Here is a 230686-nt window from a genome sequence, read left to right as displayed (position 1 = left end):
CCGGCATCGAGCAAGCGTTGATACAGATCCGCCGCCAGCGTCCCGCCGAGATGGTCATCGCAAAAACGCGCGCGCAGCAGCGACGACGGCGCGGTCCTGGGTTTGGCCATGGGCGTGGTGCGTTTGAAGACCTCGGGAATTTCCCGGGGAGCGCTGGCGATGGTGGCGCTGGCCAATGCTTCTATCGCAGCACCGACCTCCGGTGCCGAAAGACGGAAAAAGCGTTTGCGACCACGGACTTCGACCTTCAACAGACCACCCGTGGATAGCCGCGCCAGATGCGCACTGGCCGACGACGGCGACAGCCCTGCCAGTAGCGCAAGCTCCTCGGTTTGCCGGGCCGCGCCATCCATCAACGCCCACATCATCGCGCTGCGCTTGGGGTCGGCCAGCAACGTGGCAATCTGGCTGATGCAAGGTGCATGTTCCATGTGTTCACTCCCTGTTGAATCGTATCGTCTACTGCTCGAAGACATCTTGGCCGCTAATGAGTCATCGGCCAAGACGCGAAAATCGCCATGAACCGGGGCGAGGCAAGCCACTGACGCAGCCTGCTCCGGCACAGAAACCGCAGCAGTTGCGTGACCGTCACTCGAAGACTGGCGACGCGGTGCAAGAGTCTCCGGGCCGGGGTGTCGGTGCTGGCGTGAGGCGGGCGCTAGTATAAGCGGGTTAGCCCGCGCGTCCCCCGCCGGGGCCTGCGCAGGTGGTGATTGTTCCTGACAGAAATTTCTCTATTTACCTGCGACTAATGATCAACTTCCGAAAAAACGGGAAATTGACTACTCAATTCGGCGCATCGGCTGGCGAGCATTTCCCGCAGAAGGTTCACCGGCTTACTCAATTGGGCGCGATGGGCGCACAACAAATTCAGCGGTGCACGCTCACAGAGCAACTCTGGCAGCAGCACTTTGAGGCGCCCGGCGAGTACATCGGCGCCCACGTCCAGCCACGATTTATAGGCAATCCCGGCACCGGCCACTGCCCACAGGCGCACGACGTCGGCATCATCGCTGAAACGGTCGCCGGTGACGGTCAGGCCGACTTCACGTTTGCCGTCGTGAAAACGCCAGTGGTCATGGACCCGGCTGCCGAGCATGTACAACAGGCAGTTGTGCTGGGCCAGTTGTTCAAGCTGGCGCGGTTCGCCGTGGCGGGCCAGATACGCCGGGGAGGCGCACAGCACACGACGGTTGTGCGGGGCGATGGGTAAGGCGATCAGGCTGGAGTCCTCCGGCTCGCCATAGCGCAAGGCGATGTCCACCGGTTGCCGAAACAGATCGGCGATGCGGTCGCCCAGCAGCAGGCGCACGGTCAGTTTCGGGTGTTCGCGCTGGAACGCGTCGAGCCAAGGCAACAGCAGGTTGCGGCCAAAGTCCGACGGTGCCGACAGCTGCAACACCCCGCTGACCTGATCCTGGCCGCTGGCCAGCAAGCGTCGGCCTTCATCCAGATTGCTCAGCGCTGCCCGCGCGTATTCGAGAAAACCTTCGCCCTCGGCCGTCAGGCGCAGGCTACGGGTCGAACGCGCGAGCAAGCGCGCACCCAGTTGCTGCTCGATACGTTTCAACGCCGCACTGGCCACGGCCGCAGACATGTCCATCACCCGCGCTGCCGCCGACAGACTGCCCAGATCCGCCGCCCGGACAAACAACTGCAAATCATCGAAACGCAGCATCGTCAGCCTCGATTATCAAAAAAATATTGAAAGAGACTGCTCTTTTAGCCGGTTTTATCTCGCGGAGAAATAGCTAATCATCGCGCCATCGCATTCATTCCGCTTCCCTGGAGCCGAGCATGTCCCAGCCATTCACCGCTATTGCCACCCTGATCGCCAAGCCTGGCCAACACGATCTGCTCGAACAGGGCCTGCGCGCCTTGGTTGAGCCGAGCCGCGCCGAAGACGGTTGCAGTCAGTACGACGTGCACCGCGACCTCGCCGACCCGCAGGTGTTCTATGTGATCGAACACTGGGCCAGCGAAGCCAGCCTAGAGACGCACAATGCCAGCGCGCACTTCCAGCATTTCCAGGCCAGTGCCGGCCACGCCATTGAACACTTCCAGCTCAAGCGCCTCGGCGCGATTGCCTGATGTCCTCTTCTATTAACTGTACGGAGCCACTCATGAAAGCCATCGCCTATTACGCCTCTCTGCCGATCAGCGACGCCAAATCCCTGCAAGACATCGAACTGCCGGAGCCGGTTGCCGGCCCGCGCGACGTGCTGGTGGAAGTCAAAGCCATCTCGGTCAACCCGGTCGACACCAAAGTGCGCCAGAACGTGGCGCCGGAAAACGGTGCGGCGAAAGTGCTCGGCTGGGACGTTGCCGGCGTGGTCAAGGCGGTTGGCAGCGAAGTGACATTGTTCAAGGCCGGCGACAAAGTCTTCTACGCCGGCTCCATCGCCCGTGCCGGCGGCAACAGTGAGCTGCACGTGGTGGATGAGCGCATCGTCGGCCATATGCCGAAATCCCTCGGTTTTGCCGAAGCCGCCGCACTGCCGCTGACCGCGATCACCGCGTGGGAATTACTGTTCGAACGCTTGCAAATCCGCGAAGGCAAAACCAAAGAAGACCAGAGCCTGCTGATCGTCGGCGCGGCCGGCGGTGTTGGCTCGATCCTCACGCAATTGGCCAAGCAACTGACCGGCCTCAAGGTGATCGGCACCGCGTCTCGCGAACAGACCCGCGATTGGGTCAAAGCGCTGGGCGCTGATCTGGTCATCGATCACAGCCAGCCGTTGAGCGAAGAGCTCAAGCGCGCCGGGATCGACAGCGTGACTCACGTCGCCAGCCTGACCCAGACCGATCAGCATCTGGACCAACTGGTTGAAGCCCTTGCACCGCAAGGCAAACTGGCACTGATCGACGATCCGAAGTCGCTGGACGTGAGCAAGCTCAAGCGCAAGAGCCTGTCGCTGCACTGGGAGTTCATGTACACCCGCTCGCTGTTCGAGACGCCGGACATGATCGAGCAGCACAAACTGCTCAACCGCGTGGCGGAGCTGATCGATGCCGGAACGCTGAAGACGACCGTGGGCGAGCACTTCGGCACGATCAACGCGGCGAACCTGCGTCGTGCCCATGAGTTGCTGGAAAGTGGCAAAGCCAAGGGGAAAATTGTTTTAGAAGGTTTCTAAGATCGGCAGATCGCGGCGTCCGGCAGCTCCTACAGGGGCTGCGGGGGCTTTTTGCCGTCAGTCCGATGCTTGACCGTTGTCACAATTGCGATCGTATTCAGGTCTACAATCGAAGCCTCTGCGATACATCTTTTACGCAAGGGAGGTCAGCAATGAAGATCCTGATAAAAGAAGTGGCAAAGTCTCAATGGCAGGTTCGTCTCGACCAACACGCCGTGACATTCCGCAGTGAAGCCGAAGCCTTGGCCTTCACCCGCACCCTCGAAGCGCGACTTTGCGCGCCCCATCAGATTCCCGACCGCAGCCAGCAGCGCGCCGCCGGCTGAGGTTATTTATGCCTCGGCCTGAGCTTGTGCCAGTGCCCGGGCATTCTGCAAACGGCGGGTGAGCAGCGCCACGCACACCACCAGCAAACCGCACAGGCTGATGACCGTGGCCATCGGCACGGCGGTGCCGTCGTGCAACACCCCCACCAGCGCCGAAGCCGCGGCAGCGACGCTGAATTGCATGCAGCCGAGCAGCGCCGAAGCACTGCCGGCCCGAGCACCCTGCCCGTTCATTGCGCAAGCGGCAGCGTTCGGGCTGATGCAACCCAGGCTCGACACGCAGATGAACAGCGGAATCAGCAGCGGCCACAAGGATTCGGTGTGCATTGCGCTGACGCCAAGCAGCGTCAGCCCGGCGGCAAAATACACCCACACCGCCCGCGACAACAGGAACGCCGGACCACGCTTGGCCAACATTCGTGCATTGACCTGCGCGACCAGAATGAACCCCGCCGCGTTGGTACCGAACAGCCAGCCAAAATGTTCGGCCGGTACGCCATACAGTTTGATGAAGATAAACGGTGAGCCGGCGATGTAAGCGAACATCCCGGCGATGGCGATGCCACCGGTCAGGGCATGGCCGAGGTAAACCCGATCCTTGAGCAAGCGCCCGTACTGACGCAGCGCGCCGGACAACGGCTGGCGCGGCATGTGCGCCGGCATACTTTCCGGCAGGCCCAGCGCCACGGCCAATCCTGCCAAGGCACTGAACCCGGTCAGCACCAGGAATATCGACTGCCAGCCTGTGGTGTTGACCAGCAGACCGCCGAGCATCGGCGCCAGAATCGGCGCCAGGCCCATCACCAGCATCAATTGCGAAAAGACTTTCGCCGAACCCACCGCGTCGCATTTGTCGCTGACCACCGCCCGGGAAATCACCATCCCGGCACAGCCGCCCAACGCCTGGACGAAACGCGCACCGATCAGCCATTCCAGATTCGGCGCATAAGCGCAGGCCAGCGACGCCAGGGTGAACAGCGTAAGCCCGACGAGCAACGGGATGCGTCGGCCGAAGCGATCGGCTACCGGGCCATAGGCCAATTGGCCGATGGACAGACCGGCGAAATACGCCGCCAAGGTCATCTGCACGTGTTTCTCGTCGGTGCCGAACGCCAGCGCCATCGAGGGAAAGGCAGGTAAATAGAAGTCGATCGCCAAGGGCCCGAAGGCGGTCAAGGCACCGAGGATCAAAATGGTACGGAAGTTCATCAGGCATCCAGGTAGACAAGTCGCAGCCCGACAGTCTAGCCGCGCCCGAACGCCTTGAACATTCCGATAGCTCGCTAACGATCAATTTCAGACGAGCTTCACCTCATATCCCTCTTCGCGAATCGCTTCGATGACCTGATCAGCCCCCAACGCGCTTTCGACGCCGACTTCTTTCGCTGCCAGATCGACGCGCACGCTGGCCGCCGGATCCTTGGCCTGCACGGCGTGGGTGATGGCTTTGACGCAGTGACCGCAGGACATGCCTTGAACGTTGAACACTTGCATGGAGTGACTCCTTTGAGTGAGGTTGCTGCCACTTTCGAGCTTGCCACGATGGCAAGGTCAAGTTCTTCAATAAACTGCCGGGCTGGCAATCGGCGCCGCGCTCGGCCAAGCTGCGTACATCAATGACTCGACTCAGGAGATTCAGCCATGCGCTGGTCAGCTTTCAGCCTGTTTGGCTTTCTCAGCCTCTTTGCCGCCGTTCCTCAAGTACAAGCTGTCGGCGAGGATTACGGCGTTCTGATCATTTCCCGCGAGCGCCTGGAAGTGGCAACCTCCTGCGAAATCGGTGTGTATATCCAGGATCAGCTTTCGGCGCGCCTGTTTCAGGAACAGAGCACGTCTTTCAACCTGCCACCGGGCACTGTATCGCTGCGTCTGAAACTGCTGCCGGGGCAAGTACCGGGTTGTAATCCAGGCTTGCTCGCACCGGGCTCGCAGGAAATAAAACTGCACGCGGGCGATGTGCAGAAGTACCGGATAGCGATGACACAGGAAGGCATGTACCTGAAGCGCGCCGATCTCGGCTATTAAGCAAATCCCGATTGTGGGAGCGGGCTTGCTCGCGAAGGCGCCGTATCAGTCAACTCATTGCTGACTGACACACTGCCTTCGCGAGCAAGCCCGCTCCCACAGTTTGTTTAGCAGCGCGTTGAATAATGGCGCTTGACCTTGCCCGCATGGCAAGGTTGATCCTTGTAGGCAACTTCTACAGGGAGTACGACCGATGTCCGATTCCATCACGTTCGATCTGCCGATCGCCGGCATGACCTGCGCCAGTTGCGCCGGTCGTGTCGAGCGGGCGTTGAGCAAAGTCAGCGGCGCCAGTGCCGTCAGCGTCAACCTCGCCACCGAGCAGGCCCGCGTACAGGCGCCGGGCGACAGCCTGCCTGCCCTGATGGAAGCGGTTGAGCGCGCCGGTTACAGCGTCCCGCAGCAGAGCCTTGAGCTGAACATTGACGGCATGACCTGCGCCTCGTGCGTCGGTCGCGTCGAGCGTGCCCTGCACAAAGTCCCCGGGGTGAAAAGCGTCAGCGTCAATCTGGCCAACGAGCGCGCGCACCTTGAACTGCTCGGCCAGGTCGATCCGCAAAGCCTGCTCGGGGCCGTCAGCAAGGCCGGCTATTCCGCCAGCGTCTGGCAAGCCGAACACCCGCAAACCGATAATCAGCAACAGCGCCTCAAGCATGAACGCTGGGCGCTGACCTGCGCGATTGCCCTTGCCCTGCCGCTGGTGGCGCCGATGTTGCTGCAACCGTTCGGTATTCACTGGATGCTTCCGGCCTGGGCGCAATTCGCCCTCGCCACGCCGGTGCAGTTCATTTTCGGCGCACGTTTCTATGTCGCCGCGTGGAAGGCCGTGCGTGCTGGCGCCGGCAACATGGATTTGCTGGTCGCCCTCGGCACCAGCGCCGGTTACGGCCTGAGTCTTTACGAATGGGCCACCGCTGCCGGACGCATGCCGCATCTGTATTTCGAAGCGTCGGCGGTGGTCATCGCTCTGGTGCTGCTCGGCAAGTATCTGGAGAGCCGCGCCAAACGCCAGACTGCCAGCGCCATCCGCGCGCTGGAAGCGTTGCGTCCGGAGCGGGCGATCCAAGTGATCGATGGCCGCGAGCAGGAGGTCGCCATCAGCGCCCTGCGCCTGAATGATCGGGTGCTGGTCAAACCCGGCGAACGCTTCCCGGTCGACGGCGAAGTCATCGAAGGCCAGAGCCATGCCGATGAGGCGCTGATCAGTGGCGAGAGCCTGCCGGTGCCGAAACAACCGGGCGACAAAGTCACCGGCGGCGCGATCAATGGCGAAGGCCGTTTGCTGGTGCGCACTCAGGCGCTCGGCGCCGAGACGGTACTGGCGCGGATTATTCGTCTGGTGGAAGACGCTCAGGCTGCCAAGGCCCCGATCCAGAAACTGGTGGATAAAGTCAGCCAGATCTTCGTACCGACGGTGTTGCTGATCGCTCTGGCGACACTGATCGGCTGGTGGCTCTATGGCGCGCCACTGGAAACCGCACTGATCAATGCCGTTGCAGTGCTGGTGATTGCCTGCCCTTGTGCACTGGGGCTTGCCACGCCGACGGCGATCATGGCCGGCACTGGCGTAGCGGCGCGTCACGGGATTCTGATCAAGGATGCCGAAGCACTGGAGCGCGCCCATGAAGTCAGCAACGTGGTGTTCGACAAGACCGGCACGCTGACCTCGGGCACGCCGCGCATCGCCCATCTCAGTGCAGTGGATGGCGATGAAGACGCACTGCTGAAACTGGCCGGCGCGCTCCAACGTGGCAGTGAACACCCGTTGGCCAAAGCAGTGCTTGATGCGGCGGGCGAACGCGGCCTGCACGTGGCGGATGTCAGCGACAGTCAGTCGCTGACCGGTCGCGGCATCGCCGGCAATCTTGAAGGCCGGCTTCTGGCGCTGGGCAATCGGCGGTTGCTCGAAGAAAGTGCTTTGAACGCGGGTAACCTGAGCGAATCCGCCCAGGCTTGGGAAGCCGAAGGCCGCACGCTGTCGTGGTTGATCGAGCAAAGCCCTGAACCGAAAGTGCTCGGCTTGTTCGCCTTCGGTGACACCTTGAAACCCGGCGCGCTGGAAGCGGTGCAACAACTCGCCGCCCGCGATATCCACAGCCATCTGCTGACCGGCGACAACCGTGGCAGCGCGCGCGTGGTCGCCGAGGCCTTGGGCATCAGCAATGTCCACGCCGAGGTGCTGCCGGCGGACAAAGCCGCAACCGTCACCGCGCTGAAAAAGACCGGCGTGGTCGCCATGGTCGGTGACGGCATCAACGACGCCCCGGCCCTTGCCGCTGCCGACATCGGTATCGCCATGGGCGGGGGCACCGACGTGGCCATGCACGCGGCGGGCATCACCTTGATGCGCGGTGATCCACGGCTGGTACCCGCAGCACTGGAGATCAGCCGCAAGACCTATGCGAAGATCCGCCAGAACCTGTTCTGGGCCTTCGTCTATAACCTGATCGGCGTTCCGCTGGCCGCCTTCGGCTTCCTCAACCCGGTACTGGCCGGGGCTGCCATGGCGCTGTCGAGCGTCAGCGTGGTGAGCAATGCGCTACTGTTGAAAACCTGGAAACCCAAGGATCTGGAGGAGCACCGATGAACATCGGCCAAGCAGCCAAGCAAAGTGGCCTGAGCGCGAAAATGATCCGTTATTACGAGTCCATCGGTCTGCTCAAGGCGGCGCATCGCACCGACAGCGGTTACCGGGTCTACGGCGACGATGACCTGCACACGCTGGCCTTTATCAAGCGCTCGCGGGACCTGGGATTTTCGCTGGAAGAAGTCGGCAAACTGCTGACGCTCTGGCAGGATCGCCAACGCGCCAGCGCCGATGTCAAAGCCTTGGCCCGCCAGCACATCGACGAGCTGAACCAGAAGATCCGCGAACTCGGCGAATTGCGCGACACCCTGCAAGACCTCGTCGAGCACTGCAACGGCGACCATCGCCCCGATTGCCCGATCCTCAAGGAACTGGCGTCGGGCTGCTGCGCGTAACCCGCTCGCGCTTGAGCGCGAGAACTTTTACCAGCATCAACGTACTGAGCGGGATGCCGTGGAACAGCATGACCACGGCACCCGGCGTCCACCACGCGTAGAACGGCGCGGCGATCAACATGCCGATACCGAAACCGGTCATTTGCAGCAAGGTCAGCACGCTGAAAATCGGCAGGCGCAATTGCTCGGGTTCGCGTTGCAGGCGCGACATCAATCCGACCTCGGAAAAGCCATCGCCCAGCCCCGCCGGCAAGGAAAACAACAGCAGACCGTAGAGGCTGTGTTGCTGGAACATCAGGATGAAGCCGCAGGACATCAGCGCCACGCCGAAGAAAAACCGTCGTTCGAGATTGATGTTGTCCGAGCCTTTGAGACGGCTGGCGATACGTGCGCCCAACAGTTTGCCACTGGCCCACACCGCGAGCATCAGGCCCAGCGTGGTGCTCGCCGACTCGGGCGTGAGCAGTTTGGAGATGATCGGAAAGCCGACGTTATGTGCAGCGCTGCCCAGGGTGTCGGCCAGGGTCACCGCGAGCATCGCCGCAATCACCGGAGCAGCACGCAGGCCTTGCTTGAGCGCTGTCCATTCGCCGCGTCCGGGTTCGTTGTTGACGGTCGCGGGGGCGAACCGCAGCGGCACGATCAACAACGCCGCGAGCAGGTAGGTCAGCGCATTCAAAGCGAACACCGTTTCAAAACCAAACCCCGCCACCAGCAAACCTGAAACCAGGCTGCCGCCGACCATCGCGGCGGATGAAGCCGAGGTGATCCAGGCGTTGGCCTTGAGCAATTGATCGGCGGGGATCAAACGCGGCAACTGGCTGTTGAGGCCGATGGCGAACATCGAATTGCCCAGGCCCAGGCCGAAGGCGATTACCGGCAACAGCAAGACCTGTTGGTTGACGGGCACAATCAACAACAACCCCAGCACGCTGGCGCGCAGCAGGTCGAACGCGATCAGCGGTGCGCGGCCGCTGCAGCGGCGGTAAAACGCGGTGCCGATCAGGCTGGCAAAAATCCCCCCGCCCACACGACTGGCGAGAAAGATCCCGACGCTCATGGCGCTGTTGCTCAGCAGGTAGACGTAGGTGGCGAGCGCGACCATGTTGAGGAAAGCGCCGAAATCGGAGATCAGTCGGGCGATGACGATCAGGTGGGTGTTGCGCGGGGTGGTCACATTCAGTCCTTGAGTGTGGTTGGAGCGGTGGACAGTAGACGCGAAATTGCAGGGATCCGAAAGTGCCCCTCACCCTAACCCTCTCCCAAAGGGAGAGGGGACTGATTGGGGGATATTCCTGAGCTGCACCGACGTGAAGGAGCCTCACCGAATCCATAATCAACTCGGTATTTCAGGTCGATGTAAATCGACAGACAGCGCGGTCGGCTCCCTCTCCCTCTGGGAGAGGGCTGGGGTGAGGGACTTCTGGGGCTTGCGGTTCAAACAAAAAACCCGGCCGAGGCCGGGTTTCTCGTCAAGCGATCACTGCATCCACGGGGGTGGCGGTGGCTCTTCGGACTTGCCTTTCGGCTCGTCGTCCGCTGCGCGGATGGCCTGCTTGCGTTCCTCGTCGAGGCGCGCCGCTTCAATCTCGCGCAACACCCCGCCAACGTCGGCCAGGTCTTCCGGATCATCGAACTCACCGGTCAGCACACTGTTCGGGTGCAAGGTACCGGCTTCGTACAACGCCCACATTTCCTTGGCGTACTTGGTCCTCTTCAACTCCGGGGCGAAACGCCCGAAGTACGAAGCCATGTTGCCGACATCGCGCTCGAGCATGCTGAAGGCGTGGTTGTTGCCGGCCGCGTCGACCGCTTGCGGCAGGTCGATGATCACCGGGCCGGTCGGTGTCAGCAGCACGTTGAACTCCGAGAGGTCACCGTGCACCAGACCGGTACACAACATCAGCACGATCTGCGAAATCAGGAACGCGTGATACTCGCGCGCCTGATCCGGCTCCAGCACCACGTCGTTCAGACGCGGCGCAGCGTCGCCGAACTCATCGGCCACCAGCTCCATCAACAGCACGCCGTCGAGGAAGTCATACGGTTTGGGTACCCGCACACCGGCACCGGCCAGACGGAACAGCGCCGCCACTTCGGCATTCTGCCAGGCATCCTCGGTCTCTTTACGACCGAACTTGGAGCCTTTCGCCATCGCGCGAGCCTGTCGGCTGTTGCGCACCTTGCGGCCTTCCTGATACTCGGCCGCCTGGCGGAAACTGCGTTTGTTCGCCTCCTTGTAGACCTTTGCGCAACGTAACTGATTGCCGCAGCGCACCACATAAACAGCTGCTTCTTTGCCACTCATCAGTGGGCGCAGCACTTCGTCGACCAGACCGTCCTCGATCAGGGGTTCAATGCGTTTTGGAGTCTTCATCAGCTTTTATTGTGGGTCCTTTATTACCAAACACGCGAATGTCACTCGTTATACGGCAATCCTCGCATCACGGGGAGGGGTTGCCGACCTGTGAACGTTGAGAATGCACACACTGTGCCGGATTAAACAGGGCCAACTCTGCGCTCGCGCATCGACCGTGGGGAATCATAGCCGAGGCCGTTGTACTTGTTGGTACATGCCGGCAAGGGCATTTGCGACAGAATCTGACATCGGCGTGATGACCCTTCGGCAGATTTTTGCAAAGTCGCCTCAATTTCCCTGTTTTGCAGCCGAAGCCCTCAATGACAGAGGGATTTGTCCGCCAATCGTTCCACAACAATCAGCGATGCCGCACTCAGGGAAACGGGTGATCCACAACGTTTTCGGCTGCCAATAAACCACAAGTCATCTGCACTGCGTGGGCCTACAAGAAAATCTGGAGCGCGGATGAACATCAAACAGAAATTGACGTGGGCGTTTGCAATCATCGCCTGCTTGCCGGTGGTGCTGGTCGCCACCCTGGTGGTGCTGAACCTGCGCAGCGATGCCCGGGACAGTTTTGTCGACAGCAGCGGACGCGAAATTCGCCAGGTCAGCAATGCCATGCAGCTGTTTTTTGACGGCATCAGCCAGAACGTCGATTACCTGGCATCGCAACCGCTGATCAAAAACACCGACGACAGTCTCAAGACCTACATGAGCGCCAACGCCGAATCCATCCCGCAGGGCGAGATGGACAAACAGGTCTTCGCGTTCCTGCAGGATCTGGGCAATGCCCACCCGGCTTACGCCTATGCGATTGTCGGCACCGCCGCCGGTGGTTACGTGTCGTGGCCGGACGATCCCAAACTCAACAACTACGATCCGCGTCAGCGGCCGTGGTACAAGGCCGCCCAGGCCAAACCGGGCAAGCCGTTGCGGACCGCCGCTTATTACTGGGCGCAGGACGATGCGACCTACGTCAGCACCGTGCGTACCATCGACAATAAACTCGGCAGCAACGGCGGCGTGGTCAGCATCGACGTGACGCTCAAGCAGCTCACCGAGATCGTCAAACAGATCAAGCTGGGCGAAACCGGCTACCTGATGCTCCTGGAAAACAGCGGTACGGTGCTGGTCGATCCAAAACAGCCGGAACACAACTTCAAGCCCCTGGACAGCCTCGGCGAGGGCTATGCGCAACTGGCCAAGGCCGGCAAAGGCCTGGTCGAAGTCGAGCTGAACGGCGAGCGCTACATGGCCAACGTCTGGCCATCGGAGCAATTGGGCTGGACCTTCGTTGGCCTGATCAAGCAGAGCGATGTGATGAGTTCTGCCACGCAGCTGACGTGGCTGATCGCAATCATCGCCGCCGTGCTGGCCGTGTTGTTCGCCGTGGTCGGCGCCAGTTTCGCCAGCCTGATCGTGCGCCCGATCCGCAGCGTCGCCAGTGGTCTGGAAGGCATCGCCCAAGGCGAAGGCGACCTGACCAAAAACCTCGACATCCGTGGCAACGATGAAACCGCGCAATTGGCCAATTGGTTCAATCAGTTCCTCACCGCGATCCGCAGCCTGATTCAGCACATCGGCGGCGCCGCCGGGAAAATCCTCGCGACCTCGCAGAGTTCGACCCGCGTCTCGAGCGACATGGCCGAAGCGGCCGGGCGCCAGCGTGAAGCCGTCGACATGGTCTCGACGGCGTTCCACGAAATGGTCGCCACCGCCAACGAAGTCGCACGCTCCTGCAGTCAGGCGGCAGACTCGGCCGACAGCGGTCAGCGCCAGGCTCGCCAGGGCCAGCAGCAGATCGATGCGGCGGTGCACAGCGTCGATCAATTGAGTCAGGAGCTGGAGCAATCGGCGCAGTCGATGCAGCAACTGGAGCGCGACAGCAACGATATCCAGTCGATTCTCGGCACCATCCGTTCCATCGCCGAGCAGACCAACCTGCTGGCGCTTAACGCTGCCATCGAAGCGGCGCGCGCCGGTGAGCAGGGCCGCGGTTTTGCCGTAGTTGCGGATGAAGTCCGTGCGCTGGCCAAACGCACCGCAGATTCAACCGCGGAAATCGATGGTCTGCTCGGCAATCTGGCCAAGCGCACCAGTCAGGTCACGCAACAGATGCACGCCAGCCTGGAGGTGTCGCAGCAGTCGGTGACGCGCATCGGCGAAGCGCGCGAAAGCTTCGGCCAGATTCGCGAGTCGGTGGACGTGATCCGTGACATGAACACGCAGATCGCCACCGCCGCCGAAGAACAGCATCAAGTGGCTGAAGACATCAATCGACACATCAGCCAGATTCACGGCGATGCGCAATTGGTGGCGGAACTGGCCAATTCGGCGCGCCTGGATTCGCAGAGTCTGGCGGGGTTGTCGAATGAGCTGGATGGGTTGGTTCGCCGGTTTCGTACCTGAGCCTCAACAGCCACCCTCACTCCAGCCCTCTCCCAGAGGGAGAGGGGGCTGACCGAGGTGTCTGGCGGCATGCATCGACCTGAAATACCCCGTCGATTATGGATTCGGTAAAGCAAGATCAGGTCGGTGTAACTCTAAAGCATCCCCCAATCATTCCCCTCTCCCTCTGGGAGAGGGCCAGGGTGAGGGGCTCTTTTAACGTTCGATAATGGCGGTGACGCCTTGCCCGCCCGCCGCACAAATCGAGATCAGGCCCCGGCCCTTCCCCGCCGCGTCGAGCAACTTCGCCAGGTTCGCGACGATGCGCCCACCGGTGGCGGCAAACGGATGCCCGGCCGCCAGCGAACTGCCCTTCACATTGAGCCGGCTGCGATCGATCGAGCCCAGCGGCGCGTCGAGGCCCAGACGGGTTTTGCAGTATTCGGGATCTTCCCAGGCCTTCAGCGTGCACAGCACCTGAGCCGCAAACGCTTCATGAATTTCGTAATAGTCAAAATCCTGCAAGGTCAGCCCGTTGCGTGCGAGCAATCGCGGCACGGCGTACACCGGTGCCATCAACAGCCCTTCGGCGCCGTTGACGAAGTCCACCGCCGCCGCTTCGCCATCGCGCAGATAAGCGAGAATCGGCAAGCCGCGCGCTTTCGCCCATTCCTCACTGCCCAGCAGCACCACCGCCGCGCCATCAGTCAGCGGCGTGGAGTTGCCCGCCGTCAGCGTGCCTTTCGCGCTTTTTTCGAAGGCCGGTTTCAGCGTCGCGAGTTTTTCCAGGGTCAGGTCCGGGCGCAGGTTGTTGTCGCGGGTCAGGCCAAGGAACGGTGTCATCAAGTCGTTGTGCCAGCCCTCGCTGTAGGACGCGGCGAGTTTGTGGTGGCTTTCGAGGGTCAGTTGATCCTGCTCTTCACGCGGGATGTTCCAGGTCTGCGCCATCAGCTCGCAGTGCTCGCCCATGGACAGGCCGGTGCGTGGCTCGCCGATGCGTGGAAAATCCGGAATCAAGTGTTGCGGTCGCAGTTGCAGAAAGGTTTTCAGCTTGTCGCCGGTGGTTTTGGCACGGTTGGCTTGCAGGAGAATTTTGCGCAAACCTTCGCTGACGCTGATCGGCGCGTCCGAGGTGGTGTCGACACCACCAGCGATGCCACTCTCGATCTGGCCGAGGGCGATCTTGTTCGCCACCAGAATCACCGCTTCCAGACCGGTGCCGCAGGCTTGCTGAATGTCGTAGGCCGGCGTCGCCGGGGACAGGCGCGAGCCGAGCACGCATTCGCGGGTCAGGTTCATATCTCGTGACAATTTCAGCACCGCACCCGCCACCACTTCGCCGAGGCGCTGGCCGTGCAGGTTGTAGCGTTCAATCAGGCCTTCGACGGCGGCAGTGAGCATCGCCTGATTGCTGGCCGTGGCGTAGGGCCCGTTGGAACGGGCGAAAGGGATACGGTTACCGCCGATGATCGCGACGCGGCGCAGCTGACTCATGAATAACTCCTTTTCCGAAGGTATGAATTCAGCCAATCCCTTATAGGAGTGAGCCTGCTCGCGATAGCGGTGGGTCCGATAAACATTTCTTGACTGATACACCGCTATCGCGAGCAGGCTCACTCCTACAGGGGTCAGCTGTGTTTCTGAATGTGGGTTCGGCAACACAAACGCCGGGGGCAAACTACTCTGCTGTTCTAGCGTAGGCCTTATTGCGTGAATCGAACGATTGATTGCCATCGGCAGTCCACACTTTGAACCCCGACTTCTGGAGAGCGTTCCATGTCTGACCGCTATATCGACTTCGCCAACTCATCCATCGGCCACCGGCTGGTCGGGGCGCTGGGCCTGCCGTCGCCGGTGCGACTGGAACGCTGGCAGGCCGGGCGCCTGCGGCCGGTGGAAGGTGCGCTGCTGATCGGCGGCGGGCCGCTGGCCGAGCGTGTCATTGCCTTCGCCAACCGCTTGACCGACGGCATCTACCGCTACGGCGAACAACCGGCGAGCGCCACCGAATGGATTCCCGGCCACGGCCCGAAACTCAAAGCCGTGGTGTTCGACGCCAGCGAATTGCTGCACACCGACCAGCTCAAACAGCTGCGCGAATTCTTTCAGCCGTTGATGAAGAACCTTGAGCACAGCGCCCATCTGGTGATTCTTGGACGTGCGCCGGAAACCCTCAGCGATCCGTTTGCCGCCAGTGCACAACGAGCGCTGGAAGGCTTCTCCCGCTCGCTGGCCAAGGAATTGCGCAGCGGCGGCACGCTGCAACTGATCTACGTGGGCGAAGGCGCTGAAGAGCAACTGGAAGGTCCGTTGCGATTTTTCCTCTCGCCGAAAAGTGCGTTCGTCTCCGGCCAGGTGATTCGCCTGACCGCTTGTGCAACGCCAGTAACGGACTGGACGCGCCCGCTGGCCGGGCGCAAGGCGCTGGTCACCGGCGCTGCTCGCGGTATCGGTGCATCCATTGCCGAAACCCTGGCTCGCGATGGTGCCGAGGTGATCCTGCTCGACGTCCCGCCGGCCAAGACCGATCTGGAAGCCCTTGCCGCCCGCCTCGGCGGTCGCGCGATTACCCTGGATATCTGCGCTGCCGATGCCGCCACGCAACTGATCGAACAACTGCCGGACGGCCTCGATATTCTCGTGCACAACGCTGGCATTACTCGCGACAAAACCCTGGCCAACATGACCCCGGAATTCTGGGACGCGGTGCTGGCGGTCAACCTCAATGCGCCGCAAGTGCTGACCCAGGCGCTGCTTGACAGCGGCACGCTGCACGATGATGCGCGGGTGATTCTGCTGGCCTCGATCAGTGGCATTGCCGGCAATCGCGGGCAAACCAACTACGCCGCGAGCAAGGCCGGGCTGATCGGTCTGGCGCAAGCCTGGGCGCCGACGCTGCTGGAGCGCGGCATCAGCATCAACGCCGTTGCGCCCGGTTTTATCGAAACGCAGATGACCGCACACATTCCGTTCGGCCTGCGCGAGGCGGGCCGACGCATGAGCTCGCTGGGTCAGGGCGGCTTGCCGCAAGACGTCGCCGAAGCGGTCGCGTGGCTGGCACAACCGGGCACCGGCGCGTTCACCGGGCAGGCGCTGCGGGTCTGTGGACAAAGCGTTCTGGGGGCTTAGGCATGAGCATCGAATGGCATACGCTGGATCGCGAACCGAGTCTGCCCGGGCTGTACGCACGGGCGGCGACGCGACGCAAAATCACCGGCACACAATTGCCCGACAGTGGTTTGCGCTGTTGGGTCGATGTCGATGGCAAACGCCTGGCGGCCTATCGCAAGGTATGCGGATTCGTCGATGACGGTCTGTTGCCGCCGACGTATCCGCACATCCTCGCCTTCGCCCTGCAGATGCAACTGCTCACCGCTAAAGCATTTCCGTTCCCGCTGTTGGGGCTGATTCACCTGAGCAATCGCATTCGCGTGTTGCGCCCGATGGGCGGAATCGCTCGGGCGCAGGTGAGCGTGCGCGTGACCAATCTGCAGGCGCATCCCAAAGGTGCGACGTTCGATTTGCTGACCACACTGGACGATCAACTCGGCCCACTGTGGGAAGCGGAAAGCCAGATGCTCTGTCGCGGTGTGAAGCTTGACGGTGAGCCGGTCGAGCACACTTGGGAGCCTGCGCAATCGCTGGAGGAGGTGGCGCGCTGGAAAGCCCCGGCCGATATCGGCCGGCAATACGCCAAAGTGTCCGGCGACTACAACCCGATTCACCTGAGTGCGGCCAGTGCCAGGTTGTTCGGTTTTCCAACAGCGATCGCCCATGGATTGTGGAACAAGGCGCGGACACTCGCGGCGCTGAACGATCATCTGCCCAAAGCCAACCTTGAGATCGCCGTGCACTTTCGCAAACCGGTGCGCCTGCCGAGTGAGGTGACGTTACTGGCGAGTGCGGCGGGCTCCAGTGGTGAGTTGCGTCTGCTCGGTGCGCACGACCTGGAACACATGGTCGGGCAGTGGCAACCGATTGCCTGAGTGCTCGGGACATCGTTAATTGTGTGTATATAACTTAAGTTTTCGCCGTCCTCCCCCCTTCCACTGAAAAAACCAAGGCCTTGATTATCAAGGCCTTTTTTCGCGCGGTTATATCGTGAGTATTAGTTCCAAGGCGCTGAACTTCACCTTATATATAAAGGCGTTAATACCAACTTGAGAATGGTGCGAAACCCGCCCCTGGACTGAGATTGAGCACAACGGTCGAAGGCATCACCGACAACAGATCGGCGAGTCATCGAAGACAACGAACGTTGTGACAGGTGCAAGGAATCTCAATCATGAAAACTCAAGACGTGTGGTGCAAATCAGCAATCGCTCTGGCATTGATCCTCTCCCTTGGCCTCACCGGTTGCAGCAGCGGCGGTGGCGGCCATCACAGCAGCTCCGGCAGTTCTGCGGCGGACGGTACGGCCGGCACGGGCGACACTGCGGGGTCTGGCGGTACGGGCGGCACCGGCGATACTGCAGGGACTGGCGGAACCGGTAGCACTGGAGGCACAGGAGGCACGGGTGATACCGCAGGCACCGGCGGAACCGGTGGCACAGGCGGGACCGGTGGCACAGGCGGGACTGGCGGAACCGGTGGCACCGACCCGACCAATCCAACCAACCCGACAGATCCAACCGATCCTACCAACCCGACCAATCCAACCCCCGCGTTGGTCACCACCACACTGGTACAGGATGTCGGTAAAACTGTCGCTGGCGTCGGCGATGGCGTTGGCCAGATCGGCGACTCGCTGAGCACTGTTCCTGTTGTCGGCGGCGTTGTACAAAGTGCGGCCAACACTGCCGGCAATGTCGTCAGCACCTTGGGTGACGGTGTGACCAATGGCGTGGGCAAACTGGCCACTGACCCTAAAGGCCTGACCACCACCGTTGCTTCGGTTGGCGGTGTAGTGACTGATGTCGGCAACGGCGTTTCCGACCTCAGCGCCAAGCTGTCGACTGCAACCGGCAGCGTTCCGGTGGTGGGCGGTGTTGTCACCAAAGTCGCGCCGCTGCTTGATGGTGTCGGTGAAAAAGTCACCATGCTCGGCAATACCCTCGACACCACATTGAGCAGCGGCCCGACCAGCCAACTGACAAACAAACTCGGCGGTAGCCTGGTGCCGGTGATCGCGATGGTCGAAAGCACTACGGACAAACTCGGCGCGACCACAGGTCTTGGCGATCCACTCAAAGGTACGATCGCGCAAGTCGGCGGCGCGGTGAATACCCTGGGCGGCAAGGTCACCGATGCGGGTAACGGTAATGCCTTGACCAACACACTCGGCGGCGCGTTGAGCAACACCGGCACTGCAGTCGGCAAGGCCGGTGGTCTGCTGTCCAACGGCACCGGCTCGGGTACTGGTGGTGTGGGCGGTGGTCTGGGCGGCACCGGCTTGTTGCAAACTGTTGGCGGAGCCGTGGTCAACGTCGGCGCAGGTTTGAATGCCGGTAACACCAATGGCGTCGTCAGCGCAGGCGGCGTGACCGCTGTCGGATTGGGTAATACGGTCGCTTCGCTCAACACCGTGCTGGGTGGCTCGGGCACCCCGATCACCGCGCCAACCTCACCTCTGGCAACGGTTGGCGGTGCAGTGGGGGCTGGCCTGAACCCGGTCACCAGCGCGGTTACCACTGTGACCCAACAAGTCGGCGCGGCTACCGGTATCGGATCACCCGTCGCCGGTCTCACTGGCCAGGTTGGCGGCGCGGTCAGCAGTATCGGCAGCACCATTGCCGCGACCAACAACCCGGTCACCACAGCGGTCGGAGGTCTGGTCACTAACGTCGGCAGTACCGTCACAGCAGTCGGCGGCCTGGTCAACGGCGGTACCAGCGGGGGCACCACCGGTGGTGTGGGCGGCGGGCTCGGCGGTATCGTTGGCGGCCTGACTGGCGCCCTGGGAGGCAACAAACGCTAAATTGCACCTGGCCGATTCGACGGCCTCACCTTCAGCGCCTACGCTTGGTTGAGGGCGGAAGATTCCCACGAGTCTTCCGCCTTTTTCTTAGGAAAATTCAGCCCAGCGCTGTGATCTGAACATGGAGTGTCCTATGCGCGTAATGGCATCCCTGCTGTTCCTCAGTCTCAGTTCCGCCGCCCTCGCCGACACCCTGCCCAGCTTTCTCAACAGCAACGAAACCATCCGCAATCTGCCGGTGCCGAACCTGCCGGCCGACGCCTATCGTCCGAGCGCCACGCCCGTGCAGGTGCCGGACGCCGGTGCAGCCGCCGCGCAACCATTGTTGATGGACACTAAAATCAATCTGCAAACCGTGCAGATCGAAGGCGGAACGCTCTATCCACTCAACGAACTCGCCGAAATCTATAAACCCCTGATCGGTCATGAGACCCGTCTCGCCGATCTGATCGAAGCGACCCGCAACATCACCCGTCGTTATCAGCAGGACGGTTATCTGCTGTCGTACGCGTTCTTGCCGCAGCAAAATTTCAATGACGGCGTAGCGCGTGTGGTGTTGGTGGAGGGCTATGTACGCGATGTGCAGATGCAAGGCGATATCGGCCGAGTCAAAGGTCTCATCGATAAACTGGCAGCGAAGATCCAGGCCGAACGGCCGCTGAGCCGCAAGACCTTCGAGCGCTACACCACGCTGATGACGCGCGTCCCCGGCGTGACGATCCAGGCCCAGGTGCCACCGCCCGGCACCACAGACGGCGCCACCACCCTGATCGCCCAGGCCAGTCGCAAACCCTTCACCAGCACGCTGAGCACCACCGAAGACAACCGCAACGGTACCCAGGCCTTGCTCGGCGTCAGCAGTAATTCGCAAACCGCGATGGGTGAGCAACTGAGTCTCAGCGGTCTGTTTCCACCGGGTGACGATCACGAGCATTACTACCGCCTCGACTACAACCAGTTCATCAATGACGAGGGCGCGCAACTGGCGCTGTCTGCCTCACGCTACCGCGCTGATCCGGGCACCAATATCGTCCTCGACAATGGGCTGCAACTCAAACCGCACCGCGAAAACGATCGCTATTCGATCGGTTTCACCTTACCGCTGATTGCCGCCTCCAACGAACTGCTGACAGCCGGCTCGAGGCTTTACGCGGTCAACGACAAGACCCGCTACAGCGTGATCGGCTACCCACTGAGTGTCGAAGAACGCACCGACATCCGCGCCCTCGCCTTCGAGAGCGACTGGCGCAAAGCCGATGCCCGGCAACTGCGGATCCTCAGCGGCGGCGTGTACCAGGGCCTCGACAGCATGGGTGCGAAAACCAACAACACCGCCATCGACCTCGACTTCTTGCGCCTGCGCCTGTCCGGCGTGCAAAGCGACAAGTTCTTCGACAACTGGCAAGGCGTGCTCTCGGCCGCGCTGTACTGGAGTGACGACTCCCTGCCCGACAGCGAGCGTGCAGTGTTCGGCGGGCAGAATTTCGGGCGCGGTTATCCCGACGATCAAGCGTCCGGCGACAAAGGCTGGGGCGTGGCCTACGAGGTCAACTACAGCTTCAACCGCGAGGGCAACTGGGTGCGCATCCTGCAACCGTATGTCGTGCTCGACCGCTCGCGCAGCTGGTTCAACGAATTGCCGGTAAAGGCCAACAATCTGTCATCGACGGCGATCGGACTGCGGTTTGGCGATGCCAAGTACTACAACATCGCGCTGGAAGCAGCGAAGGCGATGTCGGATGAAGCGCTCGACACGTTCAATCGCAAGCCCCGGTACAGCATCAGTTTCAGTTATCAGTTGTAAGCCGAGACACCCAGGAGGCTTCTGCAGCGGCGGGTGGAGTGTACAACCGGCAGATATCTGTCGGCTGTCAGTCCACCATCGCGAGCAAGCTCACTCCTACAGTTGGATTAAGTGCATTCAATTAGAAATGGGTCGGGTGTCAGGACGCCTTGGTCGGATCGCCGCCCGGAACAGTCTCCCCCCACAGAAAAGCCATAGCAAAACACCGCACACCGCACACACCGCGCATCGCTTCCGCTCCTCACCACTCAACAGGATGAGCGTTAGCTCGGCTGCAGCTTTTGATCTGAAGGCCCGTCGGCAGGCTGAGTGGAGGGATTGATCCGGGGGTGGGAGCGCAGCGACCGTTTGGCGAAGCCAAACACAGCGAGAGGAGGTGCAGCGGAGCAAACCGGAGACGCTGCGCCCGGATCGATCCCGGAGCGAAGGAACCCCGAGCCTTAGCGAGCGGGCCGTACGTCAGGGCACAGACCTTTGGTTCCTTTGGGGCGTTTGCCAAAGGGACTCGCCGTAAGGGCGAAACCGCCAACAGCATCACCCGCAGCAACGGATATTCCCCCCCCAAGCACGGTGGGCCCAAAGGCCGCCGAGTTCAACCTCAACCAACCTGAACCTTAGGCTTGGGAAACAAATTATCCAGCGTTTCCAAAAGCCGAACGTGATAAATCGGCTTGCGAAACAGATCCAGCACCTGCAACCGCAGCATATCGCTGACATCCTCCATGTCCGCATGCCCCGACGTCACAATCACCGGCAAATGCTGCCGGGAAGTATGCTCACGCAAGCGCTTGATCAACGACATGCCGGATTCCTCCGGCATGCGCAGATCGGTAATCACCAAGGCAATATCCGGATGCCGGGTCAGATGATGCAACGCCAGCTTCACCGACGTCGCCGTATGACAGACAAATCCCTCACCCTCCAGCAACTCGGCCAGCTCCAGCAACGCGTCCTCTTCGTCGTCAACCAGAAGCAACTGTTGGCGGGGCAGCGAAGAAGCATTCATGGGGCAATCCCTGAAAACTGAAAGTAAACCCGAGTGTAGCCCGACATCAGCCGGGCATTAAGCTTCGTTTCAGCTCAAGAGGACGGCGCAGGCGTGGTCGACACGGCCGTTCCGCCCAGCGCCACCAGCAAGTTGTTGAACATGACCATTACGCGGCCACCCACTGGCGTAACGAACACAATGACCACCACCGCGACCATCGCCACCACAATCGCATACTCGATGGCCGATGCAGCGTCATCATCAGCCAGGAAGCTGCGGGCACGAATCATCAGGTATTCAAAGAGCATCGCCGTTCTCCTTGGTCGTCAGGGTCTGGTCACGGCGGTGCCGCCCAGTCCGGTCAAAATGTTGTTGAAGTAGAACAACACCCGACCACCGAGGGGGGTCACAAATGCCACAACCACCACGGCCACCATCGCCACCACGATCGCGTACTCGATGGCCGATGCTGCCTCCTCGTTTCTGAACAACAGACGCACCCGGGCCATCAGGTAATCAACAATCATCTGGAACATACGTCCACTCCTTCGCGCCTCTGGCGCCGATGTCGCACTACAGCGGCTAGGTTCCACCGTGCCATCTGAGCATTGTCAACAAACCCCCACCCAACAACTGTAAGAACGGATTAACCGGAAAGTATTAATCCGATCGCGTTTACGCCACTGGCTGCTGTTAATTGGACAAGACTCATACTTTAGTGGGTTATTTTCCTGTCAGTAATGGCGTTTTTGCTTGGATCAGCTAGCTTGGAAATAGCGAAATAGTTGCATGTTCATAGCTGCCGGATTGGAAACTTCTCTCGCTAGCAAAAGCAGTGGGTAGTGCAGCAGGAAAGGGAGAGCCGTCATGAACAGTCGCGTCACCATGGGCCTTGCAGCCATCCTGTTACTCGGAGCCATTTTTGTCGGTTACTGGGGCCTGGTACTCAGTCGTCAACCGGCACCCGTCGCTGCCGTCCCCGTCGACTCCACCGTCAGCGTTGAAAAAACTGTCGCGATTGCCGAAGACCAGACACGCCAACCGGTGGTGGTGCTGCTGCACGATGTGCCGCCCTTCACTGCGCTGACAGCCACCGATGTGGCGGTGGAAAAACTGCGCAGTGCACCGGCCGGCAGCCTGAGCAGTATCGAACAGGCCGTCGGCCGCACGCCTTGGCGGCCGCTCAGCGCCGGCACCTGGCTCAACGAAGAAAGCTTCACCGCTGGTGGTCCACTGGCACGCATGATTCGCAGCGATGAACGTGCGCTCACCGTGGCCGTTGACGAAGTGATCGGCGCGGCCGGGCAACTGATTCCCGGCGATTACGTCGATGTCTTGCTCTATCTGCGCCAGGATTCGAGCAACCTGGAACAGTCGGCGCAGATCGTTTTGCCGGCCATGCGCGTGCTTGGTGTCGGCGATCAATACGGCCTGACCAATGACGGCCAACCGGCCTCGCCGGCGCTGAGCGCCGAGGAAAAACTCAAACAGGATCAACGTCGCATCGCCGCGCGCACTGTGGTGCTGGCGGTGCCGGAACAACTGCTCAGTCGCCTGATGCTCGCCACGCATGCCGGCACCCTGCGCCTGGCCGTGCGCAGCAGTGAAGAGCAACGCCTGGCCAAATACTGGGCCGGCGAACACCAGTCTACGGCCCATCTCGACACCGCCAATCGACAACTCTTTCAATTCACACAGCTGGCCTTGGGCGCCGCACCGAAAGCACCTTCCGGCGGCGGTTCCACAGCGGCTGCGAGGCCTGCCGTGGAAATCATTCGCGGCAATCAGCTCACCCAACAAAACCCATGACTGCGCAAGGATCCAAGGGCATGCAGAGTCGTTTCAGGCCGCCATTCAAACCCGTGCTGCGCGCCCTGCTACTGATGGGACTGTCGATGGACGCTGCGCTTGCGGCGGTCGGTAATTGCTCGGCATTGGGGCGCATGCCGCCGGTGATCGAAATCGGCGAAGGGTTCCAACAGGACGTGCAGTCGCCGGTAGCGATCACCCGTCTGGCAATCGGCGATCCGAAAATCGCCGACGTACACGCCAACGGCAGCTCGTCCTTTCTGCTCACCGGTGTTGCGCCCGGCGCCACCAGCCTGATGGTCTGGACATCGTGTTCGAGCGAGCCACGCCAAAGCATGGTCTTCGTGCAGGGCGCCGCCACCGCTGCGCTGAGCAGCAGCAGCCTGCCGTCGGATGATCCGGGCCTGCCGTCGCAAGTGCAGACCGACATTCGGTTCGTCGAAGTCAGCCGCACCAAACTCAAGGAAGCCACCGCCTCACTGATCGGCACGCGCGGCAACTTTCTGTTCGGCTCGCCCGGCACCCTGCCACCGATTGACGGGGTGCCGCAGCCCCGCCTGCCGGTGGACAACTCACTGTTCAACTTCTCGTGGGTCGGCGGCAAGACCATGGCAATCATCAATGCCCTGGAAACCAGCGGCTTCGCCTACACCCTCGCGCGGCCGAGTCTGGTGGCGCTGAACGGGCAGAGCGCAAGTTTTCTGGCCGGCGGTGAAATCCCCATTCCGGTGCCCAGCTCCGGCAGCGACAGCGTGTCGATCGAGTACAAGGAATTCGGTATCCGCCTGACCCTGACGCCCACCATCATCGGCCGCGACCGCATTGCCTTGAAAGTCGCCCCGGAAGTCAGCGAACTGGATTTCAGTAACGCCGTGCAGATCGCCGGCACCACGGTGCCAGCCCTGACCATCCGCCGCACCGACACCAGCGTGTCGCTGGGCGATGGCGAGAGCTTCGTCATCAGCGGCTTGATCAGCACCACCAACAGCTCGCAAGTGAACAAGTTTCCCGGCCTCGGCGACATCCCGGTGCTCGGCGCATTTTTCAAAGGCTCGCAGATCAAGCGCGAAGAGCGCGAACTGCTGATGATCGTCACCCCGCACCTGGTGCAGCCATTGGCCGCCGATGCCCAGCTGCCATCGTTACCCGGGGAAAAACTGCGCAATTACGACCCGAATTTCTATCGCATGTTTTTTCTTGAAAACGGCAACTTCGACAAGCGCAGCGGGTTATCCCAATGAGCCAGAACCTGAGCCAGACCTTTCTCGCCATCACCCGCAACAGCACCGATCTGGAGTGGCTGCAGGGCGCGCTCGCGCCGCTCGGGCAAGTGGTCAGCGCCGGTGGCGGCAGCCTCGACGAACTGCTGGCGCTGGTCGACGTCACCTTCGCCAGCCTGGTGTTCGTCGGCCTCGATCGCGAACACGTGGTCGCCCAGAGCGCGTTGATCGAAGGCGCGCTGGAAGCCAAACCGATGCTGGCGATCGTAGCCCTCGGCGACGGCATGGACAATCAACTGGTGCTCAATGCCATGCGCGCCGGTGCACGCGATTTTGTCGCCTATGGTTCACGCTCCAGCGAAGTCGCCGGGCTGGTCCGGCGCTTGAGCAAACGCCTGCCGCCCGTAGCGCCGAACACGCAACTGGGCGGCCTCACGGTGATGTACGGCGTGCAGAGCAGTTCCGACGGCGCGCTGCTGGCCAACCACATGGCACTGGTGGTGCAAAAGAGCGGGCAGCAAACCTTGCTGCTCGATCTCGGTCTGCCGCGCGGGGACAGCCTGGCCCTGCTCGGACTGGAAAGTTCGTTTCACTTCGGCGATGCCTTGCGCCATTTGCGCCGGCTCGACGCCACGCTGATCGACAGCGCCTTCACCAGCACCGAAGCCGGCCTGCGCATTCTCGCCTACGCCAGCAACGACGAGCCGCTGGAAAACACCAGCGCCGCCGAGCTGTACATGTTGCTCAGCGCGCTGCGCCAGCACTTCCAGCACATCGTCGTGAACCTCACCGGGCAGACCGACAGCGAGGCGTTGCGCACCTTCGTCAGCCACTGCGACAAATTGCTCTGGTACACCGATCAGAACGTGCTCAACTGCCGGCGCAACCTCGCCGTGCTCAATCTGTGGCGCGAAAAAGGCATGAAGCTCGACCACGGGCGCTTGCTGATCGACCGTTACCTGAGCAACGTTGCGCCGAATTCGGAAACCCTCGGCAAGACCTTCAATCTGGAAGTGATCGCCACGCTGGCCCTCACCCCGGAAGTGCGCCTGAACGCGAAAAACCAGGGCGTCAGCCTGTTCGAACTGGCCCCACGCGAGAAACTCACCCAGAGCCTGCGTGCGCTCGGTGAACGTCTGGCCAAACGTTCCGAGGGACTGGCCAAGCCTAAAGTGACCTGGTTCGATCGCTTGCGAGGCACCTCATGAGCGCAGAAAAACTCTTCGGTGCAGCGCCCCGCAGTGGCGCCGGCAACAGCGATCACGAAGGCCTGAAACTGGTGCTGCATCGCTACATCATCGACGCCCTCGAAGAGTCGGGCAAAAACCTGCTGGAAGGTTCTCGTCAGCAGCTCGCGCAATTCGTCACCGACAAAGTCGCCGAATACATCGCGCGTTTGCACCTGGCGATTTCCCGCTACGAGATGGAACGGCTGGGCGAGGAGATCGTCGACGAACTCACCGGTTTCGGCCCGCTGGAAGTGTTGCTGCGCGATCCGTCGGTGACCGAAATCCTGGTCAACGGCCCGCACCGGGTGTTCATCGAACGCGACGGCGTGCTGCACCAGAGTGACCTGCGGTTTATCGACGCCCATCACGTCGAACGCGTGATGCAACGCATCCTCGCACCCCTCGGACGGCGCCTCGACGAATCCTCGCCGATGGTCGACGCGCGCCTGCCCGATGGCAGTCGGGTCAATGCGATCATTCCGCCGATTGCCCTCGACGGCCCGTGCCTGTCGATCCGTAAATTTCGCAAGGACATGCTCAAAAGTAGCGACCTGATGGCCATGCAGACCATCGATCTGGCGATCTTCGAGTTTTTCCAGAATGCCGTCGGCAAGCGCTGCAATATCCTGATCAGCGGCGGAACCGGCACCGGCAAAACCACGCTGCTGAACATTCTCAGCCAGTTGATCAACCCGCACGAGCGTCTGGTGACCATCGAAGATGTCGCCGAATTGCAGCTCGGCCACCCCCACGTGGTGCGCCTGGAAACCCGTCCGCCGAATGCCGAAGGCCACGGTGAAGTGAAGGCCAGTGACCTGATCCGCAACGCCCTGCGCATGCGCCCCGACCGGATCATTCTCGGCGAGATTCGTGGCGTCGAAGTGGTCGACGTCCTCACCGCGATGAACACCGGCCACGACGGTTCGATGAGCACCGTGCACGCCAACAATGCGCAGGATGCCCTGCTGCGTCTGGAAACGCTGGTCGGCCTGACCGGCCGCTCGATAGCCGAACGGACGTTGCGGCAGATGATCTGCGCCGCCCTCGACGTGATCATCCAGTTGACCCGCATGCCCGACGGGCGCCGCTGCGTCAGTGAAGTCGTGGAAGTGGTCGGTATTCGCGAAGACGTCTACGTCACCAACACCCTGTTCCGTCTCGACCGTCGCAGCGGTTTCGGCTTCCTGCGCGAAGCCGTCAATCCGGCCGGCGACAAGTTGCGCCACGAGGTCCATCCGGGCTGACGGCAAGGAGCATCGAGCATGCTGGGACCGATCATTCTCATTGTTATCTGCCTGACACTGCTGGGGCTGTCGATTCGTCTGTTCTTGCAGGGGCTGCGCAAGACTGCCACGGAAAAAGTGCTCAACCGACTGGCCGCCGGACAACCGCAACACGTGCCTGAAAAACCGGTATGGGTCGGACTGGAACGGATGTTTCTTCGCGCTGGACTGGGCCGCCCGACCGAACGTTTCGGCCTGTGGTTGAGTGTGTGGGGGCTGGCGATGGCACTGGGTTATTTCCTCGCCGACTGGATCGGATTGCTGTTGATGATCTTCATTCCGCCCCTGGCGCTGCGGCTATACATCGCCGTGCTCTACCAGCGCCGGATCAAACGCATGATCGAGCAACTGCCGCAGTTGCTCGATCACACCGTACGCAGCCTGAAGTCCGGGCGCACCCTGAGCGACGCGGTCATGGGCGGCATTGAAGCCAGCGAAGACCCACTGAAAAAAGCCATGGGCCGGGTCCAGCGCAACGTGCAACTGGGGGTGAACCTGCCCGACGCGGTCAGTGATTTCGCCGAGCTGTACGAACAGGACGAACTGCGCATGTTCGCCCTCGGCCTGAAGGTCAATCATCGCTATGGCGGCAACGCCAGCGAGCTGCTGGAAAACCTGATCAAACTGATCCGCGAACGCGACCAGGGCGCACGGCAACTGCGCGCGCTCACCGGCGAAACGCGGATGACCGCGTGGGTGCTCGGCTCGTTGCCGCTGCTGCTGGTGAGTTACTTCATGCTGACCAACCCCGGCTACATGCTGGGGATGTGGAACGACGCGAGTGGTCAGCACATGTTGATCAGCGCCGCCGTGCTGCAAGTGGTCGGCAGCCTCGCGCTGTGGCGCATGTTGCGGAGCGTCTGACATGGTCTGGCTCGCGGCTCTTATGTTGCTGCTCGGCGCCTTGATGCTGGTAATCAATCACCTGCTGGTGGAGCGCCGTCGAGTACGTCAGATCAATCAGCGCCTGCAAGGGCAGCTGGTGCGTGAGAACCGCTTCGGCAACTGGTTGCGCGCGCTCGGCAGCAGCAAGTTCGGTCAGCGCTCGGTGAGCATCGACAGCGAAACCCAGACCCTGCTCAACCGCATCGGCTGGCGCCGCGCCAATGAACGGGCGCTGTACGCCGCCTGCCAGATCGGCACGCCGCTGCTGACACTGGGCCTGGCGATCTTTCTGCAAGAGGTGTTCTTTCCCCAGGCCAGCAACCGCTGGATAGTGCCGATGCTCGCCACCGGCGGCGGTTATCTGCTGCCCAAACGCCTGCTGGCCTATGCGGCGGCACGACGGCAGAAAACCATCGCCGTGGAGGTGTCGACGTTCATTCCGCTGCTGCGCATCCTCTTTGAGTCCGGTATGGCCGTCGAACAAGCCCTGCGGGTGCTCAGCATCGAAGCGCAAAAACTGCTGCCGGAACTGACCAGCGAGCTGCGCCTGATCCTCAGCCGCGTCGATTCCGGCCTGGAACTGGGCCAGGAATTGCACAAAGCCGCGGTGATGCTCGCCGTGGACGAATTCAGCGACACCTGCGTGATCCTCCAGCAACTGATTCAACAGGGCGGCGGTGCGATGAAATCGCTGCTGGCGCTCAAGCAACTGCTGGATGACCGACGCCTGACGCGCCTGCAGGAATACATCTCGAAAATGTCCGCGAAGATGTCGGTGGTGATGATGCTGTTCCTGTTTCCGGCACTGCTGATTGTCCTCGCCGGCCCCGGTTTCACCGCAATTGCCCGGGCGTTTGCAAACTGACCCTGGTTCATGGAGAGCGTTTGATGAAAGTACTGATAATCATGGCAAGTCTGTTGCTGCTCGGCGGTTGCGCCACCGACGGCCAGGCCCCGTGGACCGCGCTGCTGTCACCGAGCAGTTGCAGCAAAATGACCCAGGAGCAGGAACTGGCCCTGAACCTGGCGGACGACCTGGCCAACGACGGCAAACTGCACGCCAGCCTGGCCAACCTGCAAAGCCTGCCGGACAACATCAGCGAAGTGCGCCTGCGCAAAGCCAAGGTCTACCGCTTGCTGGGTCGCAGCGAAGCCGAACCGTTGTATCGCGGCCTGCTTGGCGGTTGCCTGACCGCGGAAGCCGAGCATGGCCTCGGCCAGCTCTACGCCGCCCGCGGCGACAACGGCCAGGCCCAGGCCCACCTGCAACGCGCCGCCCGCCTGGCCCCCACCGACGAAAAAATCCGCAATGATCTGGGCGTGGTCTACCTCAATCAGTTGCGCTTGAACGACGCCCGTTTCGAATTTCTCACCGCCATCGAACTCAAGCAGAACAATCAATTGGCGACGCTGAATATGGTCACCCTGCTGCTGTACCAAAACGACTGGCCACAAGCCGCCGAAATCGTCAGCCGCGCGAAACTGACCCCGGAACAATTCACCGAAGCCCAAGAGCGCGCGGAAAAACTCAAGGCCCCGGTCAAGGCCAAACCGGTCGCCGGCAATCAAGTGGCCGCCGTCGCTGACCCGTTACCGCCATCGCTCAAATAAGGAGACAGCCATGAACCCTCGCAAAGGCCTGTGCTACCTGACCCTCCTCAGCCTGCCCCTCAGCGCCGCCGCCATCGACGCTGGCCCCGCCTCGGCGCAACAACAGGAAACCGAAGGCTGGCTGGTCCTGCAAAGCCGCAACAAAGCCGCCTCTCCCAAACCCCAAACGGCGACCGCGACCGAACGGGATCTGGCGATGCAGCGCTGGTTGAAGAAGTACAAATACGAGATTCCGGATTTTTATGATCCGGATGCGGGCGGGAAGATCGAGAGCAAGAATTAGTGATGGGGTGACCTTGCGGGCGCTTTCGCGAGCAAGCTCGCTCCCACAGGTGGAATGCATTGCAAAATGTGGGAGCGAGCCTGCTCGCGAACAACGATGACGCGGTGTGCCTGCCGAATCAGACCTGTGGATCCACCCGATCCAATGCCCGGTTTACCGCCAACTCGGCCAGCATGATGATCTGCTGAATCGCCAGCGCGGTATTGCGCTCGGGCCGGCTCAGTTGATCGGCAAAGTTAGCCGCCAGCGTGTTGGCCGAGGCCAGGGATTCGCAGGCGTGGGCGAGCAGGCTTTCGGTATCGATTTTCGGGTGGATGAGGAACATCGTGCTGGGTTGGCGGGGTTTTTCAGGTTTGGGGCAGAGGTAGAAATCGAGGGCGCGTTTGATGGCTTCGCGGTTTTTTTCGAGGTTGTCGGCGCGAATGGCTTCTTCGAGCGGGGTGGTGGGTTCGTGGGGTGGGTCGGGGATCAGTTTGTCCATAACAACTCCTACTTGGCTGAGGAGCCAACCTTTGTCGTTTCCACACGACAAAAGGTGGCAGCTGTACGCAGGGTGGAAAACCGATAAGTAGGCAACCGGCCAGACCGAAGCCTGCCCGCGCACAGCCGCCGCGACACAGTTTGCAGACGAAAGAAGACGCCGACAATGATTGCGGTAGCGATGCAACGCATCTACTTGAAATTCAGGTTTCCACACCCGGTCGCTGAATTGGCAGCGACAGCCAGAGACTAGAGAGCGCACGTCCGACGGACAACCTGAAAACCGTGTGGGAAGGTTCCGGTTATCTGCCACACATTTAAACAGCCAAAAGCCAACCCTCACCCTAGCCCTCTCCCAGAGGGAGAGGGGACTGATCGAGGTGTTTGGGAGAGCTACGCCGACGTGAAAGACCGAGTCGAATTCAGATTCTGAAACAGATCAAAAGCCCCTCACCCTAGCCCTCTCCCAGAGGGAGAGGGGACTGATCGAGGTGTTTGGGAGAGCTACGCCGACTTGAAATACCGAGCCGAGCTTAGATTCTGAAACAGATCAAAAGCCCCTCACCCTAGCCCTCTCCCGGAGGGAGAGGGGACTGACCGAGGTGTTTGGGAAAGCTACACCGACGTGACATACCGAGCCGAACTCAGATTCTGAAAAGCCCAAAAATCGGCTCCCTCTCCCTCGGGAGAGGGCTGGGGTGAGGGGCAGCAACAACGCAAATCAAAAGCCAAACACCCGCGCTCTTCACCACTCAATAGGCCGAGTGTCAGCTCGCCTGCTCTTGATCTTGATCCACGGGCGACGTCGGAAGGCTGAGTGGAGGGAGTGATCCGGGCGTGGGAGCGCAGCGACCGTTTGGCGCAGCCAAACACAGCGAGAGGAGGTGCAGCGAAGCAAACCGGAGACGCTGCGCCCGGATCGATCCCGCAGCGAAGGAACCCCGAGCCCCAGCGAGCGGGCCGCACGTAGGAGCAAGCCTTTTTGGTTACTTTTTCGGCGTCTGGAAAAAGTGACCCGCCGTAAGGGCGGAACCCTAAGCCGCCATCACCCAAAAAACGGATATACACACAAAACCACCCACAGCCTGGTCGGCCCAAAGGCCGCCAAGTCAATGCGCCGTAACCCGCTGCCGAGAAGCAGAAGCACTCGGCGACAAAGCCAAAGCCAACTGCGTCCGATTATGCATATGCGTCAACCGCAACACCTGCGAAACATAAAGCTTCACCGTGTTCTCGGTAATCCCCAACTCACAGGCAATCTGATAATTGGTCTGCCCCTTGCCCACCAGCCGCGCCACATCCAATTGCCGCGGCGACAACTGATTGAAAATCGCCGGCATCTCCTGCGCCTCAGCCTCGACAGGCTCCCCCCCCAGCACATCGCGAACCACCGCCGAAGGACTGCGCCGCACCTTGTCCAGATCCTGATAAAGGTCATCGATCGACTCAGACAAATACTGCAACTTCTGATTCAAATGGCCCAATTGCAGATTCTTCTGCCGCTCCTGTAAAGCCACCTCCTGCCGCTGCACCCCTTCGAGCAACTCATCCAGATCGATCGGCTTCTGATAATAATCGGCAATCCCCGCACGCAACGCTTTGATCACATCCTGTTTGTCAGCACGCCCGGTAAGCATGATCGCCTCAAAAGCCCGATGCTTGCCCGCCAGCCGCTGCAACGCCTGAATCAACTGAATGCCATCCATGTCCGGCATGTGCAGATCACTCAGCACCAGACCGATCTGCGCGTCCTCGCTGAAACGCTCGATCGCTTGCAAACTGGACTCGCACGGCACACAGCGATAACCGTTGCTTTCAAGAAACTCGCACAGCTCCTCCACAATCAACGGCTGATCGTCGACCACGAGGACTTTTACCGCAGACGAAAGCTTGTTCACGTGCTACTCCATTGCCAGGCCAAAGCTGACCATTCCTGTACTGCCAGCCTTTGGCTGTATAACCAGTTCATTTGAAAGTAGACGTACTTTCCGACTATGTACATAGGACTAGTGGCATCTGGCGACTAATGGATCCAAAGCATCACCAACACGGCCCCCACCAACACGAACGGTGCAAATGGCAGCTTTTTTGACTTATCTGGCGCCAGATATCGCAGACGATCTCTAAGCCCTTGACTCATATGGAGCCAGACTCTTGGCGCCAGCAGCAGCCAGACCACGCTTGCGATTCCCGCGCCAATAAACACGCCGAGAATGAACAGACCGTCCGTCGCAAGCCCCAGAGCTGTCATTAATTTCACATCGCCGGCGCCCATGCGGCCCAGGAAAAAACCCGGCAGGGTCAGCGCCAGCGCGATGAGGCAAGCCCACCCTCCCTGCCCCGCGTCAGCGCCCAGCCAGGTGTTGCCAGTCCACAACAGCCAGATCAGCGCCAGCGCCGCCGCACCGAGGGTCAGCCCATTGGCAATGCGTCGCTGGCGGGCGTCTTGCGCCGCGCACAGCCCCAGCCAGATCAGGAGAAGAAAACTGTACATCCGGTAAAAACCGTCCATTTTTGCGGAATGATTCTATGCTGATACTACGCAGTGACAGTCAGGGTAGACGCACTCATGAAAACCGGCTTTCGCAAGTCGCAAAAAGGTGCGGTGGCGATCGAGTTCGCCTTGGTATTCATCATCTTTTTTGCCGTGTTTTACGGTCTGGTCAGTTACAGCCTGCCGCTAGTGATGATGCAATCATTCAACCAGGCCACGTCAGAAGCGGTGCGCCGCAGTGTCGCGGTCGACCCCAGCACCCCCAACTATTCAACCGTGGTGGTCAACACCGCTAACGCCACGCTGACCCAGCAGTTGTCCTGGATCCGTCCGGTCTTCAACCTCGTGATCGGCGTTGACACCAGTGTCGAGTACAGCGCGACGGGCCTGCTGACGGTGCAGGTGAATTACCCGGTCAGCAAGCTCAATCAGGTCATGCCGTTTCTGGTCCTGCCGGGCATCGGCACGGTACCCAGTCTGCCCACCTATCTGACCGCCAGGTCGAGTCTGCAATTTTGACCTCGGGGGACAAACTGTTCGGGCGCTTGCTCAAACGCACACTGCCCGCCGCCCATGAGTTGCCCGACCCGCTCGGCTCACCCGCAACAGGCCTGCACCTGTACCTGAACGATGACGGTGGCGTGCTGCAAATGGCCGGACCGTTACGACATCTGCTGGCGCAGGTCAAACCTCACGATGCGCCCTTACCGCTGAACGCCTATCTACTACCGCACAGCACCCTGATCATCGAAGGCCGACCCAGGGAGTGGCAGGGGCTGTTGCTTGATCTCGACTTCTTCGGTCTCGGCGAGCAAACCGTACACGTGCGTGGCTGGGTTCAACCCCTGGGCGACGGCTGGCTGATGCAGTTGATCGATATCGCCGACTTGCTGCGCGAACGCCAACAAGCGCACCAGCGTGATGCCTGCCAATGGCTGGCCGGGCAGATCAGTGAACAGTTGCGCGCCTGCAGCCAGCTGCGTTTACCGGTGATCGTCAGCGAACAATTGCAAATGATCGCCCAGCGCTGGCACATCCCCTGTCTGGCGCTGGCCCTGCTCGATGATGAGCAACAGGGTTGGCAAATCTATCGTCAGTATCGCGCCCACGATGCACCGAACCTGTGGCACGACCAGCAGCGTCTGGGCACGCCGCTGGACAGTCTGAACGGCGCCGCGCCGCAGCGTGTCGGCGCGCATCACGGCCTGGATGAGCATTCTCGGGTGCAGGTCCTGTTTGGCAGTGACGAAGGTTTCGCGGTGCCGTACAGCGATGAACGCGGTGTGGTGGCCTGGCTGCTCTGCGGGTTTTATCCCGTGGACAGCGCCGCACCGTACCTGACCGAGCGTGACTGGATGGCACTGCTCGGCGCGCTGGCCGGGCCGCTGCTCGGACGCCTGCGTGAACAGCAGCATCACCTGCAACTGGAACGCATCGAGTCGCTGCAAACCCTGCTCGGCACTGGCTGGTGGGAGATCGTCGCCGACAACGACAATATTCAACTGGCGCCCACACTGGCGGCAGCTCTGGACCTGCGCCCCGGCGAATTACCACTGGAAGACTGGCTGAGGCAAATCCATCCCGCCGACCGCGACGAATTGCGCAGTCGTCTGCTGGCCCTGCAACAACACGGTGAAACCCTGACGCTGTCGGTACGCCTGCGCGGCGGCGATAACGAGCAGGCACCCACGTGGTATCGCGTGCAAGGTCAGGTGATTGGCAGCGGCGAGCAGCGCCGGCGGGTCGGTTTCATGCTCGACATCAGCGACATCCAGAACCAGCAACAACGGGCCGCCGCCGCACATGCCCGGCTGGATAACCTGATCGCCAGTTCGCCGGCGGTGATTTACGTCCAGCACTACCACGAAGGCGCGCTGATCCCGGCGTTCTTCAGTGCCAGTCTGCAGCCCTTGCTCGGCTGGAGTCTTGAAGATTGCGGCGACGGCGCTCTGGTCGAGATGATCCATCCCGAAGATCGCGATGTGTATTTCGCTCGCAGCCGTCAGTTGCTGCGCGAAGGTTCGGTGCGCAGCCGTTATCGGCTGCGCGACCATCATGGCGAGTACCACTGGCTGCTCGATGAAGCCCGGCTGCTGCGCAATGACCTTGGCCTACCCGTGGAAGCGGTCGGTTTGTGGCTCGACGTCACTGAAGCGACCCTGGCGGCCGAACAGGTGAAAAAAAGTGAAGAGCGCTACCGGATACTGGTGGAGGATTCGCCGGCAATGATCTGCCGTTACCGCCCGGATCTGATTCTGACTTTCGGTAACCGGCCACTGGCGAAATATCTGGAATGCGCGCCGGAAGAACTGCCGGGGGTCGATCTGGGCAGCTGGATGTCCGAAGAACAACGTGCAGCATTCGTCCAGCGCCTCGGCTCGCTGACAGCAGAACAACCGGTAAGCACCGCAGAGATCAGCCTGCAACTGCCTGGCCGTGAACACGCCTGGTGGGTATGGTCGGATCGCGGGGTGTTCGATGAACACGGCCATCTGATCGAAGTACAAGCAGTGGGCCGTGACAACACCGAGGTGCGCCGCTCGCAGCAGCAACTCACGCAAAGCGCGAAAATGGCCACCCTTGGCGAAATGGCCACCGGCCTCGCCCATGAAATCAATCAGCCGCTGAACGTGATGCGCATGGCCATCGTCAACGTACTCAAGCGCTTGGGCAACGGCGATGTGCAGGTCGACTACCTGACCGACAAGCTCAAGCGCATCGATGCGCAGGTGCAGCGCGCAGCGAAAGTAGTCGATCACATGCGCGTATTCGGCCGCCGTTCAGAGATAGAGCAGCAACTGTTCAATCCCGCCTCGGCCATCGAAGGCACGCTGTCGCTACTGGCCGAAGGCATGCGCGGCAAAGGCGTGGACTTGCGCATCAGCGAAACCGGGTTCGAGGTTCAGGTGCGCGGCTACGTCGATCAGCTTGAACAAGTGCTGATCAACCTGATGGTCAACGCCCGGGATGCGCTGCTGAGCAAACGCGAGAAGGACTCAAGCTTCAAACCGTGGATTGCGATCTATGCCGAACGCGATGAACAGAGCGTGCGGCTGTGGGTCGAGGACAACGGGGGCGGCATTGATCCGCGTTTGCTGGAGCGGATCTTCGAGCCGTTCTTCACCACCAAGCCGATCGGTGTCGGCACCGGGCTGGGGCTGTCGGTCAGCTACGGCATCATCGACAACATGGGCGGCGAGCTGAGCGTGCGCAATTCGCTGGAGGGCGCACGGTTCTGCATCGAGTTGCCGCTGGCGGTGGACGCCTAGATCACCAGATAGGCCTTGCCAGTCTGGCCGCAGGTCATGTTGGCACCGACCTCGACGTCCATCAGGTTGATGCCCAGGCCTTTGAGCAGGTTGTTCAGCAGCGGATCGAGCAACGGGCTGATCAGGTTGGTCACCACCGGCAGCAATTTGCCGGTGACATCGCTGATCAACGAGGCGACCCCGGTAACGATCGCACCCAGTGGATTGCTGCCCTGCGGTTTGTAGACGATCAGATTGATCCCCGCGAGGGTGTTCGACAGGCTGCCGACGACGTTGTTGGTCGGCACGGCAGGCAGCACGCTCGGCGGCAGTTTGAGGTTGGCCGGGGTGGCGAACGGCGTACTGCTGGAGAACACCAGGTCCTGGGAGTTTTGCGCAACGCTGGTGTCGAGTTTGATCGCAATGCCGCCCGCGCCGTATTGGACATGGGTGTCAGGGTCGCAACTGCCGATGCCGAGAATCTTGTGGCAGGTGATGATGCCGAGATCGACCAACGGCAACGGCGTGACGGTGGGTTCGGCGGAAGAGGAGAATGCGCTGGTCGCGTCGATCTTGCCTAATTTGAGGTCGGCGATGGAGGTGATGGTGCGCGCCGTCAGGCTTTTGTTGCCCGTGCTCCCGGTCGGGCAACTGTAATCGGTGACATAACTCTTCGCGCCGCCGGCATCCAGAGCGATGTCGATTTGCGGCGATGGCAGCAGTTTCGGATCAAGCTGCTCGCACCCGGCCCCTAACAAACAGCCAACCGAGTTGAGCGTGTCCACCAGATTCAGACTGAGCAGCGCATTGAGCGTCGGAGTCAACGCGCCGACCAATCCCAACACCGCATTGGTCAGCCCCGTGACCCCGGACAGCACCGGCAAATTCACCGACAACATCGTGCGCACCTGTGCCGTACGCACATAAATCCGGTCCGGCCCGGTCGGATTGACCTTGGCCCGTGCCGGGTCGCCAATGGCAGAGAACTGCGGCGGTTCGATCACCTTGACCCGTACCGTGACATTCGCCAGGCCCAGCACGCTGACCGGCAACGTCGCCGCCACCGCGCTCTTGCTGTTGGCCAGTTGCACCACGCCCTGAATCAATTGCAGCAGTTGCAGATTGGCGTCCAGCCCGGCCGCCGTGGTCCCGGTCTGCAGTTGCAGAATGTCACCGAGTTTGACCGGCGCCGCGTTGATCGCCGCCACCTGCAATTGGCCCAGCGCGGTGACCACCTGAGCGGTCGCGCCATTGAGTTGCACCACCGTCGCGGCGGCCTGGATCAGTTGCGTCACGGTCGCCTGAGTATTGAGCAACTGCGTGTAGTTACCCGCCGCGACGTTGAGATTGATCGCCAGTTGATCAAGGTATTTCAGCAGGTTGATGTCGGTGTTGAGCAAGCCGTCCCAGCCCAGCGCCGTGAGATTGACGTTACCGCCGAGCAACCCGGAAAACAGCGGATTGAGGATATTCGAGCGGGCGGTATCGATGCTCGTCAAGGCGCTGCGGATGTTCAACTGGGCCACCGTCGGCTGTGGTTTGGCGGCCACCGCCGAGGCGTTGAGCGTGGTATTGAGACTGACCGGAGTGCCGCTGAACAAGGCCTGTACGCCACCGGCGAAACTGGTGGTCACCGTGCGACTGGCGACGACTTTGACCGCCGCGGCCTGCGTGGCATCCATCACGAACGTCCGCACGCCGGAGGCTGGAGTTACCAAGGTGCCGCAGGTGGTGGCGAGGGTGTTGCTGGCATCGACCACGTAGCCATTGCGCACGGCGCTTTGCCCGGCGTAACTGGCGGCGCTCAGGCCCGGCAGGCAATTACCGCCACGACTGACGGCTTCGAGGGCGGAGTTGTCCACCACCCGCTGCAATTTGCGCTGCTCCATGTACAAGCGGCCGGTGTCGACCACCAACAGCAGCGTCACCACCGCCAGACTGAGGGTGGCAGCCGCCATCAAGCCAATCGCCCCGCGCTGCCGGGCGGGGCCGTTGAATCGCGAACGAGGCGACATGGCGCACTCCTTTGCCGCTAGCTCCATTGGTGCAAGTGAGTGTAGACGCGCCTAATGGCAACGCGCCATTTCGCACAGACAAACATCCCTGCTCGCGAAGGCGTCGTGTCAGATAAATAACAGTTGAATGACACCCTGCTTTCGCGAGCAGGCTCGCTCCCACATTAGAATTCAGGGTGGAGCAAAAAAACGGGAGCTCAACAGCTCCGACTTTTTAACGGATCAGCGCGGTGGATAGTTGGCCAGAATCCGCGTGACCGTCTCGCGGATGGCACTGCTGCGATCCTCCGGATTCGGCCGGCTGGCGAGCATCTGCTCATCGCTGCCGCGCCACACCAGTTTGCCGTCCTTGCCATCGAGCAGGTCGATCTGGATGGTCGCGACCTTGTAGGTAATGTTGCGCGTTTCGTTGTACATCGGTGCGCCCCAATAACCGTTCCACGGACCACCCCAACCGCCGCCGTAGTTGGTCGTCACTTGCTGCTGGCGTTCCTCGACGATCAGATACGTCTGCACATTCAAGTCACCCTTGGTACCCGCAGCGGCCGGACGCAAGCCACGCTGGTCGAGTTGGTCGGCGACGGCCTGACGAATGCGTTGCTCGGTCAGATCGCTTTTGATCCGTGGATCATCGGGGCGATATTGCAGGGCGGGGTCTTTCCAGCTCCAGTTGCGATAGGCGGCAAAGTCGCGGCTGGCATCGAAGTCGTGATTGACCTGGTTGGCGGCGCAGGCGCTGAGCAGCGCGGCGACGGCCAGTAAAGCGAGACGGCGGAACATGGTTTTTCTCCGGTTGAAGACATGAACCTGCGGCAGCTTCGCAGTGACAGCAAGCTAACCGGGAGGATACGCCGACATGGCTTTTTCCACAGCTTCGCGGATCGAGTCGGTGCGATCGATTTCGCTGCCCTTGTTCACGGTTTCGGCACTCGCACTCCACACCGGTTGACCGCTGCCGGCGTCGAACAGATTGACCTGCACTACCACGACCTGCTCGGAATACGTGCGCACGATCGGCACCGTGTTGTACAGGCCGTAACCGCGCCCATATCGATCGTAGCCGCCGTATCCTCCGCCGTAATAACCGTAATCGTCGCGGACCTGCCGCAAACGGGTCTCCAGACGCAGATCAGCGCTGACCAACAGATCGGCCGGGCGGTTGTCGTGCAGCGGTCGCAAACCGCGCTGATCGAGGGCATTGCTCACCGCTTCGGCCACTTGCGCCGAATCCGCCCACGCCGTACCCGGCGGCAACTGGCCGTTGAGCCAGGCCCAACTGCGATAGCGCCCGTAGTCACGGGGCGGCGCCGGGTAAGCGCTGCGATCGAAGGTGTTGGCGGCTTGCGCCGGCGCCGGTGGCAAGGGCCGCGACTGCGCCACGTAGGGGTTGCTGCCCTGGCAGGCAGCCAACCCCAGACAGATCAGCAATAACCCGGATTGAGCTTTCATGTCGCGCTCCGATCAGATCGGCCGGCAGATCCAGTGCAAGTAGCGCCCAAGCCCGGCGAAGCTTGGGTGACGGCGGTGAGCGAGCTCCATCTCGAGCACATCCGCGAGTTCGGCGCGGGCCTGGAATTCCACCGGCATGTAATCGTGAAAAACCCGAATCCCACTCTGGGTTTCGACCCGCCACAAGCCATCGAGTTGCGTTGCCAATTCCCGCGGATCGAGAGGCTGTTGCGGGGTCAGGCTCTGCTTTTCGCCGGCCATGACGTTCTTGCGCATTTTCTTGAAATGGCCTTTGAGCAGGTTGCGATAGATCAGCGCATCACGGTTGTAGAACGCCAGCGACAACCAGCCGCCGGGTTGGGTCAGTTGGTGCAGCACCGGCAGGATCGCGTGGGGTTCGGCGAGCCATTCCAGTACGGCGTGGCAGATCACCAGATCGTACGGCTCAGTGAGTTGCCCGAGCAGTTCCTGCCATGACGCCTGGATAAACGTCGCCGTTTGTCCGGCGTCGGCGAAACGCTGACGCGCGCCTTCGAGCATCGGCGCGGCCGGCTCGGTGAAGGTCACCGCGTGGCCGCGCTCGGCCAGCCACAGCGACATATGGCCGAGGCCGCCACCGATGTCGAGAACGCGCAGCGGACGATCCGGCAGCGCTTCGGCCAGGTCAGCCTGCAATACGGCGAGGCGAATCGCGCCTTTGGCGCCACCGTAGATTTTTTCGGCGAAGCGCGTCGCCAATTGATCGAAATGCCGGTCGCTCATCAGCTGAACCGCCGTTCGCTGTCGGCGAGCTTGGCCCGCACCACTTCATTCATGTCCAGCCCCAACTCGCTGCACAGCAGCAACAGATACAGCACGATATCGCCAACTTCCTGGCCAGCGTGGGCGAGTTTGTCGGCGGGCAACTGGCGCGACTGGTCTTCGCTCAGCCACTGGAAGATTTCCACCAGTTCGGACATCTCGACACTGGCGGCCATGGCGAGGTTTTTCGGGCTGTGAAATTGCCGCCAGTCATTGCGGTCGCGAATGGCGTGCAGGCGTTCGGTCAGTTCAACAAGGTTCATCGGGCTCTCCTGAAGGCGTATAGCTTCGGGGGGATACAGCCTGAAGGCAAGGGCCGCCGATGCTCTTTGCAGGAGTGAGCCTGCTCGCGATGACGTCGTGTCAGACAAATCAATGTTGAATGACACGACGTCATCGCGAGCAGGCTCACTCCTACAGGGGCGGTGCAAACACTCTATAGTTGCAGGGAACTCGGCCACCCGCGTTGTGGCCAAAGGCTCAGCTCTTTCATCAGGATGCACACATGCAGGTAGAAAGCTTTTTCGAATGGCTCGGGCAGGCACTCGGTTCGATCATCCGTTTTATCGTCGACGGCCTCAGTGGCTTGTTCAACATTTTGAGCAATGCCGGTGGCAACTTTGTCGACGGGCTGGCGAAAACCCTGGGTATGGACACTTCGATCATCAGCATCATTGCCCTGATCGTCGGGCTGATGCTGTTATGGTCGGCGATTCGCGCGTTCATGAATGCGTCGATCGTTGCCGGGATCATCTGGTTGTTGCTGGGGTTGTGGTTGCTTAGCTGGATTATTCATTGACCGCCGCGGCCCCCTCGCAATGAGGGGGTGGCAAATCAGGCGAATATCCAAAAAAATCGAAGCGAACCAGTTTCAACTGCCGGTTACTGCGACTTTGTCCTCTACGGTGTAAGCGATATCAATGTCTTCATGTGCATGGATCACGATCGGATTGTTGCTGGAATAAGGAAGATTGTTGTCAGTGAGTCTCAGCACGTAGGTCTTGGGTGGATAGTTGTCGCAGCTGAGTCCGCGGATTGCATACTGATTGTGTGGCCGGTCAATCTGGTAAAAGCCCGCTGGATCGGCGCGTAATATTCCCGTCAGCTGTTCGGGAACAGCAGCGATACTTAAACCTGAACTCAAATCGCAATCGCCCACCATCGTGGCCGTTGCGCTTAGCACGATTACCTTGTTTTCTTCGTCGTTGCGTTTCGGCAGCCAGAACACGTGCTTTCTGTAAGACGCCCCGACGGGTGCACACTGCGGACTGACAAAGTAGCCCCGGTCGCTGAGTGCTGCCAACATGACTGTAATCAATTCGCTGACGACCTGTTGAGTGTTATCCATTTATTGCCCCGCAGTTTGATGATTGAGGATTTCAAGGACATTGAAACCCGCGCCCACGTCGCCTGTGCGGTACATATATATCGCGAGAAAAGCGTAGAGCCCGGGTACGGTAAAACCTGGGTTATCGCTACAATGCCGCTCCCCAAGGAGCCCGCATGTCCACTCTGATCGCCGACTGGCGCGACCGCCCGACGCACCGCAAGGTCTGGGCACTCGCCGCGCCGATGATTCTGTCCAATATTTCCGTGCCGCTGGTGGCGCTGGTCGACAGCACCGTCATCGGCCACTTGCCCCATGCTCATCAACTGGGCGCGGTGGCGGTCGGTGCCAGCCTGTACACCTTTCTCGCCTGGGCCATGGGCTTTCTGCGCATGGGCACCACCGGGTTTGCCGCGCAGGCTGCCGGGCGCAGCGACGGTGCGGCGTTGCGGCAGATTCTGTTGCAGGGTTTGCTGCTGGCGATGGGGCTGGCGCTGGTGCTTGGCACGCTGGGCGTACCGCTGAGCGGCGTGGCACTGCACTTTATGCAACCGTCGGCGGAGCTGGATCAACTCACACGGGACTTCTTCCATACGCGGCTGTTCGGCCTGCCCGCTGCGCTGGCCAGTTATGCGCTGGTCGGCTGGTTCCTCGGCACGCAGAACGCCCGCGCGCCACTGGCGATTTTGCTGACCACCAACCTGATCAACATCGCTCTCAATCTGTGGTTCGTCATCGGCCTGGACTGGGGCGTGGTCGGTTCGGCGCGCGCCTCGGTGATTGCCGAATGGAGCGGCGCCCTGCTCGGCCTGCTGCTGACCCGCAAGGCCCTGCGCGCGTATCCGGGACACATTGTCTGGGCGGCGCTGAGAATCTGGCAGAGCTGGCGTCCGTTGCTGGCGGTCAACCGCGATATCTTTATCCGCAGCCTGGCGCTGCAATCGGTATTTTTCCTGATCACCGTGCAAGGCGCGCGGTTGGGCGATGCGACGGTGGCTGCCAACGCGCTGCTGCTCAATGGCTTGCTGTTGACCGCACATGCGCTGGACGGTCTGGCTCATGCTGTGGAAGCCTTGTGCGGACACGCCATCGGCGCCCGTGATCGGCTGGCCCTGCGGCGCTCGCTGGTAGTGGCGGGCGGCTGGTCACTGATCGCCAGTCTTGGTTTTGCCACACTGTTTCTGCTCGCCGGGCACCTGTTCATCGAGATGCAGACCGACATCCAGAGTGTGCGTGACACCGCGTTCGTCTACCTGCCCTACCTCGCCGTGCTGCCGCTGATTGCGGTCTGGAGCTATTTGCTCGACGGCTTGTTCATCGGCGCCACCCGCGCGCGGGAAATGCGCAATGGCATGCTGGTCACCGTGGTGCTGCTGTTGCCATTCGCTTGGGCGCTGCAAGGGCTGGGCAATCACGGGCTGTGGATATCTTTTCTGCTGTTCATGGTGTTGCGCAGCCTGACCCTCGGTGCGCAAGCGTTGTGGCTCAAGCGCAACGACGGCTGGTTCACCGGCGGCGTTCACTGAGTCGGTGTGTGCGCAATAAACCCGAGCACCTGATCGAGCACCGGCGCCAAGTGGCGCAACGGTCTCGACAAGGTCGCCACTAACGTTATGTGACTGGGCCGCGAGTAATACAGATCCTGCGCCGGCACCCCGGCCTCGCGCAGCTTGCGCGCAAGAGCGCCGGTATTGCGCGCCGGGTTGACCAGATCATCCTCGCTGGCCGCAATCAGCAGCGCGGGCGGTGCGCCGCGACTGACATGATTGATCGGCTGCGATTGCGGCGGTGAGTCCGGCCAGAAGAACACCGGGCGTACCTCGGGATTCTTGATCGGCAGAAAATCATACGGCCCGGCCAGGCCGATCCAGCCCTGTACATCCCTGGGCGACATGCCCACCGCCGCAAGCCATTCGCCATCGAGTGCGAGCATCGCCGCGTTGTAGCCGCCGGAACTGTGGCCCATCAGATACAAGCGCTGCGGGTTGCCGGAGAACGCGTGGATATGCGCTTTGGTCCACGCCACCGCCCGCGCCCCGTCCTCGAGGAACAGTGGATAGCGCACCTGCGGGTACAAGCGATAATCCGCCACCACCGTGACAATCCCCTTGGACGCCAGCGCTTCGCCAACAAAGCGGTAGTCGATGCGCGAACCGCTGTTCCAGCTGCCGCCATAGAAAAACACCACCACCGGCGCGCCGGGCATTGGCTGATGCGGCACATACACATCGAGCTTCTGCCGCGGGTCGTCGCCATAGGCGATGCCCACGGTTTTGTCGTACGTGCTGTCCGGGGTCAGCGCGTTAAGCACCTTCACCGGCGAACAGCCGCCCAGCATCAGCAGCCATACGAGGCAGATCACGGTGCCCAACCCTTGCCGGAACAAACCTGCCATACGCGCCAAACCTCGCCTCAGGACTGATCGCCGTGCCACTGGCGCCGCACATGGTCAAGCCGCTGCTGTTGGGTCAGCCCCACCGGCGGTGGCACCAGCACGGCACGCGGATGCAGCAAGCGTAGCCACAACCAGCCATCGAGCACGGTGCGGTCGCTGAATCCCAGCGCCAGGCCTTGTTGGACATGGGAGGCCATCGTCGCGTAATCGGTTCCCAGCGATTGGCACCAGCGCCAGACGTGCTGCTCCAGCAGGCAGGTCTGCAGGCGTTCGCGCTGGCGTCGGGTCAGGCTTTCTTCGATGCTCAGCGGCTCGACGGCAAGGCCCGGATTGCGCAACTGCTGCCAGCCCTGACTGCCAATCGCACGGTCGGCCCAGGTGCCGCCGAACCAGCGCAACTGGCGAATCGGCCCGAGCCAGCGGCTCAGCTCGGCGGCGTCGCAGGCATCGAAGAAATAGCTCGCGGTCTGCCGGTTGTAATAGCTGAGCAGCGCCCGATGATTCAGGCCGAACGACACGGTGAGCATGCGCTGCAAGTGACTCAGCAACTGTGGCGCCGAAACCTCACTGCCCAGCAACAGCCCACGCCAGGTATCCGGGTCGTGTTGACACAACGCGGCCAATGCCGGGCAATCGCGCAAATCGATCAATACCGGGCCGTGCTCGCTGACCGGTTCGAACTCAGTGCCAGCGAACAGACTGAAGCGCTGCACATCGGCAAACGCCCGACGCAAGATCAGCAAGGCCTGCGGTGCATCCGGGCCATCGAGCAACAGCCACTGCACTCTGGGTTCAATCGCCGCACCACTCATGTTGCGCCGCTCTGTTCGAGTGCGGTGACCAGTCGACAACTGCACACGGGCTCCCGGCAGTGGCGCAAACTGCCGCCGCCGGGGATCAGGCACAACAACAGCAACGGTTCACCGGACACCAACAGTTGCTGCAAGCCTTCGCTCATCAGGCTGTCGGGCAGTGACAATGCGGGAACAGCATCGGTTTCGCTATCGTCGGTCGCAATGGGTGGCTGCAGCACACCGCTGATCATCGGCTGATCCGGATCGCCCTCAAAGAAACTCACCACCACCTCGACGCCATCGCTCAGGGCCGTCATGGGGGTCTGGGTCAGGGACGGCGCCAGCGGCAGCCAACAGTGGCTCGGCGCGGCGCCTTCGCCTTGATACAACCAGTCGAATTGCACCGCCACCGGACGCAAGCCATCGGGTTGCGGCTCATCGACCGTCACTACCCAGGCCCGTTGCAGGCTGTGCATGCGCAGGCGCGAAGGCGCAGTGGCCGCGGCACACGGCACCTGCGCCGCGCCGAACAGGCGATTGGTGTAGGGAGGTTCGAGCGAATGATCAGCGCAATGTTCGATACGTGTCAGCAACCAAGGGCGATTGCATTCGGCGAAAGGATGCCCGGCCAATCGCAGCCAATGACCGCTGCGCAACGCCGCCAGATCACTCCGGCCTTCGGCCCGTTGTGCATCCGGCGAATGGCCCTGCATGGCCGCCTGCACCTGCCATTGGGACAGGGTGGGAAAAGCGTTTTGTCCGTCGTCCTTGCGCTGATACCGCGCAGCTCCGGCCAAGGGCAACCGCGCCGGATCATCGGCGAAAACCACGCAATGCCGGTCGCGGTCGTGTTCGAAGTAATAGTGAATCCTCGCCTGTGCGCACAAGCGCTGGAGCAGTTGCAGATCGGACTCGCGGTATTGGGTGCAGAACGTCCGCGCCGGATAGTCGCCGCACAAATCGAAGCGGCGCTGGGCACCGACAATTCCGTGCTCCCTGAGCACTTGTTCGATGATCTGCGGCACCGAACGGCCACTGAAAATGCGTTGGCTGAAGCGCAGCGCGAGGCAATCGAGTTTCGGCCTCAGACGGATCCGGCTCAATCTTGCACCCGCTGCGTGTTCATGCTGGACGAGGCTCTGCAATTGCCCGTGCACGCCCTCCCCCGACGGCCCGAAACAGAGGAACGCCGAGCGGTAAAGCAGGCCGGCGAGGTCCAGATGCGGATCGTCGATCAACACATCGATCTCGAACGCAAAGGACTCGCTGAGGGCTTCGCTACCGGTAAAGGCCAGGACTTCGAAGGGGTCGGACAGGCCCGCTACATCGAGACGAAACGACGACTCGTTGACTGGTTCGAACATGGGCGGATCTCTACAGGAGGGGCGGCCGGGGATTCTCGCCGAGAGCCATGGCCGAGTAGAGAGCTGAAGTACAACTTAGGAAATGACCTACGCGAAAAGCAGACCAGATGACTTTGCTGACCGGGATTGCCAGGCATTTCACGAAGATTTTGGGAGATATCCCACCGGGCTATCTGATTTTTCCGTCACTCTCAGGAAAAATTCAGACAACCCGGCGAGACCGTCACCTGGCCTCAGGAAGACAGGTAGGAGGAACGGGTCAGGCCCAGACGCAAGGCATCGAGAAATTGCGTGCGCTCGCTGGCACTGATGCGGGCACTGGCGCACTTGTCGCGGTAGTGGGTCATCAGTTCTTCCGGCGACAAGTGCACGTAACGCAGCATGTCTTCGATGGTGTCGTGGGTCTCGATACCGGCGTGGTACACGCTGCCATCGGCGTTCTGGTAGATGTTCACCGAGTCAGTGTCACCAAACAGGTTGTGCATGTCGCCGAGGATTTCCTGATAGGCGCCGACCAGGAACACGCCCAGCAGGTAATCTTCGCCCTCATTCAAACCGTGCACCGGCAGGCTGGTTTCGATGCTCTGTTCGTCGACGTACTGGTTGATCTTGCCGTCGGAGTCGCAGGTCAGGTCTTGCAGTACCGCGCGGCGCAGCGGCTCTTCGTCGAGACGGTGCAACGGAATGATCGGCAGCACCTGATCGATCGCCCAGGTGTCCGGCAAGCTCTGGAACACCGAGAAGTTGCAGATGTACTTGTCAGCCAGCTTGTCGTTGAGCTCGTCGAGCACCTGACGGTGCGAACGCTGACGGGCTTTCAGCGAGTTATGCAGGCGGCGGCACACGGCGAAGTAGCACTGTTCGGCCAGGGCTTTTTCGGCCAGGGTCAGTTTGCCGTCGGCATACTGCGCGGCCACGTCGCTCATGTAGTGAGTGGCGCGCCAGTAGGTTTCGGTGACCATTTCGATGTCGGTCGGGCCGAGCAGATCGACCAGCCACTGCACGGTTTCCGGCAGGCTTTCCTTGTTTTCGATCAGCGGAATTTCGTCGTTGTGCTTCTCGACGTCGGTCACCTGCACCACCAGCATCGCGTGGTGCGCGGTCAGCGAGCGGCCGCTTTCAGAGAAGATGTGCGGATGCGGCAGGCTCTGCGCGTCACAGAATTCCTTGAGCATGCCAACCACGACGCCGGCGTAATCGTCCATGTCGTAGTTGATCGAGCTGGCGTTACGCGAGTGGGTGCCGTCGTAGTCGACACCGAGGCCACCGCCGACGTCAATGTGATCGACCGGCAGACCGAGGTTGCGCAATTCGCCGTAGTAACGGATCGCTTCTTTGAAACCGTGCTGATAGTCAGCGAGGTTGGCGATCTGCGAACCCATATGGAAGTGCAGCAGGCGAATGCCCTGATCCAGACCGGCCGCGCGGAAGCGCTCGACCACCGACAGCAGTTGCGCCGCCGACAGACCGAACTTGGACTTCTCGCCACCGGTGTCCGCCCACTTCGACGACGCCAGCGACGACAGCCGCACGCGCAGTCCAACCTGTGGCTTGACCTTCAGCGAGGCCGCTTCTTCGATCACCAGGCCGACTTCGGATTCTTTCTCGATGACGATGAAGACGTTGTGGCCGAGCTTCTGGCCCATCAGCGCCAGACGAATGAACTCGCGGTCCTTGTAACCGTTGCAGACGATGGTGCCGCCCTTCGGCGCCAGCGCCAGTACGGCCAGCAGCTCAGGCTTGGAGCCGGCTTCCAGACCGATGGAAACGTCCTGGGTAGCGATGATGTTCTCGATCACCGCTTCTTGCTGGTTGACCTTGATCGGGTACAGCGCGGTGTATTTGCTCTGGTATTCCAGGCGCTCGATGTTCGAGTCGAAGGCACCGGTCAGCTGACGGACGCGGTCTTGCAGAATGTCGGGGAAGCGAACCAGCAACGGCAAGGACAAACCGCTTTTGCGCAGTTGGTCGACTTGCTCGAACAGGTCGATAGGCGAGCTGCTCGGACCGTTCGGACGAACTTCGACGCGACCGGCGTCATTGATCGCGAAATACCCGGCCCCCCAATGGCGAATCCCGTAAACACTGCGGCTGTCCGCAACTGTCCATTGGCTGCCATCGTCTTTGCGTGTGCGTCGTACGGACATCGAAGTCCCCTATAAAGAAGTCATAGTGCGTCGCCTGATCTCAGGCCGGCGCAGTCTAAAGAATGAAAATGACGGTTCGTCAGCGCGGCGGTAGACCGCACTGACTGCGTGGAGTTTAGAAACCGGTCATGAACAGGCTCTGTGAAAACCATGGAGACGACGCCGGATCTGAAGTGTTTCAGTGCCGGATCAAGCCGCAGGTGGTTTTCACAGAGGCTGCTAGCCGCCGGACTTCTTCGCTTTGAAACCGTGCTTGATCAGCTCAGCCAAGAGTAGCTCGACATGATCGCCCTGGATTTCGATGATGCCGTCTTTCAACGCCCCGCCGGTGCCGCAACGTTTCTTCAACGTTGTCGCCAGCTCCTTGAGCGCGTCTTCGGCCAAGGGCACGCCGGTGATGGTGGTCACCGTCTTGCCGCCACGGCCCTTGCTCTCGCGTCGTACGCGGGCAATGCCATCGCCGGCCGGAATCACGGTTTGTTTGCAGATACAGGCGTCCACCGGCTTACTGCATTCCGGGCAATGACGACCTGCGTCGGTGGAAAATACCAGGCCGCCCAGGGCGGCGAAGGATGCGGCTTTTTTGGCCACCGGCAATCCTCTTGGGAGGACAAAGACTGATCGCAACCTTGGGCAAGGTCAGCGACCGCGAAGCCCCACTCAGGCAGGGGCAGCGCTACTGCACCGATGCTTCAATAAAAGCAGGACGGTGCAGTTTGAAAAGGTCGCGCAGTGTAACGGCAAAAAAGCCGATTGCTAAGTGCCAATCGGCGCCAATTTATGTGTTCTTTGCGACGTCGCTTTGCTGCGCCTTCAGATAGCGCTTCAACGCAGCCAGAGAGTCCGGGCAATAAGGCTTCTGCTCGATTTCCTGCATGACCTGTCCGAGCGGGATGAACCGCGCTTCCAGGACTTCTTCCGGTTGCAGTTTCAACGGCCCGTCCCACACGGCGGAAAACGCCGAACACCACAGCCGATTGCCGGTGTCTTCAAAGTAGAAATGGTCATGGGCCGTCAGCTCGACACCGCTGACGCCCAACTCCTCTTCCAGTTCACGGGCCGCCGACTCGGCGTACGTTTCGTCGGCCTGCACCATGCCGCCCGCCGCGACGTCCCAGTACCCGGGATAAATCGCCTTGCTCAAGGTGCGCCTGTGCACACAAAGCTCACCGGCGGAATTGAACAGCATGATGTAGGTGCCACGGCCGATCAGCCCGCGCTCGCGCAAATCGGCGCGGACAAGTGCGCCGAGCAGGTTGTCCTGCTCGTCGACCCAGGCAATCTGTTCGGCATCCGAGGCGGCGCGGTGGGCCGCCTCTTTGAGGCTCTGACTCATGAATCAGCCCTGATTGAGCAGTTGACGCAAATCGATCACCGCAGCGTTGGCCCGGGAAATATAGTTGGCCATGACCAGCGAGTGGTTGGCCAGCACGCCGAAGCCGCTGCCGTTAAGAATCATAGGACTCCAGACCGGTTCCTGCGAGGCCTCCAGTTCACGGATGATCTGACGCACGCTGACCGTGGCGTTCTTCTTCGCCAGCACATCGGCGAAGTCGACTTCGATAGCGCGCAGCAGGTGCGACAGGGCCCAGGCCTGACCGCGGGCTTCGTAGAACACGTTGTCGATCTGCATCCACGGGGTCTCGACGACCTCTTCGTCAACCTGCGGCACTTCGCCGATCGCCGGCACTTCGGTTTTCAGCGCGGTGTTGAGCTTGACCCGGCCAACGCTGGCCGACAGGCGTTGCGACAGCGAACCGAGACGGGTGCCGACATCGCCGAGCCAGTTGTTCAGGTTGTCGGCGCGGGCATAGAACAGTGCGTTCTTCTGGGTTGGATCAGACAGGCGCGCCTGATAACGGCTCAGCGAGTTGATACCTTCCTGATATTCCGACTCACTCGACGGCAGGATCCAGCTCTTGTTATCAAAGTTGAAACGCGGTTCGGCCTTGGCCAGATCGGCATCTTCCGCCGACTGCGATTGCGAACGGGCGAAGTCTTTGCGCAGGGCGCGGGTCAGGTCACGCACTTGCACCAGTACGCCGTATTCCCAGCTCGGCGTGTTGTCCATCCACAGGCCCGGCGGAAAGCGGTCGTTGGAAATGTAGCCGCCCGGCTTGGTGAGCAAGGTGCCGGCGACGGTCTTCAGGGTTTCGACGGTGGTGTAGCCGACCACCATCTGCTTGCCTTCTTTCTCGGCCGCCACTTGAGCATTTTGTGCGACCGGAAACAGCGCCGGCTCCTGGCTCCAGTACCAGCCAAGGCCAATGGTCACCAGCAGGTAGAGGCCGATCAGCGTGGCCAATGCACGGCTGAACAACAGCCCGCCAACATAGCTGCGGGTGGCCGACTTGGGCTCGGCGGCACGTTCAGGCGCGCTGCCCGCGCGGTTTTTCCAGTCCAGCATGGCGATATCCTTTCAATCACTTGGGTTCAACGGTTCGACCACAACCATACAACAACGTGCCAAGGCCGGGCACCCGCGCGTAACGATAAGCCGCAAATCATGTGGGCGAATGACGCTTCGACGATCACTAAGGGAATCCCCGATACCCGCGCCCCAGCCAAACGGATGCCAAGGCCATGCTCCCCTTTCGCGTACGCATGCACTGCGCAGCTAAATGCATACGTCTCGCCCAACCTGCTTTCCGGCGAAACGCCCGACTGACGGGGAGTTGAGCAACGCCGAGGTCAAAAATGAAACCGCCCGGTCAGAAACTGAATGGTGACGTACTGCAGATTATTGACGTACGACACTCGTGTAAGGGAAAAGAGGTGCTAGCATAGAGCCACCAGTCGATCTCAGCATGCAGCCTAACTAGTAGTCAGGATATGACCGAGCCAGAAGACCCCAGCCGTGAGCGTCTCAAGCACCACTTTGCCCAGCGGGTAATTCATCAGGCACGTCAGATTCTTGAGATATGGCAACGCCTGCAACGCAGCGAGTGGTCCACTGTCGACCTCGCCGAACTGAGCGAGGCCAATCTGCGCCTGCTGCGTTTCGCCGAGCGTTTCGAACAGCCTGAACACACTCAGCTGGCGCGCCATATCAGCCAATCGCTGGAAGCCGTGGACGCCAATCGCGGACGCCTCAGCAGCGGCCTGATCACCGACCTTAATCGCTTGATGCAACGTTTGTCGCGCACCGGCCTGCGCCATGGCGATCAACTCGACCAGACTTTCCTGCCGCCGCTGCGCAAACCGATCTACGTGATGCTGCAAGATCACGACCGCGCCGAACGGCTGGCCAAACAACTGGAATTCTTCGGTCTGAGCGCGCAGGCGCTGGACAGTGTTTCGGCCTTTCGCTCATCGATGGTCGAGCGCCTGCCTGCGGCGATCGTCATGGACGTGGACTTCAGCGGTGCCGGCGTCGGCCTGAAGCTCGCCGCCGAAGCTCAGGTCGGCCTGGACGAGCCGCTGCCGCTGCTGTTCTTCAGCCTGCACGAAACCGATACGCCCACCCGTCTGGCCGCCGTGCGCGCCGGCGGTCAGGAATTCCTCACCGGCACCCTCGAAGCCTCGAGCCTGCTGGAAAAAATCGAAGTGCTCACCTGCGTCGCCCAGTACGAACCTTATAAAGTGCTGATCATCGACGACTCACGCGCGCAGGCCTTGCACACCGAGCGCCTGCTCAACAGCGCCGGGATCGTCACCCGCACCTTGATCGAGCCGATTCAGGCGATGGCCGAACTGGCCGATTTCCAGCCGGATCTGATCATTCTCGACATGTACATGCCGGCCTGCACTGGTACCGAACTGGCCAAAGTGATTCGCCATAACGATCGCTATGTCAGCGTGCCGATCATTTACCTGTCGGCCGAAGACGATCTGGACAAGCAGCTCGACGCCATGAGCGAGGGCGGCGACGACTTCCTGACCAAACCGATCAAGCCGCGTCACCTGATCACTACCGTGCGCAACCGCGCCGCCCGCGCGCGCAATCTGAAAGCACGGATGGTGCGCGACAGCCTCACCGGTCTGTACAACCACACGCATATTCTGCAACTGCTCGAAGACTGCTCGTTCCGCGCCCGCCGGGAAAACAAGCCGCTGAGCTTTGCCATGCTCGACATCGACCACTTCAAACGGGTCAATGACAGCCACGGCCACCCGATGGGCGACCGGGTGATCAAGAGCCTCGCGCTGTTTCTCAAGCAGCGTTTGCGCAAAACCGACTTCATCGGCCGTTACGGCGGCGAAGAGTTCGCCATCGTCATGCCCGACACCGACATAGAAGCCGCGCATAAAGTGCTCGACGAAATCCGCCAGCGCTTCGCCGAGATCCATTACCCGGCGCAACCGCAGGATTTGTGGTGCACCTTCAGCGCCGGCGTGGTGGAAATGCACGACGACTGCGACAGCTTGATGATGGCCAGTCAGGCCGACGAAGCGCTGTACCGGGCCAAGGGTGCCGGACGCAATCGCGTGCAGACCGCGCGGGAATCAAAGCAAAGTGCCACTTTTTCATCAGATTCCACTGATTCGGTCATAACCCTGTAACAGAAACGCAATAAATTCAAGCGCTTACCATTTCTGCCGTTGGTAGCCGTCATGCGCCTGAAGTTGCTCACCAATCTCAATACGCTGCTGCTGGTCGCCGTGTGCCTAGCACTCGGCGCGACGCTGTGGTGGTCGCAAAAAGCCCTCGAACGCCCGTATCTGCTGATGGAGCGCTATCTGGGGTTGTCGCAGCAATTTCAGAACGCGGTGGCGCGTAACGTCGAGGACTACCTCGCCAGCGGCGACGCCTTGCGTCTGAGCAGCGCCAGCCAGGCCATCGACGGTTTGCAGAAGGAGCTCGGTGAACTGCCGCCAGCGCTGGCTGAAACCTTGCGGCCGAGCCTGTCGAGTCTCGACGAGTTCAGCAAGACCGACCTGCTCGCCGCCGGCAAACTGGCCGGCGATCCGCAGGCGCTGCTGTTGCAGGCCGAGCGTGAATTGAGCGCCAGCCTCGACCAGCTCAGCACGTACGCCAATGGCAATGCGGCTTATCTGGCGCCACTGCTCGCCGCTTCCCAGCACCTGGGCAAACTCTCGCTGGCGCGAGACAAACTGGTCAGCAGCGGGCGCAGCGAACTGGCGGCCGACGTTGAGCGCGAAGTCACTAATATCCGCTCGAAGGCTCAAGCAATCGATGCCCTGCCCCTGCTCGGCGTCGTCGCCAAAAACGAATCGGGCAGCGACGATTTCGCGGCGATGATGGGCATTGAGAACAGCGAAAAAACCGTCGCCGAAGACGCCGGTGTCGGCCTCAAGCGCGAACTCAACAGTCTGCTCGGGCGCTATCCGGCAGAACTTGAACGCACCCGCGATCAGATTCAAAAACGCACGGATTTGAGTGCCGCCACTCACCAGAAAATCACCGCCGTACAGCAAGCCATCGCCGGTCTGGAACCGGTTGTACGCGCCCAGCACGGCCAGATCCAGGGCGAAGTGCGCCTGATACAAGGCGTGATGATCGGTTTGATTCTGCTGATTGCCCTGCTGATCGACACCTTGCAGCGCCGACTCTCACGCACCCTGACCGACCTCGCGCCGGCGCTGTCGACCTGGGCCGAGGGCGACTTCAGCCACGACATCCATCTGGGCAAGACCAACCGCGAATTGCACGACATCGAAGCCTCACTGAACCGTTTGCGCGCGTATCTGGTGGATCTGGTCGGCACCATTCGCGGCAATGCCGAGCAAGTGGCGGGCAGCAGTCGCACTCTCGCCGAATTGAGCAATGATCTGCACAGCGGTGCCGAACATCAGGCCAGCGATACCGCACTGATCCGCGATTCCCTCGGCGAGCTGGAAGCGACCATTCAGCAGGTTGCCGGCGATGCCCGGCAGGCAGCGGAGGCCAGCCGTCACGCCGGACTGGCCGTTGAGCATGGTCAGACCGTGATTGGCCAGAGCCTGACCGGGCTGCATGCCTTGGTCGGTGAAGTGCAAGGCAACGCGCAGATGATCGAACATCTGGCTGAAGAGTCGGCGACCATCGGTGGCGTGTTGACGGTGATTCGTTCGATTGCCGACCAGACCAACCTTCTGGCCCTGAACGCGGCGATTGAAGCGGCACGTGCCGGGGAAATGGGCCGTGGTTTTGCCGTGGTGGCTGAAGAAGTTCGCTCGCTGGCCCAACGCACTGCTGGCGCAACGGCCGAGATTCAAACCTTGATCGCCGGCCTGCAAACCGCCGCGCGGCAATCGGTGGAAGGCATGCGCGCGCAGGTTGAACACGCCGAAGTCACCGCCAATCAGGCACAAGCGGCGGATGGTGCGCTGGATAAAATCGTCGGCGCGATCCAGACCATTTCCGACACGGCGATCCGCATTGCCGATGTCACCGCGCAGCAAAGCGGCGCGGTCAGCGAGATTCGCGATCACAGCGAGCGGATTCATCAGTTGGGTGGGGATAACCTGGTGCGTATCGGTCGTGGGCGCGAACAGGGTGAGAATCTGCTGGTACTGGGTGGGCAACTGCATACAGCCGTTCAGGCCTTTCGTGTCTGATAGACCGCTATCGCGAGCAGGCTCACTCCTACAAGGGACCGCATTCCAACTGTAGGAGTGAGCCTGCTCGCGATGGCGTCATTTGTATCACCGCCTATCCTGCGGAATGACCGGATCAAATCACTTGGTCACATATTTCGCGCAAACATCGGCCATCGTGCTGGCTATTGCATAGAACTGGACAGTCACAAAGTCTTTGCGGCATAGTCGCCGGGTTCTGACGATTGCTCATTCATAACAAGGACTACGCAGATGGCGACGCTACTGGTGCTGCACGGCCCCAACCTGAACCTGCTCGGCACCCGCGAACCCGGCACTTACGGTTCAACGACCCTGGCGCAGATCAATCAGGATCTGGAGCGCCGCGCCCGTGAAGCCGGTCACCATCTGCTGTATCTGCAAAGTAATGCCGAGTACGAATTGATCGAGCGTATCCACGCCGCTCGCGGCGAAGGCGTCGATTTCATTCTGATCAATCCAGCAGCTTTTACGCACACAAGTGTCGCATTACGTGACGCGTTGCTGGGAGTGAGCATCCCATTCATCGAAGTGCATTTGTCCAACGTGCACAAACGCGAACCTTTCCGCCATCACTCTTACTTCTCCGACGTAGCGGTGGGAGTGATCTGCGGCCTTGGCGCCAGCGGTTACCGACTGGCCCTGGAGGCTGCGCTAGAACAGCTTGAAACACAGGCAACGGCTTGAACTACAAGCGTTAAACGCCCCTGACCGACCCTTGGGAGTTGATGATTCATGGATATCCGTAAAGTTAAGAAACTGATCGAATTGCTGGAAGAGTCCGGCATCGACGAGCTCGAGATCAAGGAAGGCGAAGAGTCCGTACGCATCAGCCGTCACAGCAAGACCCCGGCTCAGCAGTACTACGCGCCGGCTCCGATGCAGGCTCCGGCCGCCGCACCTGCTGCTGCTCCGGTTGCTGCCGCTGCCCCGGTTGCCGCTGCTGCGCCAGCGCTGAACGGCACTGTTGCCCGTTCGCCGATGGTCGGCACCTTCTACCGCAAATCTTCGCCAACCTCGCCGTCCTTCGTTGAAGTCGGGCAGACCGTGAAGAAAGGCGACACTCTGTGCATCGTCGAAGCCATGAAGATGATGAACCACATCGAAGCTGAAACCAGCGGTGTGATCGAATCCATCCTCGTCGAAGACGGCCAGCCGGTTGAGTACGACCAACCGCTGTTCACCATCGTTTGAACCGCGGAGAGCCTTTGATGACTGCGAAGTTGGAAAAAGTTCTGATCGCTAACCGCGGTGAGATCGCCCTGCGGATTCTGCGTGCCTGCAAAGAGATGGGCATCAAGACCGTCGCCGTTTACTCCAAGGCCGACAAAGAGCTGATGCACCTGGGTCTGGCAGACGAATCCGTCTGCATCGGCCCGGCGTCCGCCGCTCAGTCTTACCTGCACATCCCGGCCATCATCGCTGCCGCTGAAGTGACCGGCGCTACCGCCATTCACCCAGGCTACGGTTTCCTCGCGGAAAACGCCGATTTTGCCGAGCAGGTCGAAAACTCCGGCTTCGCGTTCATCGGCCCGAAAGCCGAAACCATTCGCCTGATGGGCGACAAGGTCTCGGCCAAGCACGCGATGATCGAAGCAGGCGTGCCAACCGTTCCAGGTTCTGACGGCCCGCTGCCGGAAGACGAAGAAACGGCACTGCGCATCGGTCGCGAAGTCGGCTACCCGGTGATCATCAAAGCCGCCGGCGGCGGTGGTGGTCGCGGCATGCGTGTGGTGCACAAGGAAGAAGACCTGATCGCCTCGGCGAAACTGACCCGCTCCGAAGCAGGTGCGGCGTTCGGCAACCCGATGGTCTATCTGGAAAAATTCCTGACCAACCCGCGTCACGTCGAAGTGCAAGTGCTGTCCGACGGCCAGGGCCACGCCATCCACCTGGGCGACCGCGATTGCTCGCTGCAACGTCGTCACCAGAAGGTTCTCGAAGAAGCGCCGGCACCGGGCATCGACGAGCAGGCGCGCCAGGAAGTGCTGGCTCGCTGCGTCAAGGCGTGCATCGACATCGGTTACCGCGGTGCGGGTACTTTCGAGTTCCTGTACGAAAACGGTCGTTTCTACTTCATCGAAATGAACACCCGTGTTCAGGTGGAGCACCCGGTTTCGGAAATGGTCACCGGCATCGACATCGTCAAGGAGATGCTCAGCATCGCCGCCGGCAACAAGCTGTCGTTCACCCAGGATGACGTGGTGATTCGCGGTCACTCGCTGGAGTGCCGGATCAACGCTGAAGACCCGAAAACCTTCATGCCGAGCCCGGGCACGGTCAAGCATTTCCACGCTCCAGGCGGCAACGGCGTTCGCGTCGATTCGCACCTGTACAGCGGTTATGCGGTTCCGCCGAACTACGACTCGCTGATCGGCAAGCTGATCACTTACGGCGCTACCCGCGATGAAGCCATGGCACGCATGCGCAATGCCCTGGACGAAATCGTGGTGGACGGGATCAAGACCAACATCCCGCTGCACCGTGATCTGGTGCGTGACGAAGGCTTCTGCAAAGGCGGTGTGAACATTCACTACCTTGAGCACAAGCTGGCCAAACAGTCGTAAGACTGAACCGGCGTGAAAAACCCGATCCCTGCGGATCGGGTTTTTTTATGCGTGCGAAGAACGCATCAGTTCATCAACACCGTCGAGAAAGCCTGTTCCTCGACCATCGCGGCGCTTGCCTGATGGCCAGTCTGATCGACCACGTTGCCGGCGGCATTTTCATACAACGGCTTGCTGCGAACACGTTGCAACACACTGGCGGCACGCCTCGAAACCGGATCTTTGGCATAGCGCGCTCGCTGCAAAAGCGGCGTATATAGCCGTTCTACCTGACGGGCAGATGTCTTGAATACCGTCGAAACACCGTTCTTCAGATTGAGCGACACGGCGTAATTGTTGCCCAGGCAGGACGAATACGACCAGTAATCCCAGGTCGGCCGTAGGCCCTGCTGGCGCAATATGCGTCTGATCGGTCCGCCGATATCGGTCCCTGTCAGCCAGTCACCGCCCACCAGCGTGGCACGCACATTCTTGGCCGAGCCTCCCAGGCGCGTCAGCACGTCCTTGACAGTGCGCTCGATCAGCGCGCGGATGTTGTGATCGAAATGAATGACCGCCCCGATCTTCGTCAAGGGGTTGTACAGCGATGCAATGACACAGCTCTGTGCATTCAGCGAATACAGATAATTGTCCGTCGACCCGGCAACAAACTTCGCCACCACAACCTCACCCTGCATCGCGCCACGGTTCAGCACCGGTTCGACACGACCGGGAAATGCGTCGCGCAGATTGCTCACCTGCCCAAGATTGCGCACCTGATCATTGCCGCCGCGCAGCCCGACCCGTTCGTGTGTCCACTTGCCGCCCGCGGTCAACCGTATGGGCCGCTGATAAATGGCTGCCGGGCGACGTGCATCGATCAGGCTGAGCCCACCGAAATGCGGGTTTTCCCTGACCTGGAAATACTTGCCTCTGCTGCGAATGTAATAGGTTGGCTGGGGTTGTGCAGCACTGGGCGGACTGCGCCAGGTACCAAAGAAAACGCCCTCGTCAGTGACCCGCTGCAAGTGCTCAGGGGTCTTGCTGACGGCTTGCCTGGCGTGGAAACGCACCTCCCGAACCGCCGGCAGCGTTTCCTTGCGGATCGGCGTCATGGCTTGCAGACGTTCGGCCAACGCAGAAGCCGGTCTGATCGTGTGCTTCAGACTTCTGACCGTGTGCCCGAGCAATTTGAGCGTACTGCGGGCGCTGACCATGGCAAACAGCGCTCCCCAGGATGCCTCCAGCCAGTGACCGAGCGCACCATCGACATCGCCTTCCAGATGCGCCTCGACAGCCTGGCCGACGCTGACGGCAATGAACACGACATCCAGCAGTAAAGCAAAGGGCGGAAACACCATACAAAACGGTGCAGCCCCGAACATCAGCCCCTTGACCACCTGTCTCTCGATCATTTCCGCGCGGCTGGTGGTGATGTCTTCCACATCCGTGACCGCGCGCTCGATGTAAGCGTTGAATTCGCTACGGGCATCGCTCACTCGCTGCGCTTCGTACAGAGTATCGACGCGCTGATTTTTTGCGGCTATCGCCTGCAATGTGCGCGAAACGGATTTGCGCGCCGCAACCGCCGTGCGCGCCATCAAGTAGTCGTGCAATGTGCCGGCGATGTCGCCAAGCAATGACTGATACGGGCGCAACGCAAGGCTGTCGGGAGCATCCGGCGTGTACAGCCACCAGCAGGGTTCGGGGTCATGACAGACAAACACGTACACCCCGAGCACGACATGACCCCGCACGGTAAACCTGAACACGCCATCGTCGACAACAACACTCGCACCCGGCAAACGCACGCCCGGCGTTGGCAATTGGCTCAGCAGCGAAACCTGTCGGACCAACGAAAAATACACCGCGTCGCTTAATCGTGACTGACTTCTGGCGACGCGCAAATCACGATCCATTTTCGACAGCAGAACGTTTCGATAGGCAAATCGACGCGGTTCGTAGGCCGGATCGCGGGAATCGAGATACTTGTCGCGGATCTCGCTGGCGTACTTTTCACCCAGCCAGGCCCGGCGCAGATACAGTGCAAGATCGGCACTGCGCACCTGGCTCAAGTCCTGGCCAACTGACGAGCGCACACCTTTTTGCGGATGGTCGATTCCGGCGTTGTCGTCGTAGCCGTAGATCGCCAGATCAAGCAGGCTGGCTACCGACTGTTGGGTGCGATCAACAACACCGGGGTTGTAGTCAATCAGAACAGTGGCTGGATCAACTGCCTCCTGCACATTCTTGCTGCGCATATACGGTGCAATCGCTGCGGCAACCGTGCGTCTGGCGAAGTCGACGAATACTTCGAAACCACCCAGCAGCTCATTGAACACCCGCTGATGCACCACCAGTTCCTGATTCAGACTGCTGACGCGTCGGCGCGCATCCGGGGCCAGCGTTGAGTAACAGCGCAGCGAGTTATCCTCCTCGACTTGCTGCAGGTGCTTCGCCAGGCCCATGTTTGCGGCCGCCTCGACACATTCGGCAAACGGCTTGGCGGTACGGCGAATGTCACTGTTCATGCCCCACAGGGCCGGGTTCGCCGAGACCGCAACAAGGTACTCCCGCGCAGTGCGATGGGCGGTTGGTGAAAGTTGCTGCAAGAGATATTCGCGACCGGACTCGTGTTGCGTCCAGCCCCACACTTCCCCGGTCAACGCGGCGAGCGAAGACAACCGCACCCACTCCTGACCGTCCGGCTTGTTAGGCGCGTAAAGCACAAGATCTGCCACCGCTTGCGTGGCCTCTTCACGGTAGAACACCAGCAGATCGGCACACTGCATGCCATTGGGTAGCGCCAGCGCGGCGACCCGCAAGGTTTTGTCGCCAGTGTTCTCAGCCCATGTCTGTACGAGGCGATCGTGGTCGACCACTGCCAGATGCCCGGCGCAACGCGCGACAAATGCGCTGTGCTTGAGTCGCGCGCCGATCCAGTCACTCGACGCGCGCCGCACCTCCTCGTGCTCGTATTGCCTGGCCAGTACGCGCAAGTAATCGGCTGGATAGTCTTGTTCCGCCAGCATGTCGGCAATAAATGCCGGCTCCATCGGCTGGTTGCGCAACGAAGGAGCACTGGTAACCTCCAGCACCGTCGCAAAATCCTCACCGATCGGCCCTGCCGCCAGTAACTCGCTCAGACTGCAGTTATGGGTTGGCTCGCCCACCGCTGCGCGCCATTTCAAGCGCACATCGATCCGGTCCGGCTCCACTTCCATGTCGAGCTTGAGCTGGATGTAATCGATGGCTTGTTGACGAGCGTAGGCACGCAACGAGCCGCAGCCGTCCAGCAAATCGTCGAGCGCGGCCTGGGCCAGTGAGGTCTGTTCCTGATAATCGCGCAACCTGGTGCGATCCGGCTCGTTCAGCACCCGAAGCCAATGCGGCAGTTGCGCGAATGACTGTGCTTCGAGGATTTTCTTCTCCGCGCCGGTTGCCAGCGCGGTCAACCGATACCGGCGGGTGCCTCGCGCCTCAAGCTTTTCGACCTGCCTGCGCAATCGATCCAGGGTCAACCCGGCGAGCCGGTCTGCTTGGAACAGCGCGTCAATGTCGTCGATATAGCGCTGCAGCTTGCGTTTTACCAGGCGATCGAACAGGGGCTCCTGCCTTTTCGTTTCCCAGTGCTCTTGCAAGTAACGTTTGTACTGATCGAGGAAGTACAGCGAAACGTTATCCACCGTCTGGATGACGGCCTCGCGACGACGGGCAGGCAACGCCGGATCGGAACCGCCGGGCCAGCGAAACGGTGCGTCGCGAATGGCCAAAAACATCACCGGCTTACCGTCGATCAATTTCTGCAGCACGGCATCGAGCAGGGCGACGATGAATCCAGCGTCGATATTGCCCAGGGGAAAATGCATGCGCAGTTCAGCCAATGCGAAATACTCCATGGCTTCCAACACGGTCATCTGGCTGTTCAAGCGCTTGTCGATCAGCACCTGCCAGCGCGTGATCCGCAACAGAATCTCCCGCGCCGTCCCTGTGGACGTAGCGGCTGCCGGTGGAATCTCTTCTACAATCCCTTGTTTATCCGCCATATCGCCCAGCCCCTGCTTTTGTAGAAACATGCTTCCACTCTATGGCGCGGCAACGGCGAGCAAGCGATACATATGTATAGCGCCTGCGCAAATGTGTAACAGCAAACCGGCGTGTCCACTTTGCCGACAACCTGGCGTAAACTGCGCGCTTTTGCAGCTTCGGGCTGCCCCACAGATTTTCAAAGGTGCCCGCCATGCCTTGGCTGCAAATCCGTCTCGCCATCACTCCGGAAGAAGCCGAAACCTACGAAGACGCCTTCCTTGAAGTGGGCGCCGTGTCGGTGACTTTCATGGACGCCGAAGACCAGCCGATCTTCGAGCCGGAACTCAACACCACCCCGCTGTGGGCGCACACCCACCTGCTCGCGCTGTTCGAAGGCGGCACCGAACCGGCGCCGGTGCTGGCCCATCTGGAACTGCTGACCGGCAGCCCGCTGCCCGAGCATCACAGCGAAGTCATTGAAGATCAGGATTGGGAACGCAGCTGGATGGACGGTTTTGAGCCGATGCGTTTCGGCCAGCGCCTGTGGATCGTGCCGAGCTGGCACGCCGCGCCCGAGCCTGACGCCGTCAACCTGCTGCTGGACCCGGGCCTGGCCTTCGGCACCGGCACCCACCCGACCACTGCGTTGTGCCTGGAATGGCTCGACGGTCAGGAGCTGAAAGACTGCAATGTGCTCGACTTCGGTTGCGGCTCGGGAATTCTGGCGATTGCCGCCCTGCTGCTCGGCGCCAAAGAAGCCGTCGGCACCGACATCGACGTGCAGGCGCTGGAAGCCTCGCGCGACAACGCCGGGCGCAACAACATTGCCGACGAGCTGTTGCCGCTGTACCTGCCGGAAGATCTGCCCCAGGTCAAAGCCGACGTACTGGTTGCCAATATTCTCGCCGGCCCGCTGGTTTCGCTGGCGCCGCAATTGTCCGGGCTGGTCAAGTCCGGCGGGCGTCTGGCACTGTCGGGGATCCTCGCCGAACAGGGTGATGAAGTCGCTGCCGCTTACGCGCAAGACTTCGATCTCGACCCGATCGCCAATCGCGATGGCTGGGTGCGCATCACCGGCCGTCGGCGCTAGAATGACCGCCTGCATAATCCGGATTGCCGCATGACCGACAGTTTCGTCACTCAGTGCCCGCATTGCCAAACCAGTTTCCGTGTCAGTCATGCTCAATTGAGCGTGGCCCGCGGGGTGGTTCGCTGCGGCTCCTGCCTGCAAGTGTTCAACGCCGCCAAACAGCTGCTGGAACAACACGTCGGCAAGGACGCGGTGACACCGGTTGCGCCGCCCGTCGCCGAGCGGCACAGCGAGGAGCCGTCAACTGTCGAGCCGCCGTCCATCGTCGAGGAACCTGCACCGCGCGCCATCAGCCAAAAGCAGTGGAGCGCATCGGAACTTGATCTCGACAGCCTTGATCTGGACGAAGAACTCGCTCGCCTCGAACAACGGGAAATCCAGCCGGCCACCGAACTCGGCCGGACTCGCGAAGACTCCCTGAGCGCCCGTCGCGACAGTCAGGAGCCGGATGACGCGGCATGGCCCGGCAGCCTGTTCAGCCAACCCGCCGATGAGCGGATGCCTGAGCCGGAGGACGAGCCACCGATTGACGAGATTGAGCCGGTCAAATCCGAGCGCACCGAACCCTCGCTGTCGCTGGAGCCGGTGGATCTGGATGACGAACCGGCGATTCCGCATCTGCGCCTGCACGACCCGATTGACCCGAATGCCCGCCGCGAACGCTTGTCGACCAGCGACGAAGTCGACGATGACGATTTGCCATCGATCGAGCCGCTGCGCAAAAAGCGCGAACGCGCAGAACCCGGTGTACGCGCCGAAGTCCTGCAGGACCTGACTGACGACCCGCTGCAACTGGACTGGCAGAAACGCCGCTCGCCATGGGGCCGCCGCTGGTTATGGCTGCTGTTGGTTTTGGCGGCGGCAGGTGGACTGGCTGCGCAATACATTGCCTATCATTTCGATGAACTGGCGCGACAGGATCAATACCGTTCGTGGTTCCAGCTAATCTGCCCGCAGATCGGCTGCACGGTGCCGTCCAAGGTCGACATCGCCAGGATCAAGAGCAGCAATCTGGTGGTGCGCAGCCATCCGGAGTTCAACGGTGCACTGGTGGTCGATGCGATCATTTATAACCGCGCGACGTTCTCGCAGCCCTTTCCATTACTGGAACTGCGCTTCGCTGACCTTAACGGTCACTTGATTGCCAGTCGTCGCTTCAAACCCGGCGAGTACCTCAGAGGGGATCTCGAAGGTCTGGCGGAAATGCCGCCGCAAACGCCGATCCACATTGCGCTGGATATTCTCGATCCAGGCCCCAAAGCAGTGAATTACAGCCTGAGTTTCCACTCGCCCGAGTGAATCCCTGCGTCGCTTTGCAATTGACGGCGGTTTTCTGACTTTGCCACGCACAACCAAACCCGTGGCGATAACAGAATAACTGTTCAGATTTTGTTCAATTCAGCCTTTATCCAGTCATCGAGAGCGGGTATCATGCCAACCCTTTTTCGAACTCTCATGATCCGGCCCCACCTCAGGGAAGTCCTATGTCGGCGGTACGCATCGGCCCATACACATTGCAGAACGGCTTGATTCTCGCCCCGATGGCGGGGGTCACCGACCAGCCCTTTCGTCAGCTGTGCAAGCGTCTGGGCGCAGGGCTTGTAGTCTCGGAAATGGTCACCAGTGACATGAGCCTGTGGAACACCCGCAAGTCGCGCATGCGCATGATCCACGAAGGCGATCCCGAGCCGCGCTCGGTACAGATTGCCGGTGGTGATGCGCAGATGCTGGCGGACGCCGCCCGGGCCAACGTCGAACTGGGCGCGCAGATTATTGATATCAACATGGGTTGCCCGGCAAAGAAGGTCTGTAACAAGGCCGCCGGTTCCGCATTGTTGAAGGACGAAGCACTGGTGACCGAGATCCTGCAGGCCGTTGTGGCGGCGGTTGATGTGCCGGTCACCTTGAAGATCCGCACCGGCTGGGATCGCGACAACAAGAACGGCCTGACCGTGGCGAAGATCGCCGAGCAGGCCGGGATCACCGCGCTGGCAGTGCATGGCCGCACTCGCGCCGATCTGTACACCGGTGAAGCGGAGTACGACACGATCGCCGCGATCAAGCAGGCAGTGTCGATTCCGGTATTTGCCAACGGCGATATCGATTCGCCGGAGAAGGCCCGTTACGTGCTCGACGCGACCGGTGCCGATGGCCTGTTGGTAGGCCGCGCCGCCCAAGGGCGGCCATGGATTTTTCGCGAGATCGAACACTTCCTGCGCACTGGCGAGAAATTGCCGGCACCGGAGTTGATCGAGGTGGAACACATACTGCTGGAGCATCTGGCCGCCCTTCACGCTTTCTATGGGGATGTGATGGGCGTGCGCATTGCGCGCAAGCATGTGGGCTGGTATCTCGCAACCTTGCCGGGCGCCAGGGAGTTTCGCGCCCGTTTCAATCGTTTGGATGGTACGGAAACACAATGCGCCAACGTTCGGGAGTTCTTCGCCGAGCGTTACAAGAGCCTGACAGGGGACGAAGAAGGGGTGGCCGCATGACGATGATGACCGAGACTTTAGTGAGTGGAACAGCACCCGTGAGCGACAACGTGAATTTGAAACAGCACCTCAATACCCCGAGCGAAGAAGGTCAGACCCTTCGCGGGAGTGTCGAGAAGGCGCTGCACAATTATTTCGCCCACCTTGAGGGCGCGTCCGTCACGGATGTGTACAACCTGGTGCTCTCCGAAGTCGAGGCTCCCCTGCTCGAAAGCGTGATGAACTACGTCAAGGGCAACCAGACCAAGGCCAGTGAGCTGCTGGGACTTAACCGCGGCACGCTGCGCAAGAAACTCAAGCAGTACGATCTGCTGTAAGCATTCAATCAAACCAGAAAGGCGCCCGCGTAAAAAACGGTCGCCTTTTTTGCTGACTTCCTTTGCTTTTGATGGAAATTGAGATGACCGACCAGACTACCCGCCTGCCGATCCGCCGCGCCTTGATCAGCGTTTCCGACAAGACCGGGATCCTCGAATTCGCCAAGGAGCTTGAAGCTCTGGGCGTCGAGATCCTCTCCACCGGCGGGACGTTCAAGCTGCTGCGCGACAACGGTGTTGCCGCAGTGGAAGTCGCGGATTACACCGGTTTCGCCGAGATGATGGACGGTCGGGTGAAAACCCTGCACCCGAAAATCCACGGCGGCATCCTCGGTCGTCGCGGTATCGACGACGCCATCATGAGCGAGCACGGCATCAAGCCGATCGATCTGGTGGCGGTCAACCTGTACCCGTTCGAAGCCACCATCAACAAGCCAGGCTGCGACCTGCCGACCGCCATCGAGAACATCGACATCGGCGGCCCGACCATGGTCCGTTCGGCAGCGAAAAACCATAAAGACGTAGCGATCGTGGTGAATGCCAGCGATTACGCCAGTGTGCTCGAAGGCCTCAAGGCTGGTGGCCTGACCTACGCTCAGCGTTTCGACTTGATGCTCAAGGCTTTCGAACACACCGCCGCCTACGACGGCATGATCGCCAACTACATGGGCACCGTGAATCAGGCCGCTGAAACCCTGAGCACTGAAGGTCGCAGCGAATTCCCGCGCACCTTCAACAGCCAGTTCATCAAGGCCCAGGAAATGCGCTACGGCGAGAACCCGCACCAGAGCGCGGCGTTCTACGTGGAAGCCAAGCCTGCCGAAGTCGGCATCGCCACCGCAACCCAACTGCAAGGCAAAGAGCTGTCGTACAACAACGTGGCCGACACCGACGCCGCGCTGGAATGCGTCAAGAGCTTCGTCAAGCCAGCCTGCGTGATCGTCAAGCACGCCAACCCGTGTGGTGTGGCAGTCAGCCCGGACGCTGAAGGCGGCATTCGTCAGGCTTACGAACTGGCTTACGCGACTGACACCGAATCGGCATTCGGCGGCATCATTGCCTTCAACCGCGAACTGGATGCCGAGACCGCCAAAGCGATCGTCGAGCGTCAGTTCGTTGAAGTGATCATCGCCCCGAGCGTCAGCGCAGAAGCCCGCGCCATCGTCGCCGCCAAAGCCAACGTGCGCCTGCTGGCCTGCGGCGAGTGGTCGGCAGACCGCGCAGCCGCGTGGGATTACAAGCGCGTCAACGGCGGCCTGCTGGTACAGAGCCGCGACATCGGCATGATCAGCGCCGATGACCTGAAAGTCGTGACCAAACGTGCCCCGACCGAACAGGAAATCCATGACCTGATCTTCGCCTGGAAAGTCGCCAAGTACGTTAAGTCCAACGCCATCGTCTACGCCAAGAACCGTCAGACCATCGGTGTCGGCGCAGGCCAGATGAGCCGCGTAAACTCGGCGCGTATCGCCGCGATCAAGGCTGAGCACGCCGGCCTGCAAGTCGCCGGTTCGGTGATGGCATCGGACGCATTTTTCCCGTTCCGTGACGGTCTGGATAACGCAGCCAAGGTCGGTATCACTGCGGTGATCCAGCCGGGCGGCTCGATGCGTGACAACGAAGTGATTGCCGCCGCTGACGAAGCGGGCATTGCGATGGTGTTCACCGGCATGCGCCACTTCCGTCACTGATTCAACTCGATCCAAATGTGGGAGCGGGCGTGCTCGCGAATGCAATCTGTCAGTCACAGCTGTTTTGCCTGACACACCGCTTTCGCGAGCAAGCCCGCTCCCACATAAAGCGCTCCAGCAGCGCCTGACAGATTTTTGAGGTTTTTGAAATGAATGTTTTGATCATTGGCAGCGGTGGCCGTGAACACGCCCTGGCCTGGAAAGTGGCTCAGGATCCGCGTGTGCAGAAGGTGTTCGTTGCACCGGGCAACGCCGGTACGGCAATTGAAGCCAAGTGCGAGAACGTCGCCATCGACGTGCTGGCCCTTGAGCAACTGGCCGACTTCGCCGAGAAAAACGTTTCCCTGACGATTGTTGGCCCGGAAGTGCCGCTGGTGGCTGGTGTCGTTGACCTGTTCCGCTCCCGTGGCCTGGACTGCTTTGGTCCGACTGCCGGCGCCGCGCAACTGGAAGGGTCGAAAGCCTTCACCAAGGACTTCCTCGCGCGCCACAAGATTCCGACCGCCGACTATCAGAACTTCACCGAGATTGAGCCGGCCCTGGCGTATCTGCGTGAAAAAGGCGCACCGATCGTGATCAAGGCCGATGGTCTGGCCGCCGGTAAAGGCGTGATCGTTGCCATGACCCTGGCCGAAGCCGAAGACGCCGTGCGCGACATGCTCGCTGGCAACGCTTTTGGTGACGCCGGTTCGCGCGTAGTGATCGAAGAGTTCCTTGACGGCGAAGAAGCCTCGTTCATCGTCATGGTCGACGGCAAGAATGTCTTGCCGATGGCCACCAGCCAGGACCACAAACGCGTCGGCGACGGCGACAGCGGCCCGAACACGGGCGGCATGGGTGCCTACTCCCCTGCCCCGGTCGTGACCGCCGACGTGCACAAGCGCGTGATGGATCTGGTGATCTGGCCGACCGTGCGTGGCATGGCTGAAGAAGGCAACGTCTACACCGGTTTCCTCTACGCCGGTCTGATGATCGACAAGGCCGGTAACCCGAAGGTTATCGAGTTCAACTGCCGCTTCGGCGACCCGGAAACCCAACCGGTGATGCTGCGTCTGCAATCGAGCCTGGTATTGCTGGTCGAAGCCGCACTGGCGCAAGCGCTGGACAAGGTTGAAGCGCAGTGGGACCCACGTCCGAGCGTCGGCATTGTGCTGGCCGCTGGCGGCTACCCGGGCGACTACGCCAAGGGCGCGGCGATCAACGGTCTCGATGCAGCCGCCAGCCTGGAAGGCAAAGTCTTTCACGCCGGTACCGCATTGAAGGATGGCAACGTTGTCACCGCCGGTGGTCGCGTTCTGTGCGCCACCGCCATGGGCGCAAGCGTCGGTGAAGCCCAGCAGCAAGCCTACAAGCTGGCGGCGGCCATCGACTGGGAAGGCTGCTTCTACCGCAAGGACATTGGCTACCGCGCCATTGCCCGTGAACGTGGCGAAAACCTGTAACAAGCTGTCGATCAAGTCCGGCGGGGAGTGCTGTTCCTCGCCGGGCTGTTCCGCCGCCGCGCATCGTTATATTCTGGCATCAACCTACGAAGGGATTTCGCCGTGCGCTGGCTCAGGATTGCCATAAGCTTCACCGTCACGTTGCTGACCTTGCTCTGCATGCTCCCGGCCCAGGCCGCGCAAGGCAGTGGCTGGTCGGTATTGCTCGACGATCAGGGCAATCTGCAACTGAGCGATATCCGCTCCGCTCGCTACACCAATCAATTCAGCCCCATCGACCTTGACCGCCTCACCGCGTCCGAGCCCGATGGCGCCTTGTGGCTGCGCTTCAAACTGGCGCCGGGCAAGCACGAGCAAGTGCTGCGCATCTTTGCTCCCGACCTGTCACAGCTCAATCTCTACGTGCTCGACGGCGACCGGCTGATCGAACAACGCAACACCGGCACCGACCAGCCGCAGGCCGAACGGCCGCTGCCAAGCAGCGACTTCATGCTGCCGTTGCCGCAGAGCGACAAATCCCTCGATGTCTATCTGCGCCTGGTGTCCGACCACCAATTGCGCCCGCACATTACCCTGCAATCGGCCGTGATGAGCGCAGCCAACCACAATCAGACGCTGATCTTCGGCTTACTGTTTGGCTGTCTCGGCATGCTGCTGTTGCACAATCTTGTGCGCTACGCCTATTCCCGCTCGCGCAGCAGCCTGTGGCTGGCGGTCTGCGAAGGCCTGTTGGGCCTCAGCCTGTTGCTGCTGCTCAACCTCGCCGGCCCCTGGCTGCCGAACTGGCATGCGGTGCAGACGCCCGGCGCCTATCTGGCGTTGCTGCTGACGGCACCGGCGGGGTTGATGTTCGCCTATCGCTTCTTCGCCCCGCTTGGCCCGCACCCGCTGAACAAACTGTTGCTGGGCGACATTCTGTTTATCGTGACCTGCAGCCTGTTGCTGCTGTTCGTCAACACCCTGCCGCTGAACATCATCACCTATGCACTGGTGGCCCTGGCCGGCCTGAGCATGTTGTTCGTCGCCTGCTATCACTGGCAGAAGGGCTACCGTCCGGCCCGCCTGTTCGTTGCGGCGATGGTGGTGTTCAACATTGGCACATTGATCATTCTCCCGGCCTTGCTTGGCCTGACACTGGTGTCGCCGCAGGGTCTGATCATGACCCTGATGGCGTTCATCTGCATCAGCGGCTTGTTGATGAGCATCGCCCTCGGCGAGCGTCAGCGCAGCATCACCGAAAGCCGTTTCAGCGTCAGCCGCGACCTCGCCGCGAGCAATGCCGAGATCAACGCCAAGGCCGAGTTCCTTGCCAAGATCAGCCATGAAATCCGTACCCCGATGAACGGCGTGCTGGGCATGACCGAACTGCTGCTGGGTACGCCGCTGTCGGTCAAGCAACGCGACTACGTGCAGACCATCCACAGCGCCGGCAATGAATTGCTGACGTTGATCAACGAGATCCTCGACATCTCCAAGCTCGAGTCCGGGCAGATCGAGCTGGACGACGTGCAGTTCGACCTCAATGCCTTGATCGACGACTGCCTGAGCATCTACCGCGCCAAGGCCGAACAGCAGAACGTCGAACTGATCAGCTTTATCCAGCCACAAGTGCCGCGGGTGATCAGCGGCGACCCGACTCGCCTGCGCCAGACGCTGCTGAGCCTGCTGGAAAACGCCCTGAAAAAAACCGATGAAGGTGAAGTGCTGATCGTCGTCGCCCTCGACGAACGCAGCAGCAAACCACGTCTGCGGATTGCCGTGCAGGACAGCGGTGAACCGATGGAGCAGGAAGAGCGCGACGCGCTGATGCACGCCGAACTGCACAGCAAGCACTTCCTTTCGGCCAATCGCCTGGGCGGCAACCTGGGGCTGGTGATTGCACGCCAGCTGATCCGCTTGATGCATGGCGAATTCGGTATCAAGAGCGGCGCCAATCAGGGCACCACGTTGTGGCTGACCTTGCCACTGGATCCCGATCGTCTCGAACACCCGACCTCGGATCTCGACAGTCCGCTGCAAGGCGCGCGCGTGTTGGTGGTCGACGACAACGACACCTGCCGCAAAGTGCTGGTCCAGCAATGCAGTGCATGGGGGCTGAATGTCAGCGCCGTACCTTCCGGCAAGGAAGCCCTGGCCTTGCTGCGGACCAAAGCGCACCTGCGCGATTACTTTGACGTGGTGCTGCTTGATCAGAACATGCCGGGCATGACCGGCATGCAGCTCGCGGCCAAGATCAAGGAAGACCCGAGCCTCAACCACGATATCCTGCTGATCATGCTCACCGGCATCAGCAATGCGCCGAGCAAGATCATCGCGCGCAACTCGGGGATCAAACGCATCCTCGCCAAACCGGTGGCCGGTTACACGCTCAAGACGACCCTGGCCGACGAACTCAACCAGCGTAACAAAGGTCAGGTGGTGTTCCAGCCGCAAGTGGTCACCCCGGCCACGGCGGCCAAAGTGCCCAGCGATTTCCGCATCCTCGTCGCCGAAGACAACACGATTTCGACCAAAGTGATTCGCGGCATGCTCGGCAAGCTCAACCTGCAACCGGACACTGCCGCCAACGGCGAAGAAGCGCTGCAAGCGATGAAAGCGCAACGCTACGACCTGGTGCTGATGGACTGCGAAATGCCGGTCCTCGATGGTTTCTCGGCGACCCAGCAATTGCGCGCCTGGGAGGTCAGCAATCAACGCATTCGCACGCCGATCGTTGCGTTGACGGCGCACATCCTCGCCGAGCACAAGGAACGCGCCCGCCAGGCCGGCATGGACGGGCACATGTCCAAACCGGTGGAACTGTCGCAACTGCGCGAGTTGATCGAACACTGGGTGGCCGAGCGCGATCAGCAGAATCGCACCACCACGCAACCGTCGTAAGCCGACAGCCTTCTTGACGCCTGTTAGACTCCCCCACGACTTCCCTCGCCAGTGAGCTTGCACCATGCTCCACGTGTTATTCAGCGTTTACCTGAAGATGCTGGTGCTCTACAGCCCGTTCTTCGTGTTGTCCTGCTTCATCAGCCTGACCCGTGGTTACTCGCGCAAGGAACAACGGCGCCTGGCCTGGAAAGTGGCGATCGCCACGCTGATCTCCAGCGTCTTGTTGTACCTGTTCGGGCGAGTGATTTTCGATGTGTTCGGCATTACCGTGGATGCCTTCCGGATTGGCGCCGGCAGCGTGCTGTTCATTTCGGCGCTGGGCATGGCACAAGGCAAATCCGTGGTGCAGAGCGACAATGTGCAACAGGACGTGACCATCGTGCCGCTGACCATTCCGCTGACCGTCGGCCCCGGTACCATCGGCGCCTTGTTGGTGATGGGCGTCAGTCAGCCGCACTGGGACGACAAGCTCACCGCGATCATGAGTATCGCGCTGGCCAGTTTCACGGTTGGCGTGGTGCTGTATCTGTCCAACCGCATCGAGCGGATTCTTGGCGATCAGGGTTTGCAGATCGTCAGCCGCTTGATGGGATTGTTTGTTTGCGCACTGGCAGCGCAGATCATTTTCACCGGGGTCAAAGGCTATCTGGTGCCCTGAACGCGTGTTTTCGAGGGCAAGGTAAAACGCCGCGGACGCTAGTCTCCGCGGCATCTTACTGTTCAGCTTCAGCCTGCGGCAGCCGGCTCCTCCATCAGCGTCTGCAAAGTGACACCGGCACTGCGAACGTTGCCGATCCGCAGTCTGGCTACCACAGCGGACACCGCATGCGACTGCTGCCCTTTCAGGGCGAGGAAGACGTCGCCACGCAGCGCCGGATCCGCCGAGCCGACATCTCGAAAGATCAGGCAGTGCTCGGTGTCCGGATCCACCACCAGAAGACTGTCCTGGACAATCTCGAACAGCAGTTTTTCCGGCGCGTCAAAGTCGCAGATCAGCTTGCCCGGGATGCTCGGCATCTCGCCCAGTGCATGTCGGCAGTCGACGATGATCGAGTCCAGTTTCTGCCAGACCGCTTTCGACAGATGACATGTCGCATGTCCCTGCCCAAGACGCAGCAGCAAGGTATCGACGTCATCGGGAATCAGCGGCAGCAGATCCTCCATCGTCCCTTGCTTCTCAACGGCCAGTACTTGTGCGGTGCGCTGAAGGTAGTCGACCTGCCCGATGCTGTGCATCCCGGGATAGACGCACACCCTGCCTTCACGACGTTCGTGCAACAACACCTGCGCCTGCTGACGGGTGCCGAGAAGCGAAAAATCCTTTGGCAACGCTTCGCCGCTGATCGTCAGCAAGCGGCTGTGGCGCGCGTTGTACCATCGCACGCTGTTCGAGGCAGAGGCCACCTGCACGAACTCGTCATGATCATAGGCATCCAGGAGTTTTTCCAGGGACGCAACCAGAGGCTTATCCTGCGCCGCCACCCATTGATGATTGACCCCGCCGACCACCTCAGCCTCTCGGTAGCGCAGTTTCAGCAACACACCTTCCACGGTCGTGCCCTGTAAACCTGCGCCATCCGCCACCACGTCGGCAAAACGCCAGCCGGCCCACTCCTGCTCCGGTTCCGGCAGTACTTCGCGGTGCAACAGTTTCGAACCTGCGCCGAACGCCCGCTCCAGTTCCGGCGGATCAATGAACCTCTGGCTCAAGATGGCCCCGCTGGAAAGATCGAACAGCCAGACGGCCTGATGGTCCGGTGTCATACCGAGCAGACGCACTTCCCGGTTGTGGCCCAGATCGCACAACAGGAGGCGCTCATTGACGAACCAGGCGTTCAGGTTGCCATCATCGGTGGCATTGCGCAGTCCGACAATTGCAAAACGGTTGATCGAATAGCGCTTGGCGATCGGCTCCAGCGCCAACCACCATTGCGCGCGATCCTTGAGCCAGCGCTGGCCAACGCCTCCCAGTTGCAACTCACCCTGCGGGGTCAGATTGAAGAATCGTCCGGCTTCGTCCAGCACCAGGTAACCGTTCGCCACGGCCACTACCTGCGCCAGCTGCTCGGGCTCGATCCAGCGGTGAAGCCATTGCGATCGGCCCCTTACTCCGGTTCGCTGCAGACGGCACAGCGTCTGGTCGAGGCGGTTGTAAATTACAAACAGGTCGTGCTCATCCGCTAGCGATACAAGCACCAGATCGGTCATGTTCTTGATCGAATCATTCCAGCCACGGGCATGACGTGGCTGCGGCAGTGGATGAATCAGCAGGCGATCGCGGCTGCGCACCCAGACCATGTCGCGCCGGCTCTGGCTGTATTTCCAGCACACCGCGACGTAGGCCGCTGGCTGCCAGTCGGCGGTGATCACGCCGTCCCGTTCAGCGAAAGGATGAAGCAGCGTGTAGTGTCCCAGTAGCGTTGACCAGTCGCCCAGCGTTTCGCTCAGGAACACCTTTTCCTGCAGATCTGTACGCAGGTCATGAGTGACGGAGCACAGCTGCAATTGGCCCTGATGCAGCAGGTAGCTGAACGTGCGCGGCCCTTGAGGACCGGTGACCGTCTGTTCGAAATGAATCACGCCACTGGCGTCCGTCGTCATGGCGCCAATCGTGTTGGTGCCCTCGGTCAGCAGTAACCGGTAGCGAGAGCGGATCAGCCCACTGATGGCGTCGACCTGCCAGATATCGAAACTGTCCGCCACGTAAAAGTACGCATAGCCGCCGGTCACCAGCGCCAGTTGCGCGTCCTCGGCAGCCTCGTCGCGATCGTTGCGCAGATACAGAAACCGTTCCTCCCTGGCGTCATACCATGCCGTGGTCTGGCGCGGCTGTTGCGGTGATTCGAACGGGATCGGCCACTCATGCACCGGCGTATAAGGCAGCGCCAGGCGATGTTCCCGGGCCAGGTCCTTGTAATGCAGGAGCAATGCCTGCTCATCCAGCCCGACCGGCGCACTCTGTTCGACAATGTCCAGTTGAAGCTTGACGTGGTCGACACTGAACAGCTGGTGATCGGCCGTACGAATCAGCAACGCATGGCGGCCCTTGCCGGACAAGCGCACCGGCACGTCGCCGATGTGCAGATCACCGAAACGCTCGATCCGAATGTCACTCTCATGGGCCCAGCCAGCCTGCAGCACCCAGCGGCTCGCCAAGTGAGCGGGGGACTGCAACTCGATGCCAACGCCCGGATTCAGTAACAGCGTGCACGACGCGCCGGCGCTGGTGATCTTGTACGCCACCTTGTTGTGCCAGGCCGCCGGCACGGTCGGCACCACCAACGTGCGCTCAATCTTGTCGAGCTGAATGTCGATGACGGTCTCGCGGTAATCGGGAAACAGACGATGCAGGATGTATTCGGAAGGAAATGAATAGAACGAAAACAAGAACAGCCACTGTCCGTTCGCTTGGCGTTTTTCCAGGCGTCGAGCGATGTCGAAGCCTCGATCATGGCGCTCGTTGGCAAACGGCAATGCCTTGTACTCGTACCCATAACAGGTGAGTGGCGTGCACGGCAGCACAATGACCTGTCCGGCCAGCGGTGCGAACGTGGTTTGCCCCGGCAAGCTCAGATGCTGGCGCAGATTGATCGCGCGGTCATAGTCCGGGTCGTAGTCCGGTACGCCAAAGTGATCGCGCAACGGGTAAAGCTTCGGGCTGTCGAGCAGCATCTGCCCGGCCATCAGATCAATGCTCTTGACGATCAACGCCGGGCGCGGGACCCACGCGCCAACCGACGTATCGAAGCGGTAACCGAGGCGGTGATGGGCTTCCACCAGATCCGCAAAAAAATCACCAACGGCCTGGGCATCGCGTGCGATTCCGGCAAAGCCCTGGGCCAGCGCCGCGACGCCAACCGCCAGCCCGCCAAGGATCACCCCGGCGCCGCCCAATACCGCTGCTGCCGTGGCTGCACCGGTGGCCGCGGCGCCAATACCGGCAGCCGTCAACGCCAGACTGGCAGAGTCAAACGCCAGCTGCGTGCCGAATTGTGCCCGCTCGACGCCATCCTTTGCCGTCGCGAGCTGATAGACATCGAAGCCGACATTGGCCAGCCCCAACAACGCACCGACGCCCTCGTTGGCGACATGGCCCAATGCTTCGGCGACCAGCGGACCGCTGGTGCGGGCAATAAGCTTTTCTTCATTGAGCGCTGTGCGCACCAGACGAACCAGACCGACCGCATCGACGATATTGCCATGCACCAATTGCGCGTAGTTGACGTAGGCGTGCAGACGTACAGCGGTGGTCAATGTCCGCCCTTCACCTTCGCGGTCGCGTAACGCGTTCATCAAGGCCTGAATCGAGAACCCGGCGTTGAGGGTATGCACACTGGCCACTTCGGTCGGATCCGGCACGCCAATGACCGGCCGGGGTTTACGCGCCAGAGTGGTGAACAGTTCCGAGAGGTGATTCTTGATCCGCAGCAAGCGGTGATCTTCACTCAGCACCTCGATCGTCTGTTCGGGGTTGCTCGGGTCGATAAGATGTATCCGGTATTTGCCTTCAGCGGTGACCTGCAGTGTTTCGAACAAGGGCACCAGAGGAGTGGCCGAAGGATGCAGTTCCTGTAACGCAGACGTGGTGTGGGCAATCTGCTGCGCCCACCAGTGACTGTCCAGCCCAAGCAGGCTGGCCCCCAGATGGGCGTTCTCGACCAGCGATCGCCCATGCGCACTGTTCAGGCGTTGCCGCAGGGTTTGCGCGGGTTGCTCCGGCAACGGATCGTCAGTCAGCAGCATGGCCACATTGAATTCGCCGGGCAGCGTCAACGCTGCCACGCGTTCGCCGTGCAGGTGGACCACATCGAAGGTCGGCCGTGCCTCAGTTCCGTAGGCGGCGTAGTACCTGGCCATGCTCAGGCTGAGGAAAAAATCCTGCAGCGCCGCCTGGAACGAGGCGGCATTCTCGAACCCGAACAAACCGAAATTGGGATCATAAAAATGATAAATGACCCGTTCACCCTCGACGGTTTTGGCAACCAGCATGGAATGATTGTCAGTGTTGAGCAGCAACGTGCGGGTGCCGGCGTGCTGCTCCAGATGGGCAGTGACTTGCGCAAGATTCGCGCGATCGAGGAACGTACCGACCTCACTCAACTGTGTGTCCTGCAATTGTTCCAGCGCCCAGATGAAGCTGATCGAGTCGGGCTGTTTCGGCGCGGCGACGGCCATAAAGAAGCGCTCGCGCAGGAGGGCATTCGCCTTGCCGCCCTGGGTCATGGCCGCACTCATCATCAGCGCCAGCGGTAAACAACGTCCACCAATGGCTTCACCGTGACTGTCGAGCAGCAGATCCTGAGGCACCGACTGGACGCTGCCCTGGTTATGGAACTGGCCAAGCACTTGACCCACTCGCTCATTGACCTGCAGCTGATGCTCAAGGATCGCTGTCTTCTCGATCTGCGCGACCTGTCGCCCCCATTGCTGCATGGTCATGGCGGTTTTCATCGCGTTTTTTTTCAGGCTCAAGGTGTTGTCCTCGACCCCCGCCAACTCGCCAGCCGTATCGGCCAGCGCCTGCTTGAATGCCGTCGCTGCGGTTCGGTACAGCTGCCGCTCAATCGCCGCGTAACGGCCCGAAGCGCCAAGATCCCGCAGGCTGTTGGCGAGGTTGTCGAGTTCGCCGACGTGCTTGATGAAGCTCTGCGTGTCCAGCGAATCAATGCCCAGCAGCACGCCAAGCGCCAGCCGCTGTTGGGGACTGACTTGAACCAGATCCAGTTCGCCATGGCCCATCGCGCTCAGCACCTCGTCCAGCCCGAGGCTCTGCACCCGGGCATCGCTGAGGGACGCCGGAGCGATCATTCGGGCTGGCTGCAACCTGATCGACTGGCGGTCTTCAAACGTCAGCGGCAGCGGTTTCTCGAAAGTAATTGCCCCATCATGACCCCGACGCATCGCGTCGACGAACGGTTCGCCGAGCCCATCGACCAGACGCTGCAACACATCGGTCAACAGCACCTCGCGCTCTTCGATCACCGGCCAGCCCTGTTCGAACATAAGGGTCGAACCTTTTAACAACTGCGCGATGTCACCCTGGTAGTGAGCCTGGTATTGACCTTGTTGCCAGCGCGCCTGCTCGTCCTCGACCCATTGGAAGGGGTCGGTCCCGTTGTCTTTCCAGGAGTGATCCAGTTCTTCTTCGGTGGCGCGATTGACCGAGGCATAACGCGCAATCGCCGCTTCCGTGAAAATCCTGTCGGCGTGCTCGGGCGTCAAATGCGCCTTGGCATAGTCCCCCATGGCATCGCGCAACGCACCGGGGCCGGTCAGGTAGATGGTGCCCTCGCTCTGCCGACGGATGCCGTCACTGAAGTAGGTCACGGCGGCTTTGGCCAGAAACCCGGCGAAAATTTCTTCCCGATCGGATAACTGCTGCAGAGGGCCGTAGGTTTTCTCCAGGTGGGCGAGTGCCAGCGGCATCAAAGCCTCCACATCGGTCAAGGCAATGGCGCCCCGCGCAGCGGAACGATGGAGGCTATCGACCAACTCATAGTTGAACCGCACTCGCTCAATGAAAGCTTGCAACGTTGCCGATCCGGCGTGGGCCATCAGGAAAGCATTTGTCAAAGAGCTGCCTTCGGCGACGGCCCGCAGCACAAACGGCCGGGTCATCCGGTCAGTCGGTGCCTGAAAAACCTGACTCAACGCAGGTCGGCTTTCGGCAAAGGCCAGCAGAGCCTCCCGGTGCTCTACAGGAATTTGCTCGAAATAACTGCTGGAAAGCGGCCGTCCCGGCATCCACTCGGGATTGTGATTGAGCAGCAACTGCAAAATGCCCAGGCGGGCATCGACGCCCAACCCGTCCAGATCGATGCCCGCCAGATTCTTTACCAGCGGCGGTAGATTATCGACATCGGCATAACTGCCACTTTCGCGGTACAGCACCTCGGCACGCACCACATCGGACGCCGCCGCCAGATTGCCGCGCAAACGCATCTCTTGCTCGTAGATATCCTGCAACTGCAACGGCGCCACTGCCCCGTCGAGATCGCGCAGTTGCAGGTTCGCGCCGGCAATCGCCTGCACGCTGCTGAGATTGCGCTCCCTTAGCGCTTGCAGTTCTGCACGATCCTGACCGTAGGCGCGAGTCAACAGATCGATTCGCGCATCATCGGCCGATTCACCGTTGGCCACGGCCGCGTTGAGGTGCGCAAACATTTGTTGCTTCAGAACAATGGCCCGCTCTTCGTACAACGTCGCCAGTGCATCCTCGGAGATCGTCTGGCCGGCGACTTTGTGCAATGCATCGGCCTTGGCCGACTCGACGATCAGCTTATTGGTCTGATAAGCGAGCAATGCATCGCTGTCGTACCACAGGTTTAGCGTATACCCGTGTTCGGCAAGCACCTGCTTCCAGACATTGAGGTAATCACGTTGAATGGCGCCGACGCCGCCACCGAGCCAGACGAAATGCATAGTCTTCGGCACGGCCGTGGGTTCGGTACGGATCAGCGCGAGACTGGACTGAACACGGGACTCAAAGCCCTCGATCCGGTCGTGGATCCGTGACAAATCCGCAGTGCCCGCCTCCACCGGCTCCAGATCGCGCCGCACCCGCCGGGTATCCGGTAACTGCTCCAGGGTCTGCCGTAACAACCGCAACGGTTCAAGTAACTGTTGCGCATCCGTGGCCGCTACGCAGCCGGCGTAGTAACGCAACAGCGCATCATATTGCACGCTGTTCTTGTGGGCTGACAGCGCCTGTTCCAGATCTGCCAGCTTCAACAGCTGAGCAAAATTCACGAAATTATTATCAAGCGTTTCAATATTTTTCATAACGTTCGAATTCCTGCCGGTTAAACAACCAGAACGCAAACTAGCGTTGGAAAAAACCAAACTCAAACCGCTTGAAATTCAAATGTTTTCGATACAAAAAACTATTTAAAAGTCGTAACCACTGACATCTTTATATGTCTGCCACCTCATATTTCCTCGCGCTTCGACGCCAGCAATCACTGGACCGCAGCAGCCTTTTCTGAATCATTGAAAAACAAAGGGCCGTGAACTTTTTGTTCACAGCCCTTTGCGCTTTCATGTCACAGAATTATTCAGACGAGTGTCTCAAGTACATCTGCCACGTTAATAGTCGTTTTATCTTGGGCAGCCTGCGCCAGTCCTGCCAGCCACTGCTTCACAGTAAATGCACAGTTACGCCCCTGATACTGAACTTCAATTTGCAACGGCAGATCCGGTTCGTCGTTTCGCGGTTGCGCATCACGCACAATCAAACTGCGCACACTGTCGGGATCGGTGAACAACAGATGCCCGTCGACCAGCGACATCAACAGGTTTGCGCTGAGTTTCAGGTCAAGCGTCAGCGTTTTCAGGTGCAGGCTTTCACTGCCCGGCGCACGGCGTGAATTGATCACAAGGCAATCGAGCCGCTGCCAGATATCGTCCGTCAGTCGGTAATCGTGCAGTTCGGCACCGAATGTCAGCACCAGTTGGTCGACGCCATCAGGCAGTACAGTGGGCAAATCAAACGACTTTTCGCCCGTTTCAATCGACAAGACCTCACCTTCCCGCTGTGCATGACGGACGGTCGTCCAGACGAGTTCAGCAAATCCCGGGATGAAGACTCGGTTGAACACCCGGCCATCATCCGGGCCGAACAGTACCAGCACCGATTCGCCACGATTGCCAAGAACCACCGGCCACTGGCCGTCGGCCCGCCCGGTCAGGTCAAAGAAGCGATCCAGTTCGGCGGCGTAATACTGAAAGCGATCCCCGGTGTTTTCCACCGGCAATACCGGCGCATGAGGGTGGCCTTCCAGCAGCGCTTTCAGGCGCGCCTGCAACTGCTCGCGAGACTGATCGGGCGCGTTCCACCAGCGGTTTTCCACGCTGACAATTCGCCCTGGCTGGCGATCCGGCAATTCGACATTCACCCCTTCGCGTGTTTGCCCCAGCAACCCCTGGCCCTGCGGCTGCACTTGGGTAAACGACCATTGCGACCAGACTTTTTCGCTCTTGGGCAATAGTGCAGGGAATCGCAAACGAGCACCGGACGCAAAGGCTGCGCGCAGCGACTCGATGGCCACCAGCGGCTGTCGATACAACTGGCCTGCTGACACTTCCAGCAGCCAGACCGCTTGCTTGTCGGGGGTCCGGCCCAGCAATCTCAGTTCCTTGCCTTGAGCGAAATCCGCCACCGCGATTTTTTCATCGACGCACCACGCGGCCAGAAAGCCATTACCGGATACGTTGGCCAGACCGATGATCGGGAAAGGCGTCGCCTTGTATTCCTTGGCCAACGCGGGCAGGGCGGTCAGCCAGTCAGGGTTGTGCTGCAGCCATTGCTGGCCGACGCCGACGAACTTCAAAACGCTCGGTTTATCAGGCTGCGTCATCCACTGATAATCGCTGCGGTTGATATTGACGTCGATCTCATATCCCGCCTCCAGAGGACCGGCAGGCGGCACATCGCCCAGGTCGATTTCGTACAGGCGCCCATTGCTCTTGGTCGCGATGTAGTGCCCGGCCGTCTGGGTGACCTCGACCACCTCACGCTCGATCACCACATTTTTGAATTCACCGATTTTGGGCTCGATACCGCGACTGACCGTCTGAGCCTTCTTGTTGTAAAAGATTATCCCCGCGCGTTCAGCGGCGGACGGCATCAGCAACAGCAACTCCGGGGCGCCACCCTCACTCGCATGGAAGCGTCTGGCCGTGCGTTTGCTGTGCCAGGAGCGATCCCGCAAGCCTTCCAGCACATAGCCACTGACGACGACGAAGGGCGCAAAATCCCATGAACTGATACCGGCGGCCATGCCCGGGGTTTCATCCTTGAACGCCATAGGCAGGCCGAAGGAGTTCAGGTCAATACGCCGCGAGTACCTGTAATTGTGCTGGAGCGACGAGATCTTGATGCCCGTCATCTCGACAACTTGATCGGCTATCCGGTACTCCAGTGTCGTCTCGTCTTCCGTGACCTCGGTACTCAACGGCAAATACTGCGAGACATGCAAACTACCGTCGGCGGATTGCAGGCAGCCGACGATTTTCGAGCCGGTCGCGGGGTTCATCAAACGATAGCGATGCACTACGCTGCCGGTCATCGCATCGACCTGCCAGACCGTTGCATGATCCGGATGGTAAAACCACGCATGACGGGCACTGACACCGCCCAGTAGCAGGCCCTGATTGACCTCGGCGGGGAGATTACGCGGGTACAGCAGGCGATTTCCTGCTACGTCAAACCAGGCGGTAGTCACGACGTCATTCCCCGTCGTGGTAAAGGGAACCTTGAATTTGTACAACGGCACATACTGCGTAGCCAATCGCCGCTCGCGTGCCTGTTTTCGCACAAAGGCCAGCACCTTGCGCAGGTCGTCGATCTTCTCACCGTCAGATTTGCTCACTCCCCAGACTCGCGCCTCGTCTCCGGACTCGGTCAGCGTGACCGACACAAGATCCAGGCTGTTATCCGACCAGCCGATCCGGAACAGCCCTTCGGCGAGTTCGATCAACCCGTCGAAGGCATTCAACTCCATGCCATCGACAATCAGTTGACCATCGCCATCATCGTTCTCCCACAACGGCCCCCGGAAGACGACCTGGTCAAGATGGACCCAAGGTGCCTGCACCACCCACTTCGCATTGCCATACAACCTCACCGCCAACAGTCCCGGTGTCAACCGGACCTGGTATTGCCCTGTCGGCGCGGTGATTGCGTAGGAGAGTTTGTTTCTCCACTCTTGCGGCAGATCCGGTACCAGCAACTGCCGTATCCGGTGGTCCAGTTGCACGCTGATATTTGTCGGTTTATAGGCCGGGTGCAGTTTGTAGAGGATGTGTTTGAGCGGCCCTGGCTGGCTGTGCAGGTAGAACACTCGTTGACCTTGCCCGTCATATTCCAGCTTGTCCGCCGCACTGTCGCGCAGCTGTGGATAACGGGTGAACACCACGTAATTGCCGTCCTGGTCGTAAACATCTTCACTCGCGCTGGCGGGCTCCAGTTGCTCTCCGGGCATGGGTTCATATTTGTGGCCCGTGCCGCCCACCTGATACTCATAGCCGTAATAGCAAATCGGTGTGCACGGCAGCACCACGGCGTGCAGTTCATCATCCTGAAAATCGTGAATTCGACTGACCTCGGGCAAGCCCAGCGCCTTGCGGATATCAATCGCGTTGTGAATTTCCTGCGGATCATCGTTGTATTGCGGCAATTCCAGCGCACCGCCCTTCCACGGGAAAAACTTCTGACTGTCGAAGCGCACTTCCCTGCTCGACAGATCCAGGTGGGTGATGACCGCCTCTGGCAGAAACTGCAGTACACCGTTGCGATCGGTGTACACCTCACGATAAGCATTTTGAATGTCGCGCAAATGGTTGCCGACCGCCGTGGCCTTGTCCTTGATCTGCCCCAGGTTGCTGGCGATCGCGGTGACGCCGATGCCGATACCCAACAGCGGAACCGACAGGAACGCCGCTGCCGCACCCGCCGCCCCGCCAGCGGCCAGCGCCACTACATCCAGGCCCAGAGCCGCGACGTTGAACGCCAGCGAGGTGGAAAACCGCGAGCGCTGTTCATGGTTTTGCGCCACCGACAGGTTGTAGATATCGAAGCCGATATTGGCCAGGGAAAACGCAAAGCCGACGCCCGTCGCCGCCCGGCTGAGCAATCGCCCGGACAGCGAGGCCTGGCGCAGAGCCTGCTCACCGGCCACAGCCTGACGCACCAGGTTGACGATCTGCAGCGTATCACTGACCACCCCGAACCCCAGCTGCGCATAACTGACGTACACCTGAACCTGCAGCGCAACCGACAGCGCCGGTACCGGGTCGCCAGCGGCATAATCGCGCTGACGCATTTCGGTGATCAGGGTCTGGATGGCAAAGGCAAAACTCAATCGACTGCCACCGTCGGCCTCACCCACGGCGCCCGGTTTACCGGCGGCAACTTGCACCAGCCGGCTGATATGCTTTTTGACCCTGCCGAAACGCGCATCGCGGGTATCGACCTCCAGAGTCGTTCGCGGATTGCGCGAGTCCACCAGCGTCACGCGGTAGCCGCCTTCAGGCTTGACTTTGACGGTCTCCAGTAACGGCAGGTACTCACGCCCCACGTTGTGCTCGGTGCGCAGCCGGGTGGTGGCCTGATTGAGTTCGCCGGCCCAGTAACGCGCATCCACTTGCGCCAGACTGAAACCCATCCGCGCGTTGTCATTGAGCGAGCGCGTCCGGGCGACAACTTGTTTCTCCCAGACGGTGGTGGTTTGCAGGTCGGCAACGGGGCCGTTCTGCACAAATGCGTCCACTCGCAGATTCGACGACAACACCTTCTCGGCAATCGCCGTGGTGTTCAATTCGATGACATTGAATCGTGGCAGGGCTTCGTCACCCAGACCGTACAGCCGGGCGATTTCGCTGTGGTTATCGCGCAGGTAGGCCTGCATGCCCTGCGTGAGTTGCTCGACCGCGGAAAATCCGTAGAGCGCAAAGTTGGGATCATAAAAACGATAGACCGTGTCACTTCCCACGTTGACCTTTGCCACCAGCAGCGCGTGGTTGCCGGTATCCAGCAACATTACGGCAGGCGCGGTCTTGCCCTCGAGCGTCCGTCCAATGCTTTGCAGATCCAGTGTGCCCCGGGCCGTTCCCACTTCGGTGAACGGAGTGGCATGCAGCTCATCCAGCGCCAGCAGCAGGGCTCGCGAATCGGCATCGTCCGGCGCCAGACTGGTGTTGGCCACCCGGCCGATCAGCGCGCGCTCGGCTGCCTCACCAGCGGGCAACGCCGCCGCCATCAACAGCGCCAGCGGATAGCAGCGACGGCCCGGGTCACCGACTGTTGTTTTCAACAGACCTTGCGGAATCTGTCGGGAGGAAATGGCACCGGCTTTTGCAAGCGCATGACTGACCAGCCTGCCGCGGTTGAGAATTTGTCTGTGATACTCACGCTGCGCGGTGCGGTTGATCTGTCCGATGTGCTGGCCCCACTGTTTCAACGTCAGGGGTTCATTAAAGGCATGAATCTTCAGTTCACGGGACGATTGCGTCGTCGACACCTCACTGCGTTGGAGGCCGGCCTCGAACGCCGGCCCTTGATGCTGACGCAGTACTTGCTCGATGGCGTTATAACGGGCAAACAGACCGCCTGCGCCGGTTTCCGTGGCGAGCTTCACAGCCGCTTGCCAAGCACCGGCAAAACCTGCGGTATCCAGGCGGTCAGCGGCAAATATTGCGCCAAGCATGACGCGCTGGCGCGGACTCAGGTGTTCGGCAGTCAGTTTGCCGCTGGCCAGATGTGTCAGCAGTTCGTTGAGGTTGCGGGTGGATTCGGCACCGAGAGAAACCGGCAGGGTAGTATCCGTTTGCGCGAGGATTTGCTCACGGACATCGAAGCCGATCGAGAAAGCTGTATCGAACCGGACATCGCCGCTCAACTTGTCCGCCATGGCACGAATGAACGGTTCTCCGAGATCGTCCATCAACTGCTGCAACACTGTCGTCAACAATACCGGCTTGCCTTCGATGACGGGCCAGCCTTGTTTGAAGGTCAGGGTGCGGTCGTTGAGCAGTTGATTCAGGTCGGCGCCGTAACGGGATTTGAGTTTGCCGTCCTGCCATTTTGCTTTCTCGTTTTTAAGCCACTCGTCAGAGTCGGCTCGAATGGTCCAGCCCGATATCGTTTCTTCTTCGGTGTGGTAGTTGAAGCCTGTGGTTAATGCCAAGTGGTCTCTGACTTTATAAATATCGGCAGAATGAAGATTTTTTTCGATGTAGTCGAATACGCCGTTGACCGCTGCGCCTGGCCCTGTAAGGGTGATGGTGCCCCCGGCGTCTACCCGAATGCCGTCCGCATAATAGTTGGCTACTGCGTTGGCCAATCCGTTTAGAGCGCTCTCGACCAAAGGAGTCAGTTTTCCCGCTGCCTTTGTTTCGTCAGCCAGTTTATGAGCCAACACACCAATGCCATCCAGATCCGACATAACAATACCGGCGGCGGCAGCCCTCTTTTCAACCTCGTATATAAAATCGTAGTTGAACCGAATGATCTCCATGATAGATAGAGTCATGCGGCTCTCAGGCTGTGCAATAAAGTGGGCATTCATGTCCCGGCCCATGCGAAAACCATCACGCGGGGCGCTTACGTCTTGCGGCGCGATGAACAGTTCATGAATACCAGGCTTACTTTTGGCAAATATTGTCAAAGCATCTTTGTGCTCGACTGGAATACTCTGCGTTCGATCTGCATAACGCTGTCGATCACGTCCAGGCATCAGCGCTTCATCATGATTGAGAAATAATTGCAGAACACCGATTTTCTGAGTCTGGTTATAGCCGCTTATATCTACGCCACCCAGTCTGTCGAGCAGGGGCGGCAGATAATCCACGTCACTGTAACGCCCACCTTCCAGGTACTCGGCCTGCAAACGCACGACATCGCTCGCCGCCGCGAAATTGCCGCGCATGGCCACTTCCCGTCGATAGACATCCGCTAAGAAGTGACCGGAGAATTCCTGCTTGACGTCACGCAACTGCAGGTCTGATCCCGCCATCTCTCGATGAGTGTCCAGACACTTCTGGCGAAACGCCTCCAGCGTCACTCGATCCTTGCCGTAGGCCCGAACCATCAGGTCAATACGCGCCTCATCCGCTCGACCAGACCATCGTGCCTCATTTAGATATTCGAACATTTGCTGTTTCAACACTCGAGCCCGACTTTCAATCATAGATGCCAACTCAAAGGGCTTGGCAACCCGATCGCCCCCAGCCTCCATCGCGTGAACCCTGGCACTGTCGAGAATCACCCGGTTCATTTCGAAGGCCAGCAACGCATCGCTGTCGTACCACAAGTTGAATGTGTAACCCTGCGGCTCGAGCACCTGGCGCCAGATATTCATGTAATCACGTTGAATAGCTCCGACTTCACTGCCGCCGACCCAGACGAAATGCATGATTTTCGGCACAGGGGTGGCGGTTCCCGACAACATCCTCACCGTGGCCGAGAGCCGGGAAATATAACGCTGCAGATCAACGTTTATGTGGTCAACAGTAATAGGGACAGGGGTAGTTTTTTGCTTGAGCAATGCAACGAGTTGCTCTTGGAACAAACTTGCCAACTTCAATTTCTCATTCAGCTGGACCGCTTGCTCAACATCTCGATAATACTGGGCAAGCGCCTTGTACTCTGCGGATGCAGAAAACTCGCTCAGCACCTTCGACAACACCGAGAACTCTTGAGCAGAAACAAACTCGCGCCCACCAACGTCACTTCCTTTAAACGCCATATCCTTTCACTTCCTGTTCCAAGCCAGACCTTTTGAGCGAGCGCAACACTGAACTCACAATATAAATTCCGCCCAGACTCAAACAAACCCAACCAAGAGCCAGACACAGCCAAACTATTATGCAAACAGGCAACTTTCAAAAAACAAAGAACTCAAGGCGTTTCAGAAGACACACGAACCTACATTTAAACAGGCGCAACTCTGCTATTCCCGACAGCAATGGCCTTAACGACAGAATGCAAAAAGGCCGCGAACTTACAGCTTGCGGCCTTTCTTATCCACTTACTTGCTGTGAATGTATCTAGCACAACGCCCAAACTGTTCGAACTTACTTACAAGTTGGTTCGAACAATTAGCCATCCCCTCAGGAAACCGGCTTCTCCCCATACCAGCGCGGTGTATATACCCATTCCCCTCCCGCAGTGCGGGGGAAGGTGCAGGTAGTGGACGAGCCGATCAGCACCATGGTGCGCATGTCCACCTGATCCGGGGTCAATTCGCCGAGGGTCGTGGTGCGTAGCGTCTGCCCCGGCCGGCCTATATCACGGCCCAATACCACCGGCGTTCCGGACGCGCGGTGCTGCGCAACGATTTCCAGCGCCCGGCCCAGTTGCCAAGGACGGGCGCGGGAGATCGGATTGTAGAACGCCAGCGCCAGATCCGCCTCGGCGGCCAGGTCCAGACGCTTCTCGATGATCGTCCACGGTTTGAGGTTATCCGACAGCGACATCACGCAGAAATCGTGCCCCAGCGGTGCACCGGCCTGAGCGGCGGTGGCGAGCGAAGCGGAAACCCCCGGAAGGATTTCCAGATCGACATTGTGCCAGGCCGGGTCATCCGACTCGTGCAGCGCCTCAAGCACCGCCGCCGCCATGGCGAATACGCCGGGATCACCCGACGACACCACAATCACCGAGCGCCCCTCGGCCGCCAGCCTGAACGCGTGGCGCGCACGCTGCATTTCTTCGCGATTATCGGTGCAGTGCTGGATCTGATCGTCGCGGAACGGGCCAGCCATGCGCACGTAGGTTTCGTAACCGAGCACATCGGTGGCGCGCGCAAGTTCAGCCTTGACTGCCGGCACCATCAACTCCGCAGCGCCGGGACCGAGGCCGATAACGGCGAGACGGCCCCGTGGGCGACCGATGCTCGAAACAGCCAATGGCTGCTCGGCGACGGCGATGGCCAGACCGTTGGCCGTCAAGACTTTTGCCGCAGGCACAGCGACGACCGCCAGTGTTTCGAGGTCGCTCTGCGCGGCGACAAAGCGCAGCGGCACACCCAGCTCAAGCGCCGCTTCACGCAAACCTGGCGAGGCCATTTCAACCTCGGATGCCACCAGGCAAGCCAACGCCGGCATTGCAACACCGGCCTGTTGCAATGCCGTACGAACGGCGTTTGGCAGATCCGCCTCAGCAGCGCTCACCGCCACCGCAACACTGCGCGGATAGATCAACAATTCATGCGCGCTGACCGCACGCTCGGCACTGCCGACGTGGATCGAACGCTGCGCCTGCGGATCTACCGGCAATTGCGCCTGATCCAGCCATGGCGTGACGCCTTCGATACGCACGCTGTGCCCGGCGAGCAGATCGGAAACAAATCGCTTGCCCAGTTCCAGATCCGCCAGCGCATAGCCGCTCGGCGGATTGAGCAGACAGGTGCCGAAACGCAGTTCACCACTGGTGGTGATCGCGGCCGCCACTTGCAGCCCGGCGGCGATGTCCCGGGCCATGCCATTCACCCCGCCGAGGCCACCCAACAGCGGCACCACGGCGCTGCCGTCTTCGGCCACGGCGAGCACTGCCGGTTCGGCGCCCTTTTCCAGCAGCAGCGGCGCCAGCGTGCGGATGACGATACCCGCGGCGCACAGGGCAATGATCGGCGTGTCCCGCTGATACAAATCACGCAGAGTCGCGCCGAATTCCTGATAGGTCAGGTCGGCACCTTCAACGCGCCCGGCGAGGCCGTGGATCTGCGCCGCCGGATACACCTGCTGAATGCGTCGCGCGGTGGCCAGGCTGCCCTGACCGAGAATGACGATGGCTGGGGTTGATTGAGTCATCAGCCTTGCCACCGTTCGCCCGGCACAATGATCAGCGAGAAGTACGGCGACGACATCGGCTCGACCTGATCCATCGGCACGATCTTCTGATTGGCCATGGTCGCGCGTTCGACGTATAGCGCGCGCTCGGCCAGGCCGAGTTCTTCCAGCACCTGACGGACTTTGGGGAAGTTGCGCCCCAGTTTCATGATCACTGCCGCATCGGCATCGGCCAGACGCCGCTTCAGCTCTTCATGGGGCAGCACGCCCGAGAGCACCGACAGACTCTGATTGCGATACACCAGTGGCGCACCCAGCACCGAAGCGCCGCCCAGCATCGAGCACACGCCCGGGATTACCTGGGCTTCGTAACGAGTGGCGAGGCGATCGTGCAGGTACATGTAGGAGCCGTAGAAGAACGGGTCGCCTTCACAGATCACCGCCACATCGCGCCCGGCATCCAGGTGCTCGGCGACCGCCACAGCAGCTTCGTCGTAGAAATCGCTGATGACTTGTTCATAGGAGAGCGGAGCGGGCAACGCTTCGGTGGTCACCGGGTACACCAACGGCAGCAGGTTCTGCGCCTCGACCAAGTGCGCCTCGATGATGCCGAACGCATTGCCTTTCTTACCCTTGGCAACGAAGTACGCCACCACCGGCGATTCGCGCAACAGGCGCAGGGCCTTGACGGTAATCAGTTCCGGATCACCCGGGCCGACGCCCAGGCCAAGCAAACGTCCTCGGGCCTGCATCATTCGATCTCCGTGGCGAGGGCATTGACGGCAGCGGCGGCCATGGCGCTGCCACCGAGGCGGCCTTGCATGATCACGAACGGCACGCCACGGCTGTCGGCGGCCAGCGCGGCTTTCGATTCCGCAGCGCCGACGAAGCCGACCGGGAAGCCAAGAATCAACGCCGGTTTCGGTGCACCGGCATCCAGCATTTCCAGCAGATAGAACAGCGCCGTCGGCGCGTTGCCGATCACCACCACGCTGCCCTCCAGGTGCGGACGCCACAGTTCCAGCGCGGCGGCGGAACGGGTGTTGCCCAGTTCACGGGCCAGATCCGGCACGCTCTCGTCACGCAAGGTGCAGATCACTTCATTGTTGGCCGGCAGACGTGCACGGGTCACGCCTTCGGAGACCATGCGCGCATCGCAGAGGATCGGCGCACCGGCGGCCAGCGCATCGCGCCCGGCCTTGCCGGCACCATCGGAGAACTGCAGACCGTCGACGGCCTCGACCATGCCGCAGGCGTGGATCACCCGCACCGCGAGTTTTTCCAGATCGGCGGGGATGCGCGCCAGATTGGCCTCGCTGCGAATGATCGCGAAGGAGTTGCGATAGATCTCCTGACCGTCGCGGATGTAATCAAGCATCAAGGGGGCTCCGGGAGCGGGCGGCGAGCAGAGTCGCGGCCGCTTCAATAGTAAGGTTGCGTGCGTGCAGCGCGCCGAAACCCGGCTGCGTTGCATCGCGAAAATAGAGGTCGTAATGACCGGGGCTGACGGCCAGCAAGGTTACCGGGGCACAATGGGCAGCGGCGCAGGAGCGCGGGCAGCCGGACAGATGTACGCTCTGCGTTTGCGGCAACAACGTCGCCAGAAGACGGGCATCGCCCTTGGTGTCGGCCAGCCCCTTGCCACAGCCACTGGCACCGGTGCAGGCGATGATGCTCGACAGGGGGTCAGCGGCCTCGATCGACAGGTTAAGGCGCTTGAGCGCTTCGAGCACCCGAGTGGCATCAGTGGCCTGGATGTTGGGCAGCAACAGGCTTTGCCACGGCGTGAAACGCAAATGGCCGTCGCCGAACCGGCGGGCCAGGCGAGCGGCACCGCGCAGCATCGTCGGATCGAGGCGGCCGAGTGGCGGCACAGCACCGACGTAAACAAGCGTGTCGGAGTTTTGCCGATGAGCGCCAATGTGCAGTTCGTTGGCTATCGGTGTGCGCTGCCAATTGCTCACGGCTTTTACCGGCAGGCGCTCTCTCAATACTTCAAGGAACGCCAGTCTCGGCAGCTCTTCGAGCAAATGGCGCATCCGCGTCTGCTCGGGTCGTGCCCGCTCAAGAAACAATTCCAGCACCGAGACCACCAGCGCATGACCATGTTCCAGCGCCACGGCGCCGAGGGCGCGCTCCGTCGGGCAGCCGGCCAGACCGAACGCCAACAACGTTTCGCCGTCGCGCTCGAACGCCGAGAGCCACAGATCATGGGGATGTTCGAGCATCGCCAGCGCTTCGCCGCCATCCAGTTGCACGGCGAATTTGGCACTCAGTTCGTGGAAACGGGGATGACTTTGCAAGGTGTCGAGGATCTGCCCGGCGAGGCTGCGCGTGTCGAAATGCATCTGCCGATCGATCCCGGCAGCGGGGCTGAGCATCAGGTTGCGTACATCGTCACCGGCCGCCGTGCGCGGGCCGAGGCCGGCAGCGAGCAAACGCTCGATCAGCGCTGCAGATTGCTCACCGATCCCGCGAATCTGCAGATTGGCCCGGTTGGTCGCTTCAATGGCCCCGCCAGCAAACTGTTCGGCAGCATCGGCGACCGCGTCAGCCTGAGCGGCACTGATCGAGCCGCCATTGAGTTTGATCCGGCAGATACCGCCGTCCAGTGCCTGGACGATACGCAGCAACCCCGGACAGGCCGAGGGGCGTAAGGCGGTGGACATCGGGCGTTCGTTCAAGGGGCTGACCGGCTGCGTGGCAAAGGCGCTTCGCGGGCGAAGGCGCGGTATTATGCCTGCTTTGTCCGTCGGCATGAAAAGTCTGCCCGTCGGAACGGCGTGTTTAGAGGAATATAGATGTCACCCTGGCTGACGGTAGTGGGAATCGGTGAAGACGGCTTCAAGGGCCTGGGCAAAAACGCCCGGCGTGCCCTGCTGGGCGCCTCGCGGATCGTCGGCGCCCAGCGGCAACTGGATTTACTGCCGGTGTGTATTCGTGGCGAGCGACAGTTGTGGCCGATCCCGTTTTCCCTGGCGCCCGTGCTGGAGCATCGTGGTGAAGCGGTCTGCGTGCTGGCCAGTGGTGATCCGATGTTCTACGGCGTCGGTGCCAGCCTCGCGCGCCAGTTGCCAAGCGACGAGATGCTGATTCTGCCCGCACCATCGTCCTGCTCGCTGGCTGCTGCCCGCCTCGGCTGGCCGTTGCAGGATGTGGTGACGCTGTCGCTGGTGGCTCGACCGCTGGCGGCGCTCAATGCGCAACTGTTCAGTGGCGTGCGTCTGTTGTTGCTGAGCAATGACGGCCAAAGCCCGGCAGCGGTTGCGCAATTGCTCTGCGACCGCGGTTTCGGTTCGAGTCGCATAAGCGTGTTTGAGCATCTTGGCGGTGACGCCGAGCGACGCCTCGACAGCACCGCCAACGCCTGGAATGCCATGTCAGTCGCCGACCTCAATGTCATCGCCATCGATTGTCTGGCCGACGCACAGGCCCCGCGTCTTTCACGTCTCGCCGGGCTGCCGGATTCGGCCTTCCGGCATGACGGCCAACTGACCAAGCGCGACGTGCGCGCCGTCACCCTCGCCCGCCTCGCTCCGACCCCCGGCGAACTGCTCTGGGATGTCGGCGCCGGCAGCGGCTCGATCGGTATCGAATGGATGCGTGCGCACCCGAGTTGCCGCGCCTTGGCCATCGAAGCCGATGACGGCCGTCAGCAATTGATCGAGCACAACCGCGATGCGCTGGGCGTGCCCGGCCTGCAACTGATTCGCGGCAAGGCACCGCAGGCCCTGACCGGGCTGGAGCGCCCGGATGCGATTTTCATCGGCGGCGGTGTGACCCGCGAGGGCGTCTTCGAAACCTGCTGGGAACAGCTCAAACCCGGTGGCCGACTGGTCGCCAACGCAGTGACGCTGCAAAGTGAAATCACCCTGATGAACTGGCGTGAACGCCATGGCGGTGAGCTGACCCGTATTCATGTGGCTCAGGCCCAGCCACTGGGCGAGTTCGATACCTGGCGACAAGCGCTGCCGATCACCGTGCTCGATCTGGTCAAACCCCTCAATGCGTGACGAAACTGCCGAACAACCCGCGCCCCTGCGCAGCGGCCTGACCACCGGCAGCTGCGCCACCGCCACCAGCCTCGCCGCCGCACGCCTGCTGCTCGGCGGGCTGTCGGCCGATGCCGTGCAGATCGTCTTGCCCAAAGGCAAGCAGGTGCAGATGCGCCTGGAGTTCTGCCGGTTGACCGATGACGGAGCCGAGGCCGGGACGATCAAGGATGCCGGTGACGATCCCGACGTGACCCACGGTGCGCTGCTCTACTCGCGGGTGCGGCTGCTGAGTGAGCCGGGAATTCGCTTCAATGCCGGTGCCGGCGTGGGCACCGTGACTCGGCCGGGGCTGGTGCTCGGCGTCGGTGAGCCGGCAATCAACCCGGTGCCACGCAAGATGATCAGCGATCACCTGAACCTGCTCGCCGCCGAAACCGGCTACGGCGGCGGCTTCGACGTTACGGTCAACGTCGAGGGCGGCGAAGCACTGGCACTGAAAACCATGAATCCACGCTTGGGCATTCTTGGCGGACTCTCGATCCTCGGCACCAGCGGCATCGTTCGGCCGTTTTCCTGTGCGGCTTACATCGCTTCGATTCATCAGGGTATCGACGTCGCCAAGACCAACGGGTATCTGCACATCGCCGCCTGCACCGGCAACGCCAGCGAAGACACCATGCGCCGGGTCTACGATCTGCCGGAAATCGCCCTGATCGAAATGGGCGATTTCGTCGGCGCGGTGCTCAAGCATCTGCGCAAGGTGCCTGTGGATAAACTGAGCCTGTGTGGCGGCTTCGGCAAGATCAGCAAACTGGCCGCCGGACACATGGATCTGCACTCGCGGCATTCGAGCATCGACTTGCCGCAACTGGCGGAGTGGGCGGCGGCGATTGGCGCCGATGAGGTGTTGCAGCAAGGCATTCGTCAGGCCAATACCAGTCAGCAGGCGCTGGCCATGGCCAGTGCGGCAGGGATCGCGCTCGGTGATGAAGTCTGCCGCCATGCGCTGAATTTTGCCCGCAGCGTGGTGCCGACGCAGGTGCAGGTCGAGGTGTTTGCGATTGATCGTCAGGGCGGGATTGTCGGGCATGCCGGAGGTTTTGCATGAAGCGGATATTGCTCCTCGGCGGCGTGACCGAAGCACTGGCGATTGCCCGCACGCTCGGGCCAGAACATATCTACAGCCTCGCCGGTGTTGGCCGGGTGCCGACCGATCTGACCTGTCAGGTGCGTGTCGGTGGTTACGGTGGTGCTGAAGGTCTGGCGCAATTCATTCGTGACGAAGGCATCGATCTGCTGCTCGACGCCACGCACCCCTATGCCGCACAAATCAGCCTGAACGCGGCGACCGCCGCGCGACTGACTGGCATCCCCTGCTGGGCTTTGCGCCGCCCGGCGTGGCAGCCGCAACCGGGAGATGACTGGCGTGAAGTCAGCGACTGGGCCGAGCTGATCACCGCCCTCAAACCGTTCCGCCGCCCCTTGTTCACCCTCGGCCGCGAACCGCTGCAGCACCTCGATGAAATCCCTCATGACCAGTTCTGGACCCTGCGCGCCCTCGACGTCTACCCGGGCAATGAACGCTGCGAAGTGATCGGTGTGCGGGGGCCGTTTCTGCTTGAGGATGAGCGCGCACTGTTCGAGCGGCGGCAGATCGATGTGTTGATCAGCAAGAACAGCGGCAGCACCGCGACCGAGCCGAAGCTGGAAGTGGCGCGTGAGCGTGGGGTGCCGGTGATTGTGTTGAAGCGTCCGGGGTTGCCGGGGGTTGATCGGGAGTTTGCCTCGGTCGACGCAATCCTCATGGCCCTCGCGACCTTCAATCGGATTTAAATCATTCGTACCGTCACTCCGATGTACTCAGATCATCTGGACGACACAGACCTTTGTAGGAGTGAGCCTGCTCGCGATGACGTCAGCGCGGCCAGCACCTCATTGCCTGACACACCGCTATCGCGAGCAGGCTCACTCCTACAATGTCCCAGGCTCAACTGGATATCTGACCTGCGTGATAAATGGGAGCAAGCCGCTACACTCATTTATAACGGCGAATCAAGCTGGGGCGCAGGCTTCTCAAGCTCTTGAAGGAAGCGCTGCGACACCAAACCGCACGCCGCTTTTTTACTTATAGGCCCCGATCAGGCTAAATAGCCGCGCACCTGATCGCCCACCCAATGGATCTGTCCCATGAACCGACACCGGCTAGCCATTGCCTGGATCGCCTGCTTTGCAGTGCTGTTCAACATGCTCGCCATGCCGATGACCGGGGCGATGGCGCAGGCGGCCAGTTCACCGGCCGAACAATTGCTCTGGAGCAGTTTCTGCACCGGCAGCGGGACTAAGATGGTGGCGATCAACATCGGCGACACCGATCAAAAGGCCCCGACCAACGACAGCCATTCGAACATGCAGCATTGCTGGTGCTGCTCGGGCTCGGCGCCATTGGTGGCGCTGCCGGGGCACTCGCCGCAGCTGTATTTCGCCCGCTTTGAAAGCAATCGCAGCGTGGCGCCCGCCTTGCTGCAAACACCGACGCCGCGCCAGCAATGGCCGAGCCTCAATCCCCGCGCTTCCCCTCTGGTTTGATTTGTTCGCGCAATTGACCTGCGTTTCAAATCGTTCTGGAGAACTGCCATGTTGAACAAACTCATCGTAATCGCTGCGCTGCTGCTGCCGGCGTGCTTTGCCCATGCCCACGAATACAAGGCCGGCGAGCTGGAAATCGCCCATCCGTGGTCGCAAGAGTTGCCGCCGAATGCGCCGACGGTCGCCGCCTATTTCATCATTCACAACGCCGGCAAAACTGACGATCGGTTGCTCAGCGTCGACTCGCCGATTGCTCCTGAGGCGCAACTGCACGAGCACGTCATGCAGGGCGATCTGATGAAGATGCAGCAAGTGCCGAACGTGAAAATCCCGGCCGGCGGCAACGTGACGTTTGCGCCAATGGCCTGGCACGTGATGCTGCTCAACCCGACCGATCGCAGCCTGCTCAGCGACGGCAAACGCTTCCCGCTGACGCTGCATTTCGAGAAGGCCGGTGACATCACCGTCGAAGTCTCGGTGCAGAAGAAGCCGCCGGAAACCACGCAGACCCACGCGCACGCCCAGTAAGCCTTACGGCAGACTCCGCCCATGCGCCCGCTGAGCGCCAGGCCCTTCCGGCAACGCCGTCAGACTCGACACCTGACCCGCGGCAGCTGGATCGCCCTGTTCGCCATGTTGATGATCTTCATCGGCCCACTGATTTCTCAGTCGATGCCGATGGATCAACACGCCTCGACTTCCATGCCAATGAGCATGGACATGTCGATGGACATGCCGGGCATGGATCACAGCGGCCACGGCGCCAAGCCTTCCGCCGAACACTGCCCACCGCAATCCTCGCACCACGTCCTCTGGGAAAAGTGCGGCTACTGCAGCCTGCTGTTCAATTGCCCGGCGCTGACCGGCGACGGCGATTTTGTCGCCTTCGACATGCCGCTGCTGAACACCTTCACCCCACCCGCCACACGCCTGGGCCACGCCCGGCAAACCTTTTTTCCCGGAGCGCGCAGCCGCGCGCCGCCAGTCGCAGCGTAAACACCGCACCTCTGATTGCACACGGTTGAGAAGACAGCTTCAGGCTGCCGGCCGTGTCGTTTACGACTGTTTGATGGAAATTGTCATGTCCAGGTTTGCTGCTGTTCCACGCTCGGGCGTTGCCCCGGCGTCCTTCGCTTCGAACGAATCGCCGATTCGTTTCAGGCACGCTAGCGCCGTTCTTTGCGGTGTCCTGCTGTCCCCACTGGTACTGGCCGATGATCACACCGGCCACAACGAAGAACTCAGTCCGACGGTAATCACTGCGATTGCGCCGAGTTCACCGCTCACCATCGTCACCAATCCAAAAGATCCGCGCCAACCGGTGCCGGCCAGCGACGGCGGGGATTATCTGAAGACCATTCCCGGCTTCGCCCTGGTGCGCAATGGCGGCACCAACGGTGACCCGGTACTGCGCGGCATGTTTGGTTCGCGTCTGAATATCCTCACCAACGGCAGCATGATGCTCGGCGCCTGCCCCGGCCGGATGGACGCGCCGACCTCGTACATATCACCGGAAACCTACGACAAACTCACCGTGATCAAAGGCCCGCAAACTGTACTTTGGGGCCCGGGCGCATCGGCGGGTACGGTGCTGTTCGATCGTGAACCGGAGAGCTTCGGCGAACTCGGCACGCGGGTGAATGCGAGCATTCTGGCCGGCTCCCACGGGCGTTTCGACAAAGTCGTCGATGCCGCTGCCGGTGGCCCGTCGGGCTACGTGCGCGTGATCGGCAACACCGCGCATTCCGACGATTACCGCGACGGCAACAACGACATCGTCGCCTCGCGTTACGACAAGTGGAACGGTGACATCGCGGTCGGCTGGACCCCGGACGCCGACACGCTGATCGAACTCACCGCTGGCAAAGGCGACGGCGAAGCACGTTACGCCGGGCGCGGCATGGACGGCTCGCAGTTCCTGCGTGAAAGCCTCGGCCTGCGCTTGGAAAAATCCAACATCACGGATGTGCTGGAGAAACTCGAGGCGCAGGTCTACTACAACTACGCCGACCATGTGATGGACAACTACACCCTGCGCACGCCGTCCGGCACCGGGATGATGGCCGGGCCAATGGCTTCCAACGTCGACCGCCGCACCCTCGGCGCGCGGATCAAGGCCACCTGGCGTTGGGCCGATATTCAGTTGATCACCGGCCTCGACGCGCAGACCAACGAGCACCGCCAGCGCAGTGCGATGGGCATCGATACCTACAAGGATCAGCCGTACAGCAAGGACGCCGATTTCCATAACTACGGCGTGTTCAGCGAAATGACCTGGTACGTTGCCGACCGCGATCGCTTGATCAGCGGCGCTCGCGTCGATCGCGCCTCGGCCAAGGATTATCGGCAGACCAGCGGCTCGGGAATGATGTCTCGCCCCAACCCGACCGCCGACGACACCCGCGCCGACACCCTGCCCAGCGGCTTCGTGCGCTACGAGCACGACCTCGCCGACAGCCCGACCACGCTGTATGCCGGCCTCGGTCACGCACAGCGTTTCCCGGATTACTGGGAGCTGTTTTCGCCCAAGTCCGGCCCGGCGGGATCGGTCAACGCGTTCGATTCGATCAAACCGGAAAAAACCACGCAGTTCGACTTCGGGGTGAACTACAAGAGCGCCGCACTCGAAGCCTGGGCGTCGGGCTATATCGGCGTGGTACGCGATTACATCCTCTTCGATTACACCCCGGCCATGATGGGCATGAGCACCTCCCGCGCCGAGAACATCGACGCGCGCATCATGGGCGGTGAACTCGGTGCCGCATACGAACTCACCGACCACTGGAAAGCCGATGCGACCCTGGCCTACGCCTGGGGCAAGAACAGTAGCGACGGCAAGGCGCTGCCGCAAATGCCGCCGCTGGATGCACGGTTCGGCCTGACTTACAGCGAAGACAACTGGAGCGCCGGCGCACTGTGGAGGGTGGTTGCCGCACAAAACCGTATCGATCAGAACAAGGGCAACGTGGTCGGCAAGGATTACGACAAGAGTTCGGGCTTCGGCGTGTTCTCGCTCAACGGTGCCTGGCGGATCAACAAACACTGGAAGGTCAGCAGCGGCGTCGACAACCTGTTCGGCAAGGCTTACGCCGAACACCTGAACCTGGCGGGCAACGCCGGATTCGGCTACCCGGCCAACGACCCGCAAGCGATCAATGAACCGGGGCGCACGCTCTGGACCAAGGTCGACATGAGTTTCTAACAGCATCGCCAGCAGGCTGGCTCCCACTGTAGGAGTGAGCCTGCTCGCGATCGGTTGCGCAGCAACCGCCAATGACAACTGGAAGATCCAAGCCCAGCGGAGCACACGTGATGAAACAGCCCAAACCGAATTTCTACAACCTGGCCTGGCGTTGGCATTTTTACGCCGGCCTGTTCGTCGCCCCGTTCATGGTGATGCTGGCCCTGACCGGCATCATTTATCTGTTCAAACCGCAGCTCGATTCGCTGATGTACAGCAGCCTGCTCAACGTCCCCGCCGGCCATCACACTGTTCCGGCCGATGACCTGTTGCAACGGGTGAAAAGCGCTTATCCACAGGGCCAGGTCACTCAGTACCTGCCGCCGGTGAATGCCGAACGCAGCGCGCAATTCGTGGTAAAAAACGCCGGCCACGAACTCAACGTCTTCATCGACCCGTACCACGGCGACATCCTCGGCGAGCAGGATGCCAAGCAGAATCTGCAAGCCATCGCCCGCGCCATCCACGGCGAATTGATGATCGGCACTGTCGGTGACCGTCTCATCGAAATGGCCGCCGGCTGGGGCGTGGTGCTGGTGGTGTCGGGCCTGTTTCTGTGGTGGCCGCGCGGTCAGGCGGCGGGCATTTTGTGGCCGCGCCTGAACAGTCGCGGTCGCGTGCTGTGGCGTGATCTGCACGCGGTCACCGGGTTCTGGGGCGCGACACTGCTGTTGGTGATGTTGCTCAGCGGCATGACCTGGACCGGTTTCTGGGGCAAGCAATACGCCGAGGTGTGGAACGTGTTCCCGGCAGCGATGTGGGACAACGTGCCGACCTCCGACGTCGAGGCGCGAACCCTTAACACCGCCACCCGCCAGACCGTGCCTTGGGCGATGGAAAACACGCCGATGCCGATGTCCGGTGACCACGCCGAACACATGCACCACGGCGCCACCCATGCGGGCCCCGCAGCACCCGCCATCAGCCTGCAAGACGTGCAAAACATCGCCACCCAGCGCAAAGTCGAGCCGGGTTACAGTATCACCCTGCCGACCACTGCCACGGGCGTGTTCACCATCGCGGTGTTCGCCGATGACCCGCGCAACGATGCGACCCTGCATGTCGATCAGTACACCGGCACGGTCCTCGCTGATGTGCGTTTCGAGCACTACGGCAGCGTTGCCCGCGCCACGGAAATCAGCGTGATGCTCCACGAAGGCAAGATGTTCGGCACCTTCAATCAGATTGTCGTGCTGCTGATTTGCCTGATGATTCTGCTCAGCGCCGTCAGCGGTGTGGTGATCTGGTGGAAACGTCGGCCGCAGGGCAAATTCGGCGTACCACCGCTGCGCCACGATTTGCCGAAATGGAAAACCGGCGTGGTGATCATGCTCGCGCTGGCGCTGGTGTTTCCGCTGGTGGGGGCTTCGCTGGTGGTGGTGTGGTTGCTGGACCGCTTTTTCGTCACCCGACTCAACCAGCGAACGGCTGATCTGCCCGGGTGATCACTTGCACGCGGGCGGCGCCTGCCACCCGCGTCAAGTGCCCCCAGTCGGCGCTTACAACTCGTCCCTGCGGCGCACAAAGCCCGGACTGGGTGCCTGCTGACGACCGATCGGCCAGGTGACGCCCTGACGCCCGGTCTGACGCCAGTAGTGGCCGGCGACCAGGACGGACAATTCGCTCAGCGCGCTGAGCCTGGAAATGAACTCGCCAGGGCTCAGCCGGGTGATCCACTTGCCATGTTCATATGCCACCAGCCGGGTCGCCAGCAGCGCCCTTTCGGCGGCTGTATAGACCGGGATGTACTTGAGCAACACGCCGTGGGCGGTGGAATAGTAGTAGGCCTGGATGGCGAACCCCTGAGCCTTGAGCTGATGGGTATGTGCCTGTACCTGAGCGGGCGAGGCGAAGTTGGCCTGCACATACTCCGCATCGGTGCCCAGCGTGGTGTTTCCCGACAGGTGCAATTGATGACTGGCGATCAGGGTGAAGCCCTTGGGGTAGCGCGGCGCCGGGTTGCGCCAACTGGTCGACGGATCCGTGGGCGCGCGGAATATTCTGGCCAGCGGGTTGCTGTCATACGAAGACACGGCAACCGGTTCGAGCGGGACAAAGCGCGAGCTCGTTCCGTGCGCCAGTATCGCCCCTTCGTACCCCCGGTCGAAGACTGGTTCGCCGGCTCGACTGCCAGCATGGCGGGCGGCATCGTCGGCGTGATGAAACATCGGCCCCAGCGCGGGTTCCGGATGATTGCGCCACCTTTCATCGTCGGCAGTCTCGCCCTCCACTTGTTGTTTTTCCTCGGCGACCCAGCCCAGTTGCGACCAATACTCGCTGGTTTTCAGCACATCCAGCCTGCCTGCCCGGGCCATTCGACGAACGTAATCGGCCAGCACGAAAGTGCCTTTGGCCATGTCACGCTCATCGCTCGCCGCCTGCGCGGGCGAATCGAAAGTATTGGGGCGCAATTCAATCTGCCCGTGCCTGTCGTAAAACTCGCCAGGCTCGAATGCATGCAGCTGTAACCTCAGCAATGCCCCGTCGGCGCAGGAAAAGTAGATGGGCAAATAGCCCTGGGGGGTGTTGGCCCGTCGGCAGGCCTGCAAGACATCGCTCGGCGAAAGCAACACACCGCGGACGTCACCCTGTCGCGCACCCATTGGCGGCAGGGGTGCGCGCAAATAGATCGCGTCCAGTCCATAACCGTAGCGCAGCCGTCCTTGCTCGAAGACCCGGTCCAGCGCCAATCGCGAACGCTGCGCCTCGACCGGCAGGCTGGCAATGAATGCATTGTCCCCGGAGCGCAGGATAAAACCGAAGGTCAGCGTATCGCGGCTCACGACGACCTCATGAACATACGTGGCAGCAGCATCGGCCTGAATGAACACTGGACTGCAGACCCCAGTACTGGTGGCTTTCTGGTAATCGGCAACGGGCAGCAGATCCGCAGCGTAAGGCACCCAACGAGCCACCTGACGGGGCGCGCCCCAGATATCGCTGCCAACGACCACCTGCAAGTAGCCGGCCTGGGCCAGCGAGTTGACCCACTGATTCGGCTTCAATTCGCCGCTGCGGATGCGTTGCCTGATCGTGACGGCATCAAGGGAGGGAGGTACGTGACTGTTGTCGGTCAAGGCGAGGGACAGGTCGGCGCGCACGCGCTCCCAGACACCGGCCTGATAGCGAATCAACGAGCCGTCGGGGCCGAACAGATATTCATCCCACAACAAGGTCGGCTTGCGGGTGAAGGTCGCGTAAACAGTATCGACCGACAGCATATTCAGGTAGAGCTGCTTGTCGGCTCCGGTAAACCTCACCGATAGCTCTCGCATGGCTCTTGAGCGGTAACGCGCGGCGATATAACAGCCTGCGGGAAACAGTCCGGCGTCGTAACTTTCCTGCGGGAAGATTTCGGTGACATCGAAGTTTTCCCGAGACACCTTGATCGGCAGCGTGGCCACGAACAGGCCTTCGGCCGTTTTCAGGATCACCCCTCCGTATGGGGCGTCGGCGGCGTCGGGAACATGCAGCCGGGCATGTGCCGCCGCATCGTCTGCGCTCTGGAAGAGTGGGCCGAGCCAGCAACGCTCGAGGTTTGCGTAAGGTTTCCAGGCGCCGTCCACCCGTCCGACCCTGTCCCAGCAAGGACTCGTGCGCATGACCGACAGCTCACCGCTGCCGGCAATCTCGTGGACGAAGTCTGCTGGCGTCCATTTACCTGATGCCAGGTCCTGCTTGATGGTGTCCATCCGCCGACCGGAGAGATCGTCATGGAACAGCTTGCTGGCGCTGCTCCTCACGTACTTCAGCAGGGCACCGTCCTGCGTACTGATGTACAACGCAACGGGCAGACCGGAGGGGCGCACCGGACGCCGGGGCGAGTAGTACATTGCCACCGTCAGGTTATCCGGGGAAATGAAATGCCGCGCCAGCCACGCATCTGTATTGCTTGAAGGCCGTTTCACGTCATGGTGCAGGTAAAAGTTTCCGTAGAGGCTGAAACCGTCCGGGTACCGATAGCCGGGGTCTGAAAACTGCGTGGCAAACAGGGACTCTAGCTGAAACAGATTGTCGCCCCGCTCGTTGACGGGCACCACCTCCGTGGCGACGTACTCTTCACTGTCGCGACGTTTGAGGATAAATCCGAACACCCCTCGGGTCTCGTCCTGCAATTGCGCGGCACGCGCGGATTGATTTTGCGCGGCCTCATCCGCCGAGGAAAAAACCGCGCCCAAGGCGACACTGTCAGGGCGTCTCCAGGGAAGGGGCGACGTCGACAGAAATTCGCCACGGGAGAAAATCGGCGACTGGTCCAGTGGCGTGTTCGGAAACAGCCCGGGCGGGACCGGTACTTGATCGGGCAGTGCAGGCTGCGGTGTAGTCGGCCCGGTTGCTCCTGGCAACAGCACAGCCATCGCGGTCCAGTTCGCCGGTACATCACCGCGATGTCCCCACAGGGCGTTGTCCAACAACACCGTCAACCGGCCGGCCACCGCCTGCTGGCGTACAAAGTCCTGCGGCCGCAGCTCGCCACTGGCAAGTTTCAACGCCAGCGAACCCGGACTTTCACGGGTTCCCAAACGGGCGGCAAGCTCCCGGGCACTGGCGCCTTCGGACAGTTCATACCTGAGCAGACTGTTCGCAGCCCCTGAAACATAAAGCGCAGTTTTGTCGAGCCATGCCTGCCGGACCTCATCGACACTCAACATCTGCAGGCTCAGGACCGCCTCGTCCTGCGTCCACTTGAAACTGTCAATCACCACCGGTTCGAGCTGCGACAGGGCCACGTGCGACACGTATCGACCGTGCAGCACATGGTCATCGGGGAAAATGCTCTGCCCATGATTGTCCCGCGGATAAAGACGGCCCGAGCCAAGCGTCTCAATGTCACCGGCGATGGGCTCGGTGACCACGAAGCGCTCGTCGTCGCGGCGCTGAAAGACGTAACCGACAAAAGCGCGATCACGCCGATTGCCGACCTGTTCGTGGGCATAGCGAACCGCATCCTCGGCCGAGAGGAAGCTGTCACTCAGACCTGGCCAGGGGAAATTCGCAAAGGGCTGCCATTGCAGATCGACGCGCCCCAGCCGCCCCCACAGCGCACTGCCTCGCAGAACGTCCAGCCGGCCACTGATCACCAGCATCGAAACGAACTCACGGGGGCGCAGTGTCCCGGCCAGCAACCTCGATTGCAGGCCCGGATCGGTGACGCTGCCGTCGGCGTGCTCGATGCTCATCGCAGCTTCGATCGGATCGCCGCTGAAGGTGTACTTCAACGTCGCGGCATCACCGGTCTGCAAGTACAGCGACAACGGCGCCTCAGCGGCAGCCAAGTGCCGGGCACGGCCGCGACTGGCGATCGCCATAGCCATATCCTGCGGCGTGAAGAAGTTCTCGTACAGCCACGGCTGCGTGGGCGACGTCCGGACCGAATCCGGCCGCGAGACATAGTAAAACCCCTCCAGTACATAGCCGGTGGGGAGTTGCAGTTTTCCATCGCGGTCCACGGGAAAGATTTTCTGCGGATCCCATGCGGACAATCCGGCCGCACGCGCATGGGTCGCCACATATTGTTCGGCACCGCTTTTTTTCAGGATCAGCCCCGCAGTTTCTGCGCCTCTGAACTTTAACGCCGCGAGCATCGCTCGTTCGGCATTGGATGTCAGCCGGGCCATCAGTGGCTGCTCGCTGACCACGCCTCTGGAAAATGCCTGCCCGGCCTTCCAGTCAGGCGGCACCACGCCGACGGAATGCCCCCAGTCGGCATTCGAGACAATGACTTTCAGCTCACCCACGGCGGCGACCTTGTTGATGATGCTGATGACGTCGTAGGTGCCCACCGGATTACCGCTTGGCGAACCCGCTTTGCGCCAGAGGTAATAACTGAATTCTTGTGGCGACCCACTGGGCGAATACTTCAGCAGGGTGCCGTCAGGGCCCGACAGATAAGCACTGGGAAAAAAGTCCCGCGCGGCCACATCGGCGACGAAATCCAGATCGGAAAAAAAACTGATGAACAGCCTGACCAACTGCTCGCTCCAGCGCGGATTGCTGGCGCGCACGCGATCATGCAAAGGCGCATGGCAATGCACGCTGGCCACGCATCGGTAGCCACTGGGATGCACGTAATTGCCAGAAGCATCGACCTCAATAAGGGTGCCGAAATCGAAGCGCGTCACTTGCCCGGGAATCGGTGAAGTGGCGACGTAACGCCCATCGGGGCGTAGCAGAATAACGCTGCCGTATTCCCGGTCCGGATTGCGCGGAATCCGCGTATGCACCCAGTACGCGGCGTCTTCTTGCTTGAGAAAACCCGGACTGAGCGGCGGCAGCCTGGTTCTGCCGGAGGTTTTCCCGGCGCGTTCGGTGCGTCCTGACACATCGTTCATGATCAAAATCCTGCTGAAAACATTCGGAATGACTGTCGAACGAGTGTGTCGCTTCGCGGCCTGGCCCACGGGGTGCAGGGTTATCGTTTCTGTGTCCAATTCTGTAGCACCGCGATTGCCCCAATCTGGCGCATGCAGGCGCACCACGGACTGCGGCGTGTCCTTCGCTGGTGCGCGGGCAGCGTGGCACAACCGCTCTGCGACGGCATTTTCATACTGGATCGCGACCGGGCACAGCCCTTGCAAACCTCCCTTCAGCCGTCCGCATCTGCCAACCATAAAAAACGTCAATGTTCATGGAGATCGCACAATGAAGCGTCGCAGTTTGATCAAGGCTTTCACACTCTCGGCATCCATTGCCGCGATGGGCATGACCTGGACTGTCCAGGCCGCCGAGACCATCAAGGTCGGAATTCTGCATTCGTTGTCCGGGACCATGGCGATCTCCGAAACGTCGCTCAAAGACATGGCGCTGATGACCATCGACGAGATCAACGCCAAGGGCGGGGTGAACGGCAAGATGCTCGAACCGGTGGTGGTCGACCCTGCATCCAACTGGCCGCTGTTCGCCGAAAAGGGCCGGCAGTTGCTGACCCAGGACAAGGTGGCGGTGGTATTCGGCTGCTGGACTTCGGTGTCGCGTAAATCGGTGTTGCCGGTGTTCGAAGAGCTCAACGGTCTGCTGTTCTACCCGGTGCAATACGAAGGCGAAGAAATGTCGCCGAACGTTTTCTACACCGGCGCCGCGCCGAACCAGCAAGCGATCCCAGCCGTTGAATACCTGATGAGCGAAGAAGGCGGCAGCGCCAAACGCTACTTCCTGCTCGGCACCGACTACGTCTATCCGCGCACAACCAACAAGATTCTGCGTTCGTTCCTGCACTCCAAAGGCGTCGCCGACAAGGACATCGAAGAGGTCTACACGCCGTTCGGTCACAGCGACTATCAAACCATCGTCGCCAACATCAAAAAATTCTCCGCCGGTGGCAAGACTGCCGTCATCTCCACCGTCAACGGCGACTCCAACGTGCCGTTCTACAAAGAGCTGGCCAACCAGGGCCTGAAAGCCACCGACGTACCGGTCGTGGCGTTCTCGGTGGGCGAAGAAGAACTGCGCGGCATCGACACCAAACCGCTGGTGGGCAACCTTGCGGCGTGGAACTACTTCGAGTCCGTCGAGAATCCGGTGAACAAGAAGTTTGTCGATGACTGGAAGGCCTACGCGAAGAAACACAACCTGCCGGGCGCGGATAAAGCCGTGACCAACGACCCGATGGAAGCCACTTACGTCGGCATCCACATGTGGGCGCAAGCGGTCGAGAAAGCCAAATCCACCGATGTCGATAAAGTCCGCGAAGCCCTCGCCGGGCAGACCTTTGCCGCGCCGTCGGGTTACACCCTGACCATGGACAAGACCAATCACCACCTGCACAAACCGGTGATGATCGGCGAGATTCAGAGCGACGGTCAGTTCAACGTCGTGTGGCAGACCGAAGGGCCGATCCGCGCGCAACCGTGGAGCCCGTTCATTCAGGGCAACGACAAGAAGCCGGATTATGCGGTGAAGAGCAACTGAGTCTGATTTGGGTTTTGCGGTGGGGCGGAGATCTTTTCCCCCTCACCCCAGCCCTCTCCCCCAAGGGGTAGAGGGGGAAAGGGAGCAGATTTCCATAGCTTTCAGAACCCGAGTTCGACGCAGGAGTGTCAGGTCGGTGTTGGATGACCTGACAACTCGGTCAGTCCCCTCTCCCTTTGGGAGAGAGGGAAAGGGAGCAGATCTCTATGGCTTTCAGAACCCGAGTTCCACGCAGGAATGTCAGGTCGGTGTTGGATGACCTGACAACTCGGTCAGCCCTCTCTCCCTTTGGGAGAGAGGGCAAGGGAGCAGATCTCTATGGCTTTCAGAACCCGAGTTCCACGCAGGAGTGTCAGGTCGGTGTTGGATGACCTGACAACTCGGTCAGTCCCCTCTCCCTCTGGGAGAGGGTTAGGGTGAGGGGCGGATTCGCAGCCGGACACCGCTCCATCGGCCACCGCAAGAAAGGAAACACCACTAATGCCCACTGCCATCTACCGCTTTCTCATAGCCATCGCACTGTTGCTGCCAATGCTGGCCCACGCCGGCGACGCCGAAGATTTCGTCGCGGCCAATCCGGTGCAACAAGCCAGACTACTCGAAGCCTGGGCCGCGCAGCCCGACCCGGCCCGTATCGAATTGCTCAACGCCCTGCAACAAGGCGAACTGACCATCGACGGCCAAGCAAAAACCCTGCGCCTGAACAATCGCCTGCGGGGTCTGATCGACACCGCTCTGGCCAGCCACCAATTGCTCGCCGCCGACGCCAAGATCCGTCTGAGCGCCGCGCAGCAATTGCAGAAAAGCGCAAAACCCGCGCAGCTGAAATTCCTCGACCAGCAACTGGCTGGCGAAAAAGATGAAAGTGTCCACGCCGCCCTGAGCCTGGCGCTGGCCAATCTGCAACTGGTCGATACCGACCCGGCCGTGCGCCTCGCCGCGGTACGCCTGCTCGGCGAAACCGGCGACCCGCTGGCCCGCACGCGCCTCGAAGGCTTGCTCGAACCAGGCGTCGAGAGCGATGCCGGCGTTCGTACGGCGGCAGAAACCAGCCTCGCCCAGGTCAAGCGCAAACTGCTGATCGGTGAAGTGCTCGGCCAGGCGTTCAGCGGCATGTCGCTTGGTTCGATTCTGCTCCTCGCCGCCCTCGGTCTGGCGATCACCTTCGGCCTGCTCGGCGTGATCAACATGGCCCACGGCGAAATGCTGATGCTCGGCGCCTACTCGACCTACGTGGTGCAGCTGATGTTCCAGCGCTACGCACCGCAGGCCATCGAGTTCTATCCGTTGATCGCGCTGCCGGTGGCGTTCTTCGTCACGGCGGCGATCGGCATGGCCCTGGAGCGCACGGTGATTCGCCACCTCTACGGGCGCCCGCTGGAAACCCTGCTCGCTACGTGGGGCATCAGCCTGATGCTGATTCAACTGGTGCGCCTGCTGTTCGGCGCGCAGAACGTTGAAGTGGCCAACCCGGCATGGCTGTCCGGTGGCATTCAAGTGCTGCCGAATCTGGTGCTGCCGTACAACCGCATCGTCATCATTGCGTTCGCGCTGTTCGTGGTCGTGCTGACCTGGCTGCTGCTGAACAAAACCCGCCTGGGCCTCAACGTCCGCGCCGTCACCCAGAACCGCAACATGGCCGCCTGCTGCGGCGTGCCGACCGGGCGCGTCGATATGCTCGCCTTCGGCCTCGGCTCGGGCATCGCCGGCCTAGGCGGTGTCGCCTTGAGCCAGATCGGTAACGTCGGCCCGGACCTCGGTCAGAGCTACATCATCGACTCGTTCCTGGTGGTGGTGCTCGGCGGTGTTGGCCAGTTGGCCGGTAGCGTGCTCGCGGCATTTGGCCTGGGCATCGCCAACAAGATTCTCGAACCGCAGATCGGTGCGGTGCTCGGCAAGATCCTGATCCTCGCGCTGATCATTCTGTTTATCCAGAAACGTCCGCAAGGCCTCTTCGCACTGAAAGGACGGGTGATCGACTGATGAACCAGCCCCTGTTAGTCACGGCCACACAAAAGGCCGGACCGAAAGTCACGATTGCGGTCGGCGCGGTGATTCTTGCACTGCTGATCGCTCTGCCGCTGCTGTCGATGTTGTCACCCGACAGTGCGCTACACGTCTCGGCTTACACGCTGACGCTGGTCGGCAAAATCCTCTGCTACGCCATCGTCGCGTTGGCGCTGGATCTGGTCTGGGGTTACGCCGGTTTGCTGTCGCTGGGCCACGGTCTGTTCTTCGCCCTCGGCGGTTACGCGATGGGCATGTACCTGATGCGTCAGGCCGCCGGTGATGGCCTGCCGGCGTTCATGACCTTCCTGTCGTGGAGCGAATTACCGTGGTACTGGACTGGCACCAACAGCTTCGTCTGGGCGATGTGTCTGGTGGTGTTGGCACCGGGTTTGCTGGCGCTGGTGTTCGGCTTCTTCGCCTTCCGTTCGCGGATCAAGGGTGTGTACTTCTCGATCATGACCCAGGCGCTGACCTTCGCCGGCATGCTCCTGTTTTTCCGCAACGAGACCGGGTTTGGCGGCAACAACGGCTTTACCAATTTCCGCACGATCCTCGGTTTCGGCATCACTGAGCCGGGCACGCGCGCGGTGTTGTTTCTGGCCACCGTGTTGCTGCTGGTGGCGAGTCTGTTCATCGGCTGGCGCCTGGCGCAGAGCAAGTTCGGTCGCGTGCTGACGGCGCTGCGTGATGCAGAAAACCGTTTGATGTTCTGCGGCTACGACCCGCGCGGTTTCAAGCTGTTCGTGTGGGTGTTGAGCGCGGTGTTGTGTGGTCTGGCCGGGGCGTTGTATGTGCCGCAAGTGGGCATCATCAACCCGAGCGAGATGTCGCCGACCAACTCCATCGAAGCGGCCGTGTGGGTGGCTCTCGGCGGTCGCGGCACGCTGATCGGCCCACTGCTCGGTGCCGGCGTGGTCAACGGCATGAAGAGCTGGTTCACCGTGGCTTTCCCGGAATACTGGCTGTTCTTCCTCGGCGCGTTGTTCATCGTCGTGACGCTGTATTTGCCTAAAGGCGTGATCGGCCTGCTGAAGAAACGAGGTGAACAATGAGAGTCACGGCGAGCGCTGAATTCATGTTGGAACCGGCCTTTTTTCCCGTGGAGCCGAACAAGGACGAGGGCACCAGTCGCGACTCGATCGGCCTCGGCCAGCGGGTGGGCCCTGGTCTGGATACCCGTCACGGCACGATCCTTACACTGGAAGACATCAGCGTCAGCTTCGATGGCTTTCGGGCGCTGAACAATCTCAACCTGTACATCGGCGTCGGCGAATTGCGCTGCATCATCGGCCCCAACGGCGCGGGCAAAACCACGCTGATGGACGTGATCACCGGCAAGACCCGGCCCAGTCACGGCAAGGCCTGGTTCGGGGAAACCCTGGATCTGACGCAGATGAGCGAAGTGCAAATCGCCCAGGCCGGCATCGGCCGCAAGTTTCAGAAGCCGACGGTGTTCGAAGCCCTGAGCGTGTTTGAAAACCTTGAACTGGCGCAGAAGACCGACAAGTCGGTGTGGGCCAGTTTGCGTGCGCGCCTCAGTGGCGAGCAAAGGGATCGCATCAGTGAAGTGCTGGAGACCATTCGCCTGACCACCTCGGTTAATCGTCAAGCCGGCTTGCTCTCGCATGGGCAGAAGCAGTTTCTCGAGATCGGCATGTTGCTGATGCAGGATCCGCAACTGCTCTTGCTCGATGAGCCGGTGGCGGGCATGACCGATGCCGAAACCGAGTTCACTGCCGAGTTGTTCAAGTCACTGGCGGGCAAGCATTCGCTGATGGTGGTGGAGCATGACATGGGTTTTGTCGGCTCGATTGCCGACCACGTCACTGTGTTGCACCAGGGCAGCGTGTTGGCGGAAGGCTCACTGGAGCAGGTGCAGGAAAACGAGCGGGTGATCGAGGTTTACCTCGGCCGCTGAACTGCAAACACCTTTCCAATGTGGGAGCGGGCTTGCTCGCGAATGCGCTGTGTCATTCAACGTTGATGGCGACTGATCCACCGCATTCGCGAGCAAGCCCGCTCCCACAGGGGGATTCGAGGAGATTTTGAACATGCTGCAAGTCGACAAGCTGCACCAGTACTACGGCGGTAGCCACATCCTCCGCGGCCTCAGTTTTGATGTGAAGGTCGGCGAAGTCACCTGCCTGCTCGGCCGCAACGGCGTCGGCAAGACCACCCTGCTCAAATGCCTGATGGGTTTGCTGCCGGCCAAAGAAGGTGCGGTGAATTGGGAAGGCCAACCGATCACCACGTTCAAGCCGCATCAGCGCGTTCACGCCGGAATCGCCTACGTGCCGCAAGGCCGGGAAATCTTCGGTCGACTGACCGTGGAAGAAAACCTGTTGATGGGTTTGTCGCGGTTTCCCGGCAGTGAAGCCAAAGAAGTCCCAGGTTTCATCTACGAATTGTTCCCGGTGCTGCTACAAATGAAGCAGCGTCGCGGTGGTGACCTCTCCGGAGGTCAACAGCAACAACTAGCGATTGGCCGCGCATTGGCCAGCCGTCCGCGTTTACTGATCCTCGATGAACCCACTGAAGGCATTCAACCTTCGGTGATCAAGGAGATCGGCGCGGTGATCAAGAAACTCGCAGCGCGCGGTGACATGGCGATTTTGCTGGTCGAGCAGTTCTACGATTTCGCCGCGGAACTGGCTGATCAGTACCTGGTGATGTCCCGTGGCGAGATCGTCCAGCAAGGTCGAGGTGAAAATATGGAGGCCGAAGGTGTACGCGGGCTGGTCACGATCTAGTACAACGAACTAATCTGTAGCTTCCTAACGATAATTACAAGCCATGAATTCGACTGTTGCACCTGCCCTGTTTACCCCGAGCTGGCACGCCGAGCTGGAACTCGCTTATGCCCGTTTCGGCGACTGCACGCGCCCGGTCATGCGTCGCCACCTCGGTCCGCTGCGCGTGCAAAAGCACCTGTACGCCGAAGGCCCCGAGGTCTGCCAGCACATCATCGTTCACCCGCCGGGCGGGATTGCCGGCGGTGACCGGCTGGACATCAGCGCGCGCGTCGAATCAGGCGCTTGGGCGCAGATCACCAGCCCCGGCGCAGCCAAGTGGTACCGCGCCGGTGGGCCGGCTTACCAGAAGCTCGATCTGAAAGTGGCCGCCGGGGCGACACTGGAATGGCTGCCGCAGGAAACCATCGTCTACAGCGCCGCGCAGGCTGAGCTGAGTACTTCGATTGATCTTGAGGGTGACGCGCGACTGTTCTATTGGGACGTGGTCGCGCTGGGTCGCCCGGCCAGTGGCGAGCGTTTCGACCGTGGCCACTTTCAGGCGCATCTGGATATTCGCCGTGATGGTCGATTGCTCTGGCATGAACGCCAGCGCATTGTCGGTGATGACGGCTTGCTTGATTCGCCGATCGGGCTGGATGGCCATCCGGTGTTTGCCACATTGTTGGTGACCGGTGAAATCGATGCGGAGCTGCTGGAGCGTTGTCGTTCGCTGGGTCACGAAGTACGCGGGGATTTGACCCAGTTGCCGGGGCTGTTAGTAGCCCGTTGTCTGGCCAGTGAAGCGCTGCTCGCCCGCGCCTGGCTCATCGATTTATGGCGCTTGCTGCGTCCGGTGCTGCTGGGCCGCGAAGCGGTATCTCCCAGAATATGGAGTACCTGAAAAAGCCCCTCACCCCCCCGCCCTCTCCCGGAGGGAGAGGGCGCCTGACCGAGTCGCTTGAAATGAATTTAACTGACTGAACGAAAACTGCTGACTGAACCGGCCATTGAAAACAACCGAGATCAGTCCCCTCTCCCTCGAAGGAGGGAGCCTGGCCGAGTCGTCTGAAATGAATTCAACTGCCGAAAGAACACCGCTGACTGAACCGGCCATTGAAAACAACCGAGATCAGTCCCCTCTCCCTCGGGAGAGGGCTAGGGTGAGGGGCCGTTCCAACTGGCACCCCACGCCCGCAAGAACCTCACAAATCTGCCCTGACGGAACCCCACAATGGACCTGACCCCACGCGAAAAAGACAAGCTGCTGATCTTCACCGCCGGCCTCGTCGCCGAGCGGCGTCTGGCCCGCGGCGTGAAACTCAATTACCCGGAAGCCATGGCGTACATCTCCGCCGCCCTGCTTGAAGGCGCGCGTGACGGCCAGACCGTGGCCGAGCTGATGCACTTTGGCACTACCCTGCTCCGTCGCGAGCAAGTGATGGAAGGCATCCCGGAAATGATCCCGGAAATCCAGGTCGAAGCGACGTTTCCCGACGGTACCAAACTGGTCACCGTCCACCAACCGATCGTCTGAGGCGCGCCATGACTTACACCATTCGCGATGCCGTGCACGCCGATCTGCCGGCGATCCGCGACATCTACAACGATGCCGTGCTCAACACCACGGCGATCTGGAATGAACAAGCCGTCGATCTCGGTAACCGTCAGGCCTGGTTCAGCGCCCGTCAAGCCCAGGCCTATCCGATTCTGGTGATCGTTGACGGCGACAACAGCGTCCTCGGCTACGCTTCGTTCGGTGACTGGCGGCCGTTCGACGGTTTTCGTCACACCGTCGAGCACTCGGTGTATGTGCGCAGCGATCAGCGCGGCAATGGCCTCGGCCCGCAACTGATGAGCGCACTGATCGAACGCGCCAGAACCTGCGGCAAACACGTGATGGTCGCCGCCATCGAAAGCGGCAACGCCGCCTCGATTCGCCTGCACGAGCGCGCCGGTTTCAGCATCACCGGGCAGATGCCGCAGGTCGGCACCAAGTTCGGCCGCTGGCTCGACCTGACCTTCATGCAACTGACCCTCAACCCTGGCGCGGAGCCGCCTGATGCCAACAAGGAGTGACACCGATGAACGCCGCCCAACTGCGCCGCGTCAATGCTGAAAGTTTTGCGCATTACCGTCAGGGTCTGATCGATCTGCTGCTGGATGCCGTGGGTTACGGCGCCAGCGTCGGCTTCATGGCCGACCTCGATGCGGCGCAGGCTCGCGCGTATTTCGATGAGGTTCAGGACAACGTCAACAAAGGCAGCGTGCTGCTTTGGGTGGTGGTCAGGGACGAACAGGTTTTGGCCAGTGTGCAACTGGGCTTGTGTCAGAAGGCCAACGGCCTCAATCGCGCTGAGGTGCAGAAACTGCTGGTGCGCGAACACGCACGGCGGCGCGGTCTCGGCCAGCAACTCATGCAGGCGCTGGAACTCGAAGCGCCCAAGCACAAGCGCGGCATGCTCTACCTCGACACCGAGGCCGGCTCACCCGCCGAAGATTTCTACAAGGCCTTGGGTTATACCCGCGCCGGCGAAATCCCCGATTACGCCTGCGACCCGGCCGGCACCTATCGGCCGACCGCCCTCTACTACAAGATTCTGCAAGGAGCCCAGTGATGATTCCTGGCGAGTACCAGATCCAGCCCGGCGACATCGAACTCAATGTCGGCCGCCGCACCGTCAGCCTGAAAGTCGCCAACAGCGGCGACCGGCCGATTCAGGTCGGTTCGCACTATCACTTTTTTGAAACCAACGACGCGCTGACCTTTGATCGCGCCGCCAGTCGAGGCATGCGCCTGAACATTCCGGCGGGCACTGCGGTGCGCTTCGAGCCGGGGCAGACTCGTGAGGTTGAGCTTGTGGATTATGCCGGGAAGCGGCGAGTGTTCGGGTTTGCCGGACGAATTATGGGTGATCTCTGACATCTGCGTGCACCGCTGCCCCTCACCCCAGCCCTCTCCCGAGGGAGAGGGAGCCGAATGGGGGCTTTTCCGATCCTGAGTTCGACTCGATATTTCAGGTCGATGTCTGTCGAAAGAAACCCGCGATCAGTCCCCTCTCCCTCTGGGAGAGGGCTAGGGTGAGGGTCAATGGCTCACCACTATTTTCCTGAAGGACGCTGTATGAAAATCTCCAGACAAGCCTACGCCGACATGTTCGGCCCCACCGTCGGCGACAAGGTGCGCCTGGCCGACACCGAGCTGTGGATCGAAGTCGAAAAAGACTTCACCACCTACGGCGAAGAAGTGAAATTCGGCGGCGGCAAGGTCATCCGTGACGGCCAGGGCCAAAGCCAGCTGCTGGCCGCCGAAGTGGTCGACACACTGATCACCAACGCGTTGATCATCGACCACTGGGGCATCGTCAAAGCCGACGTCGGCCTCAAGGACGGGCGCATCGCCGCGATCGGCAAGGCCGGCAACCCGGACGTGCAGCCCAACGTGACCATCGCCATCGGCGCCGGCACCGAAGTGATCGCCGGCGAAGGCATGATCCTCACCGCGGGTGGCATCGACACGCACATCCACTTCATCTGCCCGCAGCAGATCGAAGAAGCGCTGATGAGCGGCGTCACCACGATGATCGGCGGCGGCACGGGACCTGCCACCGGCACCAACGCCACCACTTGCACCTCCGGTCCGTGGCACCTGGCGCGCATGCTCCAGGCCGCCGACGCCTTCCCGATGAACATCGGCCTCACCGGCAAAGGTAACGCCAGCCTGCCGGAACCACTGATCGAGCAGGTCAAGGCCGGCGCCATCGGCCTCAAGTTGCACGAAGACTGGGGCACCACACCGGCGAGCATCGACAACTGCCTGAACGTCGCCGATCAGTTCGACGTGCAGGTGGCGATCCACACCGACACCCTCAACGAATCGGGTTTCGTCGAAACCACCCTCGGCGCCTTCAAGGGTCGCACCATCCACACCTATCACACCGAAGGTGCCGGTGGCGGCCATGCGCCGGACATCATCAAGGCCTGCGGTTTCCCTAACGTGCTGCCGAGTTCGACCAACCCGACCCGGCCGTTCACCCGCAATACCATCGACGAACACCTCGACATGCTGATGGTCTGCCACCACCTCGACCCGAGCATTGCCGAAGACGTCGCGTTCGCCGAAAGCCGTATCCGCCGCGAAACAATTGCCGCCGAAGACATCCTTCACGACCTCGGTGCGTTCTCGATGATCAGCTCCGACAGTCAGGCCATGGGCCGCGTCGGCGAGGTCATCACGCGCACCTGGCAGACCGCCGACAAGATGAAAAAACAGCGCGGCCCGCTGCCGCAGGACGGCGCAGGCAACGACAACTTCCGCGCCAAACGCTACATCGCCAAATACACGATCAATCCGGCAATCACCCATGGCATCAGCCACGAAGTCGGTTCGATCGAAGTCGGCAAATGGGCGGATCTGGTGCTGTGGCGCCCGGCATTTTTTGGCGTGAAACCGACGCTGATCCTCAAGGGCGGTGCGATTGCCGCGAGCCTGATGGGCGATGCCAACGCCTCGATTCCGACGCCGCAACCGGTGCACTACCGCCCGATGTTCGCCAGCTACGGCGGCTCGCTGCACGCCACCAGCCTGACGTTCATCAGTCAGGCGGCGCAGGAAGCCGGAGTGCCGGAAGCCTTGGGATTGAAGAAAAAAATTGCCGTGGTCAAAGGCTGCCGTGACGTGCAGAAAACCGACCTGATCCACAACGACTATCTGCCGACCATCGATGTCGATCCGCAGACCTATCAGGTCAAGGCTGATGGCGTGCTGTTGTGGTGTGAGCCGGCAGAGACATTACCGATGGCGCAGCGGTACTTCCTGTTCTGACAGGCCGCATACTCTGAATACGGACGTGCAGGTCCGTATTCAGAAACGATCATTACGCGATTATGGGAATGCCCACGACATCTGCTGTTCGCTGTAGTTGTAATCCATGCGTAATTCAGCACCCGCCGGTATGTCCTGACTGGCAAACACGGCGTTGAGAATGAAATCCCTGGTCACCAGCTCCTTACCGATCCATTGTTGCGCTTCGACATTGAACGGCACGAGTTCAACGTTATATCCCTCCTTCGCCTGACGCACAGGCTTGCCCGTCGCGTCATATTCAAAGTTGGAATTGATTCTGGACATGATGGTGTCACCCAATATCGCCAGCGGATCGGGTATCAACTGTCCCGGGCCATACCGATAGCGCACGCCCGCCAGCATGGTGAAGGTCTGTTCGCGGGGTGAGACATAGCGCGCCGGCGTAATAACGCCACCGTAGACGCCGATCGCCTCGCCTTTGGCGAGGCGCCGATTGGCCACCACCATCGACTGGCCGATCAATGCCCGCTCTCCGGGGACTTTGACATCTTCCTCGGTGAACACACGCCATTGCAGCTTTTCCTCATACAACCGCGCGACATTTTCATACTCGCCAAACTTGATGTAAGGCTTGATCTGTTCGGACGTGTATTGATCGCCGTTTTCGAAACGCACTTTGTTTTGCAATTTCCTGATGCGAATCGGTCGGCCAGCAATGTCCCTGAGCGGATACTTGCCGTTATTGGAGCGGTTGTAGCTGCCCAGTCGATTGGCAAGGAATGAATAGGGCGTTTCACTGCGCATCCTGCGTAGTTCTTCGGCGGTATACGGTTTGATCGGCATGGATTCAGAGGCCAGATAAAACGTTTCGTCCGCACCAGCCAGTTCGCCGGACAGTTCTTCAAGCGCCGGCTCGTATTGCTCATCACTGTGCCGGGCCACCCGGCGGTCTTCGCGTGGTATCACCACAACGCCGTCAGCGGATTCGCTGAAATCCTCCAGCGGATACCAGCGGTTGCTCGAAGGATCATGGGCCAGTACGGGGCCGGAGGGTTGCAGCTCGCTGGCCAGCCTGGCCCGGTGCAGACCGGTTTCGGCATCAATGCCGATCAGCGCGGTACCGCCACCCTGTACATCGACGTAGTGGCGTCCCTTGAACAGGCGCAATCCCTGCGCGTCGGCTTCGGGTAATGTGCTCGCTGATGAAATCAGGTAGTCCTTCAGAGCAGGGGCTGTTGCCGTCGAGACCGCCACGAAAGGAGACGGCGAAGGTTGGACCTGCACATTTCGCGTCGCGGCGGCGCCTTGAGTCTGCGATGTACCACTGCCTGACTCACTGGACTCGGGCGAAGTCTTGCGGATGAGCGGATCAGGGGTAAGACGTATTGTTTCAGTAGCGTGGGGAGGCGAATCGACGGGCGTGTGCGCTGGCGTGTTTGCATCGATTGCGCCCGCTTTGGGCGGCTTGGGTCTGACTGGCATACAGGGTCTTCCTTGCAGGTTGGCGCAGCACCGGTCGACATGGCTGGCGCTGCGACAGTCGGTATCCTTCCGACCTGTGCCGAGAAATTACCAGACCCTGCTGTCGCTCAATAGCGAGGGAAATACCTGACAACATTATTCACTGGAAAGCGTGATCGGGGTGGCTCATGGCGAGCTACCCCGTCGACAGCTCTAGAAATCCTCTCGCGGATTGAACGCCGCTTTCTCCGCCAGTGCGCGCCACAGCGCCTTGACCTCATCGCCCGAGGCTTGGGGCATCACGGCGCTGAGATGCACGAACAGATGCCCGCGCTCTCCGGTCAGTTTTCTCAGACCATGACCCGTGAGGCGCAGGCGCTGGCCATTCCGTGTGGTGGCCGGGATCCGCAGATTGATCTGCCCGGCGGGGGTCGGCACGGTCACTTCAGCGCCCAGCGCCAACTCCCACGGCGCCACCGGCAGGGTCATGAGCAGATTGTCGCCTTCGACTTCGACATTCGGGTGCAGCGCGAGACAATGCTCTGTACCGGCCATGGACAGGGCCGAATCGGCAGGAGCGCACGGTGGCTGGGGCACATCGATAATGATCGTGGTCGGTGGTTCTGGTTTGATTCGCATCAGTACGTTTCCTTGTAAGAAGGACACAGCACCACCTGAAAATGGCGCTGCGTCATCGGCATCCCTTGCCGATCCTTACCGGAAACTAGCAGACCGATTGACTGGATGAAATCGAAGAAATACCCGCATACAAAGACCGTGTTCGAGCGCGGTGAGCTTCGCCAACAGGGCCGGTCACTCCCCGTACGAACGATTGAGGAACTACTCGATCACCAAACGCCCCAAGCGCTGGCGCAACATGCGATTCTCGGCACGCAATTCTTGCACTTCCTCCAGCAGATTCAACGCCAGTGCAACGCCCTCCCACTCCAGCTCCAGATCACGGCGCAACTTCGCCGCACGTTTGGCCAGAGCCAATTCGTAATCGGTGAAGCGCCATTCCCGGGGCTGCGCACCCTGAGGTTCGAGGATGCCGTGCTCGACGATTTCGATCACGTAGACGTCCGACAGGTCGGCCGCCTCACAGAATTCTGCCAGGTCCAGTTGAACGATCAGGGGGCTGCTCATGATGGGCTACTCCGTCGTCGGGTTCAGAAGTTCTCTCGCGGATCGAAGGCGGCTTTCTTCGCCAGTTCTTGCCACAGCGCCTTGACTTCATCGTCAGCGGCTTTCGGCATCACGGCCTTGAACTGGATGAACAGAAAGCCACGTTCGCCGGCCTTGTTTTTCAGACCATGTCCTTTGGCACGTATACGCTGGCCGTTCTGGCTGCCGGCCGGAACCTTGAGGTTGATCTTGCCGGTCAGGGTCGGCACGGCCACTTCGGTGCCCAGCGCCAACTCCCACGGCGCCAGCGGCAAGGTGATGATCAGGTTTTCGCCTTCAACATCGAATTTCGGGTGCGGCGCAAAACGAATGGTCAGGTACAGATCGCCATTCGCCCCGCCACCGACGCCCGGTGCCCCCTGACCTTTGAGGCGGATGCGCTCGCCGTCAGTCACACCGGCCGGAATCTTCACGTTCAGACTCTTGCTGGTGTTGCTGACGTGCTGGCCGTGGGCATTGTATTGCGGCACCTGGAAGGTAACTTTCTTGGACTCGTTCGAAAGCGTTTCTTCAAGGAAGATCGGCAGTTCCATTTCCACGTCTTGTCCCCGGCGCCCTGCACTGCGTGATTGCCGGCCTTCGCCGCCACCGAAACCGGGGCCGCGATTACCGAAGATCGAACTGAAGAAGTCCGAGAAGTCGCCGGTGTCGCCACCGCCGCCGCCAAAACCGCCACGGCTCTGCCAGCCCGGCGGGCCCTGGAACGGCTGACCGTGCTGGCCATAGCGCCGCAGCTCGTCGTATTCGGCGCGTTTGTCGGCGCTTTTCAGTGCTTCATAGGCTTCCGAGGCGTCTTTGAATTTGGCCTCGGCGTCCTTTTCCTTGCTGACATCGGGGTGGTATTTGCGCGCCAGCTTGCGATAGGCAGCCTTGATTGCCTTGTCGTCTGCTGTCGGCTCCACGCCGAGTATCTTGTAATAGTCTTTGAAGTCCATCGAAGGAATCACCATCCGTTATCGATTTCGCGCCGATGCCAGCATGCGCCAATTCGCGCGTGCCGGGTTGACCGATCTCAAAGTTGTGACCGGGTGGCGCAGCAGAAGTTTATCGGCAGTGGACGGCGGTTCTTGCGACCGCCGGTGGTTCTGCCGGCCCATGCCAGCAAGTTTGGGGCAAAGCCTGGGGTTTCAAGGCAGTTTAGTCGTGAAATAGCAGATGACCGGCCTTCGAATCTGGCGCGCACTGACATACACTGCGCGGCCGTTTTTTTGACCGGAACCGAAAGACATGAAAGACGCCTCTCCAGCCCGTGCCTGCGGCATCGACTTCGGCACGTCCAACTCCACCGTCGGCTGGCTGCGCCCCGGCATGGAAACGATGATCGCGCTGGAAGACGACAAGATCACCCTGCCGTCGGTGGTCTTCTTCAACCTCGAGGAACGCCGCCCGGTGTACGGTCGTCTGGCGCTGCACGAGTATCTGGAAGGCTACGAAGGCCGGCTGATGCGCTCGCTGAAAAGCCTGCTCGGTTCCAAGTTGATCAAACACGACACCAGCGTGCTCGGCACGGCAATGCCGTTCAAGGACTTGCTCGGCTTGTTCATCGGCCAGTTGAAGAGCCGCGCCGAAAGCGCCGCCGGTCGGGAATTCGAACAAGTAGTCCTCGGGCGTCCGGTGTTCTTCGTCGATGACGACCCGCTGGCCGACCAGGAGGCTGAAGACACCCTCGTGGAAGTGGCGCGCAAGATCGGCTTCAAAGACGTGTCGTTCCAGTACGAACCGATCGCGGCGGCCTTCGACTACGAGTCGACCATCGAGAAAGAAGAGCTGGTGCTGATCGTCGACATCGGCGGTGGTACGTCCGACTTCTCGCTGGTGCGCCTGTCGCCGCAGCGTCGTGGCCTGGATAACCGTCACGATGACATCCTCGCCACTGGCGGTGTGCACATCGGCGGGACCGACTTCGACAAACAGCTGAGCCTGCAAGGCCTGATGCCGCTGTTCGGCTACGGCAGCCGGATGAAGAGCGGCGCCTACATGCCGACCAGCCACCACATGAACCTGGCGACCTGGCACACCATCAACTCGGTGTACTCGCAGAAATCCAGCCTGGCGCTGGGCAGCATGCGCTACGACATCGAAGACACCGGCGGCATCGATCGCCTGTTCAAGCTGATCGAACAGCGTGCCGGGCACTGGCTGGCGATGGAAGTCGAAGAAACCAAGATCCAGCTGACCCACACCGACAGCCGCCATGTGCCGCTGGACCGGATCGAGGCCGGTTTGAGTGTTGAGCTGACCCGTGCGCTGTTTGAATCGGCGATCGATGCGCTGCTCGAGCGCGTGCGCGGCAGCGTTACCCAGCTGTTGAACGACGCCGGTGTGGCGGTGGATCAGGTCGACACGGTGTTCTTCACCGGTGGTTCGAGCGGCATTCCGGCACTGCGCAACAGCGTCTCGGCGATGTTGCCGAATGCACGGCATGTTGAAGGGAATATCTTCGGCAGCATTGGTAGCGGTCTGGCGATTGAAGCGATGAAGCGCTACGGTTCGATGACCTGATCCAGAATCGGCGGCGCGCCATTCGCGAGCAAGCTCGCTCCCACATTTGACCGCATTCCTTCAGTTGAAATGCAATCCCATGTGGGAGCGAGCTTGCTCGCGAAAGCGTCAGCTCAGGCAAATAGTTCTACCAGATCAAACCATCCCGCCCAGCTTCAACTCACTCTTCAGGTACGCGTAATAGATCGGCCCCGCCACCACTCCCGGCAGGCCGAACGCGGCTTCGAACACCAGCATCGCCAGCAGCAACTCCCACGACTTGGCACTGATCTGCCCGCCGACAATGCGCGCGTTGAGGAAGTACTCGAGCTTGTGGATAAAAATCAGATAACCCAGCGCGGCAATCGCCACCCAGATCGACAGTGACAGGCCGACGATAGTAATCAGCGTGTTCGACATCAGATTGCCGATCACCGGCAGCAGGCCGAGCAGGAAGGTCAGCACGATCAGGGTTTTGGTCAGCGGCAGCTTGATGCCGAACATCGGCAGGATCACCGCCAGGAAGATCCCGGTGAAGAAGGTGTTGAGCAGGGAAATCTTGATCTGCGCGAAGACGATGTTGCGGAAGGCCTGCACCAGCAGGTGCAAACGGTCGAACAGCGCCGCCGCCAGCGGTTTGCGTTTGGTGACATCGGGGATGCGCTGCAAGGCGATGATCGCACCAAGTACCATGCCGATCAGCAACGTCACGAACATGTGTGCCGCGTCTTTGCCGACCAGTTGCAGGTCGGACAGGTGCTTGCTCATCCACTCGCCAATTGCCACGCGAAATTCCGCAGCACTCGCCGGCAGATAGGCGTCAATAAAAGGTGGCAATTGCCCGCGCGCACGGTCGACCACGCCCATGAACTTGTCGAGGGAAGCGCCGGGGTTTTCCGCTTCATGCAGCAGAAAACTGATCGCGCCGGCGAAGATCAACGCCAGTACGCTGACGACCAGCGTGCCCAGCAATGCCACCGCCAGCCAACGCGCGCGGCGGCCTTCGATCAGCCGTTGCAGTTGCGGGGTGAGCATGTTGACCAGTTCGAATACCAGCAGCCCGGCCAGCAGGCTCGGTAACAAGCGCAGCGGCAGCACCAGCAGCAAACCGCCGAAAATGATGATGCAACTGACCCAGAACACTACATGACGCTCAGAAAACGTTGGCATACAGCCTCAAAACGAACGGCGTAAAAGGATTGGCAGTCTGCCAGCGTTCCCGGGGGAGCACTAGGTATATGCGGTGTTTCGGGTTTTGCTGCACGGCCAGAGATCCAGCCCTCACCCTAGCCCTCTCCCGGAGGGAGAGGGAACCGATTGGGGGATGCGCTGGATAGCCAGTGACCTGACACAGCAATATGGAATCCATAATCGACTGTTTTTTTCAGGTCGACGAATGTCTTAAAACAACGCGGTCAGTCCCCTCTCCCTCCGGGAGAGGGTTAGGGGTGAGGGCAAATCTCAAGCGCACGCGTCGACCCTGACACCCCACAGAACCGGGTTATTTTTTCTTCAGGCAATCACTCATGAACGTCTTGCGCGCATCGCCGGTCAGGGCTTTGGTTTTTGCGTCGGCGTTGCAGGTTTTCATTTTCTCCTGCTGCGGGGTCAAGACCTTGCCATCGTTGGCCGCCGGCGTTGCCTTGAGGCAGGTGCTCATGAAGGTTTTGCGTTCATCGCCTTTCAGACTCTTGGCGGTCGCATCGGCATTGCACGTGGTCATTTTGTTCTGTTGCGCCGTGGCGGCGAAACCCTGGGAACACAGGAGCAAACCAATCATCAACAACGGCACACGCAACATCTTCATGGAGTTTTCTCCTTGTCGCCGCACCGATGGATGCAGCCTCTGCTGAAGTGTAGCCAAATCTTGTTACACCTTCCTGCCTTCCAGATGGCTACGCCGATACTGCTCCGGCGTACACCCGGCCTGCCGCGCGAACATGGCGATGAAGGCCGAGCCGCTGCTGTAACCGAGATCGAAGGCGATTTCCTGCACGCTGCGCGAAGTCTCCAGCGCCTCGATCGCCGCAAGATAGCGCACACGCTGGCGCCACTCGCCGAAACTCATCCCCAGTTCGCGAACAAACTGTCGGGCCAGCGTACGCTCGCTGACGTGCACCTGCTTCGCCCAATGCGCCAGCGGCTGATTGTTACCCGGCTCGGCCTGCAGGGTATCGAGGATCGCCAGCAATCCCGGACTGCTCGCGTATGGCAGATAACATTCATGCACCGGTGCCTGTCGTAATTGATCGACCAGCACCTGGGCCAGACGCCGATCGGCATCAAGTTCAGGAATCTTCACGTCACGGGCGGCGAAGTCTTTGAGAATCGCCTTGAGAATGTCGCTGATCGCCAGGGTACAGGCGCGCTTCGGCAGTTCGGCGCAGACCTTCGGATCGAGGCACACCGCGCGATAGTTGACCGGTTGATGGCTGTAGAAACTGTGCTCGACCTGCGGCGGCACCCACACCGCGTACTGCGGCGGCGACATGAAGCGGCTGCCGTCGACGTCCATGTGCAGCACGCCATGAGCGGCGTACTCCAGCGTGCCCCACGGATGACGGTGCGGCGCGGCGAATTCGTGGGCATTGAAGTCGGCGTAGCGGAAGTACACCGCCGACGGCAGTTCGCTGAAATCCAGCAGATCGATGTGCTTGCTGTTCATGCTGTCCGGTTTCAGAGGCAGGTTGTCCGGTTCGCAGTATAGGCCTGCATCCAGACAGGGGATAATTGCCCTTCATCAACGTAATGGTTTCAACTCATGCAATACGCATTTCCGCTGCTGGCGATTTTTATCTGGGCTGGCAATACAGTGATCAACAAACTCGCGGTCGGGGCGATTTTCCCCGCCGAGATCGGTTTCTACCGCTGGCTGCTCGCCGGTTTGCTGTTCACCCCGTTCATGCTCAAAGCGGTGATCGCGCACTGGCCGCAGATCCGTCCGAACCTGGGCAAGATTTTCATTCTCGGCGTGCTGGGCATGGCGGTGTATCAAAGCCTCGCCTACTTCGCCGCGACCCTGACTACCGCCACCAATATGGGCATTATCCTGTCGCTGATGCCGTTGATGTCGCTGGCCATGGCGATCATCAGCCTCGGCCAGCGCCTGACCGCCGGTGCCTTGTTCGGCGCCGTGTTGTCGTTTGCCGGTGTGCTGGTGGTGGTGTCGTCCGGCAGCCTCGGCGCGCTGCTGCAGCACGGCGTGAACATGGGCGATGCGATGATGCTGATCGCAACCCTCGCCTATGCGATCTACAGCACGTTGCTGAAAAAATGGCAGCTGCGTCTGCCGCCGCTGGTGTTGCTGTATTTGCAGGTGCTGGTGGCGATTGTCGTGCTATTTCCGCTGTATGCCGCTTCGCCGAAGACCGGTTTGACGCTGCAGAACATTCCGCTGGTGTTGTATGCGTGTCTGCTGGCATCGATGCTCGCGCCGCTGGCGTGGATGCAGGCTGTGCAACGCCTGGGGCCGAGCCGCACGACGTTGTTCTTTAACCTGCTGCCGTTGATTACCGCGCTGATTGCGGCGGTGGTGTTGAAGGAACAGTTGGCGATGTATCACCTGGTCGGCGGATTGCTGACCTTGGGCGGGGTAATTCTTTCCGAGCGCTGGACGACCGTGTTGGGCCACCGAATCAGCGTTGCCTGACCTGGCCCCATCGCGAGCAGGCGAAGGCCTACATTTGGAATGCGTTCCCCTGTAGGAGTGAGCCTGCTCGCGATGAACGATAGCTCGGTCTTACAGGTTAAAGCCCGGCAGCCTCAAGCCGTGCCGCATGCTCGACAAACAGCCGCACCGGATCCGCCCCTTTGCCGACCAGTCCCAGCGACTGATTGACGATGTCGAAATGATCCAGCGGATAGTCATCGCCAATCACCGTGCCGAGATGCGAGCTGTAGCGCCCGACCATCCCGTCACATTGCCCTGGCTCACGCACGAAGGTTTTCGCAAACAACCGGCAGCTGCGATTGGTCCCGTCAAACAAATTCCCGCCGCGATCGGTCTTGCCCGGCTGCAACGTCCCCGACCATGAGTAATAACGCACGCCGTTAACTTCCTCCGGCCCATGCCCGCCCCACGTCTCGGGCAAGCCCTGTGGATAACGCTGATTGAACAGCGCCACACCCTCAGTGGTCAGCGATTGGTGCGAGGCGTGAATATCCACCGGCAGTTTCGGCCCTTGATAGCCGGTTTCCAGCAGCGCCATCAGCCATCCGACAATACGCAGCAACACCTCAAGCAAACGGCCCTTGGCGCTGTCCGCCGGGTAATGTTGTTGCAGATAGTCGGCCAGTTCCGAGCCATGATTCGGCCCGGCCACCGACGTCACCGAGGCCACCAGATCCGGCCGTTTCGCCGCCGCATAGCGCGCTGTCAAGGAACCCTGACTGTGGCCGAACAGGTTGACCTTGTGCGCCCCGGTCTCGCGCAGGATCTCATCGATCCGCGCCAGCAACTGTTCGCCGCGCACCTCTGTTGAGTTGAGCGGCGACACCTGCACCGCAATCACAGTCGCCCCACCCCGGCGCAGCGCTTTGATGATGCCGTACCAGTACGGATAGAGAACCAGCCGGATAAACCCGAGCATGCCGGGCACCAGCACCAGTGGATAACGCGTCGACATGAGCAAACATCCTTGTGGTCGGTGAGTGGATGCCAGACGTGCAAAACGCTCGCCAAGCATCCTCCCTGATGATGACAACTCAACGACCAGCCTACTTCAGGCCCACCACCCCCGCCACAATCAGCCCGACTGAAACCAGTTTGACCAGCGTCAGGCTCTCACCGAGCAAGGCAAAACCGAGGAACACCGTGCCCAGTGAGCCGATCGCGGTCCAGATCGGGTAGGCAATGCTCACCGGCAATTCGCGCATCGCCAGGGTCAGAAAGTAGATCCCGCCGATCGCCGCGACCACGGTGATCAACGATGGCCAGAGCCGGGTAAAACCTTCGGCGTACTTCATGCCCATGGCGAAGGTCACTTCAAACCCGGCGGCGACCAGCAGGAACAGCCAGGCCACCTAGAACTCCCGGGCAAGGCTGAGCAGACGTTGCTCGGCCTCTGCAACGGACACCGCGAAGGTGCGTTCGGCGGACTCTTCGCCCTCGGCCGCAACCACGCTGACGTCGTTGATGCCGATAAACCCCAGCGCCGCACGCAACCATGGATCAGCGTGGTTCAAGGTTTCCAGCTCACCACCCGGTCCGAAACCGAAACCACCGCGACTGGTGACGATCAACGCCTTTTTGCCCTGCAACAGCGGGGTGTATTGCGCGACGCCATTGTCCAGCGTGTGGTCGAAGGTCAGGCCGAGGCGTACGATCTGATCGACCCAGGCCTTGAGGCCGCTGGGCACGCTGAAGTTGTACATCGGCGTGGAAATCAGCAGCAGGTCATGCTCAAACAACTCGCCGACCAGTTGATCGCTCAGGGCCAGATCGGCCTGCATCGACAATGGACGCGCGTCGGGTTCTGGATAAAACGCAGCAGCGACAAAGGCCTCGTTGACCGCCGGAATCAGCGCTCGGCCGACCTCGCGGCGGGTGACTTGCGCCTGTGGATGGCGCACCTGCCAGGCACTGAGAAAACTTTCCGCCAAGCGCCGCGAGTGCGAACGGTCGCCACGCGGGCTGGCATGAATCGCAAGAATTCTGCTCATCTGTAAATCCTCGGGACTAGAATCAAACTGCTTGTGGCTTCCAGCTTGCAGCCCGCCTATGGTTCTTCTCAAATGAGCAAAAATCAGTCGGGATGAATCCATTTCATCCATGGAGTTTTCAATGTTCGCCTCGCTTCCGCTGACCGCCCTGCGCGCCTTTGAATCGGCTTCACGGCTGCTCAGCTTTAAAGCGGCCGCCGAAGAACTGTCGGTCACGCCGACCGCGATTTCTCATCAAATCCGTTCGCTGGAAGACTGGCTCGGCGTCGCATTGTTTGAACGCCTGCCGCGCCAGGTGCGCCTGACCGAGGGTGGCGAACGTCTGTTTCGCAGCCTGCACGGCGCGCTGCTGGAGGTGGCGCAAAGCGTCGACACGCTGCGCCCGCAACGCAGCGGCAGCACGCTGACGCTGTCGACAACCGCAGCATTCGCGGCGCTGTGGCTGGTGCCGCGCCTCGGGCGCTTCTATGCGCAGCATCCGAACATCAACGTGCGCCTCGATACTCACTGCGAAGTCATCGATCTGCATCAGGACGCCAGTGTCGATCTGGTCCTGCGCTACAGCCTCGACGATTACCCGAATCTGTATGGCCTGTGTCTGTTCGATGAATCGTTCGGCGTGTACGGCTCGCCCGAGCAAGCGGCGCTGGCCTCGCGACGCACACCCACGTTGATCAGCGTGCGCTGGCACAACTCCAAGCTCTACGCTCATGGCTGGGAAGCCTGGTGTGCCAAGGCCGGCGAAAACTGGTTGAACCAGCAACCGGCCATCCGCGAATACGATGAGGAGCATTACGCCCTGCAAGCGGCAATCGCCGGGCAAGGGCTGGTGCTGGCGAGCAATATTCTGGTGTCGGAGAGTGTCGTCAGCGGTTTGCTCGTGCCATACAAGGGTGAGGTTCAAGTCGATGGCGCCGGCTACAGCGCTTTGTGTGTGCCGGGGCGCGAACGGCATCCACCGGTGCGGGCGTTTTTTGCCTGGTTGCGCGAAGAAGCGCTGCTCTCGGGACTGGCACCCAGGTCGCCGCAAATCGGGTAAAACTTTTTGCAACGCTCATGACTCACAGCTTAGGTAGCGACCGCGTCCGCAGAACGTGGCGACAATCGGATTAGCCTCCAGGAGATCGAAATGAGCGACGACCTGCATCTGTCAGATGTTCAAACCTTGCGCGACCGTGCGCGCCAACACGTCGAGAACGGCGCCGTCACCGAAGGCTACAGCGCCGACCGTGAAGAGGTGCTGCGCTTGCTCAATGAATCGCTGGCCACTGAACTGGTCTGCGTGCTGCGCTACAAGCGCCACTACTTCATGGCCAACGGCGTGAAAGCCCACGTGGCCGCCGAAGAGTTTCTCGAACACGCCACCCAGGAAGCCCAGCACGCCGACCGCCTGGCCGAGCGCATTGTGCAATTGGGCGGCGAGCCCGAGTTCAACCCCGACATGCTGTCGAAGATGTCCCACGCGCAGTACGTGGCCGGCAACACCCTCAAAGAGATGGTCTACGAAGACCTCGTGGCCGAGCGGATCGCCATCGACAGCTACCGCGAGATCATCCAGTACATCGGCGAGAAAGACCCGACTACGCGGCGTATTTTCGAAGATATTCTGGCGCAGGAAGAAGAGCATGCCGATGACATGGCTGACATCCTGAACGACCTCTAAACCTTCTAAACCGCCTTCGCGAGCAAGCTCGCTCCCACATTCGACCGCATCCACCTGAAGGAATGCGGTCCCCTGTGGGAGCGAGCTTGCTCGCGAAGAGGCCCTTACGGGCACCGACTATTGGGTGGGTTTGACGGTGACGGGTGCTTTGCCCGCCTTCATCTGTTCCAGCAACGGCGCACACTGATTCGGCTCACCGCCACTCGGCGCTACCAGCGCCAGCAGCCCCGCCGCCGGCGCGGCGATCACACCCAGCGCAACCATCCCCGCCCCACGCAGCATCAGTGGCACGGCCTTCACCCCGGCATCCGGCTTGATGAACTTGCCGCGCACGTACAACGGCGAACGCAGGGAAATCAAACGCCAGCCTTTGGATTCCGGGGTCACCGTCAGATCCAGTTGCTCGGTGGCCATGTTCGCCGTGCCGTCGATATAGATGATCGCGTTCTCGGTATCGAAGACAAACAGCTGCGTGGTGGCCAGACCAGTCTTGATGTCGAAGTCCGCCGCCGCGCAATTGATCTTCACTTCCTTGTCGCCAAAGATCTTGCCGACCACATAGTTGCCGACGTTGAGCCCGGCCAGTTCCATCAGCTCACGGCTGATCGCGCCATCGTTGATCAACATCTTCAACTTGCCGTTGGCCCCGCCCAGCAGCTTGGCCACCGAGTTGCCACGACCCGTGATATCGGCGTCACCGTTGAGCTCACCAAAACTGGTTTTCATCGGTTCAAAGGTCGGGAACAGCTCCTTCAGCTTGAACCGTCGCGCGGTCAGTTTGGCCCGACCTTCGAGCGGCTCGGTGCGACCGTTGAGGCGAATCTGTGCATCGAGATTGCCGCCAGCGACGCCGAAGCGCAGCGGCTCCAGGCTGAGTTCACCGTCGTTGAGTTTCAGGTGGGTATAGAGGTCGTTGAAGGGCAGCTTCTCGCTGTGGACGATGCGCTTGCCGGTGAACTCGACGTCGGCGTCCATCGCGCGCCAGCGATCAGTCTTGAACTCTTCCACCGGCAGCACTTTATCGGCCGGCTGTTTGCTTTCGCCGCCACGAGCCTTTTGCTTGTCATTGGAATCGGCACCGATCAGCGGTGCGAGGTCAGCGAACAACAGTTGATTGGAGAGCAGCGCGCCGCTGAGTTTCGGCCGTGGCTGGCTGGCGACGTAGGTGAGGTCGCCGTGGATGTCGCTGCTGCCGATCTTGCCGTTGAACTGCTCGTAGGTGAATTTCGCCCCGGCTTCGTCGTGCAGCTTGGCGATCAAATGGCCGTCGGTGGAGTACGGTGGGGTGTCCGGCAGGGTCACCCCAGTCAACGGATAAAGGTTGCCGAGGCTGGCGCCGGCGAGTTTCAGGCGCAGATCGAGGGCGCCGAGGTTGAGCGGATCGGTCAGCGTGCCGGCCAGTTCGATGCTGGTGTCGCCGATCTTCGCCTGGGCCTGCAAGGGGAATGGCTTGCTCGCATCCTGCAAGGCGAGCAGACCGCCGATCTTGCCCTGACCGGCCAGGTTCTGGCCGTGGTATTGGCCTTTGACCTTCAAGGCAAATGCGTAATCCTGCGGTGCGCCGCCCTTGTCCTGCGCAGTCTTCGCCGCTTTGGCACCGACGATGTCGCTGTACGGGATCGGCTTGCCCAGCGGATCGATCAAGACATCGAGGTTGGTCTTGAGCGTCTGATCGTCAAGCGTGACATGGCCCTTGTCGAAACCGATGGCGCCGATATCGACCACCCAATTTGACGGCTCAGCGTTCGGATCCTTTGGATCGAACTTGAACAGCCAGTTCGCTCGACCATCGGCCAGGCGCTGCAATTCGGCGTTGGGTTCGGTCAAGTCGATGCGCGGAATCACCACCCGCTGCGCCAGCAACGCCAGCGGCGAAATGCGCAGTTCAACGCGCTTCAGGGTGACCATTTGCGGCTTCTTCGACCAGTCCGGGTTGCCCAGGCTCAAATCCTCAGCGACCACGTGCGGCCACGGCACCCACGCACGCCAGCCGCCCTCGTCCGGCTCGCGCTGCCAGATCACCGCGAGGTTGCCGTTGATGGCAAACGGTCGGTGCAGTTCTTCCGAGACTTTGGCGTTGAGTGGCGGTTTGATCCGGTTCCAGTCGAAGAACACGATGATCAACACCAGCACGGCCAGTAGCAGCACGAGGATGGCGAAGGTCCAGCTGAAGATTTTTCCGGTGCGCGTCATGCACAAAGCTCCTGATCACGACCGCACGCAAAGACTGCGGCGCACGGTTGAAACGGCGGGCCAAAGCGGCCCTCATGAAATCTACGACTGGCAAACCAGCCGCAGGTTTAATCGAAAGGCCGATGACCGCGCAAAAAATCGCGCGAAATCTGACCAAACAGTCGAACAGTGTTACCGCGACCCGCACTTTTGCGAGGCGCGAGTGAGTCGAAAATACCCACCCCGGTGCAAAACCGTCGCCCGCAAAGGCCCGTTCTAGAGCCTCCCGGCAGAACAATCAATTCTGTTGATTATTACCATTGCGTTTATGAACTTTTATATCGACTTATCGAGAGTAGCATTGCCCTCGTACCCACTTTATCGCCCTCCCAAGGAGCAACCCATCATGAAACGCCAATTACTGCTCAGCCTTACCCTGTCGATGCTAGCCAGCACTGCTTTCGCCCTGCCCGCTGCCGATCAGGCGACCCCGCAAGTGAAATCCAGCCACACGGTATTCAGCCAGACCGTAGCCGCTGATGGTTCTGACCGTACCCCACAAGGCCAGACTCTGGCTGAAGGCGGCCGTGAACGTCTGGAAGAGAAAGGCCTGGTTCAAGACGGCTACGACAAGACTCCACAAGGTCAAACCCTCGCGTCCGATGGCAGCGATCGCACGCCACAAGGTCAGACCCTGGCATCTGACGGCACCGAACGCACCCCACAAGGCCAGACCCTGGCTTCCGACGGTAGCGAGCGCACGCCACAAGGCCAAACCCTGGCTGACGACGGTTTCGACAAAACCCCACTGGGTCAAGCACTCGCCGAAGGCGGTGGTGACCGTGTCATCGAACGCAACAGCAAATTGAGCTAAGCCCATGGCGGCCGCGAAAAAAAGCCCAATCACCGGATTGGGCTTTTGACTTTTCTGGCTGATGAAATCTCTTGCTCCACGTCCTCCCGTTCGACGCCGACAAAGCCGATTTGCTAGAGTGCGGCGCTTGTCCTGCCAAAGAACACACCCTGCGATGCTGCCCCGCGCCGAACAGAAACAACAGACCCGCAACGCCTTGATGGACGCTGCCCGCCACCTGATGGAAAGCGGCCGAGGATTCGGCAGCCTGAGCCTGCGCGAAGTGAGCAAAACCGCCGGGATCGTGCCCACCGGTTTCTACCGGCATTTTGCCGATATGGATGAACTGGGCCTGGTGCTGGTCAGTGAAGTCGGCCAGACCTTCCGTGAAACCATCCGCTTGGTGCGTCACAACGAATTCGTCATGGGCGGCATCATCGATGCCTCGGTGCGGATCTTCCTCGACGTGGTCAGCGCCAATCGCTCGCAATTCCTGTTTCTCGCCCGTGAACAGTACGGCGGCTCGCTGCCGGTGCGTCAGGCAATCGGACGGTTGCGCGAGAACATCAGCTCCGACCTGGCGGCCGACCTGACGATGATGCCCAAGCTGCAGCATCTGGATGCCGAGGGCTTGAGCGTGATGGCAGATCTGATCGTCAAATCGGTGTTCGCCACCCTTCCCGACATCATCGACCCGCCCGCCGAAGCCCTGCCGGAGCATTTGACGCCACAGGCGAAGATCACCCAGCAGCTGCGCTTCATCTTTATCGGGCTTAAGCATTGGCAGGGTTTGGGCAGTACCGAATAACCTTCCTTTATTTCAGCCCAGACCAAATCCCCTGTGGGAGCGAGCTTGCTCGCGAAGGCGTCGTGTCAGCCAACTTCTAAATCACTGACCCACCGCTTTCGCGAGCAAGCTCGCTCCCACATTTGGTTCGGTGTCACAGCCTCCATTTGGTGCATTAAAAAATCTTCACGCACCAAAACATTCCAAAATCCCGCAACATCTTGAAACATCCACTACGCTCCGACAGGGATTTCCTACATCCCGCCCGATTGGCAAGGCCCTTGCTCTAGCCTGAGTATTGTCCATAGCTGGAAGTTTTCCGATGCTGGTGATTCACCGCAGAATCGACCCTCAACCCGTCTGGGCCGCCGAGTTGCACCTGACCTTCGAAGCACGGAGCAAAAGCCGTTTGCGCTGTTTCAGTGCCGAAGGCGAAGACGTCGGGTTGTTTTTGGAGCGCGGTCAGTCGCCGCTGTATGACGGCGAATGCCTACAGGCTGAAGACGGTCGCATCGTCCGCGTCTGCGCCCACCCCGAGCAACTGCTGCACGTCACCTGCGCCAATGCCTTCGAACTGACCCGCGCCGCTTATCACCTGGGTAACCGTCACGTTGCCCTGCAAGTCGGCGATGGCTGGCTACGGCTGCTCGACGATTACGTGCTCAAGGCCATGCTCGAACAACTGGGTGCACAGGTCGAAGCGATCAAAGCGCCCTTCCAGCCCGAGCACGGCGCCTACGGCGGCGGCCATCACCATTCACGTCACGGCGACGAAGACTTCAACTACGCGCCGAAACTCCATCAGTTCGGCGTACGCCTGTGAATCCGGCCTGGGCGCTGCTGCGCCTGGCCAGTCCGCAATTGCCGATTGGCGGCTACAGCTATTCGCAAGGCCTGGAAATGGCTGTGGATAACGGCCGCGTGAACAATCCGGACTGTGCGCGGCGCTGGATCAGCGATCAGTTGTTGCTCAACCTCGCCCGCTTCGAAGCGCCACTGCTGCTCGCGCATTGCCAGGCGGCGGCGGATGAACAGTGGGCCGAGCTGCAGATCCTGTGCGAAAGCCATCGCGCCAGCCGCGAGACGCGCGAACTGCATCTGGAGAGCCGGCAGATGGGCTATTCGTTGCAGCAGTTGCTCAATGGTTTGCCGGAACTCGACGCAGCCGCTCGCGACTTTCTCGATCAATGCCCTGAACCGCATCTGGCCCTGTGCTGGGCGCTGGCCGCGCGAGCCTGGGGCATCAGCCCACAAGACGCCCTCGCCGCGTGGTTGTGGAGCTGGCTGGAAAACCAGCTCGCCGTATTGATGAAAACCTTGCCGCTGGGTCAGCAAGCCGCCCAGCGCCTGACCAGCGAACTGTTGCCACTGCTGCAACAGGCGCAGCTGGACGCCAGCCGTATTGATCCCGACCACATGGGCAGCGCCGCGTTCGGCCTGTCCCTGGCGTGCATGGCCCATGAGCGCCAGTACAGCCGCCTTTTCCGTTCTTAGGAGAAACACTTGATGAACACACAACCTCTGCGCGTCGGCATCGGCGGCCCGGTCGGTTCCGGCAAAACCGCGTTGACCCTGGCTCTGTGCCTGGCACTGCGCGAGCGCTACAACCTCGCCGTGGTCACCAACGACATCTACACCCGCGAAGACGCCGACTTTCTGGTGCGCAACGAAGCCCTCGCCCCGGAGCGGATCATCGGCGTGGAAACCGGCGGCTGCCCGCACACAGCGATCCGCGAAGATGCCTCGATCAACCTTGAAGCGGTGGATCAACTGAACCGGCGCTTTCCGGGGCTGGATCTGATTCTGGTGGAATCCGGCGGCGACAACCTCTCGGCGACCTTCAGCCCGGAACTGTCCGACCTGACCATCTACGTGATCGACGTCTCGGCCGGCGACAAGCTGCCGCGCAAGGGCGGGCCGGGGATCTGCAAGTCCGATCTGCTGGTGATCAACAAGATCGACCTGGCGCCGCTGGTGGGCGCCTCGCTGGAGATGATGAACAGCGATACCCAACGCATGCGCAACGGCAAGCCGTTTGTCTTCAGCAACCAGAAAACCGGTCAGGGCCTTGAGCAAATCATCGCCTTCATCGAACGTCAGGGCCTGCTGACCGCAGCCTGATTCACTGCTCAACAAGGAAGCTTATTCATGACTCTTAAACGCATTCTGGGCGCCGTGGCGCTGCTGCTGACGCCGGCTCTGGCCTTCGCTCACCCGGGGCATGGCGACAGCGGTCTGGTCGCTGGTATCAGCCACCCGATTGGCGGTCTCGACCATTTGCTGGCGATGGTCGCTGTTGGCTTGTGGGCCGCGCAGCAGCAAGGCGCCGCGCGCTGGGCGCTGCCGTGCACGTTCGTCGGCACCATGCTGATCGGCGGGCTGCTTGGCTTTGAGGGGCTGGAACTGCCTGCACTGGAGAGCGGGATTGCCGCGTCAGTGCTGGCGTTAGGCCTGGCAGTGGCGCTGGCAGTGCGTCCGCCGCTGGTCATGGCGGTGGCGGCGACGGCGCTGTTTGCGTTGTTCCACGGTGTGGCGCATGGCCTGGAGCTGCCGGAGATGAGCAGTCCTTGGGCGTATGCGGCAGGTTTCGTCGCTGCGACGGCCGCACTGCATGCCGCTGGTTACGCGGTGGTGCGTTTCCTGCCTCAGGCGGCTGCACCGTTGGTGCGCCTCGCTGGTGCTGCCTCGGCAGTGACCGGTGCCTGGTTGCTGGCGGGCTGATCTCTATTGTTTGAAAGGGCCGCTTCGCGAGCCAGCCCGCTCCCACATTTGACCGCATTTCTCCTGATGGAACCGGCTTAAATTGTGGGAGCGGCTTGCTCGCGAAAGCGGTCTGACCGACACCGCCTCTCTCAAGCGGTGCTCTCTGCTACCATGTCGCGCAATCGCCCCAGCCGTGACGACGTCCGACCATGCCCCAAGCTTCTCGCTCCACCTCCCTGCCTGAATTGACCGCCCTGTTCGGCGCTGTGCAACAGCACTTCGTCAACGTGATCGTGCCGCTCTGGCAAGGTCCGGGCTGGAACGCCGACATGGCGTTGCCCTACGAGGCGCTGGACGCCACGCACCAGCCGCTGCCACCGCAGCGCTATCGGGCAATGGCCTGCGCGCGGCAGCTGTATCTGTTTTCCAGTCTGATCGGGGTTGTGGATAACGCTGACGTACGTGCCGCGGCGCTGTTCCGCTCCTTGCAACGGCACTTTCATGATGCCGAGCATGGCGGCTGGTTCTACAGCATCGACGCGCAGGGCAAGCCGCTGGATCAGCGCAAGGACCTCTACACCCACGCTTTTATCCTGTTTGCCTGCGCGCATTACTGGGGAAAGTCCGGCGATTCGCTGGTCGAGTCGACGCTCAATGCAGCGCTGGAAATCATTGGCCGACGCTTCGCCACCGGCGATGGCCTGTACGAAGCCTGTCTGGAACGCGACTGGACCACCCTGCAAACCGGTCCCCTGCAGAACCCGTTGATGCACCTGGCCGAAGCCTTTCTCGCCACCCTCGCCGTGCGCGAAGATGCCCAGACGCAGAAAGCGCTGTGGGAGTTATGCACAGCCATGCACAAGCAATTCGTCGATCCGCAATATGGCGTTTTGATGGAGAAACCGCTCGGCGCTGTGGATAACTGGTACGAGCCGGGGCATCAGTTCGAATGGTATTTCCTGCTCGAGTCTTCATCCCCGCTGCGCGGTTCGAAACTGCACGCGGCGCTGGACCGGGCGTTTGCCTTCACCGAGCAATACGGTGTGGTGCAGCCCTCTGGCGCTGTGCGGGCGATGCTTGATCTGGAAACGGATGGACGCCCGCGAGATTCGACTCAGCGGATCTGGGCGCAGGCGGAATATCTGCGCGCGCTGACCTTGCGTCAGGGCAGTGAAGCGGCAGTACTGCACCAGTTGCAGGCGTTGCAGCAGCGGTTTCTGCATGCAGGTGGCTGGCATGAGTGTCGGGATGAATTGGGCGAGGTGAGTCGCAAGGACATGCCTTCTACTACGCCGTATCACCTGGCGACTTGCTATAGCGGCCTGGCTGAATATCTGCGCTGACTGACAAATAGCTTTCGCGAGCAGGCTCACTCCTACAGGGCAACGCATTTCAAATGTAGGAGTGAGCCTGCTCACGAATGGCCGTTACGCGGTCGCTAGGCGATCCACTTCTTGTCCCCGGTAAAGCTGATGGTCAGCCAACGCGCCGCATCCGGCTTGCCCAGCTTCGCGGAAATCTCCTCGCGCAAGGCATCCAGCTGTCCGACATTGCCCAGCGCGTAATCCGCCGGCAACACCACATGAATCTCGATAAACCGCGCCCGCCCGTGCTTCTGCACGTAGGACACGTAAGCGTCGAAACCATGTTGGGCTTTCGCCGCGTCCATCACCTGGCGCACCTGATCATCCAGCGTGTCCGGGGCGATCCCCAAAACATCGCGCAGCGCCGGGCCAAGGATCTTGAACGCCGGTGGCAACATGGTCAGTGCCAGCACGATCAGGATCAGCGGATCGACATACACCGCCCATTGACCATAGCCCTGAGACTTGAGCAGCAGCGCCGCAAGGAAACTGACCAGCAGGCCGACGGACAGCATCGCGTCCACCAGCCAACTGATGTTGTCGAACTGGATCAGGCTGGACTTGAGCGTGCGGTTGCGGTGGCGCACGTAGAAGAAGTAGGCGAATTCGACAACGGTAAACACCGCCGCATAAATGATCACCAGCCCCAACTCGATCTCACGGCCACCGTTGATGATGCCGAACACGCCGTTGAGAAACGCGTAGATCGCGATCAACATCAGGAAACTGCCTTCGATCAGCAGCACCATCGGCTCCAGGTGCCAGAAACCGAACTGGAAACGGTGGTTGTTTTCCTTGGCGATCAACTTGGCAGTGATCAGCATCAGGACTTTGATGAACGTTGCGATCAGCGAGAAAAAACCATCGAACAGGATGGATTGCGAACCTGAAACAAAACCGGTGACGATCCCGGCAATCGCCACGGCCAACATCAGAATGGTCGATTGTTTGAGCAGTGCCTGCTCACCTCGGTTACTCACTTTGACTCCTCGAAAAACCTTGAAAACCGCAGGGTGCGGTTGGGTTGTTGCGAGGGGAGTTTACCTTATCGGGATTTATTGCCTGTGACGGCCCCTTCGCGAGCAAGCTCGCTCCCACATGAGACCGCGATCAAATGTGGGAGCGAGCTTGCTCGCGAATGGCTTCGGCGCGGTCTTAAGCCTTGTTCCGCTCGATGGCAAAACCCGCCCAGGTCTGGCTGACCGGCATCAATTCCAGGCTGTTGATATTGATGTGCGCCGGCGTATTCATCACCCAGAAAATCGTCTCGGCAATGTCTTGTGGCTGGATCGGCTCGGCACCGGCGTAAGTCGCGTTGTAACGCTCCTGATCGCCGGCAAAACGCACCAGCGAGAACTCGCTTTCACACAGACCCGGCTCAATGTTGCTGACCCGCACACCGGTGCCCTGCAAGTCGCAGCGCAGGTTCAGAGAGAACTGTTTAACGAACGCTTTGGTCGCGCCATACACATGGCTGCCCGGATACGGATAGTTACCGGCGATGGAGCCGAGGTTGATGATGCCGGCGCCACGGCCATGGGCGATCAGGCGCGGCAGCAGTAAACGAGTGGCGTACATCAGGCCTTTGACGTTGGTGTCGACCATGGTGTCCCAGTCATCCAGGTCGCACTTCGGTGCCGGGTCTACACCCAGCGCCAGACCTGCGTTGTTGATCAGACCGCGCAGTTTGGCGAACGACGGCGGCAGGTTGGCAATCGCCTCTTCCATCGCCTTGCGATCGCGCACATCGAGTACCAGGCCATGCACTTCGGTCTGCTTCGACAGTTCGGTGCACAGGGCGCTCAGGCGTTCTTCACGACGGCCGGTCAGCACCAGTTTCCAGCCAGCCTCGGCAAAACGGCGGGCACAGGCTTCACCAAATCCGGACGTCGCGCCGGTGATAAACAGGGTGTTGGACATCGTGTTCTCCTTGCTTCGGCCGCCACGGCAGCCCCTGGAATAGAAAATCAGCAGGCAGCATGCCCGCCCGCGCATTCACGGGCAACACCTTCAAGCTGTATAAAAAACAACCAGACCTGGCAACGTCATAGCCACCGTGGCCTGTAGCCATGTGCACGCATGTTATCCACAGTCCCTTCCACAGTTTCCGGGGGCAAGTTCAAACGCGCAAAGCCGCGCCGCACAAGGCTTTGCGGGCGAAATAGAAAGTTTTTTGCTTGACCCTGAAGTGGCAGATGTGCGGCACATGGCATTCTGCACGATCGGCCCGTCAGCGCAGTGATTGCGCGAGGCCAGTAATTACGGCCCTCAGCGCAGTCTTTCCAGAGTTTAGTCACAGACTTATCCACAGGCTTGTTCACACGGAATGACCGGCGAGGCGTTACCCAAAAAATGGTTGACAACGACGTCTTCCGCTCCCGCAAAAATGCCTGATCAAAAATCAACCACACCCTTGCAGGCCACGTTCTACAAGGCGTCCAGCCAGATACACCCACGTTATTCACAGCCAGCTCCACAGTAATCGGGGACAAGTCAAAACTGTGGAAAAACAGCCATTTGCAGCGTCTATATGTCGCGCATTGGCAGCTCGGGGAATTTGTTTTCCACAATTCTGAAATCCGGCGCGGATCAACCGTAGGAGTGAGCCTGCTCGCGATTGCGGTGTATCAGTCAGACAATATTTCGACGGATAAACCGCCATCGCGAGCAGGCTCACTCCTACAGCGGTTTGCGGTGGATCTGAGAGATAAAAAAACCCCGACATTTTCGTGTCGGGGTTTGTGGACAACTTATGAAGAATCAGTGCCCGCCCAGATAGGCGTTACGCACCTCCTCATTCACCAGCAATTCCTTGCCGGTGCCTGTGAGGCGAATCTCACCGTTGACCATCACATACGCGCGGTCAGACAGCTTCAACGCATGGTTGGCGTTCTGCTCGACGAGGAAGATGGTCATCCCGGTTTTCGCCAGTTCGCGCAGGGTTGCGAAGATCTGCTTTACCACAATCGGTGCCAACCCGAGGCTAGGCTCATCAAGCAGCAGCAGTTTTGGCCGACTCATCAATGCCCGGGCAATGGCGAGCATTTGCTGCTCACCGCCAGACATGGTCATCGCCCGCTGATTGCGCCGCTCTTCAAGCCGTGGAAACAGCTCGAACATGCGTTGCATGTCCTCTTTGGCGTACTTGTCGCCAATCGGGATGGTGCCCATCAGCAGGTTTTCCTCGACGGTCATGTCGGGGAACACCCGCCGCCCTTCCGGCGACTGCGCAATGCCATTGGAGGCGATGTAGTGCGAAGACTTGTGGGTAATGTCGATGCCTTGGTAGAGAATCTGCCCGCCCGCCGCCCGTGGCTGGCCGAAGATCGACATCAGCAGCGTCGATTTGCCGGCACCATTGGAGCCGATCAGGCTGACGGTTTCCCCTTCATTGATCTGCAGCGAAACACCTTTGAGGGCCTGGATCGGACCATAGAAGACGTCGAGGTCTTTGAGTTCGAGGATCGGTTGGGTCATGCCACTTCCTCTTCATCGGCGCCCAGATAGGCCGCGATCACTTTCGGATCGTTGCGGATCGCTTCAGGCCCGCCCTCAGCGATGACGATGCCGTGGTCCAGCACCACGATGTGATCGGAAATGCTCATTACCATGCCCATGTCGTGTTCGATCAGCACCACGGTCAGATCGTGCTCGTCGCGCAGCAGCCGGATCATCGCGCTCAGCGCTTCGGTTTCCTGAGGGTTGAGGCCGGCGGCCGGTTCGTCGAGGCAGATGATCTGCGGCCGCGTGCACATGGCCCGGGCGATCTCCAGACGGCGTTGCTGGCCGTAGGAAAGCTCACCGGCGAGACGATTGGCGCAGTCCACCAGATCGACCACTTCCAGCCAGTAGAACGCGCAGTCCAGCGCGTCGCTTTCGGCCTTGCGATAGCCCTTGGTGTTGAGAATGCCGGCGAGCATGTTGCGATTGACCCACATGTGCTGGGCCACCAGCAGGTTTTCCAGCACCGACATTTCCTTGAACAGACGAATGTTCTGGAACGTCCGCGCCAGGCCTGCCCGGTTCACCAGGTGCGTGCCGCCGAACATCTTGTAGTACAGGCGACTGAGGAATGATTTCGGCGAGACAAAATCCGTCGGTTTGAACGACTCGCCCAGCAACTGGATAACGTTGGTCTGCTGGCCGCGCACATTGAGTTCGATCTTGCCGCCCGAGGCCTTGTAGAACCCGGTCAGGCAGTTGAACACCGTGGTCTTGCCCGCGCCGTTGGGGCCGATCAAGGCGAAGATCGAGTTGCGTTTGACCTTCAGGCTGACATCGCTCAAGGCCTTGATGCCACCGAAATGCATCATCAGTTTTTCAACAGAGAGTACGACTTCACTCATGGCGCAGTCCTCTCATAGTGAATGGCACCTTTGCGTGGAGTGACCCCGGTACGGCTGATGCGAATCAGCCCGCGTGGTCGCCAGATCATCATCAACACCATCAGGATGCCGAACAGCAACACGCGATATTCGGCGAAGCCACGCAGCAGTTCCGGGGCAACCGTCAGCACGAACGCGGCGATCACCACACCGATGGTCGAACCCATGCCGCCAAGCACGACGATGGCGAGTATCAGCGCTGATTCGAAGAAGGTGAACGAGGTCGGGTTGACGAAGCCTTGATAGGTGGCGAAAAACACCCCGGCGAGACCTGCGGTCGAGGCACCGATGGTGAACGCAGAGAGCTTGACCAGTACGTGGTTGAGGCCCATCGAGCGGCAGGCGATTTCATCTTCGCGCAAGGCTTCCCAGGCGCGGCCGACCGGCATCTTGACCAGACGATGCTTGATGTACAACACGGCCAACACCACGAGGAACAACACCGCGTAGATGAAGTAGTACTTCACGTCCGGGTTGTAGGCGATGCCGAAGAACTCGTGAAACGGCACCCCGCCATCCTTCGCCCGTTTGCCGAATTCCAGACCGAAGAACGTTGGCAGTGGCGCCGGCATGCCGTTCGGGCCGCCGGTCAGGGACAGCCAGTTGTTCAGCACCAGACGGATGATTTCACCGAAACCCAGGGTCACGATCGCCAGATAGTCGCCATGCAGACGCAACACCGGGAACCCGAGGATGCAACCGGCCAGCCCGGCAGTGATCGCCGCCAATGGCAGCACCGTCCAGAAGCCCAGACCGAGGTATTGATAGCCCAGGGCCAGACCGTAGGCGCCGATGGCGTAGAACGCCACGTAACCGAGGTCGAGCAGACCGGCCAGACCGACCACGATGTTCAGCCCCAGCCCCAGCAGCACGTAGATCAACCCGAGGATGACCACGCCGAGCAGATAGGAGTTGGAAACAAACGGCACGATGACCGCCAGCACAATCATCAGCGGGATGATCCAGCGCAAACGTGATTTGTGATCGGCAGGCAGCACATGCACACCGGAACCAGTGCTCTCGAAGCCGTCGAGAATTTTCAGGCCCTTGGGTGTTTGCAGGAACAGGCTGAGGGCAAAGCGACCGACCATGACAATGCCGATGATCCAGGCCACGCGGGTCGGTTCGAGGTTGAAGCTGTAACCTTCGAGCACGACGCCGACAATCGGGCCGAAAACGATCAGGGCAATCAGGCCGGCCAGAATCGCCTCAACCAGGCTTTTTTTGATATCAACGCTTTTTTGAGTGGTTGAAGACATCGCTTACACCTTCGACACAAGAGGACGGCCCAACAGGCCCTGCGGCCGGAAGACCAGAACAAGTACGAGCAGCGAGAAGCTGAACACGTCTTTGTAGTCGGAGTTGACCAGACCGGAGAACAGCGACTCGGAGATGCCGAGGATGATCCCGCCAAGCATCGCGCCCGGCAGCGAACCGATCCCGCCGAGTACTGCTGCGGTAAACGCCTTGATACCGATAATGAAGCCGGCATAAAAGTCGAAGGTGCCGTAGTTCATGGTGATCAGCACGCCGGCCAGCGCCGCCATGGCTGCACCGATGATGAACACATAGGAAATGACCCGGTCGGTATTGATGCCGAGGATCGAAGCCATCTTGCGGTCTTGCTGGGTGGCGCGGCACATGCGGCCGAGTTTGGTGTACTTGATGACGTAGGTCAGCAAACCCATGCCGACGAAGGCGGCCACCAGAATGAAGACTTTGGTGTAGGTCAGTTGCACGAAGCCGGTACCGACTTCGACACGCCATGCACCGGTCAGCAGGGTTGGCACGCCCTGTTGTTTGGCGCCCTGGGCGATCTGTGCATAGTTTTGCAGGATCAGGGAGATGCCGATGGCGCTGATCAGCGGTGCCAGTCGAGTGGAATTGCGCAGGGGCTTGTAAGCGACTCGCTCGATGACCCAGCCATACACCGCCGTGATCACGATGGTGAAGATCAGCGTGCCGAGCATCAGCAGCGGGAAGGATTCAATACCGAAGTACGCCAGCAGAGCCAGACTGATTGCCGCCAGGTAAGCAGAAATCATGTAAACCTCGCCGTGGGCGAAGTTGATCATGCCGATGATGCCGTAGACCATTGTGTAGCCGATGGCGATCAGGCCATAGACCGACCCGAGGGTCAGGCCGTTGACCAGTTGCTGCAGGAAAATACCATCCATAACGCAATCTCACGCAGTGAGAACCTGCACACCCGGGTGTGCGGTTCTTCTAGGAAAAATACAGATTTACGTCGGAGCAATGTCAGAGCGCGTCCAGAAAAACCAACCGGCCCTTGTGGGAGCGAGCTTGCTCGCGAAAGCGGTGTATCAGCTACCGTTTATGGCGACTGACACCCCGTATTCGCGAGCAGGCTCGCTCCCACAGGGGATCGTGGATTAACTGATCGCGTCAGCCCTTACTTCTGCTTTTCCAGCTGGTGATATTTGCCGTCCTTGTCCCACTGGTAAACCACGTAGTCGGAGACTTTCAGGTCGCCCTTGGAGTCCCAGGTCTTTTCACCCATAACGGTTTTGACCGGGTTTTTCTTCAGCCAGGCTGCGGCCTCTTCACCCTTGTTGGACTTCGCGCCGTTGAACGCGGCAGCCAGGGTCTGCACCGAAGCGTAGGCGTACAGGGTGTAGCCCTCAGGCTCGGTACCGGCCTTGCGGAATGCGTCTACCACGGTCTTGCTCTCAGGCAACAGACGCGGGTCGGCGCCGAAGGTCATCAACACGCCATCGGTGAATTGCGGGCCACCGGCGGTGGTCACCAGTTCGTCAGTCACGATGCCGTCATCGGACATGAACTTGACGTCTTTCAGACCTTGCTCACGCAGTTGGCGAACCAGCGGGCCGGCTTCCGGGTGCAGGCCGCCGAAGTAGACGACGTCGGCACCAGCGCCACGGATCTTGGTGACAATGGTGCTGAAGTCTTTTTCGCCACGGGTCAGGCCTTCGTACAACACGGGGGTCACACCGCGCTTGACCAGTTGTGCCTTGGTGGCATCCGCCAGGCCTTGGCCATAGGTGTCTTTGTCGTGCAGCACGACGACTTTCTTGCCCTTGAGTACGTCGACGATGTAGTCGCCGGCCACAATGCCTTGCTGGTCGTCACGCCCGCACATACGGAACATGGCGCTGAGGCCGCGCTCGGTGACTTGCGGGTTGGTCGAACCCGGAGTGATCGCAATGATCCCGGCTTCGTCGTAGATTTCCGACGCTGGAATGGTCGAAGAGGAGCAGAAGTGCCCGACCACGCCGGCAACTTTCTGGTTGGTGAGGTCCTTGGCGACCGTCACGGCCTGCTTCGGTTCGCAGGCGTCATCGCCTTTGACCAGAACGATTTTCTCCCCGTTGACGCCGCCTGCCGCGTTGACTGCGTCAGCCGCCGCCTGTGCACCCTTCATGTACTGCTCGCCAAATGCCGCGTTGGCGCCCGTCATTGGACCCGCTACACCGATTTTCACATCAGCTTGAGCAAACGCAGAAACACCCAACGCAGTAGCGACTGCAAGGGCCAGAAAGCCTTTCTTGTAAAACGTCTGGGACATGAGGTGGTGCTCCAAGGTTTTTTTTAGTTGGCACTGCGACTTCACTTCACTGAATGCTCTGAGCAAGGGCCGTGCCATCGGTTTTTTATTCTGCAAAAAGTCGCTGCTTTCTTGTTATTTCGACTGTTTCGTTCCCATTTTCATTGGGCGTGCAACCGTCTAAACCGCGGAAGGTGAAACCATTTATTTTTTCAGGCGCAACCCGCACGCGCCATCATTGCAACCGCGGCGACAAACGACGTGCAACCAGCCTGTAACAGCCCGCGTCACCGAACTGCACACTGCTGGTGCGGGACTGCTACAACCCGCACCATTACAGGCTAGTCGCTGCATCGAAAAGCGCCGCTTCCGGCAACATATTTCAACACTCAAATAACGATGCGCAGGCACTGGCCCGCGTGATACAGCGAGAACCCGGCCTCATACAAACAACTGCGCAACCCCACGCCGGTCAGGGGCTGCATCGGGGCGAAGGGAATCGGCAGGGCTTGCGGATTGCCGTGACACAAATAGTCGGCGAAGGCTTTGCCGACCACGGTGCCGGTGGTCACGCCACGACCGTTGTAACCGGTGACGGCCACCAGTCCCGGCGCCGGTTCGAACAAGCGCATAAGGTGATCAGGCGTGAACGCGATGCGCCCGGTCCAGGTGCACTCCCACTCGACGGGTTTCAGATTGGGGAAGTAATGCTGCTGCACGCGATCGGCCCAGGCCTTGAGAAACCAGGTCGGTTTCTGATTGCCATTACCCAGGCTGCCGAGCAATAACCGCCCTTCTTGGTCACGGCGGATGCTGCTCAACACCTGCCGCGTATCCCACGAACCTTGCCCGCCCGGGAGAATTTCCTGGGCGGCTTCTTCGGTCAGCGGCACCGAGGCGACCTGATAGTAGTAACCGGGAAAGAAATTGCGCTTTAGTTCGGTCCAGTCGCCCTCGGTGTAGGCATTGGAGGCGATGACCACTTGCTCGGCCAGCACCGAACCTTGCTCAGTCTGCACCGACCATTTCGCGCCCTGACGCTCAAGGCGAGTAACCGGAGAATGATCGAACAGTTGCCCGCCAAGACCGCTTACTGCGTTGGCCAGCCCGGTGACATAAGCCATCGGGTTGAGCGTACCGGCGCGACGATCGAGCAGTGCCGCGGCGATCTTTTGCGTGCCGGTGGCTCGCTCGCAGGCCTTGCCGGTCAGCAGTTCGACCGGCGCACCTCGGCGTTTCCATTGCTGTTCACGACTGCGCAGATCCGCCTCGCCCTTGGCGTTGTGCGCCATGTGCAGCGTGCCTTCGCGGCGCAACTGGCAATCGATGTTGTATTTATCCACAAGGCTGAACACCAAGGCTGGCGCCGCCCCGAGCATGCGGTTGAGCTGGCTGCCGACTGCTTCACCGAACCCGGCTTCGATCTCGTCCGGCGGGATCCACAGGCCGGCGTTGACCAGCCCGACGTTGCGCCCGGAACCACCGTGACCGGCGCGGTGCGCTTCCAGGACGCAGACGCTTTTGCCTTTTTCCAACAGATGCAGCGCCGCCGACAACCCGGTAAACCCGGCGCCGATCACGCAGACATCGACTTTCACCTCACTCCTGAGCGCGGTGTTCTCCGGCCTTTGCGGCGTGAGTGTTTCCCACAGACATTCTTCGCGTAACGGCATTGCCAGACTCCAACAGAAACCTGCCAAACACTGCATACCCTGAGCGAGCCTGCTCGCGAAAGCGGCGTTTCAGCCAACATCTATGTCGACTGACTCATCGCATTCGCGAGCAGGCTCGCTCCCACAAGGGATTTGCGTCAGTGCAACATCAGTCGAAGGTGATGCCCTGCGCCAGCGGCAGTTCCAGCGAGTAGTTCACAGTGTTGGTCTGGCGGCGCATGTACGCGCGCCATGCATCGGAACCCGACTCACGGCCACCACCGGTTTCCTTCTCGCCACCAAACGCACCGCCAATCTCCGCGCCGCTCGGGCCGATGTTGACGTTGGCGATGCCGCAGTCACTGCCGACCGCCGACATGAACTGCTCGGCCTCGCGTACGTCAGTGGTAAAGATGCACGACGACAAGCCTTGCGGCACGGCATTGTTCAGGCGCAGCGCTTCCTGGAAATCGCTGTAGCCGACCACGTACAGAATCGGCGCGAAGGTTTCGCTGCACACCACGTCGCTCTGCTCCGGCATTTCAACAATCGCCGGCGACACGTAGTAGGCGTTGGGAAACTGATCTTCAAGCTGACGCTTGCCACCGAACACCCGACCGCCCTCGCTCAACGCCTGCTCAAGCGCGTCCTGCATGTTTTCGAAGCTGTGCTTGTCGATCAGCGGGCCGACCAGATTGCCTTCCAGCGGGTTGCCGATGCGCACTTTCGAGTAAGCGGCTTTGAGGCGGGTGACGATTTCTTCTTTCACAGATTCGTGGGCGATTAGGCGGCGCAACGTGGTGCAGCGCTGGCCGGCCGTGCCGACTGCGCTGAACAGAATGGCGCGCACCGCCATGTCGAGATCGGCGCTTGGGCCAAGGATCATCGCGTTATTGCCGCCCAGTTCGAGAATGCTGCGGGCAAAACGCGCGGCGACTTTCGGCGCCACTTCGCGGCCCATGCGCGTGCTTCCGGTGGCGCTGATGAGAGCGACACGCGGATCATCGACCAGCGCTTCACCGGCATCGCGACCACCAATGATCACTTGGCACAGGCTCGCCGGGGCATCGGTGAAGTTCTTCACCACACGGTCGAACAGGGCCTGGCAGGCCAGCGCGGTCAGCGGGGTTTTCTCCGACGGTTTCCACACCACCGGGTTGCCGCAGACCAGCGCCAGCGTGGTGTTCCACGCCCACACCGCAACCGGGAAGTTGAACGCGCTGATTACCCCGACCACGCCCAGCGGATGCCAGGTTTCACGCATGTGGTGGCCCGGGCGCTCGGACGCGATGGTCAAGCCGTACAACTGACGGGACAGACCGACGGCAAAATCGCAGATGTCGATCATCTCCTGCACTTCACCCAGGCCTTCCTGGGTGATCTTGCCGGCCTCCCAGGAAACCAGTTCGCCGAGATCGGCTTTGTATTCACGCAACACTTCGCCGAATTGACGCACCAGTTCGCCACGACGCGGCGCCGGCACCTTGCGCCATTGCTCGAACGCATGATCTGCGCGACTAATGTGCTGCTCGACTTCGGCCGGACCTTCCCAGTTCACAGCGGCAATGCGGCTGCCGTCGATCGGCGAATGCACCGGCACTTTGCCGTTCTGATAAAGGGCCGGGTTCACACCAAGACGATCAAGCAATGCGGCAACCATGGGTCACTCCTCAAGCAAAAAACTGAATGTGTGCGGCCGATGTTTCGCGACCGGGCAGGCCTTTAGTTGTAGCGTCACAATGCCGAGGCAACAAACGACCTTTACGCGAGATATCATTCCGTTTATTCATGCTGCGCAAAGAAAGACAAGAAAAGGATCGGCCATGCTGAACAAACGCCACTTGCCCTCGATCACCGCCCTGCAGTGTTTTGAAGCCGTGACCCGGCACTTGAGTTTCACCCGCGCAGCAGAAGAGCTGAACCTGACCCAGAGTGCAGTGAGCAAACAGGTCGCGCAGCTTGAAGAGCTGTTGCAGCATTTGTTGTTTCGTCGCGTGCGGCGGCGTTTGCAGATGACCCCGGCCGGGGATTTGTACTTGGTTGAAGTACGAAAAATCCTCACGCAAGTGGAGATGTCGACCCATTACCTGCGTTCCTACGGCGGCGAGACCGAAGTCCTGCGCGTCTCGACGCCCTCGACCTTTGGCGCGCGCTGGCTGGTGCCCCGCCTGAAAGGCTGGCGACTGCGCCATCCATCGATTCATCTGGATTTGTGTAACGAACAGGAAGCGGATGATCTGCTGCAGGGCCACAGCGATCTGGCGTTCTATTTCGGTCAGGGTTCACGGCCCGGCACTGAATGCCTGAAGTTGTTCGGCGAAGAGCTGGTGCCGGTCTGCGCGCCTGGCAGCCTGCCCGACAAGCCATTCACTGATCCGACGCAACTCACCGATCTGGTGCTGTTGCAAAATGCCTCGCGCCCGCAGGCCTGGCATGACTGGTTCGACAGTCAGGGCTACCAGACCGAACACAGCTACCACGGGCCACGTTTCGAAACCTTTTATATGTGCATTCGTGCTGCGCAGGTCGGCTGTGGTGTGGCGTTGTTGCCGCGATTTCTGGTGGAAGAGGAATTGGCCGAAGGCAAACTGGTCATTCCCTTTAAGCATGCCATGCCCAGCACTGATGCCTATTACCTGGCGTACCCGGAGCACGCGGCGGAAGTGCCGAAGGTGCGTGATTTTGTGAAGTGGATGCTGGAGCAGATCGATAATCCCTGACCTGACGTCAATTCAGAGTTATCCACACCCCTGTGGGAGCGGGCTTGCTCGCGAAGGCGGCGTATCAGCCACATTTGAATGGCCTGACTCACCGCCTTCGCGAGCAAGCCCGCTCCCACAAGGGATCTAATGCGTTGTCAGAAAATGCTGGCATTCCCCACCGCCGATATGCGCCACTAGCGCCATTGATTGAGACCGCGCACCGGCGCGGCGCACCTGGAGACCCCGTTATGAGCGAGAGTGTGTTTGCCGATCGCATCGTGCAGAACCTGCTCGACACCGACTTCTACAAGCTGACGATGATGCAGGCGGTGCTGCACAACTACCCCAACGTTGAAGTCGAATGGGAGTTCCGCTGCCGTAACAGCGAGGATCTGCGCCCGTATCTGGCCGAGATCCGCTTTCAGATCGAACGCCTGGCGGAATTGAGCCTGAGCGCCGATCAACTGAGTTTTCTCGAGCGCATCAGCTTCCTCAAGCCGGACTTCCTGCGCTTTCTCGGGTTGTTCCGCTTCAACCTGCGTTATCTGCACACCGGCATCGAGAACGGCGAGTTGTTCATCCGTCTGCGCGGGCCGTGGCTGCATGTGATTCTCTACGAAGTGCCGTTGCTGGCGATCGTCAGCGAAGTGCGCAACCGTTATCGCTACCGCGAAACCGTGCTGGAACAGGCACGCGAACAGCTCTATCGCAAGTTCGACTGGCTGACCGCCAACGCCTCGGCCGACGAGTTGTCGCAACTGCAGGTCGCCGATTTCGGCACCCGCCGGCGCTTTTCATTTGGTGTGCAGGCCGAAGTGGTGAATGTGCTCAAACACGACTTCCCTGGACGTTTCGTCGGCACCAGCAACGTACACCTGTCCCGCGAACTGGACATGAAACCGCTGGGCACCATGGCCCACGAATGGATCATGGCCCACCAGCAACTCGGCCCGCGCCTGATCGACAGCCAGATCGCCGCGCTCGATTGCTGGGTCCGCGAGTACCGTGGCCTGCTCGGCATCGCCCTCACCGATTGCATCACCACCGATGCGTTTCTCGGCGACTTCGACCTGTTCTTCGCCAAGCTGTTTGACGGTCTGCGCCATGACTCCGGTGATCCGGTGGCGTGGGGCGAAAAATGCATCGCGCATTACCACAAGCTCGGCATCGATCCGATGAGCAAGACGCTGGTGTTCTCCGATAGTCTGACCCTGCCCAAGTCGCTGGAGATCTTTCGCGCGCTGCACGGTCGGATCAACGTCAGCTTCGGCATCGGCACCAACCTCACCTGTGACATTCCGGGTGTCGAACCGATGAGCATCGTGCTTAAAATGACTGCCTGTAACGGCCAACCGGTGGCGAAGATCTCCGACGAGCCAGGCAAGACCCACTGTAAAGACCCGAATTTCGTCGCCTATTTGCGACACGTTTTCCAGGTTCCTGCCGATTCCAGTCTATCTAGCAAGGAGTGAATTCATGCAAGCCGTACAGCGTGAGATTGCGCAGCAGCTCAAGGTGCAACCGCCGTTCGCCGATTACAAGGCCCTGCAGGCCGAAGTCGCCCGGCGCATTGCCTTTATTCAGGATTGCCTGGTCAATTCAGGGCTCAAAACCCTGGTGCTGGGCATCAGCGGCGGCGTCGACTCGCTGACCGCCGGCCTGCTGGCCCAGCGCGCGATGCGCGAGCTGCGCGACCAGACCGGCGACAACAGCTACAAATTCATCGCCGTGCGCCTGCCCTACGAAACCCAGTTCGACGAACACGACGCCCAGGCCTCGGTGGATTTCATCGCCCCGGACGAGCGCCACACCGTCAACATCGGCCCGGCGGTAAAGTCGCTGGCCAGTGAAGTGGCGGCGTTCGAAGGCAAACACGCGGTATCGGTGGATTTCGTGCTGGGCAATACCAAGGCGCGGATGCGCATGGTCGCGCAGTACACCATCGCTGGCGCGGCGCACGGCCTGGTGATCGGCACCGATCATGCGGCGGAAGCGGTGATGGGCTTTTTCACCAAGTTTGGTGACGGCGCTTGTGATCTGGCCCCGCTCAGCGGTCTGGTAAAAAATCAGGTTCGGGCGATTGCACGCAGTTTTGGTGCGCCGGAGTCGCTGGTCGAGAAAGTGCCGACGGCAGACCTGGAAGATCTGTCGCCGGGCAAACCGGACGAGGCTTCGCATGGCGTGACCTATGCCGAAATCGATGCCTTCCTGCATGGCGAGTCCGTGCGGGAAGACGCGTTCAAGATCATTGTCGATACGTACAACAAAACGCATCACAAGCGGGTCATGCCATTCGCGCCTTGAGCTGTCACGAAAGGCAAAAACTGTCGCAGGCGGCGATCCCGGTTTCCAATGAGGAGATCGCAAGATCACTGCCTGCCGACAGGTTCGGCCGCAACATGTGAAAAATTGCAGTCATTGCTTCAGGCGTTTTTCAGCTTCTTCGGGGGCTACGATCTTGATTTTGATCGTTGCAGATTCAATGTCTGATGCTGTTATCGCGTTGAATGCATAGTCTCCGGGCTTTAGATCACTGAGAGTCTCTTGCCAGGTATTGTCGAAGTGCACCGACGTCGGGGCTAATAGCTCTTCCCCATTGCGAAGCGTTAATCGGAAATGTCCTGCTGCCTGGCCGCTGAACCCAAGCGTCGTAACCGTAGTCGCGTCGCCATCGTTAAGATCCTTGCCGTCTTCACCGACTTCTGCAATCCGGGCGATCGCAGGTTGTTTTGGTGTCCCGACATAGAAGTTTATGGCGTCCGTCAGGTTGCCCAGTGGAGCCTTGGCAGTCAGCGAATATCTTGCGTCAGCTAGTAAGTCCAACTCGCCGCCCCAGTTGCCATTGGCCACGTCAAAGGTCTTGATCGGACTTGAATTATCTTTATCAAACACCTCTACCGTGCTTGAGGTGGCTGTCCCGGCAATCGTTAATTTAGTGTCAGGCGTAGCCGCTTCGTTGGCTACATCTCCAGAGTCGCCAGTCAGAACAGTAATCTTTACCTCGCCTTCGGGTTCATCGCTGACAGTCACGGTGTGGGTCTCGGATTTTTCGCCGTCTACGTCCTCGGCTTTCAGCACATAGGTTTTACCTGCCGTGAGCTCGATTTCGCCACCCCAAGTGCCATCCGCTGCGGTAAACGTTTTAATCGGAGTCGGGTTATCTCCATCCAGCAATTTGACCTCGCCGTCCTTCGCCGAGCCGGTGATCGTCAGTGTGGTGTCTGCGGTAGTCCCACCGTCTTCGATCTCGCCCTCTTCCGAATCCTTCAGCGAAGTAATCTTTACTTCGCCTTCGGACGCCTCGCTGACAGTCACGGTGTGGGTCTCGGACTTTTCGCCGTCTATGTCCTCGGCTTTCAGCACATAGGTTTTACCCGCCGTGAGTTCGATTTCGCCACCCCATGTGCCATCCGCTGCGGTAAACGTTTTAATCGGAGTCGAATTATCTCCATCCAGCAATTTGACCTCGCCGTCCTTCGCCGAGCCGGTGATCGTCAGTCTGGTGTCTGCGGTAGTCCCACCGTCTTCGATCTCGCCCTCTTCCGAATCCTTCAGCGAAGTAATCTTTACCTCGCCTTCGGACACTTCCCCGATGGTAACGGTATAGATGTCGGATTCGGTTCTATCATCCGCCCTGGCTTTCAGCGCATAGACCTGCCCCGTTACAAGCGTGAGACTGCCATCCCAACTGCGGTCTGGTTTCACCGTAAACGTCGCAATCGGCTCAGTGGCTGCACCGTTGAAGATCCTTATCTGGCCTGTCTTCGCCAATCCCTTGATCTTCAGATCCGTTTCTTCTGTCTGGCCTCCGTTTTCTACCTCATCGCCGTTTGAGTCTTCCAGCATTTCGATGAAGGGCTTTGTTACTACCGAGATCAATACAAAAGGATCGGTTTCCTCCTCCCCATGGGACAGCACATATTCATGTTTTCCTTCAGGCAGATTTTCTATCAGGAAAAATCCGTCGCCTGTACCGTTTGTCTGGCCATTGTATTTCGACTCACCATCAACAAGGAGATGAAGAATAGAGTCCGCAGGCCCGGTGACGGTGAAATTGGCCCTTGAGGAGAAAGTCCTTCCGCCGCTGGTAATATCCTCCCCACCTGAAAACACCTTAATGATTTTCAAATCGGCCAAAGTTGAGTTCTTGCGCTTGTCGTCCATGGGTGAATCCTCTTTGCAATCGCTTGGAATGAAGACTCATGTAATCCCCACTCAGAGGAGCGGTCTACTGTCAGAAATTACAGGTGGCAGTACTTTTCGGACAAAAGGTATCTCAAATAAACTTCATGCCAGACGCAAAAACGCCGCTGGCGACCATCGCGCAGCGGCGTTTTGCGACACCTGAACCCAGTGTTACTTCAGGGCGATTGTGCCTTTCATCATCGAGATGTGGCCCGGGAACGAGCAGAAGAAACCATATTTTTCGTTCGCATCGAGCTTCGAGACATCGAAGGTCAACGAGTCGGTTTCTTTCGCGCCGATGATCTTGGTGTGCGCAATGACGCGAGCATCACCGTCCTTCAGATAATTCTTGTCGATCCCGGCAGCCAGGCCGTCAGTAGCGATTGGCTGCATGTCAGCTTCCTTGCTGATCACCAGGTTATGGCCCATGACGTTCTTCGGCAGGCTGCCGGAGTGGGTCAGTTCGACGGTGAAGGTCTTGCAGCTCTTGTCGATCACGATTTCCTTGGTGTTGAAGGACATCTGATCGGTGGAGTCAACGGTGGTTTTGCACTCGGCAGCCATCAATTGGCTGCTGGCCAGCGCCAGCAGGGATACCGCAACAACTTTGGAAAACATGGTGAATCTCCAAGGCAGGGTTAACAAAAACACGAATGATGGAAAGACTGCCTGAAATCTTCGCAAGTTCCTATGACTTGAGTCAAAAATTGTATACAACTTTCAGGCTATGACACTCATCGAGACAATCTAACGGCCAGATTTCCCGGCACACCCTATGATCGGCCCATCCCTTGAGACGGAGTGCCTGTCATGTTCTTTAACGGTCTATTGTGCAGTTTGCTCGCCGCCTACGCCTGTGGCGCCAGCGGCACCTTTGAATCACCGGAACGCGAAGTTTAGCCCTTGGATCGAGGCGTGCCAGCCATTACCCTGTGACGGATTGACCCAGGAGGAAGGCATGTCTCTGAAATCCGTTTGTGTATTTTGCGGCGCCAACGCCGGCACTGTTCCGGCTTACACCGAGGCCGCCGTCGCCCTTGGCCAGGCTTTGGCTGAACGTAAACTGACCCTGGTCTACGGCGGTGGCGCCGTGGGTTTGATGGGGATTGTTGCCGACGCAGCGCTGGCCGCTGGCGGTGAAGTGATCGGTATCATCCCGCAAAGCCTGATGGACAAGGAGATTGGCCATAAGAGCCTGACGCGTCTGGAGGTGGTCGACGGTATGCACGCGCGCAAGGCGCGCATGGCTGAGCTGAGTGATGCTTTCATCGCCCTGCCCGGCGGTCTGGGTACGCTGGAAGAGCTGTTCGAAGTCTGGACCTGGGGCCAGCTCGGCTACCACGGCAAGCCGCTGGGCCTGCTGGAAGTGAACGGCTTCTACAGCAAACTCACCGCATTTCTCGATCATATCGTCGGTGAAGGCTTCGTTCGCGCGCCACACCGTGACATGCTGCAAGTGAGCGAATCGCCGCAAACACTGCTTGATGCCCTGGATAACTGGAAGCCGACCGTCACGCCCAAGTGGGTCGACCAAAAACCCGGTTAACCCCCGGACGCCGATACAGGGCAGAATATGCGCCGCTCAACCTCACCTTCGACCCCAGAGGATCGCCCATGGCCAAACCCAATTACTCCTTCGCCAAACGTCAACGAGACCTGGCAAAGGAACAGAAGAAAGAGGAAAAGCTTCAGCGCAAGAAACAAACCGCTGAAGAAGCGGCACTGAACCCTGACGGTGAAGTGGCGACGGATGATGATGTTGATGCAACCGAAGCACCGAAAGATCAGGCACCTGACGCCTGAGCCCCACCGGGTTTGACAATCGAATCAGACCCTGCGGATTTGTGACGGGGCTGGCAGTTTCACTGCCGGCCCTCACTGCCCTCACTGCCCTCCCGGAAACACCCTGATTCCCCCTGTAGGAGTTAATCCAGGGGCATTACGGTGACGCGCACTTCCGGGTCGTGATTGCCGCCGCCCAGAATCACCCCGCGCAACGGCGACACATCGGAAAAATCCCGCCCCCACGCCAAGGTGATGTGTTCCAGCGCCGGTTGCACATTGTTGGTCGGATCGAAATCCACCCAGCCCAGCACCGGGCAAAACACCGAGACCCAGGCATGCGAAGCATCGGCGCCGATCAAGCGCGGCTGTCCCGGTGGCGGCTGCGTCAGCAGATAACCGCTGATATAACGCGCTGCCAGCCCTCGCGAACGCACGCACGCCAGCATCAGATGCGCGAAGTCCTGACAGACCCCGCGCCGCCGTTCCAGCACCTCGACCAGCGGTGTCGCCACCTGGGTCGCCTCGGCATCAAAAGTGAATTCGCTGAAGATCTTTTGCATCAGGTCCCGCACGCCCAACAGCAACGGCCGGCCCGGCGCAAAACAGCTTTGCGAAAACTCGACGAAGCGGCTTTTCAAGTGCACGTACGGTGACTGGAACCGGTAGCGACAGGCTTCGAGCAGCTCAGCCGACAACGGCTGGCTGCTGTAAGTCAGTGCATCGCGGGTCAGTTCCCAGGCGGGCGACTGATTGAAGTCAAGCGCCGGTCGCGCCAACACTTCAACGGTGAGCCGGGCATTGACCTGCAGTTCATCGTGAGGCCGCTCGAAGGCCAGCCGGGTCAGCGGATTGCCAAACACATCCAACTCGTCGCGCCGGACGGTCGGGTCAGGGCTGATCAGCAGCTGCTGTTCGGTGCAGCGCTGCCAATCGCATTTTCTCGGCCACAAGTGCGCCAGTTGCTGCGCCAGGGACACCGGGCTGTCGTAGTGGTAACAGGTGTCGTGGAGGATCTGGTAGCGAGCATTCATCAAACGGACACCGTGCGCTGGCTGACATCATCGACGTGGGCGAAATGGCGCAGGGCCAGACGATCCGACACTTGCCCACTGGCCTCGGCAATCTCTTGCAGCAGATCCGCCAGACCATTCAGAGCGGCTCGTACGCTGGCCTCACCGAACAATGGATTCTCCAGACAGCCCAGATCAAACCGTGCCAGGCGCTCGACCAGTTGCGGTAGCCCGGCCTCTCTTGGCGCAGCAAAATCATCGTTCAAACGTTTCAGGGTGCGGGTCACCAGCTTCAACTGAAACAACACCGCGTGCGGGTTCTGCTCATCGAGCAGCAACAGGTCGAGCACCGGAATCAATTGCGCAACGGCCAGATAACGTGAGCGATAGGTAATGCTGCTGTTACCCAGCTCCAGTAGCCACTCCAGTCCCGCTTGATCGAACGCCCCGGCGCCGCGCAGAAAAGCCGCCAGACTGCTGCTGAGAAATTGCAGACGTTCGATACGCCGGCCAATCATCAGAAAGCGCCAGCCTTCGTCGCGGGTCATGTCATCGAGGGCAAACCCGGACAGTGCCGCCAGCGACATCACCAGCCGGTTGAGGAAATCCAGCAGCTCGCCGAAGTCGGGTTCGTCGGTGTCCAGTTCCATTGCTTCCCGTTGCAATTCCACCAACGCCTGCCAGTTTTCTCGCGAGAGCTTGCCGCGCACTTGCGAGGCCGCCCACTGCAAACGTTGCAGGTTGGAACGCAGGCTGAACGACCAGTCGTCGCCCAGCAGTGCCGCCAACAGACGCTCCGGCAGTTCTCCTTCGTCCGGCAGCAGCGTCAGTCGCTCACCGAGTTCGACCGCTGCCTGCAACGCTTGCGGATCGTCGCCGTCGACATACCGCGCGAGCATGATGCGCAGCAACCGCGCACTGTCATCACAGCGCTCGCAGTAACGGCCGAACCAGAACAGGTTTTCCACCACCCGTGACGGCAGATACGGGTCGCGCCGCACCAGATCATGGACCCCGACGTTGCGCTGCCCCTTCCACTGTTCGCCACTGGGCGGGCGATCACCCAGCACCCAAGTGTCTTTGCTTGCCCCACCCCGCTGCATCGACACCACTTCGGCATCGGCCTCGGCCGCCACCCGGGTCAGACCACCGGGCAGCACGCGATAATCGTCAGCACCGGCCACGGCGTACATGCGCATGCCGATGGCCCGCGGTTGCAGTTGACCGTTTTCCGCCTGCCAGATCGGCGCTTGGGACAGTTGAGCCAATTCTTGCGCCACATAGGCATAAGGGCGCGCCTGCATGCGTTCGGCAAGCGCCTGACGCTGTTGTGCATTCAGGTCACGGCCCAACACCGGCGCGAAGCTCTGTGAGGGAAACGCCGGTTTGATCAGCAGTTCGGGAAGTTTTTCCAGGGCCTGGGCCAACACCGGTGCCTCACCGCACCACCACGTCGCGATCGACGGCAAAATGAGTTCTTCGCCAAACAGGTGTTGGTTGATCTTTGGCAGAAAGCCCAGCAGCCCCGGCGATTCCAGAACACCGCTGCCCAGCGCGTTGGCAACCAGAACTCGACCCTGGCGCACCGCCTCAAGCAACCCGGGAACGCCGAGTGCCGAGTCAGTACGCAGTTCCAGCGGGTCGCAGAAATCATCATCGAGCCTGCGCATGATCGCGTGCACCCGACGCAGGCCACTGAGGGTTTTCAGGTAGACCGTGGCATCGCGCACCGTCAGGTCACCGCCCTCGACCAGCGGATAACCGAGCTGGCGAGCCAGATACAAATGTTCGAAGTAGCTTTCGTTGAAGCGCCCCGGCGTGAGCAGCACCACCAGCGGCGCGTCATCGGTGCTGGGTGCCTGTCGTGCAAGGGTTTCCTGCAACGTGCGGAAGAAGCCCGCCAGATGCTGCACCTTCAGATCCCGATACAACTCGGGAAAGGCGCGGGACACGATGGTGCGGTTTTCCAGGGCATAGCCGGCGCCCGACGGCGCTTGCGTACGATCGGCGGTGACCCACCAACGCCCGTCCGGCGTGCGCGCCAGATCCACGGCGTACAGGTGCAGAAAGACCTGTTCGGGTAGCGAGATGCCCTGACAAGGCCACAGAAAGTTGTTATGACCAAAGACCAGTTCCGCCGGCAAAAGCCCTTCGCTGATCAATCGTTGCGGCCCGTACAAATCGGCCAGCACCGCATTGAGCAGCCGCGCACGTTGGGCGATGCCTGCCGACAGTTGCTGCCATTCATCCGCCGCAATCACGTGGGGCAGCAAATCCAGCTCCCATGGCCGATCAGCGCCTTTGGGATCGGCATAGACGTTATAGGTGACGCCGTTTTCCTGAATCTGCCGCGCCAGCAGTGCTTGCCGCTGCACCAGTTGCGCCGGCGTGCTGCGTTGCAACTGATCGAACAGCCGCCGCCAATGCGGACGCACCGCACCACTGCCATCGAGCAGTTCGTGATAAGTACCCGCCGTGAGCGGGTAGCGGTCTAGCAGATCAGGCATGGAAAACTCGGCAGACAGCAAGGAACGGTCAGACTAACGCAGGCACATGACATGCGGATAGACGAAAAATCCGCATGTCGCGTAGGCTTTAGAAACGTCGCAAATCGAGTGTCATCGGTAGCTCGTCACTGATTTCCACGTTGGGTACAGGAAGTTTCCCGGGCGTGTGTCCGACGCGGAAGAATCGCGCCATCCGCCGACTTTCGGCTTCGTTGGCATTGACCGGCAACGTCTCATAATTGCGCCCGCCCGGATGGGCAACGTGGTACTGACAACCGCCCAGCGAGCGGCCCATCCAGGTGTCGAGCAGGTCGAACACCAGCGGCGCATGCACGGGTATGGTCGGTTGCAAGCAGTTGGCCGGTTGCCACGCGCGGTAACGCACACCCGCGACAAACTCGCCAATGCGCCCGCTCGGGTGCAACGGCACCGCGACGCCATTACAGGTCAGCAGATAGCGCTGCGGCGGCAAGCCTTTGAGTTTGACCTGCAAACGTTCCAGCGATGAATCGACGTAACGCACAGTACCGCCCGCCGCGCCCTCCTCGCCCAGGACATGCCAAGGTTCCAGCGCCTGACGCAGTTCCAGCTCGATACCATTGACCGCGTAATCGCCAACCTTGGGAAAACGAAACTCCAGATGCGCGGCAAACCATTCTGCCCGCAGCGGATAGCCAGCGTTGTTGAGTTCGACGATGACGTCGGCGAAATCCTGTTCGATAAAGTGCGGCAGCAAAAAGCGGTCGTGCAGTTCGGTGCCCCAGCGCGCCAGCTTCGGCGGCGCATAAGGTTCACGCCAGAACCGTGCGACCAGCGCCCGCAGCAACAACTGCTGGGCCAGGCTCATCCGCGCATGAGGCGGCATTTCAAAGGCACGCAGCTCCAGCAGGCCGAGACGCCCGGTGGCGCCGTCCGGTGAGTAGAGTTTGTCGATGCAGAACTCGGCGCGATGGGTGTTGCCGGTAACGTCGATCAGCAGGTTGCGCAGCAGTCGGTCAACCAGCCACGGCGCGCATTCCTCGCCCGGTTCGGGCATCTGCGCGAAAGCGATTTCCAGTTCATACAGGGCGTCATTGCGCGCCTCGTCAACCCGTGGCGCCTGCGATGTCGGGCCGATGAACAAACCGGAAAACAGATATGACAGTGACGGATGGTTATGCCAGTAGCTGATCAGGCTGCGCAGCAGATCCGGGCGGCGCAAAAACGGTGAATCCGCCGGCGTTGCGCCACCGAGAACGAAATGGTTGCCGCCGCCGGTGCCGGTGTGACGGCCGTCGATCATGAACTTCTCGGTGGTCAGGCGGGTTTGTCGCGCTTCTTCATAGAGAAACTCGGTACGTTCGACCAATTCGTCCCAGGTCGCCGACGGCTGCACATTCACCTCGATCACACCGGGATCCGGCGTAATGCGGAAATTGCTCAGACGCGGATCGCTCGGCGGCTCGTAGCCTTCCAGCAGCACCGGGCAATGCAGTTCTTCGGCAGTCGCCTCGATGGCTGCCACCAGTTCCAGATAGTCCTCGACCCGCTCCAACGGCGGCATGAACAGGTACAAACGCCCCTCACGCGCCTCGGCGCAGAACGCAGTGCGGGTCAGCCAGTCAGCGGATTCGTCGATCTTCGGCACGCGCTCGTCAGCCGCCGCCGCTTCGCCCGGACGCTTGAGCTGCGCGGTGTCTGGCAACGCGGCGAAGTCCTGATTCGGATCCTGTGGATGGATAAACGGATACTCAGCCGCCTTCACCCACGGCTGCGAAGCCAGTGGCAAGCGATACCCCAGCGGCGAATCCCCCGGCACCAAACGACAGTGTTCGTCACGCAGATACCAGCGCCCGCTCTGCCATTGATCGCCTTTGGCAGTGCGCGCCAGCGGCAGCACCTGACCGATCACCTTGTTCAGGCCCTGACTGAAGACCTTGCGCAGACGTGCGCGCTCCAGCGGTTCCTCCAGACGCGAGTCTTCAGCGCTGACATTGGTCGGCAACGTGCCCTCGCGCCAGAGGTAATAGAAATTGTCCTCGTAGGCCGGAAAGACAAAACGCGCAGGTAATTTCAGCCGTTCGGCGACACTCGCCAGAAAGCGTCCGGCCAGTTCGCCATCGGCTCCGTAGTCTTGCTGCTCATCAGCGATCAGCGCGTTGTTGTGCCAGATCGGCACACCGTCGCGACGCCAATAGCAATTGAGCGACCAGCGCGGCAGCTGCTCGCCGGGATACCACTTGCCCTGGCCGAAATGCACCAGGCCCTGCGGCGCGTAATGCTTGCGCATGCGCTGGAACAGTTCGGCGGAAAGCCTGCGTTTATCGGCCCCCAGCGCGGCGGTGTTCCACTCGGCACCATCCGGATCGTCGATGGAAACGAAAGTCGGCTCGCCCCCCATGGTCAGGCGCACGTCATCCGCCAACAGGTCAGCATCGATCTGCCGGCCCAGCGCCTGAATCGCCAGCCACTGCTCATCGGTGTAGGGCTTGGTGACGCGCGGCGCCTCCCAGATCCGTTCCACCGACATTTCGTGACTGAACTCGCATTCGCACGGCTCGACCAAGCCACTGATCGGGGCCGCCGAGGACGGATCGGGACTGCAGGCCAACGGAATATGTCCTTCGCCGGCGAACAGCCCGGACGTGGCATCCAGGCCGATCCAGCCAGCGCCCGGCAGATAGACCTCGCACCAGGCGTGCAGATCGGTGAAGTCGACCTCAGTGCCCGACGGACCGTCGAGGCTTTTCACGTCGGCGGTCAGTTGAATCAGGTAGCCGGAGACAAATCGCGCGGCCAACCCGAGGTTGCGCAGCAATTGCACCAGCAGCCACGCCGAATCCCGGCAGGAACCAGACGCGTGCTCTAACGTGTGTTCCGGCGTCTGTACGCCCGGTTCCATGCGGATCAGGTAGCCGATGTCTTCACTCAGGCGCTGGTTCAATGCCACCAGAAAGTCCACCGCCGGCAGCGGCGTGCGGTCGATGCCATCCAGATAGGCTTTGAATTTCGGCGTCAGCGGCAGGGTTTCGAGGTACGGCGCCAGTTCCTTGCGCTCATCGGCGGCATAGGCGAAGGGGATTTTCTCGGCGTAGGGTTCGAGGAAGAAGTCGAACGGATTGAACACAGCCATTTCGGCGAGCAGATCGACTTCGATGCGCAGCTCGTTGGTCTTCTCGGGGAACACCAATCGGGCGAGGTAGTTGCCCTGCGGATCCTGCTGCCAATTGATGAAATGCTGCTCGGGCGAGACTTTCAGCGCATACGACAGAATCCGCGTGCGGCTGTGGGCAGCCGGGCGCAGACGCACGATCTGCGGGCCGAGTTCGACAGCGCGGTCGTAGCGGTAATGCGTGACGTGATGCAATGCGACATGAATCGACACGGCGTGCCTCCTGCGAGCCTAAGCGTATTCGAAAGCGCGCAAGACTTATGCCATACACTGGCTTGGGCGCTTTCCCGGAATGCTCAGGGCAGTACAGCACCAAAATCGGGCAGTGCGGGGAAATGGTTTGTGCTCATTGCACGTAAATGTTGCGAAGAGCCCTCACCCTAACCCTCTCCCAGAGGGAGAGGGGACTGACCGAGGTGGCTGTTGGAGATACGCCGACGTGAAAGTCCTGAGTCGAACCCGAATTTTGAAAAGCATGGAGATCTGTTGCGAAGATCCCTCCCTAGCCCTCTCCCGGAGGGAGACTGACCGAGGTGGCTGTTGGAGATACGCCGACGTGAAAGTCTTGAGTCGAACTCAAATATTGAAAAGCACAGCGATCGGCTCCCTTCCCCCTCGCCCCCCATGGGGGAGAGGGCTGGGGTGAGGGGGATGGATCTTCCGGACAACCCAATATCCAGCCCCTGCAATGCAAAACGCCAACCCGAAGGTTGGCGTTCTATTCAGCTTAAGCGTTGCTTAGCGCGGTACGACCGGCTTGCGCGCCGGCTTCGGCCCTTTGCCTTTAGCGGCGTCCTTGCGCTCTTTGGCCGCCTGCTGGTTGCGCGCGAATGCCGCAGCCTTGGCCTGTTCACGCTTGTCCCAAGGATTACCGCCATCACTGGCACGCGGCGGCAGGCCGGTGTGCTGGGTGAGGATCTTGGTGGTCTTCTCTTTGCCCTCTTTCGCCACTTTATGGCTGCCGGCCGGCGTCGAGTTCTTGCGACGAGCGCTCTGGTAGCTGTCGGTGGAAGGCTGGTGCGTCGGAATCAATTGATCCTTGCCCGAACCGATCAGATCAGCGCGGCCCATACGGATCAGCGCTTCACGCAACATCGGCCAGCCTTTCGGGTCGTGATAACGCAAGAACGCCTTGTGCAGACGACGCTGCTCTTCGCTCTTGACGATGGTCACGCCGTCGCTTTTGTAGGTGACCTTACGCAGCGGGTTCTTGCCCGAGTGGTACATGGCGGTAGCGGTGGCCATCGGCGACGGGTAGAACGCCTGCACCTGGTCGGCGCGGAAGCCGTTGCCCTTGAGCCACAGGGCCAGGTTCATCATGTCTTCGTCGGTGGTGCCCGGGTGGGCGGCGATGAAGTACGGAATCAGGTACTGCTCCTTGCCCGCTTCCTTGGTGTACTTCTCGAACATGCGCTTGAACTTGTCATAGCTGCCGATGCCCGGTTTCATCATCTGGTTGAGCGGACCTTCCTCGGTGTGTTCCGGGGCGATCTTCAGGTAACCACCAACGTGGTGGGTCACCAGCTCTTTGACGTACTCCGGCGACTCGACCGCGAGGTCGTAACGCAGGCCGGAGGCGATCAGGATCTTCTTCACACCCGGCAACGCACGGGCGCTGCGGTACAGCTGAATCAGCGACGAGTGGTCTGTGTTCAGGTTCGGACAGATACCCGGGAACACGCAGGACGGCTTGCGGCACGCGGATTCGATTTCCGGCGTTTTGCAGGCGATGCGGTACATGTTCGCGGTCGGGCCGCCGAGGTCGGAGATGACCCCGGTGAAGCCTGGCACCTTGTCACGGATCTCTTCGATCTCGCGAATGATCGACTCTTCGGAACGGTTCTGGATGATCCGGCCTTCGTGCTCGGTGATCGAGCAGAAGGTGCAGCCACCGAAGCAGCCACGCATGATGTTCACCGAGAAACGGATCATGTCGTAGGCCGGGATCTTTTCCTTGCCGTACGCCGGGTGCGGAACACGGGCGTAAGGCATGCCGAACACGTAGTCCATTTCTTCAGTGGTCATCGGAATCGGCGGCGGGTTGAACCAGACGTCGACCTCGCCATGCTTCTGTACCAGCGCGCGGGCGTTGCCCGGGTTGGTTTCCAGGTGCAGCACGCGGTTGGCGTGGGCGTACAGGACCGGATCGTTGCGGACCTTTTCCATCGACGGCAGGCGAATTACGGTCTTGTCGCGGGTCATGCGCGGGCTGGCCAGAATCTGCACGACCTTGGCTTCCTGCGGATCCTCGACCGGTCCCTTCTCCTGTTCGATGGCACAGGCCTGGGTATCTTGCGTGTTGACGTACGGGTTGATGATCTTGTCGACCTTGCCCGGACGATCGATCCGCGTCGAGTCGACTTCGTACCAGCCTTGCGGCGTGTCACGACGGATGAACGCGGTGCCGCGCACATCGGTGATGTCTTCGATCTTGTGGCCCCACGACAGACGCTGGGCGACTTCGACAATCGCGCGCTCGGCGTTGCCGTACAGCAGGATGTCGGCGCTGGCATCGATCAGGATCGAGTTACGCACGCGATCCTGCCAGTAGTCGTAGTGGGCGATGCGACGCAGCGAGGCTTCGATGCCGCCGAGGACGATCGGCACATGCTTGTAGGCCTCTTTGCAGCGCTGGCTGTAAACCAGGCTCGCGCGATCCGGACGCTTGCCGGCCATGCCGCCGGGCGTATAGGCATCGTCGGAGCGGATTTTCTTGTCCGCGGTGTAGCGGTTGATCATCGAGTCCATGTTGCCCGCCGCAACCCCGAAGAACAGGTTCGGCTCGCCGAGCTTCATGAAATCATCTTTGGACTGCCAGTTCGGCTGGGCAATGATCCCGACGCGGAAGCCCTGAGACTCCAGCAGCCGGCCGATGATCGCCATGCCGAACGACGGGTGATCGACGTAGGCATCTCCGGTAACAATGATGATGTCGCACGAATCCCAGCCAAGCTGATCCATCTCCTCCCTGCTCATCGGCAGGAATGGCGCTGGCCCGAAACATTCGGCCCAATATTTTGGATAGTCAAATAACGGCTTGGCTGCTTGCATGTCGACGACCGGTGTTGGAGTGAAAAATCGCGGGCGCGGAATATAGCACAAAAATTAACCAATTCCGACGGCAATGGTCGGTTTCTCCATGACGCCGCCCGTCAGCCAACCCGGCACGACTTACGCGTTCGAATGAGCGCACGACGCACGAAACGGCAAGGAAGCCGAGCACCGTCGCCCTCCATCAAGGAAAGCGAGGCGTGAAACGTTAAAGGATGACATGCAATGCCCGTCAAACCGCCCATCAGAGTCATAACAACCGCAACCGTCCACGGGACGCGACTCAGCGACCCGCTGCCCCGGCTCTTTCCCCGACCTGCATTCGAAGGCGGGCTGGCGCCCACCCACCTCAAGCACACACCTTCGACAACGACGCGAAAGCTCACCGATACAACTCATAACGTCATTACTCCCGAACCACCGCGCATATCAGTCAGCTCTACTGCCAATCCAGCGCCAGCACCCGCTCTGCCCGAACGCCCCCTGAGCGACTATTTGATCACTTCGCTGGTCGTGCTTCCGGAACCCGACGCCCAAGGGATTTCGCACTTCAGGGGCCGTCAGTACGCGGAAGTACCGGGCGGTAACGTCCCGATCGGACTGGACCCCGCCAGCGGTCTCTATCGCGCAAAACTACCCAACGAACTGACGCCCTCGGGACCGTTTTTACAACGCCGCACCCAGAGCCTGCTCTGGCTTCCCGTTGAACGCTTGGTGCCGTTGACCTACCCGTTATCAACCGCACGCCTGAAGCCGTATCAAACCGATCTGGATTTCAGCAGGGTCGATCCAGGCAGTGATGGCCTTCATCGCTTCAATGGCAAGCTCTACGCATCGATAGAACAACACGCCTATCAAGTCCTGCATGATCTCGATGCCTCGTCGCCGAACAGGGCAGTGATGCGCATCGTTCACGCCGGGGACCCGGTCGCCACTCACGCGGACAACCGCTATGTGGCTTCGCGCCCCGGCAATTCGGAACCCATCGTTTTCGATACGCAGCACGGCTGGCGGGGCACCATTGTGTACGGTGCCGCCGGCATGCCGAAAACCGTGGCAGAACCTCCAAGTGGTTTAGAGGAGCGCTTAACGGTGGCCGCCGGAGTCGATCGTAGAAATCAGCGGATTCAGAACCATGACGAAACACGTCAAAACCTGATAATCGCATGGCAGACGGCGAAGGCAGCGGAGGGCGAACACGCCCAAGTGGTTAGAGACGAACGAACCGCACTTGTTCGGCGCGAACTGCACAGTCATCAGGAGCTGGAGAGTCTTGGCGAGGCATTGCAATACTATGAAGACAACAAGCCCGTCATAAGGACCTTCACTAGTAAGGATGACTACAGAAACATAATCATTGCGCTGCAAAAAGGAAAAATGCTCGCCTACCAGTATCTCGTCGAATGCGGTCTGACGCGCCGCGCGCTGGAGGGCCCGTTACTCGACCTCGACCCGGAAAGGCTGCCGCGAACCATCGGTTTCCTCACCACTCTGCTGGGCCATCTGAAAAAGCGCCAGCGCATTGCCGACCATCTGGTGAAAAAATGGAAGGTCTCGCCGGAAGAGTTGAGCGTGGACGTTCTTTCCGAGATGGACACCCATAACGTCGTTGCTTCGTGGGTCTTCACCAAAAGCATATTGCTGGACAACTCTGAGTCGACCGGCAGCGCCCCCCAGGCTTCCGAGCTGGCGATCCGGTTTGGCCAGGCCACCTTCGTCTACGGGGCACTCGGCAGAATTCCGGACAACCTGCATGCGGCTGTACTGAGTGATCTTTCTCAACAATGCGCAGCCCTGCGCGACTGGTACGACCGACTTGACCTGCCAGAAGGCCCCGAACACGTCACCTCACGTAATGACATCAACGCAGAAATCAACGCGTTTGAGCACACCCTGGAAACTCGCCTGGCCCGCATCTACCACGAACAGGCAGACGGCTCCGCGGTGCCAGTCCACGAACAACCGATCGACTTCGACTTTATTCCGCCACAAGACCGAAGCGGTACGCCAGCCACGACCTGGCGACTGTTTCGGGCGAAAAAACATGGCGTCTACAAGCTCAATGTCGGCAAGTCACGCCGGACCGCGCTCGGAGAAGAAGTGATTGACGTCGGCAACCTCTTTGATCCGACGCGTCCCGTACAAACCTATGTGCGCAGAGACGGCGAATGGCACGCGGCGCTGACGACGACTCAAGAAAAAGCCTTGCCCGCGCTACGTGCAGAAGCCGATCAACTGCTGCAGGCGTCCGACTCGCACGTCAATGCCGCTTACAAGGAAGAGCAGGGGCACCTCAACCCGGACAACATCGTCGAGGCGCTTGAAAAGAAAGCCAAAGCGCTGGATCACACCGCGCAGCAACTTCAGGCGTTTGCAAACACCGATGCCAACGCCAGGGCTTTGATCCAACGCCTGACGGAAGACAGTCAACGCCTGCAGACCGTAGGCGAAAACATCCGCATTCGAATCTACAAAGACCAAAACTTTCTCAGCGTCGACCGCTTGATCTACCTGATCGACAGAGGTCATGTCCGGGCGCGGAAAAGCGCGTCCCGGCTGAAACGAGGCAAGGGCAACGACAGGGAATATCTCGACATTTACTCGTTGACGGATGCGCAAACCGGCGCGGCCCTCTGGGAGGCGCATTTTCACTATCGCGCGACGGACACTCCGGCGCTGAACTTCAACGTACGCGGCGCTCACCTGAAAACCCTTGAGCAAAGCGCGCAGGGCAGTATGTCGCAACGCAGAGAAGAACGTGCGGGGCGACAGCATGTGGCCATCTGGCGCCAATACCTCGATGGACGCACCGCACAACGAGTTTTCGATCTGGCGGCGACCACCGCTGATCGCGTGCGATAACGGATTTTTTCACAACCGGGTGGTTGTATCACCGTAATTGAACGCGCATCAGACACCCGGCAACACACTCAGGCAATGACGCCGAACGCCCCCGCCCCCCTGTTAACGGGAGGTCGAGGGCAACCTTGCAAGGATGAAAGCATGAAAACCAGAGCACCGGTCAGAGGCACCACCACCGTCGACGTCCACGCACGCCCGACCTCACCCGCAGAGCCGCAGGCACTGCCACCGCGCCGACATGACATCGCGGACGTCGATCTGCCGCCGCTGACACCACTGCGGCAGCCGCCAACGGCCAGGATGCCTGCTGACGCCGATCTTGAGGTTATCGCGCCGGCACCGCCGATCACGATCCATGCGTTAGCCGTTTCGCCCGCGATGCCCTCGCTCCCCGCGCGGCAACCAGTGGAGCACTATTGGATACCCGCCACCATCAAATTGCCGGAGGCGGACGCCCAGGGTTTCCGCACCTTCAAGAGACTTCAGTACGTCGACGTGCCGGGCGGCATCGTGCAGATTGGCATCGATCCACACACCGGCCTGCACCGGGCCAGGCTGAAAAGCGAACTGATCGCTTCCGGACCGGTATTGGCCCGAGACGTCGGGACCGGCTTGTGGCATCCGCGCGATGATCTGGACGCAATCCTCTTCCCGTTGACGCAAACGCGTCTCGAGTCTTTGCGCTCGCCACTGGATTTTTCCAATATCGAACCCGACAGCGATGGCTTGCTGCGCCACGACAACAAACTCTACGTGGTCATCCACGACCATACCTTTCAGGTGTTGCACGACCTCGACGCCTCGTCGCCCCAGGCTCAAGTAATGCGCATCGTCAGAGCCGAAGATCCGGTGGCTGGCGACGCGGACAATCGCTACGTCGCCTCACGGCCGGGCAGCTCGCAAGCGATTGTGCTCGACCCGCGCGACGGCTGGGTGGGTGTCAACACCGGGGGCGTCGGCGGCATGCGCCGGGTCGAACGAGAACCGTCCGTTCGGCGAAGTCTGGCCGAGCGCTTCATCGCCTTCGCCAATCGTTTGACCCGGCCCGAGACCCGGGTTCGAAAACTGTTTACGTCGTTCGACGATCAACAGGTTGCAGCTTTTCTTCGATCGCTGGGTGACGACGTTGAAGCGGGCCTTACCGCGAAGGAAACCGAGTACAAAACTCTGAAGAAAGATTTGCGGGCCTGGACGGAGGCTCATAAGCATCTGACTGCCCCCTCGGAGCAAGGGCCCGTCGCCGATTGGGCAACTATCGTGTCCATCGGGATCAAACGCTGCTGGCACCAGGAAACGGCGGAGTTGCGCTTTCCCCTGAGCCACGCACCGTTGCCGGCCCTGAAGGCGGATTTCAGTCATGTCCGTTTTCTGGAAGTGGACTCGGTGGCGTGGTCGCCTGCTGCCGAAACGTTCCTCAGTGGCTTTACCGGTCTCCAGAGCTTGAAGATCACCCGGTCGGGCCTGGAAAAACTGCCGGCCGCCATCAGCCAGATGCACAACCTGACCGAGCTGAATCTGCGTACGAACAAACTCCAGCTGGATGAGGCCAGCGCCGCCACACTCAGCGCCCTGGTGAATCTGGAAACACTTGTTCTGACGAAAAACCCGCTGGGCAAGCTGCCCGACCTCAGCGCAATGTCCAGACTGCGAGAACTGGACCTCGCCTCCACCGGCATCGAGCAGTGGCCGACCGGCCTGAAGGGATCGGCCGCTCTGACAAAGATCGACTTGCGCCATAACAAGCTGAAAGAGGTGCCTGCCGAGCATCTGAATCCGCCGGACGACCAGTTCGAAGCCATTGTCCGTATCAACCGTCACACCCTGCTGGAAGACAATGCGTTCCCCACTGATTATTGGCAGAAGTTCGAGCGGTTCTGGCTGCAGGTCGAGGCCAAGAGTACCGAGCAAGCAGCCGGCGCCCTCGAAGGCGCTTTCAGACTCAGAGAAGGCATCGATGTCATCGACCGGACGCAAAGTCTGTATTCACATCTCGATGCAGCAGGCGCGAAGACCTTCATCATGGGCCTCGGTGACGAGGCAGGCACAGTGCTCACCCGCCGCGCAGAAGCCCTTTCCCGGCTGGACGCGAGCCTTGAAGCTTACAAGGAATCCAGTGCGCTGCTGGCCACCGCCAGTCAACGTAAAAGGGCGGACGAGAGTGCCGCGGCAATCAGACAGTGCTGGCTCGATCAGACGCAAACGAGCCTGACGCTCGACTACCTCGGCCCGCGCGGCCTGCGCAACAAACAAGGCATGCTGCCGGGCTTGAATGCAGACCTGAGCCACGTGCGCACGCTAACGCTGATCGGCATCGAGTGGTCGCCCGCTGCCGACACCTTCCTCTCCAACTTTCCCCACTTGCAGCATCTGACCATTGAAAAGTCGACGCTCGACAAGCCACCGGCCATGCTCAGTGAAATGAAAACACTCACGTGGCTGGACCTGGGTTCCAACCAGATCGAACTGGATACGCAAAGCGCTGCAACCCTGGCCGGTCTGAACCAGTTGACCCACCTGAATCTGTCGCACAATCCATTGAAGATGACACCGGATGTCAGCGCCATGTCCGGTTTGAACACGCTGAACCTGAGCCATGCCGAGGTCACCCACTGGCCGGTCGGTCTGCTGAACAAAACCGCTTTGACTGGCGTCGATTTGAGCAACAACCTGTTAACCGACGTCCCTGAAGCCCATCTCAACCCGCCCGCCGATCAACTCGCCGCCGTCGCCCGTATCAACAATGTCACGCTGTTGACGAACAATCCCGGCATACCCTCCAGCTATTGGAGAAAATTCGATGGCTACTGGCGACGCCTGAACACGACGCATCCGGAACTGATGAACCCGGTTCATCCTTCAGCCTTCGACCATGACAACTCAAGAGCGCAACGCTACCACCGCCTCTATCCGGCGAAAAACATCAACGACTGTCGCACATACCTCTGGGACCTGGAACCCGGCACCGTGGCCACCAAATTGAGCCAACTCGAACGGGAATTTGGCGTTTTGAAGGGGCAGCTTGACGCGTGGGTGTTCTCCGGGGGAGGCAATCGTCAAGGGTATATACGTGCCAACCAACTCGTGATCAACGCCGAAAACCGCACCGACCGGACCACTGCACGTGAGCGGATCATCAGTTGCTGGCGCCAGGAAACACCGCAGCAGACGGCGTTCGACGGATCGAGTATCGGCCTGGAGCTGAACCTCAGTGGTCTGAACCTGCCAAGCCTGCCGGATATCGACGTGGACTTCAGCCATGTAGGCTCGGTCAAGCTGAGCAACATGCACTTGAGTACTTCGCCCGAAGGCTTTCTCACGCGGTTCAGGCATGTGCGCTGGCTGGATCTTTCCCATAACCAGTTGCGCACCCTGCCCCCGGCCATTGGGGAAATGAACGGGCTGACCAAGCTGTTTCTGCAGAACAATGAAATATCCCTGACCGCCGATACAGCACGGATTCTGTCACAACGCACCACCCTGCGAGCACTGTGGCTGAACAACAATCCGCAACTGACGTTCATCCCGGACTTCAGCCAGATACCTGACATGCGTTCGGTGAATCTGGCAGGCACGGGCATTTCGCAGTTCCCCACCGGCCTCAGCGCACAGCCCTCACTGGACACCGTCAACTTGAGCAATAACCGGATTGAGCAGATTCCTGACTTCGTCTTCAATGAGCGGCCATGGCAAGTCAACAACGTGACCAATATCCGCTTCAACCAGCTGGACCGGCAGTCCCGCGAACGTCTGGTCGAATATCGCAATCGCTTGACAGGCGCCGGGACGATAATGAGCGGCCGGAATAATCTGATCGACACGGGCCTGAGCAATATCGCAGCGAATGTCGTGGTTCGCCCCCTTGATCCCATGGCGCGCTGGACCGTCGGGTTGTCAGCTGCTGAAGTCGCGACAAGACGCCAGCAATGGCAAACCGTGCGCGATGAGCAAGGTTCGGATGGACTGTTCGACACGATTGACCGCCTGCTGAACGAGCCCGCCAGCCACACCGATCTTCAACGCAGGATCTGGAGCCTGATCGATAGCATCACCGAAAACACCCCTCAATCCGAACGTCTGCGCCGCGAAGTGCTGGAGCGCGCGGGCGACCCGGCTTGTTGTGACCGGGCGGCGTTCACCTTCACCAATCTGGAGGTTCTGACCCTGGTGCACAAGGCCCGTGCCCGGGCCCTTGATGAAGCCCAGGGCCCGCAACTGTCGGCGCTGTCCAAAGCATTGTTCCGCCTGCATGAGGTCGACAAGATTGCCTCGGCGGATATCGCGCAGCGTGAAGCCCGCATCATTGCTTCCAGAACACCGGGAGAGGCACAAGTCTTCGGACCACCTCACGTACCCGAAGAAGTCGAAATACGGTTGTTCTATCGCTTCCATCTCAAGGATCGCCTGCAATTGCCGGGACAACCGGAACGCATGGGCTTTGCCCGATTGGCAAACGTGTCAGAGGCGCAACTGAACGCCGCGTACGACAAAGTGATTGCGCTGGATAACTCCCCGGAAGAGTTTCAGGCACTGATGGCCAGAGAGTTCTGGCAGGAATTCATCACCCACAAGTACCGGTCGCAATTCGAAGCACAACGCGATCCCTTTCAGGAGCGCCAGGCAACACTCGATGATGCGCATTCGGCCAATGAGCTTTCATTCGTCGACTACAAAGCGCAATCGATGTCGCTGCAAGCCGAGCTGGCGATCAAGGAAGCGGAGTTGATCACCACGCTGAGCCGGCAGGAACTGAGCGAATATGCGATCCGCAATTCCGGAACGGCAGCAGCTGAAACCGAATAACCACTGAAAGAGCAGTGCAGCAGGCCGGGATTCCCCGGCCTGCTGTCATTCGTCGTCGTCGAAGTTGTAACTGCCCGGCGCGAGGTTTTCGAAGCGCGTGTATTTGCCGATAAACGCCAGGCGAATAAAGCCGATCGGGCCGTTACGCTGTTTGCCGATGATGATTTCGGCAATACCTTTGTGCTCGGTTTCCGGGTGATACACCTCGTCGCGGTAGACGAACATGATCACGTCGGCGTCCTGCTCGATCGCTCCGGATTCCCGCAAGTCGGAGTTCACCGGGCGCTTGTTGGGACGTTGTTCCAGGGAGCGGTTGAGCTGCGACAGCGCCACCACCGGGCAATTGAATTCCTTGGCCAGCGCTTTCAGGGATCGCGAGATCTCGGAAATTTCGTTGGTCCGGTTGTCACCGCTGGAACCGGGGATCTGCATCAGTTGCAGGTAGTCGATCATGATCAGGCCGACGTCGCCATGCTCACGAACCAGGCGCCGGGTCCGTGCGCGCATTTCCGACGGGCTGATGCCGGCGGTGTCATCGATGAACAGTTTGCGATCGTTGAGCAGGTTCACCGCCGAGGTCAGGCGTGGCCAGTCATCGTCTTCCAGTTGGCCGGAACGCACCTTGGTCTGATCGATACGACCCAGCGAGGAGAGCATACGCATGATCAGCGATTCGCCTGGCATCTCGAGGGAATAAACCAAAACGGCCTTTTCACTGCGCAACACGGCGTTTTCCACCAGGTTCATCGCAAAGGTGGTTTTACCCATCGATGGACGGCCGGCGACGATGATCAAGTCGGCCGGTTGCAGGCCGCTGGTCTTCTCGTCGAGGTCGGTGTATCCGGTCGACAGGCCGGTAATGGCGTTGTCAGTGTTGAAGAGGGTATCGATGCGGTCGATGGCTTTGGTCAACAGTTCGTTGACGCCGACCGGGCCACCGGTCTTTGGCCGTGCTTCGGCGATCTGGAAAATCTGCCGTTCGGCCTCATCGAGGATTTCTTCAGCGGTACGGCCTTCCGGGTTGAAGGCGCTGTCGGCAATTTCCGTGCTGATGCCGATCAGTTGGCGCAACGTTGCACGCTGGCGAACGATCTGCGCATAGGCTTTGATGTTGGCGACGGACGGCGTGTTTTTCGCCAGTTCGCCGAGGTAACCGAGGCCGCCAACCTGCGAGGTCTGCCCTTCCTTGTCCAGTTGTTCGGACAGGGTCACGACGTCGATCGGCATGTTCTGATCGGCCAGTTTGGCGATCGCGCGGAAGATCAGACGGTGGTCATGTCGATAGAAATCGCCGTCGGAGACTTGATCGAGCACGCGTTCCCAGGCGTTGTTGTCCAGCATCAGACCACCGAGTACAGCCTGTTCGGCTTCGATGGAATGCGGCGGCACCTTCAGGGCAGCGGTTTGCAGATCGTATTGCTCGGGAGCGGAGATATCGTTCATGGCCACTTGTGTTGTTTGGATAAAACAGGGAATTCAGAAAGACAAAGGGCACGACCTGTAAACAGGATCGTGCCCGATGTTAACCGTCTGACGGACAAGCCGCCAGCCGATCAATGTTGCTTAAGCTGCTACCACGACAACGCGTACGGTGGCTTCAACTTCGGCGTGCAGGTGCACAGCCACGTCGAATTCACCCACGTTGCGGATGGTGCCGTTCGGCAGACGAACTTCGCTCTTCTGCACTTCAACGCCGGAGGCGGTCAGTGCGTCAGCGATGTCGTGAGTACCGATCGAACCGAACAGCTTGCCTTCGTCGCCAGCGGTGGCAGTGATGGTCACTTCCAGCTCGGCCAGTTGGGCAGCACGGCTTTCAGCCGATGCTTTACGGTCTGCGGCAGCTTTTTCCAGCTCGGCACGACGCTCTTCGAACGCAGCCAGGTTGGCAGCGGTCGCAGCGGTAGCCTTGCCGAAAGGCAGCAGGTAGTTACGGCCGTAACCGGCCTTAACGTTTACTTTGTCGCCCAGGTTGCCCAGGTTGGCGATTTTTTCCAGAAGGATCAGTTGCATGTGGAAATCCTCTTAACTTTTAACCTTCACCGTTCGCGTTATCGGTGTCTTTCGACACGTGACGACCGCGAAAATCAATCAGGCTGTCGACAATGGCCAAAACCACGAGCAACGGATAGATCAGCTGCATGAACAACAGCAGCGTGACGTACAACCCCACCAGCCAGAAACCGGCCAGTCGCTTCTGCCCGACCAGCCCGTGAATCAGGGCGAGTCCGGCGAACACCAGCGGTACACTGCACAACGGCGTCAACATGGCCATCTGTGCACCGAGATTCGGGCCCAGAAGCATCAACGCCAGCAGCAACATCGCCGGCCCCAGCGGGATCCGGATGGCGCGAAACTCGCGACCAAAACCACCCGGGTTGTACAACAACGCCTGCCAATGCCGCCCGACAATCAGGCTCAGCACGCTGACGATCTGCAACAGCGCCGCAATCAGTCCGGTCAGGACCGGTGCAATCAGGGACGCGAAACGCGCTTGCTCATCGACCGACAATTGCTTGTAGGTCTCACCGAGAAGCGCCGGCATGACCTTTATCAAGGCCTGCGCGAGCATCTCGATCTGGGCCGCAAACGCCGCCCCGAGCACCACTGAAAACACCACGCCAATCACTACGCTGACCAGCAGCGTGCGGACCCAGGATTCACTTGCGCGCAAAACCAACGCAAGTCCCGAAGACCCCAGCAGCACCAGAAGTGCCCGTGGGTCATCGGCATACAGCCACCAGATCAACGCCGGCAGCAGCCCCAGAGACAGAACACCCAGGGCGTCCGTCAGTCCGCGCCGCAGCAGCACAAGGCTTCCCGCGGCAGCACCCAACCAATACAACAACGGCAATGTTGCACATCCGGCCACCACGAGAGTGGCCTGCATACGGCCTCGCATGATGAACTCAGCTAAGGCACGCATGCATTCAATCCTTTGCTACTTGTCGACTGCCCGGTCTCAGCGGCCGTGGCTGTCGGTGTAGGCCAGCAGGGCCAGGAAGCGGGCGCGCTTGATAGCGGTGGCCAGCTGACGCTGATAACGAGCTTTGGTACCGGTGATGCGGCTTGGAACGATTTTGCCGGTCTCGGATACGTAGGCTTTCAGAGTGTTGAGATCTTTGTAATCGATCTCCTTCACGTCTTCAGCGGTGAAGCGGCAGAATTTACGACGACGGAAGAAACGTGCCATTTGATAGGCTCCTTAATAAGGTCCGTGGATTACTCGTCAGCGTTATCGCTGTTGTCGCTGTCATCACTGTCGGTGCCTTCGGCGCCTTCGTGCTCAGGACGGTCGCGACGCTCACGGCGCTCACTGCGGTTTTCTTCAGCCTTGAGCATCTCGGACTGGCCGGTAACGGCTTCGTCGCGACGGATGACCAGGTTACGGATCACTGCATCGTTGTAGCGGAAGTTGTCTTCCAGCTCGGCCAGGGCCTTGCCAGTGCACTCAACGTTCAGCATCACGTAGTGAGCCTTGTGAACATTGTTGATTGCGTAGGCCAGTTGACGACGGCCCCAATCTTCCAGACGGTGGATTTTGCCGCCGTCTTCTTCGATCAGCTTGGTGTAACGCTCTACCATGCCGCCGACTTGCTCGCTTTGATCCGGGTGGACCAAAAAGATGATTTCGTAATGACGCATGAATGCTCCTTACGGGTTGTAGCCTGCCGCTCAAAAACGGTCAGACAAGGAGTGAATGACACTTATGGACTTGCTGGCGCGGGGCACATGCGTGCCTGCCGTCACAGCAAGGGGCGCAATTGTAGAGAAGGGACAGAAGAGGTGCAAGGCAATTGGTGATTATTTGAACAACCACCCATTTATGCACACCACAAAACACTGTGGGAGCGAGCTTGCTCGCGAATGCGGTTTGTCAGGCAACATTCATGTCGACTGACACTCCGCATTCGCGAGCAAGCTCGCTCCCACATTTGAATCGTGTACGACTCAGGATTTCTTTGTGGCAGCCTTGGCTTTCGCCCCGCGCTGACGTTGTGCTTCGAACAAGCAAACGCCAGTGGCTACGGACACGTTGAGACTGCTGACGCTACCGGCCATCGGCAGCTTCACCAGATAGTCGCAGTGTTCGCGGGTCAGGCGACGCATGCCTTTGCCTTCGGCGCCCATAATCAGAATGGTCGGGCCGGTCAGGTCCTGGTCATAGATGCTGACCTCAGCCTCGCCCGCCGTGCCGACAACCCACAGACCGCGCTGTTGTAGCTTTTCCAGCGTACGGGCGAGGTTAGTCACCGCCACCAGCGGAATCACTTCCGCCGCGCCGCACGCGACTTTACGCACCACAGGTGTCAGTGTCGCCGACTTGTCTTTCGGCACGATCACCGCCAGCGCACCGGCCGCATCGGCCGAGCGCAAGCAGGCACCGAGGTTGTGTGGATCGGTCACGCCGTCGAGCACCAGCAACAGCGGCGCGCCTTCCGTACGATCGAGCAGTTCGTCGAGCATGGCTTCGCCCCAGACCTGGCTCGGACTGACTTCCGCGACCACGCCCTGGTGCACACCTTCAACCCAGGCGTCCATTTCGCGCCGCTCGGCCTGGCCGACCTGGACGCGGTTTTCGTTGGCCAACTCAACCAGGGTCTGCACGCGCGGATCGTTGCGGCTTTCCGCCAGCCAGATCTGCTTGACGCGTTTCGGGTGGTGACGCAGCAACGCTTCTACCGCGTGAACGCCGTAGATTTTTTCCAACTGACTCATGACTTCGCCTTCGGTTTACGTGCCCCGCCACTTTTGGCTGGAGCGGAACCCGCTTTTGGCGGGCCCTTACGGTGTTTGCTCGGTTTGGCTGGTTTGCCGCCGGAGGCCTTTTCAGGCGCCGACCGTCCGGTCTTTCCCCCGGACGCCGCTTTACCACCGTTTTTGGCATCGGCCAGCAAGGCCTTTTTCATTTCACGGCTTTTGCGCAGCTCAGCGTTTTTCGCCACCGCGTCGCTTGGGCGATAGGCTTCTGCAGCCTTTTCCTTGGCCGGACGACGGCTGGTGGTTTTAGCCGGAGCCTTTTCTTCCGGGACCTTGGCCGCAGGAGCTGCGGTTTCAGCGCCACGTTTTTTGCGACCGATCGGCGCGCTGATGGTTTTTTCCGCCATCTCGAAGTCGATCTTGCGCTCGTCGAGATCAACGCGCATGACCCGCACTTCAACGGTATCGCCAAGACGGAAGCTGCGACCGGTGCGCTCGCCCGCCAGGCGGTGATGCACAGGATCGAAATGGTAGTAATCGCCCGGCAGCGCGGTGACATGCACCAGGCCTTCGACGTAGATATCGGTCAGCTCAACGAACAGACCAAAACCGGTTACCGCAGTGATCACGCCCGGGAACGACTCGCCCACGCGATCCTTCATGAACTCGCACTTGAGCCAGTTCACCACGTCGCGGGTCGCTTCGTCGGCACGGCGCTCGCTCATCGAGCATTGCTCGCCGAGTTGCTCCAGTGCCGCCTCGTCGTACGGATAGATGCGCGCCTTCGGAATGGTCATCGCCCCGGCACGACGAACGTGCGGGGTGTCCTGTTTCGAATGGATCACGCTGCGGATCGCGCGGTGCGTCAGCAGGTCCGGGTAGCGACGGATCGGCGAAGTGAAGTGGGTATAGGCTTCGTAATTCAGGCCGAAGTGGCCCTGATTGTCAGCGCTGTATACCGCTTGACTGAGCGAGCGCAGCATCACTGTCTGAATCAGATGGAAATCCGGACGGTCCTTGATGCTCGCCAGCAAGGCCTGATAGTCCTTCGGCGACGGGCCGTCCTTGCCTTTGTGCAGGGACAGACCGAGTTCGCCAAGGAAAGCGCGCAGTTTTTCCAGACGCTCCGGTGGCGGGCCATCGTGGACGCGGTACAGCGCAGGGATTTCGTGCTTCTTGAGGAATTCGGCGGTGGCCACGTTGGCCGCCAGCATGCATTCCTCGATCAGCTTGTGCGCATCGTTACGGGTGGTCGGACGGATTTCGGCAATCTTGCGCTCGGAACCGAAGATGATTCGGGTTTCCTGAGTCTCGAAATCGATCGCGCCACGCACGTGACGGGCGGCCAGCAACACTTTGTACAGCGAATAAAGCTGCTTGAGGTGCGGCACGACGTCGGTGTACTCGCCGCGCAGTTTGCGCGCTTCGGCCACTTTCGGCGTTTCCAGCATCGCGCTGACTTTGTTGTAAGTCAGACGGGCGTGGGAATGGATCACCGCTTCATAGAAGCAGTAGTCGGTCATTTCGCCGGACTTGGAGATGGTCATCTCGCAGACCATGGCCAGACGATCGACATGCGGGTTCAGCGAGCACAGGCCGTTGGACAGCTGCTCGGGCAGCATTGGCACCACGCGCTCGGGGAAGTACACCGAGTTGCCGCGCACTTGAGCTTCGTTGTCCAGCGCCGAACCGATCTTCACGTAGCTGGAAACGTCGGCAATCGCCACGTACAACTTCCAGCCGCCGGAGAACAGGCGCAGCTTGCCCGGCTTGGCTTCGCAATAGACAGCATCGTCAAAGTCGCGGGCATCTTCGCCGTCGATGGTGACAAACGGCAGATGGCGCAGATCGACGCGCTTCTCTTTGTCTTTCTCTTCGACTTCCGGCTTGAGCTTGGCCGCTTCTTTCAGAACGGCGTCAGGCCATACGTGCGGAATGTCGTAGGTGCGCAGGGCAACATCGATTTCCATTCCCGGCGCCATGTAGTTGCCGACCACTTCAACTACGTCGCCTTGCGGCTGGAAGCGGGGCGTCGGCCAGTGGGTGATCTTCACCTCGACGAACTGGCCGATTTGCGCGTTGGCGTTGCGACCCGGTGTCACCAGCACTTCTTGCTGGATCTTCGGATTGTCCGCCACGACGAAGCCGATACCGCCTTCTTCAAAGTAGCGGCCGACGATGGTTTCGTGGGCACGGGACACCACTTCGACGATCACGCCTTCGCGGCGACCGCGTCGGTCGAGACCGGAAACACGCGCCAACGCACGGTCGCCATCGAACACCAGACGCATTTGCGCGGGGCTCATGAACAGGTCGTCGCTGCCGTCGTCCGGCACCAGAAAGCCGAAACCGTCGCGGTGACCGCTGATGCGACCAAGGATCAGGTCAAGCTTGTCGACCGGCGCGTAAGTGCCACGGCGGGTGTAGATCAGTTGAGCATCGCGCTCCATGGCGCGCAGGCGGCGGCGCAGGGCTTCGATCTGGTCTTCCGTGGTCAGACCAAACTCTTCGACCAGTTGCTCGCGGGCAGCAGGCGAACCCCGATCGGCGAGATGCGCCAGGATCAGTTCGCGGCTAGGAATAGGGTTTTCATATTTTTCCGCTTCACGAGCGGCCTCGGGATCGAGGGACTGCCAATCGGCCATTAGAGAGTTTTCACCTTGTCTATATGCGGGTTAGTTTGGCATAGGCGCCATGAAACGGGAAATTTCCGACTATATAAGGCCCAACTGAGGCCTTGTATCGACGCTGGAAAGCCGTTTTGACCACCACTGGTAAAAAAAATCATATTTTTTGCTGGCAGGGGTTTACAGTTAAAAAGACGCTCCGTATAGTGCGCGCCATCGACGACGCACAAGCGTTGCCGATACTGCCCAGATGGTGAAATTGGTAGACACGCCAGCTTCAGGTGCTGGTGACCTTACGGTCGTGGAAGTTCGAGTCTTCTTCTGGGCACCAATTTCGAGCTTGAGACTAGATCAGTTTCAAGGCTCACACAAAACCCGCGAAAGCGGGTTTTTTGCATTCTAAGCCCGGGTTTTCTTAAAACTGATTTATTAAAATTAAATCAGGGGTTTACAGATCAAAACGCGCTCCGTATAGTGCGCCACATCAACAGCGGCAACGCTAGCGATGATTGCCCAGATGGTGAAATTGGTAGACACGCCAGCTTCAGGTGCTGGTGACCTTACGGTCGTGGAAGTTCGAGTCTTCTTCTGGGCACCAATTCAAATTCAAGGTTACAACCTTGAATTTCACAAAAACCCGCGAAAGCGGGTTTTTGCGTTTCTGCCCTCCAGAAACTTATCCCCTCTCCTGCAGGAGCTGACGAGTGAAACGAGGCTGCGATCTTTTGATCTAAAAAACGCAGCGTCCGGTAGCTCCTACAGCAACGTGCGCCCTCTCGCAAGGCGCACTTGAGAAACAATATCGTTTATCATTGTTGCAAGTTTTTGCAATGCGACAGTGAGGAACCCTGCGAATGAAGTTTCGAAATACCCTGCGCCGAGGCCTGACCTTCACCCTGCTCGGCCTGGCGCTCGCCACTCCCCTCACCCAGGCTGCCGACGCGGTTTCCCTGACTCTCTACAACGGCCAGCACAAGGAAGTCGGCGACGCGATCGCCAAAGCCTTCGAAGCCAAGACCGGCATTCACGTCAACGTACGCAAAGGCAGCAGCAATCAGCTCGCCAGCCAGATCATCGAAGAAGGCGACCGCTCCCCTGCCGATGTCATCTACACCGAAGAATCACCACCGCTGAACAATCTCGGCGAACAAGGCCTGCTGGCCAAGGCTGATGACGCCACCCTGGCTGTACTGCCGGAAAAATACGTCGCAGCCAACGGCACCTGGATCGGCGTGACTGCCCGGGTTCGTGTCGTCGCGTTCAACCCCAAGCTGATCGATGAAAAAGACCTGCCGAAATCGGTGATGGAATTCTCCGAACCGCAGTGGCAAGGCAAAGTAGGCTTCGTGCCGACCAGCGGCGCGTTTCAGGAACAAGCCGTGGCCATCATCAAGATGCACGGTCGCGACGCCGCCGAAGAATGGCTGACCGGCCTGCGCGCCTTCGGCAAGACCTACAGCAACAACATGGTCGCGCTCAAAGCCGTGGAGAACGGTGAAGTCGCCACGGTACTGGTGAACAACTACTACTGGTTCGCCCTGCAACGCGAGAAAGGCAAACTCGATTCGAAACTGCATTACTTCACCGGCGGCGACGTCGGCGGTCTGATCACCGTGTCCAGCGCTGCCGTGCTGAAATCCAGCAAACATCCAAAAGAAGCCCAGCAATTCCTTGCCTACATGGCCAGCGAAGAAGGTCAGCGCGTGATCACTCAGACCACCGCCGAATATCCGCTGCACAAAGGCATGGAATCGGATCGCGGGCTCAAGCCGTTCAGCGAACTGGAAGCGCCGAACGTGACGCCAGCCGACCTGGGCAATGCCGAAGAAGCGCTGGAGCTGGAACGTGAAGTTGGCTTGAACTGATGGCCGCATCGTTATCCGCCCCCGCCGCGCGCGGGGGTTACGTGCCAAAGCGCAAGCGGCCATCAATCTGGCTGGTGCTGCCAGTATTGCTGCTGGTGGTGCTGAGCCTGTTGCCGCTTGCCTACGTCGGGCTCAAAGCCTGGCAGGCCGGTTGGGCCGAAGCGCTGCATTTGTTGTGGCGCCCGTATGTCTTCGGCCTGCTGGGCAACACCTTGGCACTGATGGTTGGCGTCACGATCACCTGCGGCGTGATCGGCCTGTCGCTGGCGTGGCTGCTGGAGCGCAGCAATTTGCCGGGACGACGCCTGTGGGGCGTGATTCTGTGCCTGCCGTTCGCGGTGCCGGCGTTTGTCAGCAGCTTCACCTGGGTTTCTTTGAGCGCGCAGTTCGAAGGGCTTGGCGGCGCGATTCTGGTGATGAGTCTGTCGAAGTATCCACTGATCTTCCTGCCGGTGGCGGCGACGCTGCGCAACCTTGATCCCTCCCTTGAAGAATCGGCCCGCACCCTCGGGCAGCATCGCTGGGGCGTGTTTTTCCGCGTTACTCTGCCGCTGCTCTGGCCATCGCTATTGGCCGGCTCGCTGCTGATTGCTTTGCACATGCTGGTGGAATTCGGTGCACTGTCGATCATCGGCCTGCAAACCTTCACCACGGCGATCTACCAGCAATTCGAACTGGAATTCAGCAACGCCAACGCGGCGATGCTGTCGGCCGTGCTGCTGGCGTTGTGTCTGACGCTGTTGTGGCTGGAACTGCGGGTTCGCGGCATAGGCCGGCATGTGCGCACCGGGCAAGGTGCGGCGCGGCGCGCTGAACAGGTTCGACTGGGCCCCTGGGCAGCGCTCGGTCAACTGTATTGCCTGATGCTGGCGATTGTCGGCAGCGGGATTCCTTTGGGAATGCTGGCGTACTGGCTGGCGGTTGGTTCGTCGGCAGCCTTCCCGGTCGCAGCGATTACTGAAGCGTTGCTGTCTTCCCTGGCGCTCTCTCTTGGTGGCGCAGCGTTGTGTCTGGTGCTGGCGGTGCCGGTGGGATTACTGGTGGTGCGTTACAAAGGCCAACTGGCGATTTGGGCCGAGCGCTTGCCGTATCTGCTGCACGCACTGCCGGGCCTGGTGATTGCGCTGACGCTGGTGTACTTCGCTCTGCATTACGTGCCGGCGCTGTACCAGACTTCAGGGTTGCTGCTGATCGCTTATGCGTTGTTGTTTCTGCCGCTGGCGCAAGCTCCGATTCGCACGGCGCTGAACAGGGCTGCGCCGCAACTGGAAGAGGCTGCGCGTACACTGGGCGCTTCGTCGTTCACGGCGTTTTGCCGGGTAACGCTACCGATTATCTTCCCGGCATTGGGCGCGGCGTTTGCGCTGGTGTTTCTGGATGCGATGAAGGAATTGACGGCGACGTTGCTGCTGAGTCCGACCGGACTGAATACATTGGCAACCGAGGTTTGGGCGCATACCGCGAATGTCGAGTTTGCGGCGGCGGCGCCTTATGCGGCGTTGTTGATTTTGGTGTCGGGGCTGCCGGTTTATCTGCTGACCACTCGGATGTATCTGAGCCGCTGAGATCGCCTTCGCGAGCAAGCCCGCTCCCACATTTTGATCGCATTCCGGCGCTGGAACTCGGTCAACATGTGGGAGCGGGCTTGCTCGCGAAAGGGCCCTTAATTACACCATCAAGCCCTGAACTGCCCCAGACTCGCCTTCAGCTGCGCCGCCAGACCATCCAGCACCTTGCCACTCGCCGTGGTTTCCACCACCGCCTGAGCCGCTTTCTCGGCTTGCGCATGAATCGTCTCGACCCGCCCACGCACCGCCTGTGCACCTTGCGCCTGATGCGCCGCCGCCTGCGTTGCCAGACCAATGGCTGCATGCACTTGCTCGACCGACGCCTGCACTGACTGCTGCAAGCGCGCGCTGTCACGCAATACCAGCAAGCCTTCGCTGGCCTGACGCCCGGCCTGGCCGATCGCCTCGACCGCCTCACGCGCACCCTGCTGCAACGCGACGATGTGCGCCTGGATATCGCCGGTAGAGCTTTGTGTCTTGCTGGCCAATGCGCGAACCTCGTCCGCCACCACCGCAAACCCGCGCCCGGTCTCGCCTGCCCGTGCCGCCTCGATGGCGGCGTTGAGCGCGAGCAGGTTGGTCTGCTCGGCAATCCCGTGAATCACCGTCAGCACCACTTCGATCTGCTCGCTCTGCTGCGCCAGCCGCTCGATGACTTTCGCCCCGGTATCGACCTGCCCCGCCAGCGCCTCGATCAGGCTGCCGACCTTGGCGGAGGTGCGGGTGTTTTCGTCGGTGGCCTGGCGAATATCCACAACCTGTTTCAAAGCCGCTTGCATCGCATGGCTTTCCGATTGCGCCTCGTCAGCCATTTGCGACAACGCGCGCAGACTCTCTGCCACCTCATCACGCTGCATGCCCGCCGCTGCATCCGCACCGGCATTGCGCAGCGTCATCGCGCCGATTTCCACGCCGGTACGCTGCGCGACATCGCCTGCCTCGCGCACGATCGGCTGCAACTTATCCACAAAACGATTGACCGCCGAGGCCATGTCGCCGATTTCATCTTTGCTGTTGATCTGTACACGCTTGGTCAGATCCCCCTCGCCCGCCGCCAGATCATCCATCGCGGCGTTGAGCATCTTCAGGCGATTGACCACTCGATGACCGAGCACGACGGCCAGTAGCAGCAGCACGCCGCAGCCAACCAGCGCCAGGCCCATGCCGATCCGCCACCGCAGGGTCGCTGCTGCTTCTTGAACAGTATTGGCGGTGTTGGCTTTCATTTCGACGGCCGTTGACTGCGCCGATTGCAGGCGCGCCTGCATGGCTTTGGCACTGTCTGCTGCTGCGCCTTTCAGGCTGTCGCCGACCAACTGGTCACTGCTGGCGATCAGCGCGGAGAAACGCTTGTCCAGTGCCGCCAGATCGGTTTCCACCGACGCCGTGGAAACACCCATCAGCACCTTGCCGATTTCCACGCCATTGGGATTGATCGAGGCCTCAAGGTAGTAAACCGACGGATCGTTTTTCGCCGCATCCAGCACCTTATCCAGCGCACGTTCGCCCTGGCCTTTTTCCAGCAGGGCCTTGTTGATCGGATTTTCGCGGTTGAGATAACGCGTCAGATGCTGGCCGGTGGCGTCGTCGTAGACCACGAACAGCACGTTGGGATTGCGCTGGGCGCGGCGGGCGAACTCGGACAGAGTTGGAACGTCGCTGTCCCACATGGCACGCGGAGCCACCGAGGCGAGCAATTGCGCCATGTCATTGGCCGAGTCCTTCAGATCCTTTTCCAGCGTCGCACGCAGTTGCGCCTGCTCGTCTTTCAGTCGCGAAGACAGGCCGGCAGTAAGCCGCTGACGCGTGCTGGCAGACAAGGCATCGAGACTTGACGTGACTTCACGCCCGGCCTGCTCCAGCTCGCCGGAGAGTTTCTGGCTGTCGGCACCCAGACGCAGCGCCAAATCAGCTTCCAGCGCGGTGACGGTGCTCCGCGTCAGGGCAACGGCCACCAACACCTGCACCAAAAGAGCGATACCAAGGGTAACGAACACGGGCCGCAACAAACGGCTTTGTAACAGTGAGAGAACGGCCGACACTGTGAATCCCTCTACTTCTGACGCCATTAATTTGATGGCACTCTTGTAGACAGATTCACAGCAAAGGTCATGCCGTCCAACAGGCATAAACGACAAAGGCCCCGGTTAAGGGGCCTTTGTGTTTTTACATCAACGACTTATCAAGCAAACGGATGACGCAGAACGATGGTTTCGTTGCGGTCCGGGCCCGTCGAAATAATGTCGATCGGCGCGCCGATCAGCTCTTCAACGCGTTTGATGTAGGCACGAGCGTTAGCTGGCAGCTCTTCCAGGGTCTTGGCGCCCACGGTCGATTCGGTCCAGCCTGGCACTTCTTCGTATACAGGCTGCAGGCCTACGTAGCTGTCAGCGTCCGTTGGCGCAACGGCGTTGCCTTGCGCATCTTTGTAGCCAACGCAAATGTTGATGGTTTCCAGACCATCGAGGACGTCCAGCTTGGTCAGGCAGATGCCCGAGATGCTGTTCACGTCGATAGCGCGACGCAGGATAACGGCATCGAACCAGCCGCAACGACGGGCACGGCCGGTGGTCGCGCCGAACTCGTGACCTTGCTTGGCCAGGTGTGCGCCGACGTCGTCGAACAGCTCAGTCGGGAACGGACCCGAACCGACGCGAGTGGTGTAAGCCTTGGTGATACCCAGGATGTAGTCGAGGAACATCGGGCCAACGCCGGAACCGGTCGCCACCCCACCAGCGGTGGTGTTGGAGCTGGTCACGTACGGGTAGGTACCGTGGTCGATGTCGAGCAACGAACCCTGGGCGCCTTCGAACATGATGTCTTTGCCGGCGCGACGCAGGTCGTGCAGCTCGGCGGTGACGTCGAGCATCAGCGGCTTGAGCAGCTCAGCGTATTCCTTGCACTCGGCCAGGGTCTTTTCGAACTCGATGGCCGGTTCTTTGTAGTAACCGACCAGCATGAAGTTGTGGTAGTCCACCAGTTCACGCAGCTTGTCTTCGAAACGCGGCATGTTCAGCAGGTCGCCAACACGCAGGCCACGACGGGCAACCTTGTCTTCGTACGCCGGGCCGATGCCGCGACCGGTGGTACCGATCTTCAGCTCGCCACGGGCCTTTTCACGGGCCTGGTCCAGCGCCACGTGGAAGGACAGGATCAGCGGGCAGGACGGGCTGATACGCAGACGCTCACGCACCGGTACGCCTTTCTCTTCCAGCTTGGTGATCTCGCGCAGCAGGGCGTCAGGTGCAACCACCACGCCGTTGCCGATCAGGCACTGCACGCCTTCGCGCAGCACGCCCGACGGGATCAGGTGCAGGACGGTTTTTTCGCCGTCGATCACCAGTGTGTGGCCAGCGTTGTGGCCACCTTGGTAGCGCACTACGGCGGCAGCATGTTCGGTCAGCAGATCAACGATCTTGCCTTTGCCCTCATCACCCCATTGGGTGCCCAGGACTACGACATTCTTACCCATAACACTTGTCCTCATTCGCGCAAACTTGGTGCCGGCGATGGCCGGCAGGAAAACTCAAGAAGCCAGTGGCGATACTTGCCAAAGCCCGTTCTGCTGAATCAATTGCCGGTCGCAGTCCGCATCACGGGCGGCGGCCAAAGGTTGTCCAGGCAACGCCTGAACGACACGCTGACCCTCACTGCGCAACTGGCAAACCTGCTGCCAGAGTGCCGCATCCGTACTGTCAGGCATCCAGATACCGCCAGACGGTAGCTCGATCTCAGCACGCCCCAGGGTCACCAGGGTTTTCAAATCGGTGGAAAAACCAGTTGCCGGACGGGCGCGACCGAAGTCGGCACCGATGTCGTCATAGCGACCGCCCTGAGCAATGGACTGGCCAACGCCCGGCACGAACACGGCGAACACCACACCGGTGTGGTAGTGGTAGCCACGCAGCTCGCCCAGATCGAAGTACAGCGGCAAATCAGGGAAACGCACCGACAACCGCTCGGCGATCGCCAGCAAATCTTCCAGCGCCGCCAGCACCGGGACCGGCGCATTGGCCAGACGCTCGCGGGCAGCACTCAACACTTCACGGCCGCCACACAGGTCGACCAGCGCCCGCAACATGCCGGACAAGTCGGCCGGCAAGCCTTCGGTCAAGGTAATGACCTCGTCGATGGCCTTGCGTTGCAAGGCATCGAACAACTGCTGCTCGACTTCACCGGACAGACCGGCGGCACGCGCCAGACCCCGATAGATGCCGACATGACCGAGGTCCATGTGCACATCCGGCACGTCGGCCAGTTGCAGCATGGCCAGCATCAGGCTGATCACTTCAACGTCGCTGCTCGGGCTGGCGTCCCCGTACAACTCGGCGCCCAACTGGATCGGGCTGCGCGAGGACGACAGTGCACGCGGCTGGGCGTGCAGCACGCTACCGGCATAGCACAAACGGCTCGGGCCTTCGCGCCGCAGGGTGTGCGCATCGATGCGCGCCACTTGCGGCGTGATGTCGGCACGGAAACCCATCTGCCGGCCCGATTGCGGGTCGATGACCTTGAAGGTACGCAGATCCAGGTCCTGGCCCGCGCCGGTCAGCAGGGATTCCAGGTACTCGATATGGGGAGTCACGACAAACTCGTAACCCCAGCTCTGGAACAGATCCAACACCTGACGACGCGCGACTTCAATGCGCGCCGCTTCCGGTGGCAGTACTTCTTCGATGCCATCTGGCAGCAGCCAGCGGTCTACCGTTGCCATTACGCCATTCCCCTTTGATCCGGGCGGCCAGCCTGCGGGCGAGCCTTGAGTGAAGCAGAAAATGACCGATCCGTTCAAAACGCACGCGCATGAACGACGCGGCGAAAGGCCTGTTACCGGCTTCGCCCATCACTTTCCTCGAAATACTCTCGGGCCATTCAACCCGATGCCTGCAACAAAAAACAGCAATCAAACGTGCAGACGCAAAAAAGCCGGGAATTTCCCGGCTGCCGCATCATACACACGTTTTCCCAAAGGATCACCCCGCCCGAGGTTTTAGCCGCCGGGCGGAGTGATTCAGGTCAACGGCGTATCAAGGCTTGGACTTTTCCAGGTAACGGAAAAAGTCGCTGCTTGGGTCGAGGACCAGTACGTCGGACTTGTTCGCGAAGCTTTCACGGTAGGCACGCAGGCTACGATAGAAACCGTAGAACTCCTGATCCTGACCGTAGGCCTTGGAGTAGATCGCTGCGGCCTGGGCGTCGCCGTCACCGCGAATCTCTTCGGACTCACGATAGGCTTCGGCCAGCAGCACGCGGCGCTGACGATCGGCGTCGGCACGGATGCCTTCAGCCAGCTCGTTACCCTTGGCGCGGTGCTCGCGAGCTTCACGCTCACGCTCGGTGCTCATACGTTCGAACACGCTGCGGTTTACTTCTTTCGGCAGATCAATAGCCTTGACCCGGACATCGACGACTTCGATACCCAGCTCTTTTTCCGCCATTTTGTTCAGCGACGCGGTGATGTCAGCCATCAGTGCGTCACGCTCACCCGACACCACTTCGTGCAGGGTGCGCTTACCGAACTGATCACGCAGACCGGATTCCAGACGACGGGACAAACGCTCGTCGGCGATTTGCTTGAGGCCGGAAGTCGCGGTGTAGAAGCGCTCGGCATCTTTCACGCGCCACTTGGCGTAGGCATCGACCATCACGGCTTTCTTTTCCAGGGTCAGGAAACGCTGTGTCGGTGCATCCAGCGTCATCAGACGTGCGTCGAATTTACGCACCTGGTTAACGAAAGGCACCCGCACATGCAGACCCGGCTGCACATCGGCCTGAACCACACGACCGAATTGCAACAGCACCGCACGCTCGGTCTGAGCCACGATATAGAAGCAGTTCCAGCCCACCAGTACTACAACGACGCCAACAATAAGGGCGATCAGCGATTTATTGCTCATCAGCGGGTCTCCCTTGTGCGCGATTGCGGCAGGTCAGTGACATGCGGCGTGACGTCCGTGTTGTTGCTGGCGGCAGCCGAACCGGTGACCGGCGCATTGCTGCCCGAACTGTTCTGAATCATTTTGTCCAACGGCAGGTAAAGCAGGTTGCTCTGGCCGTTCTTGTTGCCGGTCACGAGTACCTTGCTGGTGCTGCTGAAGACTTCCTGCATGGTGTCCAGGTACAGACGCTGGCGGGTGACTTCAGGTGCCTTGCGATACTCGGCGACCAGTTTGGTAAAGCGATCGGCTTCACCCTTGGCGCGCGAGACGGTTTCGTCACGGTAACCGTTGGCATCCTCGAGGATGCGCTGGGCCTGACCACGGGCTTCCGGCACGACGCCGTTGGCGTAGGTTTCAGCCTGGTTGCGCGAGCGCTGCTCGTCTTCACGGGCGCGGATCACATCGTCAAAGGCCTCCTGCACTTCACGCGGTGCCGCTGCGCTCTGTACGTTGACCTGAGTGACGGTGATACCGGTGCGATAGGTATCGAGGAAGCGTTGCAGGCGTTCCTTGATTTCGCTGGCCATCAACTCACGACCTTCGGTCAGCACCTGGTCCATGGCGGTGGAACCCACCACATGGCGCAGGGCGCTGTCGGTCGCATGCTGCAGGCTGATTTCCGGCTGATCGACGTTCAGCACAAAATCCTGCAGGTTGCTGATCTTGTACTGCACGGTCAACGGCACTTCGACGATGTTCTCGTCTTCGGTCAGCATCTGGCCCTGCTTGGTGTACGCACGCTCACGCGTGACGTTTTCCATGTACTTTTTGTCGATCGGCGGGAAGTAGATGTTCAGGCCCGGGCCGACAGTCTCGTAGTACTTGCCGAAGCGCAGCACCACGGCCTGCTCCTGCTCGTCCACCACGTAGACCGCGCTGTACAGCCAGACAGCCGCCAGCACAACGAGGCCGATGCCGAGCAGACCGCCGAAGCCGCCGCCGCTCCTGCCCGAGCCACCGCCATCATCACCACCGCGTTTCTTACCACCACCGAACAACCCGTTCAGGCTTTCCTGCAGCTTTCGGAAGGCCTCGTCGAGATCCGGTGGCCCCTTGCGGTCGCCGTTATTGCGGCGCTTGCCACCCCAAGGATCCTGATTATTCGAGTTGCCACCCGGCTCATTCCAAGCCATAGCGCTCTCCATCTGATAAAGCAAAGACGCACCCACGGCGCGCCGACCAATGCTACAGAATGCCTGCCGTTGCGGCACAACCGCTTTTTCAGGCTTTTATTGCAAAGTGTGTTGCTCGATGAATTCCATCGGCTGCAATCCTTCGCGGCTTACCAGTCGATTCAGCTCGACACGGGGCAAACGAACGGCCAGCAGACTGATGCCTTCTTCGTCATGCTCTTCTTTCTGCACCGCACCGAGTTCGAAAAACTGCGCACGCAGTCGGGCGAATCGTTGCGGCAAGCGCAATGTACCGATGAACAAATCACTGCCAAGTAATTCGGCGATGGCTTGTTCAAGCAATTCCAGACCACTGCCATCACGTGCCGAAAGCCAGACCCGCTGGGGCTTGCCGTTTTCGTCGCGCTGGATTTGTGGCTCAACGCCTTCAAGCAAATCGAGTTTGTTATAGACCTCGAGTATCGGCAAGTCCTGGGCACCGATCTCGCCCAGCACCACCATCACCTGCTCGATCTGCAACATGCGATCCGGTTCCGCCGCATCGATCACGTGCAACAGCAGGTCGGAGTTCGCCGACTCTTCGAGGGTAGACCGAAATGCTTCGACCAGCTTGTGCGGCAAGTGACGAATGAAGCCCACCGTATCCGCCAGGACAATCGGCCCCAGGTCGTCCAGATCCAGACGACGCAGGGTCGGGTCCAGCGTGGCGAACAACTGGTCAGCCGCGTACACGTCGGATTTCGTCACGTTGTTGAAGAGAGTGGATTTACCGGCGTTGGTATATCCCACCAGCGACACGGTCGGAATGTCCGCACGGGAGCGGCCACGCCGCGATTGCTCGCGCTGGCTGCGCACTTTCTCCAGCCGGCCCTTGATCTGGCGCAAGCGGACCCGCAGCAGACGGCGGTCGGTCTCCAGCTGGGTTTCACCCGGACCGCGCATGCCGATGCCGCCACCCTGACGCTCAAGGTGAGTCCAGCCGCGAACCAGGCGGGTGCTCATGTGGTCAAGCTGGGCCAGTTCGACCTGGAGCTTGCCTTCATGGGTACGGGCGCGTTGGGCGAAAATATCGAGAATCAGACCGGTACGGTCGATCACGCGACACTCGAAAACACGTTCGAGGTTACGTTCCTGACTGGGCGTGAGGATGTGATTGAAAATCACCAGATCGGCTTCTTCAGCTTTGACCAGGTCGCGCAGTTCCTCGACCTTGCCACTGCCAATCAGGTATTTGGCGGTTGGCCGATGACGCGGCACGTTAAAAAACGCAACGGTCTCGGCGCCGGCCGAATTAGCCAATTCCTGAAACTCCTGCGGATCTTCGCGCGCCTCAGGGTCCTGTCCATCCAAGTGAACGAGGATTACTCGTTCACCACCACCGTGGCGCTCAAAGAACAAAGGAGACTCCTATCAGGCGTTACCCGGTGCAGGATCAGCGTCGCCCTGTTCACTTTCGGCGGCACTTGGCAGACGAATTGGACGAACCGGCACTACTGTCGAGATAGCGTGTTTGTAAACCATTTGGCTCACGGTGTTTTTCAGCAGGATCACGAACTGGTCGAACGACTCGATCGTGCCTTGCAGTTTGATACCGTTGACCAGGTAGATGGAAACCCCAACTTTCTCTTTACGTAAAGTATTCAGGTAAGGGTCTTGTAGCGAATGCCCTTTTGACATGTGCCGCACTCCTTTAAGGATTCAATAATAAAAAATAGGTAATTCAGATGGCTTTGGCCGCCACACCCCCAAGGATAGACGGCAATTGCAAGGACTCAGCTCAATATGGAGATGGTCCCAAGGTATTTCAAGGCGCGTGGCAGATTGTCGCAATCAAGACTGTCCAGCCAGTGTATATCTTCCCAGCTGCGCAGCCAGGTGAACTGGCGTTTGGCCAATTGGCGCGTGGCAATGATGCCGCGCTCCTGCATTTCAGCCAACGTCAGCTTGCCATCCAGGTAGTCCCAGACTTGGCGGTAGCCTACCGCACGTATAGACGGCAACCCTGAATGCAGGTCACTTCTTTTACGCAGGGCTACGACCTCGTCGATGAACCCCTGTTCCAACATATTTGTGAATCTTTGTTTAATGCGCTCGTGCAGTACCTGACGATTTGCCGGGGCAATGGCCAAGTTCGCGACAGTATAGGGCAATTGTTGCAGTCCCGAAGCGGCTGCTTCAGTACTTTGCGCAGATTGTTGCTGGCGCAGCGCGGTCATGCTCTGACCGCTGACTCGATAAACTTCCAGCGCGCGACTCAGGCGCTGCGGATCGTTCGGGTGAATCCGTGCCGCTGACACCGGATCAATAATCGCCAATTGATCGTGCAGGGCTTGCCAGCCAAGGCGTGCAGCCTCGTCCTCGATCTGCGCGCGGACTTCTGGATCGGCGGCCGGCATATCTGCCAGACCTTCGACCAAAGCCTTGTAATAGAGCATCGTGCCGCCCACCAGCAGCGGGATTTTTCCGCGCGCGGTGATTTCAGCCATGGCTTGCAGAGCATCGCGACGGAAATCTGCAGCGGAATAGGCTTCAGCCGGATCGAGGATATCGATCAAACGGTGCGGATATTCCGCCAGCAATTCCTTCGAAGGCTTGGCGGTGCCGATGTCCATGCCGCGATAGACCAGTGCCGAATCGACACTGATCAACTCGCACGGCAGCACCTTGGTCAGCTCGATGGCCAGGTCGGTCTTGCCCGCAGCGGTCGGGCCCATCAGGAAAATCGCGGGAGGGAGCTGGCTCATCAACGACCGCGCAGAAACAGTTTGTCCAGATCGTCCAGACCCAATTGGGTCCATGTCGGTCGGCCATGGTTGCATTGACCGCTGCGCTCGGTGTTTTCCATGTCACGCAGCAGGCCGTTCATTTCCGGCAGGGCCAAACGCCGGTTGGCGCGGATCGCGCCGTGGCAAGCCATGGTGCCGAGCAATTCGTTGAGGTGCGCCTGGATCCGGTCACTGGTGCCGTACTCCATCAGATCCGACAGCACATCGCCAACCAGGCGGTTGGCTTCGGCCTGTTTCAGCAAAGCCGGAATCTGACGGATTGCCAGGGTTTCCGGGCCCAGCCGCTGCAGTTCGAAGCCCAGACGCTGGAACCATGCGGCGTGTTCTTCAGCGCAATCGGCTTCACGCTGACTGACCGCCAGCGATTCCGGCACCAGCAACGGCTGACCGCTGAGGCCCTCGCTGGCCATGGCGATTTTCAGGCGCTCGTACATGATCCGCTCGTGAGCGGCATGCATGTCCACCAGCACCAGTCCTTGGGCGTTTTCGGAAAGAATGTAGATACCTTTCAACTGCGCCAAGGCATAGCCGAGCGGCGGAATGTCTTCCTGACCGGCCGGCAATGCGTTGGCGTTCGCCTCAGGCAACGGCGCAAAAAACTCGCGATACGCAGCCTGAGCTTCAGCAACCGGCACGGCTGATTGCGGGCGCGGCGTGTATTGATACTGATAAGCGCCGCCAGCACTGGCACCGGACGAGGTATTGAACGCCGGTTGCGCCTGCGGTTGTTCCAGCAGCGCATTGGCTGCCAGGCGCATTTCACCCTGAGGGCCGAACTCGCCGGCATCGAGGCCCGTAGGCCGCACGACAGCGGTGGTCACGGAGCCGGCAAGCTGATCTTCCGGACGCACGTCGCCCAACGCGCGGTGCAGCGTGCCATAAAGGAAGTCATGCACCATGCGCCCGTCACGGAAGCGCACTTCGTGTTTGGTCGGGTGCACGTTGACGTCGACCGCCGCCGGATCGACTTCGAAAAACAGCGCAAAGGTCGGGTGACGGCCGTTGAACAGCACGTCGCGATACGCCTGACGCACCGCGTGAGCGACCAGTTTGTCGCGCACCGCGCGGCCGTTTACAAAGAAATACTGCAGATCCGCCTGGCTGCGGTTGAAGGTTGGCAATCCGACCCAGCCCCACAGGTGCAGGCCATTGCGCTCGATCTCGATCGGCAGCGCCTGCTCCAGGAAGCCGGAACCACATATCGCCGCCACACGCCTGGCGCGGGCCGCATCATCGTGGGCCTCGTGCAGGCTGAGAATGGTCTTGCCGTTATGTCGCAGGTGGAAAGCCACGTCGAAACGCGCCAGCGCCAGACGTTTGATCACTTCTTGCAGGTGATCGAATTCGGTTTTTTCGGTCTTGAGGAATTTGCGTCGTGCCGGCGTGTTGAAGAACAAGTCGCGAACTTCCACCGAGGTTCCGACCGGATGCGCCGCTGGTTGCACTCGGGGCGCCATGTCGCGGCCTTCGGTTTCCACCTGCCAGGCCTGGTCAGCGTCAAGGGTGCGCGAGGTCAGCGTCAGGCGCGCCACGGAGCTGATCGACGCCAGTGCCTCACCGCGGAAACCGAGACTCATCACTTGTTCAAGGTCTTCAAGGTTGCGGATCTTGCTGGTGGCATGACGGGCCAGGGCCAGCGGCAGGTCATCGGCGGAAATCCCGCTGCCGTCGTCACGCACGCGCAGCAGTTTGACGCCGCCCTGTTCGACGTCGACATCAATCCGTCTGGCGCCGGAGTCGAGGCTGTTTTCCAGCAGTTCCTTGATTACCGAGGCCGGGCGTTCGACCACCTCACCGGCGGCAATCTGGTTCGCCAGTCGGGGGCTGAGCAGTTCGATGCGGGCAGCAGCATTCAACACTTCGTTCATTCTTTGGACGCCAGTTCGGTGCCGGGAATGGTCAAGTGCTGACCGACTTTGAGCTCGTCGCTTTTCAGGTTGTTGGCGGCGCGCAGCGTGGCCGGCGACACCTGATAGCGCACGCCGATCATTGCCAGCGTTTCGCCCGGGCCGACGCGGTGATCGCGCGGGCCCTGGGCGATCTTGCCGGAATCACGCAGCCAGGCGATGTAAGTGCCCGGTGGCGGATTCTGCTGGAAAAACTGGCGCACGCCGCTGCTGATCGAACGCGCCAGCGCTTGCTGGTGGCTCGATGCGGAAAGTTTGTTCGCTTCGTTGGCGTTGGAGATAAACCCGGTTTCGACCAGGATCGACGGAATGTCCGGCGACTTCAACACCATGAACCCGGCCTGCTCCACACGCTGTTTGTGCAGCGGCGTGACGCGGCCGATGTTGGTCAGGACTTTCTGCCCGACATTGAGGCTGGAGGTCAGCGAGGCGGTCATCGACAGGTCGAGCAATACGCCGGCGAGCATGCGGTCCTTGTCGTCGAGGCTGACGTTGCCGGCACCGCCGATCAGGTCGGAACGGTTTTCGCTGTCGGCCAGCCAACGAGCGGTCTCCGACGTCGCGCCGCGATCAGACAGGGCAAACACCGACGCACCGAAGGCCGCTGCAGATGGCGCGGCGTCGGCATGAATCGACACAAACAGGTCGGCGCCTTTTTTGCGGGCGATTTCAGTACGGCCGCGGAGCGGGATGAAGTAGTCGCCGGTACGGGTCAATTCGGCGCGGAAGCCTTTCATGCCGTTGACCTGACGCTGCAGTTCACGGGCGATCTGCAGCACCACGTCTTTCTCACGCTGACCGCGCGAGCCGGATGCACCCGGGTCTTCGCCACCGTGGCCGGCGTCGATCACCACCACAATGTCACGCTTGCCGGCCGGGGCTGGCGGCAGTTTGATAGCCGGTTCGGTCGGGGTTACCGGCACCGCAGGCACGGTCGCCAACTGCGGCGTTGGTGCCGGCGGCGGTGCGGCGTCGGCCGGGTTGTCGAACAGATCGACCACCAGACGGTTGCCGTACTGCGCGTTGGGCGCCAGCGAGAAGCTTTTCGGGGTAACGGCTTTCTTCAGGTCGATGACCACGCGCAGATCGGTCGGCGTACGCTGGGCCGAACGCATCGCGGTGATCGGCGTGTTCGCGGTCTGCACATTCAGCGGCGCACCGAGGGTAGCGCCGTTGATGTCGATCACCAGCCGGTCCGGCGCGGTCAGGGTGAAGACGCTGTGCTGCACCGGGCCGCTCAGGTCAAAGACCAGTCGCGTGTTGTCCGGCGCCCGCCACAGGCGCACGCTGTTGACCTTTGAGTCGGCCACAGCGTTGACGGTTACTGCCATCAACATCAGTCCAGCGGCAGCCACCAACGCGCGAAAGCGCATACCAAACCCCATCATTTAATTGGATTCCAACGCCAAAGCGGCACACCAGGCCTCGCCACGCGAGCCCTGGGATAAAATTTTCAGCGAACGCCCGCTGTCTTGCGGGCTAATGGTAATGGTCAGGTCAGGCTTTGGCAAAAAGCCTGCACCTTTATCGGGCCATTCAATCAGACACATCGCATCGTCTTCGAAATAGTCACGGATGCCGAGAAACTCCAGCTCTTCCGGATCGACCAGGCGATACAGGTCAAAGTGGAAGGCGCGGACGTCACCGATTTCGTAGGGTTCGACCAAGGTGAAGGTCGGACTTTTTACCGCACCGACATGGCCCAGCCCGCGAATGATGCCCCGCGACAGGGTGGTTTTGCCCATGCCCAGGTTGCCTTCGAGAAAAATCAGGCCATGGCCCTGGGTCACGCGGGCGATCCGTGCACCAAAGTCGCTCATGGCCTGCTCATCGGCCAGGTACAGGGTTACTTCAGACACGGTGCTTGCTCCTCCAACAACTGACGAATGGCTGGAATCAGATCACTGGCCGCCAGCCCACGGCCGAATTTACCTTGTTGCAGACCGGCATTGGCATGCAGCCAGACGGCCAGGCAAGCGGCCTCGAAACCGTCCATGCCTTGCGCCAGCAGCGCGCCAGTCAAACCGGCCAGCACATCACCCAGCCCGGCGGTGGCCATGGCCGGATGCCCCTGATGACACAACACCAGACGGCCATCGGGATGCGCGATCAGGCTGCCCGCGCCTTTCAACACAACCACTGCCTTATATTTATTGCTCAACGCCAGCGCCGCTGCCGGACGATTTGCCTGAACTTCGGCGGTGCCGATACCCAGCAGACGCGCTGCCTCGCCCGGATGCGGGGTGATCACGCAATCCTTGGGCAACTCGACGAAACCGCTGGCCAGCAGGTTCAGTGCGTCGGCGTCCCACACTTGCGGCAAGGCTGCGTTGGCCGCCGCTGACAGCAACGCACGCCCCCAACTGGCCTGACCGAGGCCAGGCCCGACGACCAGCGTCGAGACTTTTTCCAGCAAAGCCATCAACTGATTGGCCGACGATGTTCCGAGTGTCATGACCTCCGGGACACGAGTCAGCGCTGCCGGCACATGTTCGGGACGGGTCGCCAGCGAAACCATGCCTGCGCCGCTGCGCAGGGCCGTTTCGGTGCTGAGCAGGATCGCTCCGCCAAATCCGTGGTCGCCACCGATCAGCAGCACATGGCCGAAACGGCCCTTGTGCGCAGTTGGTGCACGCGCCGCCAGCCTCGGAAGATTAGCTGTATTGAGCCGTCGGGCGATGACCGGAATGTCACGATAGATGTCGGCGCTTGCTTGCAGATCATTAAACAGCAAAGAGCCAACATGATCCGCTGCGTCTCCAGTGAACAAGCCGAGTTTCAGCCCGATAAAGGTCACCGTCAGATCGGCTCGCACGGCGACACCCAGCACGTGCCCTGTGTCAGCACTCAGCCCGGAAGGGATATCGACAGCTGTCACCGGCAAACCGCTGGCGTTGATTGCTTTGATCGCCGACACGTAAGGCTCGCGCACATCCCCGCTCAGACCTGTGCCGAGCAATGCATCGAGAATGACGCCACACAGTTCACTTTGAGGCTGCCAGCCTTGCACCGCGACACCTTCCGCCAGCGCCTCGGCATGGGCCAACGCCGCATCACCCTGCAATCGCTGTGGATCGCCGACCGCCAACACCCGCACGTGCCAACCGGCCCGCTGCGCCAATGCTGCGACCAGATAACCGTCCCCCGCATTGTTGCCATGCCCGGCCAGCACCGTCAGTTCAGTCGCCGCCGGCCACTGCCGAACCAGCGCCCGCCACGTCGCATGCGCCGCGCGCTGCATCAATTCGAAACCCGGCGTACCGGCGGCAATCAGCCGTGCATCGAGTTCGCGCACCTGTGCGGCGCCATACAGCGCGTCGGGTAATTCATCTTTCGTGTGCGGCATGCGTCTTCAGGCTCCGATGTCTGGCAGAATTATACGCACCTCAGCTCCGGTTTCTCTCGCCTCATGTCCGCCATCACTACAGATCTGCCCGCCCTCGCCCAATCGATCAAGGATTGGGGCCGCGAGCTGGGCTTCCAGCAAGTTGGCATCAGCGGCCTCGATCTGGCCGAGCATGAGCAGCACCTTGCGCGCTGGCTAGAGGCTGGCTACCACGGCGAAATGGACTACATGGGCGCCCATGGCAGCAAACGCTCGCACCCCGAAGAATTGGTGCCGGGCACTTTGCGCGTGGTGTCGCTGCGCATGGACTACCTGCCGGGCGATACCGAAATGGCCAAACGCCTGGCTGAGCCGGAAAAGGCTTACGTGTCGCGTTATGCCTTGGGCCGCGATTACCACAAATTGATCCGTAAACGTGTTCAACAATTGGCCGACAGGATTCAGGCACAGATCGGCCCCTTCGGTTTTCGCGCCTTCGTTGACAGCGCTCCGGTGCTGGAGAAAGCCATCGCCGAACAGGCCGGGCTGGGCTGGATCGGTAAAAACACGTTGGTGTTGAATCGCAAGGCCGGCAGTTATTTCTTCCTGAGTGAATTATTCGTCGACCTGCCATTGCCCGTGGATGAACCGCACAGTAGCGAACATTGCGGCCGCTGCACGGCGTGTCTCGATATCTGCCCGACCAACGCGTTCGTTGGCCCTTACGTGCTGGACGCGCGTCGCTGCATTTCGTACCTGACCATCGAACTGAAGAGCGCGATTCCCGAAGATCTGCGTGGGTTGATCGGCAATCGGGTATTCGGCTGCGATGACTGCCAGATCGTCTGCCCGTGGAACCGCTTCGCCAAACCGTCCGGCGAAAGCGATTTCAAGCCAAGACACAATCTCGACAACGCGCAACTGGCCGAACTGTTCATGTGGGATGAAGACACGTTTCTCAGCAACACCGAAGGCTCGCCGCTGCGCCGCGCCGGGTATGAGCGCTGGTTGCGCAATCTGGCGGTGGGGCTGGGCAACGCGCCTTCAACGATTCCGGTGCTGGAAGCGCTGAAGGCACGACGGGATTATCCGTCAGAACTGGTCAGGGAGCATGTGGAGTGGGCGTTGCGTCAACACTCGCTGTAGTTCATAACCATCAGATACCTGAAGTCGGTACTTTATTAACCCACGCTTGAAGTAGAAAAATTCATATGGCCAGGCTCCCCACCGTCCAGCTCGGATCGTGAATCCCAAGCTGCACGACGTGACAGTGTTTAGTCTCGTTGTTCACCAGGTAAAAGAGCCGAGCCCCACCCCCTATCCGCGCGTGCATATGGTCGTAACCCAAGTGCATGCTTCTCGGGTAATAGGCCTTGTAATGGGGATAAGGTTCCAGAAGGCTTCCCGGATACGCCCGGACAGCCTCACTGGGTTTGACATTGCCTCTGACAGCGGCTTCGAAGTCGGCATATCGGGTTCTTCCGACGTTGCCAGGCTTGCCATCTGGCAGGCTGTTGAAACCGGGTTGTTCGGTCAGCCTCCATTCAGTTGGCGGCTCCGCCTGCGCGGCAGCACCTCTCGCTCCGCTTGACTTGGCGCTTCCCTTCTTATGCGGCATGCCGAACGTCGCGTACTCCTTTTCAACGATCCTGACTGGTGGCTCGTCAGCCAGTTTCACAAGATAGGCGCGCGGCTTCAGTGTTTGCGCGACGGCCTGTCGAACCGCCAGTGCACCGGCAGCAGCCGACGCAATACCCAGCCCCATGCTCACCCAGCCGAGTATTTCGCCAACCCGGGATTGCGGGTCATACGCATACGCTACCTCACTACCGATGGCCGTCACTCCAGACGCGATGCCCAACCCCATGGCCAACAGGGATAACGGTGTGGCTGCACCCAGAGTCACGACGCTGGCGACTATCCCCAAGAAACCCAGGGCGATCCCCGCAATCGATTGCCAGGAGACATGTCCCGTAGGGTCAATGCGATTGACCGGATCGCCCAGGCAGTAGGCATAAGCATTCACACCGCCCGCACCAAACGGACTCATGCTGTCGGGGCTGGTGAACCGCATCAGGGTCGGGCTGTAGGCCCGGTAACCGTTGCCGAGCAGGTACAGGCCTGTGACGGTATCCAGTTGCTCGCCGTTGAAACCCGCGAGACTGAACAACCCGCCTTCGGCAGCATGATGCCCATAAGGGCTGTAAGCGGTGTCTTGCCATTGCGCCCCATCCAGCTGGGTCAACACACTCTGTTGTTGATCCGTGCCGAAGATCCGGCTGCCTGCGTCCGCTCCGAATTGCTGCTGCCCCAGTAACCACCCGTCATTACGCACGACACTGCATGAATCGGCGCCGCGGATTTCGCTGCTGACGGTGGAGTGGTGATAGTAGCGCTGCAAATCCGGCATTCGCGGTTGCGACAGTTCGACGATTCGGTCAAAGCCGTCGTAATGGAAACCCCGCAGCACTTCGCCTCGTGCGTTGTTCACTTGAGACAGCCGACCGAAGGCGTCATAAGTCAGGGTACGCGACTGATCGTCCTTGATCATCCGGCCGTTGGCGTCGTACTCCAGAGTGACCGGCGCGGGATAGTCAGCATGGGAGTGCGTCACGCCAATGAGCTGCGCCGGATCGACTTCGCTGAAAATGAAGGTCGTCAGATTGGTGCCTTGGGGAAAGGTGGTTTGCAGTGTCAGGATGTTATCCAGCGCGTCGAAGGTGAATATTTGCCGGACAATTTCCTTGCCGTAGGGATCCCGTGGCCGCTGGCTGCCATCACAGTCGTAACGCGTGAGGCGTCCGCGCGCATCGTAAGTGAATCGCTCATCGCGCAGCACAAATGCGCCGCGCTTCAAAATCCTCTGCGCCAGCTTGCCGGCCAGGGTGTAACTGGAGGTCAGCGTCTGGGTGGGCAGACCGTTGACTTCAAAACTCCGGCTTGCTTCACGCCCGATATCGTCGTACGTCAGGCGCGTCGTCAAAAGTCGCTTGGTCGAAGTGTCGCGCGTTTCGATCTTTTCCAGCAGACCGCGCTGGTCATAGAAAAAACCAGCCTGCAGCGCACCTTGCTTGAATGAAGTTCTACGCCCACGGTTGTCGTACTCGGTCTGATGCTTTGTACCCAGTACATCCGTGTAAGTCAGCGGCAGACCAGCGAAAGAATAGGTATGAGAAACCGTCTTGCGTTGCTCACCATAACGGCTGGTTTCCGACTTCAGGCGGCCCGAAGGAAAATACTCGAAATGACGCTCACGACCCTGTTCGATGCAGCTTTTGGTTTTTCCGTTCAGGGCATCGTAGGTAAACGAGGTGGTCAACCCACTTTCACCTTCCCCCTCGGTCACGGCTTTGCGCTCAGTCAACAATCCGCCCAGCTCAGGTGCATGGACGAACTCGATCTTCTGACCCGAGGCATCGGTGGATGACTTGGGCAGGCTGCGACCGGCCTCGTAACTGAGGACCGACTTACGCCCTCCCACTGACATCTCAGTCATACGGTTCAAGCCATCAAACCTTTGTTGCCCCAACGGAAAACCGGCAACTTTGATGTCTACCGGCAGCTCGTCGGTGCTGTGGACTGCGAAGGTGGTTTCCACGGCCTGGCCGTCCGGCAAAACACTGCGAACCATCCTGTCGAACACATCGTATTCGTAGCAAGTCTTGTTGCCTGCCGGATCAGTCTGATTAAGGGTGCGGCCCAAACCGTCATACTCATAAACGGTTTTTCCCAGGCTCTGCTCTTTGAGGCCGAACACCTCGACACTGTCCGGTTTACCGAAAGCATTGACGGCGGTGACCGTCTTGCCCAAGCCCTGCTGCCAGTGTTGCTGCTGACGGCTGGTCGGATCGAACACACTGTGCTCGATTCGCCCATCGCCGTGGCGGGTCTCTGTCACCTGCCCCCAGCTGTCATAAATGAATTGCGTCTTGACCTCTCGCACCTGGCCACCCCAAAAGTCGCTGTGGATGACCTCGACTGGCCGTCCGGACTGGTCATGGAGGGCAGTGTAGGCCGTGCGCATCAGGCAGTTGCCTTGCGGGTCAGGGTGGTCGCAATCCTTTTCCTGAATTTTACAGAGGCGTCCCAGCGCATCGTAAGTGGCTATTTGCATGCCGCCTGACGAGTCTGCCGTCGTCATTGTCGCAGGCTCGTTACCCTCAGCAGCCTGGTAGCTCCAATGGGTAGAAAAGGCGCAAGACTTACCGGGGGCGAGTGTCTTGCGCAGACGCCGGCCAAGCTTGTCGTATTGGTACTCGATTACGCTGCCGTCGGCATCGCACTCGGACAACACCAGTCCGCTCAAGGTCGAGAAGGTTTGCTCGCTCGAGCTGGATGTACCGTCAAAACCGCACACGGTTTTCTTCAGCACCAGCTTGGTACCGTCGAGCGCATACGAGTAATCGATGCGGGTCGTCATGGCATTGCGGGTAACGCTTTGCCGATGCAGCAAGCCGTGCCTGGCGGGGTCGGTGGGTGCCTGCAGATAAGTCAGGTCGACTTGGGAACGTAGAATCTCTTTTCCGCCGACCAACTCGAAAAAACACTCCTGGACGGGTAGGACATTGGCCAGCGTTGCGCCTTCGAGAGCGGGATGCAGAGCATATCGATAGCGCGTAACGGTAGAGGCACCACCGCCAACCGCGGGTGTCACCGTCTTCTGTTTCAGAAAGCGGACAAATCCTAGAGGATCTTTCGGGCAGTCCTTTGATTCGGTGTCCGGATAGTATTCGAACTGCGTGACCACACCACTGGTGTGTTCCTGCCTGACCAGATTGCCGGCTGAATCAAACTCAGTGGTGGACGTCTCGGTGCGCGTCTTCTTGGTGGTGCTGTTTTGGTAACCGAGGGTCTGCGACTTAGGCATCCGGAATTGCGCATTCTGCCGGGCAAGCGGCTTGTTGACGTCGCAGTGATACTCGGTAGAAGTCGAAGCGACAGCGTCATTGCACGTGGTGACTTCAGAGACCAACAGATGAAATTTGTTGTAAGTGCGTTTGGTGTGAGTATGAAGCCTCTCTCCCACAATCAACTTCTCAGTGGAGCTGTACTGGTAATTTCCCGGAGCACGATACAGAGGATCACCGTCATCCGCGCTGTCAGGCGGTACACCATGTCCCAGGTAGTTCCGGTCCGAATAGGTGTACGTCTTGACCAGTTTTCGCTGCCCTTGCTTGGCGAAAATGTCATGGGCAATCACGTATGGCAGACTTTGCACGCCCCCCAAACCTGGAATCAGATGACCGACGCGTTTGTAGCGAATGTTCTCCACGGCGCCGAGGGGCGACTCCACACGTTTGACATAGCTGATGCCGTCTATGACTTCGTACTGGAGGTCCCACCCCCTGCCTTGCGGTAAACCGATAGCAGTGACGCGTGCATTCTTGAACGTCATCGAAAAATCAGCGCTGTCTGGCGTATCAGGATTCTGGGTCAACGTAAGCCCGCCAGCAGTGCGGCTGACTTTGAGCAACTTTCTCTTTGCGTCGCTGATTTCCACAAGCATGGGTTGCTCATTGAACAGAGCATATTTCAACGCGATGCTTGCACCGTTCGCCGCGAAGATCCTGATGGGGACGGCGATATGCGTGGCGCCAAACACTTCGAGTTCTTCGCGCCGGCCATCCTTGTAGCGAACTTCAAAGCGCCCGGTGCCTGTTTTCAGAACCTTGGCGCTCTCCAGCTTCATTTCCTTGAAGAACAATGCATCAGGTGTTTCAGAGGCTTTATAGATCTCGCCGCTGGCCAATGTCATGACCTTACTGCGCACGTCATAGCGACTGGTCGACAGCGACCACCCTGTGCCATAGCCTGCGTTATGCGTATTAAGGGGGCTGAAGCCCAAGGCAAGATTAAATGCAGGACCGTTAAGATCGGCAGAGCGTATGGTCCCGAGTGTCAACGCCAGGCTATATATACCTGTTCGCGGATCCACCCCACCGGCGACGAAGCTACCGAAATTGAATGCATTGGAATGCACTGAATCAGAAGTTTTACTATCCATGTATTACATCCTTTTATTATTGGAAAAAGCACACAAAGCAGCGTCCCGCTGACTTCATAAAGAACAATGAAACCACAACATCCCTGCCCCTCCGTCAACTTAATATGTACGAACAACTGACAAAATCGGGATTGATACGAATTCTATGTTCAGTACCGTATTCATCAAAAACGTGTAAAGCCAATTGAGCTGTGCGCACGGGCTTATTTGGATAATCCTGTGTCAAATGACTCAGTATCGATATTGTCCCCGGATCCTGCGTCACGCAGCGAAACCCTTTTGACGCACTCGACCCCGCACATTGACCCATGCAATTAGATCAAATAAATAAACGCTTCATAACCAATGTGATAATGAAAAATAAACAGGAAAAACCTTAAAACAATTTAACCGTCATTCGTCACGAAATCCGACCGGTCGAAATGCACAGCGCACATAACATTCATTCACGAATCACTTACCCACCTGAAACCCACCTTCTGAAGTCGTTTGAAAAACGAAAACAGAGATGGGCTCTATAACATTGCCGCTGCACGATGTTTGCTATATGAAAGAATATCCGGGCATTTATTTAATCGCTGTCAGACCCCATACCACTATCAGAAAAATCGGAAAGTTCGAAAACCCCTTCTACTTCCTGCTCCTGGGTTCTGATAATGATCTGGCTATCCATACTGGCACTCTGAAGATACTCATCGATATGCAATCGTGCAGTCTGACTCAACGGATTATCAATCAGGTTGACATACACGTCCTGAGTATCGGGTATCTCAAACAAATCAAACCCTACATCGACGATGTCGTTATCGTGCAAGTCAAGCAACTTCAGGCTCCGCAGTTGCTCTATACCGGAAGGTATCTGCTTCAGGCCTGCACGCCCAAAGTACAACTCTTTCATCTGCTGCATAAATCCTACATGAGGCGCAACACCCAACGGATTTCCGTCAAGTCTCAGCAGGGTCAGCGTTTCGATTCTCGAAAGCCCTTCCGCATCAGCTTCAGAAAGTCGAAGTGAACAATCTTTCAAGATCAAATGTTGCAAGCCGCGCATCTGGAAAATACCCGGAGCGAATCCATCATCCATGCGCACCTTTTCAAGGACCAGATAACTCAGCGTGGGGAAGCTGTCGAGAAATCTACCCAGCTTCACGCCTGGATGGCGGGCCTCCAGCACCAGCTCCGCCACGTGCTCGAATCGGACGCTCATTGGCGGCAATTCACCGATGAAATCGACGAAAGAGGAAAAACTTTCCTCTCCGGCACTGGCCGTCAGCTGTCGTTGCCACATGGCTTGCACATTCTGACTGAACCGCTGGCGCAACTGCCGTTGCTCAGCAAGTGCCTCGGCGCTCCACCCTCCCGCCAGTATTGGAGGTGGAGGCACTTCATCACACCACACCTCTAACTCCTGGCGCAGTGTCGAGAATTCTATCTCCAGTCTATTCAAAACACCGGAAGAATCATGCTGCAGGTGTTCGTGGATAAACGCCGTCACGTCATCGCCCGACATCTCCGGGTAAAGATCCCGCAGGCGATCTTCAAAAGACTTTTTCGATTTGAGGCTGTCATCGGCTCCCCCACGCAGAAAACCCGTGTGCCTGTTTTGCTCTGAAGTCCCGATACTCAAAGGTGTCAGCGGGGGTAGGCGCAGCACGTCACTGACGCGCTGACGCGATGGTAAAGGTTGGGCGCGGATCAATTCCTGCAGCGCCCGACTCCCCACCTCTGTTACACCAAACGACTTTCGTTGTACTGGCGACAATAGCGACACGACCGTCGAATACAGATCGTGCGCTCCTTGAAGTGTCGAGGCGCCACTGCCGGGAATGGTATAGCCCGTATCCTGCCGGATCAGTATGTGTCGAACCGGCGACCGGACATCCCCTATAGCGCTCAAAACCTCTCCGTCGATCGCACCCCGGCGAATCTCGATGCGAATCTGCCGTGGCCAATCCGCAATATTGCCGATCATGTGCAGCACCAACCGGTCACTGTCCGGATTGGAAACTGTCTCCAGATAAATACCTTCACATGCTCTTGCAAGACGAATATCCCGCAACGCCACCAGTGCTTCTTTCGCCAGCGCCTGCGGTATGCCCGGGTGATTTTGCATATGCAAGTGCTCGGCAGCGCTCGCATTACGCCATATCGCCTGCGCAGCCGTTTTTGGCAGATCAGGAAACACCCGGCGCATTCGCGACGTACTTTCATCACAATCGGCTTCGAACACCTCTTCAAGGTCTTTGAAGCGGACGAAGCTCTCATTTGGCAGCCGGCGCCCCTCTGCCTGAATCTGCTGATCAAGTTCAAATCGTCGGACGGTGTCTTCAAGCAGAAAAGGCACGTGGCGATCATGAACGAGCACATCACGCAGTATTGACTCATTGACTCCGCTCACCGCCAACATGCGTGCAACCGTGACGCCGGAAAACTTCGCCACGGAGCGGCCCATGCGGCGAAAAAGTTGCGCGGCGTGCATTGGCATCGAATCAATGAAGGTGACGCCATCGCTCTCAAGCGGATACCAGAACCGGCGATCATTATCTGGAACCAGCAACGGGCCGGAGGGTTTGAGCTCTCGGGAATTTGTCGCCCTGAACAGACCGCTGTCCGGATCGGTGACAACCTGAACAAATTGGTCCTCGGCAATCGCTACATAGTCGCGCCGCTTGAATGTCCAGATGCCTCGAGCGTCGAGCGTCACCGAACTCGGCGCCGCAATTCGAAAGTCTGCCAGCACCTCTCCTGCAGCGGTCCGCATCACTTCATCGGTAATAGAGTTCATCAGACTGACGCTGATCGCCTGCTCTGGAGTAACCGCGCTCACCATCGCTGGTTCCGACCTGATCGCAGGAAGCCTGGGCTCAGTAACGTGCAGCGACGGCAATAAGCCGATTTCGCCATCCGGCGTCCGCCGCGAGCCGTCAGCGTCGAGGTCCGGCTTTTTCCAGACTCCGGTTACAGGTTTACGGGGTGGTTTGCCAACCATGGAAACTCATCCTTGAGTGGTGGTGTGCTGACTCCGTAGCACCACGGAGTCAACAAACGCTGGTCTATAAGTTTCAAGACTGCAATCAGTCATGAAGTTGTTGAAGAAACACTTTACAGATGCGCACCACCTGAAGCGGTATATATACCTACCTTTTTAACAACCAGCGTTCACTGCATCGAACTCATCCACGCGCCAGCGAAAAGCTGCGCTCTTCAAAATCCGTATGAATGGCGAGTTTATGCTCGGTGCCGTATTGATCGATGGCACGAAAATGAAATACGTCACCGTGCCTGCTCTTCGGATTTACGGTGGAATATTCGGACAGCGCTTGTACTACGGTCAGTTCTCCGTCGCGATCATTAACCGCAACTTTGTAACTTTTAGTTTGTGTGGCAATTGCATCAGAAAACAGCGTAAAGGCGATAGGGTCGCCGGCATAGGGCAGCACTAGATTAAAATATCTCGGCTCGGGCAAAACCAGGGTTCCGTTAAGATAATTGGTTTTCCACTCGTAGAGCTTATTACCCCAGGCAAATGTATGATTCCCGCGCTCACCTTCGAAGGCCCAGTCCACCAGTCTGATTTGCTGCCCTCCTGGCGGATAAAGCCCCAGATAATAATTCCAGATCCGGTTGCCAGGCTCTTCATTACCCCGCCGAACCTGTTGCCACCTGAAACTGTCGATGGAATAAGCGACGGGTGCCTTGGCAATCAGCGTCACACTGCTGTCGTGAACACTGGAAAGGGTCGTGCCATTGCTGCGAATGACTTGCTGGTTGAAAGTCAAACGAGCAGCAACCTGAGTTTCTCCGGCGCCAGCGGAAGATACCCAGAAGGTCCGCACTTGCGGATGTACGGAGTCATCGTCATCGGAGTCGAGCACGGTATTGGCAGTGTAATGCGACTCCAGCGTGAATCGGCCTTGCTCGTTGCTGGCCTGCCAGCCATCGGCAAGGGACTGGCCGGTCTGGTAATGAACAAGCTTGATGCTGTCCATCACCTCTGTCGGCACATGAACCGCATTGCCATTGGCGTCGGCTCCGGCAACAAGTACTTGCACCTTGATCTGCATGCGGCCATTACCGAACAATTCTTTGCTTTGCGTACTTTCAGCGGCGTCAAACTTCACTTTGAATAATGTAAGGCTATCAAAAGCTCCAGTATTGACTGGTCGGCCTTGTGCTTCTTCCGTGATTTCATTCATGACAGACTACCTTTGACTTAATGTTACTTCCAAAAATTCGACATCAAAATTGATGTCGTAAAAGTAGTAACACGCAACTCAAAGAAAGCAAAAACCAAAAATGTAAGAAACATGCACTCACGCGAACATCACTTAAAGCAACAAACCCGACTCACGCGGATAAACAGTGAACTATCAATGCTCGTCGTTATAAACAAACTTGGGCATTTCCCAATGAAAACGGATGGCTAGCAGACGTAACAAAAATCCGCCGAACAGCGTAATCAGAATGGCTTGTTCACCGGGCACATTCAGATAAAGACACAGCATGTAGCACCATGCTGCGGCGAAGGAGACGCTCGCGTACAGTTCACGCCGAAAAATCAGAGGAATGTCGTTGCAGAAAATATCGCGCAGGATGCCGCCAAATACCCCGGTGATTACCCCGCTGACTGACGCCACCAACATACCGTGGCCCATTTCCAGAGCGGTCATGCAGCCGATCAGGGTGAACGCCACCAGTCCCACCGCATCAAGTACCAGAAACAGCGAGCGTAAATGACGCATCCAGCGCGCGGTAAACACTGTGAACATCGCTGCCACTGAGGTGAGCACCAGATATTCCGGGTGTTTGACCCAGGTCAGCGGGTAATGGCCGAGCAGCACATCGCGCACGGATCCGCCACCCAATGCCGTGACGCAGGCGATCAGCACCACCCCGAACCAGTCCATGCCGCGACGGCCGGCAGACAGCGCGCCGGTCATGGCTTCGGCGGTGATGGCAATCAGATAGAGCATCAGCAACATGGCGGCGGTCCTGGCAGGAAGGCGCGCAGTCTAGCCATTTCGGCGCCGCACCAGAAGAGGGCGCAGGACGGCACCTTTGCGAGCCGGCTCGCTTGCGCAGGGAAAGCGCAATCCTGACTGTGGAAACGAGCCTGTTCGCGAAAGCGTCAAGGCGCAGCCGTTGTATCAGAACTTGATGAAATGCTTGCGGTAATGCTGCAGCTCGGCGATCGATTCGCGGATGTCGTCCAGCGCCAGGTGTGTGCTGCCTTTCTGGAAGCTGTCGCGCACGTCCGGCGCCCAGCGCGCCGCCAGTTCCTTGAGCGTAGAGACGTCGAGGTTGCGGTAGTGGAAATAGCTTTCCAGCGCTTTCATGTGGGTATAAAGGAAGCGACGATCCTGACAAATGCTGTTGCCGCAAATCGGCGACTTACCCTTCGGCACCCATTTTTCCAGGAAGGCGATGGTTTCGGCCTCGGCTTCGGCCATGCTGATGCGGCTGTCGCGCACACGCTGGGTCAGGCCGGAGTTGCCGTGGGTGCGCGTGTTCCACTCGTCCATGCGCGCGAGCACTTCGTCACTGTGGTGAATGGCGATCACCGGGCCTTCGGCCAGGGTGTTCAGATCGCTGTCGGTGACGATCGTGGCCATTTCGATGATGACGTCGTTTTCCGGATCCAGACCGGTCATTTCCAGGTCGATCCAGATCAGGTTCTGCGGGTTTTGCATATTCGGGCTCCTAGGCAATGCTGCGCAGTTTAGCCTAGGCCGGTGCCCGGGCGTGCTAAACTCGCGGCCGTTTTACCTAATCGCTGCATTCTTCAGACGGAACACCCATGGCCAAACGCCAACTCAATCGTCGTCAAAACTGGCGCATCGAAAAGATTCAGGGCGAGCGCGCCGCACGCGCCGCCAAACGCGAGTCCTCGGCGGTCGAAGCCCTCGAGGGCGGCGACCTTGGCCCTGAACAACATGGCTTGGTGATCGCGCACTTCGGTGTGCAGGTCGAAGTCGAAGCCGTTGACGGCGAACTGGCAGGCCAGGTGTTCCGCTGCCATTTGCGCGCCAACCTGCCAGCACTGGTAACCGGCGACAAAGTGGTCTGGCGTGCGGGCAACCAGGGCATCGGGGTGATCGTCGCGCAACTGCCGCGCACCACCGAGCTGTGCCGCCCGGACAGCCGCGGCCAGCTCAAACCGGTTGCGGCCAACGTCGACATGATCGTCATCGTCTTCGCACCGCTGCCCGAGCCCCACGCCAACCTGATCGACCGCTACCTGGTCGCCGCCGAACACGCCGGCATCCGGCCGTTGCTGCTGCTGAACAAATTCGACCTGATCGACGAGCAGAACGCCCCGGCGCTGAATGCGCTGCTGGCGGTGTATCGCACGCTCGGTTATCCGGTACTGGAAGTGTCGGCGCACCACGGCAACGGCATGGAACAACTGCAACAGCAACTCGACGGCCGCATCAGCGTCTTCGTCGGCCAGTCCGGTGTCGGCAAGTCATCGCTGGTCAACAGCCTGTTGCCTGAGGTTGAAACCCGCGTCGGACCGTTGTCCGAGCTGTCCGGCCAGGGCACGCACACGACGACCACTGCACGCCTGTTCCACTTCCCCGGTGGCGGCGAGTTGATCGACTCTCCGGGTATCCGCGAATTCGGCCTCGGCCACGTCAGCCGTGCCGACGTTGAAGCGGGTTTCATCGAGTTCGATGATTTGCTCGGCACTTGCCGTTTCCGCGACTGCAAGCACGATCGCGAACCGGGTTGTGCATTGCTCAAGGCGCTGGAGGATGGTCGTATCCAGCAGCAGCGCATGAATAGCTACCGCTCGATCATCGCCAGCCTCCCCGAAAACGGTTATTAAACAGCCGTACCGGCGGCCCTGAAGCGCAGGGCTGCCGGCCGTAGGATCACGTCTGACAATTCCCCCGAACACTTAAACTTCAGAGCTTTCTGTAGGGCTTCAGCACGCCTGCTTGCAGGACATTTCTCTTTTGTCTTCAGCACCTTGTAGGCATCACGCAGATGCCTACAGTCACTTCCTCCTTCGCCTTTTCGCGACTTCCGAGGAACCCTATGCAAACCTATCATTTGTTCATCAGCCATTCGTGGAGCTATTCCCACGCCCACGACAATCTGGTACGCCTGCTCGGCGCGCAACCGGGTTTCACCTTCAAGAATTTTTCCGTGCCGCCGCACAACCCGATCATGGGCGCGCAAACCGACAGGCAACTGGAAGAAGCCATCGAGAACAAGATCCGCCCTTGCTCAGCGGTGCTGATCATGGCGGGCATGTATTCGACTTACAGTAAGTGGATCAACAAGGAAATCGAGATCGCCAAGCGTATGGGCAAGGTCATCATCGCGATCAAGCCTTTCGGCGCCGAGCGCATTTCCACGGTCGTGCGCAACGCCGCAAACGCCGAATGCGCATGGAGCACCAAAAGCATCGTTAGCGCGATTCGCCTGCATACGGCGGTTTAACCATGCGCAAGGGACTGTTTATCGGCATCAATCATTACCTCCATGTCGCACCTTTGAGCGGCTGCAACAACGATGCAATGGCCATGGCGTCGGTGCTGGAACGTCACGCCAACGGGCGCCCGAACTTCGCCAGTAAAGTGCTGACCTCAGCGGAGGAGAATCTGAGCCTCAACACCATGAAGCAACAGATTCAGAGCCTGTTTTCCGGCGACTGCGACGTGGCCCTGTTGTACTTCGCCGGTCACGGTCAGTTCGATACCAGCATCGACGAAGGGCTGCTGATTCCACAGGACTATCAGATCGGTGGCGAAGGCATTCGTATAAGCGACATTCTGGAATGGGCGGACAAAGCCCCGCACATCAAGAACAAAATCATCATCCTCGATTGCTGCCAGGCCGGCGCGGCCGCTGCCATGCGCGGTTTGCGCGGTGGTCGCAGTGTGATTGGCGAAGGCATGACCATTCTCACGGCCTGTAAAAAAGAACAGCCTGCTCTGGAAAGTCGCGGCCATGGCGTGTTCACCGATTTGCTGCTGCAAGCGCTGCATGGGGGAGCCGCCAACGTGCTCGGCAAGGTCACGCCGGGTAGCGTTTACTCGTTTGTCGACAATGCCCTGGGCGCCTGGGAGCAGCGCCCGGTGTTCAAGACCAATGTTTCTCAGTTTGTACCGCTGCGTGAAGTGGCGCCGCTGATTGCCGAAGAAACCCTGCGCAAACTCAAGGACTGGTTCCCCGAGCCGAGTTTCGTCTTCAGGCTCGATCCAAGTTACGAGCCCACCGAGCCCTCGTTCGATGCGGATCACGGCGACATCTTCAAACAACTGCAAATGTGCAATCGCCACAGCCTGATCGAACCGGTAGACGCCGAGCACATGTATTACGCCGCCATCCATTCCACCGGCTGCCGCCTCACCGCCCTCGGCGCCTACTATCGTGAACTCGCCCTGAAAGGACACTTCTGATGCCCGTTTTCATCAGCTACCGCCACATGGATCGCGCCCACGCCATCGCCATCAACAGCCGCTTGATGCAGGCCAACATCAAGACCTACCTCGACGTGCTGGACCCGGAATCGCAAACCACCGACGACATCACCGGCGTCATTACCCGCAACATCACCGAGTGCACGCACTTGCTGGCGGTGGTTTCGGAGCAGACCGCGCTGTCGTGGTGGGTGCCGTTTGAAATCGGTGAGGCGACTATCAGCAACCGAAGAATCTGTTCGTTCAAGACAGGGCCGGCGCAATTGCCGCTGTATCTGGATAAATGGCCGAAGTTGAGCACGGCCAGTGATCTGGATTTTTTTATTGATGCCTACCGTGAGGAGGTCTCGAGCAAGCGTTCAATGACGCTGGATTCGAGCAACGAGTCCTTTAGCGGCACCTATAAACGCAACGCCGAGATTTTCCATGAGCAACTGAAAAACCGCATTCGGCGCGGGTTCTGACAGACGTAAAAAAGCCGCGATCATCTCGCGGCTTATTTGTGGATCACTGCCTTGGCGCGGGAGCCGGAGCAGTGCCTGCCGGTGCAATGGGCGCAGGCATTGGCGCCGCACTCCCCGGCCCGGCCGGCTTCGGTGCGGCGTCGTCGAACAGATTCAGCCGTTCGCGCAACTCGTGCGCAGGCACCGGTTGCTGATCCGCCGGCAGCGCGTTCGGATCAACCGGTGTCGCCGGAGCGTTGCCGTTCTGACTCTGATCCGCCGGTTTCGCCGCGTCGGCACCTTGCGCGCCTTCGATGGCCGCCTGGGCCTTCTTCGTCAGCACGACGATATCGATGCGGCGGTTGACCGGGTTGAACGGGTTTTCCTTGTCGAACAGCGCCGACGAGGCATAACCCACCACCCGCGCCACCTGCGAGTCCGGGTAGCTACCGGCGACCAAGGCACGACGGGCAGCGTTGGCACGGTTGGCCGACAGTTCCCAGTTACCGAAATCGCCGGTGCCGATGTACGGCTTGGCATCGGTGTGGCCGCTGATGCTGATCTTGTTCGGCACCGCTTTGATGGTGTCAGCCATGGCCAGCAGGATGTCTTCGAAATACGGCTTCAGGCGGGCAGAGCCTGAGTCGAACATCGGCCGGTTCTCGGCGTCCATGATCTGGATGCGCAAGCCGTTCGGGGTGATCTCGAAGAGGATCTGATCCTTGAACTTCTGCAGTTGCGGGTTCTCGTCGACCTTGTTCTGCAGTTCTTGCAGCAGCAACTCCAGACGTTCTTTCTCGACCTGCTCGGCCATGCCTTCAACCTGTTCGGTATCGACCGTGACCTTGTCAGGCTGCGGCTGCGATTTCACTTCCGGGTTGAGGGTGTTTTCCGGCGCCAGGGTCGGCGTGCCGCCCAGGTCGATGATGTATGGCGTGCCGCTTTCGGAGAAGCCGACCGGATCCTTGAAGTAACCGGCGATAGCGATCTTCTGTTCCGGTGTGGCGGTGGACAGCAGCCACAACACCAGGAAGAACGCCATCATCGCCGTGGCGAAGTCGGCGAAGGCGATTTTCCACGCCCCGCCGTGATGCCCGCCGGCTATGCGCTTGACGCGCTTGATGATAATCGGCTGATTATTTTCCATGACTTAGCGACCGCGAACCGCTTGTTCCAGCTCGGCAAAGCTTGGACGGTGGGCCGGGTATAGCACCTTGCGACCAAACTCGACCGCCAGCGATGGCGGCATGCCGGAGGCCGAAGCCACCAGCGAGGCCTTGATGGCTTCGTAGACGTTCAGCTCTTCCTTGGCATCGTGGGCCAGGGAATGCGCCAGCGGGCCAAAGAAACCGTACGCCGCGAGAATACCGAAGAAGGTACCGACCAGTGCCGCACCGACGTGCAGACCGATGGACTTCTGATCGCCTTCACCCAGCGAGGCCATGGTCACCACGATACCGAGTACCGCCGCAACGATACCGAAACCGGGCATGGCGTCGGCGATGCCGTTCACCGCGTGCGATGGATGCTCGAGGTCTTCTTTGAGGCTGTACAGCTCCATGTCGAACAAGCCTTCCAGCTCGTGCGGCGCCATGTTGCCGGACGACATGATGCGCAGGTAATCGCAGATGAACGCGGTCATGCGCTCGTCTTTGAGCACTGCCGGGTACTTGGCGAAGATCGGGCTCGCGGCGGCGTCTTCGATATCGCCCTCGATGGCCATCATGCCTTCGCGGCGGCTCTTGTTGAGGATCTCGTAGATCAGCCCGAGCACTTCCAGATAGAACGTGTGGCTGAAGCGCGAACTGAACATGCTCAGGGATTTCTTGAGCACGTGCATCGTCATGTAGCCGGGGTTGGCCTGGAGGAATGCACCCAGTGCCGCACCACCGATGATCATCACCTCGAAGGGCTGGATCAGGGCGGCAATCTTGCCGTGGGAGAGCACGTATCCGCCGAGCACGCTCGCGAATACGACGATGATGCCGATAATTTTAGCCATAGGTAGAAAGTACTTGTTTAAGTCGGGTTCAAGGTCATATTCGGAAGTTAAAAAATCTCTTCTTCTACTTATCGGCAAAACTGCGCCAGACTATAGCCAGTTCAGGCGAAAAGCCAATTTAGCCCATGCCGGGCGCGTCTACAGTCAGTGAAGATCCCGTCCAGACATGGCTAATGAAACGAACGTCCCACACGCAAAACCGGCCACGCTCGACGGCTGGGTCAAGCTGCTCGACAGCGTCCGGCTGCCCGTACCGCAAGAGGCTCACGACAAAGTCTGCCGGGCGATCCGCGACAACCGCAGCTCGTTGCGCGACATCGCCGACCTGATGCAGGACAGTCCGGCGCTGGCCCTGAGCATCATCCGTGAGGCGAATCGTCACACCCACGGCACCATGGCCACGCCAGCGGAAAATCTCGAGGTGGCAATCAATCGCCTGGGCCTTGCCCGCACCGAAGAATTGCTCGCGCGCCTGCCCGCCGAACCGCAGATGCAAATCCCCAAGGCCCTGCGCCAATTGCAGATGATCAGCCAGCACGCGACGCAACAGGCCAACGGTTTTTTCGCCAGCCGCCTGGCACGGCTGTGGCAGGACATTCATTGGGGCAGCCTGCTGTTTCTGTCGCCGCTATGGCCATTGGCGTTGACCTATCCGCAGTTGCTCGAAGAGTGGGAGATACGGGTTATCCACAAGGGTGAATCGGCCCGCGTGGTCGAGAAACAATTGTTCGGCGTGCGCCTGCTGAAAGTCGCCGAGGCGCTGGTGCAAGCCTGGCATCTGCCGATCTGGGTGCAGCAGGGTTATAAACTGCTGCTCAGCGAACAGCGCGAACTGGTCAAAGTGCTGCGCATCGCCCGCGACAGTGACCATCCACTGCGCCAGCAAAATCGCCTCGATGACGATCCAACCTTGCGCCGCTGGCTCAACCAGCCGGCCAACACGGTGCTGCTGGCCAACGGCCTGGCGCTGTCGGCGCAACAGGCGTGGGACAGTCCGCACAGCGAACGCTGGCAGTACCTGACCAGCCTTTACCTGCAAATTTCCATGGACGAAGTGCAACAACAGTTGCACCAGCAAGCCGCCAACAGTGCGCGTCATCATGCGATGCCCGACCTCTGGCACCCGGCGGTTTCGCTGATCTGGCCGTGGGGCTCACGTCGCTTGCCCGCCGGCATGCTCCCGGCCGCGGCGCCGAATGCCGAGGATCTGAGCCAATGGCGCCGGCAATGCGCCGAGCTGCTGGCCGAACCCAGCCGGTTCACCAACGCGATGAGTCTGACGGTTGCGGCTCGCGAGGCATTAGTGGCCAGCGGCATGCGCCGGGTAATGATTCTGATGGCTGACCGCACGCACTCGACCCTGCGCGTGCATCAAATCGCCGGTCTGCCGAAAGAAGCGGCGGCACTGAGTTTTCTCGTCAGCCAGAGCAAGGTCCTGCAACGCTTGCTCGCGCAACAGGCGCAGGTGCGGATAACTCCCGAGAACAACGCACAATTCTCTGCCTTGCTGCCGGCGAGCCTGCGCACGCTGTTTCGCGGCGAGCACCTGTTCCTGCGCTCTCTGGTCAACAATGGCCGGGTGATCATGATCGTCGTCGCCGACCAGGGCGGCGGGCCGTTCGCCGACATCACCGTGCAAGCCTTTGGCAAAACCGCGCAGTGCATCGAAAAAGCCCTGCACAGCTTTAGCAGCCGTGGCCGATGAGGCTGCGCTACAATCCTCCCCTTTGTGCTCTGGAGACCTCACATGTCTGACTTCTCTGGCTTGCCGCTCGTCATCGAGGCGAGCGACCTGCTCCCGCGTCTCGAATCCCCTGAACTGATTCTGGTGGATCTGACCAGCCCTGCCCGTTATGCCGAAGGTCATCTTCCCGGCGCACGCTTTGTCGACCCGAAACGCACCCAGCTCGGCCAGCCGCCGGCACCGGGCCTGCTGCCGGCGAAAGCCGATCTGGAAGCGTTGTTCGGTGAACTGGGCCATCGCAAAGACGCGGTCTACGTGGTCTATGACGATGAAGGCGGCGGTTGGGCCGGGCGTTTCATCTGGTTGCTCGATGTGATCGGTCACGACAAATATCACTACGTCGACGGTGGTCTGCCGGCGTGGCTGGCGGCAGGCATGCCGATGTCCATCCAGGTTCCGCCTGCGGTGGGCGGCCCGGTGGAGCTGACCCTGCACGATGATCCGACGGCCACACGCGAATACCTGCAAAGCCGCCTCGGTGCTGCCGATCTGGCGATCTGGGATGCGCGCGGGCCACTGGAATACTCCGGTGAGAAAGTGCTGGCAGCCAAGGGCGGGCACATCCCCGGCGCGGTCAATTTCGAATGGACGGCGGGCATGGACAAGGCGCGTCAGCTGCGCATTCGCAGTGACATGCCGCAGATCCTCGAAGGTCTGGGGATCACCAAGGACAAAGAAATCATTACCCACTGCCAGACCCATCACCGGTCGGGCTTCACTTATCTGGTGGCCAAGTCCCTCGGTTATCCGCGGGTCAAGGGCTACGCCGGTTCCTGGGGCGAATGGGGTAACCACCCTGACACGCCTGTCGAGATTCAAGCTTCCAAGGACAACTAATGAAAGAGCGTCTGTTTATCCTCAGCCAGTACCTGCTGCCTCACCACCTGCTGTCGCGCCTGGCCGGTTGCATTGCCGAGTGCCGCGTACGCTGGTTCAAGAATGCCTTCACCCAGTGGTTCGCCAAGCGCTATCAAGTGGACATGTCGCAAGCGCTGGTCGAAGACCTCACGGCTTACGAGCACTTCAATGCGTTCTTCACCCGTGCCCTGAAAGACGGCGCGCGTCCGCTGGACGAAACCCCGGGTGCGATCCTCAGCCCGGCTGACGGTGCGGTCAGCCAACTCGGCCCGATCGAACACGGTCGCGTATTCCAGGCCAAGGGTCACAGCTTCAGTGTGCTGGAACTGCTGGGCGGTGATGCGGCCAACGCGGCTCCGTTCATGGGCGGTGATTTCGCCACTATTTACCTGTCGCCGAAGGACTACCACCGCGTGCACATGCCGCTGGCCGGCACCCTGCGCGAAATGGTCTACATCCCGGGCCGGATCTTCTCGGTCAACCAGACCACCGCGGAAAACGTCCCGGAACTGTTCGCCCGCAACGAGCGCGTGGCGTGCATCTTCGACACCGAGCGCGGGCCGATGGCCGTGGTGCTGGTCGGCGCGATGATCGTCGCTTCGATCGAAACCGTATGGGCCGGTCTGGTCACCCCGCCGAAGCGCGAACTGAAAACCTTCCGCTACGACGAAGCCGCCCGTGCGCCGATCCATCTGGAAAAAGGCGCGGAACTGGGGCGCTTCAAGCTGGGTTCGACCGCGATCGTGCTGTTCGGGCCGGATCAGGTGAAGTGGGCTGAAGAACTGGTCGCTGGTTCGCCTGTGCAGATGGGCCAAGGCCTGGCGCTGCCAAAAGCCTGATTGCTTGCAGGAGGTGCCGAAGGCAGCGATCTTTTGATCCTGGTTTTAAATCAAAATCAAAAAATCGCAGCCTTCGGCAGCTCCTGCAGTGTTCGCCGTAGCGACAGACCGCAATTTTTACTGCTATGGTTTTTGGCATGAGCCAGACCATCTCCCCCCCACATCTGCGCGCCCCGATCCCGACGCAATCGCGCCTGTCGTTTTGCGAAGCCACCCCGCGCGACCTCAAGCGCTGGATTGCCGGCCTGCCCAAGGCCAACATCGGCGAAACCGCTCGCCTGCTGTATCAAGGCCTGGGCGAACTCGATCAATTGCTCACCCCCAGCGACAACCGCCTCAACCTGCTGGAGCTGTTGCGCCCCGAGGTGTATTTCGTCTGTCAGCATCTGGAGCGGCACTTCCTGCATCAGGCGATCATGCTCGACGAGCGTTCGCGCAAAATCAGCAATCTGTGCCAGGCGCTGCAAAGCCATCTGGCCATCGGCTACAAACAGATCGTGCTGCGGATTGCGCCGAAGTACAGCAAGGATCGCGCGGCATTGCTCAGCATGGCCTTGCAACGGGCAGCCCATGCACTCAACGGTCAACTGCTGCGTGCGACGCAGTTATATAGCTCGCCGCCGGAACATGTGTGGTTCGAACTGCATCAACTCTATCGCTGCGCTTGCGAACTGCAGTTGCAACAGCGTCGGGTCCATGACGATCTCGCCAGCCTTACCACCGAACTCAGTCTCGAACAGACCTACATCGCCGCTCTGCTCCTGGGCAGTGCCCGCTGCAATCAATTGCGGCAGAACCAGATCGCGCGATTGGCCGAAGTAGTGGAGCCGTGGAGCGCCCTGCTCAAATTGCATCCCGGTCGCACAAGCGAAGGCCTCTTTGCGATCAGCCCGGCAATCGATGCCGGCCCGCGCTACCGCAACATGTTCCGCAGCGAAGAACAGGCCGGATTGCTCGGCTTCGATCCACAGCCGCTGGTGAGCGCCATCGAAGCACACTTGCAGCATCAGGACACACCCGCACCATTGCCCGTGCCGACCGGACTGAGCCTCGACACTCTGCAACACCTGCACGCGACCTGGGGACAAGCCGCCGAGCGCAGCTTTCAGCGCACGGTCGGTCAAGGCCATCTGACCGTGTGCGTGGGCATGAGCGCCCTGCACTTTTATCTTGGCGGTGAGCGCAGTTTCAGCGAACTGCTCAGACACCCCGGAACACGCGCGGCCGACTTCAGCCGTGCCGTGGTCAAAGGTGAAAAAGACAGTTGGAGCCAGGCCTTCGACGCAGCACCGCAGAGCAAGGCTGATGAGTTTCTTCCCTACGAGGAAATCGAGTACGACCATTTGCCCGAGGATGAAAGCGGCACGGGCAGTACGCCGCATTACCCGACCTACGCCCTGCCGGTGATCAATCACAGTCCCGGCGGTTATTGCCTGGCGTGGCCAAATGAAGTGCCCGCCGAATTGCAGGCCGGAGAAATGCTCGGCATCCACGACAGTGTCAGTCTGGGCTGGAGCATCGCGGTCATTCGCTGGATCCGCCAGGTACGCGGCGGCGCCACGCAAATGGGCATTGAGCTGGTGGCGCCCCATGCCCAGCCTTGTGGCCTGCAACTGGTGCGCTCGCAGGACGACCACAGTCAGTATCTGCGCGGATTATTGCTACCTGAGATCAGCGCGATCGACTTGCCGGCGACCTTGCTGGCACCGCGCTTGCCGTTTCAGGAAGGCAATAAAGTGCTGATCAACACTCAGGGCGAAGAACACCGCGCCGGGCTGGATCGACGGGTGGCGAGTACGCACAGTTTCAATCAGTTCGCTTATCGCTCACTGGAGACTGCGCGCAATGGCGGGAGCGAGGAGGATTTTGATTCGTTGTGGAAATCACTCTAGACCGAGGCGCGGCCTTCGCGAGCAAGCCCGCTCCCACGTTTGAAATGCATTCCAATGTGGGGGCGGGCTTGCTCGCGAAGAGGCCAGCTCAGATAGCAGAAAACTTAGAGCTGCCCATCACGATCACGGAAACCCAGCAGATACAGCACGCCATCCAGGCCCAACGTCGAAATCGCCTGCTTCGCCGACTGTTTTACGAGCGGCTTGGCACGGAACGCTACGCCCAGCCCGGCAATCGCCAGCATCGGCAGGTCATTCGCGCCGTCGCCGACCGCAATGGTCTGCTCCAGACGCAACCCTTCCTTGTGTGCCAGCTCTTTCAGCAAGTCAGCCTTGCGCTGGGCATCGACAATCGGCTCGATCGCCACCCCGGTGCACTTGCCGTCGACCACTTCCAGTTCGTTGGCGAACACATAGTCGATGCCGAGTCTGGCCTGCAATTGCTTGGCGAAATAGGTGAAGCCACCGGACAGGATCGCGGTCTTGTAGCCCAGACGCTTGAGTTCAGCGAACAGCGTTTCGGCGCCCTCGGTCAGGCGCAACGAAGCGCCGATCGAGTCGAGTACGCTGACGTCGAGACCTTTGAGCAAAGCTAAACGCTCTTTGAAACTGGCGCGGAAATCCAGCTCGCCGGCCATGGCGCGCTCGGTGATGGCCGACACTTGCTCGCCCACACCGGCAGCCTTGGCCAGTTCATCAATGACTTCGGCTTCGATGAGCGTCGAATCCATGTCAAACACCGCCAGACGACGGTTACGCCGGAACAGCGAGTCTTCCTGGAAGGCAATGTCGACGTTCAGTTCCTGGGCAACGCTGAGGAACTCAGCCCGCAGTGCCTGCGGGTCAGCCGCTTCGCCACGTACGGAGAACTCGATGCAGCCTTTGCCTTTATCGGCCGGCGTATCCAGCGGCATGCGACCCGACAGACGGTCGATGTGATCGATGTTCAAACCATATTTGGCCGTGATCGAACTGACGGCCTGCAATTGGCCAGCGGTCACTTTGCGGGTCAGCAGGGTAACGATGTGGCGTTTTTTGCCCTGATTGCCCACCCATTGTTGGTAATCCTCCTCGGACACCGGGGTGAAACGTACCTGCTGGTCGAGCTCGTAACCTTTGAACAGGATGTCCTTGAGCACGGACTTACCCTGCTCGGAATCGGGGATTTCAACCAGGATGCCGAACGACAGGGTGTCGTGGATCACCGCCTGACCGATGTCGAGAATGTTCACACCACCTTGTGCCAGAACGCCGGTAATGGCTGCCGTCAGACCCGGACGGTCGACTCCCGTGATGTTAATCAGGACGATTTCGCGCAACGCGCACCCCCGCAACTGGAAAAAAACCGCATTCTACCCACTTTCAGTGACCATCGGGCACCGCGAGCGCTTTGCCGGTCTAGGGCCTGTCGCTATACTGCGCGTCAACTTCACGGACAAAAGAGCCGAGCTCAGTGAACCGGCCCACGCCAGTTAAAACCGATAACTTCTTCCTGCTGATCTTCCGTGCACTGCGCCACCGCCGTGTACCGATTGCATTGCGCATTGCCAGCCATAACGTGATCCTGGTCGCTCTGGCCCTGGTGATCTATGCCGGGGTGATGGGTTTGCAATTCAAGCAGGCCATGCATCAGCAGGCCGATGCGCTGGGCGAAAGCCTGACCACGCAGACCGCGACCTCGGCCACGGAGCTGTTGGTGTCCAATGACATCCTCAGCCTCAACGTGCTGCTCAACAACCTGACCAAGAACAAACTGGTGGCCCACGCGGCCATCTACAGCGTGGATAACCGCATCCTCGCCGAGTCCGGTCAGCGGCCCAAGCACAGCCTGCTGGGCGAAGCCGAAGGCATGTACGAGAGCAAGATCACGTTTCAGGACGTGACGGCCGGGCAACTGCGCATCAGCCTGGACATGGATCAGTTCCAGCAGCCGATGACCATCAGCCTGCAAAGCATGGGCATTCTCAGCGGCATTCTGCTGGCGCTGTCGCTGGCCTTGAGCCTGCGCATGGGCCGCTATCTGTCGACGCCGTTGCTGCAATTGCGCGTCTGGTTGCGGCGCATCGACGAACACACGCCGGGCATCGATCGTCAGGATGAAATCGGCGATCTTGCGCGCCAGCTGCACGCCAACTACGCGCCGGAGCCTGCACCTGAGCCGGAGCCTGAGTTCGAGGACGAAGAAGACGAGCCGGAATTCGAGGTGCGCAACTTGCGTGATCCGAGTTTTGACGAATCCCGTCCGATGGCCGCCCAGAAGCCGGCACCGCGACATCTGGTCAGCACCGTCGAAGACGATGATGACGATGACGCATTCGCCGACCTGCGCGACGAGTCGCTCAACGACGCCCCCCAAGCCGTTGTCCGCCAACCGTCTCCAAGCGTGCCGCAGCACTCCGCCGTGCTGGCCGTACAATTGGGCTCGCAGGAGCAACTGCGGCGCTTGCCGCGGGCACGCCTTGAAGAATTGCAGGAACGTTATCGCGACTGCCTCGATCAGGCCGCTTCGTTGTATCAGGGCGAAATCGAAACCCTGAACGATGGCAGCACGCTGATGCTCTTCCACACCGAAGACTGCGGCGACGACTACCTGACCAACGCGATCTGCTGCGGCGAGCTGCTGCGGGCGCTGGGTCACCAGCTGCAGATTGAAGTGGCGGACAGCGGCATCACCCTGCAATTGCAACTGGGCCTGACTCTGGGCGATGAGTTGTTCGGCCTGAGCCAGATCGATCTGCTGCTCACCGACTCGGCGCAGGACGCCCTGGCCTTGTCGCAGCACAGCCGCAACTTGCTGCTGGTTGAGCGCAAGATCAGCGACGATGCCTTGATTCGCCAGCGTGCGCGGATCCGGCCGATTGCCAGCCCTGAGGGTGCTTGCTGTGTCGAGCGTTTGATGGAGCCGTATCCGTCGATGCTCGAACGGCAACTGGCGCGGATGCATGAGCGTCGGGCTTAAGCCTTAGGCCTGATGTGAAGAAGCCCGCAGACGAGTGATTGTCTGCGGGCTTTTTTGTGGGTGACTGAAAAGCCCCTCACCCTAGCCCTCTCCCCAAGGGAGAGGGGACTGATTTGGGGATATTGGAGAGCTACACCGACTTGAGCGCCCTGCTGTGAATCCAGAATCGCCAAGCTCTTTCAGGTCGACGTATGACGCAAGACACCTCGGTCAGTCCCCTCTCCCTCTGGGAGAGGGTTAGGGTGAGGGTAGAAACAACAAAGCCCGCACAAGGCGGGCTCTGTTCTGACTCGATCCAGGCTTAGAAGCGGAACACTTCCATATCGGTACGAATCGGTGATGCCATCGGAATCTTCGGCTGCTTTTCGGCTTCGGCCGCTGGCGCTGCCGGCTTCGGTGCCGCTTTACGCGGGGCCTCGGCCACTGGCGGCTGATTGGCCAAGGGCTTGAGCGCTACCGATAATTGCTCGGCCAGACGCTGCAGCAAAATGCCTTGAGCCTGTACCTGCGACGCGGTACTGCCAGCATGCAACTCCTGCAGATGAACGATGCGATTATCACGCACCTGACCTCGACGGTCGATCAGACGCCATTGCGCATCAAGGATCGCCGGTTGTTTCTGGCCGGAGTCCAGACGCGTAATCGTCAACAACACCTGTACATCCGGAGTGAACCCCGTTGTGGCCGGTGCCAGCACCACACGCTGGCTGTCCAGATGGCCAGCGACCTGACGCATCAGCAACTGATCGATATCCGACGAAAGGCTGCCCGCCCAACGACCGTCGGTCGCCGCTTGCAGGCTGCCGTCCGGTTGACGTTGCAGCAATGTCTCACGTTGCAGGTAATCGGCTACGACTACCGGGCCTAACAAAACCGCCATGCCTGCGCTTTGCGCAGGCTGAACCGGACTTCCGCTGTCCAGTTGATACAGCGACACCGGCTGGTGAACGCTGCAACCCGCCAGGCCCAAAACGCCGGCGAGCAGGAAAATAAGGGGGCGCAGAGCAGTCATCATCCCGTCCAGGTGGCCGCCACAAGGCTGACCACAGTGAAAATACTCAATAAATATGAAGAACGCTCAGCCACGCCGGCGCTTGGAAAGGCCATATCATCCGTGAATATGCGTTCCGACTCCAGCGCCAAAGCGTCGATCTACGCGTTAAATCGTGGATCGAGCTCTCTAGGACGCCTAATTGAGGTTTTCGACGAGCAGCGCATCCACTCTCTGGAAGCCCCTCGGCAGCTTATTGCCACGACGGCCACGCTCACCTTTGTAGTGTTCGAGGTCGTCAGCCTTCAGCGACAGGGTCCGTTTTCCGGCCTGCAGCACCAAGGTGGCGCCTTCCGGAAGCACGGCGATGTCCGTGACATATTCTTCGCGACTGGCCACGCGTTCACCGGAAATACCGATGATCTTGTTGCCTTTGCCCTTACCTAATTGTGGCAGATCGCTGATTTTGAAGATCAGCAGGCGACCTTCGGTCGTTACCGAGGCCAACCAGTTCTGTTCACGGTCAGCCACCGGGCGGGGCGCGATCACTTTGGCGTTGTTCGGCAGGCTCAACAGGGCTTTACCGGCCTTGTTCTTGGCTTGCAGGTCTTCGCCTTTCACCACGAACCCGTAACCGGCGTCGGAGGCGATCACGTACAACGCATCGTCTTCCGGCATCAGCACGCATTCGAAGCTCGCACCTGGCGGCGGCGTCAGACGACCGGTCAACGGTTCGCCCTGGCCACGGGCCGACGGCAAGGTGTGCGCGGCCACCGAGTAGCTGCGCCCGGTCGAGTCGATGAACACGGCAAACTGGTTGGAACGCCCCGCCGCCGAGGTCTTGAAGCCGTCGCCAGCCTTGTACGACAGGCCGGTGGCGTCGATGTCATGACCTTTGGCGGAACGAATCCAGCCTTTTTCCGACAGCACCACGGTGACTTTTTCGTTCGGCAGCAGATCGTGTTCGGTCAACGCCTTGGCTTCAGCGCGCTCGACGATTGGCGACCGACGGTCATCGCCGTAGGTTTCGGCGTCTTTCAACAGCTCGGTACGCACCAGCTTCTTCAGTTTGGCTTCGCTGCCCAGCAAGGCTTGCAGCTTGGCTTGTTCCTTGAGCAGTTCGTCCTGCTCGTCACGCAGTTTCATCTCTTCCAGCCGCGCCAACTGACGCAGACGGGTGTCGAGGATGTAATCGGCCTGAATCTCGCTGAGGGCGAAACGCTCGATCAACTTGGCTTTCGGGTGCTCCTCGGTGCGGATGATGTGGATCACTTCATCCAGGTTGAGGTAAGCGATCAACAAACCGTCCAACAGGTGCAGACGACGCTCGACCTTGTCGAGGCGGAATTGCAGGCGGCGACGCACGGTCAGCACACGGAATTCCAGCCATTCGACCAGCAACGCACGCAGGTTTTTCAGCTGCGGCTTGCCGTCCAGGCCGATGATGTTGACGTTGACCCGGTAGGTCGATTCCAGCTCGGTGCTGGCGAACAGGTGCTGCATCAGCGCTTCGTGATCGACGCGGCTGTTGACCGGGATGATCACGATGCGGCACGGGTTTTCGTGGTCGGACTCGTCACGCAGGTCAGCGATCTGCGGAGCTTTCGACGGCTTGGCCTGCATCAGCGCAGCGATCTGCTCCAGTACCTTGGCACCGGAAACCTGATGCGGCAGCGCGGTGACGATGATGTCGCCGTCTTCGACGTGGTACACGGCACGCATGCGCACCGAGCCCTTGCCGGTTTCGTACATCTTCAGCAGGTCGGCGCGCGGCGTAATGATTTCTGCTTCGGTCGGATAGTCCGGGCCTTGAATGTGTTCGCAGAGCTGTTCGACCGTGGCTTTCGGCTCATCGAGCAAACGCACGCACGCCGTGGCGACTTCGCGCAGGTTGTGCGGCGGCACGTCGGTGGCCATACCCACGGCAATGCCGGTGGTGCCGTTGAGCAAAATGTTCGGCAGGCGCGCCGGCAACACCAGCGGTTCCTGCAGGGTTCCGTCGAAGTTCGGCCCCCAGTCGGCAGTGCCCTGGCCCAATTCACTGAGCAGCACTTCGGAATAACGCGACAGCCGTGCTTCGGTGTAACGCATCGCGGCGAAGGACTTCGGATCGTCCGGCGCACCCCAGTTGCCCTGGCCGTCGACCAGCGTGTAGCGATAGCTGAACGGCTGCGCCATCAACACCATCGCTTCGTAGCACGCCGAGTCGCCGTGCGGGTGGAACTTGCCGAGCACGTCACCGACGGTACGCGCCGATTTCTTGTGCTTGGAATCGGCATCCAGCCCCAGCTCGCTCATGGCGTAGATGATACGCCGCTGTACCGGTTTCAGGCCGTCGCCGATATGCGGCAAGGCACGGTCCATGATCACGTACATGGAGTAGTTGAGGTAGGCATTTTCGGTGAAGTCAGCCAGCGAGCGGCGTTCTACACCGTCCAGGCTGAGATCAAGGGAGTCGCTCATGCGGGCCTCATCGGTTCGTTGTCTGGCGCAGCAGCATGGTGCCACCGCGCTGAGTAAATTCAAGTTTGTTCAGGGCGCTCATACCGAGCAGCACCTGATCGCCATGCAGCCCCGGCGCCACCAGTGCGCGGACGTCGCGCAGCACGATGTCGCCCAGTTGCAGGCGGTCGATTTTGGTTCGATAGCCCTGGCTCAGGCCGTTGGCCGTGCTCAGGGTCACACCGAAACCTTCTTCCAGCTTCAAACGCTTGGCCAGATCCGCCGGGATCGCGACATCGGTAGCGCCGGTGTCGAGCATGAACTCGACCGGCTCGCCGTTGATCTGACCGCTGGCGACAAAATGCCCTTGGGCGTTGCCGGCCAGTTTCACTTCGATAAAACCTTCGCCCTGCTGCGAACTGACCACGACGTTCGGATTCTGCTGGCGTTGCTCCCACTGGCCGAAAAACCGCGTGGCGAGAAACAGCGCCGCGCACCAGGCCAGAATCATCAACACCCGACCGGCGCGTTTGCCCGGTGGTTGCTGGCTCACGGCTTGGCACTCCAGCCACCGTCCGGCGCGGCGAAACGCCAGACGATCGGTCGAAACTCACCGTCGGCACGCGGACCAAAATTATTGTCGACGCCGACCCATGCACCGTCAGCGTCAACGATCAGCGCCTCTTCCAGCCCGTAGTTCTGCGAGTAACGGCGGTCAGCCTGCAACAGTTGCGCAGCATACGACCAGCACTGCTCGACCAGAGCGGTCTGTGGGTCGCGGCGACAAATCCGGAAAGCGTTGCGTTCAAGGGTAAACAATTTGCCGTTGAACAACGAAATATCGGAAAAGTCCCTATTAACCGCTTTGGCGTGGGGGAACTGTGGCGGCTGCATCTCCTTGCCGCCCTCACTGAGCAGCACGCAACGACCGTCGCAATCCCACACCGTCTGTTGGCGCTTGATCAGCAGCAAACCACGGCTTTGCCGTTCGGCGGCCAACCACATCTGATCGCCCGCCGGGCTGATCGCCAGGCCTTCGAGGATCGCATTGAAATGCAGGAGCATGCCGCTGGCCCGCGCTTCGCGCACCATCATCGGCGAGATCTTCAGCCAGTTGGGCGGACCGCTGACGGGCACCTGCAACACCGCGGCATGACCTTCGCTGACAACATAGCGGTTGCCGACGCTGTCGCAGGTGATGCCTTCGAAATCCAGGTCGCCACCGCGCACGAACGACGCGGCCCAATTGCGCGAGCGCAACCCCCACGGCAAACCGGTCTCCGGCACCAGCGGCACGTCGATATGCACGGCTTCGGCCTGCCAGACCTGAGCGGCGGTATTGAGCCGATAGATCTGATCGTCATCGCGGTCCGACACCGTCCACAACTCGCTGCCACACATGGCCAGCCCCGACAGGTTACCGCCGCGCATGCCATCGACCGGGTGTTCGGAGAGCACGCGCAATTCCTGCAACGGCTCGGCCGACACACTCATCGAACTCAGCAGCAAGGCACCCGCCAAGGCCCAGCCAAACCGCATCAGGCCAGCACCTCGGCGAGGTTGCCTTTGGATTCGAGCCAGGTCTTGCGGTCACCGGCGCGTTTCTTCGCCAGCAGCATGTCCATCATTTCCGAGGTTTGCGCGAAGTCTTCGCCCAGCGTCAGTTGCACCAGACGCCGAGTGTTCGGGTCCATGGTGGTTTCACGCAGCTGCGGCGGGTTCATTTCACCCAGACCTTTAAATCGGGTGACCTGCGGTTTGCCGCGTTTCTTCTCCGCGACCAGGCGGTCGAGAATGCCGTCGCGCTCGGCTTCGTCGAGGGCGTAGTAGATCTCTTTGCCCAAATCGATGCGGTACAGCGGCGGCATCGCGACGTAGACGTGACCGGCATCCACCAGCGGGCGGAAATGCTGGACGAACAAGGCGCAGAGCAAGGTTGCGATGTGCAGACCGTCGGAGTCGGCGTCGGCGAGGATGCAGATCTTGCCGTAGCGCAGCTGGCTCATGTCCGCCGCCCCCGGATCGACACCAATGGCCACGGCAATGTTGTGCACTTCCTGGCTGGCGAGCACTTCGCTGCCGTCGACTTCCCAGGTGTTGAGGATCTTGCCGCGCAACGGCAGGATCGCCTGGAATTCCTTGTCCCGCGCTTGCTTGGCGGAACCACCGGCGGAATCACCTTCGACCAGGAACAGCTCGGAACGCATCGGGTCCTGCCCGGCGCAGTCCGCCAGTTTGCCCGGCAGCGCCGGTCCCTGGGTAACGCGTTTACGCTCGACCTTCTTGCTGGCCTTGAGGCGGCGACCGGCGTTGTTGATCGCCAGTTCCGCCAGGGCCAGACCGGTTTCCGGGTTGGCGTTGAGCCACAGGCTGAACGCATCCTTGACCACCCCGGAGACGAACGCCGCCGCTTCACGGGATGACAGGCGTTCTTTGGTCTGGCCGGAGAATTGCGGCTCCTGCATTTTCATCGACAGCACGAAAGCGATGCGCTCCCAGACGTCTTCCGGCGCCAGTTTCACACCGCGCGGCAGCAGGCTGCGAAACTCGCAGAACTCGCGCATCGCATCGAGCAGGCCCTGCCGCAGACCATTGACGTGGGTGCCACCCTGCGCCGTCGGGATCAGGTTGACGTAGCTTTCCTGTACCGCATCGCCACCTTCCGGCAGCCACAGCAGCGCCCAGTCGACCGCTTCTTTGTTACCGGCGAAAGCGCCGCAGAACGGCTCGTCCGGCAGGCGTTCGAATTCGCTGACGGCGTCGACCAGATACGAGCGCAGGCCGTCTTCGTAATGCCACTCGACTTTCTCGCCGGTGCCTTTGTCTTCGAAGCTGACCAACAGGCCCGGGCACAATACAGCCTTGGCCTTGAGCACATGCTTGAGGCGGCTGATGGAGAATTTTGGTGAGTCGAAATACTTCGGATCCGGCGCGAAATACACGCTGGTGCCAGTGTTGCGCTTGCCGACGGTGCCGACGATCTCCAGTTCCGAGGCTTTGAAGCCGTCGTTGAAGGTCATCTGGTATTCGTTGCCGTCACGCTTGACGCGCACGCGAACTTCGGTCGACAGGGCGTTGACCACGGAAATACCCACCCCGTGCAGACCGCCGGAGAACTGGTAGTTCTTGTTGGAAAACTTGCCGCCCGCGTGCAGCTTGGTGAGGATCAGCTCAACGCCCGACACGCCCTCTTCCGGGTGAATGTCGACTGGCATGCCACGGCCGTCGTCGCTGACTTCCAGCGAATGGTCGGCGTGCAGGATGACCTGCACCGATTTGGCGTGGCCGGCCAGGGCTTCGTCGACGCTGTTGTCGATGACTTCCTGAGCGAGATGGTTCGGCCGACTGGTGTCGGTGTACATGCCGGGGCGTTTGCGCACCGGGTCGAGGCCCGAGAGGACTTCGATGGCGTCGGCGTTATAAGAGCTAGCGCTGGGAGTGGCCATAAGGTCTCGTCGTCAGTGTTCGGTGAAAAAGGAATTCATGGGGCCTTCGCTCACAATGCGGTGAAGTCGATGGCCTGATACAAATCGGCGCCAATGCCGGCAAAACTCAGCAACGCCGGCAATTGCCCGGCAAAGCCCTGAAAACTGTGATCGCCGCCGGCCTGAATGCGCAGGGCACAGGCCCGGTAATACTGCTGGGCGAGGCGATAGTCCAGTGTTTCATCGCCGGTCTGCAACCACACCTGATAGCGCTGCGGATCCTGAGGCGCCGGCACTTCCAGTTCGGCCAGCGCCGTAACGTGGTCGTGGGTCAATTCCCAGGTCTCATCGGTGTACAGGTTTTTCTGCGGGCCCAGATAGCCGTCGAACATCCGGTGCGGGCTGACCGCCGGGTTGACCAGCAGGGCTTTCAGGCCATGGCGCTCGGCCAGGTGAGTCGCATAGTAGCCGCCGAGTGAGCTTCCCACCAGCAGCGGGCTGCCCAGTTCGGTAATCGCTTG

General features: G+C 60.2%; 176 protein-coding genes, 2 tRNA genes and 3 pseudogenes (2 of these 181 only partly in view). 88 read left to right on the top strand and 93 right to left on the bottom strand.

Annotated elements, in window-relative coordinates; translation table 11 throughout:
* Positions 1-431: the 5' portion of an ArsR/SmtB family transcription factor gene (locus tag ACM6IV_RS22325; protein ID WP_414871673.1), read on the bottom strand. Its footprint begins 304 nt before the window's first position; the window shows 431 of its 735 coding nt (coding positions 1-431); its start codon is at positions 429-431; its stop codon lies beyond the left edge, outside the window.
* A gap of 317 nt (positions 432-748) precedes the next feature.
* Entirely contained in the window at positions 749-1678 is a 930-nt protein-coding gene (locus tag ACM6IV_RS22320; RefSeq protein ID WP_414871672.1) for a LysR family transcriptional regulator, read from the bottom strand.
* Positions 1679-1797: 119 nt separating this feature from the next.
* Between ACM6IV_RS22320 and ACM6IV_RS22315 the strand changes: the two genes are divergently transcribed.
* The 3 genes from ACM6IV_RS22315 (at position 1798) to ACM6IV_RS22305 (ending at position 3463) form a co-directional block, all read left to right on the top strand.
* The gene (locus tag ACM6IV_RS22315; RefSeq protein WP_414871671.1) at positions 1798-2091 is read left to right on the top strand and encodes a putative quinol monooxygenase; all 294 of its coding nucleotides are present in this window, start codon (positions 1798-1800) and stop codon (positions 2089-2091) included.
* A gap of 32 nt (positions 2092-2123) precedes the next feature.
* Positions 2124-3137, top strand: a complete 1014-nt coding sequence (locus ACM6IV_RS22310) for a zinc-binding alcohol dehydrogenase family protein (RefSeq protein WP_414871670.1) — start codon at positions 2124-2126, stop codon at positions 3135-3137.
* Positions 3138-3289: 152 nt separating this feature from the next.
* Complete coding sequence (locus ACM6IV_RS22305) at positions 3290-3463, top strand: hypothetical protein (RefSeq protein WP_007914687.1); 174 nt, start codon at positions 3290-3292, stop codon at positions 3461-3463.
* 6 nt (positions 3464-3469) lie between these two features.
* Here ACM6IV_RS22305 and ACM6IV_RS22300 read toward each other — a convergent pair whose 3' ends face one another.
* Positions 3470-4672, bottom strand: a complete 1203-nt coding sequence (locus ACM6IV_RS22300) for a multidrug effflux MFS transporter (RefSeq protein ID WP_414871669.1) — start codon at positions 4670-4672, stop codon at positions 3470-3472.
* 87 nt (positions 4673-4759) lie between these two features.
* Positions 4760-4957 carry a cation transporter gene (locus ACM6IV_RS22295; RefSeq protein ID WP_414871668.1) on the bottom strand — a complete coding sequence of 66 codons (198 nt, stop codon included), beginning with the start codon at positions 4955-4957 and terminating at the stop codon, positions 4760-4762.
* A 147-nt stretch (positions 4958-5104) separates the two neighbouring features.
* On the opposite strand from ACM6IV_RS22295, the gene ACM6IV_RS22290 reads away from it, so the two are divergent.
* The 3 genes from ACM6IV_RS22290 to cueR all read left to right on the top strand — a co-directional run bounded on the left by ACM6IV_RS22290 (position 5105) and on the right by cueR (position 8470).
* Entirely contained in the window at positions 5105-5488 is a 384-nt protein-coding gene (locus ACM6IV_RS22290; protein WP_414871667.1) for a hypothetical protein, read from the top strand.
* A 193-nt stretch (positions 5489-5681) separates the two neighbouring features.
* Positions 5682-8075 (top strand): heavy metal translocating P-type ATPase, encoded by a 2394-nt coding sequence (locus tag ACM6IV_RS22285; RefSeq protein WP_414871666.1) that lies wholly within the window; start codon positions 5682-5684, stop codon positions 8073-8075.
* Positions 8072-8470 carry a Cu(I)-responsive transcriptional regulator gene (gene cueR, locus ACM6IV_RS22280; protein ID WP_414871665.1) on the top strand — a complete coding sequence of 133 codons (399 nt, stop codon included), beginning with the start codon at positions 8072-8074 and terminating at the stop codon, positions 8468-8470. Before ACM6IV_RS22285 ends, cueR begins: the two co-directional genes overlap by 4 nt.
* Here cueR and ACM6IV_RS22275 read toward each other — a convergent pair.
* Entirely contained in the window at positions 8439-9647 is a 1209-nt protein-coding gene (locus ACM6IV_RS22275; RefSeq protein ID WP_414871664.1) for an MFS transporter, read from the bottom strand. The genes cueR and ACM6IV_RS22275 overlap by 32 nt on opposite strands.
* Positions 9648-9950: 303 nt before the next feature.
* Positions 9951-10847, bottom strand: coding sequence for a PA4780 family RIO1-like protein kinase (locus ACM6IV_RS22270; protein WP_414871663.1), 897 nt, complete (start codon positions 10845-10847; stop codon positions 9951-9953).
* Positions 10848-11294: 447 nt separating this feature from the next.
* Here ACM6IV_RS22270 and ACM6IV_RS22265 point away from each other — a divergent pair.
* Both ACM6IV_RS22265 and ACM6IV_RS22260 read left to right on the top strand, forming a co-directional pair.
* Positions 11295-12383, top strand: a pseudogene (locus ACM6IV_RS22265) (cache domain-containing protein); the annotation flags it as partial.
* 90 nt (positions 12384-12473) lie between these two features.
* Positions 12474-13241: a methyl-accepting chemotaxis protein gene (locus ACM6IV_RS22260; protein WP_414871699.1), complete on the top strand. Its 768-nt coding sequence runs from the start codon at positions 12474-12476 to the stop codon at positions 13239-13241.
* Positions 13242-13436: 195 nt separating this feature from the next.
* Here ACM6IV_RS22260 and ACM6IV_RS22255 read toward each other — a convergent pair whose 3' ends face one another.
* The gene (locus ACM6IV_RS22255) at positions 13437-14714 is read right to left on the bottom strand and encodes an acetyl-CoA C-acetyltransferase (protein ID WP_414871662.1); all 1278 of its coding nucleotides are present in this window, start codon (positions 14712-14714) and stop codon (positions 13437-13439) included.
* A 282-nt stretch (positions 14715-14996) separates the two neighbouring features.
* Between ACM6IV_RS22255 and ACM6IV_RS22250 the strand changes: the two genes are divergently transcribed.
* The 4 genes from ACM6IV_RS22250 (at position 14997) to ACM6IV_RS22235 (ending at position 20941) form a co-directional block, all read left to right on the top strand.
* Positions 14997-16349 (top strand): 3-oxoacyl-ACP reductase, encoded by a 1353-nt coding sequence (locus ACM6IV_RS22250; RefSeq protein ID WP_414871661.1) that lies wholly within the window; start codon positions 14997-14999, stop codon positions 16347-16349.
* Positions 16350-16351: 2 nt separating this feature from the next.
* Positions 16352-17206, top strand: coding sequence for a MaoC family dehydratase (locus tag ACM6IV_RS22245; protein ID WP_414871660.1), 855 nt, complete (start codon positions 16352-16354; stop codon positions 17204-17206).
* 299 nt (positions 17207-17505) lie between these two features.
* Positions 17506-19137 (top strand): collagen-like triple helix repeat-containing protein, encoded by a 1632-nt coding sequence (locus ACM6IV_RS22240; protein WP_414871659.1) that lies wholly within the window; start codon positions 17506-17508, stop codon positions 19135-19137.
* Positions 19138-19270: 133 nt separating this feature from the next.
* Positions 19271-20941, top strand: coding sequence for a ShlB/FhaC/HecB family hemolysin secretion/activation protein (locus ACM6IV_RS22235; RefSeq protein WP_414871658.1), 1671 nt, complete (start codon positions 19271-19273; stop codon positions 20939-20941).
* Positions 20942-21539: 598 nt separating this feature from the next.
* Here the strand turns inward: ACM6IV_RS22235 and ACM6IV_RS22230 are convergent.
* From ACM6IV_RS22230 to ACM6IV_RS22220, 3 genes are all read right to left on the bottom strand, one after another.
* Positions 21540-21947 (bottom strand): response regulator, encoded by a 408-nt coding sequence (locus ACM6IV_RS22230; RefSeq protein WP_414871657.1) that lies wholly within the window; start codon positions 21945-21947, stop codon positions 21540-21542.
* A 74-nt stretch (positions 21948-22021) separates the two neighbouring features.
* On the bottom strand, positions 22022-22237 hold the full coding sequence (locus tag ACM6IV_RS22225; RefSeq protein WP_414871656.1) for a Flp family type IVb pilin: 216 nt from the start codon (positions 22235-22237) through the stop codon (positions 22022-22024).
* An 18-nt stretch (positions 22238-22255) separates the two neighbouring features.
* Positions 22256-22465, bottom strand: coding sequence for a Flp family type IVb pilin (locus ACM6IV_RS22220; protein ID WP_414871655.1), 210 nt, complete (start codon positions 22463-22465; stop codon positions 22256-22258).
* A gap of 331 nt (positions 22466-22796) precedes the next feature.
* Between ACM6IV_RS22220 and cpaB the strand changes: the two genes are divergently transcribed.
* Genes cpaB through ACM6IV_RS22180 form a run of 8 tightly spaced genes read left to right on the top strand, consistent with a single transcriptional unit; the run spans position 22797 to position 30249 of the window.
* A complete protein-coding gene (gene cpaB, locus ACM6IV_RS22215; RefSeq protein ID WP_414871654.1) occupies positions 22797-23738 on the top strand; it encodes a Flp pilus assembly protein CpaB in 942 nt (313 codons plus the stop codon).
* 20 nt (positions 23739-23758) lie between these two features.
* A complete protein-coding gene (locus ACM6IV_RS22210) occupies positions 23759-24979 on the top strand; it encodes a type II and III secretion system protein family protein (RefSeq protein ID WP_414871653.1) in 1221 nt (406 codons plus the stop codon).
* Positions 24976-26166 (top strand): AAA family ATPase, encoded by a 1191-nt coding sequence (locus ACM6IV_RS22205; RefSeq protein WP_414871652.1) that lies wholly within the window; start codon positions 24976-24978, stop codon positions 26164-26166. Before ACM6IV_RS22210 ends, ACM6IV_RS22205 begins: the two co-directional genes overlap by 4 nt.
* Positions 26163-27431: a CpaF family protein gene (locus ACM6IV_RS22200; RefSeq protein WP_414871651.1), complete on the top strand. Its 1269-nt coding sequence runs from the start codon at positions 26163-26165 to the stop codon at positions 27429-27431. The genes ACM6IV_RS22205 and ACM6IV_RS22200 overlap by 4 nt, the downstream gene beginning before the upstream one ends.
* A gap of 18 nt (positions 27432-27449) precedes the next feature.
* Positions 27450-28334 carry a type II secretion system F family protein gene (locus ACM6IV_RS22195; protein WP_414871650.1) on the top strand — a complete coding sequence of 295 codons (885 nt, stop codon included), beginning with the start codon at positions 27450-27452 and terminating at the stop codon, positions 28332-28334.
* 1 nt (position 28335) lies between these two features.
* On the top strand, positions 28336-29220 hold the full coding sequence (locus ACM6IV_RS22190) for a type II secretion system F family protein (protein WP_414871649.1): 885 nt from the start codon (positions 28336-28338) through the stop codon (positions 29218-29220).
* Positions 29221-29243: 23 nt separating this feature from the next.
* A complete protein-coding gene (locus ACM6IV_RS22185; protein ID WP_414871648.1) occupies positions 29244-29966 on the top strand; it encodes a hypothetical protein in 723 nt (240 codons plus the stop codon).
* Between the two features lie 10 nt (positions 29967-29976).
* Complete coding sequence (locus ACM6IV_RS22180) at positions 29977-30249, top strand: DUF3613 domain-containing protein (RefSeq protein WP_311998271.1); 273 nt, start codon at positions 29977-29979, stop codon at positions 30247-30249.
* Between the two features lie 118 nt (positions 30250-30367).
* Here the strand turns inward: ACM6IV_RS22180 and ACM6IV_RS22175 are convergent, their stop codons facing one another.
* The 3 genes from ACM6IV_RS22175 to ACM6IV_RS22165 all read right to left on the bottom strand — a co-directional run bounded on the left by ACM6IV_RS22175 (position 30368) and on the right by ACM6IV_RS22165 (position 33223).
* Entirely contained in the window at positions 30368-30730 is a 363-nt protein-coding gene (locus tag ACM6IV_RS22175) for a DUF6124 family protein (RefSeq protein ID WP_414871647.1), read from the bottom strand.
* A 1108-nt stretch (positions 30731-31838) separates the two neighbouring features.
* On the bottom strand, positions 31839-32627 hold the full coding sequence (locus ACM6IV_RS22170) for a response regulator transcription factor (protein ID WP_414871646.1): 789 nt from the start codon (positions 32625-32627) through the stop codon (positions 31839-31841).
* Positions 32628-32752: 125 nt separating this feature from the next.
* Positions 32753-33223, bottom strand: a complete 471-nt coding sequence (locus ACM6IV_RS22165; protein ID WP_414871645.1) for a prepilin peptidase — start codon at positions 33221-33223, stop codon at positions 32753-32755.
* A gap of 75 nt (positions 33224-33298) precedes the next feature.
* Between ACM6IV_RS22165 and ACM6IV_RS22160 the strand changes: the two genes are divergently transcribed.
* Entirely contained in the window at positions 33299-33742 is a 444-nt protein-coding gene (locus tag ACM6IV_RS22160; RefSeq protein ID WP_414871644.1) for a TadE/TadG family type IV pilus assembly protein, read from the top strand.
* Positions 33739-36492, top strand: a complete 2754-nt coding sequence (locus tag ACM6IV_RS22155; protein WP_414871643.1) for a PAS domain-containing protein — start codon at positions 33739-33741, stop codon at positions 36490-36492. Before ACM6IV_RS22160 ends, ACM6IV_RS22155 begins: the two co-directional genes overlap by 4 nt.
* On the opposite strand, the gene ACM6IV_RS22150 is transcribed toward ACM6IV_RS22155, so the two are convergent.
* From ACM6IV_RS22150 to ACM6IV_RS22130, 5 genes are all read right to left on the bottom strand, one after another.
* Positions 36489-38486 carry a pilus assembly protein TadG-related protein gene (locus ACM6IV_RS22150; protein WP_414871642.1) on the bottom strand — a complete coding sequence of 666 codons (1998 nt, stop codon included), beginning with the start codon at positions 38484-38486 and terminating at the stop codon, positions 36489-36491. The genes ACM6IV_RS22155 and ACM6IV_RS22150 overlap by 4 nt on opposite strands.
* A gap of 222 nt (positions 38487-38708) precedes the next feature.
* On the bottom strand, positions 38709-39266 hold the full coding sequence (locus tag ACM6IV_RS22145; RefSeq protein WP_414871641.1) for a DUF4136 domain-containing protein: 558 nt from the start codon (positions 39264-39266) through the stop codon (positions 38709-38711).
* A 54-nt stretch (positions 39267-39320) separates the two neighbouring features.
* Positions 39321-39935: a DUF4136 domain-containing protein gene (locus ACM6IV_RS22140; RefSeq protein ID WP_414871640.1), complete on the bottom strand. Its 615-nt coding sequence runs from the start codon at positions 39933-39935 to the stop codon at positions 39321-39323.
* Between the two features lie 12 nt (positions 39936-39947).
* Complete coding sequence (locus tag ACM6IV_RS22135) at positions 39948-40697, bottom strand: methyltransferase (protein WP_414871639.1); 750 nt, start codon at positions 40695-40697, stop codon at positions 39948-39950.
* Positions 40697-40999 (bottom strand): MazG-like family protein, encoded by a 303-nt coding sequence (locus ACM6IV_RS22130; protein WP_053116915.1) that lies wholly within the window; start codon positions 40997-40999, stop codon positions 40697-40699. Before ACM6IV_RS22130 ends, ACM6IV_RS22135 begins: the two co-directional genes overlap by 1 nt.
* A gap of 242 nt (positions 41000-41241) precedes the next feature.
* Here ACM6IV_RS22130 and ACM6IV_RS22125 point away from each other — a divergent pair, with 242 nt between their 5' ends.
* Complete coding sequence (locus ACM6IV_RS22125) at positions 41242-41535, top strand: hypothetical protein (protein WP_414871638.1); 294 nt, start codon at positions 41242-41244, stop codon at positions 41533-41535.
* Positions 41536-41607: 72 nt separating this feature from the next.
* Here ACM6IV_RS22125 and ACM6IV_RS22120 read toward each other — a convergent pair whose 3' ends face one another.
* A complete protein-coding gene (locus ACM6IV_RS22120) occupies positions 41608-42084 on the bottom strand; it encodes an ecotin family protein (protein ID WP_414871637.1) in 477 nt (158 codons plus the stop codon).
* Between the two features lie 155 nt (positions 42085-42239).
* Between ACM6IV_RS22120 and ACM6IV_RS22115 the strand changes: the two genes are divergently transcribed.
* Entirely contained in the window at positions 42240-43589 is a 1350-nt protein-coding gene (locus tag ACM6IV_RS22115) for an MATE family efflux transporter (RefSeq protein WP_414871636.1), read from the top strand.
* On the opposite strand, the gene ACM6IV_RS22110 is transcribed toward ACM6IV_RS22115, so the two are convergent.
* The 7 genes from ACM6IV_RS22110 to ACM6IV_RS22080 form a co-directional block, all read right to left on the bottom strand.
* Positions 43583-44458 carry an alpha/beta hydrolase gene (locus ACM6IV_RS22110; protein ID WP_414871635.1) on the bottom strand — a complete coding sequence of 292 codons (876 nt, stop codon included), beginning with the start codon at positions 44456-44458 and terminating at the stop codon, positions 43583-43585. The two genes, ACM6IV_RS22115 and ACM6IV_RS22110, sit on opposite strands and share 7 nt — an antisense overlap.
* Before the next feature lie 17 nt (positions 44459-44475).
* On the bottom strand, positions 44476-45270 hold the full coding sequence (locus ACM6IV_RS22105; protein ID WP_414871634.1) for a DUF4123 domain-containing protein: 795 nt from the start codon (positions 45268-45270) through the stop codon (positions 44476-44478).
* A complete protein-coding gene (locus ACM6IV_RS22100) occupies positions 45267-46616 on the bottom strand; it encodes a type VI secretion system Vgr family protein (RefSeq protein WP_414871633.1) in 1350 nt (449 codons plus the stop codon). Before ACM6IV_RS22100 ends, ACM6IV_RS22105 begins: the two co-directional genes overlap by 4 nt.
* A gap of 233 nt (positions 46617-46849) precedes the next feature.
* Positions 46850-48763: an arginine decarboxylase gene (gene speA / locus ACM6IV_RS22095; RefSeq protein ID WP_414871632.1), complete on the bottom strand. Its 1914-nt coding sequence runs from the start codon at positions 48761-48763 to the stop codon at positions 46850-46852.
* Between the two features lie 219 nt (positions 48764-48982).
* A complete protein-coding gene (locus tag ACM6IV_RS22090; protein WP_007914613.1) occupies positions 48983-49354 on the bottom strand; it encodes a translation initiation factor Sui1 in 372 nt (123 codons plus the stop codon).
* A gap of 187 nt (positions 49355-49541) precedes the next feature.
* Positions 49542-50099: an NUDIX hydrolase gene (locus tag ACM6IV_RS22085; protein ID WP_414871631.1), complete on the bottom strand. Its 558-nt coding sequence runs from the start codon at positions 50097-50099 to the stop codon at positions 49542-49544.
* A 3-nt stretch (positions 50100-50102) separates the two neighbouring features.
* The gene (locus tag ACM6IV_RS22080; protein ID WP_414871630.1) at positions 50103-51170 is read right to left on the bottom strand and encodes a DUF2333 family protein; all 1068 of its coding nucleotides are present in this window, start codon (positions 51168-51170) and stop codon (positions 50103-50105) included.
* A 425-nt stretch (positions 51171-51595) separates the two neighbouring features.
* Here ACM6IV_RS22080 and gcbA point away from each other — a divergent pair, with 425 nt between their 5' ends.
* The 5 genes and pseudogenes from gcbA (at position 51596) to accC (ending at position 57849) form a co-directional block, all read left to right on the top strand.
* The gene (gcbA, locus tag ACM6IV_RS22075) at positions 51596-53266 is read left to right on the top strand and encodes a diguanylate cyclase GcbA (RefSeq protein ID WP_414871629.1); all 1671 of its coding nucleotides are present in this window, start codon (positions 51596-51598) and stop codon (positions 53264-53266) included.
* 1491 nt (positions 53267-54757) lie between these two features.
* A pseudogene (locus ACM6IV_RS22070) lies at positions 54758-55264 on the top strand (methyl-accepting chemotaxis protein); the annotation flags it as partial.
* Between the two features lie 252 nt (positions 55265-55516).
* Positions 55517-55969 carry a type II 3-dehydroquinate dehydratase gene (gene aroQ / locus ACM6IV_RS22065; RefSeq protein WP_414871628.1) on the top strand — a complete coding sequence of 151 codons (453 nt, stop codon included), beginning with the start codon at positions 55517-55519 and terminating at the stop codon, positions 55967-55969.
* A 48-nt stretch (positions 55970-56017) separates the two neighbouring features.
* Entirely contained in the window at positions 56018-56476 is a 459-nt protein-coding gene (gene accB / locus ACM6IV_RS22060; RefSeq protein WP_129388525.1) for an acetyl-CoA carboxylase biotin carboxyl carrier protein, read from the top strand.
* Between the two features lie 17 nt (positions 56477-56493).
* Complete coding sequence (gene accC, locus ACM6IV_RS22055) at positions 56494-57849, top strand: acetyl-CoA carboxylase biotin carboxylase subunit (protein WP_325721693.1); 1356 nt, start codon at positions 56494-56496, stop codon at positions 57847-57849.
* A gap of 65 nt (positions 57850-57914) precedes the next feature.
* Here the strand turns inward: accC and ACM6IV_RS22050 are convergent, their stop codons facing one another.
* Positions 57915-61904, bottom strand: a complete 3990-nt coding sequence (locus tag ACM6IV_RS22050) for a type III effector 1 (RefSeq protein ID WP_414871627.1) — start codon at positions 61902-61904, stop codon at positions 57915-57917.
* A 164-nt stretch (positions 61905-62068) separates the two neighbouring features.
* Here ACM6IV_RS22050 and prmA point away from each other — a divergent pair, with 164 nt between their 5' ends.
* The 8 genes from prmA (at position 62069) to ACM6IV_RS22010 (ending at position 72433) form a co-directional block, all read left to right on the top strand.
* Complete coding sequence (gene prmA, locus ACM6IV_RS22045; RefSeq protein ID WP_414871626.1) at positions 62069-62947, top strand: 50S ribosomal protein L11 methyltransferase; 879 nt, start codon at positions 62069-62071, stop codon at positions 62945-62947.
* Between the two features lie 30 nt (positions 62948-62977).
* Positions 62978-64246 (top strand): DUF3426 domain-containing protein, encoded by a 1269-nt coding sequence (locus ACM6IV_RS22040; protein WP_414871625.1) that lies wholly within the window; start codon positions 62978-62980, stop codon positions 64244-64246.
* Positions 64247-64431: 185 nt separating this feature from the next.
* Complete coding sequence (gene dusB / locus ACM6IV_RS22035; protein ID WP_414871624.1) at positions 64432-65442, top strand: tRNA dihydrouridine synthase DusB; 1011 nt, start codon at positions 64432-64434, stop codon at positions 65440-65442.
* Positions 65439-65759 (top strand): DNA-binding transcriptional regulator Fis, encoded by a 321-nt coding sequence (gene fis, locus ACM6IV_RS22030; protein ID WP_003221275.1) that lies wholly within the window; start codon positions 65439-65441, stop codon positions 65757-65759. Before dusB ends, fis begins: the two co-directional genes overlap by 4 nt.
* Before the next feature lie 83 nt (positions 65760-65842).
* The gene (purH, locus tag ACM6IV_RS22025) at positions 65843-67450 is read left to right on the top strand and encodes a bifunctional phosphoribosylaminoimidazolecarboxamide formyltransferase/IMP cyclohydrolase (RefSeq protein ID WP_414871623.1); all 1608 of its coding nucleotides are present in this window, start codon (positions 65843-65845) and stop codon (positions 67448-67450) included.
* Between the two features lie 149 nt (positions 67451-67599).
* On the top strand, positions 67600-68892 hold the full coding sequence (purD, locus tag ACM6IV_RS22020; protein ID WP_414871622.1) for a phosphoribosylamine--glycine ligase: 1293 nt from the start codon (positions 67600-67602) through the stop codon (positions 68890-68892).
* 102 nt (positions 68893-68994) lie between these two features.
* Positions 68995-71772: a response regulator gene (locus tag ACM6IV_RS22015; RefSeq protein WP_414871621.1), complete on the top strand. Its 2778-nt coding sequence runs from the start codon at positions 68995-68997 to the stop codon at positions 71770-71772.
* A gap of 64 nt (positions 71773-71836) precedes the next feature.
* Entirely contained in the window at positions 71837-72433 is a 597-nt protein-coding gene (locus tag ACM6IV_RS22010) for a MarC family protein (protein WP_253498676.1), read from the top strand.
* Positions 72434-72501: 68 nt separating this feature from the next.
* On the opposite strand, the gene ACM6IV_RS22005 is transcribed toward ACM6IV_RS22010, so the two are convergent.
* The 6 genes from ACM6IV_RS22005 to cobG form a co-directional block, all read right to left on the bottom strand.
* Positions 72502-79557 (bottom strand): TcdA/TcdB pore-forming domain-containing protein, encoded by a 7056-nt coding sequence (locus ACM6IV_RS22005; protein WP_414871620.1) that lies wholly within the window; start codon positions 79555-79557, stop codon positions 72502-72504.
* A 272-nt stretch (positions 79558-79829) separates the two neighbouring features.
* On the bottom strand, positions 79830-87020 hold the full coding sequence (locus tag ACM6IV_RS22000) for a TcdA/TcdB pore-forming domain-containing protein (protein ID WP_414871619.1): 7191 nt from the start codon (positions 87018-87020) through the stop codon (positions 79830-79832).
* A gap of 364 nt (positions 87021-87384) precedes the next feature.
* Entirely contained in the window at positions 87385-89085 is a 1701-nt protein-coding gene (cobJ, locus tag ACM6IV_RS21995) for a precorrin-3B C(17)-methyltransferase (protein ID WP_414871618.1), read from the bottom strand.
* The gene (locus ACM6IV_RS21990) at positions 89085-89819 is read right to left on the bottom strand and encodes a precorrin-2 C(20)-methyltransferase (RefSeq protein WP_414871617.1); all 735 of its coding nucleotides are present in this window, start codon (positions 89817-89819) and stop codon (positions 89085-89087) included. The genes cobJ and ACM6IV_RS21990 overlap by 1 nt, the downstream gene beginning before the upstream one ends.
* Positions 89816-90442: a precorrin-8X methylmutase gene (locus ACM6IV_RS21985; protein WP_414871616.1), complete on the bottom strand. Its 627-nt coding sequence runs from the start codon at positions 90440-90442 to the stop codon at positions 89816-89818. The genes ACM6IV_RS21990 and ACM6IV_RS21985 overlap by 4 nt, the downstream gene beginning before the upstream one ends.
* Positions 90435-91733 carry a precorrin-3B synthase gene (gene cobG, locus ACM6IV_RS21980; RefSeq protein WP_414871615.1) on the bottom strand — a complete coding sequence of 433 codons (1299 nt, stop codon included), beginning with the start codon at positions 91731-91733 and terminating at the stop codon, positions 90435-90437. The genes ACM6IV_RS21985 and cobG overlap by 8 nt, the downstream gene beginning before the upstream one ends.
* A 132-nt stretch (positions 91734-91865) precedes the next feature.
* Here cobG and cbiE point away from each other — a divergent pair, with 132 nt between their 5' ends.
* The 8 genes from cbiE (at position 91866) to ACM6IV_RS21940 (ending at position 100331) form a co-directional block, all read left to right on the top strand.
* Positions 91866-93077, top strand: a complete 1212-nt coding sequence (gene cbiE / locus ACM6IV_RS21975) for a precorrin-6y C5,15-methyltransferase (decarboxylating) subunit CbiE (protein ID WP_414871614.1) — start codon at positions 91866-91868, stop codon at positions 93075-93077.
* Entirely contained in the window at positions 93070-94167 is a 1098-nt protein-coding gene (locus tag ACM6IV_RS21970; RefSeq protein WP_414871613.1) for a cobalt-precorrin-5B (C(1))-methyltransferase, read from the top strand. The genes cbiE and ACM6IV_RS21970 overlap by 8 nt, the downstream gene beginning before the upstream one ends.
* Positions 94164-94892: a cobalt-precorrin-6A reductase gene (locus ACM6IV_RS21965; protein ID WP_414871612.1), complete on the top strand. Its 729-nt coding sequence runs from the start codon at positions 94164-94166 to the stop codon at positions 94890-94892. Before ACM6IV_RS21970 ends, ACM6IV_RS21965 begins: the two co-directional genes overlap by 4 nt.
* A 354-nt stretch (positions 94893-95246) precedes the next feature.
* The gene (locus tag ACM6IV_RS21960; protein WP_414871611.1) at positions 95247-95645 is read left to right on the top strand and encodes a DUF2946 domain-containing protein; all 399 of its coding nucleotides are present in this window, start codon (positions 95247-95249) and stop codon (positions 95643-95645) included.
* A 48-nt stretch (positions 95646-95693) separates the two neighbouring features.
* Positions 95694-96173, top strand: coding sequence for a copper chaperone PCu(A)C (locus ACM6IV_RS21955; protein ID WP_414871610.1), 480 nt, complete (start codon positions 95694-95696; stop codon positions 96171-96173).
* 21 nt (positions 96174-96194) lie between these two features.
* On the top strand, positions 96195-96641 hold the full coding sequence (locus ACM6IV_RS21950) for a DUF2946 domain-containing protein (protein WP_414871609.1): 447 nt from the start codon (positions 96195-96197) through the stop codon (positions 96639-96641).
* Positions 96642-96726: 85 nt separating this feature from the next.
* Positions 96727-98847 (top strand): TonB-dependent copper receptor, encoded by a 2121-nt coding sequence (locus tag ACM6IV_RS21945; RefSeq protein WP_414871608.1) that lies wholly within the window; start codon positions 96727-96729, stop codon positions 98845-98847.
* Between the two features lie 110 nt (positions 98848-98957).
* Complete coding sequence (locus ACM6IV_RS21940) at positions 98958-100331, top strand: PepSY-associated TM helix domain-containing protein (RefSeq protein WP_414871607.1); 1374 nt, start codon at positions 98958-98960, stop codon at positions 100329-100331.
* Positions 100332-100385: 54 nt separating this feature from the next.
* Here the strand turns inward: ACM6IV_RS21940 and ACM6IV_RS21935 are convergent, their stop codons facing one another.
* A complete protein-coding gene (locus ACM6IV_RS21935; RefSeq protein ID WP_414871606.1) occupies positions 100386-105218 on the bottom strand; it encodes a DUF4329 domain-containing protein in 4833 nt (1610 codons plus the stop codon).
* A gap of 310 nt (positions 105219-105528) precedes the next feature.
* Between ACM6IV_RS21935 and urtA the strand changes: the two genes are divergently transcribed.
* From urtA to ureC, 11 genes are all read left to right on the top strand, one after another.
* Positions 105529-106794 carry an urea ABC transporter substrate-binding protein gene (urtA, locus tag ACM6IV_RS21930; protein ID WP_122606513.1) on the top strand — a complete coding sequence of 422 codons (1266 nt, stop codon included), beginning with the start codon at positions 105529-105531 and terminating at the stop codon, positions 106792-106794.
* 480 nt (positions 106795-107274) lie between these two features.
* Positions 107275-108777 (top strand): urea ABC transporter permease subunit UrtB, encoded by a 1503-nt coding sequence (urtB, locus tag ACM6IV_RS21925; protein ID WP_414871605.1) that lies wholly within the window; start codon positions 107275-107277, stop codon positions 108775-108777.
* A complete protein-coding gene (gene urtC, locus ACM6IV_RS21920) occupies positions 108777-109856 on the top strand; it encodes an urea ABC transporter permease subunit UrtC (protein ID WP_414871604.1) in 1080 nt (359 codons plus the stop codon). Before urtB ends, urtC begins: the two co-directional genes overlap by 1 nt.
* Positions 109853-110722 carry an urea ABC transporter ATP-binding protein UrtD gene (urtD, locus tag ACM6IV_RS21915; protein ID WP_414871603.1) on the top strand — a complete coding sequence of 290 codons (870 nt, stop codon included), beginning with the start codon at positions 109853-109855 and terminating at the stop codon, positions 110720-110722. Before urtC ends, urtD begins: the two co-directional genes overlap by 4 nt.
* A gap of 133 nt (positions 110723-110855) precedes the next feature.
* Entirely contained in the window at positions 110856-111554 is a 699-nt protein-coding gene (gene urtE, locus ACM6IV_RS21910) for an urea ABC transporter ATP-binding subunit UrtE (RefSeq protein ID WP_401159197.1), read from the top strand.
* A 43-nt stretch (positions 111555-111597) separates the two neighbouring features.
* Entirely contained in the window at positions 111598-112437 is an 840-nt protein-coding gene (locus tag ACM6IV_RS21905) for an urease accessory protein UreD (RefSeq protein ID WP_414871602.1), read from the top strand.
* 330 nt (positions 112438-112767) lie between these two features.
* On the top strand, positions 112768-113070 hold the full coding sequence (gene ureA / locus ACM6IV_RS21900; RefSeq protein WP_414871601.1) for an urease subunit gamma: 303 nt from the start codon (positions 112768-112770) through the stop codon (positions 113068-113070).
* A gap of 8 nt (positions 113071-113078) precedes the next feature.
* On the top strand, positions 113079-113612 hold the full coding sequence (locus tag ACM6IV_RS21895; protein ID WP_414871600.1) for a GNAT family N-acetyltransferase: 534 nt from the start codon (positions 113079-113081) through the stop codon (positions 113610-113612).
* Between the two features lie 5 nt (positions 113613-113617).
* Positions 113618-114151, top strand: coding sequence for a GNAT family N-acetyltransferase (locus tag ACM6IV_RS21890; RefSeq protein WP_414871599.1), 534 nt, complete (start codon positions 113618-113620; stop codon positions 114149-114151).
* Positions 114151-114456 carry an urease subunit beta gene (locus ACM6IV_RS21885; RefSeq protein ID WP_414871598.1) on the top strand — a complete coding sequence of 102 codons (306 nt, stop codon included), beginning with the start codon at positions 114151-114153 and terminating at the stop codon, positions 114454-114456. Before ACM6IV_RS21890 ends, ACM6IV_RS21885 begins: the two co-directional genes overlap by 1 nt.
* 201 nt (positions 114457-114657) lie before the next feature.
* Complete coding sequence (gene ureC, locus ACM6IV_RS21880; RefSeq protein WP_414871597.1) at positions 114658-116358, top strand: urease subunit alpha; 1701 nt, start codon at positions 114658-114660, stop codon at positions 116356-116358.
* A gap of 60 nt (positions 116359-116418) precedes the next feature.
* Here the strand turns inward: ureC and ACM6IV_RS21875 are convergent, their stop codons facing one another.
* From ACM6IV_RS21875 to ACM6IV_RS21860, 4 genes and pseudogenes are all read right to left on the bottom strand, one after another.
* Positions 116419-117822 (bottom strand): hypothetical protein, encoded by a 1404-nt coding sequence (locus ACM6IV_RS21875; protein ID WP_414871596.1) that lies wholly within the window; start codon positions 117820-117822, stop codon positions 116419-116421.
* A gap of 192 nt (positions 117823-118014) precedes the next feature.
* Positions 118015-118332, bottom strand: a pseudogene (locus ACM6IV_RS21870) (DnaJ C-terminal domain-containing protein); the annotation flags it as partial.
* A 309-nt stretch (positions 118333-118641) separates the two neighbouring features.
* Positions 118642-118947, bottom strand: a complete 306-nt coding sequence (locus ACM6IV_RS21865; protein ID WP_414871595.1) for a chaperone modulator CbpM — start codon at positions 118945-118947, stop codon at positions 118642-118644.
* Positions 118948-118970: 23 nt separating this feature from the next.
* On the bottom strand, positions 118971-119921 hold the full coding sequence (locus ACM6IV_RS21860; RefSeq protein ID WP_414871594.1) for a DnaJ C-terminal domain-containing protein: 951 nt from the start codon (positions 119919-119921) through the stop codon (positions 118971-118973).
* Positions 119922-120213: 292 nt separating this feature from the next.
* Here ACM6IV_RS21860 and ACM6IV_RS21855 point away from each other — a divergent pair, with 292 nt between their 5' ends.
* Entirely contained in the window at positions 120214-121488 is a 1275-nt protein-coding gene (locus tag ACM6IV_RS21855) for an Hsp70 family protein (protein WP_414871593.1), read from the top strand.
* Positions 121489-121623: 135 nt separating this feature from the next.
* Here the strand turns inward: ACM6IV_RS21855 and ACM6IV_RS21850 are convergent, their stop codons facing one another.
* The 3 genes from ACM6IV_RS21850 to ACM6IV_RS21840 form a co-directional block, all read right to left on the bottom strand.
* Positions 121624-122637 carry an AI-2E family transporter gene (locus ACM6IV_RS21850; RefSeq protein WP_007915933.1) on the bottom strand — a complete coding sequence of 338 codons (1014 nt, stop codon included), beginning with the start codon at positions 122635-122637 and terminating at the stop codon, positions 121624-121626.
* Between the two features lie 331 nt (positions 122638-122968).
* Positions 122969-123274, bottom strand: coding sequence for a PsiF family protein (locus tag ACM6IV_RS21845; RefSeq protein WP_414871592.1), 306 nt, complete (start codon positions 123272-123274; stop codon positions 122969-122971).
* 63 nt (positions 123275-123337) lie between these two features.
* On the bottom strand, positions 123338-124132 hold the full coding sequence (locus ACM6IV_RS21840; RefSeq protein WP_414871591.1) for an AraC family transcriptional regulator: 795 nt from the start codon (positions 124130-124132) through the stop codon (positions 123338-123340).
* Between the two features lie 96 nt (positions 124133-124228).
* Between ACM6IV_RS21840 and ACM6IV_RS21835 the strand changes: the two genes are divergently transcribed.
* Positions 124229-125116 (top strand): DMT family transporter, encoded by an 888-nt coding sequence (locus ACM6IV_RS21835; protein ID WP_414871590.1) that lies wholly within the window; start codon positions 124229-124231, stop codon positions 125114-125116.
* A gap of 97 nt (positions 125117-125213) precedes the next feature.
* Here ACM6IV_RS21835 and ACM6IV_RS21830 read toward each other — a convergent pair whose 3' ends face one another.
* The 3 genes from ACM6IV_RS21830 to ACM6IV_RS21820 form a co-directional block, all read right to left on the bottom strand.
* On the bottom strand, positions 125214-126092 hold the full coding sequence (locus tag ACM6IV_RS21830) for an alpha/beta fold hydrolase (RefSeq protein ID WP_414871589.1): 879 nt from the start codon (positions 126090-126092) through the stop codon (positions 125214-125216).
* A 91-nt stretch (positions 126093-126183) separates the two neighbouring features.
* Complete coding sequence (locus tag ACM6IV_RS21825; RefSeq protein ID WP_414871588.1) at positions 126184-126489, bottom strand: DMT family transporter; 306 nt, start codon at positions 126487-126489, stop codon at positions 126184-126186.
* A complete protein-coding gene (locus ACM6IV_RS21820; protein WP_414871587.1) occupies positions 126490-127128 on the bottom strand; it encodes an FMN-dependent NADH-azoreductase in 639 nt (212 codons plus the stop codon).
* Between the two features lie 109 nt (positions 127129-127237).
* On the opposite strand from ACM6IV_RS21820, the gene ACM6IV_RS21815 reads away from it, so the two are divergent.
* Both ACM6IV_RS21815 and ACM6IV_RS21810 read left to right on the top strand, forming a co-directional pair.
* The gene (locus tag ACM6IV_RS21815) at positions 127238-128167 is read left to right on the top strand and encodes a LysR substrate-binding domain-containing protein (protein ID WP_414871586.1); all 930 of its coding nucleotides are present in this window, start codon (positions 127238-127240) and stop codon (positions 128165-128167) included.
* A gap of 90 nt (positions 128168-128257) precedes the next feature.
* A complete protein-coding gene (locus ACM6IV_RS21810) occupies positions 128258-128791 on the top strand; it encodes a ferritin-like domain-containing protein (RefSeq protein ID WP_122606555.1) in 534 nt (177 codons plus the stop codon).
* A gap of 117 nt (positions 128792-128908) precedes the next feature.
* On the opposite strand, the gene ACM6IV_RS21805 is transcribed toward ACM6IV_RS21810, so the two are convergent.
* Positions 128909-130984: an AsmA family protein gene (locus ACM6IV_RS21805; RefSeq protein WP_414871585.1), complete on the bottom strand. Its 2076-nt coding sequence runs from the start codon at positions 130982-130984 to the stop codon at positions 128909-128911.
* 385 nt (positions 130985-131369) lie between these two features.
* On the opposite strand from ACM6IV_RS21805, the gene ACM6IV_RS21800 reads away from it, so the two are divergent.
* The 7 genes from ACM6IV_RS21800 (at position 131370) to ACM6IV_RS21770 (ending at position 136649) form a co-directional block, all read left to right on the top strand.
* Positions 131370-131837 (top strand): hypothetical protein, encoded by a 468-nt coding sequence (locus ACM6IV_RS21800; RefSeq protein WP_414871584.1) that lies wholly within the window; start codon positions 131370-131372, stop codon positions 131835-131837.
* A 154-nt stretch (positions 131838-131991) separates the two neighbouring features.
* Positions 131992-132624, top strand: a complete 633-nt coding sequence (locus ACM6IV_RS21795; RefSeq protein WP_414871583.1) for a TetR family transcriptional regulator — start codon at positions 131992-131994, stop codon at positions 132622-132624.
* Between the two features lie 301 nt (positions 132625-132925).
* Positions 132926-133426 (top strand): urease accessory protein UreE, encoded by a 501-nt coding sequence (ureE, locus tag ACM6IV_RS21790; RefSeq protein ID WP_414871582.1) that lies wholly within the window; start codon positions 132926-132928, stop codon positions 133424-133426.
* Entirely contained in the window at positions 133423-134097 is a 675-nt protein-coding gene (locus ACM6IV_RS21785; protein WP_414871581.1) for an urease accessory protein UreF, read from the top strand. The genes ureE and ACM6IV_RS21785 overlap by 4 nt, the downstream gene beginning before the upstream one ends.
* Before the next feature lie 12 nt (positions 134098-134109).
* Positions 134110-134724 carry an urease accessory protein UreG gene (ureG, locus tag ACM6IV_RS21780; RefSeq protein WP_007979691.1) on the top strand — a complete coding sequence of 205 codons (615 nt, stop codon included), beginning with the start codon at positions 134110-134112 and terminating at the stop codon, positions 134722-134724.
* Between the two features lie 27 nt (positions 134725-134751).
* Positions 134752-135324, top strand: coding sequence for a HupE/UreJ family protein (locus tag ACM6IV_RS21775; RefSeq protein ID WP_414871580.1), 573 nt, complete (start codon positions 134752-134754; stop codon positions 135322-135324).
* Positions 135325-135515: 191 nt separating this feature from the next.
* Positions 135516-136649: an AGE family epimerase/isomerase gene (locus ACM6IV_RS21770; protein WP_414871579.1), complete on the top strand. Its 1134-nt coding sequence runs from the start codon at positions 135516-135518 to the stop codon at positions 136647-136649.
* Between the two features lie 95 nt (positions 136650-136744).
* Here the strand turns inward: ACM6IV_RS21770 and ACM6IV_RS21765 are convergent, their stop codons facing one another.
* The 9 genes from ACM6IV_RS21765 to ACM6IV_RS21725 form a co-directional block, all read right to left on the bottom strand.
* A complete protein-coding gene (locus tag ACM6IV_RS21765) occupies positions 136745-137650 on the bottom strand; it encodes a cation diffusion facilitator family transporter (RefSeq protein WP_414871578.1) in 906 nt (301 codons plus the stop codon).
* Positions 137651-137825: 175 nt separating this feature from the next.
* Positions 137826-138590 carry an SDR family oxidoreductase gene (locus tag ACM6IV_RS21760; RefSeq protein ID WP_414871577.1) on the bottom strand — a complete coding sequence of 255 codons (765 nt, stop codon included), beginning with the start codon at positions 138588-138590 and terminating at the stop codon, positions 137826-137828.
* Between the two features lie 840 nt (positions 138591-139430).
* On the bottom strand, positions 139431-140147 hold the full coding sequence (locus tag ACM6IV_RS21755) for an ABC transporter ATP-binding protein (RefSeq protein WP_414871576.1): 717 nt from the start codon (positions 140145-140147) through the stop codon (positions 139431-139433).
* Positions 140144-141016: an ABC transporter ATP-binding protein gene (locus ACM6IV_RS21750; RefSeq protein WP_208938939.1), complete on the bottom strand. Its 873-nt coding sequence runs from the start codon at positions 141014-141016 to the stop codon at positions 140144-140146. Before ACM6IV_RS21750 ends, ACM6IV_RS21755 begins: the two co-directional genes overlap by 4 nt.
* Positions 141013-142314 carry a high-affinity branched-chain amino acid ABC transporter permease LivM gene (gene livM, locus ACM6IV_RS21745; protein ID WP_414871575.1) on the bottom strand — a complete coding sequence of 434 codons (1302 nt, stop codon included), beginning with the start codon at positions 142312-142314 and terminating at the stop codon, positions 141013-141015. The genes ACM6IV_RS21750 and livM overlap by 4 nt, the downstream gene beginning before the upstream one ends.
* A 3-nt stretch (positions 142315-142317) precedes the next feature.
* Positions 142318-143232 (bottom strand): ABC transporter permease subunit, encoded by a 915-nt coding sequence (locus ACM6IV_RS21740; protein ID WP_007915894.1) that lies wholly within the window; start codon positions 143230-143232, stop codon positions 142318-142320.
* A gap of 236 nt (positions 143233-143468) precedes the next feature.
* Positions 143469-144602 carry an ABC transporter substrate-binding protein gene (locus ACM6IV_RS21735; protein ID WP_038360427.1) on the bottom strand — a complete coding sequence of 378 codons (1134 nt, stop codon included), beginning with the start codon at positions 144600-144602 and terminating at the stop codon, positions 143469-143471.
* 368 nt (positions 144603-144970) lie between these two features.
* A complete protein-coding gene (locus tag ACM6IV_RS21730; RefSeq protein WP_414871574.1) occupies positions 144971-146254 on the bottom strand; it encodes an NAD(P)/FAD-dependent oxidoreductase in 1284 nt (427 codons plus the stop codon).
* Positions 146255-146402: 148 nt separating this feature from the next.
* Entirely contained in the window at positions 146403-147893 is a 1491-nt protein-coding gene (locus ACM6IV_RS21725; RefSeq protein WP_414871573.1) for an aldehyde dehydrogenase family protein, read from the bottom strand.
* 163 nt (positions 147894-148056) lie between these two features.
* Between ACM6IV_RS21725 and ACM6IV_RS21720 the strand changes: the two genes are divergently transcribed.
* The 3 genes from ACM6IV_RS21720 (at position 148057) to nadE (ending at position 151239) form a co-directional block, all read left to right on the top strand.
* Positions 148057-148953: a LysR family transcriptional regulator gene (locus ACM6IV_RS21720; RefSeq protein ID WP_414871572.1), complete on the top strand. Its 897-nt coding sequence runs from the start codon at positions 148057-148059 to the stop codon at positions 148951-148953.
* Between the two features lie 230 nt (positions 148954-149183).
* Entirely contained in the window at positions 149184-150407 is a 1224-nt protein-coding gene (pncB, locus tag ACM6IV_RS21715; RefSeq protein WP_123448410.1) for a nicotinate phosphoribosyltransferase, read from the top strand.
* A gap of 4 nt (positions 150408-150411) precedes the next feature.
* Entirely contained in the window at positions 150412-151239 is an 828-nt protein-coding gene (gene nadE / locus ACM6IV_RS21710) for an ammonia-dependent NAD(+) synthetase (protein WP_414871571.1), read from the top strand.
* 111 nt (positions 151240-151350) lie between these two features.
* Here the strand turns inward: nadE and ACM6IV_RS21705 are convergent, their stop codons facing one another.
* A complete protein-coding gene (locus ACM6IV_RS21705; protein ID WP_414871570.1) occupies positions 151351-153099 on the bottom strand; it encodes a hypothetical protein in 1749 nt (582 codons plus the stop codon).
* Positions 153100-153291: 192 nt separating this feature from the next.
* Positions 153292-153738, bottom strand: coding sequence for an azurin (gene azu, locus ACM6IV_RS21700; protein ID WP_414871569.1), 447 nt, complete (start codon positions 153736-153738; stop codon positions 153292-153294).
* Positions 153739-154078: 340 nt separating this feature from the next.
* Here azu and ACM6IV_RS21695 point away from each other — a divergent pair, with 340 nt between their 5' ends.
* Both ACM6IV_RS21695 and ACM6IV_RS21690 read left to right on the top strand, forming a co-directional pair.
* Positions 154079-154666, top strand: a complete 588-nt coding sequence (locus ACM6IV_RS21695) for a TIGR00730 family Rossman fold protein (RefSeq protein ID WP_414871568.1) — start codon at positions 154079-154081, stop codon at positions 154664-154666.
* Between the two features lie 68 nt (positions 154667-154734).
* Complete coding sequence (locus ACM6IV_RS21690) at positions 154735-154923, top strand: hypothetical protein (RefSeq protein ID WP_122606585.1); 189 nt, start codon at positions 154735-154737, stop codon at positions 154921-154923.
* A 122-nt stretch (positions 154924-155045) separates the two neighbouring features.
* Here ACM6IV_RS21690 and ACM6IV_RS21685 read toward each other — a convergent pair whose 3' ends face one another.
* From ACM6IV_RS21685 to ACM6IV_RS21670, 4 genes are all read right to left on the bottom strand, one after another.
* Positions 155046-155936 carry a transglutaminase family protein gene (locus ACM6IV_RS21685; RefSeq protein WP_414871567.1) on the bottom strand — a complete coding sequence of 297 codons (891 nt, stop codon included), beginning with the start codon at positions 155934-155936 and terminating at the stop codon, positions 155046-155048.
* The gene (locus tag ACM6IV_RS21680; protein ID WP_414871566.1) at positions 155936-158422 is read right to left on the bottom strand and encodes a circularly permuted type 2 ATP-grasp protein; all 2487 of its coding nucleotides are present in this window, start codon (positions 158420-158422) and stop codon (positions 155936-155938) included. Before ACM6IV_RS21680 ends, ACM6IV_RS21685 begins: the two co-directional genes overlap by 1 nt.
* A gap of 88 nt (positions 158423-158510) precedes the next feature.
* Positions 158511-161786 (bottom strand): DUF2126 domain-containing protein, encoded by a 3276-nt coding sequence (locus ACM6IV_RS21675; protein ID WP_414871565.1) that lies wholly within the window; start codon positions 161784-161786, stop codon positions 158511-158513.
* A 525-nt stretch (positions 161787-162311) separates the two neighbouring features.
* Positions 162312-164624: a YgiQ family radical SAM protein gene (locus ACM6IV_RS21670; RefSeq protein WP_414871564.1), complete on the bottom strand. Its 2313-nt coding sequence runs from the start codon at positions 164622-164624 to the stop codon at positions 162312-162314.
* A gap of 225 nt (positions 164625-164849) precedes the next feature.
* Here ACM6IV_RS21670 and ACM6IV_RS21665 point away from each other — a divergent pair, with 225 nt between their 5' ends.
* Positions 164850-167486: a hypothetical protein gene (locus ACM6IV_RS21665; RefSeq protein ID WP_414871563.1), complete on the top strand. Its 2637-nt coding sequence runs from the start codon at positions 164850-164852 to the stop codon at positions 167484-167486.
* A 141-nt stretch (positions 167487-167627) separates the two neighbouring features.
* Positions 167628-172286, top strand: coding sequence for an NEL-type E3 ubiquitin ligase domain-containing protein (locus ACM6IV_RS21660; RefSeq protein WP_414871562.1), 4659 nt, complete (start codon positions 167628-167630; stop codon positions 172284-172286).
* 45 nt (positions 172287-172331) lie between these two features.
* On the opposite strand, the gene dnaB is transcribed toward ACM6IV_RS21660, so the two are convergent.
* The 7 genes from dnaB to rnr all read right to left on the bottom strand — a co-directional run bounded on the left by dnaB (position 172332) and on the right by rnr (position 179629).
* Complete coding sequence (gene dnaB, locus ACM6IV_RS21655; protein WP_008016882.1) at positions 172332-173729, bottom strand: replicative DNA helicase; 1398 nt, start codon at positions 173727-173729, stop codon at positions 172332-172334.
* 120 nt (positions 173730-173849) lie between these two features.
* Entirely contained in the window at positions 173850-174296 is a 447-nt protein-coding gene (gene rplI / locus ACM6IV_RS21650) for a 50S ribosomal protein L9 (RefSeq protein ID WP_003221136.1), read from the bottom strand.
* Between the two features lie 19 nt (positions 174297-174315).
* Positions 174316-175209, bottom strand: a complete 894-nt coding sequence (locus ACM6IV_RS21645) for a hypothetical protein (RefSeq protein WP_016983782.1) — start codon at positions 175207-175209, stop codon at positions 174316-174318.
* Positions 175210-175245: 36 nt separating this feature from the next.
* Positions 175246-175476 carry a 30S ribosomal protein S18 gene (rpsR, locus tag ACM6IV_RS21640; RefSeq protein ID WP_002551829.1) on the bottom strand — a complete coding sequence of 77 codons (231 nt, stop codon included), beginning with the start codon at positions 175474-175476 and terminating at the stop codon, positions 175246-175248.
* Between the two features lie 29 nt (positions 175477-175505).
* Entirely contained in the window at positions 175506-175928 is a 423-nt protein-coding gene (rpsF, locus tag ACM6IV_RS21635) for a 30S ribosomal protein S6 (RefSeq protein WP_016771938.1), read from the bottom strand.
* A 306-nt stretch (positions 175929-176234) separates the two neighbouring features.
* Positions 176235-177002: a 23S rRNA (guanosine(2251)-2'-O)-methyltransferase RlmB gene (rlmB, locus tag ACM6IV_RS21630; RefSeq protein WP_414871561.1), complete on the bottom strand. Its 768-nt coding sequence runs from the start codon at positions 177000-177002 to the stop codon at positions 176235-176237.
* A complete protein-coding gene (rnr, locus tag ACM6IV_RS21625; protein ID WP_414871560.1) occupies positions 176999-179629 on the bottom strand; it encodes a ribonuclease R in 2631 nt (876 codons plus the stop codon). The genes rlmB and rnr overlap by 4 nt, the downstream gene beginning before the upstream one ends.
* A 226-nt stretch (positions 179630-179855) precedes the next feature.
* On the opposite strand from rnr, the gene ACM6IV_RS21620 reads away from it, so the two are divergent.
* The 4 genes from ACM6IV_RS21620 (at position 179856) to ACM6IV_RS21605 (ending at position 183041) form a co-directional block, all read left to right on the top strand.
* Positions 179856-179942 (top strand) — tRNA-Leu (locus tag ACM6IV_RS21620).
* A 180-nt stretch (positions 179943-180122) separates the two neighbouring features.
* Positions 180123-180209: transfer RNA gene (locus tag ACM6IV_RS21615), tRNA-Leu, on the top strand.
* Positions 180210-180465: 256 nt separating this feature from the next.
* The gene (locus ACM6IV_RS21610; RefSeq protein ID WP_414871559.1) at positions 180466-181476 is read left to right on the top strand and encodes an extracellular solute-binding protein; all 1011 of its coding nucleotides are present in this window, start codon (positions 180466-180468) and stop codon (positions 181474-181476) included.
* Complete coding sequence (locus tag ACM6IV_RS21605; RefSeq protein ID WP_414871558.1) at positions 181476-183041, top strand: ABC transporter permease; 1566 nt, start codon at positions 181476-181478, stop codon at positions 183039-183041. Before ACM6IV_RS21610 ends, ACM6IV_RS21605 begins: the two co-directional genes overlap by 1 nt.
* A gap of 110 nt (positions 183042-183151) precedes the next feature.
* On the opposite strand, the gene ACM6IV_RS21600 is transcribed toward ACM6IV_RS21605, so the two are convergent.
* The 12 genes from ACM6IV_RS21600 to ACM6IV_RS21545 all read right to left on the bottom strand — a co-directional run bounded on the left by ACM6IV_RS21600 (position 183152) and on the right by ACM6IV_RS21545 (position 198155).
* On the bottom strand, positions 183152-185086 hold the full coding sequence (locus ACM6IV_RS21600; protein ID WP_414871557.1) for a methyl-accepting chemotaxis protein: 1935 nt from the start codon (positions 185084-185086) through the stop codon (positions 183152-183154).
* A 140-nt stretch (positions 185087-185226) separates the two neighbouring features.
* Positions 185227-186516 (bottom strand): adenylosuccinate synthase, encoded by a 1290-nt coding sequence (locus ACM6IV_RS21595; RefSeq protein ID WP_008078328.1) that lies wholly within the window; start codon positions 186514-186516, stop codon positions 185227-185229.
* Between the two features lie 54 nt (positions 186517-186570).
* Positions 186571-187758: an ATP phosphoribosyltransferase regulatory subunit gene (locus ACM6IV_RS21590; protein WP_414871556.1), complete on the bottom strand. Its 1188-nt coding sequence runs from the start codon at positions 187756-187758 to the stop codon at positions 186571-186573.
* 313 nt (positions 187759-188071) lie between these two features.
* The gene (gene hflC, locus ACM6IV_RS21585) at positions 188072-188941 is read right to left on the bottom strand and encodes a protease modulator HflC (protein WP_414871555.1); all 870 of its coding nucleotides are present in this window, start codon (positions 188939-188941) and stop codon (positions 188072-188074) included.
* Positions 188941-190116 (bottom strand): FtsH protease activity modulator HflK, encoded by a 1176-nt coding sequence (hflK, locus tag ACM6IV_RS21580; protein WP_064117197.1) that lies wholly within the window; start codon positions 190114-190116, stop codon positions 188941-188943. Before hflK ends, hflC begins: the two co-directional genes overlap by 1 nt.
* Before the next feature lie 96 nt (positions 190117-190212).
* Positions 190213-191514 (bottom strand): ribosome rescue GTPase HflX, encoded by a 1302-nt coding sequence (gene hflX, locus ACM6IV_RS21575; protein ID WP_123448395.1) that lies wholly within the window; start codon positions 191512-191514, stop codon positions 190213-190215.
* Between the two features lie 12 nt (positions 191515-191526).
* Entirely contained in the window at positions 191527-191793 is a 267-nt protein-coding gene (gene hfq, locus ACM6IV_RS21570; RefSeq protein WP_150783168.1) for an RNA chaperone Hfq, read from the bottom strand.
* A 95-nt stretch (positions 191794-191888) separates the two neighbouring features.
* Positions 191889-192860, bottom strand: coding sequence for a tRNA (adenosine(37)-N6)-dimethylallyltransferase MiaA (miaA, locus tag ACM6IV_RS21565; RefSeq protein ID WP_414871698.1), 972 nt, complete (start codon positions 192858-192860; stop codon positions 191889-191891).
* Complete coding sequence (gene mutL, locus ACM6IV_RS21560; protein WP_414871697.1) at positions 192860-194758, bottom strand: DNA mismatch repair endonuclease MutL; 1899 nt, start codon at positions 194756-194758, stop codon at positions 192860-192862. Before mutL ends, miaA begins: the two co-directional genes overlap by 1 nt.
* 8 nt (positions 194759-194766) lie before the next feature.
* Complete coding sequence (locus ACM6IV_RS21555; RefSeq protein ID WP_414871696.1) at positions 194767-196146, bottom strand: N-acetylmuramoyl-L-alanine amidase; 1380 nt, start codon at positions 196144-196146, stop codon at positions 194767-194769.
* Between the two features lie 51 nt (positions 196147-196197).
* On the bottom strand, positions 196198-196668 hold the full coding sequence (tsaE, locus tag ACM6IV_RS21550) for a tRNA (adenosine(37)-N6)-threonylcarbamoyltransferase complex ATPase subunit type 1 TsaE (protein ID WP_108224393.1): 471 nt from the start codon (positions 196666-196668) through the stop codon (positions 196198-196200).
* Entirely contained in the window at positions 196656-198155 is a 1500-nt protein-coding gene (locus tag ACM6IV_RS21545) for an NAD(P)H-hydrate dehydratase (protein WP_414871554.1), read from the bottom strand. Before ACM6IV_RS21545 ends, tsaE begins: the two co-directional genes overlap by 13 nt.
* Before the next feature lie 63 nt (positions 198156-198218).
* On the opposite strand from ACM6IV_RS21545, the gene queG reads away from it, so the two are divergent.
* The gene (gene queG, locus ACM6IV_RS21540) at positions 198219-199280 is read left to right on the top strand and encodes a tRNA epoxyqueuosine(34) reductase QueG (RefSeq protein ID WP_414871553.1); all 1062 of its coding nucleotides are present in this window, start codon (positions 198219-198221) and stop codon (positions 199278-199280) included.
* A 61-nt stretch (positions 199281-199341) separates the two neighbouring features.
* Here the strand turns inward: queG and ACM6IV_RS21535 are convergent, their stop codons facing one another.
* The 5 genes from ACM6IV_RS21535 to orn form a co-directional block, all read right to left on the bottom strand.
* Positions 199342-204138 carry an RHS repeat-associated core domain-containing protein gene (locus tag ACM6IV_RS21535; RefSeq protein ID WP_414871552.1) on the bottom strand — a complete coding sequence of 1599 codons (4797 nt, stop codon included), beginning with the start codon at positions 204136-204138 and terminating at the stop codon, positions 199342-199344.
* A gap of 571 nt (positions 204139-204709) precedes the next feature.
* Positions 204710-207127: a hypothetical protein gene (locus ACM6IV_RS21530; protein WP_414871551.1), complete on the bottom strand. Its 2418-nt coding sequence runs from the start codon at positions 207125-207127 to the stop codon at positions 204710-204712.
* Between the two features lie 184 nt (positions 207128-207311).
* Positions 207312-208334 carry a hypothetical protein gene (locus ACM6IV_RS21525; protein ID WP_414871550.1) on the bottom strand — a complete coding sequence of 341 codons (1023 nt, stop codon included), beginning with the start codon at positions 208332-208334 and terminating at the stop codon, positions 207312-207314.
* Positions 208335-208508: 174 nt separating this feature from the next.
* On the bottom strand, positions 208509-209120 hold the full coding sequence (locus ACM6IV_RS21520; protein ID WP_137217697.1) for a trimeric intracellular cation channel family protein: 612 nt from the start codon (positions 209118-209120) through the stop codon (positions 208509-208511).
* Between the two features lie 165 nt (positions 209121-209285).
* Complete coding sequence (gene orn / locus ACM6IV_RS21515; RefSeq protein WP_414871549.1) at positions 209286-209828, bottom strand: oligoribonuclease; 543 nt, start codon at positions 209826-209828, stop codon at positions 209286-209288.
* Between the two features lie 107 nt (positions 209829-209935).
* On the opposite strand from orn, the gene rsgA reads away from it, so the two are divergent.
* The 4 genes from rsgA to ACM6IV_RS21495 all read left to right on the top strand — a co-directional run bounded on the left by rsgA (position 209936) and on the right by ACM6IV_RS21495 (position 213034).
* Positions 209936-210967 (top strand): small ribosomal subunit biogenesis GTPase RsgA, encoded by a 1032-nt coding sequence (gene rsgA, locus ACM6IV_RS21510; RefSeq protein WP_332765254.1) that lies wholly within the window; start codon positions 209936-209938, stop codon positions 210965-210967.
* A 212-nt stretch (positions 210968-211179) separates the two neighbouring features.
* Complete coding sequence (locus tag ACM6IV_RS21505) at positions 211180-211587, top strand: TIR domain-containing protein (RefSeq protein ID WP_414871548.1); 408 nt, start codon at positions 211180-211182, stop codon at positions 211585-211587.
* A 2-nt stretch (positions 211588-211589) separates the two neighbouring features.
* The gene (locus tag ACM6IV_RS21500) at positions 211590-212549 is read left to right on the top strand and encodes a caspase family protein (protein WP_414871547.1); all 960 of its coding nucleotides are present in this window, start codon (positions 211590-211592) and stop codon (positions 212547-212549) included.
* A complete protein-coding gene (locus ACM6IV_RS21495; protein WP_414871546.1) occupies positions 212549-213034 on the top strand; it encodes a toll/interleukin-1 receptor domain-containing protein in 486 nt (161 codons plus the stop codon). The genes ACM6IV_RS21500 and ACM6IV_RS21495 overlap by 1 nt, the downstream gene beginning before the upstream one ends.
* A 43-nt stretch (positions 213035-213077) precedes the next feature.
* Here ACM6IV_RS21495 and motB read toward each other — a convergent pair whose 3' ends face one another.
* Both motB and motA read right to left on the bottom strand, forming a co-directional pair.
* Entirely contained in the window at positions 213078-214160 is a 1083-nt protein-coding gene (gene motB / locus ACM6IV_RS21490) for a flagellar motor protein MotB (RefSeq protein ID WP_414871545.1), read from the bottom strand.
* A 3-nt stretch (positions 214161-214163) separates the two neighbouring features.
* Positions 214164-215015, bottom strand: coding sequence for a flagellar motor stator protein MotA (motA, locus tag ACM6IV_RS21485; RefSeq protein WP_007952169.1), 852 nt, complete (start codon positions 215013-215015; stop codon positions 214164-214166).
* A 166-nt stretch (positions 215016-215181) separates the two neighbouring features.
* On the opposite strand from motA, the gene ACM6IV_RS21480 reads away from it, so the two are divergent.
* From ACM6IV_RS21480 to ACM6IV_RS21465, 4 genes are all read left to right on the top strand, one after another.
* The gene (locus ACM6IV_RS21480) at positions 215182-216720 is read left to right on the top strand and encodes an HDOD domain-containing protein (RefSeq protein ID WP_414871544.1); all 1539 of its coding nucleotides are present in this window, start codon (positions 215182-215184) and stop codon (positions 216718-216720) included.
* A 42-nt stretch (positions 216721-216762) separates the two neighbouring features.
* On the top strand, positions 216763-217596 hold the full coding sequence (gene rhdA, locus ACM6IV_RS21475; protein WP_414871543.1) for a thiosulfate sulfurtransferase: 834 nt from the start codon (positions 216763-216765) through the stop codon (positions 217594-217596).
* Entirely contained in the window at positions 217596-218456 is an 861-nt protein-coding gene (gene asd, locus ACM6IV_RS21470) for an archaetidylserine decarboxylase (RefSeq protein WP_024011354.1), read from the top strand. The genes rhdA and asd overlap by 1 nt, the downstream gene beginning before the upstream one ends.
* A 137-nt stretch (positions 218457-218593) precedes the next feature.
* The gene (locus tag ACM6IV_RS21465; RefSeq protein ID WP_414871542.1) at positions 218594-220348 is read left to right on the top strand and encodes a molecular chaperone; all 1755 of its coding nucleotides are present in this window, start codon (positions 218594-218596) and stop codon (positions 220346-220348) included.
* 104 nt (positions 220349-220452) lie between these two features.
* Here ACM6IV_RS21465 and serB read toward each other — a convergent pair whose 3' ends face one another.
* A complete protein-coding gene (serB, locus tag ACM6IV_RS21460; protein WP_414871541.1) occupies positions 220453-221667 on the bottom strand; it encodes a phosphoserine phosphatase SerB in 1215 nt (404 codons plus the stop codon).
* 134 nt (positions 221668-221801) lie between these two features.
* On the opposite strand from serB, the gene ACM6IV_RS21455 reads away from it, so the two are divergent.
* Positions 221802-223307 (top strand): AhpA/YtjB family protein, encoded by a 1506-nt coding sequence (locus tag ACM6IV_RS21455; protein ID WP_414871540.1) that lies wholly within the window; start codon positions 221802-221804, stop codon positions 223305-223307.
* 301 nt (positions 223308-223608) lie between these two features.
* Here the strand turns inward: ACM6IV_RS21455 and ACM6IV_RS21450 are convergent, their stop codons facing one another.
* The 6 genes from ACM6IV_RS21450 to ACM6IV_RS21425 all read right to left on the bottom strand — a co-directional run.
* Complete coding sequence (locus ACM6IV_RS21450) at positions 223609-224319, bottom strand: membrane integrity-associated transporter subunit PqiC (RefSeq protein WP_186621171.1); 711 nt, start codon at positions 224317-224319, stop codon at positions 223609-223611.
* Between the two features lie 177 nt (positions 224320-224496).
* Positions 224497-226761, bottom strand: coding sequence for a DNA topoisomerase IV subunit A (gene parC, locus ACM6IV_RS21445; RefSeq protein WP_414871539.1), 2265 nt, complete (start codon positions 226759-226761; stop codon positions 224497-224499).
* Positions 226762-226768: 7 nt separating this feature from the next.
* On the bottom strand, positions 226769-227293 hold the full coding sequence (locus tag ACM6IV_RS21440) for a TIGR02281 family clan AA aspartic protease (protein WP_236428628.1): 525 nt from the start codon (positions 227291-227293) through the stop codon (positions 226769-226771).
* Entirely contained in the window at positions 227290-228279 is a 990-nt protein-coding gene (locus ACM6IV_RS21435; protein WP_414871538.1) for an esterase-like activity of phytase family protein, read from the bottom strand. The genes ACM6IV_RS21440 and ACM6IV_RS21435 overlap by 4 nt, the downstream gene beginning before the upstream one ends.
* Positions 228279-230186 (bottom strand): DNA topoisomerase IV subunit B, encoded by a 1908-nt coding sequence (gene parE / locus ACM6IV_RS21430; RefSeq protein ID WP_160055303.1) that lies wholly within the window; start codon positions 230184-230186, stop codon positions 228279-228281. The genes ACM6IV_RS21435 and parE overlap by 1 nt, the downstream gene beginning before the upstream one ends.
* A 50-nt stretch (positions 230187-230236) precedes the next feature.
* On the bottom strand, positions 230237-230686 hold the 3' portion of the coding sequence (locus tag ACM6IV_RS21425; protein ID WP_414871537.1) for a YqiA/YcfP family alpha/beta fold hydrolase. The gene runs 159 nt beyond the window's last position; only the last 450 of its 609 coding nucleotides appear in the window; its start codon lies beyond the right edge, outside the window — the gene reads right to left on this strand; its stop codon occupies positions 230237-230239.

Origin of the sequence: Pseudomonas sp. IT-347P, assembly GCF_949768005.1 — a bacterium.
Taxonomy (GTDB): domain Bacteria; phylum Pseudomonadota; class Gammaproteobacteria; order Pseudomonadales; family Pseudomonadaceae; genus Aquipseudomonas.
This window is presented reverse-complemented; position numbering and strand designations above follow the sequence as displayed.

What these genes read in the sequence shown, in the direction of transcription:
- rplI (WP_003221136.1), bottom strand. Translation starts at nt 174,296, where the DNA reads ATGCAACTGATCCTTCTGGAAAAAATCGCCAACCTGGGCAACCTGGGC.
- ACM6IV_RS21750 (WP_208938939.1), bottom strand. Translation starts at nt 141,016, where the DNA reads ATGAGTGAAGTCGTACTCTCTGTTGAAAAACTGATGATGCATTTCGGT.
- ACM6IV_RS21735 (WP_038360427.1), bottom strand. Translation starts at nt 144,602, where the DNA reads ATGTCCCAGACGTTTTACAAGAAAGGCTTTCTGGCCCTTGCAGTCGCT.
- azu (WP_414871569.1), bottom strand. Translation starts at nt 153,738, where the DNA reads ATGTTTTCCAAAGTTGTTGCGGTATCCCTGCTGGCGCTGGCCAGCAGC.
- ACM6IV_RS21670 (WP_414871564.1), bottom strand. Translation starts at nt 164,624, where the DNA reads ATGCAAGCAGCCAAGCCGTTATTTGACTATCCAAAATATTGGGCCGAA.
- ACM6IV_RS22115 (WP_414871636.1), top strand. Translation starts at nt 42,240, where the DNA reads ATGTCCACTCTGATCGCCGACTGGCGCGACCGCCCGACGCACCGCAAG.
- ACM6IV_RS21990 (WP_414871617.1), bottom strand. Translation starts at nt 89,819, where the DNA reads ATGATGCAGGCCCGAGGACGTTTGCTTGGCCTGGGCGTCGGCCCGGGT.
- ACM6IV_RS22135 (WP_414871639.1), bottom strand. Translation starts at nt 40,697, where the DNA reads ATGAGCGACCGGCATTTCGATCAATTGGCGACGCGCTTCGCCGAAAAA.
- ACM6IV_RS21595 (WP_008078328.1), bottom strand. Translation starts at nt 186,516, where the DNA reads ATGGGTAAGAATGTCGTAGTCCTGGGCACCCAATGGGGTGATGAGGGC.
- ACM6IV_RS21535 (WP_414871552.1), bottom strand. Translation starts at nt 204,138, where the DNA reads ATGGATAGTAAAACTTCTGATTCAGTGCATTCCAATGCATTCAATTTC.
- dusB (WP_414871624.1), top strand. Translation starts at nt 64,432, where the DNA reads ATGTCGGCGGTACGCATCGGCCCATACACATTGCAGAACGGCTTGATT.
- fis (WP_003221275.1), top strand. Translation starts at nt 65,439, where the DNA reads ATGACGATGATGACCGAGACTTTAGTGAGTGGAACAGCACCCGTGAGC.
- ureE (WP_414871582.1), top strand. Translation starts at nt 132,926, where the DNA reads ATGCTGGTGATTCACCGCAGAATCGACCCTCAACCCGTCTGGGCCGCC.
- ACM6IV_RS22180 (WP_311998271.1), top strand. Translation starts at nt 29,977, where the DNA reads ATGAACCCTCGCAAAGGCCTGTGCTACCTGACCCTCCTCAGCCTGCCC.
- ACM6IV_RS22185 (WP_414871648.1), top strand. Translation starts at nt 29,244, where the DNA reads ATGAAAGTACTGATAATCATGGCAAGTCTGTTGCTGCTCGGCGGTTGC.
- ACM6IV_RS22310 (WP_414871670.1), top strand. Translation starts at nt 2,124, where the DNA reads ATGAAAGCCATCGCCTATTACGCCTCTCTGCCGATCAGCGACGCCAAA.
- ACM6IV_RS21590 (WP_414871556.1), bottom strand. Translation starts at nt 187,758, where the DNA reads ATGGCAACGGTAGACCGCTGGCTGCTGCCAGATGGCATCGAAGAAGTA.
- pncB (WP_123448410.1), top strand. Translation starts at nt 149,184, where the DNA reads ATGAGCGAGAGTGTGTTTGCCGATCGCATCGTGCAGAACCTGCTCGAC.
- ACM6IV_RS22270 (WP_414871663.1), bottom strand. Translation starts at nt 10,847, where the DNA reads ATGAAGACTCCAAAACGCATTGAACCCCTGATCGAGGACGGTCTGGTC.
- ureA (WP_414871601.1), top strand. Translation starts at nt 112,768, where the DNA reads ATGGACCTGACCCCACGCGAAAAAGACAAGCTGCTGATCTTCACCGCC.
- ACM6IV_RS22110 (WP_414871635.1), bottom strand. Translation starts at nt 44,458, where the DNA reads ATGGCAGGTTTGTTCCGGCAAGGGTTGGGCACCGTGATCTGCCTCGTA.
- ACM6IV_RS21945 (WP_414871608.1), top strand. Translation starts at nt 96,727, where the DNA reads ATGTCCAGGTTTGCTGCTGTTCCACGCTCGGGCGTTGCCCCGGCGTCC.
- ACM6IV_RS22105 (WP_414871634.1), bottom strand. Translation starts at nt 45,270, where the DNA reads ATGAGTGGTGCGGCGATTGAACCCAGAGTGCAGTGGCTGTTGCTCGAT.
- ACM6IV_RS21730 (WP_414871574.1), bottom strand. Translation starts at nt 146,254, where the DNA reads ATGCCGTTACGCGAAGAATGTCTGTGGGAAACACTCACGCCGCAAAGG.
- ACM6IV_RS22320 (WP_414871672.1), bottom strand. Translation starts at nt 1,678, where the DNA reads ATGCTGCGTTTCGATGATTTGCAGTTGTTTGTCCGGGCGGCGGATCTG.
- ACM6IV_RS22005 (WP_414871620.1), bottom strand. Translation starts at nt 79,557, where the DNA reads ATGAAAAATATTGAAACGCTTGATAATAATTTCGTGAATTTTGCTCAG.
- ACM6IV_RS22295 (WP_414871668.1), bottom strand. Translation starts at nt 4,957, where the DNA reads ATGCAAGTGTTCAACGTTCAAGGCATGTCCTGCGGTCACTGCGTCAAA.
- hflC (WP_414871555.1), bottom strand. Translation starts at nt 188,941, where the DNA reads ATGAGCAATAAATCGCTGATCGCCCTTATTGTTGGCGTCGTTGTAGTA.
- ACM6IV_RS22235 (WP_414871658.1), top strand. Translation starts at nt 19,271, where the DNA reads ATGCGCGTAATGGCATCCCTGCTGTTCCTCAGTCTCAGTTCCGCCGCC.
- rpsF (WP_016771938.1), bottom strand. Translation starts at nt 175,928, where the DNA reads ATGCGTCATTACGAAATCATCTTTTTGGTCCACCCGGATCAAAGCGAG.
- ACM6IV_RS21755 (WP_414871576.1), bottom strand. Translation starts at nt 140,147, where the DNA reads ATGACCCAACCGATCCTCGAACTCAAAGACCTCGACGTCTTCTATGGT.
- cbiE (WP_414871614.1), top strand. Translation starts at nt 91,866, where the DNA reads ATGTCACCCTGGCTGACGGTAGTGGGAATCGGTGAAGACGGCTTCAAG.
- asd (WP_024011354.1), top strand. Translation starts at nt 217,596, where the DNA reads ATGAAAGAGCGTCTGTTTATCCTCAGCCAGTACCTGCTGCCTCACCAC.
- ACM6IV_RS22000 (WP_414871619.1), bottom strand. Translation starts at nt 87,020, where the DNA reads ATGGCGTTTAAAGGAAGTGACGTTGGTGGGCGCGAGTTTGTTTCTGCT.
- ureC (WP_414871597.1), top strand. Translation starts at nt 114,658, where the DNA reads ATGAAAATCTCCAGACAAGCCTACGCCGACATGTTCGGCCCCACCGTC.
- rhdA (WP_414871543.1), top strand. Translation starts at nt 216,763, where the DNA reads ATGTCTGACTTCTCTGGCTTGCCGCTCGTCATCGAGGCGAGCGACCTG.
- cueR (WP_414871665.1), top strand. Translation starts at nt 8,072, where the DNA reads ATGAACATCGGCCAAGCAGCCAAGCAAAGTGGCCTGAGCGCGAAAATG.
- ACM6IV_RS21960 (WP_414871611.1), top strand. Translation starts at nt 95,247, where the DNA reads ATGAACCGACACCGGCTAGCCATTGCCTGGATCGCCTGCTTTGCAGTG.
- ACM6IV_RS21835 (WP_414871590.1), top strand. Translation starts at nt 124,229, where the DNA reads ATGCAATACGCATTTCCGCTGCTGGCGATTTTTATCTGGGCTGGCAAT.
- ACM6IV_RS21820 (WP_414871587.1), bottom strand. Translation starts at nt 127,128, where the DNA reads ATGAGCAGAATTCTTGCGATTCATGCCAGCCCGCGTGGCGACCGTTCG.
- motA (WP_007952169.1), bottom strand. Translation starts at nt 215,015, where the DNA reads ATGGCTAAAATTATCGGCATCATCGTCGTATTCGCGAGCGTGCTCGGC.
- ACM6IV_RS21525 (WP_414871550.1), bottom strand. Translation starts at nt 208,334, where the DNA reads ATGAATGAAATCACGGAAGAAGCACAAGGCCGACCAGTCAATACTGGA.
- ACM6IV_RS22230 (WP_414871657.1), bottom strand. Translation starts at nt 21,947, where the DNA reads ATGAATGCTTCTTCGCTGCCCCGCCAACAGTTGCTTCTGGTTGACGAC.
- ACM6IV_RS21545 (WP_414871554.1), bottom strand. Translation starts at nt 198,155, where the DNA reads ATGCCGCACACGAAAGATGAATTACCCGACGCGCTGTATGGCGCCGCA.
- rlmB (WP_414871561.1), bottom strand. Translation starts at nt 177,002, where the DNA reads ATGAGTCAGTTGGAAAAAATCTACGGCGTTCACGCGGTAGAAGCGTTG.
- urtA (WP_122606513.1), top strand. Translation starts at nt 105,529, where the DNA reads ATGAAGCGTCGCAGTTTGATCAAGGCTTTCACACTCTCGGCATCCATT.
- ACM6IV_RS21530 (WP_414871551.1), bottom strand. Translation starts at nt 207,127, where the DNA reads ATGGTTGGCAAACCACCCCGTAAACCTGTAACCGGAGTCTGGAAAAAG.
- ACM6IV_RS21555 (WP_414871696.1), bottom strand. Translation starts at nt 196,146, where the DNA reads ATGTTGATGGCAGTAACCGTCAACGCTGTGGCCGACTCAAAGGTCAAC.
- ACM6IV_RS22220 (WP_414871655.1), bottom strand. Translation starts at nt 22,465, where the DNA reads ATGTTCCAGATGATTGTTGATTACCTGATGGCCCGGGTGCGTCTGTTG.
- hflK (WP_064117197.1), bottom strand. Translation starts at nt 190,116, where the DNA reads ATGGCTTGGAATGAGCCGGGTGGCAACTCGAATAATCAGGATCCTTGG.
- ACM6IV_RS21890 (WP_414871599.1), top strand. Translation starts at nt 113,618, where the DNA reads ATGAACGCCGCCCAACTGCGCCGCGTCAATGCTGAAAGTTTTGCGCAT.
- ACM6IV_RS22250 (WP_414871661.1), top strand. Translation starts at nt 14,997, where the DNA reads ATGTCTGACCGCTATATCGACTTCGCCAACTCATCCATCGGCCACCGG.
- speA (WP_414871632.1), bottom strand. Translation starts at nt 48,763, where the DNA reads ATGTCCGTACGACGCACACGCAAAGACGATGGCAGCCAATGGACAGTT.
- parE (WP_160055303.1), bottom strand. Translation starts at nt 230,186, where the DNA reads ATGGCCACTCCCAGCGCTAGCTCTTATAACGCCGACGCCATCGAAGTC.
- ACM6IV_RS21680 (WP_414871566.1), bottom strand. Translation starts at nt 158,422, where the DNA reads ATGCCTGATCTGCTAGACCGCTACCCGCTCACGGCGGGTACTTATCAC.
- ACM6IV_RS22085 (WP_414871631.1), bottom strand. Translation starts at nt 50,099, where the DNA reads ATGAGTCAGAGCCTCAAAGAGGCGGCCCACCGCGCCGCCTCGGATGCC.
- ACM6IV_RS22100 (WP_414871633.1), bottom strand. Translation starts at nt 46,616, where the DNA reads ATGTTCGAACCAGTCAACGAGTCGTCGTTTCGTCTCGATGTAGCGGGC.
- ACM6IV_RS21605 (WP_414871558.1), top strand. Translation starts at nt 181,476, where the DNA reads ATGGCCGCATCGTTATCCGCCCCCGCCGCGCGCGGGGGTTACGTGCCA.
- ACM6IV_RS21450 (WP_186621171.1), bottom strand. Translation starts at nt 224,319, where the DNA reads ATGACTGCTCTGCGCCCCCTTATTTTCCTGCTCGCCGGCGTTTTGGGC.
- ACM6IV_RS22120 (WP_414871637.1), bottom strand. Translation starts at nt 42,084, where the DNA reads ATGGATAACACTCAACAGGTCGTCAGCGAATTGATTACAGTCATGTTG.
- ACM6IV_RS21885 (WP_414871598.1), top strand. Translation starts at nt 114,151, where the DNA reads ATGATTCCTGGCGAGTACCAGATCCAGCCCGGCGACATCGAACTCAAT.
- ureG (WP_007979691.1), top strand. Translation starts at nt 134,110, where the DNA reads ATGAACACACAACCTCTGCGCGTCGGCATCGGCGGCCCGGTCGGTTCC.
- ACM6IV_RS22305 (WP_007914687.1), top strand. Translation starts at nt 3,290, where the DNA reads ATGAAGATCCTGATAAAAGAAGTGGCAAAGTCTCAATGGCAGGTTCGT.
- ACM6IV_RS21810 (WP_122606555.1), top strand. Translation starts at nt 128,258, where the DNA reads ATGAGCGACGACCTGCATCTGTCAGATGTTCAAACCTTGCGCGACCGT.
- ACM6IV_RS21905 (WP_414871602.1), top strand. Translation starts at nt 111,598, where the DNA reads ATGAATTCGACTGTTGCACCTGCCCTGTTTACCCCGAGCTGGCACGCC.
- ACM6IV_RS21770 (WP_414871579.1), top strand. Translation starts at nt 135,516, where the DNA reads ATGCCCCAAGCTTCTCGCTCCACCTCCCTGCCTGAATTGACCGCCCTG.
- livM (WP_414871575.1), bottom strand. Translation starts at nt 142,314, where the DNA reads ATGTCTTCAACCACTCAAAAAAGCGTTGATATCAAAAAAAGCCTGGTT.
- ACM6IV_RS22160 (WP_414871644.1), top strand. Translation starts at nt 33,299, where the DNA reads ATGAAAACCGGCTTTCGCAAGTCGCAAAAAGGTGCGGTGGCGATCGAG.
- ACM6IV_RS22285 (WP_414871666.1), top strand. Translation starts at nt 5,682, where the DNA reads ATGTCCGATTCCATCACGTTCGATCTGCCGATCGCCGGCATGACCTGC.
- ACM6IV_RS22290 (WP_414871667.1), top strand. Translation starts at nt 5,105, where the DNA reads ATGCGCTGGTCAGCTTTCAGCCTGTTTGGCTTTCTCAGCCTCTTTGCC.
- urtD (WP_414871603.1), top strand. Translation starts at nt 109,853, where the DNA reads ATGAGAGTCACGGCGAGCGCTGAATTCATGTTGGAACCGGCCTTTTTT.
- ACM6IV_RS22080 (WP_414871630.1), bottom strand. Translation starts at nt 51,170, where the DNA reads ATGCTGGACTGGAAAAACCGCGCGGGCAGCGCGCCTGAACGTGCCGCC.
- prmA (WP_414871626.1), top strand. Translation starts at nt 62,069, where the DNA reads ATGCCTTGGCTGCAAATCCGTCTCGCCATCACTCCGGAAGAAGCCGAA.
- urtC (WP_414871604.1), top strand. Translation starts at nt 108,777, where the DNA reads ATGAACCAGCCCCTGTTAGTCACGGCCACACAAAAGGCCGGACCGAAA.
- ACM6IV_RS22195 (WP_414871650.1), top strand. Translation starts at nt 27,450, where the DNA reads ATGCTGGGACCGATCATTCTCATTGTTATCTGCCTGACACTGCTGGGG.
- ACM6IV_RS21775 (WP_414871580.1), top strand. Translation starts at nt 134,752, where the DNA reads ATGACTCTTAAACGCATTCTGGGCGCCGTGGCGCTGCTGCTGACGCCG.
- ACM6IV_RS21665 (WP_414871563.1), top strand. Translation starts at nt 164,850, where the DNA reads ATGCCCGTCAAACCGCCCATCAGAGTCATAACAACCGCAACCGTCCAC.
- orn (WP_414871549.1), bottom strand. Translation starts at nt 209,828, where the DNA reads ATGCAAAACCCGCAGAACCTGATCTGGATCGACCTGGAAATGACCGGT.
- ACM6IV_RS22240 (WP_414871659.1), top strand. Translation starts at nt 17,506, where the DNA reads ATGAAAACTCAAGACGTGTGGTGCAAATCAGCAATCGCTCTGGCATTG.
- ACM6IV_RS22245 (WP_414871660.1), top strand. Translation starts at nt 16,352, where the DNA reads ATGAGCATCGAATGGCATACGCTGGATCGCGAACCGAGTCTGCCCGGG.
- ACM6IV_RS22260 (WP_414871699.1), top strand. Translation starts at nt 12,474, where the DNA reads ATGGCCGAAGCGGCCGGGCGCCAGCGTGAAGCCGTCGACATGGTCTCG.
- ACM6IV_RS21465 (WP_414871542.1), top strand. Translation starts at nt 218,594, where the DNA reads ATGAGCCAGACCATCTCCCCCCCACATCTGCGCGCCCCGATCCCGACG.
- ACM6IV_RS21520 (WP_137217697.1), bottom strand. Translation starts at nt 209,120, where the DNA reads ATGTTGCTGATGCTCTATCTGATTGCCATCACCGCCGAAGCCATGACC.
- gcbA (WP_414871629.1), top strand. Translation starts at nt 51,596, where the DNA reads ATGACCGAGCCAGAAGACCCCAGCCGTGAGCGTCTCAAGCACCACTTT.
- ACM6IV_RS21875 (WP_414871596.1), bottom strand. Translation starts at nt 117,822, where the DNA reads ATGCCAGTCAGACCCAAGCCGCCCAAAGCGGGCGCAATCGATGCAAAC.
- rnr (WP_414871560.1), bottom strand. Translation starts at nt 179,629, where the DNA reads ATGGCCGATTGGCAGTCCCTCGATCCCGAGGCCGCTCGTGAAGCGGAA.
- hfq (WP_150783168.1), bottom strand. Translation starts at nt 191,793, where the DNA reads ATGTCAAAAGGGCATTCGCTACAAGACCCTTACCTGAATACTTTACGT.
- ACM6IV_RS21795 (WP_414871583.1), top strand. Translation starts at nt 131,992, where the DNA reads ATGCTGCCCCGCGCCGAACAGAAACAACAGACCCGCAACGCCTTGATG.
- ACM6IV_RS22140 (WP_414871640.1), bottom strand. Translation starts at nt 39,935, where the DNA reads ATGAAAGCTCAATCCGGGTTATTGCTGATCTGTCTGGGGTTGGCTGCC.
- ACM6IV_RS21940 (WP_414871607.1), top strand. Translation starts at nt 98,958, where the DNA reads ATGAAACAGCCCAAACCGAATTTCTACAACCTGGCCTGGCGTTGGCAT.
- motB (WP_414871545.1), bottom strand. Translation starts at nt 214,160, where the DNA reads ATGGAAAATAATCAGCCGATTATCATCAAGCGCGTCAAGCGCATAGCC.
- cobG (WP_414871615.1), bottom strand. Translation starts at nt 91,733, where the DNA reads ATGTCCACCGCCTTACGCCCCTCGGCCTGTCCGGGGTTGCTGCGTATC.
- ACM6IV_RS22205 (WP_414871652.1), top strand. Translation starts at nt 24,976, where the DNA reads ATGAGCCAGAACCTGAGCCAGACCTTTCTCGCCATCACCCGCAACAGC.
- ACM6IV_RS21705 (WP_414871570.1), bottom strand. Translation starts at nt 153,099, where the DNA reads ATGGACGACAAGCGCAAGAACTCAACTTTGGCCGATTTGAAAATCATT.
- urtE (WP_401159197.1), top strand. Translation starts at nt 110,856, where the DNA reads ATGCTGCAAGTCGACAAGCTGCACCAGTACTACGGCGGTAGCCACATC.
- rsgA (WP_332765254.1), top strand. Translation starts at nt 209,936, where the DNA reads ATGGCCAAACGCCAACTCAATCGTCGTCAAAACTGGCGCATCGAAAAG.
- cobJ (WP_414871618.1), bottom strand. Translation starts at nt 89,085, where the DNA reads ATGACTCAATCAACCCCAGCCATCGTCATTCTCGGTCAGGGCAGCCTG.
- rpsR (WP_002551829.1), bottom strand. Translation starts at nt 175,476, where the DNA reads ATGGCACGTTTCTTCCGTCGTCGTAAATTCTGCCGCTTCACCGCTGAA.
- aroQ (WP_414871628.1), top strand. Translation starts at nt 55,517, where the DNA reads ATGGCGACGCTACTGGTGCTGCACGGCCCCAACCTGAACCTGCTCGGC.
- ACM6IV_RS22225 (WP_414871656.1), bottom strand. Translation starts at nt 22,237, where the DNA reads ATGCTCTTTGAATACCTGATGATTCGTGCCCGCAGCTTCCTGGCTGAT.
- ACM6IV_RS21850 (WP_007915933.1), bottom strand. Translation starts at nt 122,637, where the DNA reads ATGCCAACGTTTTCTGAGCGTCATGTAGTGTTCTGGGTCAGTTGCATC.
- ACM6IV_RS22315 (WP_414871671.1), top strand. Translation starts at nt 1,798, where the DNA reads ATGTCCCAGCCATTCACCGCTATTGCCACCCTGATCGCCAAGCCTGGC.
- ACM6IV_RS21495 (WP_414871546.1), top strand. Translation starts at nt 212,549, where the DNA reads ATGCCCGTTTTCATCAGCTACCGCCACATGGATCGCGCCCACGCCATC.
- ACM6IV_RS21505 (WP_414871548.1), top strand. Translation starts at nt 211,180, where the DNA reads ATGCAAACCTATCATTTGTTCATCAGCCATTCGTGGAGCTATTCCCAC.
- ACM6IV_RS21970 (WP_414871613.1), top strand. Translation starts at nt 93,070, where the DNA reads ATGCGTGACGAAACTGCCGAACAACCCGCGCCCCTGCGCAGCGGCCTG.
- ACM6IV_RS21895 (WP_414871600.1), top strand. Translation starts at nt 113,079, where the DNA reads ATGACTTACACCATTCGCGATGCCGTGCACGCCGATCTGCCGGCGATC.
- ACM6IV_RS21720 (WP_414871572.1), top strand. Translation starts at nt 148,057, where the DNA reads ATGCTGAACAAACGCCACTTGCCCTCGATCACCGCCCTGCAGTGTTTT.
- ACM6IV_RS21860 (WP_414871594.1), bottom strand. Translation starts at nt 119,921, where the DNA reads ATGGACTTCAAAGACTATTACAAGATACTCGGCGTGGAGCCGACAGCA.
- ACM6IV_RS22125 (WP_414871638.1), top strand. Translation starts at nt 41,242, where the DNA reads ATGCAGGTAGAAAGCTTTTTCGAATGGCTCGGGCAGGCACTCGGTTCG.
- miaA (WP_414871698.1), bottom strand. Translation starts at nt 192,860, where the DNA reads ATGAGCCAGCTCCCTCCCGCGATTTTCCTGATGGGCCCGACCGCTGCG.
- ACM6IV_RS21760 (WP_414871577.1), bottom strand. Translation starts at nt 138,590, where the DNA reads ATGTCCAACACCCTGTTTATCACCGGCGCGACGTCCGGATTTGGTGAA.
- ACM6IV_RS21950 (WP_414871609.1), top strand. Translation starts at nt 96,195, where the DNA reads ATGCGCCCGCTGAGCGCCAGGCCCTTCCGGCAACGCCGTCAGACTCGA.
- ACM6IV_RS21740 (WP_007915894.1), bottom strand. Translation starts at nt 143,232, where the DNA reads ATGGATGGTATTTTCCTGCAGCAACTGGTCAACGGCCTGACCCTCGGG.
- ACM6IV_RS21815 (WP_414871586.1), top strand. Translation starts at nt 127,238, where the DNA reads ATGGAGTTTTCAATGTTCGCCTCGCTTCCGCTGACCGCCCTGCGCGCC.
- ACM6IV_RS22050 (WP_414871627.1), bottom strand. Translation starts at nt 61,904, where the DNA reads ATGTTTCTACAAAAGCAGGGGCTGGGCGATATGGCGGATAAACAAGGG.
- ACM6IV_RS21685 (WP_414871567.1), bottom strand. Translation starts at nt 155,936, where the DNA reads ATGAATGCTCGCTACCAGATCCTCCACGACACCTGTTACCACTACGAC.
- ACM6IV_RS21865 (WP_414871595.1), bottom strand. Translation starts at nt 118,947, where the DNA reads ATGAGCAGCCCCCTGATCGTTCAACTGGACCTGGCAGAATTCTGTGAG.
- ACM6IV_RS21805 (WP_414871585.1), bottom strand. Translation starts at nt 130,984, where the DNA reads ATGACGCGCACCGGAAAAATCTTCAGCTGGACCTTCGCCATCCTCGTG.
- ACM6IV_RS22300 (WP_414871669.1), bottom strand. Translation starts at nt 4,672, where the DNA reads ATGAACTTCCGTACCATTTTGATCCTCGGTGCCTTGACCGCCTTCGGG.
- ACM6IV_RS21660 (WP_414871562.1), top strand. Translation starts at nt 167,628, where the DNA reads ATGAAAACCAGAGCACCGGTCAGAGGCACCACCACCGTCGACGTCCAC.
- ACM6IV_RS21845 (WP_414871592.1), bottom strand. Translation starts at nt 123,274, where the DNA reads ATGAAGATGTTGCGTGTGCCGTTGTTGATGATTGGTTTGCTCCTGTGT.
- ACM6IV_RS21500 (WP_414871547.1), top strand. Translation starts at nt 211,590, where the DNA reads ATGCGCAAGGGACTGTTTATCGGCATCAATCATTACCTCCATGTCGCA.
- ACM6IV_RS21955 (WP_414871610.1), top strand. Translation starts at nt 95,694, where the DNA reads ATGTTGAACAAACTCATCGTAATCGCTGCGCTGCTGCTGCCGGCGTGC.
- ACM6IV_RS21610 (WP_414871559.1), top strand. Translation starts at nt 180,466, where the DNA reads ATGAAGTTTCGAAATACCCTGCGCCGAGGCCTGACCTTCACCCTGCTC.
- purH (WP_414871623.1), top strand. Translation starts at nt 65,843, where the DNA reads ATGACCGACCAGACTACCCGCCTGCCGATCCGCCGCGCCTTGATCAGC.
- accC (WP_325721693.1), top strand. Translation starts at nt 56,494, where the DNA reads ATGACTGCGAAGTTGGAAAAAGTTCTGATCGCTAACCGCGGTGAGATC.
- ACM6IV_RS21480 (WP_414871544.1), top strand. Translation starts at nt 215,182, where the DNA reads ATGGCTAATGAAACGAACGTCCCACACGCAAAACCGGCCACGCTCGAC.
- dnaB (WP_008016882.1), bottom strand. Translation starts at nt 173,729, where the DNA reads ATGAACGATATCTCCGCTCCCGAGCAATACGATCTGCAAACCGCTGCC.
- ACM6IV_RS22165 (WP_414871645.1), bottom strand. Translation starts at nt 33,223, where the DNA reads ATGTACAGTTTTCTTCTCCTGATCTGGCTGGGGCTGTGCGCGGCGCAA.
- ACM6IV_RS21695 (WP_414871568.1), top strand. Translation starts at nt 154,079, where the DNA reads ATGTCTCTGAAATCCGTTTGTGTATTTTGCGGCGCCAACGCCGGCACT.
- queG (WP_414871553.1), top strand. Translation starts at nt 198,219, where the DNA reads ATGTCCGCCATCACTACAGATCTGCCCGCCCTCGCCCAATCGATCAAG.
- ACM6IV_RS21840 (WP_414871591.1), bottom strand. Translation starts at nt 124,132, where the DNA reads ATGAACAGCAAGCACATCGATCTGCTGGATTTCAGCGAACTGCCGTCG.
- ACM6IV_RS22210 (WP_414871653.1), top strand. Translation starts at nt 23,759, where the DNA reads ATGCAGAGTCGTTTCAGGCCGCCATTCAAACCCGTGCTGCGCGCCCTG.
- ACM6IV_RS22010 (WP_253498676.1), top strand. Translation starts at nt 71,837, where the DNA reads ATGCTCCACGTGTTATTCAGCGTTTACCTGAAGATGCTGGTGCTCTAC.
- ACM6IV_RS22145 (WP_414871641.1), bottom strand. Translation starts at nt 39,266, where the DNA reads ATGTTCCGCCGTCTCGCTTTACTGGCCGTCGCCGCGCTGCTCAGCGCC.
- ACM6IV_RS21690 (WP_122606585.1), top strand. Translation starts at nt 154,735, where the DNA reads ATGGCCAAACCCAATTACTCCTTCGCCAAACGTCAACGAGACCTGGCA.
- ACM6IV_RS22040 (WP_414871625.1), top strand. Translation starts at nt 62,978, where the DNA reads ATGACCGACAGTTTCGTCACTCAGTGCCCGCATTGCCAAACCAGTTTC.
- ACM6IV_RS21800 (WP_414871584.1), top strand. Translation starts at nt 131,370, where the DNA reads ATGAAACGCCAATTACTGCTCAGCCTTACCCTGTCGATGCTAGCCAGC.
- ACM6IV_RS22255 (WP_414871662.1), bottom strand. Translation starts at nt 14,714, where the DNA reads ATGAGTCAGCTGCGCCGCGTCGCGATCATCGGCGGTAACCGTATCCCT.
- accB (WP_129388525.1), top strand. Translation starts at nt 56,018, where the DNA reads ATGGATATCCGTAAAGTTAAGAAACTGATCGAATTGCTGGAAGAGTCC.
- ACM6IV_RS22150 (WP_414871642.1), bottom strand. Translation starts at nt 38,486, where the DNA reads ATGTCGCCTCGTTCGCGATTCAACGGCCCCGCCCGGCAGCGCGGGGCG.
- ACM6IV_RS21435 (WP_414871538.1), bottom strand. Translation starts at nt 228,279, where the DNA reads ATGCGGTTTGGCTGGGCCTTGGCGGGTGCCTTGCTGCTGAGTTCGATG.
- ACM6IV_RS21965 (WP_414871612.1), top strand. Translation starts at nt 94,164, where the DNA reads ATGAAGCGGATATTGCTCCTCGGCGGCGTGACCGAAGCACTGGCGATT.
- ACM6IV_RS22175 (WP_414871647.1), bottom strand. Translation starts at nt 30,730, where the DNA reads ATGGACAAACTGATCCCCGACCCACCCCACGAACCCACCACCCCGCTC.
- ACM6IV_RS21645 (WP_016983782.1), bottom strand. Translation starts at nt 175,209, where the DNA reads ATGCGTGCCTTAGCTGAGTTCATCATGCGAGGCCGTATGCAGGCCACT.
- purD (WP_414871622.1), top strand. Translation starts at nt 67,600, where the DNA reads ATGAATGTTTTGATCATTGGCAGCGGTGGCCGTGAACACGCCCTGGCC.
- ACM6IV_RS22190 (WP_414871649.1), top strand. Translation starts at nt 28,336, where the DNA reads ATGGTCTGGCTCGCGGCTCTTATGTTGCTGCTCGGCGCCTTGATGCTG.
- ACM6IV_RS21935 (WP_414871606.1), bottom strand. Translation starts at nt 105,218, where the DNA reads ATGAACGATGTGTCAGGACGCACCGAACGCGCCGGGAAAACCTCCGGC.
- ACM6IV_RS22130 (WP_053116915.1), bottom strand. Translation starts at nt 40,999, where the DNA reads ATGAACCTTGTTGAACTGACCGAACGCCTGCACGCCATTCGCGACCGC.
- nadE (WP_414871571.1), top strand. Translation starts at nt 150,412, where the DNA reads ATGCAAGCCGTACAGCGTGAGATTGCGCAGCAGCTCAAGGTGCAACCG.
- parC (WP_414871539.1), bottom strand. Translation starts at nt 226,761, where the DNA reads ATGAGCGACTCCCTTGATCTCAGCCTGGACGGTGTAGAACGCCGCTCG.
- cpaB (WP_414871654.1), top strand. Translation starts at nt 22,797, where the DNA reads ATGAACAGTCGCGTCACCATGGGCCTTGCAGCCATCCTGTTACTCGGA.
- ACM6IV_RS21855 (WP_414871593.1), top strand. Translation starts at nt 120,214, where the DNA reads ATGAAAGACGCCTCTCCAGCCCGTGCCTGCGGCATCGACTTCGGCACG.
- ACM6IV_RS21830 (WP_414871589.1), bottom strand. Translation starts at nt 126,092, where the DNA reads ATGTCGACGCGTTATCCACTGGTGCTGGTGCCCGGCATGCTCGGGTTT.
- ACM6IV_RS21985 (WP_414871616.1), bottom strand. Translation starts at nt 90,442, where the DNA reads ATGCTTGATTACATCCGCGACGGTCAGGAGATCTATCGCAACTCCTTC.
- ACM6IV_RS21725 (WP_414871573.1), bottom strand. Translation starts at nt 147,893, where the DNA reads ATGGTTGCCGCATTGCTTGATCGTCTTGGTGTGAACCCGGCCCTTTAT.
- ACM6IV_RS22200 (WP_414871651.1), top strand. Translation starts at nt 26,163, where the DNA reads ATGAGCGCAGAAAAACTCTTCGGTGCAGCGCCCCGCAGTGGCGCCGGC.
- urtB (WP_414871605.1), top strand. Translation starts at nt 107,275, where the DNA reads ATGCCCACTGCCATCTACCGCTTTCTCATAGCCATCGCACTGTTGCTG.